Consider the following 230686-nt stretch of genomic DNA (forward strand, 5'->3'; position numbering starts at 1 on the left):
GCTCGACGACAGCCTTGTCCTGCAGCACCAGAACGACGGCTCGATTCAACGACACCGTCGACAGCGGCTCGAAGCTCGCGTTCAGCACCAGCGTGTCCCGCATCCAGCCCACCTCCCATGTGCAACCGGCCCACCGCACGGCGGGCTTGGATCAACTCTGGCCGGGCACGCCGAGATGGACAACGCAATAAAAAATGCCCGCCCCTGATCAATTCCATGACCAGAGGCGGGCAAACGTTCCATGAACGTCAGTCTTCGGCGGGAACCTCGTACTCACCGATCAACTGGGCACGCGCCAGCGTGTGGAACCGCAGGTTGAAACCGACGACCGCGGGAGAGACGTCCGAGTCCGGACCGAGCTTCTCCGCGTCCACGGCATACACCGTGAACACATAACGGTGCGACCCGTCCCCGGGCGGCGGCGCGGCCCCGCCGAAGTCCTTCGACCCGTAGTCGTTCCGTACCTGCACGGCGCCCTCGGGCAGCCCCTCGAACTTGCCGCTGCCCGCACCCTCCGGCAGCTCGGTCACCGAGGCCGGGATGTCGAACACCGTCCAGTGCCAGAACCCGCTCCCCGTAGGGGCGTCCGGGTCGTAGCAGGTCACGGCGAAACTCTTGGTCTCGGGCGGGAAGCCCTCCCACCGCAACTGCGGCGAGGTGTTGCCGGCCGCGTAGACCTGAGCGTCCTTGAGCGTGGCCCCCGGCTCGACGTCCTCGCTCGTCACCGTGAACGACGGCACGGGCGGATGGAAGTCATGGGGGAGCGGCCGCCGCTTGAGCTCGGTCACCTCGGTACCTCCTGATCGGTTTCTTCAGTGGATACCGAGCCTAGAACCAGTTGCGCTTGCTGCCGACCTCGGACAGCCACTGGTTGAGGTACGCGGCCCAGTCCGTCCCGTGGAAGTCGTGCAGACCCACCTGGAAGGACCGGAAGGTGTCACTGCCCTCACTGAACAGGCCCGGCTTCTTGTCCATCTCCAGGATGACGTCCATCGCGCTCTCGTCGGCCACGAAGCTCAACTCGACCTGGTTCAGCCCGCGGTACTGCGACGGCGGGTGGAACTCGATCTCCTGGTAGAACGGCAGCTTCTGCCGCGTCCCCCGGATGTGACCGCGCTCCATGTCCGCGTTCTTGAAGCGGAAGCCCAGCCGGATGAAGGCGTCCAGGATCGCCTTCTGCGCCGGCAGCGGGTGCACGCTGACCGCGTCGAGGTCACTGGAGTCCACGGCCCGCGCGATCGCCAGCTCGGTGCTCACCCCGATGTGCATCCCGCGCAGCGCCTGGCCGTCGATCATCGTGACCGGCGTCTCCCAGGGGATCTCCAGCCCGAACGGCACGTTGTGAGCGGCCCCCGCCTGCAACTCAAAGGCACCACCCAGCCGCACCTTCGTGAACTCGATGTCCTGCTTGTACTCCTGGTCGCCGCTCTCGATCTCGACCTTGGCCTGCAGTCCGACCGAGAGCCCCTGGATCTCCTGGGCGACGGACCCGCCCTGGATCCGCACCTCGCCCTGGACTACCCCGCCCGGAACGACGTTGACCTCGGTCAGCACCGTCTCCACCGAAGCCCCGCCGGCCCCCAGGCTCGCGAGCAGCTTCTTGAACGCCATGACTCTCCCTTTACGTATGGACCCTTGATCCCTACAAACGCGAACCGACCGCGCCCGGTTCCGCGCCACACCCTGGCAAGCGGACGGAACCTTGACCACCCCTTGGCACAAGCGCGCCTGGACTAGGCTCGGACGCCATGATCGCGCCCCCGGACCGTAAGCCACTCCGCAGAGAGTTCTTCGACCGCCCTGTACTGGAGGTCGCCCCCGACCTCCTGGGCCGCCTCGTCGTCCGTACGACACCCGACGGCCCGATCGTCCTGCGCATCACAGAGGTCGAGGCCTACGACGGCGGCAACGACCCCGCGTCACACGCATATAGAGGTCCGACGGCCCGCAACGGCGTGATGTTCGGTCCGCCCGGGTACGTGTACGTCTACTTCACCTACGGCATGTGGCACTGCATGAACCTGGTGTGCGGTCCGGAGGGCACGGCGAGGGGGGTCCTGCTCCGCGCCGGCGAGATCGTCGAGGGCGCCGAGCTGGCTCGCAAACGTCGACTCTCGGCCCGAAATGACAAAGAACTGGCCAAAGGCCCCGCCCGCCTGGCCACCGCCCTGGACGTCGACCGCTCCCTGGACGGCACGGACGCGTGCACCACGGGCGAGACACCCTTGCGGATGCTGGCCGGTACACCCGTCCCCTCCCATCAGGTAAGCAACGGTCCCCGCACCGGAGTGTCCGGCGAGGGCGCGGTCCACCCATGGCGGTTCTGGATCACCAACGACCCCACGGTTAGCCCGTATCGGGCTCATACGCCGCGACGTCGGCCAAGTTGACGCGTCTTGGCGGGGTGCGTAATGTAGCCCGAGCCGCTTGACCCGGGTACGGCAATCGCCTGCAGCCGGAAGCGGCCAACCCACTACTTACGACTCTCCCTCGCTGAGGGCGCATTCGGCGTGCCTGCATGCCTGAATTCGAACTCGCGGAACTCGATTATGAGTTGCTGAGGGGATCGGCTAACGTAGTGAATGTCGAAAGGCCGACAGGCGAAAGCCCAAAGCTCTTGACAATCCCCGCCGACAGGGAATCGGGACCGGAAACGGTCTGATAGAGTCGGAAACGCAAGACCGAAGGGAAAAGCCCGGAGGAAAGCCCGAGAGGGTGAGTACAAAGGAAGCGTCCGTTCCTTGAGAACTCAACAGCGTGCCAAAAATCAACGCCAGATATGTTGATACCCCGTCTCCAAGCATCTTCACGATGTCTGGGGCGAGGTTCCTTTGAAGAAAACATACAGCGAGGACGCTGTGAACGGTCGGGCTTATTCCGCCTGACTGTTCCGCTCTCGTGTATGCGATCCCGATTACGGGAAAACATTCACGGAGAGTTTGATCCTGGCTCAGGACGAACGCTGGCGGCGTGCTTAACACATGCAAGTCGAACGATGAACCACTTCGGTGGGGATTAGTGGCGAACGGGTGAGTAACACGTGGGCAATCTGCCCTGCACTCTGGGACAAGCCCTGGAAACGGGGTCTAATACCGGATAATACTCCTGCACTCATGTGTGGGGGTTAAAAGCTCCGGCGGTGCAGGATGAGCCCGCGGCCTATCAGCTTGTTGGTGAGGTAATGGCTCACCAAGGCGACGACGGGTAGCCGGCCTGAGAGGGCGACCGGCCACACTGGGACTGAGACACGGCCCAGACTCCTACGGGAGGCAGCAGTGGGGAATATTGCACAATGGGCGAAAGCCTGATGCAGCGACGCCGCGTGAGGGATGACGGCCTTCGGGTTGTAAACCTCTTTCAGCAGGGAAGAAGCGAAAGTGACGGTACCTGCAGAAGAAGCGCCGGCTAACTACGTGCCAGCAGCCGCGGTAATACGTAGGGCGCAAGCGTTGTCCGGAATTATTGGGCGTAAAGAGCTCGTAGGCGGCTTGTCACGTCGGGTGTGAAAGCCCGGGGCTTAACCCCGGGTCTGCATTCGATACGGGCTAGCTAGAGTGTGGTAGGGGAGATCGGAATTCCTGGTGTAGCGGTGAAATGCGCAGATATCAGGAGGAACACCGGTGGCGAAGGCGGATCTCTGGGCCATTACTGACGCTGAGGAGCGAAAGCGTGGGGAGCGAACAGGATTAGATACCCTGGTAGTCCACGCCGTAAACGGTGGGAACTAGGTGTTGGCGACATTCCACGTCGTCGGTGCCGCAGCTAACGCATTAAGTTCCCCGCCTGGGGAGTACGGCCGCAAGGCTAAAACTCAAAGGAATTGACGGGGGCCCGCACAAGCAGCGGAGCATGTGGCTTAATTCGACGCAACGCGAAGAACCTTACCAAGGCTTGACATACACCGGAAAGCATTAGAGATAGTGCCCCCCTTGTGGTCGGTGTACAGGTGGTGCATGGCTGTCGTCAGCTCGTGTCGTGAGATGTTGGGTTAAGTCCCGCAACGAGCGCAACCCTTGTCCTGTGTTGCCAGCGTGCCCTTCGGGGTGACGGGGACTCACAGGAGACCGCCGGGGTCAACTCGGAGGAAGGTGGGGACGACGTCAAGTCATCATGCCCCTTATGTCTTGGGCTGCACACGTGCTACAATGGCCGGTACAATGAGCTGCGATACCGTGAGGTGGAGCGAATCTCAAAAAGCCGGTCTCAGTTCGGATTGGGGTCTGCAACTCGACCCCATGAAGTCGGAGTTGCTAGTAATCGCAGATCAGCATTGCTGCGGTGAATACGTTCCCGGGCCTTGTACACACCGCCCGTCACGTCACGAAAGTCGGTAACACCCGAAGCCGGTGGCCCAACCCCCTTGTGGGGAGGGAGCTGTCGAAGGTGGGACTGGCGATTGGGACGAAGTCGTAACAAGGTAGCCGTACCGGAAGGTGCGGCTGGATCACCTCCTTTCTAAGGAGCACTTCTCACCGATCCCTCCGGGGTGAGGTCAGAGGCCAGTTCATCGGCGAACGTCCGGTGCTGGTTGCTCAAGGGTGGAACGTTGATTATTCGGTGTCGCCGCTCATCTCGGGCTGCAAGTACTGCTCTTCGGGGCGTGGAAAGCTGACCACGAGTGACGGGGATATTGGGCACGCTGTTGGGTGTCTGAGGGCACGGCCGTGAGGCTGCCTTCAGTGCCGGCCCCAGTGAACTTGCCGTAAGAGGCAGGGTGATGGGTGGTTGGTCGTTGTTTGAGAACTGCACAGTGGACGCGAGCATCTGTGGCCAAGTTTTTAAGGGCGCACGGTGGATGCCTTGGCACCAGGAACCGATGAAGGACGTGGGAGGCCACGATAGTCCCCGGGGAGTCGTCAACCAGGCTTTGATCCGGGGGTTTCCGAATGGGGAAACCCGGCAGTCGTCATGGGCTGTCACCCTTGCCTGAACACATAGGGCAAGTGGAGGGAACGCGGGGAAGTGAAACATCTCAGTACCCGCAGGAAGAGAAAACAACCGTGATTCCGGGAGTAGTGGCGAGCGAAACCGGATGAGGCCAAACCGTATACGTGTGAGACCCGGCAGGGGTTGCGTATGCGGGGTTGTGGGATCTCTCTTTCACAGTCTGCCGGCTGTGAGGCGAGTCAGAAACCGTTGATGTAGGCGAAGGATATGCGAAAGGTCCGGCGTAGAGGGTAAGACCCCCGTAGTCGAAACATCAACGGCTCGTTTGAGAGACACCCAAGTAGCACGGGGCCCGAGAAATCCCGTGTGAATCTGGCGGGACCACCCGCTAAGCCTAAATATTCCCTGGTGACCGATAGCGGATAGTACCGTGAGGGAATGGTGAAAAGTACCGCGGGAGCGGAGTGAAATAGTACCTGAAACCGTGTGCCTACAAGCCGTGGGAGCGTCGCTGTATGTGCTTGCACATGCAGTCGTGACTGCGTGCCTTTTGAAGAATGAGCCTGCGAGTTTGCGGTGTGTTGCGAGGTTAACCCGTGTGGGGAAGCCGTAGCGAAAGCGAGTCCGAATAGGGCGATTTAGTAGCGCGCTCAAGACCCGAAGCGGAGTGATCTAGCCATGGGCAGGTTGAAGCGGAGGTAAGACTTCGTGGAGGACCGAACCCACCAGGGTTGAAAACCTGGGGGATGACCTGTGGTTAGGGGTGAAAGGCCAATCAAACTCCGTGATAGCTGGTTCTCCCCGAAATGCATTTAGGTGCAGCGTCGTGTGTTTCTTGCCGGAGGTAGAGCACTGGATAGGCGATGGGCCCTACCGGGTTACTGACCTTAGCCAAACTCCGAATGCCGGTAAGTGAGAGCACGGCAGTGAGACTGTGGGGGATAAGCTCCATGGTCGAGAGGGAAACAGCCCAGAGCATCGACTAAGGCCCCTAAGCGTACGCTAAGTGGGAAAGGATGTGGAGTCGCACAGACAACCAGGAGGTTGGCTTAGAAGCAGCCACCCTTGAAAGAGTGCGTAATAGCTCACTGGTCTAGTGATTCCGCGCCGACAATGTAGCGGGGCTCAAGCGTACCGCCGAAGTCGTGTCATTCATACAATAGGGCCAACGCCTGTATGGATGGGTAGGGGAGCGTCGTGTGCCGGGTGAAGCCGCAGCGGAAGCTAGTGGTGGACGGTTCACGAGTGAGAATGCAGGCATGAGTAGCGATACACACGTGAGAAACGTGTGCGCCGATTGACTAAGGGTTCCTGGGTCAAGCTGATCTGCCCAGGGTAAGTCGGGACCTAAGGCGAGGCCGACAGGCGTAGTCGATGGATAACCGGTTGATATTCCGGTACCCGCTGTGAAGCGTCAAACATCGAGCCCATTAATGCTAAGGCCGTGAAGCCGTTCCGGACCCTTCGGGGAATGGAAAGTGGTGGAGCCGCCGGCCCAAGATGGTAGTAGGTGAGTGATGGGGTGACGCAGGAAGGTAGTCCATCCCGGGCGGTGGTTGTCCCGGGGTAAGGGTGTAGGACGAGTGGTAGGCAAATCCGCCGCTCATTAAGTCTGAGACCTGATGCCGAGCCGATTGTGGTGAAGTGGATGATCCTATGCTGTCGAGAAAAGCCTCTAGCGAGTTTCATGGCGGCCCGTACCCTAAACCGACTCAGGTGGTCAGGTAGAGAATACCGAGGCGTTCGGGTGAACTATGGTTAAGGAACTCGGCAAAATGCCCCCGTAACTTCGGGAGAAGGGGGGCCATCACCGGTGAGAGGATTTACTCCTTGAGCTGGGGGTGGCCGCAGAGACCAGCGAGAAGCGACTGTTTACTAAAAACACAGGTCCGTGCGAAGCCGTAAGGCGATGTATACGGACTGACGCCTGCCCGGTGCTGGAACGTTAAGGGGACCGGTTAGTCACTCTTCGGGGTGGCGAAGCTGAGAACTTAAGCGCCAGTAAACGGCGGTGGTAACTATAACCATCCTAAGGTAGCGAAATTCCTTGTCGGGTAAGTTCCGACCTGCACGAATGGCGTAACGACTTCTCGACTGTCTCAACCATAGGCCCGGTGAAATTGCACTACGAGTAAAGATGCTCGTTTCGCGCAGCAGGACGGAAAGACCCCGGGACCTTTACTACAGTTTGATATTGGTGTTCGGTTCGGCTTGTGTAGGATAGCTGGGAGACTGTGAACTCTGGACGCCAGTTCAGGGGAGTCGTCGTTGAAATACCAGTCTGGTCGTGCTGGATGTCTAACCTGGGTCCGTGATCCGGATCAGGGACAGTGTCTGATGGGTAGTTTAACTGGGGCGGTTGCCTCCTAAAGAGTAACGGAGGCGCCCAAAGGTTCCCTCAGCCTGGTTGGCAATCAGGTGTTGAGTGTAAGTGCACAAGGGAGCTTGACTGTGAGACCGACGGGTCGAGCAGGGACGAAAGTCGGGACTAGTGATCCGGCGGTGGCTTGTGGAAGCGCCGTCGCTCAACGGATAAAAGGTACCCCGGGGATAACAGGCTGATCTTCCCCAAGAGTCCATATCGACGGGATGGTTTGGCACCTCGATGTCGGCTCGTCGCATCCTGGGGCTGGAGTCGGTCCCAAGGGTTGGGCTGTTCGCCCATTAAAGCGGTACGCGAGCTGGGTTTAGAACGTCGTGAGACAGTTCGGTCCCTATCCGCTGCGCGCGCAGGAACATTGAGAAGGGCTGTCCCTAGTACGAGAGGACCGGGACGGACGAACCTCTGGTGTGCCAGTTGTTCTGCCAAGGGCATGGCTGGTTGGCTACGTTCGGGAGGGATAACCGCTGAAAGCATCTAAGCGGGAAGCCTGCTTCGAGATGAGTGTTCCCACCCCCTTGAGGGGTTAAGGCTCCCAGTAGACGACTGGGTTGATAGGCCGGATCTGGAAGCCCAGTAATGGGTGGAGGTGACCGGTACTAATAGGCCGAGGGCTTGTCCTCAGTTGCTCGCGTCCACTGTGTTAGTTCTGAGACAACGAACAGTTGTCGGCTAGAGCTTGAACCACACAACAGAAAAGTGTGCTTGTTCGCTCGAAACCATTAGGGTTTCGGTGGTCATAGCGTGAGGGAAACGCCCGGTTACATTTCGAACCCGGAAGCTAAGCCTCACAGCGCCGATGGTACTGCAGGGGGGACCCTGTGGGAGAGTAGGACGCCGCCGAACAATATTTGGAGGACCCCTGGTCCCAGCGTTCACGCTGGGACCAGGGGTCCTTTTGTTTTTCCAGAAACTCTCAGAAATACAGTCCGGAGCGCGCCGAGTAGCTGGCTGCGCGAGAATGACTTGCGGTACCGAAGACAGGAGTCACCGATGTCCACCAACTCTCCCGAGGACCGGCCCGAGCGCGAGGAGCGGCGACGGGACAGTGGTGGCCGCGGCGATCGCGGCGGCAGCAACGATCGCGGTGGCTACGGCCGTCGCGACGACAACCGCGGTGGCGCCCCTCGCCGCGACGACCGTGGCAGTGGCGGTCCCAGTAGTGGTGGCGGTGGCGATCGCGGTGGTTTCCGTGGCCGTGACGACCGTTCCGCCGGCCCGCGTCGCGATGACCGTCCTGCGGGTCCGCGTCGTGACGACCGTCCGTCCGGTCCCCGTCGCGATGACCGCGGTGGCGAGCGCGGAGGGCGTCCCGGTGGTTTCCGTCGGGACGACAACCGTGGCGAGCGGCCCGCGTTCCGCCGTGACGACCGTAGTGACAACCGTGGTGGCGAGCGTCGCGACGACAACCGCGGTGGCGGTGATCGCGGTGGTTTCCGTCGCGATGACAGCCGTGGTGAGCGTCCGCCGTTCCGGCGTGACGACAACCGCGGTGGCGGTGGTGGTTTCCGGCGTGACGACAGTCGGGGCGAGCGGCCCCCGTTCCGTCGCGACGACCGCAGTGACAACCGAGGCGAGCGTCCCGCTTTCCGGCGCGACGACGACCGCGGTGACCGTGGCAGCTACCCCCGTCGTGACGACCGGCGCGATGACCGCCGTAGCGACAGCCGTGGCAGTGACGATCGTGGTGGCTACCGTGGCCGTGACGACCGTTCCGCGGCTCCGCGTCGTGACGACCGGCCCGCCGGCCCCCGTCGTGATGACCGCGGCGGCGATCGTCCGGCCTTCCGGCGTGATGACAGCCGTGGTGAGCGTCCGCCGTTCCGGCGTGATGACCGCAGCGACAACCGGGGTGGCGAGCGTCCGCCCTTCCGTCGTGATGACCGTAGGGACGACCGCCGTGACGGTGACCGTCCCGCTTTCCGGCGTGACGACAACCGCGGCGACCGTGGCAGCTACCCCCGCCGGGACGACCGTCCGGCCGGTCCCCGTCGTGATGACCGCGGCGGCGATCGTCCGGCCTTCCGGCGTGATGACAGCCGTGGTGAGCGTCCGCCGTTCCGGCGTGACGACCGCAGCGACAACCGGGGTGGCGAGCGTCCGCCCTTCCGTCGTGATGACCGCAGCGACAACCGGGGCGAGCGTCCTGCCTTCCGGCGGGACGACGACCGTGGTGACCGTGGCGGTTTCCGTGGGCGTGACGACCGTTCCGCGGCGCCTCGTCGCGATGACCGGCCCTCCGGTCCCCGTCGGGATGACCGTCCCGCCGGCCCGCGCCGTGATGACCGTCCGTCCGGTCCCCGTCGCGATGACCGCGGTGGCGAGCGCGGAGGGTTCCGTCGGGATGACAGCCGCGGTGAGCGGCCGGCGTTCCGGCGTGACGACCGGCGTGACGACCGCCGGGGCGATGACCGCAGCGGTGGCGGCAGCCGGTTCCGGGACGAGCGGGAGCGTGACCGTGAGCCGATCAAGCGGCTGCCGATCCCCGAGGACGTCACGGGCGAGGAGATCGACAAGGACGTACGGCAGGAGCTGATGAGTCTGCCGAAGGGGCTCGCGGAGGACGTCTCCAAGAACCTGGTGATGGTCGCCAGGCTCATCGACGAGGACCCCGAGGCCGCCTACGCCTACTCGAAGATCGCCCTGCGTCTGGCGTCGCGTGTCGCCGCCGTGCGTGAGGCGGCCGGGTTCGCCGCGTACGCGAACCAGAAGTACAGCGAGGCGTTGGCCGAGTTCCGGGCCGCGCGGCGGATGACCGGCAGCGTGGACCTGTGGCCCGTGATGGCCGACTGTGAGCGTGGGCTCGGGCGGCCCGAGAAGGCGCTGGAGATGGCCGGCGCCGCCGAGGTGCACAAGCTCGACAAGGCCGGGCAGGTCGAGATGCGGCTCGTCGCGGCCGGCGCCCGGCGTGACATGGACCAGCTCGACGCGGCCATCGTCACGTTGCAGAGCCCGGAGCTGGCCTCGAACGCCGTGCAGCCGTGGACCGCGAGACTGCGGTACGCCTACGCCGACGCCTTGCTCGCCGCCGGGCGTGAGGGCGAGGCGCGGGAGTGGTTCGCCAAGGCCGTGGAGTCCGACAAGGACGGCAGCACGGACGCGTCGGACCGGCTCGCCGAGATGGACGGTGTCGAGTTCGTCGACGCGTTCGTCGAGGATGAGGACGAGGACGACAGTGACACCGGGATCGACGCTGAGACCGAGGTCGACGACGAGGTCGAGCCCCAGGACGACGTCTCCGTAGTCGACGAGTTGGACGACGAGGACGAGGACGACGACATCGAGGACGACGACGAGGTCGAGGTTGAGGTCGAAGCCGCGGCTGAGACCGAGACCGAGGAAGACGTCGTCAAGGAAGATGTCCTTCTTAAAGAAGAGAACGACGACAAGAACTGACCTACGTCAGTGAAGTGACAGAAGTGACAAGGGCGGGACCCCGGCACCTGGGGTCCCGCCCTTTCGCGTTTCCGGTGTTGGATGGCCGCGGCTCAGACGTCCAGCGCGCGCAGCACCAGCCCGGACGCCGGTTTCGGGCCGAAGGACGTCGACTTGCGAGGCATCGTGACGCCCTGGCGGGCCAGGTCGCGTACGACCTCCTCGCGGACGGGGTGCATCAACACGGCTGTACCGCCGTCGCGTTCGGCCTTGCGGACCGTGGCGGCGGTGTCGTGGATGTAGGCGATGTGCGCCGGGTCGTCCTCAGGGATGTGCCAGACGTGGTCCAGGAGGGTGGCGTGCAGGACTGTGGCGTCCAGGGTGCGCCAGGCGGCGGGGCGGTCGGCCGGGATTGTACGGGCCAGGAGGTCCGGGTCCGGGTGGTCGACCAGGTGGAAGGAGCCGTCGCCGGCCAGGAGGAAGGCGTTGCCCTCGCAGGCCGCGTCGGCGAGGGCCTCCAGGGCCTCCGGAAGGGGCACGTCCAGGTGCCGTACGCGGAAGAGGCCGTCCAGGGCCGCCAGCGCGTCGGACACCGGGACGCCGTGCAGGAGGCGGTGGATCGCGCGGACGCGGAGCGGGTAGCGGGCCGTGTCGACGAGGAGGACCAGGCCGTAGTCCCAGGGGCTGGGGGAGGGATGCTCCGCGCGTAGACGTCGGTAGGTCGCCCAGCGGTGGTGGCCGTCGGCGATCAGGGCCTGGTGGTGGGCCAGGTCCTGCTGGATGCGGGCCAGGTCGGTTGGGTCGGTGACGGACCAGAGGCGGTGGCTGTAGCCGTCCTCCGTAGTCGTCGACAGGAGCGCGGGGTCCTCGGCGATGCGCTCGACCACCGTCGTCGTATCGGCCGGTGAGCCGTTGCCCCGGTAGGTCAGCAGCAGGGGTTCGAGGTTCGCGGAGGTGGCGCGCATGAGGGCCGCGCGGTCGGCGACCACATGCGGCATGACGTCCTCGTGGGGCAGGACCACACCCTCCGACGGGTCCGACAGACGCAGGGCGCCGATGACGCCGCGCTGCAACAGGCCGTTGCCGTCGCGCTGTTCGTAGACGTACAGGCCGGGCTCGGGGTCGGTGGTGAGGACTCCCTCGGAGAGCCAGCGGTGCAGGGTGTCGGCGGCTTGTTCGTTGCGGGCGCTCGGGGTGACGGCCTGCGGGAGGATCAGCCGGACGATGTTGTGCGGGTCGGCGTCCTGGAGGTGGTGCAGGCCGTCGGGGCGTACGACCACGTCGTACGGTGGGGACGTCACGGCGGCCAGGCTGCCGACCAGGTCGGGATCGTAGCGAAGGCCTCGGAACGGGGTGAGTTCCAGGCCTCGGCGCTCCGTTGCTTCCGAGTGACCTGCGGTGTTCATCCCGGCATCGTACGTGTGTCAGTGGCATGCGGGATGATCGGGTGAAAGCGATCGAACGAGGAGCGATGTGGAATGAGCCAGAGCGTCAGGACGAGCCCCGAGGGCAGTGCCCGGGCCCTGAGCGAGGCGTACGACACGGCGCTGCTCGACCTCGACGGGGTGGTGTACGCGGGGGGCAACGCGATCGCCCACGCGGTCGACTCGCTGGCCACCGCCCACACGGGCGGCATGCGGCTCGCCTATGTCACCAACAACGCGCTGCGGACGCCGGATGCGGTGGCCGAGCATCTCACCGAGCTGGGGATACCGACCGGGGCCGACGACGTCATCACCTCCGCGCAGGCCGTCGCCCGGCTGATCAGCGAGCAGGTGCCGGCGGGTTCGCGTGTGCTGGTGATCGGCGGGGAGGGGCTGCGGGTCGCGTTGCGCGAGCGCGGACTTGAGCCCGTCGACTCGGCGGACGACGAGCCGGTCGCGGTCGTACAGGGCTACGGCGGCCCCGACCTGGCCTGGGGTCGGTTCGCGGAGGCCTGTTACGCCATCGCGCGCGGGGTGCCGTGGTTCGCGTCCAACACCGACCTGACGATCCCGAGCGCGCGCGGTATCGCGCCGGGCAACGGCGCGGCGGTGGAGGTCGTACGGATAGCGACCGGGGCCGAGCCGCAGGTGGCGGGGAAGCCGTTGCCGCCGATGCACAAGGAGACGATCCTGCGGACGGGCGCCGAGCGGCCGTTGGTCGTGGGGGACCGGCTGGACACGGACATCGAGGGGGCGTTCAACGGGGAGGTCGATTCGCTGCTCGTCCTGACCGGCGTGACCGACGGCGCGCAGCTCCTCGCCGCGCCGCCGCAGCACCGGCCCACATACGTCGACGCCGATCTGCGGGGCATGCTCACCGGGCAGTCCGAGGTCACCGGGGCGGGAGACGGCTTCCGGTGCGGTGGCTGGACGGCGACGGCGGGCCGCGACCGACTGGAACTCGACGGTGAGGGTGAGCCCTTGGACGGGCTCCGGGCGCTCTGCGCGGCGGCCTGGACGGCGGCGGGGGACGGCTCCTGCGCGCTGGACGCGGAGAAGGCGCTGGTGCGACTGGGGTTGTGACACGGGGGGAGTCGGCAGCCAGGGCTCCGAGCGGCGGTCGAGCGGGACTCGCCTTTCGGCTCGAATGCGAGGGTAGGCTAACCTAACCTCGTGTTGGTCGACAGTCCCCCAGAACAGCGCGCGGAGACCGCCCCCGCGCCCCCAACCCGCCGGGCGATACGTGTCCTTGGGCTCTTCGCCTCCGTGGCGCTCCTGGTCGTCGTGGCCCTGGCGAGCATCGCGATCGGCGCGAAATCGCTGCCGTTGGGGGATGTGTGGCACGGCCTGTTCCATGACTCGGGGACGTACGCGGACGTCGTGGTCGGCGACCGGATCTCCCGTACGGTCCTCGGGCTGCTCGCCGGTGCCGCGCTCGGCCTCTCCGGCGCCGTCCTCCAGGCGCTCACCCGCAACCCCCTCGCGGACCCCGGCCTGCTCGGCATCAACGCCGGCGCCTCGGCCGCGGTCGTCACCGCGATCACCTACTTCGGTGTCACCTCGCTGAGCGGCTACGTCTGGTTCGCCTTCGCGGGCGCGGCCGTGGTCGGCGCGCTGGTCTGGTTCCTGGGCGGCAGCCGGGGCGCAACTCCCGTGCGACTCGCGCTCGCCGGTACCGCGATCAGCGCCGCGCTCTACGGCTATCTCCAGGCCGTCATGATCATGGACGACGCGGCGCTCTCCAAGATGCGCTTCTGGACGGTCGGTTCACTGGCCTCGGCCAGCGGCTCGACGATCACGCAGGTCGCCCCGTTCTTCGTGGTCGGCACGGTGACCTCCCTGCTGCTCGCCCGGCCGCTGAACGCGGTCGCGATGGGCGACGACACCGCCCGCGCCCTCGGCGCCAACCTCAACCGCACCCGGGCGCTCGCCATGCTCTCCGCGACCGTGCTGTGCGGCGCGGCGACCGCGGCCTGCGGCCCGATCGTGTTCGTCGGCCTGATGGTGCCGCACGTGGTGCGCTCCTTCACCGGCCCCGACCTGCGCTGGATCCTGCCGTACGCCACGATCCTGTCGCCCGTGCTGCTGCTCGGGGCCGATGTCCTGGGCCGGTTGATCGCGCGGCCCGCGGAGCTCCAGGTCGGCATCGTCACCGCGGTCATCGGCGGTCCGGTCTTCATCTATCTCGTGCGGCGCCGAAGGACGACTCAGCTGTGAATCCCTCTTCTACGACGGCGCAGGACGCCCCGGTTGCGGAGGCCGCCCCGACTCGGGCGCTCCGTACGCGGGCTGTCCGGACCGGTGGCCTCTCCGTCCGCCTCGACCCCCGCGCCTTCACGGTCGTCGTCCTTCTGCTGGTCTGCGCGCTCGCCGCGAGTGTGGTGCTGATCGGTACCGGGGACTTCCCGATCTCCGCCGGGGACGTGCTCAAGACGCTGTTCGGGGGCGGTGACGCGGGTCAGGAGTTCATCGTCAACGAGCTGCGGCTGCCGCGCGTCCTCGTCGGCCTCCTCGTCGGTGCCTCGCTCGGGCTCGGCGGTGCGCTGTTCCAGTCCATCTCCCGTAATCCGCTGGGCAGTCCGGATGTGCTCGGCCTCTCACAGGGGTCGACGGCCGGGGCACTCGTCGTCATCGTGCTGTTCTCCGGCAGCGCGACCGCCGTCACCCTCGGGGCCCTTGTCGGCGGCCTGGTCACCGGGGTCGCGATCTATCTGCTCGCCTGGAAGCAGGGGGTGCACGGGTACCGGCTCGTCCTGGTCGGCATCGGCGTCTCCGCCGTCGTCACCGCGGTCAACGGCTATCTGCTCACCAAGGCCGACCTCGTCGACGCGGCCCGCGCGGTCGTCTGGATGACCGGTTCCCTCAACGGCCGTGACTGGACCCAGGTCTGGCCGCTCCTCGCGCTGTGCGCCGTACTCCTGCCGCTCGTCCTCGCCAACGCGCGCGGGCTGCGGATGATGGAGATGGGCGACGACGTGTCGTACGCCCTCGGGGTGCGCGTCGAGCGCGTACGGCTGCTGCTGATGGTGGCCGCCGTGCTGCTCACCTCGGCCGCGACCGCCGCCGCCGGACCCGTCGGCTTCGTGGCCCTTACGGCACCGCAGCTCGCCCGGCGCCTGACCCGCTCGCCGGGGCCGAACCTGGTGCCCTCGCTGTGCATGGGCGCCACCCTCCTGGTCACCGCCGACTGGGCGTCCCAACGAGCGTTCGGCGCCGACCAGTTGCCCGTGGGCGTGGTCACCGGAGTCCTCGGCGGGGTCTACCTGCTGTGGCTCCTGGTCACCGAGCGCAAGGCGGGCCGGATATGAGCAACCGGAGCGACCGGACCAACAAGCGCGGCCTCAGCAGCGGGCTGAACAATCGAAGGAGCACCGTGAACCGCCTGTCCGCCGAGAACGTCACCCTCGCCTACGACCAGCGCGTCATCGCACGCGAGTTGTCGGTGGAGATACCCGACAACTCCTTCACGGTGATCGTCGGCCCGAACGCGTGCGGCAAGTCCACGCTGCTGCGGGCCCTGTCGCGGATGCTGAAGCCGAACGAGGGCCGGGTGCTGCTCGACGGGCAGGTCATCCAGTCGATGCCGGCGAAGAAGGTCGCGCGCACTCTGGGCCTGCTCCCGCAGTCGTCCATCGCGCCCGACGGGATCACCGTCGGCGACCTCGTGGGCCGCGGCCGGTACCCGCACCAGGGCATCCTGCGCCAGTGGTCCACCGAGGACGAGCGGGTCGTGCAGGAGTCGATGGCGCAGACCGGTGTCGCCGAGCTGGCCGATCGCTATGTCGACGAACTCTCCGGCGGGCAGCGGCAGCGCGTGTGGATCGCGATGGCCCTCGCCCAGCAGACGCCCCTGCTGCTGCTCGACGAGCCGACCACCTACCTGGACATCCAGCACCAGATCGACGTCCTCGACCTCTGCGCCGAACTGCACGAGGAGCAGGGCCGCACGCTGGTCGCGGTGCTGCACGACCTCAACCACGCGGCCCGGTACGCCACCCACCTCATCGCGCTGCGGGAGGGCGCGGTCATCGCGGCGGGCGCCCCGGGCGACATCGTGACGGCCGAGCTGGTCGAGAAGGTCTTCGGGCTGCGCTGCCAGGTCATCGACGACCCGGAGACGGGAACGCCACTGGTGGTGCCGGCCGCGCGCAAGGCACGCGCGCGTGCGGAAGCCACGGCGGGGGCAGGGGCCGCGGCGGTGGCTACAGAAGTTTCCTGAGGCGGAACAGGTCGAACACGTTGGCGTCCAGCTTCACCCGGCCCGAGCCCCAGGCCTTCGCGAAGTTCAGGCCGCCGTCGACCATGGCGACCAGGTCGTCGCCGGCCATGGTCAGCCTGATCTGGGCCTTCTCCGCCGGAAGGCCCTGCACGGTCTCGTCCACCACGATGCGGCCGCCGGTGAGCCGGCCGACGAACGTGACGTCGAGGTCGGTGATCCGGCAGCTGACCGAACGGTCCATGGCCGCGGCGGCGCGGACATTCCCATCGGCCTTCTGCATGTTGTCCGAGAGCTTTTCGAGTGCGACGCGGCACTCTTCGATCGTTGCCATCGTGATCGACGGTACCCCAGCCCTTCGCGGTAGCGTCTGGGCATGAGCGACTCATTGCCCGAGGCCGAGGCCGGGGCTGTAGAGGAGGGCCTTCCGGAGGTCGTTCCGGAGGCGGAGCCCACGTACGACCCCGCCGCCCCCGCGCCCCTGAACGTGGACCGTACGCCGAGCGGCAACGCCGACGTCGACGCCCGGCTCGGGCGGCTGGCCGACACCGACCACCTCGCCACGGACGGGCATGTCGAGGTGTACGAGGATGTACACCGGGGGCTGCGCGACGCGCTCACCGCGCTCGACGCCCGCCCGGGACCTCCGGCGCCCCCATCGACGTACGACCGCAGGAGCTGAACCGAACGTGGCAGGAGTGGCACGCCGACGTCTCGACGCCGAGCTGGTCCGACGGAAGCTCGCGCGGTCGCGGGAGCACGCGAGCCAGTTGATCGCGGCCGGCCGGGTCACCGTCGGCAAGACCGTCGCGACCAAGCCCGCCACCCAGGTGGAGACCGCGGCCGCCATCGTGGTCGTCCAGGACGACGGCGACCCCGACTACGTCTCGCGGGGCGGCCACAAGCTCGCGGGCGCGCTGGAGGTCTTCGTGCCGCGGGGGCTCGTGGTCGAGGGACGGCGGGCGCTGGACGCCGGCGCGTCCACCGGAGGCTTCACCGATGTGCTGCTGCGCGCGGGTGCCACGCAGGTCGTGGCGGTCGACGTCGGGTACGGACAGCTCGCGTGGTCTCTCCAGAGCGATGAACGCGTCACCGTCAAGGACCGTACGAACGTACGCGAGTTGACGCTTGAAGCGATTGATGGGGAGCCTGTGGATCTAGTCGTGGGGGATCTGTCCTTCATCCCGCTCGGGCTGGTGCTGCCCGCCCTGGCGCGGTGCACGAAGCCGGACGCGGACCTGGTGATGATGGTCAAGCCGCAGTTCGAGGTGGGGAAGGAACGGCTGGGGAGCGGTGGTGTCGTACGCAGCCCCGAACTCCGGGCCGAAGCCGTGCGCGGTGTCGCCCGGCGGGCCGCGGAACTGGGGCTCGGGGTGGAGGGCGTGACCGCCAGCCCGCTGCCCGGGCCCTCCGGGAATGTCGAGTACTTTCTGTGGCTGCGGGCCGGCGCACCCGAACTGGACCCGGCCGATGTTGACCGTGCAGTGGCGGAGGGGCCGCGTTGACTCAGAACCGAGCTCGTACTGTTTTCCTGCTCGCGCACACGGGTCGGCCTGCGGCCATCCGGAGCGCGGAGCTGGTCGTCAAGGGGCTGCTCCAGTCCGGTATCGGAGTGCGCGTCCTGGAGTACGAGGCACGCGACCTGCCGCTGCCCGACGAGGTGGAGACGGTCACCGAGGCCACCCCGCAGTGCCTTGAGGGCTGCGAGCTGCTCATCGTCCTCGGCGGCGACGGCACGCTGCTGCGCGGCGCGGAGTTCGCGCGGGCGTCCGGGGTGCCGATGCTCGGCGTCAACCTCGGCAGCGTGGGATTCCTCGCGGAGGCGGAGCGGGACGATCTCGACAAGGTCGTGGACCGGGTGGTCACCCGGGCGTACGAGGTCGAGGAGCGGATGACCGTCGATGTCGTCGTGCACAAGAACGGCAACATCGTGCACACGGACTGGGCGCTGAACGAGGCGGCGGTGCAGAAGGCCGGCGCCGAGAAGCTGCTTGAGGTCGTGCTGGAGATCGATGGGCGCCCGGTGACGGGGTTCGGGTGCGATGGGATTGTTTGTGCGACGCCCACCGGGTCTACCGCGTACGCCTTCTCCGCCGGTGGGCCTGTGGTGTGGCCTGAGGTCGAGGCGTTGCTGATGGTGCCGATCAGCGCGCACGCGTTGTTCGCCAAGCCCTTGGTCACCTCGCCGGATTCTGTGCTGGCGGTGGAGGTGTTGCCGCACATCCCCCCGGGGGTCCTGTGGTGTGACGGGCGGCGGACCGTTGAACTGCCTGCCGGGGCACGGGTCGAGGTGCGACGGGGGGCTGTGCCTGTGCGGCTGGCTCGGCTGCACCATGCGTCGTTCACGGATCGGCTTGTCGCGAAGTTCGCTCTGCCTGTTTCGGGGTGGCGGGGGGCTCCTCATTAGCTGCGGCTGAGTAGGGGTTGAGCGCGCAGTTCCCCGCGCCTCTTCGGGGCGCTTCCCTCGCGTGGGTGACAGGGTGCCTCGCGCTTCTCCCGCCCTACCTCGTAAGGTCTTCACCGTGCTGGAAGAGATGCGGATACGGTCGCTCGGAGTCATCGACGACGCTGTTGTCGAGTTGTCGCCGGGGTTCACCGCTGTCACGGGTGAGACCGGTGCGGGCAAGACCATGGTCGTCACCAGCCTCGGGCTGTTGCTCGGGGGGCGGGCGGACCCGGCGCTGGTGCGGATCGGGGCGAAGAACGCGGTCGTGGAGGGGCGGATCTCCGTTCCTCCCGGCGGCTCCGCCGTGCTCCGCGCCGAGGAGGCCGGTGCCGAGCTGGAGGACGGGACGCTGCTCATCAGCCGTACCGTTTCCGCCGAAGGGCGCTCCCGGGCGCACCTGGGCGGGCGGTCCGTGCCGGTGGGGGTGCTCGCGGAACTGGCCGACGAGCTGGTCGCCGTGCACGGGCAGACCGACCAGCAGGGGCTGCTGAAGCAGTCCCGGCAGCGGCAGGCGCTCGACCGGTACGCCGGGGACGCCGTCACCGGGCCGCTCACGAAGTACGCGGAGGCGTATCGGCGGCTGCGCGCGGTCGCCGTCGAGCTGGACGAGATCACCACGCGTGCGCGTGAACGGGCTCAGGAAGCCGACATGCTGCGCTACGGCCTCGACGAGATCGCGGGCGTCGAGCCGCGCCCTGGTGAGGACGTCGAACTCGCCGCCGAGGCCGAACGGCTCGGCCACGCCGAGGCGTTGGCGTCCGCCGCCACGGCCGCTCACGCCGCGCTCGCCGGTAATCCAGAGGACCCCGAGGGCATCGACGCGGCGACCCTCGTCGCGGGTGCGCAGCGGGCCCTGGAGACCGTACGGTCGCACGACTCCGAACTGGCCTCGCTCACCGACCGGATCGGTGAGATCGGCATCCTTCTGGGCGATGTGGCGGGGGAGTTGGCGGGTTACGCCGACGACCTGGACGCCGACCCGCTGCGGCTGGCCGCCGTCGAGGAACGCCGGGCCGCCCTCAACGCACTCACCCGGAAGTACGGCGAGAACATCACCGCGGTGCTCGCGTACGCAGAGCAGGGTGCCTCCCGGCTCACCGAACTCGACGGCGACGACGAGCGCATCGACGAACTGACCGTCGAGCGGGACGCCCTGCGGGGTGAACTGGGCGGCCTCGCCCAGGCGTTGACCGACGCGCGTACGGAGGCCGCCGAGCGGTTCGCCGCGGCGGTGACCGCGGAGTTGGCTTCCCTGGCGATGCCGCACGCGCGTGTGTCGTTCGAGATCCGCCAGACCGAGGATCCGGAGGGCGTCGAGGTCGGCGGTCGTACGGTCGCCTACGGCCCCTCGGGCGTCGACGAGGTCGAACTGCTCCTCGCCCCGCACCCGGGGGCTCCGCCGCGGCCCATCGCCAAGGGCGCGTCCGGCGGTGAACTGTCGCGCGTGATGCTCGCCGTGGAGGTCGTGTTCGCCGGGACCGACCCCGTCCCGACCTACCTCTTCGACGAGGTCGACGCGGGCGTCGGCGGCAAGGCGGCGGTCGAGATCGGGCGCCGCCTCGCGAAGCTCGCAAAGACCGCACAGGTCGTCGTCGTGACGCACCTGCCTCAGGTGGCGGCCTTCGCCGACCGGCAGTTGCTGGTGGAGAAGACCAACGACGGCTCCGTCACCCGCTCCGGCGTGAAGGTCCTCGAAGGCGAGGACCGTGTCCGGGAGTTGTCCCGGATGCTGGCCGGCCAGGAGGACTCGGAGACGGCGCGGGCACATGCGGAGGAGTTGCTGGCGACGGCTCGGGCGGACGGCTGACGGGACGTTCTGTCGGGGTGGTGGCCGTCTCGCGCTCCGCTGTGAAGGTCCTCGAAGGCGAGGACCGTGTCCGGGAGTTGGACCGGCCGGGAAGGCTCGGGCTGACGGGCTGCTCTGCAGGGGGTGCCTAGTGCTGGGTTCGCGGTGCTTGCGGCGGGCGCGTGCGGTGTTGCCGGACGATGCTCGGCGCGGCCGTCGTCGCCAGGAACGGGCGGACGGGGCTGGTGGCGCATGCCGCTGCGGTGGTGGCCGCGGCGGTCTACGGAGACCGGGTGAGTGCGCGGGCGCTGTGAGTGGGGGGGAGTTGAGCTGGGGGCGGGCTTGCGCGGTTTGTGAGGGCACCCTTTCGGGCGTGGCCGCTTCGCCTCCAGCGCGGCCGAGCGGACGCGCCCCTGCCGACCTGAGTGAGACACCCCACCCCGACGTGAGCCCCCAGCCCACCCAACCCCCGACCTCACCAACCCCGCCCCGCCTCACCCACCACAGAACCCCCCGCCCCCTCACTCGTACGGGTGAACCCCGCGCCCCTGTTGCCCTTCCGCACAGCCTCCACACCTTCCGGCGTTGCCGGAACACCCGTACGTGCTGGCATCCTTGAGATGGAACGCGTAGGAAGCGTGCGGTACACCCCCTCCGCCCGATCCTTCTGTACTTTCTTCGTGACCGCCCGTCGCCGAACCAGGAGCCCCGGCCACGTGACCCCCGTGAGCAGCCACTCACCGCACGGCCAGTCGCCGCTGCGCACCGTGCAGGTGCTCGGCGGAGGCAATGCCGCCAGTAGCGCGCATGTGCGCTCCCTGGCCTCCGGGCTCGTCGCGCGGGGCGTGCGGGTCACGGTGTGCGCCCCCGTCGAGTCCGATCACACCTACGACTTCACGGGCGCCGGTGCCGAACACGTGCACGTGCCCCGCAGCAGCGACCCGGCATCCGTCGCCGTGCTGCGAGCGGCCTGCGCGGACGCCGACCTGGTCCACGCGCACGGCCTGCACGCCTCCTTCCGCGCCGTCCTCGCCCTCAGTGGCCGCCGCACCCCGCTCGTCGTCACGTGGCACAACCGGGCCCACGCCGAAGGCGCGCGGGCGCACCTGCTGCGGCTGCTGGAGCGGCGGGTCGTGAAGGCCGCCGTGGTCGTCCTCGGCACCACGTCCGATCTGGTCGACCGGGCCCGACGGAGCGGTGCCCGGGACGCCCGCCTCGCCGCCGTCGCGCTGCCGGGGCCGCGCCGGGCCGCCGTGGACCACGAAGACCCCGATCGGCTGAGCCCCAAGCTCCGGGCCGAACTCGGCGCCACCGCCCGCCCGTTGCTCGTCGCCGTCGGCTCCCTCGACCGGCAGCGGGGCTACGACACACTCCTGGACGCCTCGCGCGGCTGGTGCCGCCTCGATCCGACACCGTTGCTCGTGATCGCGGGGGAGGGGCCGCTGCGGGGCGAGTTGCAGCGCCGGATCGAGGACGAGGAGCTGCCGGTCCGGCTCATCGGGCGGCGCGACGACGTGAGCGAACTCCTCGCCGCCGCCGATGTCGCCCTCCTGCCCAGCAGTTGGGAGTCCCGCTCGGTGATCGCCCAGGAGGCCCTGCACGCCGGCGTGCCGCTCGTCGCGACCGCCGTCGGCGGCATCCCCGAACTCGTCGGCGACGCCGCCGAACTCGTGCCGTACGGCGACGCGAAGTCCCTCGCCGACGCGGTCACCGGCCTGCTGCGCGACCCCGAACGCCGGGAACTGCTCCGGGAGAAGGGCACCCGGCAGGCGGCCACTTGGCCGACCGAGGACGAGACTGTCGCCCAAGTGCTGAGTGTCTACGACGAGTTGACCCAGCCGCTGCCGTTGACCTGAGTGCGGACCCTTATGGGGCGAGCCTGCGGGCCCGCAGCGCCAGGCTCAACGCCAGTACCGTCTGCGGGTCTTCGAGGTCCGTGCCGAGCAACTCCCCGATGCGGGCAAGCCTGTTGTAGAGGGTCTGCCGGTTGAGGTGGAGCTCGCGGGCCGTCTCCGCCTTGCGGCCCGCGTGGGCCAAGTACGTTTCCAGGGTGGGCAGTAGCGGGGGCTTGGAACGGTTGTCGTGGTCGCGGAGCGGGCCGATCGCGCGGTCCACGAAGGCCGCGAGGTCCGGGTGGTCGCGGAGGCGCCACAGCAGCAGCTCGATGTCCAGGCGCCGGGCGTCGTACCAGGGTTGGTCGGTCAGGCCCTGTGCCGCGGTCGCCGTCTCGGCCGCGTGCCGTAGACCCGCCGATGCCGCCGCCCAGCCGCCGGCCACGCCGACGACCACGATCGGGGGCTGTGCGCCCGGGCGTTGCATCCCGGCCCGTTCAACTCCCGCGCGCAGCGCCGCCGCTACCCGGTCCGCGACCGCCGACCGTTCCGACTCCGAGCGCAGGCCGAGCAGGAGCGGGACGCGGCCCTCGACCGGTCGTACGCCCAGCAGGACCGGGACGCCCACCGAGGCCAGTTCCTCGGCGACCGCGCGGGCCAGGACCGCCCAGCCGCCGCCGGGGGCGGCCAGGGCGTCGCCCAGCCGCATGACCACGGGCAGCAGCGGGCTGGTGCCGGGCTTGAAGCCCAGTACGCGGGCCTGTGCCGGGGCGTCCTCGGCAGCGATGCGGCCCTCGGCGAGGTCGGTGAGGAAGTCGCCGCGTCCGCGTGCCGCCAGCTCCTCCTCCTGGCGGGCCTGCATCAGGACCACGGCGAGGATGTCGGCGGCCCGTTCGGCGGCGATGCGGTGCACGGGGGCCAGGGGAGCGCGGACCGGGAGGAGGACGATCCGCGCCCGCACCGAACCCGTACCGGGACCACCGCCCGGCACGTCCACCACCACCGAACCGGCGGGCGGCGACGCGTCCTTGTGCTGGCCGCGCAGCCCCTCCCAGACCTGGAGCGGGTCGGCGCCCTCGGGGCCCGACCCCGCCGCGTAGAGGAGTTGGCCGTCCGGGGTCTCCAGGAAGACCGGGTTGCCGCTGAAGTCGGCCAGGATGCCGAGGACTTGGGGGATTCCGCCGCCGCCGAGCAGGGCCTCGGTGCAGCGGCGATGGACCTCCTCGGCCTGCTGGAGCAGCGCGTAGTGGCCGTTGACGATCTCGGTGTGGATCTCCTCGGTGACCGCGACGAACGGCACCTCGCGGTGCAGCTGGACGAGGGGGAGTCCGGTCGCGCGGGCCGTCTCGACCAGGGTGGCGGGGAGACGGTCGAAGCGCGGGCCGAGTTCGACGACCAGAGCCGCGATGCCGCGCTCGGCGAGGGTGCGGACGAAAGCGCGTTGTTCCGCCGGGCGCGTGCCGAGGCCGTAGCCCGTGGTCAGGAGGAGTTCGCCGCCCTTGAGGAGGGAGGCGATGTTCGGGACCTCGCCCGCGTGCACCCACCGGACGGTCCGCTGCAGCCGGTCGGCGCCCGCCAGGATCTCCGGCAGCCCGCTGCGCAGTCCGGGCAGCTCCAGCGCCCGCTGAACGGTGATGCCGGCGCCCTGGCTGTCGAATGTGCTGTCCGTACGGCTGTCCATGCAGCGGACGGTACCTGCGGAAACGCCCCGGGCACATCTCGGGCCCGGGGCGTGCGCTCGGCGGCGGTGTCCAGTTCCTCCGCCGCGGCGGTGTGTCAGCTCTGGGCGGTGTCGTCGCCCGCCTGCTCGGCGCCCTCGGCCGCGCGGGCCTTCTCGCGCATCTTGCGTACCAGCTCCGCCTTCTGGTCGGCCGCGCTCTGGCGGTCGAGGTTGCGGTGCGGACCGTGGTTCTGCCGTTCGGCGCGGGACTGCTTCTTGCGCTGGCCGCCGCCCATGCCCACGGGGTTGTTGATGTTCTTGCTCACGGTCACGGGTTCTCCCGGTGGTGATGTGAAGTGATCTACGGATTCATCGCAAGAACACGACAAGGACGTTACCCGGTTCCGTCGGCTCCGTGGACCAATCTGTTCGCCGCCGCGGGCGTCGTGTCCGGCCAGGTGCCCCGCTCCGACAGGTGGAGAACGAGGGCGGCGATGTTCCAGGCATCGTCCTCGCCGCGATGGTGCCGGCCTTCGAGCCGCAGCCCGGCGATCTCCAGTGCCTGCGCCATGCCGGGGCGTTTGCGCAGGCCGTATGCCTCGGTGAAGGCCGCTTTGGCGTTGGTGTGGTGCCTGCCGAACGGGTAGGGCGTGCGGGTGTGCCGGCACTGCAGGGTGAACTGATTGCGGTCGTAGTCGCCCCAACTGGCCCACGGGCGGGACCCGGTGTGGTGGTCGGCCGCCAGCAGCCGGCACGCCTCGGCGAAGCCGACCCCTCCGTCCACCTCGTGCTGGGTGAGGCCGGTCAGCTCCGTGCAGAACTCGCTGACCGTGGACCGGACAGGCCGCACCAGGATCCGATGCCGGGCGCGGCGCTCCGCGGTGGCCAGGTCGACGACGGTCAGCCCGATCTCGATGATCTCGCTGGCCGCGTTCGGCGGTCGGCCGCGGTCCCAGCAGGTGGCCTCGACGTCCACGACGTTCAGGAGCCGCCCGGCCCCGGTGCTGTCCATGCTGTCCATGGCGGGAAGGGTAGGGACGAGCGGCGGCCGGGGCACCTGGATTTTCCCGTTGCGGTACGGATGCGGTGGTGCCGCCCTCCCCGGGCACGACTCGGGCCCGGGGAGCGGGGAGGGCTCGGCGGGTGTCAGCCGCCGTAGGCCCCCGAAGCCGTCAGGCGCAGGGCCGTGTCGATCAGGGGGACGTGGCTGAAGGCCTGCGGGAAGTTGCCGACCTGGCGTTGCAGGCGCGGGTCCCACTCCTCGGCGAGGAGGCCCAGGTCGTTGCGGAGCGACAGGAGCTTCTCGAAGAGCTTGCGGGCCTCGTCCACGCGGCCGATCATCGCGAGGTCGTCCGCCATCCAGAACGAGCACGCGAGGAACGCGCCCTCGTCGCCGGGGAGGCCGTCCACGCCCTCGTCGGTGCCCGAGGTCGGGTAGCGCAGGATGAAGCCGTCCGGGGTGGACAGCTCGCGCTGGATCGCCTCGATGGTGCCGATCACGCGCTTGTCGTCCGGGGGCAGGAAGCCCATCTGCGGGATGAGGAGCAGCGAGGCGTCCAGTTCCTTCGATCCGTACGACTGCGTGAAGGTGTTGCGCTCCTTGTCGTAGCCGCGCTCGCACACGTCCCGGTGGATGTCGTCGCGCAGCTCGCGCCACTTCTCCAGCGGGCCGTCCGCGTCGCCCGACTCGATCAGCTTGATCGTGCGGTCGACCGCGACCCAGGCCATCACCTTCGAGTGCACGAAGTGGCGGCGCGGGCCGCGCACCTCCCAGATGCCCTCGTCGGGCTCGTCCCAGTGCTTCTCCAGGTAGCGGATCAGCTTGAGTTGGAGGAGGGAGGCGTAGTCGTTGCGGGCCAGGCCCGTCATGTGGGCCAGGTGCAGGGCCTCGGTGACCTCGCCGTAGACGTCCAGCTGGAGCTGGTGCGCCGCGCCGTTGCCCACCCGGACCGGGCCCGAGTTCTCGTAGCCCGGCAGCCAGTCCAGCTCCGCCTCGCCGAGCTCGCGCTCGCCGGCGATGCCGTACATGATCTGCAGGTTCTCCGGGTCGCCTGCGACGGCCCGCAGGAGCCACTCGCGCCAGGCGCGGGCCTCCTCGCGGTAGCCGGTGCGCAGGAGCGAGGAGAGGGTGATGGCCGCGTCGCGGAGCCAGGTGTAGCGGTAGTCCCAGTTGCGGACGCCGCCGATCTCCTCCGGGAGGGAGGTGGTGGGCGCGGCGACGATGCCGCCGGTCGGGGCGTACGTGAGGGCCTTGAGCGTGATCAGGGAGCGGACGACGGCCTCGCGGTACGGGCCGTGGTACGTGCACTGGTCGACCCAGTCGCGCCAGAACTCCTCAGTCGCCACCAGCGACTGCTCCGGCTCGGGGAGCGCCGGCGGCTGCTTGTGCGAGGGCTCCCACGAGATGGTGAACGCGATGCGGTCACCCGGCGCGACGGTGAAGTCGGCGTATGTCGTGAGCCGCTTGCCGTAGGTCTCGGCCGATGTGTCGAACCACACGGAGTCGGGGCCCGCGACGGCGACCGTGCGGCCCTCGTGCTTGTGCACCCAGGGGACGACCCGGCCGTAGGAGAAACGCATCCGGAGGGCCGAGCGCATCGGGACGCGGCCGGAGATGCCCTCCACGATGCGGATCAGCTGGGGGGCGCCGTCGCGAGGGGGCATGAAATCGGTCACGCGGACCGTGCCTCGCGGGGTGTCCCACTCGGATTCCAGGATGAGCGAGTCGCCGCGGTAGCCGCGCCGGGCCGCCATGGGCGGCGGCGTGTCGGAGGCGTGGGCCGGGCCCAGCCGCCAGAAGCCGTGTTCCTCGGTTCCCAGTAGACCGGCGAAGATGGCATGGGAGTCGAATCGGGGCAGGCAGAGCCAGTCCACCGTGCCGTCCCGGCAGACCAGGGCAGCGGTCTGCATGTCTCCGATGAGTGCGTAATCTTCGATGCGCCCGGCCACGTGCAACTCCAGTCGAACGGCCACGTCGCCCCATGGAAAAGGGGCGGTCGCTGTGTGCGGTCAAGGGATCGTTTGTAGTGCGTCGTTGAGCCATGAAGCAAATGGGGGTCGTTGCCCAACGGACTGACGAGCTCTCGTTGTTCCGGGAGATACGGGCGGGGGTGGTGCCGTGTTCCGGACCGGCTCGGCAGCGAGTGTCCGAGCAGGATACGACGCACGTAGATGATCTGTGTGCCGCTCTCGCCAACGGACCTGGGCCGAACGGGTGAGCACCTGGTGAGAAGCAGGTAACCGGGGCGCGTCTGTGTCGACGGGAGGCGTGTTCATGCCGATGCGGGTCGCATCCGTGTCGAGGCGGGCGCGGAGCGTGGCCGGAAGCCATCCCCTCCGGGCGCTGATACCCTGGTAGCCCGTGGACCGGTGGGCAAGAAACCCCCGAACCGCAGCGACGGCGCCTCCAGAAAAACCCGGGTTCTCCGGGCGGGCAGCCGCACCGCACCCCAGACCGCGACCACGGGAGCCCCCTCTTGGCCATGCCGCCCGCTGCTTTCCGAAACAGCAACACCACGACGACCAAGCACATCTTCGTCACCGGGGGTGTCGCCTCCTCACTCGGCAAGGGCCTCACCGCCTCCAGCCTCGGCATGCTCCTCAAGGCGCGGGGCCTGCGCGTCGTGATGCAGAAGCTCGACCCGTACCTGAACGTCGACCCCGGCACGATGAACCCCTTCCAGCACGGTGAGGTGTTCGTCACCAACGACGGTGCCGAGACCGACCTCGACATCGGCCACTACGAGCGCTTCCTCGACCGCGACCTGGACGGCAGCGCCAACGTCACCACCGGCCAGGTCTACTCGACGGTGATCGCCAAGGAGCGGCGCGGCGAGTACCTGGGCGACACCGTGCAGGTCATCCCGCACATCACCAACGAGATCAAGCACCGCATCCGGCGCATGGCGACCGACGAGGTCGACGTCGTCATCACCGAGGTCGGCGGCACGGTCGGCGACATCGAGTCGCTGCCCTTCCTGGAGACGGTCCGCCAGGTCCGCCACGAGGTCGGCCGCGACAACGTGTTCGTCGTCCACATCTCGCTCCTGCCCTACATCGGCCCCTCGGGCGAGCTGAAGACCAAGCCGACCCAGCACTCGGTCGCGGCCCTGCGCAACATCGGCATCCAGCCCGACGCCATCGTGCTGCGCTCCGACCGCGAGGTGCCGACCGCGATCAAGCGCAAGATCTCGCTGATGTGCGACGTCGACGAGGCCGCCGTGGTGGCCTGCCCCGACGCCCGCTCGATCTACGACATCCCGAAGACCGTGCACACCGAGGGCCTGGACGCCTATGTCGTCCGCAAGCTGGACCTCCCGTTCCGCGATGTGGACTGGACGACCTGGGACGACCTGCTCGACCGGGTCCACAACCCGCTGCACGAGATCAACCTCGCGCTGGTCGGCAAGTACATCGACCTGCCCGACGCCTACCTCTCGGTCACCGAGGCACTGCGCGCCGGCGGGTTCGCCAACAAGGCCCGCGTGAAGATCAAGTGGGTCACCTCGGACGACTGCAGGACCCCGGCGGGCGCCGCCAAGCAGCTCGGTGACGTGGACGCGATCTGCATCCCCGGCGGCTTCGGCGACCGCGGTGTCTCCGGCAAGGTCGGCGCCATCCAGTACGCCCGCGAGCACAAGATCCCGCTGCTCGGCCTCTGCCTGGGCCTTCAGTGCATCGTGATCGAGGCCGCGCGCAACCTGGCCGGCATCGCGGACGCCAACTCCACCGAGTTCGACCCGGCCACCGGCCACCCGGTCATCTCCACCATGGCCGAGCAGCTCGACATCGTCGCCGGCGAGGGCGACATGGGCGGCACCATGCGCCTGGGCATGTACCCGGCCAAGCTCGCCGAGGGCTCCATCGTGCGCGAGGTCTACGACGACAAGGAGTACGTCGAGGAGCGCCACCGTCACCGCTACGAGGTGAACAACGCCTACCGCGCCGAGCTGGAGAAGAAGGCCGGTCTGCAGTTCTCCGGCACGTCCCCGGACGGCAAGCTCGTGGAGTACGTGGAGTACCCGCGCGAGGTCCACCCCTACCTCGTCGCGACCCAGGCCCACCCCGAGCTGCGCTCCCGTCCGACCCGGCCGCACCCGCTCTTCGCGGGCCTGGTCAAGGCGGCTGTGGAACGCAAGACGGGCAAGTAGTACGAAGGTTGTACGGTGACCGGGGTGCGCGCCTTCAAAAGGTGTGCACCCCGGCCGTTTTTACGTGACGTCCGTGAACGTGTGGTTCGGGTACGTGTTCCGTGTACGTGTGGAGGGACAGCGCATGACGATCAAGGACACCCCGGAGGAGTGGGAGATCCGGGCGACCGTGACCCCCTTCGTCGGCAACAAGACCTCCGTGCGCACCGACGACGTGGTCATGCCCGGCGGCGCGGTCGTGCACCGCGACTACCAGGTCCACCCCGGCTCCGTGGCCGTCCTCGCCCTCGACGAGGCGGACCGGGTCCTGGTCATCAAGCAGTACCGCCACCCCGTACGGCAGAAGCTGTGGGAGATCCCGGCCGGACTGCTCGACATCCCGGGCGAGAACCCGCTGCACGCCGCCCAGCGCGAGCTGTACGAGGAGGCGCACGTCAAGGCCGAGGACTGGCGGGTGCTGACCGACGTCTACACCACGCCCGGCGGCTGCGACGAGGCCATCCGCATCTTCCTGGCCCGCGATCTGTCCGAGGCCGACGGGCAGCGCTTCGAGGTCGAGGACGAGGAGGCCGACATGGAGCACGCGCGTGTGCCCCTCGACGACCTGGTCCGCGGGGTCCTCGCCGGCGAGCTGCACAACAACTGCCTCGCCGTCGGCGTCCTCTCCCTGGTCGCCGCCCGGCACGGCGACGGCGTCGACGCGCTGCGCCCCGCCGAGGCGCCGTGGCCCGCGCGTCCCTTCGAGTCCTGAACCCGGCCTCGCCCACGCATCAAGCACGCCTCGCCCCCGCGTCATCCTTTCCGCCTCTTTCGGCGTCTTCCGGTGTGACGATCGGCTGATCCGATCGGGGGACGTGCCCGCCGCGCTCCGCACGGTTCGTCGCAGAGCGTGAACTAGGCTCTGGAATCACCCGATCCGGAGTCCCGGCGGGCTATGCGCGTGCAGTGGGACGGGAGTGTGGCCCGTGACGGATCAGGCGGTGGACACCGGCGGCGTGAGGCTGTCCGAGGACACTACTCCCGAGGGCCAATTCCTGGGCCGCGCAAGAGAGTTGAAGGAGCTGCGCGCCGACATCGAGCGCGCGGGCCTGGACACCATCGCCGGCCGCAAGGCCCCCCGCGCGCGGGTCCTCCTCATCGCGGGCAAGCCCGGCTCCGGCCGCAGCGCGCTGGCCGAGGAACTCGTCCGACAGGTCGCTGACCGTTACGACGCCGGTGTGTTCCGCGCGCGGCTCAGCGAGCCCGACGGCACCCCCGTCCCCACCGAGCGCACCGCCCGCGAACTCCTCACCGCCCTGGAGCTGCCGACCCCGGCCGGCGCCTCCGAGGACGACCTCTCGGACATCCTGCGCGCGGCCCTCACCGGCCGCCGGGCGCTGCTCCTGCTGGACGACGCGGCCGACGCCGAGCAGGTCGACGCGCTGCTGCCGGACTCCCCGGACTGCCTGGTCGTCGCCGTCTCCGGCGGCCCGCTCACCGGCATCGCCGACGTCCGCCCGTGCACCCTGGGCGGCCTCGACACCAAGTCCGCACTGGAACTCCTCACCCGCTACACCGGCGCGGTCCGCATCACCGTCGACCCGGTCGCCGCCGAGGGCCTCGTCGAGGTGTGCCGGTACCAGCCCGCCGCGCTGACCCTGGCCGGCGGCTGGCTCGCCGCCCGTCCGCAGGCGGCCGTGGCCGACCTCGCCAAGCACCTGCACGCCGAGAGCGACGAGGGCGCGCCCCTGAACCGCGTCTTCCGGCTCGTCTACGGCTCGCTGCCCAGCCCCGCCGCCCGGATACTGCGACTGCTCTCCCTCGCCCCGGCCGGCCTGGTCGACCCGCAGACCGCGTCCGCGCTCGCCGGCTGCTCCGTCGGCGGCGCCCGCACCACCCTGGACGACTTCGTCGCGGCCGGCCTGCTGCGGGCCCTGGACTCCCCGCTGCCGCAGTACGAGGTTCCCGGCTGCCTCCAGCCCCTCCTGCACGCCCTCGCCGAGGCCCAGGACCGCCCGGCCGAACTCCAGCTGGCCCGCGCCCGCATGTTGGAGCGGACCGTACGGCTGCTCCAGTCCTGCCGTGCCATCACCGAGACGGACAGCCCCCAGGCCCGCGAGAAACTCCTCGGCACGCCCAGCGCGCTGCGCTTCCCGACCCCCCGGGCCGCCGCCGACTGGCTCCGCGTCCGCCGGCCCGCCCTGCTCGCCTCCGCCCGCCTCGCGGTCGCCGACGGCGAACTCGACACGCTGGCCCGCCGGTTGATGTCCCAGCTGGTGCGCGCGATGGTCGCCCACGTCGGCACCCAGGCCGCCGCCCCCGAGCTCTACGGCATCCACCGCCTCGTCCTCGACGTGGCCGAGCGGCGCAACCTGCCCCGCGAGCAGGCCGCCGCGCTGCTGAACCTCGCCGATCTGGACGCGCAGACCGGCCGGACGACCGAGGCACTGGCCCGCTACCGGGCCGCGCTGGACGCCGGACGCGAGGCGAACGACCCGTATGCGACCGGCCGCGCGATGGAATCCGTAGGCGGCGCGCACCAGGAGCTGGGGGACCACGACCGGGCCGCCGACTGGTTCGGCCGCGCGCTCGCCCAGCGGCAGGCCCGGGACGAGCGCGTGGACGCCGCCCGGCTCTACGGTCGGATCGGCGCCGCGCACACGTACGCGGGCCGCTACGGCGAGGCGCTCAGGAACTGGCGGGCCGCCGTCGCCGGGCACCGCAAGAACGGTGATGTGGCCGCCCAAGCACGGGCGTTGAGCGAGTTGGCCCGGGTCCAGGAGTACGCGGGCCGCCCCGAGGAATCGCTCGCCACCTGCCACGAGGCCGTCGAGTGGGCGCGCCGCGCCGAGGACGTACGGCTGCAGGCGGCACTGCAGCTGCGGCTGGCCGACACCCTCGAAAGGCTCGGCGACCCGGCGTCCGCCGCGCTGCACCGCGGGACGGCCGAGCGGATGCTGGGCGAGGAGCTTCTGGAGGGCGATTCCGCCCCCGAATCCCTGGAATCAGCCTCCGAACCGCTGGAACAAGACGCTAACGCCTGCGAAATCCGTAGTGCATCCGCAGAAGATTGATGCATTGAAAGGCTAGACACCGAGAACGCCTTCATTAGACTGGCTCTGCCGCACCTTCTCCTGCGGTCTCCTGGTGTGCTGTGTCATGCCCAGGTATGAGATGTATTGCCCCACACCCTCTGAGCCAAGGACCGTGATCGACGTGAAGGTCGGCATCCCCCGCGAGGTCAAGAACAACGAGTTCCGGGTGGCCATCACCCCCGCCGGCGTGCACGAGCTGGTGCGCCACGGCCACCAGGTCTTCATCGAGCAGAACGCCGGCGCCGGCTCCTCGATCACGGACGACGAGTACGTCTCGGCCGGTGCCCGGATCCTGGCCACCGCCGACGAGGTGTGGGCCACCACCGACCTGCTGCTCAAGGTCAAGGAGCCCATCGCCGAGGAGTACCACCGCCTCCGCAAGGACCAGACGCTCTTCACGTACCTGCACCTCGCCGCCTCGAAGGAGTGCACCGACGCGCTCGTCGAGTCCGGCACCACGGCCATCGCCTACGAGACCGTCGAACTGCCCGGCCGCGCCCTGCCGTTGCTCGCCCCGATGTCCGAGGTCGCGGGCCGGCTGGCCCCGCAGGTCGGCGCCTACCACCTCATGCGCTCGGTCGGCGGTCGCGGTGTCCTCCCCGGCGGTGTCCCCGGCACCCAGCCCGCGCGCGCCGTCGTCATCGGCGGCGGTGTCTCCGGCTGGAACGCCACGCAGATCGCCGTCGGCATGGGCTTCCACGTCACGCTGCTCGACCGCGACATCAACAAGCTCCGCGAGGCCGACAAGGTCTTCGGCACCAAGGTCCGGGCGATCATGTCCAACGCCTTCGAGCTGGAGAAGGCCGTCCTGGACGCCGACCTCGTCATCGGCGCGGTGCTCATCCCGGGTGCCAAGGCCCCGAAGCTCGTCACCAACGAACTCGTGTCGCGCATGAAGCCCGGAAGTGTTCTTGTCGACATCGCGATCGACCAGGGCGGCTGCTTCGAGGACTCGCGCCCGACGACCCACGCCGAGCCGACCTTCCCGGTCCACAACTCGGTCTTCTACTGCGTCGCCAACATGCCCGGCGCGGTGCCCAACACGTCGACCTACGCGCTCACCAACGCCACGCTTCCGTACATCGTGGAACTCGCGAACCGCGGCTGGGCCGACGCGCTGCGACGTGATCCTGCTCTCGCCAGGGGTCTCAACACCCATGACGGCAAGGTGATTTACCGCGAGGTCGCCGAGGCGCACGGACTGGAGCACGTCGAGCTGGAATCGCTGCTCGGCTGACTCTGTCGACTAAGTCACCGTTCAGTAAAAGGCGATACGTCAACACAGGTCGTCAACACCGCACGCCCGGCCGGACCTTGCCCGACAAGGTCCGGCCGGGTGTGTGTATGGTCACTTTGCGGCACTCGGCCAACTCGCCCCGAACGTAACCCTTGAGCCGATTCGTGCACCGGTGAAACCTGCCGTGCGACTGCCGTACGCCCTTGACAGAGGGATGTTTCATTGCCGACACATCGGGCCGGGTAAGGCGGATTGTGTTGCTGCGAACACCCGACACGCCATAGAGTCGCCAACCGTCGGCATGGTGCCACGCTGACCTATCGAGAAATTCCCTGGTCACCAAGGAGGTAAGACGACTTGTGAATGAGTCGACATTTTCTCCCGGGGGTGGTCAACCAGGAACGGCTGCAAGGGGCCAGGAGCCCGCGGGGTTCGAGGCTGTCGGCTCCGTCGCGGTGCGAACCTTCGCAGCCCACCAGGGTCACCAGCAGCCAGGGGTGACCCAGCCAGCACACCAGAGCATGGATGGCCATCACGTGAACGCCATGGCCGGCGATGGAAGGGGCACGCCCCGCAACCAGTTCGCCGACTACGACGAACTGCCCGACGGGCACTTCTACGACCCCGACGCCGAGTACGAGCCCGATCCCGAGTACGCGGCCACGCTCGCGCCCGACGCGGCCCGCCAGCGCCGTGAGCGCGTGGGCCCGACCGGACGCCCGCTGCCCTACTTCCCGATCCCGGGTCCGCTGACCAGCCACGGCCCCGCGACGATCGTCGCGATGTGCAACCAGAAGGGCGGCGTCGGCAAGACCACGTCGACCATCAACCTGGGTGCCGCGCTCGCGGAGTACGGCCGGCGTGTACTGCTCGTCGACTTCGACCCGCAGGGCGCGCTGTCGGTCGGACTGGGCGTCAATCCCATGGAGTTGGACCTCACCGTCTACAACCTGCTCATGGAGCGGGGCATGTCGGCCGACGAGGTGCTTCTCAAGACAGCTGTCCCGAACATGGACTTGCTGCCCAGCAACATCGACTTGTCGGCCGCCGAAGTGCAGTTGGTGAGCGAGGTCGCGCGCGAGTCCACCCTGCAGCGGGCGTTGAAGCCGCTGATGGCCGACTACGACTACATCGTGATCGACTGTCAGCCCTCCCTCGGCCTGCTCACCGTGAACGCCCTGACGGCCGCTCACAAGGTGATCGTGCCGCTGGAGTGCGAGTTCTTCGCGCTGCGCGGAGTCGCGCTGCTGACGGAGACCATCGAGAAGGTCCAGGAGCGCCTCAACCCCGAGTTGGAGCTCGACGGGATCCTCGCCACGATGTACGACTCCCGCACCGTGCACAGCCGTGAGGTCCTCGCCCGCGTGGTCGAGGCGTTCGACGAACACGTCTACCACACGGTCATCGGGCGCACGGTGCGCTTCCCGGAGACCACGGTCGCCGGTGAGCCGATCACCACGTACGCCTCCAACTCCGTCGGTGCCGCCGCCTATCGCCAGCTCGCCAGGGAGGTGCTCGCCCGGTGTCACGCCGAGTGAGTCTGCCGGGGGCCGACGAACTGTTCCGTACGACGGGGGGGATGGCGCTTCAGTCGTCCACCCCCAGGAGCCGGGCCAACGGCGAGGCCCGGGTACCGGCTCCGGCGGGGGAGAGCGACGGTGCCGCCGCCGGGGAGGACGCCCCGCAGTCCGTACCCGCCCAGGGCGGTGACGGAGAGGGCGCCGAGCACGTGGCGGCGGACTCGGACGGCGGTGAGTCCCGCAGCCGCTCCGCGGACGGCTCAGGACGGCGTCAGGAGGTGCAGGAAGGTTCTGCCCAGCCTCGGAAGCAGCGTCAGCGGGCGCAGGCCCAGCGTCGGCCCAGCGGGCGCGAGCGGCACGACGAGAAGATCACCGTGTACGTCTCCGCAGAGGAACTCATCGACCTGGAGCACGCGCGCCTGATGCTCCGGGGCGAGCACGGCCTCGCTGTCGACCGCGGCCGGATCGTCCGCGAGGCGGTCGCCGTCGTCCTGGCCGATCTGGAGTCCCGCGGAGACGCGAGCATTCTCGTACGTCGGCTTCGCGGGCGGTAGCGGTAGCCTGCGGGGGCCATGACCTCGAACGACGCTCCCGCATCCGGCGCCCCCGCCGGCCGTCGGCGTGCGCTGGGCAGAGGGCCACTGGCTCCGCCGGTTGAGCCGGATCCGCCTATGCTGGTCGGCGAGTTGTCAGCCGACGACGATGATTCCTCGGTTCCTGACGATGGTGTTTTCAAGGTTCGGCTCGCCAACTTCGAAGGGCCCTTCGACCTCCTCCTCCAGCTGATCTCGAAGCACAAGCTCGATGTGACCGAGGTGGCGCTGTCCAAGGTCACCGATGAGTTCATGTCGCACATCAGGGCGATGGGGCCCGACTGGGACCTGGACCAGACGACCGAGTTCCTCGTCGTCGCGGCGACCCTGCTGGACCTGAAGGCGGCGCGGCTGCTGCCCTCCGCCGAGGTCGAGGACGAGGCCGATCTCGCGTTGCTGGAGGCGCGGGACCTGTTGTTCGCGCGGTTGTTGCAGTACCGGGCGTACAAGCAGATCGCCGACATCTTCAACCGGCGCCTCGACGAAGAAGCCCGGCGCTATCCCCGTACCGTCGGGCTCGAACCGCACCACGCCGAGCTGCTGCCCGAGGTCGTCATCCGGATCGGGCCCGAGGGCTTCGCCAAGCTCGCCGTGAAGGCGATGCAGCCCAGGCCCAGGCCGCAGGTGTACGTCGATCACATCCACGCGCCGCTCGTCAGCGTGCAGGAGCAGGCCGGGATCATGGTCGCGCGGCTCCGGGAGCTCGGCGAGGCCAGCTTCAGCGTGCTCGTGGACGACACCCACGACACCCTGACCGTCGTAGCGAGGTTCCTGGCCCTTCTGGAGCTGTACCGGGAGAAGGCCGTCGCGCTGGACCAGGAGACCGCGCTCGGGGATCTCATCGTGCGCTGGACCGGTGGGGAGGGGGAGGGCGAGCCGGTGGTGACGGACGAGTTCGACCGGCCGCCCGAGCCGCCCAAGGAGATCAAGGAGGAGTCGGCGTGAGCGAGGAGAGCACAGGCGTACCGGCGAGCCCGTCCGCCGTCGCGGATCTCGCCATCAAGCCCGCTCTGGAGGCCGTCCTGATGGTCGTGGACGAGCCCGCGACCGAGGAACACCTCGCGAAAATACTCCAGCGGCCCAAACGGCGGATCGCGGACGCGTTGCGCGAGCTGGCCGACGAGTACACCGTCCAGGGGCGCGGTTTCGAGCTGCGGCTGATCGCCGGGGGGTGGCGGTTCTACTCGCGGCCGGAGTACGCGCCGGCCGTCGAGGGCTTCGTCCTGGACGGGCAGCAGGCCCGGCTCACGCAGGCGGCGCTGGAGACCCTGGCGGTCGTCGCGTACCGCCAGCCGGTCAGCCGCAGCAGGGTCTCGATGGTCCGCGGAGTCAACTGCGACGGTGTGATGCGCACCCTCTTGCAGCGGGGTCTGGTCGAGGAGGCGGGCACGGAACCCGAAACAGGTGCGATCCTGTACGTGACGACGAACTACTTTCTGGAGCGGATGGGCCTGCGCGGCCTGGACGAGCTCCCGGAGCTCGCGCCCTTCCTCCCTGAGGCTGAGGCGATCGAGGCGGAGACGCTGGAAGGGGTCCCGTCGTTCGATCCGGATGCACCGGATGCAGATGCAGACGAAACGACGACGACGGAACTTTGATGCGAAGCAGTGGCAGTGGCAGCAGTGGTGGCGGCGGTAGGAGCGGTGGGCGCGGCAACCCCCGCGGGACCGGCGGGAGCAGCAGTTCCCGGGGTTCCGGTGGGGGCGGCGGCGGCCGCGGTTCCGGCGCGGGCAACTCCCGGGGTGCGAGCGGGGGCGGCTCCCAGCCGAGGGGCGCGAGCGGCGCGGGAGGGCGCGACGACAAGCCGAAGCGCGCCGGCAAGCCGCGTCCCGAGGAGCGGCGCTACGACGTAGGCCCCACGGGATCCCACGAAGGTCCCAAGTCAGGGCGGGGTGCCGCCGCGCGCGGCGGTGCCAAGGGCGGCCCCAAGCAGGGCCAGGGCACCGGACGCGGGCGCTGGGCGCCGGCGACCTCGCGTGAGTACGACGCGCGGGCCGAGGAGCGCAACCGGGAGCGGTACGCCGGCAAGAAGGACATCAAGCCGCCCAAGACCTTCCCGGGCGCCGAGCAGGAGGGCGAGCGGCTGCAGAAGGTCCTCGCGCGCGCGGGCTACGGCTCCCGGCGCTCCTGCGAGGAGCTGATCGAGCAGTCCCGGGTCGAGGTCAACGGCGAGATCGTCGTCGAGCAGGGGCTGCGGGTCGACCCCGAGCACGACGAGATCAAGGTCGACGGGCTGACGGTGGCGACGCAGTCGTACCAGTTCTTCTCGCTGAACAAGCCCGCCGGTGTCGTCGCGACGATGGAGGACCCCGAGGGCCGGCAGTGCCTCGGCGACTACGTCACCAACCGCGAGACGCGTCTTTTCCACGTCGGGCGGCTCGACACCGAGACCGAGGGTGTGATCCTGCTCACCAATCACGGCGAGCTGGCGCACCGGCTGACCCACCCCAAGTACGGCGTGAAGAAGACCTACCTCGCGCACATCGTGGGCCCGATCCCGCGTGATCTGGGCAAGCAGCTCAAGGACGGCATCCAGCTGGAGGACGGGTACGCGCGTGCGGACCACTTCCGTGTCGTCGAGCAGACCGGCAAGAACTACCTGGTCGAGGTGACCCTCCACGAGGGCCGCAAGCACATCGTGCGGCGCATGCTCGCGGAGGCCGGCTTCCCGGTCGACAAGCTGGTGCGTGTCTCCTTCGGCCCGATCACCCTGGGCGACCAGAAGTCGGGCTGGCTGCGGCGGCTGTCGAACACCGAGGTCGGCATGCTGATGCAGGAAGTCGATCTCTAGGTCGTTTGATTGGTTGTACGCGTGCGTGGCCGGTTCCGGAGTCTCCGGGGCCGGCCGCTTCGTTTTCGTCGTTTCGCCTTCATCGGGCCGTTTTCGTCGGGTGCGGGGGTTGTGCGGGAGTGCGATCAGTCTTTATGGTCTAACTGACCATTAAGGGAGTGGGTGCACGTGACCACATCACCGGGCTACGACAAGTACGCCTTCGAACCTTTCGCCGTCACCGCCGACCTCGCCGTCCTCACGATCCGCGCGGGCGCCCTGCAGGTGCTGCTCGTCGAGCGCGGGCAGGAGCCGTATGCCGGGCACTGGGCGCTGCCCGGCGGCTTCGTGGCGCCCGACGAGTCCGCGGAGACCGCCGCCCGGCGTGAACTTGCCGAGGAGACCGGCCTGTCGGACGTCTCCGGGCTGCACCTGGAGCAACTGCGGACCTACAGCGAGCCCGACCGCGACCCCCGGATGCGGGTCGTCACCGTCGCCTTCGCCGCACTGCTGCCCGACCCGCCCGAGCCGCGTGCGGGCAGCGACGCGGCGCAGGCCCGCTGGCTGCCGTACGACTCGCTAGGGCCGCTCGCCTTCGACCACGACCGGATCCTGGCCGACGCGCACGAACGGGTGGGCGCCAAGCTGGAGTACAGCTCCCTCGCCACCGCGTTCTGCTCGCCCGAGTTCACGCTCGGGGAGCTGCAACAGGTCTACGAGACCGTGTGGGGCGCGGAGTTGGACCGCCCGAACTTCCGCCGCAAGGTGCTCGCCACGCCGGGTTTCGTCGAACCGGTGCCGGGCGGGGCCAAGTTGACCGGCGGTCGCGGCAAGCCGGCCGCGCTGTACCGCGCCGGAACCGCGACCGCCCTGTACCCGCCGCTGCTTCGGCCTACCCGGGAAGGACGTTCCGCATGACTGTGTCGACGGTCCGCAAGCGTGCCGCCACGGGGGCCCTGATGGGGCTCGCCCTTGGGGACGCGCTCGGTTTCCCGACCGAGTTCAACGACGTGCCCTCCATCCTCGCCAAGTGCGGTCCCTGGCGGGAGATGGAGCTGCCGAGGCCCGCGATCGTCACCGATGACACGCAGATGACGCTGGCGTTGGGGAGGGGGTTGCGAACTGCCATGGAGCGGGGGCTGCTTGGGCCCAAGCGGATGGAACGGCCGGTGCGTGAGGAGTTCGTGGACTGGTACCAGTCGCCGGACAACAACCGTGCCCCCGGCCGGACTTGCCTCGTTGCCTGCAACCTGCTGAAGAGTGAGGGGCGGGTGTGGCAGGACGCCAGTCAGATCGGTTCGAAGGGCTGCGGGGCCAACATGCGGGTCGCGCCGATCGGGCTCGTCCCCGGCCTCGACGATGAACAGCGTTCCGGTGCCGCCCAGTTGCAGTCCGCGCTGACCCACGGCCACCCGACGGCCCTCGCCGCGTCCGACCTCACCGCGCACGCCGTACGGCTGCTCGCGCAGGGTGCCGAGCCGACCGGGCTGGTCGGGCTGTTGCGGTCGTACGCCGTCGAGAACCGGACCCGCTATCGCCACCGCTGGCTCGGTGACCTGTGGACGCGAAGCCAGGACCCTTCGCCGGAGCACTTCATCGCGCGGGGCTGGGACGAGTGCCTGGAGGTGCTCGGCCGGCTTGAGGAAGCAGTGCGGACCGTGTCCCCGGAGACCGACCCGTGTCTGGCCACCGGTGCGGGCTGGATCGCCGAAGAGGCTCTGGCTACTGGGTTGTTGTGCTTCCTGCTGTTCCCTGGGGAGCCTGTGACCGCGTTGCGCCGTGCCGCCTGCACGTACGGCGACTCGGACTCGATCGCTTGTCTCGCGGGGGCGTTCGCGGGGGCGCACCTCGGCGCGGACGCCTGGCCCGAGGAGTGGGCGGGGCGGATCGAGTACCGGGGGGAGCTGTCGGGGCTGGGGGCGCTTTGGGATGCCTGACGTTTCGTGACCGTGTCTGACATCGATGGGCAGTGTCATGCGGTGGGCGTATCGTGGCAGGCGTGGGTAAGACGAAGCGCAGGCGCGTGCCGGTCCGGGAGCTGTCCCGGCACACCGCGGCTCTGTTGGACGCCGTGGCGGCGGGGGAGTCGATCGAGGTCACTCGGGACGGGGTGCCGGTCGCCATACTGTCTCCGCTGGAGCCTGCCGAACGGGACATCCGTGCCGCGATCGCCGTCGGCCTGCTCGACGCCTCGGTCATGGACGAGGAGCGCGGCGGCGAGGCCGTGGACGCGCTGGAGCGGCTGCGTGCGGTCAGGCGGGACGCGGAGGGGCACGGCCCCACCGCCGAACTGCTCGCTCAGCGCGAGGAGGAGACGCGGTGACGCTGCTCTACCTCGACGCGTCGGCCATCGCCAAACTGTTGCGGGTAGAAGCGGAGACGGCCGCGCTGGAGCAGTGGATCGGGCAGCACGGCGGAATGCGTCGTGTCGTCACCTGCGACCTGGCGCAGACCGAGGTACGGCTGCTGCTGCACCGCCTCGGCGCGGACGAGGTCGAGCGGGCCGCCGCCGACGCGCTGCTGAACGCCATCGCGCGGATTCGCCTCACGCCCGAACTGATGCGGGAGGCAGGGGAGTTGGCGCCGAACACCTCGCTGCGCAGCCTCGACGCGATCCACACCGTGGCGGCGCGGAAGCTCGGTCACGGGGTCAGCTGGTTCGTGACGTACGACAAGCGCCAGGGCGAGGCCGCCACCGACGCGGGGCTTGCCGTGGCGTCACCCCGCTAGGACGTCGATGGACGCGCGGCGGACCCCGATCAGGAAGTCCTCCACGCGTCGGCGGTCCGGTTCCGGCGGGAGCGGGGTGCGGGTGGCTGCCTCGGCCGTCTCCGTTGCGAGGCGGGTCATCCAGGACTCGACCTCCGGCCAGGGGACTTCGCCGCGTTTCACCGCGAGGAGCGGGGCGCGTTGGTCGCCGACGTCGATCCTCAGGGTGCCCGTGCGGAGCAGGTCGCGGGCGCTGGTGAGGAGGCGGAGGAGGTGCATCGCGTGTTTCCAGCGCGGGGCGCCGTGCGTGCGGATGTCGGCCTCCAGCTTCTTGCGCTGGCCCAACGCGTAGCGCGTGAACGTCTCGTGGACCTGGCGGGAGAGGAACGCGTCGCGCAGGGCGAGGAGTTCACGGCCGGTGGCGTCGACGTGCTCGACGAGGGGGGAGTGGAGGCACTCCAGGATGTTCGGGTTGGCGCGCAGGGCCAGTTCGCAGAAGCGCTCCAGCTCCCAGCTGAACTGCTCCTCCGCCGGGCCCTCGATGTGCGTCGGCGGCTTATCGAAGCGCCAGAAGAGGGGAGTGGGGGCCACGAACACGCCCCGGCGATCCGTGTCGCTGCCGTCCGTCGCCAGGCCGAAGGCGCGCGAACCCATCACACAGGCGTAGATCGTGTGGTCGCGGACCAGGTTCTCGAACGGCATTCCCGGAGCGTACGTGGCATCTCACGCCAGGCGGATCGAATTTCCCTCCACCTTGATCTGCTCGGCGGGCAGCGGCTTCGGTGCCGGTCCCGCCTCCACGGAACCGTCCGCGATGCGGTACTTGCTGCCGTGGCACGGGCAGTCGATGGTGCCGTTCGCGACGGTGCCGACCGTGCAGCCCTGGTGGGTGCAGATCGCGGAGAAGGCCTTGAACTCGTCCTTCTTCGGCTGGGTCACCACGATCTTCTGGTCCTTGAAGATCTTGCCGCCGCCGACGGGGATGTCGGAGGTCTTCGCCAACTCCTGGCCGCCGGTGGCCTTCACGGACGACGAGCCCGAGGAGTCGTTGCTGTCGCCGTACTTGCTGCAGCCGGCGGTGAGCGCGGCGGCCGCACCCGTCGCGAGGACCGTGCGGCGCGTAGAGCTGTCGGTCATGTAGTCACTCCGAAGGGGGCGTCGTGTCGTGGCCACGACGATGGCTGGTCATGTCGTCACTCCGACGGTGCGGAAGAACCAGAGGGCGGATGTCAGCCAGAGCAGCGTGAGGGCGGTGAAGACCAAGCCGCCGATGACCGGGAGCAGCCAGCCGGGCAGGCGTTCCGAGCGGAGCAGCAGCATCTTGGCACTGAAGGCACCGAAGAACGCGCACCCCAGGAGGGAATGCCACATCACGCGTGTCGAGTACGTCTGGTAGCCGAACGCGTAGAGGCAGTGCACCGCGACCGGCACCGCCACCAGGAACGCGATCCGCCCCGACCAGCGGTGCAGCGTCGCCGACCAACTCGGGCCCGGCAGCCTGCCGTAGACCATGAAGGCCGAGGCGACCTGGACGAGGGCGAAGAAGAACGCGGTCGTCGCGAGCCAGGACTTCACCGCGCCCGTGCTGCTGAAGCCGGCGAGGTTGAAGGCGGTGCCCGCCGGGTCGTGGACCTTGCCGTAGACGCCGAGGCCGACCGCTACGGCCGCGGCCACGAGGGCCGGGACCAGGTAGCGGGCGGGGCTGTCGTGGGGGCGTGCGGGCGGGCGCGGCGGGTAGGCCTGGGTGGCGGCGTTCGGGTCGGCGGTCATGATCGGCTCCCTGAGGCGGATGGTGGGTCAGGGGGTGACGGGCTGTGCCGTGAGCTGCTGGCCGTCGACCGTGACCGTGCCGGTCTCCGGGTCGATGCGGGGTGCGGAGGCGGTCTTGCCGTCGCGGGTGACGATGCCGGTCTGGCGGCCGTTCGGCAGCACGATCCAGCCGCCGTCGATCTTGGCGCCGCGCACCTTGGCGGTCGCGCGCCACAGCCCGGACGGCTTGACCGCCTTGTCCGCGGTGAACGTGTACGGCCGGCCCTCGTCCTTGACCGTGCCGCGGATCTTCCTGCCCTGCTCGATCCTGCCGTCGAGTACGGCGCCGTTCGGGGCGGTGAGTTTCATGCTGCCGTCGTTGTCGACGCGGCCCCTGAGCCAGGCCTCCTTGTAGCGGCCGTCGCAGAAGTAGGCGACGGCCTTGCCGTCACGGACGGAGACCGCGACCGAGGCGGCGTCGTCGTCGGTGCGGCCGGCGTAGTTGGCGTTCGCGACGGACGGCTTCGACGGCGATGGCGTTGGGCTGGGCGTGGCGGACGGTGTAGGTGACGTCTTCGGCGGCGTCTTCTGGGACGCGGACGGCGATTCCTCGCGGTACGAGGACGACGCGGTCCTCGTCCCCGATGTCGCGTTGAGCGTCAGCATGAACAGGCCCAGTACCAGGCCCGCCAGAAGAGTGAGCAGTGGTCCAGGACGCTTCAATGTGGGCCTCCCCCGAGGCGGGCTACCCGCCCATGAGAGCGGACTCGGGGCCGTGGGTAAAGAGGCATACCGGGATGATCTCACCCCAAGTAGCGGGACGGGGTGGTTCGGGTGACATTGGCAGGGTTCGAGGCCGAGCCCCGACCGGTGGCCGGCCGCTCTCGAAAGGTGCGAGCCATGGCGGGCAACGATCTCGGCAGCCTTCTCGGTGGTCTTCTGGGGGAACGGGCGGAGGGGGCCGGAGTGGTTCCGGTAGCGGCGATATTCTGGGCGCGCTGCTCTCGGCCCTCGGCGGGAGTCAGGGCGGGGGCGGTACCGGAGGCAATCCGTTGGGCGCGCTTCTGGAGATGCTCACCAAGTCCGGGCTCGTGGATCAGAAGGACTCCTGGGTCGGTACCGGGCAGAACCAGTCCGTCACCGGTGAGCAGATCCAGCGGGCGTTGCCCGACGAGACCCTGCGGAAGGTCGCCGAGCAGGCCGGTGTGACCCCGGAGCAGGCCGCGAGCGACCTCGCGCGGACGTTGCCCCAGGCCGTCGGCAAGCTCACCCCGGAGGGGCAGGTGCCGCAGGCCGCCTCGCTGGAGGAACTGGTCCGGCGACAGTCCCTGTGACCGTCTCGGTGGGCGGGCGCCACGCACCCGTGCCGGACGGGCTGACTAGGCTGGATGTACCAAGAGCCGTACATCAGCGAGGAGCTAAGCCGTGGCGGTACGAGCGGTTCGGGGCGCCGTCCAACTGGACAGGGACGAGGCCGGGCACATGGACGAGCAGGTCGGAGCGCTGCTCACCGCCGTCCTGGAGCGGAACGGCCTCACCGCCGAGGATCTGATCAGCGTCTGGTTCACGGCGACGCCCGATCTGCACAGCGACTTCCCGGCCGCCGCCGCCCGCAAGCTCGGCAGCGGGTTCGCCGACGTGCCGCTGATCTGCGCGCAGGAACTCGACATCGAGGGCGCGATGCCCCGCGTGGTCCGTGTCCTCGCGCACATCGAGTCCGACCGGCCCCGTGCCGACATCGCGCACGTGTACCTCGGTGCGGCGGCGGCCCTGCGCAAGGACATCGCCCAGTGAGGACCGCGCTCGTCATCGGCACCGGGCTCATCGGTACGTCCGCCGCGCTCGCCCTCGCCTCCCGGGGCGTCGTCGTCCACCTGACCGACCACGACCCCGAGCAGGCCCGTACGGCGGCCGCGCTCGGCGCCGGTACCGACGAGGCGCCGGACGGGCCCGTCGACCTCGCGATCGTCGCCGCGCCGCCCGCGCTGGTGGCCGGGGTGCTGGCCGACGCGATGCGGCGGGGTGTGGCCCGGGGTTACCTCGACGTGGCCAGTGTCAAGGGTGGTCCGCGGCGGGAGTTGGAGTCGCTGGGACTCGACCCGTCGGTGATGTCCCGGTACATCGGCTCGCATCCCATGTCCGGGCGCGAGAAGTCGGGTCCGCTCGCGGCGACGGGTGACCTCTTCGAGGGGCGCCCGTGGGTGTTGACGCCCACCCGTGACACCGACACCGAGGTGTTGAACCTCGCCCTGGAGCTGGTCTCGCACTGCCGTGCCGTGCCGGTCGTGATGGACGCCGATGCCCATGACCGGGCCGTCGCGCTGGTCTCCCACATGCCTCATCTGGTGTCCAGCATGGTCGCCGCGCGGTTGGAGAACGCGGAGGAGGCCGCCGTACGGCTGTGTGGGCAGGGGATTCGGGATGTGACCCGGATCGCCGCGTCCGATCCCCGGATGTGGATCGACATCCTCTCCGCGAACCCGGGCCCCGTCGCCGATCTGCTCACCGATGTCGCCGGGGACCTGGAGGAGACGGTTCGGGCCTTGCGCTCGCTGCAGTCCGCCGACGACGGCAAGCGGCGGGAGGGCGCGGGCGGGATCGAGGACGTCCTGCGGAGGGGGAACGCGGGGCAGGTCCGCGTCCCCGGCAAGCACGGCTCCGCTCCGCGGGTGTACGAGGTCGTGGCTGTACTCATCGACGACCAGCCGGGGCAGTTGGCCCGGATCTTCGCGGATGCGGGGATGGCCGGGGTCAACATCGAGGACGTACGGATCGAGCACGCGACCGGGCAGCAGGCGGGACTTGTACAGCTGTGGGTCGAGCCGAAGGCTGCGCCGGTGTTGACCGCGGCGCTGCGGGAACGGGGCTGGGCGATCCGGCAGTAGTGCGCGGCGCCGGGGCGGGCGACCGGGGCGAGCGTCCCTGGGGGCTGCGCCCCCAGACCCCGCATCGGCCCTGAAGGGCCTCGTCCTCAAACGCCGGACGGGCTGGATTTGCCGGCCCGCGTCGGTAAGGCGGTCGGCGGGCTGGATATGGCCGACCCGCGTCAGCAAGCGCCACCCAGGCCGGGAGCGTCGGCCCGTATCCAGCAGTGACCGTCCGACCAGACGGCCCGAAGAGCGCCCGCCCGCGTCAATCGGCGACCGTCCGGTCCGGCGGGGCCGATCTCGTCGGACCGGTGTCGACAAGGGGCGGCCGGACGAGTGACGCGCACCCAGTAACCTTGTCCGGGGCGCACTCGCATCCCCATCCCGCTCACCACCCCGCACCAGGAAGGTGTCCTCCCGTGGAAAACGGCGCCGCCCGGACCGCCCCGGCAGTGATTGTCGCTATCGACGGCCCCTCCGGCACGGGCAAGTCGAGCACGTCGAAGGCCGTGGCCGCGCAGCTCGGACTGAGCTATCTGGACACCGGGGCCCAGTACCGGGCGATCACCTGGTGGATGGTGAACAACGGGATCGATCTCACCGACCCCATCGCCGTCGCGGACTCGGCGGGCAAGGCGGAGATCGTCTCGGGTACCGACCCGGCGAACCCGACGATCAGTGTCGACGGCGTGGACGTGGCCGGCCCGATCCGTACGCAGGAGGTCACCTCCAAGGTCAGCGCGGTCAGTGCGGTGCCCGAGGTGCGGGCCCGGATCACCGAGCTGCAGCGGTCGCTGGCCGCCGAGGCCGAGCGGGGCATCGTGGTGGAAGGGCGTGACATCGGTACGACCGTGCTGCCCGACGCCGATCTGAAGATCTTCCTCACCGCGTCCCCCGAGGCGCGTGCCGCCCGGCGGAGCGGTGAGCTGAAGGGCGCCGACGTGCAGGCCACGCGCGAGGCGCTGCTGAAGCGGGACGCGGCCGACTCCTCGCGCAAGACCTCGCCGCTGGCGAAGGCGGACGACGCGGTCGAGGTGGACACCTCCGACCTCACGCTCCAGCAGGTCATCGAGTGCGTCGTCACCCTCGTCGGGGAGAAGCGGGCCGCGAAGTGACTGCACCTACGGAGCGCGGGGCCGAGATCGGGCGGCGCATCGGCGTCGGCCTGATGTACGGGCTGTGGAAGCCGCGGGTGCTGGGTTCCTGGAAGGTTCCCGCCACCGGCCCGGTGATCCTCGCCGTGAACCACTCGCACAACATCGACGGCCCGATGGTCATCGGTGTGGCGCCTCGCGCTTCCCACTTCCTGGTGAAGAAGGAAGCGTTCGTGGGCCCTCTCGGGCCCTTCATGCGAGCCGTCGGGCAGGTGGAGGTCGACCGTTCGACCGCCGACCGTACGGCCGTCACCCGCGCGCTCGACATCCTGAAGGGCGGCGGAGTCCTCGGGATCTTCCCCGAGGGCAGCCGCGGCGAGGGCGACTTCGCCGCGCTGCGCGCCGGGCTCGCGTACTTCGCCGTACGCGCCGGCGCCCCGATCGTGCCGGTGGCCGTGCTGGGCAGCTCGGAGAAGAGCGGACGGCTGATAAAGGCACTGCCCCCGCTGCGCTCCCGCGTCGACGTCGTCTTCGGCGACCCGTTCGACGCGGGCGACGGCTCGGGCCGCCGTACGCGCAAAGCACTGGACGAGGCCACCGAGCGCATCCAGAAGCAGCTGGCCGCCCACCTGGACGACGCCAGGCGCCTCACCGGGCGCTAAGAGACACTTGAGTAGTGGATCACCCGAAATCCGGGGGTTCCACCGATCACCACGATGAACGAGGTACCGATCTTCATGAACGACCAGATCCAGCCCGACGGCTCCGGCGAGGAGCACGAGCACGGGGCGCTCGGCGACGCCGAGTACGCGGAGTTCATGGAGCTCGCCGCCGTAGAGGGCTTCGACATCGAGGACGTCGAGGGCGCCATCGGCGAGGCGGGACACGGGCCGCTGCCCGTCCTCGCCGTCGTCGGCCGGCCGAACGTCGGCAAGTCGACTCTCGTCAACCGCATCATCGGGCGGCGCGAAGCCGTCGTGGAGGACAAGCCCGGTGTCACGCGTGACCGTGTGACGTACGAGGCCGAATGGGCGGGCCGTCGCTTCAAGGTCGTCGACACCGGCGGCTGGGAGCAGGACGTCCTCGGCATCGACGCCTCCGTGGCCGCCCAGGCCGAGTACGCGATCGAGGCCGCCGACGCGGTCGTCTTCGTCGTCGACGCCAAGGTCGGCGCCACCGACACCGACGAGGCGGTCGTACGACTGCTGCGCAAGGCCGGCAAGCCCGTCGTGCTGGCCGCCAACAAGGTCGACGGCCTGAGCGGCGAGTCCGACGCCTCCTCCCTGTGGTCCCTGGGGCTCGGCGAGCCGCACCCCGTCTCCGCGCTGCACGGCCGCGGCACCGGCGACATGCTGGACGCCGTCCTGGAGGCCCTCCCGGAGGCGCCCGAGCAGACCTTCGGCATCGCCGTGGGCGGGCCCCGCCGGATCGCGCTGATCGGCCGCCCGAACGTCGGCAAGTCCTCGCTGCTGAACCGGGTGGCCGGCGAGGAGCGCGTCGTCGTCAACGAGGTCGCGGGCACCACCCGCGACCCGGTCGACGAACTGATCGAACTCGGCGGCATCACCTGGAAGTTCGTCGACACGGCGGGCATCCGCAAGCGCGTCCACCTCCAGCAGGGCGCCGACTACTACGCCTCGCTGCGCACCGCCGCCGCCGTCGAGAAGGCGGAGGTCGCGGTCATCCTGATCGACGCCTCCGAGTCCATCTCGGTGCAGGACCAGCGGATCGTCACCATGGCCGTCGAGGCGGGCCGCGCGATCGTCCTCGCCTTCAACAAGTGGGACACCCTCGACGAGGAGCGCCGCTACTACCTGGAGCGCGAGATCGAGACCGAGCTCGCCCAGGTCGCGTGGGCGCCCCGGGTGAACGTCTCGGCGCGCACCGGCCGCCACATGGAGAAGCTGGTCCCGGGCATCGAGACCGCCCTGGCCGGCTGGGAGACCCGCGTCCCGACGGGCCGACTGAACGCGTTCCTCGGCGAGCTGGTCGCCGCCCACCCGCACCCGGTCCGCGGCGGCAAGCAGCCCCGCATCCTCTTCGGCACCCAGGCCGGCACCAAGCCCCCGCGCTTCGTCCTCTTCGCCTCCGGCTTCATCGAGGCGGGCTACCGCCGCTTCATCGAACGCCGCCTGCGCGAGGAGTTCGCCTTCGAGGGCACCCCGATCCACATCTCGGTCCGGGTCCGCGAGAAGCGCGGCAAGAAGAAGTAGCCCCAGCCGTACGGCTGTTCTCACGGCCGGCTGTTCTACGACGAAGAGGGCGGCCCCTGTCGATACAGGGGCCGCCCTCTTCGTGCGCGTGCTGTGCCGCTCAGATGCCTCGGCGCGGGCCGGGCGGCAGGGCCGCCGGGATGTGGTGCATCCCGGTGTGGCCGTGCTGTTGCTGCTGCCCGGCGTGACCGAGCTGCCCGACGCGCTGCCACTGCGACTGCTGCCGGGCGCTGTAGGCCCCCGCGCTGTACGCGCTGTACGAACCCCCGCCGATCGAGCCTCCGTTGAACGAGCCGCCGCTGAACGAGCCCGTGCCGTGCGGGCTGTGCCCGAAGGCGGTGAAGCCCAGCTCCTCCTCGCCGCTGCGGTCACCCGGCAGCGAGCGGAAGGTCTTGACCCACTCCGAGTAGAGCCGGTCGTAGATCGGCGTGGCCGAGGGACCGCCGGGGCTGTCCCGGTCCGACCGCGAGGACGGGATCGACTGGTAGGGCCGGCTGCGGGGAACGTCGTATGCGTGCACGTATGTCCAAACGACGCGTGACCTGAAGAGATGCGGCTCAGGTGCCCGCGAGCGGCAGTGCGGAGCCGACCAACTGGCCGTTCGCCGCGGCCTTGTCGAGCGCGCTGCGCAGCAGGTCCTCGCGGGGCTGGCGGCCGATCGAGCCGACCGGTGCCGCGAACATCAGCACCTGCTGGTGCTTGTTGGCGGCGGCCCGCCAGCTGTCGGTGACCTGGAGCGCCTGGTGCGCCTGCCACCAGGCCACCGGGGAACCGCCGTTGCTGCTCGGCTGGAGCACCGCGTGCAGCTGGCCCGCGGCGAGCAGCACCGACCAGCCGTGCAGCACGGGCGGCACGGTGGTGATCTCGCTGAGCGGCATGAAGCCCTGCTCGATCAGCAGCGGCAGGAAGTCGTCCCCGACGTCGGTCGAGCCGGGCCGCACGATGGGCGCGGTCGGCTCGACGACCAGGGCGGGGTGCAACTCCCCCGAGATCAGGACGAGTCCGCTGGTCACCCCGAGCACGGCCTGTTCGGGTACGGCCTTCTCCGGTGCGCCGGCCGGGGCGTGCGTGTTGCCGCTGATGGAGCGGACGGCGCCCTGCAGCTGCTCCTCGGTGACCTGGACGATCTGGGAGGGCAGGCAGGTGGCGTGGGCGAAGGCGAGGACGGCGGTCTCGTCGCCGATGAACAGGACGGTGCTGGTGCGCTCCTGATCGGAGTCGCCCTGGGTGCGGCACGACGTGCAGTCGTAACTGCCCGGGGCGTTGTCTCCGGCGAGCAGCCGGTCGGCTTCTTCGTCGCCGATCTCGGCGCGTACGTCGTCGCTGACGTCGAGCATGCGCGGCACGGGTGGCTCCCTCGGAATGCGGTGCCCGGTGGGTCCCGGGCTCATGAAGAAGACAACGGAGGATCTGTGGCGGGAGTCACGCCCCGGAGCGAACCGAATCGAACCAACCGAAGCAGACGGTCACGTTCGGTACGGAATTGGACACTCCACGTCAACTCTGCGAAAGGTCAAGGGAGTTGGTTGCGTGAACCGCATCACAGCGCTTGTCGGCAACTGGTCGAGAAATCATGAAATAGATGAATTTAACGAGTGGCCGAAAAATGCCGATACCCTCGGTAACAGTGAACTGGCCTGCGGGTACGGGCAGTTGGTCGACACGGGCTCGCCCGCCTCCGTACATTCCTCGGCTGTGTGCAACGAGCACCGCTCGGGTACGTCCGCCGGCCGAACAAGCAGGCAAGCAGCACCACTTCCGGCGGACGGGGAGGAGCGCGAGGACCACGTCGATGCGTGGAAGCCGCGAACCGCCTTGGGGGAACCGGGTTGCTGGAGAGGGAACTACATGTCCGAATGTGCCGATACCACTCGCGAGAACGCTCCTAAGACCCAGCACAAGGGTCAAGCGCGTACGACGGCGGTCCTCGCCGGGGCGGCTCTGCTCGCGCCCCTCGGACTGCTGGCCGCAAGCGGCAACGCCGCGGCGGCCGACAGCGGAGTGTGGGACCGCATCGCCCAGTGCGAGAGCGGCGGCAACTGGCACATCAACACCGGCAACAGCTACTACGGAGGACTTCAGTTCTCCGCCGGAACCTGGCGCGCATACGGCGGTTCGGCCTACGCGGCCACCGCGGACCAGGCCTCCAGGTCCGCGCAGATCGCCGTGGCCACCAAGGTCCAGCACGCCCAGGGCTGGGGCGCCTGGCCGGTCTGCTCGGTACGGGCCGGAGCGAGCGGCAGCGCACCCGCGGCCTCCTCCGGCACGGTGAGCGAGAAGTCGACGACGAAGACGCGGAAGTCGACGGAGAAGGCGACCCCGTCGAAGCCCGCGAAGACGCCGGCCCGCGGGACGAACAACGCCTCGCGCGGCACCTCCCGCGGCGACTACACCGTCCGCGAGGGCGACACGCTGAGCGCCATCGCCGCCCAGCACGGGACCACTTGGCGGAAGGTCTACGCCGCCAACAAGTCCGTCATCGGCGCCGACCCCGATCTGATCGTCCCCGGCCAGCAGCTCGACCTCTGAGCCGAGCCGCTCCCGAGCCGCCCCCGTCAGGTCCTCCGACCGGGCGGGGGCGCGCCCGTCACTCCAGTTCGGCCGCCTCACCACTGAACACGACCGTCCCGCGCCGCAGTTCGTACACGATCGACGCCCGGCCGCGCAGCACCGGCGGCAACCGCTGTTCGGCCACGACCACGCACGCGTCCAACCCGCCCAGCAGTTCGTACGTGTGCGCCGCCACCGCGGGCGACATGCCCTGCGCCGGTTCGTCCACGAGCACCACACGCGCGCGTGCCAACAGGGCCCGGGAGAGCGCCAGCATCCGCTGCTCGCCCCCGGAGAGGGTGCCGGCCCGGCGGGGGAGGAGCGGTCCCAGCTGGGGGTAGGCGTCCAGGGCGAAGTCATGGTCCCGCGCGGCGAGTTCGAGGTTCTCGTGGACAGTGAGTGACCCGAACACGGCCTGCCGTTCCGGTACGAGACACAGCCCCCGGCGCGCTCGTTCGTACGCGGGCATACGGGTCACATCGGTGCCGTCCCACACCACCGCACCGCCCGAGAGCGCGACCGTACCGGCGAGGGCGCGCAGGGCAGTTGTACGGCCCGAGCCGTTGCGGCCCAGCAGGACGGTGAGTCCGTGAGCGGGAGCGGCGAGGGTGACGCCGTGCAGGGCTTCGAGGGGGCCGTAGCGCACGCGCGCGTGGCGTAGGGCGATGGTCATACGGGGCTCTCCCGGGCATCCGGCGTATCGAGGACGTGACGGGGCGGGCCGGAGGAGACGATGCGTCCCGCGGCCATCACATGGACCACGTCGGCGAGGTCGGCGACCAGATCGAGGTCGTGCTCCACGACGAGCAGCGCGGTGCCCTCGGCGGCGAGCGCCCGCAACACCAGGGTCAGCGCGGCCACTTCGGCGGTGTCGAGCCCGGCGGCGGGCTCGTCGAGCAGCAGCACGCGGGGGCCGCCGGCGAACGCGCGAGCCAACTCGACCCGGCGCAGGATCCCGGTAGGCAGGTCGGCGGCGGGCAGCGACCGTACGTCCCCGTCGAGCCCGAACAGCCGCAACGCCCGCTCCGCGGCACCCGGTTCGGCGACCCGGCCCTGCTCGGCACCCACGCGCACGTTCTCGGCGACGGTCAACGAGGGGAACACGGCGAGCTGTTGAAAGGTCCGGGCGACCCCGAGCCGGGTGCGTGCATGCGCGGCCAGCCTGGTGATGTCCCGTCCCCCGAGTCGAACGTGCCCCCGCGCGGGCCGCAGGGTCCCGGCCAGACAGTGGAACAGGGTGCTCTTTCCAGCCCCGTTGGGCCCGACGACAGCGGTGATCTGCCCGGCCCGCACGACGAGATCGACCCCGTCGAGCGCGGTGAAACCGCCGTAGCGGGCGTGGAGGGTGTGGGCGGTGAGGAGGGGTGGGGTGGGGAGTGTCCGTGTCGGGGCGAGGCGGGGCCGGGAGCGGAGTGAGGTTGATTCCGGAGCGGGGCTGGGAGCCCGCACATCTTCGGGTGGGTGCACGTTTGTGGTGGGCGGGGTGGGTGCCGCGTCCCGGTGCGACAGTTCCGCCGCCTCGTGCTGTCGTCCGGGGTCGGCGGCGCGTGGCTTCCCAGGGGCGGATTCGGCTGGGTGTGCAACACCCTTGTGGGCGGCGGCCGTTGCGTCCGCGCCGCCCTGTTGCCGGGGTCCGGTGTCCTGATCCCACCCGGCTTCGGGCCGCGCTGGGGGCGCAACGCCTTTGCGGGGCAACGCCGTTGTGCTCGGCTCGCCCAGCTGTCCTGTCCCGGGGGTGCGCCCTCGCGGGTCCCGCGCCCCGGACGCTCGCCTGGCGTCGCGCTCTGCTCGGCGCGCAACACCCTTATGTGCGGCTGCCGTTGAGCCCGCCAGCATCGGCGCACCCGCCACCCGCAACCTCCTCCGCACCCCCACCCCCAACGCCGTGAGCCGCACCCTCCGTCGAGCCCGCAGCCGCCCCGCCGCCACCCGCAACGCCTCGTACGGCCCTCCGGGAAACCGCCCCACGCACACCGCCAACACCCCGATCAGCGCCGCCGCCACCCCGCCGCGCGCACCCGCGTCCAGTCCGACCAGCAGGGCCGCGGCAGCGAGCGCGCCCAGGGTGCTGTCGGCGCCCAGGACGATCACCGCGGCGAACCAGAGCAGGCTGCGGACGGGGTCGTAGGCCGAGGGGTCGAAGGCGCGTACGCCCATCGCGAGCATGCCGCCGCCCAGGGCGGCCAGAGCGGCGCCCGCGACGAAGGCCAGGAGTTTCAGGGACGGGACCTGGACGCCCGCCGCGGACGCGCCCTGTTCGTGGTCGCGCAGGGCGGCGAGGGCACGGCCCGTGCGCCCCCGGCGCAGGGCGTGGGTGGCCAGCAACGCGGTTGCCAGGAGAGTGAGTTCGAGGGCGTAGTAGGTGCGGTCGTCCTCGAAGCCGGACGGGCGGGCCAGCGACAGGCCCGACGTGGCGTACGGCTGGGCGAAGACGAAGCGGCTCACCCCGACGCCGACCGCGAAGGTCGCGAGGGCGAGGGACAGGCCGTGGCGGCCGATCGCGGGCCAGCCGGTCAACAGGCCCAGGGGAGCCACCAGGAGCACCGCCACCGCCAGCGCGGCCAGTTCGGGCAGGCGGGGGAGGAGCGGGAAGCGGCCCGCCGCCAGCAGTGCCGTGAACAGGGCGCCCAGGCCCGCGTACGCCGCCTGCCCCAGCGAGAGCTGACCGCCGCGTCCGGTGACCACCACCAGGGACAGCAACACCACGCCCAGCGCCGGGACTTGGACTGACGTGTGCAGGTCCGAGCCCGTGAGACCCAAGGGGAGGAGAAACAGCACCCCGGCCACGAGCCAGGCACCCGGAGGCGTCGCGATACGGGCTGTCGCCGTATGAGGGAGGGCGTCCCGAGAGCCGAGACCCGGCAGTATCAGCGCCGCCACCAACAGGGCTACCACGAACAGGTTCGCGCCCGCCGCCTGCACCAAATCACCGCCCCGGCCCGGCAGATGAAACCTCGTCAACTGGCTCTGCCCGACCCCGATCCCCAGCGCCACCACCACCGCGACCGGCAGGCTCCGCATCCGCGCCGCCACCGCGACCGCCATCACCTCCATGACGAGCAGCGGCAGGCCGTACGGGTCCAGGCGCACGTACGGGGCGAGGAGCACGCCCGTCAGGCCCGCCGTGAAGGAACCGAACGCCCAGCCCGCCGCGGCCACCCGGTCCGCGTCCACGCCACCCAGGACCGCGAGTCGGCGGTCGTCCACGACGGCCCGCAGCTCCCGCCCGAACCGCGTCCAGCGGATCACCGCCCCCACTCCGGCGGCCAGCACGAGCACCACCGCCAACTGCCCCCAGGGATCGGCCGACACCAGCTCCGGCGCGTCGTCCCGCGCCCCCTGCCCCCACACCAGCGCGGCCCCGCCGACCAGCAGCACGAACACCCCGATGGACGCGACCAGTGTCCGCGCCGGATCGCCGCCCAGGACCGACAGCGGTCGGAAGACGAACCGTTCCGACAGCACCCCGATACCCGGCGCGAGGAACAGCAGCGTCACCACCGCGCCCAGCCACGACGGCCAGCCCCATCCGACCACGCACTGCCGCAGCACGTACGCGCAGACCATCGCGATCGCGCCGTGCGCGAAGTTGAGGACGCCGGTCGCCCGGTACGTCACGATCAGGCCGATCCCGGTGAGCGCGGCGGCGCTGCCGACGGAGAGGCCGGCGAGGGTGAGGTCGTAGGTGAAGGAGGACATGGGGACTTCAGTCGTCGGCTTCGGCGGGTTCGCAGATCGGGCAGGGGCTCAACTCGCCGTTCGCCACCAGCTTCGCGTCCACCGGCACCGCCTCCGGCTTCCCGGCGACCAACGGACAGTCCGCGCGGTGCCACAAGGTGCCGCCGGGCACCATCAGCAGGTCCCCGCTGATTGCCACGGGCGCCGCGGCGGCCTGTGCGGACTCCTCGACGTCGCTCGCTTCGGCGGCCACGAGAAGGCCGTACAGCTCCTCCACGCGCGCGGCGGCGAGGGCGCCGCGGCCGTGGGTGAGCAGGACCGCGGCGGCGACGATCAGCGCGGCGCCGGGGATCGTGCAGGAGGCCAGGTAGGGGAGTTGGCGTTCCGCGTAGCGCTCGCCGGAGACGCCGTACCAGCCGAGCACGCACAGGACCGCGCCCGCGGCGAGCGCGGCCCAGCCGGCCCAGCGGGCGGGGTGCACGGTCCGCAGTCGGGCTGTCCGCATTTACGGCCCCCACACGTCGGGTGTCTGTCCATGCCGGCCAATGGCTTGCACTATGCCTTCTGACACCTGACCTGAAAACACCGGGCGAGCACGGCCCGGAACGACACCCGGCGGTGAGCCAGATGGTTCTCGGGAGCGACCTCAGGCGAAGGAACACAAGGCCCGTGCGGGGCACGGTGGTTGCGGCCACCCTGGTCCTCGTGCTCGGCCCGGCCCTGGCGGCCTGCGGTGACGACAGCGGGGGAGGCGACAGCGCGCCGCCGCCCACTCCTCCCGTCGAGCGGACGACGAGCGCACCGGCGACCGCGCCCGCTGACCCCGCCGCCGCGACGACCCGGATCAGGGCCAACTGGAAGAAGTTCTTCGACCCGGCCGCCTCCACCCAGGACAAACAGGCCGTCCTGGAGAACGGCGACAAGATGGGCACGGTCCTGAAGGCATTCAGCGGCGACAAGCGCGGCGGGCAGGTCCAAGCGGTCGTCCAGAAGGTCGCGTTCACGTCGGCGACCCGGGCGACCGTGACCTACAGCCTCACCCTGAACGGCGCCACCGCCCTGCCGAACGCCTCCGGGACGGCCGTCGAGCAGGACGGCACCTGGAAGGTGTCCGTCAACACCCTGTGCGCGCTGGTGGCGTTGAGCGGCGATGCCTCGCAGTCGCCCGGGGCGGGCTGCTGAGGCCGCTGTCGCGGTGCTGTTGCTCCTGGGGAGCGCGGCCTGCGGCAGCCGCCTCCCGGAGAGCGACTTCGAGCACGGCAACTCCCGTACGCCCGCACCCAGTAGCGACACGCCGATCCGGGTCGGCATCATCACCAGCGCGACCAGCCCGGTCGGCGGCGACACGTTCACCGGTCCCCGCGACGGCGCCAAGGCCTACTTCGACCGCCTCGACGCGCGCGGGGGCATCGACGGGCACCCGGTCGAGGTGCGCCTGTGCGACGACGGCGGCAGCGGTGTCGGCAACAACGCGTGCGTGCACCAGCTGATCGACGGGGCCGATGGGGATGCCGTCGTCGCCCTGGTCGCCACCAGCGCCCTCGACTACGCGGGCGCCTCCCGCGTCTCCCACGCGCGCGTGCCCGACATCGGCGGCCAGCCCATCGGGGCCGCCTACGACACCTGGCCGCACCTGTACGGCATCTACGGCAGCCTCGCGCCCCGGGCCGGGACACCCGGCTGGGGCGGGCGGCTGTACGGCGGCACGGAGGTCTACCGGTACTTCAAGCGCGAGCGGGGCGCCCGTACCGCCGCCGTCGTGTCGTACAACCAGGCCGCGTCCGCCGCCTACGCTCGCCTCGTCGAGCAGGGTCTGAAGGCCGAGGGGTACAAGGTCGTCACCGAGCAGGTCGACTTCGCGCTGCCCAACTTCCGTGCCGTGGCGGCCGACTTGAAGGAGCAGGGCGCCGACCTGGTCTTCGACGCCATCGACACCCACGGGAACGCCCAGCTGTGCGAGGCGATGGACGAGGTCGGCGCGAAGGTCGTCGCCAAGGTGACGAACGTACAGAACTGGACATCCACCGTCCCGGAGGACTACAAAAACGCCCCGCGCTGCCGCAACGCCCTGTGGGCGACCGGGTCCAGCCGGGACTTCGACGACACCTCCCAGGCGGCCGTACGGGAGTTCCGGGACGCGACCGAGGGGCTGAAGACGCATTCCCAGTGGCAGTTGGAAGGGTGGGCGGCGGCGATGTGGTTCACGGACGCGGCCAAGGAGTGCGCGAAGTCGAAAACGGGCGTCACGCGCGCGTGCGTCGACGGGTTCATGAACCGGAGCGAGGGCTACACCGCCGACGGGCTGTTGGTTCCGGTCTCTTTCGAGCGGCTAGCCGAACCGCCGAGGACACGCAGGACCTGCCTGTCCGTGGCCCGCTGGCAGGACGGCAGGGGGTGGGTCCCGCAAGGGGACATGAACAACACCTGTTTCGACGTGCCACAACTGCCGTACCGCCCTTGATGGAGACTTCGACCATGTTGGAGACCTCGGCACGACTCCTGCGCCTGCTCTCGCTGCTCCAGGCCCACCGCGAGTGGTCCGGCGCCGACCTGGCCGACCGGCTCGGGGTCACCCCGCGGACCGTGCGCCGGGACGTGGACCGGCTGCGGGAGCTGGGGTATCCCGTCAACGCCAGTCCCGGCACGGGGGGCGGCTACCAGCTGGGCGCGGGCGCCGAGTTGCCGCCGCTGCTGCTGGACGACGACGAGGCGGTCGCCGTGGCGGTCGGGCTGCGCACCGCCGCCGGGCAGGGCATCGAGGGCATCGGGGAGACCTCCGTACGCGCCCTCACCAAGCTCGAACAGGTGCTGCCGAGCCGGTTGCGCCGCCGGGTGGGCGCCCTCAACGCGTTCACCGTGCCGATGCTGCACAACACGCTGCCGTCCGCCGTCGACCCGGCCGTGCTGACCGAGCTGGCCGCGCTGTGCCGGGACGCCGAGCGGCTGCGCTTCGACTACGAGAGCCACGACGGCACGCCCACCCGCCGCAGCGTCGAACCGCACCGCCTGGTGTGCACCGAGCGGCGCTGGTACCTGGTCGCCTGGGACCTGGACCGCGAGGACTGGCGCACCTTCCGCGTCGACCGCGTCACGCCCCGGCCGCCGCACGGGCCGCGCTTCACCCCGCGCGAGCCACCGGCCGAGGACCTCGCCGCGCACGTCTCGAAAGGGATCTCCACGCGCGCGTACGCCTCGCACGCCGTCGTCCGGCTGCTCGTGCCCCTCCAGGAGGCGGCCGAGCGGATCTCACCGTCCGGCGGGACGCTGGAGGCCGACGGACCGGACGCCTGTCTGCTGCGGACCGGGGCCCCGAACCTCGACCTGATGGTGGTCCACGTGATGATGATGGGCTTCGACTTCGAGGTCCTGGAGCCCGTCGAGCTGGCCGAGAGGATCAGGACGGCCCGGGACCTGCTGACCCGCGCGCTGGACCGGCACGACCCGGGTGCCCACGGCGATTCTGCGCCGGAACGGTGAAACTCTTATGCGGCGTCAGCTCCCGCCGTACCGCGCGGAATCGGAATGGAAAGGGGCGTCCGGCCGGTTCTGGCGGCACTTTCCGCGGGGCTATTCGGGGAGCCGGACCGACATGCGGGAATTACGTTCGAATGCCTGCGGAAGGCGTACGGAACCGCTCATACGTGTGAGGGATGCAGAACAAAACACACGTCCTGATCCTGTGACAGAAGTGTGACCGGAGGGGGACGGAGTGAGCGCAAGAGGGGCTAGCGTGGCGGGCATGGCATCCATTCCGACTCCACCGGCAGAGCCCCAGGACAGTCCGAACAGCTATGTGGGTCTCGACGCGACAGAGGCTGAGCGGCTCGCGCGGGAGCGTGGCTGGCCGACCGTGCGGTCGCTGCCGCCGGGGGCGATCATCACCATGGAGTTCCGCGTGGGACGGCTCAACTTCGAGGTCAAGGACGGCACGGTGGCGCGCGCCTGGAAGGGCTGAGCGCGGATGTGACGAAGGCCCCTGTTCCGCGGGCGGAACGGGGGCCTTCTTGATGCGCGGGGATGGTTGTGCGTACCGGCCCCGCGGTCTGGGGGTGGGGGTCAGCCGCCCGTCGCCGGACGGGCGGTGGCCGTGGCCGGGCTGGTGCCGCGCGCCACGCGGTCCGGGTGCGGCGGGCGGCGGCTGCCGATCGGGGTGACCGGGGTGCGCTCCGAGCGGGTCGTGTGCGGGCCCGGGGCGAGATGGGCGGGTGGTCGGGCCGAACGGCTCGCGGTGACCGTCTCACGGGCCGCCGGGACCTCGTCGCCCGAGGCGGAGGTGCGCGGCTTGAGCAGTACCGGCGCGGTGACCGGGGAGGCGGGCACCGGTGCGGGCGCCGTGCCGCCGCGACGGGCGCGCCAGCGGTCGCGCAGGTCGAAGATCCGGGTCTCGGCCAGGGCGATCAGCGGCTCGCACCACGGGAGGGCGAGCAGGACCAGCAGACCGGCGGCCCAGCCGAGCAGCACGTCGCTCAGCCAGTGCGTGCCGAGGTAGACCGTGGCGAGACCGACGCCGAGCGAGGTCACCGCGGACGCGGCGGACAGCCAGCGGCGGGCGGCCGGCGTGGAGGCCAGATACGCCAGGATTCCCCAGGTCACGACCGCGTTGGCGGTGTGGCCGCTGGGAAATATATCGCCGCCGAGACCCATCTCGTTCGAGCCGATGACGGTGGCGTAGTGCGGGCCGAGACGGCCCATGCCGAGCTTGGCCGCGCCGACCGTGATGTTCAGCAGCAGCAGCAGGGTGCCCAGGGTCAGCAGCGGGCGCAGCGTGTGCTGCCGCCAGGAGCGCCAGCCCAGCCAGGCCGCGACCATCACCGCGGTCGGGCCGCGCTGGCCCAGGACCACGTAGTAGTCGACGAACCAGTGGATGCCGGCCCACTGCTGGTACGGCCGGAAGAACATGACCTGCCAGTCGAACCGGACCAGCCAGGACGTGGTCACGACGAGCCACACGATCGCCAGGTAGAAGGCCAGGGTCGCCACGAAGAGCACGACCCTGTGCCGGCTCATCTTCGGCACATCGATGTTGGCCGGCCGTTCGGGTTCACGGTCCAGCCTCGCGAACACCCGGTCCAGACGGGTGAGGTTTCGTTCGGTACGCACTCAATCGACGTTACAGCGAGTGAGTGTGGATCCCCGTCGAATCAGCGGCTTTGTGATGACGATGTGATGTGGGAAAGCTCTCAGACGCAGGTTTATTTCCAAGGATTCCGCAATCCAGGACGGCTCCGTCCTGCAATTCCTTTGATCATGCCGGGGCCGAGTTTTAAGGCCCTTATGAATTAGTTCACCAAATGCTGGGGTGAAATTGGCCGGGCGCTCATGGAGCGTGACGAGTGGATCATGGGGCGTGACGGGTGGATCATGGTGGACCGGAACCGTTCAGCCAGAACGCCCCGTACACGGCCGACGCCACCGCGACACCGGCCACCACCCACGCTGACCTGGACGTACGCAGCCGGGCCAGCGCGAGCGCGAGGGGGAGCAGCAGGGGGAAGGCGGGCATCAGCAGGCGCGGTTTCGAGCCGAAGTAGCTCGACGCGCACAGCGCGAGCGCGGTGACGACGCCGGTGTACACCAGAAGCGGCAGCGGCTGGCCCTGCCGGACGCCCACGACGTACAGCCAGAGCACCAGCCCGACCCCGACGATCAGCCCCACCCCGGCCAGCGCCGAGGGGAACGACGTGAACTTCTCGCCGACGAAACGGGCGAAGGCGGCACCCCCGTCGAAACCGTTGCGCCAGCCCGCCTGCACGTCGAGATAGCCCAGCGGACCCTTGCCGGTGCGGTGGCCGACCCACAGGACGTACCCGGCGGCGCCCAGGGGCGCGATCACCATCCCGAGGGCGCGCGACCAGACCCGCACGCCGGGCGCGGGCGCCGTGCTGCGGTCCCGCACGAACGAGGCCTCCGTGCGCGGGGCGAATCCGGTGAACCGCGAGGCGAGCCCGGTGAACGAGGTGATGCCCGCGACCCACACCGCCGCGACCACCGCGAGCCCCACGGGCCGCGTCAGCCCGGCCAGCAGGGCGAGCGCGCCCGCCGTCACCCAGCGGCCGGTCAGCACGGCGTACAGCGACCAGGCGGCGAGCGCCGTGAAGAGCGACTCGCTGTACGCCATCGACTGCACGATCCCCACCGGCAGTACGGCCCACAGCAGCACGGCACACACGCCCACCCGTCTCCCACCACCACCCTTCCGAGGCCGCGCTTCGCGCCCTTCTTGATTCCGACGGCCGTAGACATGCTCCACGACCGCGAAGATCCCCCAGGCCGCCGCGAGCGAGGCGAGCAGGCTCACCACGAGACCGCCGTCGGCGTACGACAGCGGGGACACCGCGTGCATGAACCTTTCCAGCCAGGGCAACAGCGGGAAGAAGGCGAGGTTCGAGTGGACGTCGCCGTTCGGGAGGCGGACCTCGTAGCCGTAACCGAGGTCGGCGACCCGCGTGTACCAGAGGGCGTCCCACCGGGCGGTCAGCAAGGTGTGGGCGCTCTTGCCGCGCGCCGCGCTCCACACCGCGAGCACCACCAGGCCCAGGGTGCGGACGGCGGCGTACCCGAGAAGGGCCGGGGCCGCCCGGCGCAGAGGTGCAGCGAGATCGGTCACGGACCCGATTATCGAGGGCACGCCGAACCGGCAGGTCCGGCGGGGGCGTGGTCCACAGAAGGGTGAGTGGTGTACGCCACACGTGTTCTCCGGGGAGTGTGAGAGGTCCACCACGTGGCATTGGCGTGAACTCGCGTACGCTGACGGCTCACTCGCCTTCGTTGCGCGGGTCGGAGACACCGCTCCTCTCCGGCCGCAGTCACGGGGAGTCCCCACCCCGTGAGCCCCGCCGAACGCGAGGGAACATCTGGGAGGTAGTACATGTCCGGGACGACCACGGCCGCCGCAGCGCTGCGCCGTCGGGCGGCCGGGGCCGGTGCCAACCGCTGGGTCGTCCTCGTCGTCCTCTGCGTCAGCCTGCTGCTCGTCGCGCTCGACGCCACCGTGCTCCATGTCGCGGTGCCCGCCGTCACCGAGGACCTCAAACCCGGCGCGATAGAGCTGCTCTGGATCGTCGACGTCTATCCACTGGTCTGCGCCTCGCTCCTCATCCTCTTCGGCACCCTCGGCGACAGAGTGGGCCGCAGACGGATCCTCCTTCTCGGCTACGGCCTCTTCGGCGTCGCCTCCGGCCTCGCGGCCCTCGCCCATGACGCCCAGGTCCTGATCCTCGCGCGGGCGCTGCTCGGCGTCGGCGGCGCGATGATCATGCCCGCCACGCTCTCGATCCTCCGCCAGGTCTTCCCCGATCGGCGTGAGCGGGCGGTGGCGATCGGCGTGTGGAGCGCGGTGGCGGCGGTCGGCGCGGCGGTGGGTCCGCTGCTCGGCGGGTTCCTGCTGGAGCACTTCTGGTGGGGCTCGGTCTTCCTCGTCAACATCCCCCTGATGCTGATCAGCCTCCCGATCGGCAGGCTCCTCCTCCCCGAGTCCCGCGGTGATCGCAACGGCCCGTGGGACGTCGTCGGCGCGCTCATGGCCGCGGGCGGTCTCTTCGGCGCCGTCTTCGGCGTGAAGCGGCTCGGTGGCGGGGAGCCGGTGGAGAGCGGGTGGACCGTGGCCCCGCTGCTCGTGGGCGCGGTGCTGCTGGTTCTCTTCGTACGACGGCAACGGCGCCATACGCATCCGCTGGTGGACCTCAAGATGTTCCGCAAGCCCGCGTTCAGCACGTCCGTCGGCTGCATCGTGCTGGCGATGCTGGCGCTGGTGGGCCTGGAGCTGATCGCGGCACAGTACCTGCAACTGGTCCTCGGCCTGTCGCCCTTCCAGACGGGTCTACGGCTGCTGCCGCTGACGTTCGCGGCGATGGCGGCGGGGTTGTTCGGGGCGCGGATGCTCCGGCGGTTCGGGCCGCGCCGGATGGTGTGCTTCGGCTTCTGCCTGACCGCTTTCTCGGTGCTGACGCTGACCGCGATGGGCGAGCGGGACAACGCGGGGCTGCTGCTCTTCGGGTTTCTGCTGCTCGGGTTCGGGCTGGAGATGACGCTCTTCGGGGCGTACGAGTCGATGCTGAGCGAGGCGCCGCCGGCCCAGGCGGGGGGCGCGGCGGCGATGGGCGAGACCTCCTACCAACTCGGCGCGGGTATCGGCATCGCGCTCCTCGGCAGCGTCATGAACGCGGCGTACGCGCCCGGGTTGTCGTCCGTTCCCGGTGTACCGGCGTCCGCGTCGGCCTCGGCGGGGCATTCGCTGGGCGAGGCGTACGACGTCGCCGGGCGGCTCGGCGGGGTGCGGGGTGCCGCGCTGCGTGACGCGGCCCGGCACGCTTTCGTCCACGGCCTGCACGTCACGTTGCTCGTCAGCGCGGGGTTGCTGCTGCTGGGTGCGGTGATGGCGCTGCGGTTGCCCCGGATCATGCACTGCGAGGCGACTCTGGCCGCGGTCCCCGCCCCCAGGGAAGTAGCAGAGTCCCGCATCTCAGCCTGATCAAAGGCGTTCTCCCACCCACGCACCACCCGTCCACGGGCGATGGAAGAGTGACCGTGTCGTGGGGCCCACTCACCGGCTGCGGCCTGCGGGCCTGAGCTTTGAGGTTGGGGCGGACCCCGGCGCGGTCGCCCGCGGGGGCGGTGCGCTGGACTCGTGGCACCGGGGGTCGTAACGTCGGGGCCGTTGTCGTAACTAGCGGTGATAGTTTTTAGCGCCGGAGGCTCTGTCATGACTGTGTCCTCGAAGTTGCCCCCCTTTGATCCCGCCGACCCCCTCGGCATCGATGACCTGCTGGACCCCGAGGACCTCGCGATCCGGGACACCGTCCGGGCGTGGGCCGCGGACCGGGTGCTGCCGTACGTCGCGGAGTGGTACGAGAAGGGGGAGTTGCCCGGGATCCGGGACCTCGCTCGCGAACTCGGTGGCATCGGGGCGCTCGGGATGTCGCTCGACGGGTACGGGTGCGCCGGGGCTTCCGCCGTCCAATACGGGCTCGCCTGCCTGGAGTTGGAGGCCGCCGACTCCGGAATCAGATCGCTCGTGTCGGTGCAGGGTTCCCTCGCGATGTACGCCATCCACCGCTTCGGGAGCGAGGAGCAGAAGCAGGCCTGGCTGCCGAGCATGGCCTCCGGTGACGTCATCGGCTGCTTCGGGCTCACCGAACCCGACCACGGTTCCGACCCCGGCGCCATGCGCACCTACGCCAAGCGCGACGGTGGCGACTGGGTCCTCAACGGCCGCAAGATGTGGATCACCAACGGGTCCGTGGCCGGCGTCGCCGTCGTATGGGCGCAGACCGACGACGGCATCCGCGGCTTCGTCGTACCCACCGACAGCGGTGGCTTCTCCGCGCCGGAGATCAAGCACAAGTGGTCACTCCGCGCATCCGTCACCAGCGAACTCGTCCTCGACGACGTCCGGTTGCCCACCGACGCCGTGCTGCCGGAGGTCGTAGGACTGAAGGGGCCGCTCGGCTGTTTGTCGCACGCCCGTTACGGAATCGTGTGGGGTGCGATGGGCGCGGCGCGCGCTTCCTTCGAGTCCGCGGTCGCGTACGCGAAGACGCGGGAGCAGTTCGGGCGGCCCATCGGCGGCTTCCAGCTCACCCAGGCCAAGCTCGCCGACATGGCGGTCGAACTGCACAAGGGGATTCTGCTCGCCCATCACCTGGGGCGGCGCATGGACGCCGGGCGCCTGCGTCCCGAGCAGGTCAGCTTCGGCAAGCTGAACAACGTACGAGAGGCCATCGAGATCTGTCGTACGGCACGGACGATCCTCGGTGCCAACGGGATCTCGCTGGAGTACCCGGTGATGCGGCACGCGACGAACCTGGAGTCGGTGCTCACGTACGAGGGCACCGTCGAGATGCACCAGCTCGTGCTGGGCAAGGCGCTCACCGGACTCGACGCCTTCCGCTAGGAAGACCCGAAGTCCTGTTCAACCCTGCGGGAGGCAGGGCCGGTAAGCGGCCCTGCCTCAGCTCTGGTTGAAGAACCCGTCCTCACGGCGCACGGCGGGGTCGCCGCTGACGATCTCCGTGTTGGCGGGGGTCAGCAGGAAGACACGGTTCGCGACCCGCTCGATGGTGCCGCGCAGGCCGAAGGTGAGGCCGGCCGCGAAGTCGACCACGCGCTTGGCGTCGGTCGCCTCCATCGCCGTGAGGTTCACGATCACCGGGACCCCTTCCCGGAACAGCTCGCCGATCGCGCGGGCGTCACGGAAGCTGTCCGGGGTGACCGTGCCGATCCGCCGGCCCTTCACCTCGGCGACGTCCTCCGCCACCTTCACCCGCGGATCCGTGACCCAGGCATCCCCGGGCTGCTCGGTCCCTTCGGAGTAGTCGTCGTCGTAGTAGCGCTCGTCGTCGTTGTCGTCAACGAGTCCAAGCCAAGCACTCGCCTTGCGTACCGATCCCATGGACGCCTCCTCTCACAGCGGTCTTACTTGCTTTCCGCATCCCTATGGTCATCCATGATGCGGATCGCGCGCCAAGTGGATAGACGCCGCGCGGGGGGTTTGTGACGCTACTGGTGCACAGCCAATACGTCGAGGGCCCCCGTGTATCAAGGGTGTTGCTGGACACGGCTGCTGACTGAGAGTGAAATATGATTCTTCCCGGCGTCCGGGTGACGGTTGGTGCGTACGGGTGAACGAGGTGGTCGATACGAAGCGGCTGCTCAACGCCCGGTCAGTTGCCATATCGATCTCCGGATGCCCAGTCAGATGTCGTTCACGCCACGGGGGGTTGTCGTGTTCGGAATGGTCAGGCCTTGCAGTCACCGGCTCGGTGAAAGCCTCAAGGCCCAGTGGATGGCGCATTTGTGCGGGCTGTGTCTCGCGCTGCGCGGTGATCACGGGCAGTTCGCGAGGATTGTCACGAACTACGACGGTCTGCTCCTCTCGGTCCTGACGGAGGCTCAGGCCGATCGCGCGGGCGGCGGATGGCGTCGTACGGCCGGGCCCTGCCCGTTGCGCGGGATGCGGACCGCGTCCGTCGCGCAGGGCGAGGGGGCGCGGCTCGCGGCGGCCGTCTCACTGGTGCTGGCCTCCGCCAAGGTGCGTGACCACGTCGCCGACGGGGACGGGTTGCTGGCCCGCGGGCCGGTGGCGCTGGCCGCGCGGCGGGTCGCGGGGAGCTGGGGGCGGGCCGGGGCGCGGACGGGGTCCGCGGTCGGATTCGACGCCGCCGTGCTCGTCGACGCCGTGGAGAGGCAGTTCGGCATCGAGTCCCTGGCCGGTCCCGGGACGCCGATCCTGACCGTCACCGAACCGACCGAGACCGCCACCGCGGCCGCCTTCGCGCACACCGCGATCCTGGCCGGACGGCCCGGCAACGCCGCACCGCTCGCCGAGGCCGGACGCCTCTTCGGCCGGCTCGCACATCTCCTGGACGCCGTGGAGGACAAGGAGACCGACGCCGCGTCGGGCGCCTGGAACCCCCTCACGGCGACCGGCACCCCGCTCACCGAGGCCCGCCGGCTCGCCGACGACGCGCTGCACGGGATACGGCTCGCGCTGCGGGAGACGGTCTGGGGGTCTGGGGTCTCCCCAGAAAGGCACAGCACCGACGGCAAGCTGGCGCATCTGCTGCTCGCGCACGAACTGGGGCGCTCGGTGGACCGGGCCTTCGGCACCCAGTCGTGCGGGCACGGGGCCGGGTACGGGCACGTGGCGGAGCCGCAGGGTGCCTTCGGGCCGCCGCGGACTCCGTACCTGCCGGGCGATCCGCGGCACGACGGCAATCCCTACGGCGGTGAGCCGCCGCGGCCCGACAGGCGCGGGTTCTGGGCCGGGTGCGCCGTGGCCATCGGGCTGTGCTGCACCTGCAAGGTGTGCTGCGCGGACGAGTTCGAGGGGCCGTGGTCCGGGCGGCGGCGCGAGGGATGCCGCTCCAGCTGTGATTGCTCGTGCTGCGACGCGTGCGAATGCTGCGAATGTTGTGAATGTCTGTCGTGCTGCGACTGCTGAATATGCCAGGTGTCGCGATCTGTTGACCGTGACGGGTCGTCACCGCCGTTGTATACGCGGCACTTGGCGATCATGACCGACCTGCGAGGTCGGACCGTCCCTGTTTCGGCGCGGTAAAACAAAAACATGATCCGGTGACCGGCGTGCCGTGTGTGTCGTTGGGCGGGAGCAGAACCATTTCTGCCCCAGGTTCGATCCCCGATCGAGCCTGATCGAACCCGATCAACTCGCCACCCACTTAAGGCACTTCAGTGGACGTCACAACAAAAGCGACCACCAGCATCCGCGCCAGGCTGCTGAGGATTCTGATCCTCGCCCTCGCGGTCCTGCTCGCCCTGCTCGGTATCGCGGCCGCCGACCAGATCTCCGCCTATCGCAACGCCTCCGCGACCGCCGACAACGCCCGCCTGGAAATCACCCTCCAAGGACTCGTCCACGAACTGCAGAAGGAGCGCGGACTCACCACCGGATACGTCGGCGGCGTCCGGCAGTTCAGCGCCAAGCTGCCCGCGCAGCGCAAGGCGACCGACGCCGCGCGCGAGCGGTTGGGCGTGGCCCTGAAGGGGCGTGAGGACTCCGCCGCGGGTTCCGTGCGCGAGTCCCTCGGCCGGCTCGACGGCCTCACCGGCATCCGCAAGGACGCCGACGACGGCACCGGCGTGGTGAAGGCGACCTTCGACTACTTCACCACCACGATCACCGTCCTCGACCGGCTCGACCTCGGTCTCGAAGACGTCCACGACGGCAACCTTCGCGACGCCTACCAGGCGCTCCAAGTCCTCGGCAACGCAAAGGAGTTCACCGGTGAGGAGCGCGCCATCGTGCTCGGCTCGGTACGCGCCGGGAAATTCCGCGGCGACGACTACAGCCGGTTCATGGAGATCCGCGCCGGACGCCTCGCCGCCCTCGACGCCTTCCCCCGGTCGGCCACCGCCGTGCAGGAACGGCGCCTGAACACCGCCCTGACCACGCCCGACGCCGAGCGCACGCTGGCGTACGAGAGCAAGGCGGTGCACGGCACGGGGAAGCTGAAGGCGAGCGCGATCCCGCCCATGGCCTGGTGGGACTCGATGACCTCCACCATCAACGGGATGCGGAACGTCCAGATCGCCCTCGGCACCGATGTCGAGAACCGCGCCGCCCAGTTGGAGAGTTCGGCCCAGCGTGACCTGCTGCTGTTCCTGTTGCTCGCCCTCGCCACGGTCGTCGCGCTCGGCGCGCTGGCCCTCGACTGCGTGCGGTCCGTCTCCACGCCGCTCGTCGAACTCGCCCGGCAGGCACGGGAGGTGGCCGGCAGCCGGCTGCCGCAGGCCGTGGCCGCCGTGCAGGACGGGTCGTCCGGGGCGGCGCCGAAGCCGCCGGCTCCGCTGGCCGTCGCCGACAAGGCGGGGGCCGAAGTGCGGGAGGTGGCCGACGCGTTCGACCGGGTGCAGCGGTCCGCCTTCGAACTCGCCACCGAGCAGGCCGTGTTGCGGCGCAACGCCACCGACTCGCTGGTGAGCCTGGGGCGTCGCAACCAGAACCTGGTGCGCCGTCAGATCAGCTTCATCAACAAGCTGGAGCACGAGGACGCAGACCCCGCGACCCTCTCCAACCTCTTCGAACTCGACCACCTGGCCACCCGTATGCGCCGCAACGCCGAAAGCCTCCTGGTGCTCGCCGGAGAGTCCAGCCCCCGCCCCTGGTCCACGCCGCTGGCCGTCAACGACGTGCTGCGCGCCGCGCTGTCCGAGGTCGAGGAGTACCGCCGGGTCACCCTGCGCCGGATCGAGCCCGCGTTCGTCACCGGCTCCGTCGTGGTCGAAATCGCCCACCTGCTCGCCGAGTTGGTGGAGAACGCGCTGAGCTTCTCGCCGCCGGACTCCGATGTGGAGATCGAGGGGCGGCGCACCAGCGCCGGCTATCTGGTCGCGATCGTCGACCACGGCTTCGGCATGGACAACCAGGCCCTCGCCGAGGCCAACGTACGACTGTCCGGCACCGCCAGCTTCATGGCCGAACCCACCCGGTTCCTGGGCCACTTCGTGGTCGGCGCCCTCGCCCGCAAGTGCGGCATCGAGGTACGGCTCGGCGAGGCACCGGCGGCCGGTGTGGTCGCCCGGGTGCTGATCCCCGCGGGGCTGTTGACGGAGAAGGGGGTCGAGGAGGGGCCGGCGGTGCCCGCCCCGAGGAAGGCGGAGGCGGAGAAGATGGAGAGCCCGGAGCCCGAAGCGGTGGTCGCCCCGGTTGCCGCCAAGGGCGGTTCGTCCGCCGCGCGCACCCGGAACGGCCTGGTCAAGCGGCCGCAGCGCAGCGGTATCGCGGCGGCGGTGAGCGAGACCGACCGGACCGGCAGGCCCGCACCCACCACACCGCCCAACCCGGAACGGACCCCCGAGCAGGTCTCCGGGATGCTCTCCACCCTGCGCAGCGCCCACATGCGGGGCGGCATCAGCGTCGAGAAGGAGAAGCAGCGGAACAGCGTGGAGAAGACCGCCGGGAAGAACGCCGAGACGAACGAGGGTGCCGCCAAGTGACCACCGTCGACACCCCGCACGACTCGCGGACCTTCAACTGGCTGCTCGCCAACTTCGTCAAGAGCACCGACGGCGTACGCGACGCGGTCGCCGTCTCCTCCGACGGGCTGCTGATCGCCGTGTCGGACGGGCTCGGCCGCACCGAGGCCGACCATCTCGCCGCGATCGTCTCGGGGTTGAGCAGCCTGGCGCGCAGCGCGTCCAAGCGGTACAGCTTCGACGGGGTCAAGCTCATCATGATCGAGATGGGCCGGGGCTTCCTGCTCGTCTCGGCGATCCAGGACGGCAGCTGTCTCGGTGTCCTCGCCGACAGCAGCGGTGAACTGGGCCTCGTCGGCTACGAGATGGCGGTGCTCGCGGAACGGGCGGGTGATCTGCTCACCCCGACGCTCATCGCCGATCTGCGGCAGGCGTTGCCGCGGTGAACGGTGAACACTCCAGGGACGTAGAACCTGACGAGGACGCGACGTTCGTCCGGCCGTTCATCATCACCGGCGGCCGGTCCGAGCCTCTCCAGGCCGGTCTGCGGCTGGAGACGCTGGTCGTCGCCGTCGGCGTGCCGGATCCGTCGCTCGCCTTCGAGCGGCGCCACATCGTCGCGGTGTGCGAACAGCCGACGACCGTCGCCGAGGTGGCGCACCGGGTCGGCGTACCCCTCGGAGTGGCCAAGGTGCTCATCTCCGACCTCGTCGTCGCCGGGCAACTCGCCTGCCGGCAACCCGCGGAGCTGCCGCTCCCGATGCTCGAAAGGATCAGGGACCATGTCCGGGCGCTCTGACAAGATCGTGCCGCTGGCCGTGAAGATCGTGGTCAGCGGCGGCCTCGGGGTCGGCAAGACCACGTTCATCGGGGCCATTTCGGAGATCGAACCCCTCGACACGGAGGCGGCGATCACCGAAGTCTCCGTAGGCGTCGACTCGTTGGTGGGCGTCGAGGCGAAGACCACCACCACCGTCGCCCTCGACTTCGGGCGGATCACGCTCGACCCGACGATCGCGCTGTATCTGTTCGGGACGCCCGGGCAGGACCGGTTCTCCTTCCTCTGGGACGACCTGGTGGAGGGCGCGCTCGGCACGGTGGTCCTCGTGGACACCCGGCGGATCGAGGAGTGCTTCCCGGCCGTCGACTACTTCGAGTCGCAGGGCGCGCCGTTCGTCCTCGCGGTGAACCGGTTCGACGGGGCGGATCGGTTCGACGTGGACGAGGTGCGGGAGGCGCTCGGGCTGAGCGCGGAGGTGCCGGTGCTGGAGTGCGACGCGCGGGACCGCGATTCCGTACGGGACGTGCTGGGGGCGCTGATGGACCGGGTGATCGGGGTCCGGGCGGCACCACGACGACGTACGGCGGCGGCGCTGACGCGGTAGAGGAGAAAGACAGGAAGAGAACCACGAGGGGAGGGGTACGCGTGTGAAGGCGGGGCGGGAGCAGCGGGGGAGAGTGTGAGAAGCGCCCGATCAGGCGGAGAATCCGGGGATCAGGGCGTGCAGTGGGTCAGCTCAACAGGAAGAGGACCACACGCGACCGAAGTCGATGTGGGAGCGCCTGACCAGCCACTGCTGTGGATGCATGGGGTAAGTGGAACAGGCATCCGGTTGGGCGTCAACCGACTTGAGACGTAGCGCCCACAGTATGGACAACCTTGACAGCAGGGGGAAACGGCGCCGTACCCTCGGTGGACGGCCCTGCTGAGGGGCTCGGCCGTATCGCGCCGCGAGGCGCCCGTGTGAAGGCACCACCCGCGTTCGACCTACGCGTCACGGAGTCCTCGCATGCCTTCCGCCACCCTCGCCAGAATCCCCGCCGCACCGGACCGGCCGGAGCGCACCCGATGAAGCCCACCCTTGTGATCGTCGGGGCCGGGCCGCGGGGGACCGGCCTCATCGAGCGCATCGCCGCCAACGCGTCCGAGCTGTACGCCAGTTCGGGCGCCGAGGGTGCCGAAGGCCTCGACATCCACCTCGTCGACCCCCATCCGCCGGGCGCCGGACGCATCTGGCGCGCGGCCCAGTCGCCGCTGCTGTGGATGAACTCGCACGCCGAGGACGTCACCATGTTCACCGACGAGACGGTGGTCATGGACGGTCCGGTACGCCCCGGCCCCACGCTGCATGAATGGGCCGCCATCGAGGGCAGCACCTTCGCCGACCGGCAGCTCCAGGGCTCCTACCTGCGCTGGGTGCACGAGCAGTCCGTGGCCGCGCTGCCGCCGGGCAGCACCGTCCACCACCATCCGCGACGGGCCCTCAGGATCAGCGGCCCGCGCGACGGACGCCAGCAGGTCTGGCTGGAGGGCAGCCCGGACCCGCTCGTCGCCGACCTCGTCGTCCTCGCCCTCGGCCACCTGGACGCCGAACTCGACCAGGACCAGCGGGAGTTGGCGGCGTACGCCCGCGCCCACGACCTCATCCACCTGCCGCCGGACTTCACCGCAGACAGCGACCTGTCCGCCCTCGCCCCCGGCGAACCCGTCCTCGTCCGCGGCTTCGGCCTCGCCTTCGTCGACCTGATGGTGCTGCTCACGGAGGGGAGGGGCGGACGCTACGACGGCGACACCTACGTCCCCTCGGGGCAGGAGCCGGTGCTGTACGTCGGGTCGCGGCGCGGAGTGCCGTACCACTCGAAGATCGGTTACGAGTGGAGCGGTGAACGGCCGCCGCTGCCACGGTTCTTCGGGCCCGCCGAGGTCGACGCGATACTCGCGCTGCCGGGGGGCTTCGACTTCCGGCGGGACGTATGGCCGCTGATCGAGAAGGAGTTGGGGTTCGCGCACTACCACCGGCTGTTCGGTGTGTACCCCGAGCGGACGAGCATCGCCTGGACCGACTTCGAGGAGAAGTACGCGGCCGGGGAGGCGGCGGACCGCGAGGCCCTCGTCGCGTCCGCGGTGCCCGACCCCGCCGACCGGCTCGACCTCGCGGCACTCGACCATCCGCTGGACGGGGTGCGGTACGCGTCGCACGAGGAGTTCCAGGAGGGGCTACGGGCCTACGTGGACGGTGATCTGACCCGCCGTCACGATCCGTCCAACAGTCCCGACTTGGCGGTCTTCCTCGGACTGCTCTCCGTCTACGGGCAGTTGATCCGGCTCGGGGACGTCGGGCCCTGGTGGCACGGCTTCTTCAGCTATCTCGCCTCCGGGCCGCCCGGACCCCGGCTGCGCCAACTCCTCGCGCTGTCCCGGGCCGGCGTCGTGCGGTTCGTCGGCGCGGACATGGCCGTGGCCGCCCAGGGCGGGGTGTTCCGGGCGTCCAGCGCGACCGTGCCGGGGGTGACGATCGAGGCGCGGGCACTGGTGGAGGCGCGGTTGCCGGAGCCCACGGTCGGGCGGTCCGTCGATCCGCTGCTGCGTGAACTGCACGCCGACGGGGCCGTGGTGGAGAGTCCCGAAGGGCTGCTGCGGGTGGACCGCACCGACGGGCGGATCCTCGGCCGGGACGGGCAGCCGCATCCCCGGCGGTTCGCGCTCGGGCCCTACACCGACGTACGGACCCCCGGCGCCTTCACCCGGCCGCGCACCGGCGGCCCCGCCTTCCGGCAGAACGACGCCACCGCGCGGACCATGCTCGCGTTCCTGCGGGACCTCGCGTGTCGGGCCTCCGTACCGCCCCGCGCTTGTCGGTGAAGTCCCGGGCTCCACCGAGGACTTGGCCCTCTCCGAGGCGCTCCCGAACGACAGGAAGGCTTCCCTCCCATGACCTCCTCGCACGGCCGGGGCCTGCATCTGGCCGCCGCCGTCGACCAGCGGTCGGCCTACGACGCCGACTCCTACGTCGAGTTGGCGCGGCTCGCCGAGAGCGGCGGCCTCGACTTCGTGACGCTCGACGACACCTTCGCGCGGCCCGGACCCGACGCCCTCGCCGTCCTGTCCCGCGTCGCCCCGGCGACCAACCGGATCGGCCTGGTGCCGACCGTGACCGTCACGCACACCGAGCCCTTCCACGTGCAGGCCGCGGTCGCGACCCTCGACTGGGTCAGCCGTGGCCGGGCCGGCTGGCGGCTCGACGTGTCGACCACCGAGGGCGAGGCCCGCCTCTTCGGCCGCCGGCACGCCGCGCCCGCCGACGCGTTGTGGGCGGAGGCCGGTGAAGTCGCCGAGGTGGCCGCCCGGTTGTGGGACAGCTGGGAGGACGACGCCGAGATACGGGACACGGCCACCGGCCGTTTCGTCGACCGCGACAGGCTGCATCACGTCGACTTCGAGGGCTCGGAGTTCTCGGTCAAGGGCCCCTCGATCGTGCCCAGACCGCCGCAGGGCCACCCGGTCCGTGTGGTCGACGCCACCGAGGGCCAGGCCCGGCGGACGGCCGCCCGGTACGCCGATGTGGCGCTCGTCCGCGCGGCGAGTTCCGCGCAGGCCGGGTCCGTACGGGCCGAACTGCGGGACTCCGCCGAGAAGTTCGGCCGCGATCCCGACACCCTGCGGGTCCTGGCGAGCCTCGTCGTGGATCTCGGCGACGGCGAGCACGCGGCCGAACCGGGCCACGGCGGGGGCGGCCCCCGGCAGACCGCGCACGGCCCGCTGTACCGGGGCGGCCCGGTCGACCTCGCGGAGCTGATCGCCGGCTGGCACGGCGACCGTACCGTCGACGGCTTCCACCTCACCCCCGTCGAACCCCGCCGTGACCTGGAGCGGCTGGTCAACGGCACGGTCGCGCTGCTCCAACACCGGGGCCTGTTCCGCACGTTCTACCCGGGCAGCACGCTCAGGGAGCACCTGGGTCTGGCCCGGCCCGCCAACCGGTACGCGGTGACCGGGGGAGCGTCATGACCGTACGGGCGCGCAAGAAGATCCATCTGGCCGCGCACTTCCCGGGCGTCAACAGCACCACCGTGTGGGCCGACCCGCGGTCGAAGTCCCAGATCGGGTTCTCCTCGTTCGAGCAGCTCGCCCGCACCGCCGAGCGTGGCCTCTTCGACTTCTTCTTCCTCGCCGAGGGGCTGCGACTGCGCGAACACAAGGGCCTTATCCACGACTTGGACGTCGTCGGACGTCCGGAGTCCCTCACGGTCCTCAACGCGCTCGCCGCCGTCACCTCACGCATCGGGCTGGCCGCCACGGTCAACGCGACCTTCAACGAACCGTACGAACTCGCCCGCAGACTCGCCACGTTGGACCACCTCAGCGCGGGCCGGGCCGCCTGGAACGTGGTGACCTCCTCCGACGCCTTCACCGGCGAGAACTTCCGGCGCGGGGGATACCTCGACCGCGCGGACCGCTACACCCGGGCGGCCGAATTCGTCGCCGTGACAAGGGAGTTGTGGGACTCCTGGACCGCCGACGGACTCTCCCGCCCCTTCGCCCACCGGGGCCGACACTTCGACATCGCGGGCGAGTTCACCGTTCCGCGCTCACCCCAGGGGCACCCGGTCGTCATCCAGGCCGGGGACTCGGGGGAGGGCCGGGAGTTCGCGGCGCGGACCGCCGACGTCGTCTTCACCCGGCACGGCACGCTGGAGGACGGCCGCGCCTTCTACGCCGACGTGAAGGGGCGCCTCGCCAAGTACGGCCGTGGCGCGGACGATCTCAAGATCATGCCCGGTGTCTCCGTCGTCCTCGGCGACACGGCGGCCGAGGCACAGGAGCGGGCCGCCGAGATCCGGCGGCAGCAGGTCTCCCCGCAGAACGCGCTCCTCGCCCTGGAACAGATCTGGGGCACGGACCTCTCCGCCTACGACCCCGACGGCCCGTTCCCCGACACCGACCCGGTGCCGGAATCGTCGATCACCCAGGGGCGGACCCGGCGCGGCGACACCGTCGCGATGGCCGAGAAGTGGCGGGCGCTGTCCCGCGAGAAGGGGCTGTCCATCCGGCAGACCGTGATCGAGGCGAGCGGCCGGCAGTCCTTCATCGGCACCCCGGAGGCGGTCGCCGCCGAGCTGGAGACCTTCGTACGACAGGACGCGGCCGACGGCTTCATCCTCGTCCCGCATCTCACCCCCGGCGGCCTCGACGAGTTCGTGGACCGGGTGGTGCCGCTGCTCCAGGAACGTGGCGTGTTCCGTACGGAATACCGGGGCACGACCCTGCGCTCACATCTCGGGCTCCCCGACCCGGCCGGGGAGGGGTGACACGAGCGGCGGATGGGGACCGTGTCTGCTCCCTACGGCCCCCTTGCCCTCACCGGCACGCACTGGCCGGAGGACTAACCGGACGGTCACCTTCCGGATATCCCCGGCGTATGGGTCCTCGACGGTGACGCGGTCACTCTCACCGTGCCGGCGGACGAACGGACGGGACCGACCCTCGACGGGGAACCCTTCACCGGCTCGGTCCGCCTCGGCGCGGACACCGGCCCGGTGAGCGCGGCCCGCGTCGGTCTCGGCGAGCGCAGCCTGGTCGTCCTGGTCCGCGAGGGCGGCTGGGGCGTGCGCGACTACGACCCCGACTCGGCCGCGCGGCGCGCGTTCCGGGGCGTCGAGGTCACGCCGTACCGGCCGCGCTGGTCGGTGCCGGGACGCTTCACGCCGTACGACGAGCGGCGCACCGTGCGCGTCGACACGGCGGACGGTGTCGAACGCGGGCTCGGGCTCGCGGGTGAACTCGCCTTCCGGCTCGACGGGTTGGACATGACCTTGCGGGTGGCGGTGCAGGCCGACGGGACGTCGTGGGCGGTGTTCGCCGACTCCACGAGCGGGGAGGGCAGTTACCGGTTCCGGTTCCTGTACCCGGCGGCGCCCGACGCGAAGGGGCGCACGACGGTCGACCTCAACCGGGCCGTGCTCCCGCCGTGCGCGTTCGCCGAACATTTCATCTGCCCTTTCCCGCCGCCCGGGAATACGCTGGGCCTCGCGATCGAGGCGGGGGAGCGCACCCTTCGGCAGCCGGTGCGTTGACCTGCGGTGGGCCGGGTTTCGGCCCACCGCGTCAGGGTGATCAACTCGCGTAGATCGTGGGCCAGTTGAAGGTCGTACGGCCGAAAGGCGCCCTTGCGCCCATCGGTCGGGCGGCCGAATACTCCCCCACAGCGCTTGTCAGGGGCACGGCGTGTTCGGAAACCGGACGCCCGACCCTGACTGCGCCTCACGGGCCCCGACCCCACGCGGGCCCCCGAATTCCCCTAGGAGGGAACGAAACGTGAGGATCAAGCGCACCACCCCGCGCAGCGGAATCGCGAGACGGACCAGGCTGATCGCCGTGGCCACCGGATTCGCCGCCGCCGCCGCGTTCGCCGTCCCCACCGCGAGCGCCAGTGAAGCCCGGACGTTCAGCGCGACCCAGCTCTCCACGGCCAACTCGTCCGTGCTCAAGGCCGATGTCCCGGGCACCGCCTGGTCGGTCGACAGCAAGACGAACCGTGTCGTCGTCACCGTCGACAGCACGGTGTCCCAGGCCGAGATCGCGAAGATCAAGGCGCAGGCGGGCAGCACCGCCGACGCGATCACCATCAAGCACACGGCGGGTCAGTTCAAGAGGCTGATCACCGGCGGCGACGCCATCTACGGCGGTGGCTACCGCTGCTCGCTCGGCTTCAACGTGCACAGCGGGAGCACGTACTACTTCCTGACCGCCGGCCACTGCGGTGAGGTCGCCTCCACCTGGTACTCCAACTCCGGTCAGAGCACGGTGCTGGGCACCAACGTCAGCTACAGCTTCCCGACCAACGACTTCGCGCTGGTGCGCTACACCGGCTCGGCCGCGCACCCCAGCGCGGTCGGCAGCCAGACCATCAGCAGCGCGGCCACGCCGAGCGTGGGCACGACCGTCTACCGGCGTGGCTCCACCACCGGTACGCACAGCGGCCGGGTCACGGCACTGAACGCCACCGTCAACTACGGCAGCGGCGACGTGGTGTACCAGATGATCCAGACCACCGTCTGCGCCGAGGGCGGCGACAGTGGCGGTCCCCTGTACTCCGGCACTGTGGCCTACGGTCTGACCTCGGGCGGCAGCGGCAACTGCACCTCCGGTGGTACGACCTTCTTCCAGCCGGTCACCGAGGCGCTGAGCTACTACGGCGTGAGCGTCGGCTGACGCCCGCCTGAACGTCTTCCGCTCCGGACTGCAGCCGGTGGCGAAGCGAGTCCCCGTACGCAACTGGCGTGCGGGGGCTCGCTCTTGTGTGGCACACGGAGTTACCGTCGTGTGTATCGGAGAAGGCACCTGGTGCGCCACGTCGGACCCTGGGGGGCCGTGATGGTCGAGGAGCTGGTGACGGCGGGAGTGACACTCGCGTCCGTCGGAGTGGTGTACGCGATGGCGGCCGCGCGGGTCGTCAAACAGTACGAGCGGGGCGTGGTGTTCCGGCTCGGCAGGCTGCGGCCCGAGGTGCGCGGGGCGGGCTTCACGATGGTCGTCCCGTTCGTGGACAAGCTCCGCAAGGTCAACATGCAGATCGTGACGATGCCCGTGCCCGCGCAGGAGGGCATCACCCGCGACAACGTGACGGTCCGGGTGGACGCGGTCGTCTATTTCAAGGTCATCGACGCGGCGGACGCGTTGGTGCAGGTCGAGGACTACCGCTTCGCCGTCTCGCAGATGGCACAGACCTCGCTGCGGTCGATCATCGGCAAGAGCGACCTCGACGATCTGCTCTCCAACCGCGAAAAGCTCAACCAGGGCCTGGAGTTGATGATCGACAGCCCGTCCATCGGCTGGGGTGTGCAGATCGACCGCGTCGAGATCAAGGACGTGTCGCTGCCCGAGACGATGAAGCGCTCGATGGCCCGGCAGGCCGAGGCCGACCGTGAGCGGCGGGCCCGGATCATCAACGCGGACGCCGAGTTGCAGGCCTCGAAGAAGCTGGCGGAGGCCGCCGGGGTGATGTCCGAACAGCCCGCCGCACTCCAACTCCGGCTGCTGCAAACAGTGGTGGCGGTCGCTGCCGAGAAGAACTCGACCCTGGTGCTGCCGTTCCCGGTCGAGCTGCTGCGGTTCCTGGAGCGAGCGGCACCGGCTCCGAGCGCACCTGCCGCGCCCGCGGCGCCCGTGGCACCTGCGGCGCCGGTTGCCGCCGTGGCGTCGCAACCGGTGCAGGAGCAACTTCCGCCCGCCGAGCCCCAGTCGGATCCGGACTCGGACGGGTCGATTTCAAGACAGGACTAGACCTCACCGACTGATGAGCGATGCTCGCGCCCAGTGTTTGCAGTGCGAACGGCCTGGGATGGCCGTGAACATTCAAAGCGAGGGGGCGTGCGACCGCGTTCCGCGCACGACCTGAAGTCGACCTTGTGCGCTCCCTGTGCGATTCGGAAGAGTAGGCGCTCGTCAACCTACCTTTCGGCCGGTCGGGTCCCCACAACCTGGCGGGCCGACCCCCCACAGGAGGACACGAGTTGAAGCACCGACGCATACCCGGGCGACGGGTGGCCGTGGCAGGCGCGGGCATAGCCGCACTGGTCGTCGCGGGAGTCGCCTTGCAGAGTGCGAACGCCAGCGAGACCACACGGGCGGCCGCACCCCACACCCTCTCGGCCCTCGCGGCCGGAAAGCTCGCCTCGACGCTCGGCGAGAACCTCGGCACCGACGCGGCCGGCACGTTCTACGACGCGAAGACCAAGAGCCTCGTGGTCAACGTGCTCGACCGGGCCGCCGCCGACACCGTCGAGGCGGCCGGCGCCAAGGCGAGAATCGTCGAGAACTCCCTCGCCGAACTGACCGACGCCCGTACGACCCTCAAGCAGGACGCGACGATCCCCGGCACCTCGTGGGCGACCGACCCCACCACCAACAAGGTCGTCGTCACCGCGGACCGCACGGTCTCCGACGCCGAGTGGACCAAGCTCACCAAGGTCGTCGACGGGCTCGGCGGCAAGGCCGAACTCCAGCGCACCAAGGGGGAGTTCAAGCCCTTCATCGCAGGTGGCGACGCCATCTCCGGCTCGGGCGGGCGCTGTTCGCTCGGCTTCAACGTGGTCAAGGGCGGCGCGCCGTACTTCATCACCGCCGGGCACTGCACCGAGGCCATCTCCACCTGGTCCGACTCCAACGGCAACCAGATCGGCACGAACGAGCAGTCCAGCTTCCCGGACAACGACTTCGGGCTGGTCAAGTACACCTCGGACGTCGCCCACCCGAGCGCGGTCGACCTCTACAACGGCTCCTCGCAGGCCATCACCCACGTCGCCGACGCCACCGTCGGCGAGAAGGTGACCCGCAGCGGCTCCACGACCCAGGTCCACACCGGCACGGTCACCGGCCTGGACGCCACCGTGAACTACGGCAACGGCGACATCGTCAACGGCCTGATCCGGACCGACGTCTGCGCCGAGCCCGGTGACAGCGGCGGCTCGCTGTTCGACGGCGACGCGGCGATCGGCCTCACCTCCGGGGGCAGCGGCGACTGCGCCTCGGGCGGCGAGACCTTCTTCCAGCCGGTCACCGAGGCGCTGTCGACGTTCGGGGCGCAGATCGGCTGACCTGCCCACAGGGTGGTGCGAAGTCCCGCTCCCGCGCGCGAGGGAGCGGGACTTCCGTGTCCCTGCAGCCGGCTCAGCGCGTGGGCCAGTACCACAGCGGTTCGTCGAGCGGGCCCTCGCGCCCCGCCACCGTCGTCTGCCCGAACTCCTTCACCAGTTCTATGGAGTTGACGTCGAGACGGTGCCGTATCGCGCCCTTCTGGAGGGCGTCCGCGAGCGGTCGGGCGTGGGTGACCACGACGATCTGGGTGTCCTTGGTGGCGGTGAGGATCAGGTCGGCGAGCGGCGGGATCAGGTCCGGGTGGAGGCTCGTCTCCGGCTCGTTCAGCACGAGCAGCGACGGGGGCCGGGGTGTCAACAGGGCCGCCGCCCACAGGAGATAGCGCAGGGTGCCGTCCGACAGCTCGGCGGCGGTGAGCGCGCGCAGCAGCCCGTGCTGGCGCAGGGCGAGCTGGAAACGGCCGCCGAGGTCGGCGATGTGGACCTGACTGCCGGGGAAGGCCGCGTCCACGGCCGCGTCCAGCGCCTCGGCGTCACCGACCTCGCGGATCGTCTGCAGGGCGGCGGCCAGATCGGAGCCGTCACCGCTGAGCACGGGTGTGCGCGTGCCGATCTGGGCGGCGCGGGCCGGCGCGTCCGCGTCGGTGCGGACATGGTCGTAGAACCGCCAGGACCTGATGAACTCCCGTACCGCCAGGACGTCGGGGGCGTGCTGGGGGTCGGCCAGTTCGCCGAGCATGCTGTCGTACGGGCGCAGGGTGCCGTGGGCGCGGGACCAGCCGCCGCCCGCGCCGCGGAGTCTGACGGCGGCTCCCGCGCGGTCGGAGAGCACCGAGGCCGGGCGCAGGACGGGGCCGCTCCAGATGGACTCGCGTTTGATCTCCGGGTCGAGGTTGAACATGGACGCCACGCGGTCCGTCCCCGGGGACGGGCTGGGGTGCCCGAAGTCGATCGCGTACCCGAACTCGTCGCCCGCGAAGCCCAGTTGCAGACTGACCGGGCCCGAGCGGACCGTGCCCTGCACGGGATGTCTGCCCTCGCGCACCGCGCGGCCGATCTTCTCCGGGCCCGCCCACAGGACCGACGGCAGCCCGCCCTCCTGCGCGAGCGCGGCGACGGCACCGCCGCGCGCGGACGCGGCGAGCAGGCGCAGCGAGCGGTAGAGGCTCGACTTGCCCGTGCCGTTCGCCCCCGTGATCACGTTCAGTCGCGTCAGCGGGACGATCAGGCGGCGCAGGGAACGGTAGTTCTCGACGGCGAGGGTGCTGATCATGCGTCCAGGGTTGCAGACGGGTCTGACAGTCCCGGTCGGTCCAGCAGGTCCTCGTGCTTCCGGCGCAGCGTCGCCGCCAGCAGGGTGACCACGATCCCGGCGAGCGCCCAGGCCGACAGGACCAGCAGCGGGCCGGTGATGGCGTTGCCCTTGAAGTAGGCGATCGAGCGCGCCACCCAGGTGCCGGCGCCCGGTGGCAGCGCGGGTCCGATCGCGTTCCAGAACGGCGGCAGCAGCGGCAGCGGGAAGGCGCCGCCCGCGCTCGGGTTGCCCGCGATCACCACCAGCAGGATCGCCAGACCGATGCCCACGACCCCGAAGACCCCCTGCAACCCCAGGGTCGCCGCTCCCACGGCGAACGTGATCAGCGCGCCGAGCCCCCAGAACGCCATCACACTGCCCGGCAGCGCCCCCAGGATCGGCCCGACGATCACCGCGCCGCCGAGGCCGCCGACGATCGCGACCAGCGCCATGGTGATCAGCCGGATCATCGCGCGGCGCGGGTTGGCGGGCCGGGCGCCGGTGCTGATCGCCAGGATCGAGGCGCACAGATAGCCGCCGACGCACCAGCCGACGACCAGGTAGAACGACGACAGCCCGTCGAAGTCCTGGGACGAGGCCGGCGCCACGTCCACCGTCCGGACCGTGCGCTGCTCGGTCCTCTCCAGGGTGGCGGTGATGGTCTCCAGGGTGGTCGCGAGGACGGTGCCGCCGCCGGTGGCGACCAGGAGCGTGTCCTTGGTGCCGCGCGGGTCGATGACGAGGGCGCCGTCGATGTCCCGGTTCAGGATCTGCCTCCGCGCGGTCGCCGCGTCGGACACCGCGCGCGGGTCGAGCGGTGAGCCGGGCAGTTGCTTCAGCCGGGCCACCGTCTGCTCGGCCGTGACCTGAGGGGCGACGACTCCGAAAGACACATCCCTGGGCTTCGGGTTGTGCAGCGCGCCTACGTAGGAGGCGATGAAGAGCAGCTGAAGAGCGACCACACCGACGACGAGCAGGCCGGCCCGCAGGGTGACCGCGTCCTTCACCTCACCGAAGAAGGACGTACGGGACGTACCGGCACCCGGGGTCTCTGTCATGTGCCCACGGTCTCGGTGGCCGGGTCTTCACGCAGGCGGGAAGGGGCCGAACGGATGTCGTACGTGTGTTCGGAAAACTTTTCTCCCCAACTGCCCGGCCCGGACGGGGAGCTGACGGAGCGGCGTCTGTTTCGGCCACCGTGCACCTCCCCAAGGAATAGCTGATGTGTTCGAATGTGGGTCGCTGACCGGGGCTGATGGGGCTAGAGTAATCGAACGAGCGTGCGATGAACATATCGGGCGGATGGCTGAAAAGGGGTGGAGTGATGGAGGTGCGGCATGGCGGGCTTCGCCCATCTGCACGTCGCGTCCGGTTACTCCGCCCGCTACGGCGCCTCCCATCCCGAACAGCTCGTGCGGCGGGCGGTCGGGCAGGGCATGACGGCGCTCGCGCTCACCGACCGGGACACGGTCACCGGCGCCGTCCGCTTCGCGCGGGCGTGCGTCAAGGACGGCGTCCGGCCGATCCTCGGCATCGACCTGGCGGTGGAGGCCCTCGCACCCCCGCCGCCCGCACAGCGCCCGCGCACCCCCGCACGCGGTGGCGCGCACGTGGTCGAGCCGCCCCTGCGGTTCGTGCTGCTGGCCCAGGACCGGGCGGGCTGGGCGCGGCTGTGCCGCATCACGTCGGCGGCGCACGAGGGTGCCCTGTCCGGTACGGCGCCGGTGGTGCCGTGGGAGGCGCTGCGCGAGTACGGCGGCCCCGGGCTGACCGTGCTGCTCGGCCCGCTCTCGGAGCCGGTGCGGGCGCTGTCGGTGGGCCGGGAGGACGTAGCGATGAAGCTGCTGGCTCCCTGGCGGGAGATCTTCGGGAGGGGGGTCCGCTTGGAGGCCGTAGCGCAGAATCGTTTCGGCACTGCTCCTGGCTCCCTGCGGCTGGCCGCCCGCACCCTCGCCCTGGCCGACCGCACCCGCACCACCGCCGTACTCTCCAACGCCGTCCGCTACGCCGACCCCGCCCAGCACCGCCTCGCCGACGTCCTGGACGCGGCACGGCTGCTGCGCCCCATCGACCGGCGCCGGCTGGACAGCGGGCAGCGCTGGCTCAAGGACGAGAGGGAGATGACGGTCGTGGCCAGGATGATCGCCGAGTGCGCCGGAGCGGACGTCCGCCGGGCCCGCCGGCTGATGGCGGACACCGCGGACACCGCGGCCGGGTGCGCCGTCGACCCGGCCGCCGACCTCGGTCTCGGCACCCCGCACTTCCCGGAACCGTCGCTCTTCGGCGCGGGACCGGAGACGGGCGGCGCGGCCGGGCTGCTGCGCCTGCGGTCCGAGGAGGGCCTGGTCCGACGCGGCCTCGACCGTGACCGGGCGGCACGCGACCGGCTGGAGGAGGAACTCGCCGTCATCTCCCACTGGAACTACGACGCGTACTTCCTCGCCGTCGGCCAGGTCGTCGCCGACATCCGGGCCAAGGGCATCCGGGTCGCCGCCCGCGGCTCCGGCGCCGGCTCGCTGGTCTGCCACGCGCTGGACATCGCCACCGCCAACCCGCTCGACCACAGCCTGCTGTTCGAGCGCTTCCTGAGCACCCGCCGCGAATCGCTGCCCGACATCGACATCGACGTGGAGTCCGCCCGCCGCCTGGAGTGCTACGACGCGATCTTCGAACGGTTCGGGAAGGAGCGGGTGGCGGTCACCGCGATGCCCGAGACCTACCGGGCGCGCAGGGCGCTGCGCGACACCGGCCTGGCGCTGGGCATCGCCCCGGCCGACGTCGACCGGATCGCCAAGAGTTTTCCGCACCTGCGCGCCTCCGGCATCACGAGCGCGCTCGCCGAACTGCCCGAACTGCGCCAACTGGCAAGGGAGATGGGCCGCTACGGGCCGTTGTGGGAACTCGCCGAAGGCCTCGACTCCCTGATCCACGGCATGGCCATGCACCCCTGTGGCGTGGTCATCAGCGACGCCACTCTCCTGGACCGGTTGCCGGTGCAGCCCACCCCGCAGGGCGACTACCCGATGGCGATGGCCGCGAAGGAGGAGATCGAGGCGCTGGGCAACATCAAACTCGACGTCCTGGGCGTCCGTATGCAGTCCGCGATGGCCCACGCCGTCACCGAGATCGAACGCGCCACCGGCAACCGCATCGACCTCGACGACCCCCAACAGGTCCCGCTCGACGACGTGTTCGCGTTCAAGCTCATCCAGGAGAGCCAGACGCTGGGGCTGTTTCAATTGGAGTCGCCCGGTCAACAAGACCTTTTGTCGAGACTCCAACCACGCGACGTGCAGGACGTCATCGCCGACATCAGCCTCTTCCGCCCCGGCCCGGTCGCCGGCGGCATGCCCGAGCGGTACATCGCCGCGCGTCATGGCGGTACGCCGGTGTATGCGCACCGGGACCTCGAACCCGTGCTCGCCGACACCTACGGCGTGACCATCTGGCACGAGCAGATCATCGACACGCTGCATGTGCTGACCGGCTGCGAGCGGGCCTTCGCGGAGATCACCCGGCGGGCGCTGGGCGACAAGGACCAACTGCCCCGGATCAAGGACTGGTTCCACGAGAAGGCACGCGCGCGTGGCTACAGCCCGGCGGTCCGGGACGAGGTCTGGAAGACCGTCGAGGCCTTCGGGGCGTACGGCTTCTGCCGCGCCCACGCGGTCGCCTTCGCCGTACCGGCGCTGCAGAGCGCCTGGTTGAAGGCACATCATCCGGCGTTCCTGCTGGCCGGGTTGCTCGAACACGACCCCGGGATGTGGCCCAAGCGGGTGCTGGTCTCCGACGCCCGCCGGCGCGGTGTGCCGATCCTGTCCGTCGACATCAACCGCTCCAGGGTGAAGCACACCGTGGAGATGACCGAGAAGGAGGAGTGGGGCGTGCGACTCGCGCTGTCCGGGGTGCGCGGCATCAGCGAGGAGGAGTGCGCGCGGATCGAGGAGGGGCAGCCGTACGGATCGCTGTCCGACTTCTGGCAGCGGGGTCGTCCCAGCAGACCGGTCGCCGAACGCCTCGCGGAGATCGGCGCGTTGACCTGTCTGCACGACGGTCGCCTCACCCGGCGTGATCTGCTGCTCCAGATCGCCGAGTTGCACCGGCAGTCCCGCAACCGGACCGCGGGGGCCGGTCAACTGCCCATGGATACGGGTGCTGTTGGGGGAGTCGAGCCGAGCGGGTTGCCGGAGATGACCGGACGCGAGGCACTGAGCGCCGAGTTGGGCACCCTTGGCATCGATGTCTCCCGGCATCTGATGGAGCATCACCACCGGCTGCTGCGCGAGATCGGCGCGACGGACGCGGCGCACCTGGCCGAACTGCGCGCGGGGCAGCAGGTGTTGGTCGCCGGGGTGCGGGCTTCCACCCAGACCCCGCCGATCGCGAGCGGCAAGCGGATCATCTTCGTCACCCTGGAGGACGGCTCGGGCCTGGTCGACCTCGCCTTCTTCGAGGACTCCCACCCGGCCTGCGCGTACACCGTCTTCCACAGCGGGCTGCTGCTGGTGCGCGGCACGGTCCAGGTGCGCGGCACCCGTCGTACCGTCGTCGGTTCCATGGCCTGGGACCTGGACGAGATCGCGGGCGCCCGCCGGGACGACGGCCCGGAGGCGGCGCTCGCCCTCCTGGGTGCCGACCGCCCGCATCCGACGCCCGCCCAGCCGCAACGCACCCTCGCCAACGGCACCACAGGCGCCCGCCTCCACCCCTACGCCGACCTCCAGCCCGCGGGCACCCGCTCGGCCGACCTGAAGAAGTTCGGCCACCGCAGCCCGGGGAGTGCGGGATGACCACGCGTCGGCGGCACATCGCCCACTTTCATCTGCATGCCGCGCTGAGCGAGGTTCGGTACGACGACATAATCGAACTGGTGTCCGGTATCACGCCCCACGTCCAGGCCATCCCGTCCAACGCCCTTCAGGTGGACCTGACTTCGGCGCTCCGATACTTCGACATGTCCGCCTACGACGCGGTCCAGACGGTGAAGATGAGACTGAAGGCCCTCTACGACATCGACAGCAGTGCCGGCCTCGCGGGCAACCGCATGGTGGCGGCGATGGCGGCCGACGCGTCCGCCCCGGGGGACACCACCTGGGTGCCCACCGGGGAAGCGGCCGACTGGTTGTACCCCCGGCCGGTCACCGCGCTGCCCGGGATCGGCCGCGCCACGGCGGACACACTGCACCGATACGGCCTGCACACCATCGGCCAGCTCACCGACCTGCCTCCGGCGACCCTGCAACGGCTCCTCGGCGCGGGCCAGGCACGGCTGTTGGCCGAGCGCGCCCGCGGCCACGACCCCCGCCCGGTCGTCCCCGCGGAACCGGCGGCGCATCTCGCCGCCGACCTGGTCCTGAGCCGGGACTGCCTGGACCCGGCCCAACACCATCGCGCCGTCCTGGGACTTGCCGACCGGATCGGCCAACGCCTGCGCGGAGAAAGGAAGTTCGCGAGCCGACTCACCCTCGCGGTGAGATACGCCGACCGCAGCTCAACCACGCGTACGCGTGCGCTGCCGGAGCCCACCGACCACTCACCCGCCGTCGCCGCCACCGCCCTGGGCCTGTTGACCTCCCTCGGACTGCAACGCGCCCGCGTGCGTGCCTTCGTGCTCCGCGCCGACGACCTACGCCCGGCGAGCTGTGCCTACCGTCAGCTCTCCATGGATCCCGGGGACGCCCGCGCCCGCGCGGTCGAAGCCGCCGCGGACCGTGCCCGTCGACGCTTCGGGCAGGAGGCGGTACGCCCGGCGGCGCTGGCGGACTGAGATCCGTGTCGCCGAGAATCGTGGAACTGCCCCTACGTTCAAGGGCGTTGCTGGAGATCGCGGTTGCGCACCTGCCAGGCCCGCACCAGCAGGAAGAGCCCGACCAGCGCGACCACCACGCCCAGCACCGCGTACTGACCGTGGCCGGACATGGCCGAGCCGTTCATCGCGCCGACACCCTGCGCGATCCAGACCGCGCCGAGTACGACAAGGATGATCCCGCCGACACCACGGACCACCATGGTCACTCCATTTCCCACACCGATACGTCACGCAGGCGGCACCCGCCCGCGTTCACCGCTCAGCTTCGTCCCGTTCGACGCGCTGGGGACGGTCGAAAACCTTACGGAACGAGAACGTCGTACGGGCTGGGGTGTTGGCGGCAGGGGCGCAGTGCGCGACCAGGATCGGGAAGCGGCGTCCCGCGTCAGTTGGCCCACGGCGCGACGATCCGCGTACCGTCCGCCAATTCCGCCTCCAGGCCGATGGTCGTGGTGACCCAGGTGATCACGGTCCGGTCGGTGGGGTTCTCGACGCCGAAGGTCGCCCCCGGGTTGATGATCAACGTGTCACCCGCACCGACCCGTTCGCTACGACCGTCGAGCGTGATCACCAGCTCGCCTTCGAGGATGTGCAGGATCTCCTCGTGGTTGACGGTGTGCAGCGGTGCTTTGGTGCCGGCGGGGATCTCGCCCCGCCAGGCGCACAGCTCCTCGCTGCCGGTGCGGGGGTGGGCGTACGAGACGAAGCGGGCGCCGTGGATCTCGTGGACGACGGCGTCGGACGGGTGGACGACGGGCACGGGTGCCTCCATGAACAGATGGTCAAGCTGCTTGACCATATCCCCAACATGGTCAAGCAGCTTGACCGGTTCGTCAAGGGTGTTTCAATGCCGTCGTGGAGAACTCCGAGGCCATCGCCCTGACCGCCGCCCTGCTCGCCGCCGCGGGCGACCTGACGAAGCGCATCAACGACGGGGTCGTCGCCCGCGGCTTCGAGGTGCGCCCGGCGCACGGCTTCGCCTTCGCGCGGCTCGCGCCGGACGGGGCGACGGCAACCGATCTCGCCGCACACCTCGGAGTCACCAAGCAGGCCGCGAGTCAGCTCGTCGACGAAATCGTGCGCAAGGGGTACGCCGAACGGCGCCCGCACCCTGGTGACGCGCGCGCCCGACTGGTCGTGCTCACGGAGTTGGGCTGGGCCTGCACGCGAGCCGCGGAGGAGGCGGCGCTGGAGGCCGTGCGGCCCTGGGTCGAACTGCTGGGGGAGGGTGAAGTGCGCGTGTTGTGTGACCGTTTGCGGCGTATTGCGCCCTACGGTCCCCTCAGGCCGACCTGGTGACTGGTTATCACTGGAAGTTTTTACTGACGCGTAACTTCACACTTCACCTACTCACTCGTAACTTGACGGGTGAACAGCATTCTTGTGATCCGGATCACAGGGCGTAAGGCCGTCGCAACTCCCTTGAGCCGCAAGGAGATCACACGATGCTGCCCTGGAAACGACTGCTCAGACCCCTGACCGCGCTGCTTCTGACCGCCGCGGTCGCCGCCGTTCCCGCCACCGCCGCGCACGCGGCGAGCGCCCCCAGCACTGGTTGGAACGACTACGGTTGCCGGCCCTCCACCGCCCACCCCGACCCCGTCGTCCTCGTGCACGGCACCTTCGCCAACGCCACCGACAACTGGCTGACCCTTGCGCCGTACCTGGAAGTCCGCGGCTACTGCGTCTTCTCCCTCGACTACGGCCAGCTCCCCGGCGTCCCCCTCGTATACGGCCTCGGCCCCATCGACCAGTCGGCGGCCCAACTCCAGGTCTACGTCGACAAGGTGCTCGCCGCGACCGGCGCCGCCAAGGTCGACCTCGTCGGGCACTCGCAGGGCGGCATGATGCCCCGCTACTACCTGAAGTTCCTCGGCGGCGGCGCCAAGGTGAACACCTTCGTCGGCATCGCGCCCGACAACCACGGCACCACCCTGGACGGCCTCACCAAGCTCCTGCCGTACTTCCCGGGCGCCGAGGACGTGATCGCCTCGGCCGCCCCCGGTCTCGCCGACCAGGTCGCCGGCTCGGCCTTCCTCGCCAAGCTGAACGCGGGCGGCGACACCGTCCCCGGCGTCCACTACACGGTCATCGCCACCAGGTACGACGAGGTCGTCACGCCCTACACGAGTCAGTTCCTGAGCGGATCCGACGTGCACAACGTGCTGATCCAGAACCTGTGTTCACTCGATCTGTCGGAGCACGCCCTGCTCGGGCTCACCGACCGGATCGCCTTCCACGAGGTCGCCAACGCCCTCGACCCGGCCCACGCCACCACCACCAACTGCCTGTCGGCGCTCAGTTGACCGTACGCACACCGCGGGGTCTGTCCGACCTGAGCCGCCGGACAGACCCCGCCCCCTGCACGGGCCGTGCTCAACGGCCGTGCCGTCCACCGCCGTTGGTCGCGCGGCGGCGGACCGAGGCGAACAGGGCCGCGGCGCCGAGTGCCAGGGAGGCCGCGCCGCCCACGATGAGATACGGCGAGCTGTTGTTGGCGCCGGTCTCGGCGAGGTTCTTCGAACTCCCCGCCGCCTGCGGCTCGTTGGCCTCGGAGGCCGCCTGGTTCGTCGCGGCGGCCGGCTCCGCCGACGTGCTCGCGTCCGTGTCCCCGTGGCCGTTGTGCTCGACGGTCGACTTGTCGGCACCGGCTGCGATCTGCTGGTTGGAGGGGGCGGAGGCGGTGGGTGCCGGAGTGGTGGGAGCGGCGGGTGTCGGTGTCGAACTGCCCGCCGTACCACCGCCGTTGGCGCTCGCGCCACTGCCACTGCCCTTGCCGCCTCCGCTCCCGCCGAAGCTGACGTCCGAGCAGGAGTAGAACGCCTCCGGGCTGTCCGAGCGCTGCCAGATCGCGTACAGGAGCTGCTTGCCGGAGCGTTGCGGGAGGGTGCCGGAGAATGTGTAGAAGCCGCCCGTCGCGACCGGGTCGGTGGACGTCGCGACCGGGTGCTCCAGGTCCAGGTCCGCCCAGGCGAGCGGCTGCGCGGGGTCGTAGCCGGACTTGGTGACATAGACCTTGAAGGTGCCCTTGTGCGGGGCGGTCACCCGGTACTTGAAGGTGTACGAGCCGCTGCTCACGCTCGTCGCCGGCCAGTCGGCGCGGGCCAGGTCGAGGCCCTTGAACTCCTCGTTGTTCGCGCTGCACAGCTTCCCGTCCGGGATCAGCGTCTGGTGCTGCCCGTTCGCGTCACCGATCCGGATGCCGTTCCAGTCGTAGAGCGCCTGCGTCCCACCGGCCGCGACCGCCGCCTTGCACGCGTCCGACTTCGGGCTCTCCGGCCCCTCCGCGTAGCACTGCGCGACCCGGCTGACCGGGTCGCCCATCGAACCGTGCGCCGCCGCGGGCGCCGCGGTGAGCGCGGTCAGGGCGAGCGGGGTCATCCCGAGGACGGCGACAGCGGCGACCTTGCGGCGTGCGGGCATGGTGGAACTCCAACTCCTCGGACGGTGCTCGGCGCGGGGGACGGATTCCGTGGGGGTGATCAGAAGCTAGCCCCTGGAAACCGCGGAATCGCCTGCTGGAGACGGGAGAGGGAGATCCTTATGGTCGTGTTAAGGCAGGGCTAACCGAGGGCTCAGAGACGGACGGTTCCGTGAGCGCACGGAGGGATGTGTTGCGGATGAGCGGAGCGGACGGGGTTCGTGTCGCCGTCGTCGCCGATGTGCCCGTGGTGAAGGCCGTGACCGATATGGCGTACGGCCACTACATTCCGCGCATCGGTGTGGTGCCGCAGCCCATGGAGGCGGACCACATGGCGAACGTGGTCGCCGGGCGGGTGTTCGTCACGGGGGACCCCGTGATCGGGCTCGTGGTGACCGAGCAACATGACGATCACCTGTTCCTCGACAGCATCGCCGTCCACCCCGAGGCACACGGCAGGGGCGTAGGACGGCTGCTCCTGGAATTCGTGGACGCACGCGCGCGTGCGCTCGGGCTGGCCGAGGTCAGGCTCTACACCAACGCGCTGATGTGGGAGAACCAGGAGATCTACCCGAGGTTCGGGTACGAGGTCGTGGAGCGACGCGCGGACGGGCCGTACGACCGCGTCCACTACCGGAAGCGGGTGGGCTGACCGGGGGCGAACCAGGGGCAGGCCGGGGTCAGCCGTCCGGCCACCACGTGCGGGCGATGTCCTTGCGGACCTCGGGGCGCTCGACAGGGCGCTCGTCGGCCTTGTCCCGTACCCGACGGGTGTCCGACTTCTTCAGGGGCTTCTGCACGGTCACGCGGCGCATGGCTGCCTCCTTGTGTCCACCCGGGTCGTGTTCTCACGGGGTAGACCGTTCCGGGGAGAGTGACTCATCGGCGCGGGTCTGTCTGTGGCGGCTGTCACGCTGGGACTGTCAGTGGCGGGTGTCACGCTGGGCGTATGAGTGAACCTGTAGCGAACGTCGACTGGGACGCGGAGGCCGCGACCTTCGACGAAGAGCCCGATCACGGGCTGCGCGACCCGGAGATCCGCCGGGCCTGGGCCGACCGGCTGCACGGCTGGCTGCCCGACCGCGCCGCCGACGTCCTCGACCTCGGCTGCGGCACCGGCAGCCTGTCGCTCCTCGCGGCCGAGCAGGGGCACCACGTCACCGGCGTCGACCTCTCCCCGGCGATGGTGGACCTCGCCCGCGCCAAGCTGGCCGGCCGTGACGCGGCGTTCCTGGTCGGTGACGCGGCGGCACCTCCGGTGGGCGAGCAGCGCTTCGACGTCGTCCTCGTACGGCATGTGCTGTGGACGCTGCCCGACCCCGCCCGGGTCCTGCGGCACTGGCGCGGGCTGCTGCGCCCCGGCGGTCGGCTCGTGCTGATCGAGGGCCGCTGGGGGACGGTCAGCCCGGTCGGCATACCGGCCGACCGCCTCACCGACCTCCTGACACCCCTCGCCGGGTACGTGCACGTGGAGCGGCTGTCGGACGACCTGCAGCTGTGGGGGAAGGGCGTGGACGACGAGCGGTACGCGGTGGTGGCCATCCCCGCCATCCCCTGAGCGAGCCCGCCCGACGTCACGCCACCAGCGCGTCGAACCCGCCCTCACGGGCCAGCCTCTCCAACTCGTCGAGCGCGGCCACGGCCGCCGCCGCGGCCGCGGGGTCCGACCCGGCCAGCCCGCTCTCCTCGAACTCGTCCTCGTCCAGCCGTCGTACGTCCGTCCCGTCGGCGGAGATCCACAGGTCCAGATCGAGGTCCTCCACGACGAGTTCGGTGCCGGAGAGCGTGGCGGGGCGGGTGATGTCGCAGTACCAGCCCTTCAACTCCCCGGTGTGGTGCCGGACTTCCTTCAGGGAGTACCAGCGGTCCCGCCAGTAGTACTCGGTGAAGATGTCGCCGTGCTCGAAGCGGACGAAGCCGAAGTCGCGGACGCCGTCACCGGCCCACGGGGCGCGGACGGCGAGGCGGGTGCCGTCGTCGAAGAGCAGGTCGGCGGTGTAACGGATCTTCGTGCGGCCCGCCTTGACGATGATGACGTCCAACTGGCCCATGGGTTCAGGTGAGTTCGCGGACATAGCGCACCTCCGTGGCGCAGGTCTCGTAGCCGAACCAGGTGTTGATCGCGAGCATCGGCCCGTTGCCGGTGTCGTTGCCCGTGAACGCCTCCGTGTAACCGGCGGCGCGGGCGCGGTGCAGGGAGTCGTTCTTGGCGAGCTTGGCGAGGCCTCGGCCGCGGTGGGCGCGGGCGGTGCCGGTCATCACCGTGCCGTAGCGGGTGCCGTCGTCCGTGCGGGCGGCGCTGAAGGCCGCCGGGCGTCCGTCGATGAGGGCCACGGACGTCAACTCCTGGCTGAACAAAGGGTGTTGCCAGGTCCCGTCCAGCCAGGCCTGGTAGTCCGTGAACTCGGTGCCGATGTCGCTGGGTTCGTCGGCCATCGCCTCCGCGTCCAGCTCGAACAGGGGGCGCGGGTCGTCGGAGAAGTCGGAGCCCGGGCGGATCTCGACATCCGGCGGCGGGTCCTGGAGCGGGGGGAGTGCGCCGTGCGCCAGGTCCAGGCGGAGGAAGTACGCGGAGCGGCTCGCCGTATAGCCGAAGCGTTCGGCGAAGCCGTGGTTGGCCGGCTCGTCCAGGACCCAGGTGTAGAGCCGGGTCGCGCCCACGGCGGCCAGATGCTCCTCGGCGGCGCGGGCCAGGAGCGAGCCCGCGCCCCGGCGCGTCCGCTCCGGGTGCACGTACACGTTGACGAAGCCGCGGTCGGGTTCCGGGCTGTCGTAGGCGATGCCCACCTGGGCCGTGCCGATGATCTCGCCGTCCTCCTCCGCGACCAGCCTGCGCAGCGCGGCCTCCGGCTGGGCGTGGGCGATGTCGTGGGCGACGGACTCCGGGGTGAACAGCATGTAGGGGAGCGCGAGTCGGCGGACCTCGACGAAACCGTCCAGGTCCGCCCGGACATCGGGGCGCAGGTCGCGTGCGATCACGGTCATGGGGTCGCACGCTACGGCGGAGCCGCGCGGGAGTGCCTCTTATTTTCCGGAGGGTGCCTTCGCCGGATTCCCTGAGGGTGCGTTCCGTGGTGGGTGCGGGACAATCGGGCGTGACCTTGAAGATCCACATCGATGACAGTGCCGCGCCCTACGAGCAGATCCGCGCCCGGATCTCGGAGCAGGCCCGGTCGGGAGCACTGCCGGTCGGCTACAAGCTGCCCACGGTACGAGGACTGGCCGAGTCGCTCGGCCTCGCCGCCAACACCGTCGCCAAGGCGTACCGGGCGCTGGAGACGGACGGGGTGATCGAGACGCGCGGGCGCAACGGGACGTTTGTCGCGGCTGCGGGCTCGGCGGCGGAGCGTGAGGCTTCGTCGGCCGCGCAGGTCTATGCGGAGAGGGTTCGGCGGCTGGGGCTTGCGGAGGGGGATGCGGTGGCGGCTGTGCGGGATGCCCTGCGGGCGGCTTACGGGGAAGGGCGAGGGTAGTTCGGCGCCGCCGTGATTCACCGTTGCGGCGGAGCGCCGTTGCGGCGGAGACGGATGCCGGCCGGATGGAGACATGGCGCAGCCGGTGTTGTCGGAAGAGCGGCGCGGTCGGCGTGGCTACCGGAGTGGCGGAGCCGGTGTCGCTACAAGTACAACCCCGCGTCCGCGCCCTCCCGTTGGTCCGGTACCGATGTCGGTTGGGTGCCGCGGCGCAGGGCGTACAGCTCTGCCAGGGTCGCGCCCTCGCGGCCCACGCCCTCCTCCGTGCCGAGCCAGTTCACCGACTCCTTGCGGGTGAGGGGGCCGACCTCGATGCGGGCGAGGCAGCGGCCGGGGCGGACGACGGCGGGGTGGAGCCGCTCCAGGTCCTCGTTGGTGGTGACACCGACCAGGACGTTGCGGCCCTGGCCGAGGAGACCGTCCGTGAGGTTGAGGAGCCGGGACAGTGCCTGGCCCGCCGTGTGCTTCGCCTCGCCGCGGATCAACTCGTCGCAGTCCTCCAGCAGGAGGAGCCGCCAACGGCCCTTGCCCGTCGTGTCGTCCTCGCCGATCGCGATGTCCATCAGATAGCCGACGTCGCTGAACAGCCGCTCCGGGTCCAGCACGCAGTCCACCTGGCACCAGTCCCGCCAGGAACGGGCCAGCGTGCGCAGCGCCGAGGTCTTGCCGGTGCCGGGCGGGCCGTGCAGCAACAGCAGCCGGCCCGCGATGTCCTCCGGGGTCGTCTTCATCAGGGTGTCCATCGCATCGGCCACCGGACGCGTGTAGTTGGCGCGCACCTCGTCCCACGTGCCCGCCGAGATCTGCCGGGTCGTACGGTGCGGGCCGCGCCTGGGGGAGACGTACCAGAACCCCATCGTCACGTTCTCCGGCTGCGGTTCGGGTTCGTCCGCCGCGCCGTCGGTCGCCTGGTCGAGGACCTTCTCGGCGAGCTCCTCGCTGGTCGCCGTGACCGTGACGTCGGCGCCGCGGTTCCAGCGGGAGATCAGCAGGGTCCAGCCGTCGCCCTCGGCGAGGGTCGCGCTGCGGTCGTCGTCGCGGGCGGCGCGCAGCACGCGGGCACCTGGCGGGAGCAGGGTCGCCCCGGTCCGGACACGGTCGATGTTCGCCGCGTGCGAGTACGGCTGCTCGCCCGTCGCGAAGCGGCCGAGGAACAGCGCGTCGACGACGTCGGACGGGGAGTCGGAGTCGTCGACGTTGAGCCGAATCGGCAGAGCGTCGTGTGGGTTAGCGGACATGCGGCCATGATCCGGCACACGGACGCCGTGTGCACCCGCTTTCCGCAGTGCGCCGGGGCACGGTCGAACCGCGGACTTCCGGACCTGCTCGCGCCGTTACGCCCCCGCCCTGTTACAAGCCTGTGCGCGTACGGATCTGCCCGACCTGTTCCCTGCACCGTACTGTTGCCCTTGATGGGACGTCATGGGTGGAATTCGGGGGCACTGCGGTGGCGGCTCACCGCGCTGCTCGGCGTCGGTGTGGCCGCACTGGCGCTGATCGTGACCCTGATCAACACGCTGCCCGGCGGCGGCAGCACCGCCGGCACCTCGCGCGACGGCGACAAGGTGCACGGCACCCCGGCGACCCCGCCCGACGAGGACCGGCCCGAGGTCGGCTGGGGCTTCACCCACACCCAGTACAGCGCCGACGAGGGCAGCGACACCGCGACCGAGCGCGTCGAGGAGCTGCTGGCCAAGTCCCAACTCCCGCAGGACCAGGCCATCATGGGCTGGGGTGCCGACAACCCCGAGCCGGTGAAGGGGCGTTACGACTTCGGCGCCCTGGACCGCCGGGTCGACTTCATGCGCAAGTCGGGCGGCACCCCGGTCATCACGCTGTGCTGCTCGCCGGACTGGATGAAGGGCGGCAAGTCCGGTGCCGACAAGACCAATTGGAGCCAGGCCTCGCTGGAGACGGCGCCGAAGCCCGACCACTACGCGGACTACGCCGCGCTCGCCGCGACGGTCGCCAAGCGGTACCCGGACGTCACCCACTTCATCGTGTGGAACGAGTTCAAGGGCTTCTGGAACGACGCCAAACAACGCTGGGACTACGAGGGTTACACCCGGCTCTACAACCTGGTCTACAAGGCGCTGAAGAAGGTCAACCCGAAGATCATGGTCGGCGGCCCCTATCTGGTGATGGACAGCGTGGACCCGCGCGACGCGAACGCCTCCAGTACTTTCAAGGGCAGTTGGGGCGCGATGGACCAGCGGATCGTCGACGCCTTCGACTACTGGAACAAGAACAAGGTCGGCGCGGACTTCGTGGTCGTCGACGGCTCCAGCTACACCAACGACGACGACCTGCTGCCGAACGAGTTCGGGGCCACCGACAAATTCACCGCCGTCAGCAAGTGGGTCCGTGAGCAGACGCACGACCTGCCGCTGTGGTGGGCCGAGTACTACGTCGAGCCCGCCGACGGCAACGACGACCGCAAGGGCTGGTCCGAGACCCACCGCGTCGCCGTCCAGGCCACCGGCATGATCGCCCTGGCCAGGGGCGGCGCCACCTCCGGCTTCTACTGGAACCCGGAGGAGGAGAAGGGCACGGACTGCGCGGGCTGCCTGTGGACGCCGACCGACAGCTCCGACGGCGGGCGGCAACTCCCCATGTACGACCTGGTGTCCCGCTTCGACGCGGCCTTCGGGCCCGGCACGAAGTACGAGACCGTGTCGGTCGCCGCCGACGACGTGCCCAACGTACGGGTGCTGGCCACCGACAAGACCATCCTGGTCGTGAACACCCTGGACCGGCAGATCAGCGCGAAGGTCGACGGCAGGCAGTTCGACATGACGGCCTACGGGGTCAAGTGGCTCACGCGATGAGCCACTTGACCCCATGAACCCCGGAACGCCGCCGCCCCACTGTCACTTCACGGTCACTTCATGGTCAGGAACCGCTGCACCAGCGAGGCCAGCACCACTGCCAGCAGAGGCAGCGAGAACCAGAAACTGCTCTGCAGCCACCGCAGTTGACGCACACTCGGCCGGACCGCGACCCGGACGACCTCGCGGGCCGTCAGCATCAGGATCAGGGCGAGGGCGGCGAGCGCGCCGACCACCGACCACGGTGTCCAGGTGATCTGCGGTCCGATCGGCCCGGGATCGGGCTTCGGGACCGCACCCGCCGGTTGGTCGCGCAGGGAGTACATGGTCACGTCGGCGTTGACGAGGACCTTCTTCAACTCCTGCCGGTTGTCCAGGTTCTGGATGAGCCGGGACTCCCAGGTCGCCGAGTAGCCCGCGTCCAACTGGAGCGAGACGACCTGGCTCTTGTTCAGCATCAGGTACGAGTTCGGGCCCGCGTCCTTGAGTGCCTTGACCAGACCGGACACCAGCACCGGGTCCGAAGGGGCCGGCGTCGGGACGTAGTTGACCCGTTCCATGTCCTTCGCGCCCCACGGCATCGCCGGCGTCACGTCGTTGACCGTGTCGTCGGTCAGCCACAGCAGCCGTACCGTCGGCGTGTCGTGGGCGTACACGTAGTTCATGGCCGCGACCTCGCCGGGCCGCACCCGCTCGAAGCCCTCGTTGCCCCAACGGGCCACCAGGAAGCCGCCCATGAGCAGCAGACCGGCGAGCAGCGCGGCCGGCGGGGCGAGCCTCGACCGGTCCTTCTCGCGCTCCTTGGCGGTGGCGCCGGTGCGCGGGAAGAGGGCGAGACCCGCGAGCAGGGCCGCGCCGGGCACCGCGAACATGAAGACGCGCAGCGCCATCTCGCCGCCGTAGGACTGCATGCCGAAGCCCAGGAACGGGACGAAGGTGAGGACGAGCAGGGAGCGTTCGCGGTATTGGTGGTGGCGGCGCCACCACCAGCCCCAGCAGGCGAAGGCCATGACGCCGCCGGCCAGCAGGACGCGGGTGTAGAGGACCAGCTTGTGGGTCGAACTGCCGCCCTGGATACGGCCGGAGACGGACGTCGAGACGTTGCTGCCGACGCCGCCGACCCCGCCGAAGAGGTCGTTGAAGTGTCCGGACCAGTACGGCTCGGCCATGAAGCCGAGCCAGACCGCGACCAGCACCCCGAACAGGATGGGCAGGCCGCGGAGTTCGGAGCGGCCGAGCAGGACGAGGACCGTGAGCACGCCCAGCATCACGAACGGCGTGAGTTGGTGGGCCGGGACGCTCGCCGCGAACAGACCGATCAACACCAGGAGCAGGACGGCCTGTTGGCGCCGGTCGGTGGGTTCGACCTCCGCCTCGCCCGGCCGCGTCCTCGTCCACAGGACGTGCGGTGCCCGGAACCAGACCAGGAGGATCGCGACGAAGGCCAGGTAGAGCAGGAAGGTGAAGCCCTGCGGGGAGAAGTAGTCCTGGCCGACCCAGCCGCTGAGCACGAAGATCCAGATGCCGGTCCACTTCGCCCGCCAGCTCGCCCGCAACGAGCGCACCAGCAGGAACATCGGTGCCAGATAGGCGAGTTGGATGGCCGTGGGCCACCAGCGGATGACCTCGGTCCAGTCGGTGAACCCGCATGCCTTGCCGATGAACGCGGCCACCGCGAAGAAGCCCGGCCAGCTCCAGCGGGCGTCCAGGTCGGGTACGGCCGACCCGGTGCGGTCGATGTAGTCGATGAACCCGAGGTGCTGCCAGGCCGTCGGGAAACGTGGCTCGGTCTCGATCACCGCGGGCAGCGCGTGCAGGGAGATGACGGTCGCGAGCAGGGTGACCAGCAGCAGTGCCTTGTGTTCGCGGCCCAGCCACAGCAGCGCGGCGAACACCACGACCAGCAGCGCGGCGCCGGCCAGCGTGGGCAGCGGCAGCACCGAGATCAGGCCGAGCCCGCCCATGCGGTCCAGGTCGGACTCGCCGAGCCGCGCCGCGGGCACCCAGTACAGGAGCAGCGCGGCGACCAGCAGACAGCCGAGCACGACGCCGGGGCGCGTGGGCACCAGGCGCTCACGCAGGGACAACGGCCGTGCGGGCGGCGGCACTTCGGACTCCCGCGCCTCCCGCTCCCGCTCGGCCGCGTCCTCCCGGGCCTGTTCCCGTACGAGCGAGGCCTCCGGTACGACCACCCGGTCGGAGCCGTTGGCGGGCTCGAACGGCGCGTCCGCCTCCGGCTCGGCGGACGGGCTCAGTGATGACTCCGAGCCGGGTTCACGTTCCTCGACGGGCAGCCCGACGACCTCGGACCGCTTGATGCCGAGCGCCCAGGTCGGACGCTGCTCGCCGGACACGATGGGTGTGCCGGTGGGCGGGGTGCCGGGGCCCGGGCGTACGTCCGGCCGGCGTTCCAGGTGGTCGAAGTCGACGTGTATGCCGAGCGCGAGGGTGTCGGAGTCGAGCGCCCAGGCCGGACCGCGACGGCGCGGTGCGGCGACCGGGACCTCGCGCGCGCCCAGGTCGGCGAGGTCGCCGTCCGGTGCCGCGTCCTCGGGCGACTCAGCGGCCGGTGCGGCCCGTAGCGTCTTGAACAGCTTGGGCGCGGCGATCGCCACGATCACCGCGAGGCTGGAGATCTCGGCGACGCCCGCGCCGGTCAGGCCCATGCGGGGGAGCAGCAGCAGCGTCAGGCTGAGCACCAGGACGCACAACAGGCCCTGCAGCCAGGCGAGTCCACCGGTGCGGCTCTGCGCGCGCAGCACCGCGAAGTACGTCTCCATGAGGACCCGCAGCAGCGCGCCCACCGCGAACCAGCGCAGCAGCGGGGTCGCCGCGTCCGCGTAGCCCGCGCCGAACACGCCCAGGATGTACGGGGCGCCGACGAACAGCAGCCCGCAGATCGGCAGCATGATCCGGGCCATGCGCTTGAGCGCGGCCCGGGTGTTGGCGGCGATGCGTGCCGGGTCGTGGGAGCCCTCGACGGTCAGCGAGGCGCCCATGTTGATGGCGAGCAGGTTGACCGTGCCGCCTATCGTCGTGGTGATGTAGAAGTACGCGTTGTCCTCGGAGCTGACCTGCGAGGCGATGATCACCGGGACCAGGTAGACCACGGCGAGCGAGAACAGCGAGCCGGTGTAGTCCCCGGCGAGGAACCTGCCGATCTCCCGCAGGGTCGGCGGCCTCGCGTGCTCCTCGGTCGCCTTGATGTGCCGGGGCACCAGCCGTCGGAACACCAGCCAGCCGAGCGGCACCACGGAGAAGGCGATCGCGGCGACCCAGGACACGAAGACACCGCTCGCGGCGAACACCGACGCGAGCCCGACGAGCAGCGCCAACTTCACCGCCGAGAACACCGTGTTGCCCACCGGCACCCAGGGCGCGCTGCGCAGCCCGGTCAGCACCCCGTCCTGCAGCGTCAGCAGGTTCCAGGCCACGACCGCGACGACGAAACCGAGCGCGGGGATCGGCCCGTGCAGGAAGCGGTACGAGGGTCCCCAGTCGTTCAGCGTCAGCAGGAAGATCCCGGCCCCGAACGCGACGACGACCGAACTGCCCGCGTACGTACGGAAGATGAGGCGCCCGGTGGCACGTCCGGCGACCGGGATGAAGCGGGCCAGGGCGCCGGTCAGGGTGACCGCCGTGAGCCCGGCGAGGAGCTTCATCGCGGCGATGGCCGCCGAGCCCTGGCCGACCGCGGACGGGGAGTAGTAGTGGGCGGCGATCAGCCAGTAGCCGAGGCCGAGCACCGCGGAGATCCCGGTGTTGAGCATCAGGGCGTAGGCGTTGCGGAACAGCGGGCTGCCGCCGGGGGGCTTGCTCCGTCCCGGCAGGCGCAGTCGGCGCCCCGTCTGCTGGGGCGCCTCGGTCTCGGGCGCCGCGTCCTGGGTGGTGGTCGTCGTGTCAGACACGGGAACGGCTGGCCTTCCGGCGGACCTGTCGAGCTCTGCGGACCATGGCGTAACCCTGGGTGAGGGCACGGTCCCTGGCGAAGTTGCGGGTGATCGCACGGCCCTCGACGAGCCGCTCGAACTCCTCGACACCCGTACTGCGGCGCACGGTTACCCGGCGCAAGGCGTACGGTCCCTGGCGGCGCCGGGCGAGGTCGTTGCCGACGGCGAGCGCCTGCGCGAACCCGGTCTCCCGCACCGCCCGACGCACCCGGCGGCTGGAGTAGCCGTACGGATACGCGAACGAGACGGGTACGGACCCGAGTTCGTCGGCGACGATCTCCCGGCAGCGGACCAGCTCCGTGCGCAGGGTGTCGTCGTCGAGCTGGTCGAGCTGCGGGTGGGTGTGGCTGTGGCCGCCGATCTCGACGTCCGCGCCCGCGAGTTCGCGCACCTGGTCCCAGTCGAGCATGGTGTCCAGGCCGCCGCCGGTGTCGTGGGCGCCCCGGATCCAGCCGGTGGAGACGAACAGGGTGGACGCGAAGCCGTGTTGGGCCAGCGCGGGCAGCGCGTGCCGGTGCACGCCCTCGTAGCCGTCGTCGAAGGTGATCAGGACCGGGCGCTCGGGCAGTGGTTTGCCGGAACGCCAACTCGCGGCCAGATCAGCCGTGTTGACAGGCGTGAAGCGCAGGTCGCCGAGGAGCGCCAACTGTTCGGCGAACGCCTCCGGCGCGACGGACAGGGCCCGGGTGGCGTCGTTCGGGGCGGCGGCGACCGAGTGGTACATCAGGATCGGCACCGGTACGTCACTCATGGCTGACCCCCGCGCTCGTTGCCGCCACCGGGCCCGGATGCGTCGGCGCGTTCGAGCGCGTTCCCATGCCCGGGTGAGTCTCCGCGTCCGGGTGCCTCCCCACGCGCGTGTCCGCTCCCGCGTTCGGGTGCGCGTCCATGCCCGGGTGCGCCTCCACGCCCGCGTTCGGGTGCGCGTCCATGCCCAGGTGCGCCTCCACGCCCGCGTGCCTCCCTGCGTCCATGTGCGTCTCCGGGCCCGTGTCCGCTCCCGTGTTCGGGTGCGCCCCCATGCTTAGGTGCCTCTCCGCGTTCGGTTGTCTCCCTGCGTCTGTGTGCGTCCCCGGGCCGAGGTGCGTTGGCGCGTTCGGGTGCGTCTCCATGCCCGGGTGTCTCGCCGCGTCGCGGTGTCTCTCCGCCTCCGGGTGCCTCGCTGCGTCCGCGTGCGTCCCCGGGCCCGTGTCCTCTCCCGCGTTCGGGTGCGTCCCCACGCCGGGCTGGCTCCCCGCGTCCGGGTGCCTCCCCGCACCCCTGTCCGCTCCCGTGTTCGGGCGCGTCCCCATGCCCACGTGTCGCCCCGCGCCCGTGTGTCGCCCCGCGTCCGCGTGCCTCCCCACGCTCATGTCCGACCCCCGCGCTCATTGCCGCCTCCACGTCCGCGCCCGCCCTCGCGCTCGTCCGTGTCCCCCTCGATCTCCACCACCGAGAAGGTGACCCCGCCGCGTCGGGCCCGGACGGTTCCGACGACGTACCCGCCTGCTGCCGTGAACACCCCGGCGATGATTGCGCCCGCTCGGCCCGCGCCGCCCGGTCGGGCGAGGGCGGCGTCGCGCAGGCCGCGTGCGACCCCGGCCGGCAGGACTCGGGTGGTGTATCGGCGCTCCGACTCAAGTCCCTTGTCGGCGCCGACACTTCGGGCCACCAGGGCCTTGGAGAGACCCTCGGCGTACGTGCGCGTGCGGAAGTACCCGAAGTGCTCGCGCACCGTGGGCACCCGGTGGTGGATCACCGCCCGGTCGTCGATCAGCAGCACCGCGTCCGGCCTGGCCCGGGTGAGCCGGATGCAGAGTTCCGTCTCCTCGCCGCCCAGCGGACGCTTGTCGCCGTCGCGCCCGATGCCGGTCGCGAAGCCCCCGGCCGCGTCGAACGCCGTACGCCGGAACGAGGCGTTGCCGCCGAGGACGTTGCGGACTCGGACCCGGCCCGGCGGCAGGCCCTTGTACGTGCAGCCCACCACCCAGTCGAACTCCTCGGGGAACCAGGCCGGTCGGCGCCCCGACGCCCAGATCGGCATCGTCCGGCCGCCGACGGCCATCACCTTCGGATCGGTGTACGCCTCGGCGAAGTACCGCAGCCACTCCCGCTCGGCCACGGCGTCGTCGTCGAGGAAGGCGATGACCTCGCCGCGCGAGGCGGCGATGCCGGTGTTGCGGCCCGCGGACAGACCGCGCGGGCCCGCGTTCGCCAGCACGCGGACCTCACCGGTCTCCTCGACGTCCTTGTACTCCCTGGTGAGCCGGTCCAGGAGAGCGGGGTTGTGGTCGACGACCAGCAACGTCTCCAGCGCGGGCCGTGACTGCGCCCGCACCGAGGAGACCGCCGCGAGGATGTCCTCCCAGCGGTCCTCGGTGTAGACGCAGATCACGACGGAGATGTCGTGACTGCTCAAGACACCTCTCCCCGAACCGAGTTGAGCTGCGGGTCGAGCTGAGGATCGCGTTGCGGGTCGAGCGTGTCGATCATCGTGGAGTGCGAACGGCGGCGCAGCGCACGCCGGTTGGAGCGCTCCTTGAGGATCACCTTGAGCACCCGGATCCCGTCCCGCACGGCACGCAGATTGCTCGTGCCGTGGATACGGAGGTACTCGTGACTGGGGATCTCCTGCACCTTGAGACCGGCCTTGACCACCCGGATGTTGATCAGTGTCTCGATCTCGAAGCCGGTGCAGTCGAGGTCGATCTTGTCGAGGCAGTGCCGCCAGAACGCGTTGTATCCGTAACAGAGATCGGTGTAGCGGGCGCCGAACTTGCGGTTGACGATCGTGCACAGCGCCCAGTTGCCGAGCTTGCGGATGAACGTCATGTCGTCCGTGCCGCCGCCGTTGGCGAAGCGTGAGCCCTTGGCGAAGTCCGCGCCCGAGACGAGGGCGGAGACATAGCTGACGATCTCGTGCCCGTCGGCCGAGCCGTCCGCGTCGACCATCACGATGATGTCGCCGCTGCAGGCCTCGAACCCGGTGATCAGGGCATCCCCCTTGCCCTTGCCCTGCTGTTCGACGACCTTGACCCCGGGCCACAGCTCGCGGGCCACCTCGACGGTGTTGTCGGTGGAATTGCCGTCCACAAGAACCACTTCGTGTATCCACGCGGGAAGTGTCTTGAAGACGTAGGGAAGATTCTCCGCCTCATTCATGGCGGGAATCACCACACTCACCGGCGGTGTGATCGCCAGGTGAGAGGAGATCGGCCGGTATTTGGCCGACATTAACGGATCTTGGCCCGATGCTGCTGGGCGCAGAACGGAACTCACGAGTCTGGTCCCTCTCGTCCGGCGGACCGCCCGCCCCTGGGCGGCCCGGCTTTGTGCTCCGGTTCGAAAGGGGGGTTCTCACGGGCGCCACGGAGAATATCGATCTCCGTGCGCGCATGGTGAGCTGGCAAAACTGGTCGACCCCCGGAAAACATGAAAGCCGGCCGCGCGGACGACTCGGTCACAAATGCGGTCACCGAGCACGGCACCCCCCTACCGCGCCCCGCCCCGGATCCATCGCGGTCCTTGAGCCCTCCCCTAGAGCCGCTCAATGATGAACCAGTGCGGGTGAGATGTACGACGGTATTGATGATTGAACCTGTATGGCAAGACCTGGAATGAGGTCTCACGTTTTTGTTGGTTTGACCGTTACACAACTTTGTCAGCCGTTGTACGGCCCGGCATATGCCGTATGAATACCGATAGCGATATCAGGCCACTGATCACCGCCACCGTGATGATTCCACCGTCGACCGACCACCGGTGCACGGCCAGCATTCCCTGGGCCACCAGCATGTCGACGACCACCGCGCCCGCCACCGAGGTGAGAACACGGCCGAAGGGATCAAGTCCGCGCAATACCGCGGCAATTGCCGAGGCAGGCGCCGCGAACAGGAAGAACAGCGCGAACGGACCGCGCAACGGTGATCCCGAGTCGACGAGCGCGAGCAGCGCCCCGACCCCTCCCACGGCGACTGCCGCGCCCGCGAGCAGTGGCGCCAGGTCCCTCCCCGGTCCTGGCCGTGCCCGCTCGGTGTCGGTGATAGATGGCCTCTTGATGCGGAAGGTCTGCATTGGCGACTTTGCCCCCCAGCGCGCCGGATGCCGGGCTTCAATGTCGCGCAGCCCGACGGGGCACGTCAAGGTGGGGAAGCCGCTTGTACCGGTTCTTGCGCACCCCCGAACGGATGTTCCCCGGAGGCGTGTGCTGCCTCCGGGGAACCGTTGTTCGGGTGGAGCGGCAGGGTGTTACGGGACGAGCTTCAGCGGCTTGTTCGGTGAGCCCGTGCCCGGGCCGGTCACCACACCCGAAGTGGCCCCGTTCACCAGGGTCGTGGCTACCTGCGCGGGAGTGGACGAGGAGGCGTTGGCACCGCTGTTGCCCGCCACGATGTTCGCCTTATCGGCGACGCCGTACGTCGCGCCCGCGATCGTCGTGGCCACGTGCGTGCCGTGGCCGTTGCCGTCAAAGATGCGGCCGTTGATCCGGGTGTGGGTGATCCGGACGCCGGTGTCGATGACGTACACGGTCACACCACTGCCCGCGCTGTCCGGGTACGTGTACGTCTCCGACAGGGACTGGATGGTGTCGGTCAGGTGGACGCGCACGAGTGAGCGTTGCGTTCCGCGCCAAGGCTGAGCGAAGCGCGGGTCATGAATCGGTCTGGTTCAAGGGAGTTGGCGGCCTGTCGCGGAGCTGCCACGGGCGCGTGGTCATGCGCTCAGTCAGCCCCTCTGGGGGGCGCGCTATTGGCATGCACACTTCCCGTCAACGCGTGTCACTGCTACGACGGTTGTGGCAGAGATCCTGCTAAGGGAGGTTCCATGAGACGTTCCCGATTTACGGCATACGTGACCTCGCTCCTCCTCGCCGCCGCACTCGCCCTCACCGGGGCGATGACGGCGCAGGCGTCCCAAGTCGCCGCCACCGGCGGCTATGTGGCCCTCGGCGACTCCTACTCCTCCGGGGTCGGCGCGGGCAGCACGATCAGTTCCAGCGGGTCCTGCGACCGCAGCACCAAGGCCTATCCCTACCTCTGGGCGGCCGCGCATTCACCCTCGACGTTCGACTTCAAGGCCTGCTCGGGCGCTCGTACGGGTGATGTTCTCGCCAACCAGCTCGGCACCCTCAGCACCTCGACCGGCCTCGTCTCGATCAGCGTCGGCGGCAACGACGCCGGCTTCAGCGACGTCATGACGACCTGCGTCCTGCAGTCCGACAGCTCCTGCCTCTCCCGGATCGCCACCGCGAAGGCGTACGTCGACTCGACGCTCCCCGGCCTCCTCGACAAGGTCTACTCGACGATCAGCGCCAAAGCCCCCTCCGCGCACGTGGTCGTGTTCGGCTACCCGCGCTTCTACAAACTCGGCACCACCTGCCTCGGCCTCTCCGCGACCAAGCGCTCCGCCATCAACGGCGCGGCCGACTACCTCGACGCCGCCCTCGCCAAGCGCGCCGCCGACCACGGCTTCACCTTCGGCGACGTACGCACCACGTTCACCGGCCACGAGATCTGCTCCGGCAGCTCCTGGCTGCACAGTCTCAACCTGCTGAGCATCACCGAGTCGTACCACCCGACCGCGGCCGGCCAGTCCGGCGGCTATCTGCCGGTACTGACCAGCGCGGTCTGACCCCTCACTCCGAGGGCGTCGCCGAGTTCGACGCGGAGGCCCCGTCCGACGGGGTCTCCGCCACGCACGTCACCGAGAACGGCACGGAGTTGGACTCCCCGTCGACCGGGCTGCGGATCTCGACGCTGATCTCGTTCTTGAACGTCCCGCTGTTCGAGTACGTCGTGAGGAACACCCGGTCCTGCTTGGTCTTCCCGCCGCCCGACGGGAACGACAGCGTCTTCCAGCCCGGGTTGGAGACCGAGCCGGTCTTCGTCACCCACCGGTAGGACACCTCCGCGGGCAGCTTCCCCACCGTGATGCTGGCCGTGAAGGTCGGCGCCTTCGCGTTCGGCGGCGGACAGCTGCCGGAGTACTCGGTGTTGGCACCCTCCACCGTCGCCTTCACCGACTGCGGCGCCGACGAGGACTTGCTGCCGCTCGGGCTCGGAGTGTCGCTCGGAGCCGTGCTCTTGCTGCTCGTACTCGGCGAAGTCCGGTCCGAGGGCTGGCTCTTGGGAGTGCTCGTGTCGTCGCCCGCGTTCGTGTTCCCGTCGTCGTTCCGGTTGATCAGCGTGTACGTCAGTCCGCCGATCGCCAGGGCCAGCGCGATCAGCCCCGCGACCAGCACGACGGCCGCCCGCCGGTTGCGGTGCGGTTCGTCCGCGGCCGTCGGCGTCGAGTAGGAGTCGGGCGGCGGCCCGAAGCCCTGCACCGGCTGCGGCGGCGTCCGAGAGTCCTGCCGGGAGTACCCGTCCTGCGGATACCCCGCCATCATCGGCGAGTACGGCGTCGTCGGCGCCGTGGACGCGCGCGGCGTACCGCCCGCCGCGACCAGCCGCAGATCCTGCTCCGCCTGCTCCGCGGACATCCGCTCGGCCGGGTCCTTGCGCAGCAGTCCCTCGATGACCGGGGCGAGCGGCCCCGCCAGCAGCGGGGTCGGCAACTCCTCGTCGACGATGGCCCGCAGGGTGCTCAGCGGGGTGTTCTGGCGGAACGGCGAGTGCCCCTCGACCGCCGCGTACAGCAGCACGCCGAGCGCCCACAGATCGGACTCGGGTCCCGGCGTACGGGCCAACGCCCGCTCCGGAGCGAGGAATTCGGGCGAACCGATGACCTCGCCGGTCATGGTGAGCGCCGAACTGCCCTCGACCATCGCGATACCGAAGTCGGTCAGCACGACCCGACCGTCGTTCGACATCAGCACGTTGGCCGGCTTCACGTCCCGGTGCAGCACCCCGGCGTCGTGCGCGGCCCGCAGCGCGGCCAGCACCTCGGCACCGATGTGCGCGGTCCGCTGCGGCGTCAACGGCCCCTCGGCGTCCAGGAGATCGGCCAGGGACATGCCCCGCACCAGCTCCATGACGATCCACGGGCGGCCGTCCTCCGTCGCCACGTCGTACACCGTCACCACGTTGCGGTTGGCGACCCGCGCCGCCGCCCACGCCTCGCGCTCCAGCCGGGCGTACATCCGCTCCACGTCGTCGGATGCCAGTCCGCCCGGCGCGCGCACCTCCTTGACGGCGACCTCGCGTTGCAGCACCTCGTCGCGGGCCCGCCACACCGTGCCCATCCCGCCCTCACCGAGGGGGGACAGGAGCCGGTAGCGGCCCGCGATCACACGTTCAGTGCCCGGATCTTCGGACATGGGCTCCCCCCATTCGCAGCCGGGCGAATTCTCGCCAAACGTAACTCAGCCGAGCGCTGATGCCGCCCCCTTGACCACCAGTCCGACCCCGAGGGCCACGACGACGAACGCCGATCCCAGCGGCAGGGTCCGGCGGACCAGGACCGCCATGGGGCTGGTGGTCCAGCGGGGGCGCCGGTCCATCACTCGGTTCATCCCTGTACCCAGCTTGACGACGGCGAATCCGGCGGCGGTGAGGGTGAGGGCGAGACCGATGCCGTACGCGACGACGAGCAGCAGCCCGAACCACGCCTGACCGAGCGCCGCGGCCCCCACGAGGACGACCACGGCGGACGGACTCGGCACGAGCCCACCGGCGAAGCCGAGCAGGATCGTGCCGCGCACGGTGGGGGCGGTCTCGTGGGTGTGGGTGAAGCCGCCGTGCGTGTGTTCTACGGCGTGGTCGTGGTCGTGCGTGTGGCCATGGTCGTGGGGACGGGGGTGGTCATGGCCGTGGTCGTGGTCGTGAGTTTCGCCGTGCTCGTGATCGTGACTGTGGGCGTGGTCGTCGTCGTGGCTGTGCGGGTGGGCCTCGGTGCGGGCGGACCCGGCCTCGGCGTGCGCGGAGACCAGGACCAGGGAGCGCTCGGGGGCCTTGGCGGTCCCGTGCCGGTGATCGTGGGGGTGGGGATGCGGGTGGGGGTGTGAAGTGGCCTGCGGGCGTGGGCGGTTGCGCCAGGCGCGGCGTACGAGGTTGGCGCCGGCGAAGAGGACCAGGACGCCGCTCGCGATGCCGAGCCAGGCGATCACCGAGGGCGTCGCGGCGGAGCCGGCCGTGACCAGGAGGCCCAGGGCGACCACGCCGAGGGTGTGGGTGACGGTGACCGACGCGGCCAGCGGGAGGACGTCCTTGAGGCGGGCGCGACCGCCCCGCGCCGCCGCGGTGGCCGCCATCAGGGTCTTGCCGTGACCGGGCGCGAGCGCGTGCATCGCGCCCAGGGCGATCGCGATGAGCAGGGCGAGGGCGGCGAAACCGACCGTGAGGTGGTGGCGGGCCACCAGGTTGTTCAGGGCCTCCGTCCAGCGGTCGGCGCCGCGCGGCAGCACGGAGGCGGCGGGCGGTTCCGACGTCGACCGGTCGGCGTCGGTGAGTGCCGGGCCGCCGGGGCGCGCGTGCAGGGACGCGGTCGTGGTGTCGTCGGGGGAGGAGAGCAAGTCCTTGGGATAGCTGGTGAGTTCGTGCGAGTTCGACTTCGCCGCCACGTCCGACTTGGTGAGCGTCATCCGGTCGGCGCGCGCGGTGATCTCCCGCCAGCCCGGGCCGGTGGTCAGCCCCGCGCTGTGGAAGCCGAGGGTGACCGTGCTCCCCTTGGGCAGCGCGGCGGTCGAACCGCACTCCACCCGCAGGGTGTTGAGCCCGGCCTGCCCCGGCCGCAGCCGCGCGGTACCGGCACCGGGTGTGAGAGCTACCGTACGGCCGTCGACGGTGACCTTGCTGCCCTCGGCGGCCTTGTCACAGCGCTGCCGGGCCCACTCGGTCATCCCCAACCGCTTGATCTCCGGCTTGACCTGGGTCGCCGGGATCTCGGCGAGGTCCTCGATGTGCGTGACGCGCAGCTGGCCGGGGGCGACGACGAGGCCGTCGTAGCGGTTGACGGTGAAGTTGCCGAGGGGGTGCGCGCTCGCGGTGGCCGTGGGGACCAGCAGGAGCGCGCCGGCGGCGGTGAGGACGGCCGCGGCGGAGGCGAACAGGCGGCGGACCGGCGTCACTTGGTTGCCTCCAACGCCTTACGGGCCTTGCTCGCGCCGAGCGGTGAGAAGCCCGGGTTCAGCTTCAGGGCCTTGGTCAGGTGGGCGCGGCCGTCCGCCTTGTGGCCGGTGGCGAGTTCGATGATGCCGAGGTGGTAGATGAACGAGGCGTTGTGGTAGCCGGTGGCCGTGGCCCGGCGGGCGTAGGGGAGGGCCTCCTTGTCGAGGCCGTTGACGTGCAGGGCCCAGGCGAGGGCGTCCGCGGTGTGCACGGTGTGGCGGCGGGCCCATTCGGCGCGGGCGGCCTTCAGGGCGGACTTGATGTTGCCGTGGTCGGCGGCGGCGAGCGCGGTGTCCAGGTCGGCGTTGACGCCGTTGGCGCGGGCCAGCGCGATCCAGGCGTCGACAAGGGCGTACTGGTCGCCGGCCTTGGCCTTGTCGCCCGCGGCGCCCCGGCTCTCGTACAACTCGCCCAGTTCGACGAGGGGTTGGGGCAGCGGGTAGCGGGAGACGACCAGTTCCATGCCCTTGATGGCCTCGGCGCGGTCGCCCAGGGCGGCCTGGGAACGGGCGCGGCCCTCCAGGGCGGGGAGGTAGTTCTCGTCGGCGGCGAGGGCGCGGCCGTAGTCGTTCAGCGCGGTCTTGTAGTCGCCCTGGTTCCAGGCGAGTTGGCCGAGCGTGCCGGCCACGTACGAGATGTCGCCGGGGGAGGTGGCGGCGGCGAGGGCCTGTTCCAGGACCTTGCGGGCCGTGGTGACGTCACCGCGCAGTTCGTGCACGTACGCGTACCGGGTGAAGACCGGGACGCCGGGCTTGCGGGCGTCGGCGAGGTCGGCGGCCTTCGACGCGTCGGCGTAGCGGCCGAGTTCGACGAGCGCGTCGATCCGCGAGCACAGGGCGCGCTCGCTGTACGGGTTCTCCTTCAGCACCTGGTCCGCGTAGGTCAGCGCCTCCGCGAACTCGTGCCGGGCGGCGGCGAGCGCGGCGCGGCCCTCCAGGGCGTTCTCGTTGCCGGGCGAGATCTTCAACGACCGCTGCAACGCGGCCTGCGCCTGCGGATACCGGGACGGGTCCCCCTTCGTCCGCGCCTGCTCCACATACGCGAGCCCGAGCGTCGCCCACCCGTCGAAGTCCTTGGGTTGCGTCCGCAGATGAGCCTGCAGCGAGGCGATACTCGCGTCGAGACTCCCACTGGCGAGCAACTCCGGCGACACGGCACTGGACGCGGCGACCCCGGTGGCACCGCTGTCCTTCGCCGCGCCGATGGCGATGGCCCCGGCGGTCATGGTCACGGCCAACAGGGCCGCGCATCCGGCGAGTTGGACGGTACGCCAGCGGCGGCTCGCGGCGGCCACCCGGCGGACGGCGGCGATGCGGTCGGAGTCAGCGGGGTGGGGGTGGGGGTGAGTGTGGGCTTCGTCGGGGGCCGCGTGGCTGTGGGGGGCGGTTGAACCGTCGTGGGTGTGGGTGGCGCCCGGCCCGTCAGTGTGGTCGTGGGTGTGGGTGGTGCCCGGCCCGTCGGCGTTGCCGTGGGTGTGGGAGGGGGCCGGTTCATCGCCCTTGTCCTGCACGGGAGTTGGGGCCGTCTCGGCGTGGGTGTCGAGTTCATTCTCGGAGGCCTCGGAGGCCTCGGAGGCCTCGGAGGCCTCGGAGGCCTCGGAGGCATCCGCGCCCGGGGCCTGCGGCTCCTCGTCGTGAACCGAGTTGTCGGCCGGCGCTGATTCCACTACGGCCGGCGCGGCGCCGGAATCCGTGTCCCGTTCGCTGCCCGGCCCAGCGTCCGCCTCCGTGCCACGCCCGCTCTCCGACCCGGCGCTCACCTCTTTGCCGCCCTGCCCCCCGCCCTCGTCCCCCTGCTCCCACAGCCGTTCCCACTCCCGCTGGGTTGCCGTCGGCTGGTTGTCCTCCGGCGGCTTGTTGTTGGTTTCGCGCGGGGTCATGCCGTTCCTCCATCGCCTGGGGTGGTTCAAGTGCTGTGGTGCCGGGGGGTGTTGGTGCGTGGGGGTGGCGCGGCCCGCACCGTGGGGGAAGGTGAAGTGCGGGCCGCGCCAGTCGGGGGGTTTAGTACGGGCGGTGGGTCGGGCGACGGCGCCACCATGCGACGGCCGCGCCGATCAGGAGGACACCGGCGACACCCGAGGCCGCCGACGCGACCATCAGCATCATGTTGTTGCTGTCGGAGGACGAACCCGCCGGCTGCAACGCGTCGCCCAGCTGGTTCTTGACGTCGCTGCCGCTGGTCGTGCCCTTGGCGAGCGGGCCGCGCGAACCCGAGGTCGGCTCGGCGACGTACGGGAAGTACTTCTCGAAACCCTTGTCGTTCTTGTCGACCGCGTCGCCCAAGTCGTTCTTGGAACCGACCAGTTCACCCTCCATGACCTGGAGCGCGGAGTCGATCACGTCGTCGGTGAGCCGACGCCCGTTCGGGAAGCCCGCGTTGTCGCCGTCCAGGACACCGAGGCGCTTGGGGTGCGCGGCCGGCGGGATCGAGGTGTTCAGGCGCAGCATCTCCGACGGCTTCGCGTACGGCTGCTCGGTGTTGAGGCCCTTGACGCCCGTGAGGAACACGCTGACGAGGTCGTTGCGGGGCTCGCTCGGCGCCTTGATCTTGTAGATCGACTCGATGAGCTTCGGGATCTCGGGCTCGGTCACGTTCTTCAGGAACTGCGCGTCGTCCTTGGGCTCGGACGCGTTGAACTTGTCCTTGTCCTTCTGCGGGTTGACGACCTCGTTGACCAACGGGTTGCCCAGCCGCGAGACCTGCGTGTAGTAGCCCTTGGCGTTCTTGCGCTGGGTTGTGGAGTAAATACCCACGGTCGGGCGGGACTTGGACTGCCGGATCAGGTCGTTCGGCACCTGGAGGGCGATCGTGTTGACGTTGTAGCCCTTGAGGGTGTCGTTGCCGACCTCGCTCAGGTTGCCGCCGTAGAGCAGGTCGAAGACGCGCAGGTCCGCGAAGAACGGGTCGTCGGCCTGGCCCGCGAAGGTCGCGCCGCCGTTCGTCGTCTTGTAGATCGCCTGCGAACGCAGCTTGGCGTAGTCCGGCATCGACGCGTCGCCGACGTCCGAGGGCGCCGCCGGGATGTCGTCGGCGATCTTCGTCTTGTAGACCGCCTTGCCCTTCTTGAGCTTGATCAGCTCGACGTCGTACGACTGCGTGATGTTGAGGTCGGGGTCGGTGAGGCTGGTGACCGGACCCGTGTTGTAGAGGAACGTCTTCTTGTTCTTGATCTGCGTGCTGAAGGTGTAGCGGAAGATGAAGTCGTCCAGCGCGTCACCGTTGTTGTCGATGTGCACGTCGTACTGGGCGTCGTCCGCGAACTGGTAGAAGTTCGGGCCGCCGGCGGGCTCCTCGAACGGTATCCAGTTCGCCACGATCGTCGTCGTGTCCGGCTTGTCCGGACTGACGAACGCGTACAGGTCCGTGTTGTCGTACTGCGGGGTCCCCGAGATGAGGGGAGCCTCCCGGTGGGAGGAGGCCGCGGCCACTCCCGGTTCCAGCGCGGCCGTACCGGCGGCTGCGAGCCCCCCGGCGGCCAGCGCGCCACATACGAGGGCCGCGAGCTTCCTGCGTCCCGCACCGCTCCTGGAGATAGGTGTCATGCCGTCCGTCCTCAGTGCCAACTTGCCTGACGCACGGAGATTCGGAGCAGGTGCCGGGGCGGATTGGTCAAACCTGAAAAGTTTTTTTGGCGCCTTCCAATCCGTCCCTTGACCCGCGTTTTGGGCGCGCGGATCCGTAACCCATCCGTAGAGGTGTTCGCTACGAACGCCTCGTGTGACGGGATGTGATGAGGGGATGGGCCGCGTGCGGTCGAAGAGTGGGGGACGGGTGGAGGCCGACGAGCTCCTGGTGCAGGTGGCGGCAGGTGATCAACGGGCCTTCGAGGAGCTGTACGGACTGGTGTCCGGGCCGGTGTTCGGACTGGTGCGCCGCGTGGTGCGCGACCCGGCGCAGTCCGAGGAGGTGTCCCAGGAGGTGCTGTTGGAGATGTGGCGGTCCGCCGCCCGCTTCGACCCCGGCCGGGGCAGCGCCCTGTCCTGGGTCCTCACCCTCGCCCACCGCCGGGCCGTCGACCGGGTGCGCAGCGCCCGCGCGGCCGGCGAACGCGAGCAGCGCGAGGCCCGCCGCTCCCACCACCCCGCCTTCGACCAGGTGACCGAGGAGGTCGAGGCGGGCCTGGAACGGCAGTTGGTGCGCCGCTGCCTGGACCGCCTCACGGCGCTGCAACGGCAGTCCGTCACCCTCGCCTATTACGACGGCTATACGTACCGTGAAGTGGCCGAGCGGCTCTCGCTGCCGCTGGGCACGGTCAAGACCCGTATGCGTGACGGACTCACCCGGCTGCGCGACTGCCTGGGAGGTGTCGCATGAGCGTTCTCGCCCGACTGTTCGGCCGGGGGGATCTCCACTCGCTCGCGGCCCCCTACGCCCTGGACGCCCTCGAACCCGCCGAGCGCCGCCAGTTCGAGAAACACCTCAGGGGCTGCGACCGCTGCGCCGAGGAGGTCCGCGCGCTGACCGAGGACGCGGTCCGGCTGGCCTGGTCCACGGCCGCCCAGCCGCCGCTCGCCATGCGCGACCGCGTGCTGGCCGCCGTACGGCAGACCCCGCAGGAACCCGGACCGCTGCGGGAACATGTGCGTGAACCACAGGCGCGGGAGTACACGCCCCGGCTGCCGGCACATGTGTGGGGCACAGAGCCGCAGGCCTCGCGCGCCCGCGTGCCCCAACGGCGCCCGTTCTTCGTGCCGTTCGCCACCGCGACGGCCACTGCCGCCCTCGTCGTGGCCTCGCTGTTCGCCGTGCAGGCGAACAAGACACAGGACAAGCTGGACGCCGCGCAGTCGCAGTCACGTGACATCGCCCACGTTCTCGCAGCTCCGGATGCCCGTGCGACCACCGGCGCGGACACCGCCGGCCGGAGCATCGGCGTGATCGCCTCCGCCTCGGAGGGGCGCGCGGTCGTCACCCTGAGCGGGTACGGCGCGCTGCCGAGCGGGCGCGTGCATCAACTGTGGCTGATGCGCCCCGATGTGCAACCGCGCTCCCTCGGGCTCTTCAAGGACGACACGCCCTTGGTCGCCACCGGACTCGACAAAACTGCAACATCACTCGCAGTGACCGTCGAGCCCGACGGAGGCTCAGCACAGCCCACGACGCAGCCAGTTGTCCAACTCGCCCTGAAATCGGTTGGATTCGGAGAGTAATCAAGGAGGGGTCGTCAACACCCTTACGGGGAAGGTGAATCCTGAGACCTCGATACACGAGTGCTCGGTTGGGGCGATAGGGTTACCCTGCCCGGGCCGGGTGGACTCGTACGGGTGGGGAGTGACATGGAACAGATAGTGCGCAGCAGGGCAAGGGTCCCTGCGATCACGTGCGGGAGCAGCGCGACGAGTTCGCGCCTCGACCGCCATCTCTCGGTGCTGGGCGGCCCTGTCGTCCCGCAGCGCGAGACGGCAGAGGCGACCTCGCTGATGCGTGAGCTGACCTCGCGTGACACCACGCAGGAACGCAGCGCCACAGGTACCCGAGTGAGCCGCGTCAAGCTGTTCGCGCCACTGCGCAGGCTGCGCCGTTCGCTGTTCGGCGGGCGCTGAGCAAGTCCTCGGCGTCCCCGGGGAGTTCCCGGGGGCCCGCGCTCAGGCGACCACACCGTCCCGGCGCAGTGCTGCGATCTCTACGTCCGCCATCCCCACGGCACGCAGCAGCGCCAGGGTGTGCTCCCCGAGCGCGGGCACGTCGCCCATCCGCGCCTCGCCTCCGCCCGGCAAGGTGATGGGCGGCAGCAGCGCCCGCAGCGGCCCGACCGGCGAACCCACCTCCCGCCACCGCCCCCGGGCCGCCAACTGCGGATGCTCCGCCAGCTGTTGCACGTCCCTGAGTCGCGCGCAGGCCACACCGGCGCGCTCCAGCAGCCCCACGGCCTCGTCGGCGCCGAACCCACCCAGCGCCGCACCGACGAGGGCGTCGGTGCGCTCCCGGTTCACGACCCGCGCGGCATTGGTGGCGAAGTCGGGATCACTCCCCAACTCCGGCCTCTTGATGACCTGTTCGGCCAGTCGCCGCCACTCCCGGTCGTTCTGCACCGACAACAGCACCTGTCCGCCGTCCGCCGTGGGATAGGCGTCGTACGGCGCGATGACGGCGTGCGCAAGTCCCGTGCGCGCCGGGGGAGTTCCACCGTGCATCGCGTGATGCAACGGATGCCCCATCCACTCCGCGAGCGCGTCCAGCATCGACACCTCCACCGGCCCGCCACGCCCGCTCACACCCCGGCGCACGAGCGCCGCGAGCACACCGGAGAAGGCGTACATGGCCGCCGCGATGTCGGCGGCCGGAATCCCCGCCTTCACGGGCTGCTCCGGCGTCCCGGTCACCGACACCAGCCCCGCCTCGCACTGCACGAGCATGTCGTAGGCCCGCTTGTCGGCGTACGGCCCCGACGCCCCGTACCCGGAGATGTCCACGGCGACCAGCCGGGGATGCGCCGCGCACAGCGTCGCCGCGTCCAGCCCCAGCCGTGCCGCTGCTCCGTGCGCGAGGTTCTGTACGAACACGTCCGCACCGGCGACGAGTTGACGTACGACGTCCAGCCCGCGCGGATCCTTCAGATCCAGTGCGATGGACTCCTTGCCCCGGTTGCACCACACGAAATGCGAGGCCAGACCGCCGGCCGCCGTGTCGTAACCGCGCGCGAAGTCACCCCCGTCGATCCGCTCGACCTTGATCACCCGGGCGCCGAGATCGGCGAGTTGGCGGGTGGCGAAGGGGGCGGCGACGGCCTGCTCGACGGCGACGACGGTGATGCCCTCCAGGGGGAGGGGCTGGGGCGGGGGCACGGGCAAGGGCTCCATGCCGGGGATCATGTCCCGCGCCTGACACCTTTGTCATGGGGGGAGCATGATGCGTATGGCTGATGCACCGATCCTCGCCGCTCCCGGAGGCGCACGTGTGTGACCCTCACGACCAGCACGAACACGAGACGACGACCGCGACCGACCCGGTGATGGCGGCCTCCGCCCACGTGACCGCGCCCACCTACGTCCCGCCCGCGGGCCTGGCCCGGGAGAGCCCCGCCAAGACGGCCGCGCTGGACTGGATCGCGGAGCACACGGACCGGATCACCGGCCTCAACTCCGAGATCTGGGAGCACGCCGAACTCAGCCTGCGCGAGTGGAAGTCGTCGCTCGCCGAGGCAGCCTTCCTCGAACAGGCCGGATTCCAGGTCGAGTTCGGCACGGCCGGCTTCCCCACGGCTTTCACCGCGACCTTCTCCCACGGCACCGGCGGCCCCGTCCTCGGCTTCAGCGGCGAGTACGACGCGCTGCCCGGCCTCTCCCAGCACAGCGGCGTCGGTCACCACGACCCGCGCGAGTACGTCCACGACCCCTTCGCGCCCGGCTACGGCCCCGGCCACGGCTGCGGCCACTGCGCCCTCGGTACGGCGGCGGCAGCTGCCGCCGCGGCCGTGGCACAGGCGGCGCAACGCCACCAACTCCCCGTCACCGTCAGGTTCTTCGGCTCAACCGCCGAGGAGAACCTGATCGGCAAGACCTACGCGGTCAGCCAGGGCGCCTACGACGGCCTCGACGCCTTCCTCGACTGGCACCCCTCGACCTCCAACGCCACCGGCTGGGGCACCAGCACCGCGATGACGGCGGTGACCTTCACCTTCCTGGGCGTGGCCGGGCACGGCGGCCACGCGCTCGGCAACAAGAGCGCGTTGGACGCGGCCGTGATGATGGCGACCCTCTCGGAGTTCCTCCGCGAGGAGAACCTGGCGCCGAGCGGACGTCTCCACTGGGTGATCAACAACGGCGGTGACATCCCGAACGTGACCCCCGAGATCGCGGAGATCAGTTACTACGTCCGCGAGGGCAGCCCCGCCCGCGTCCAGGTCCTCCTCGACAAGGTGATCGCCGTCTCCGAGGCGGCGGCGAAGGCCTCGCAGACGTCGGTACGGCACCGGATCACCGCCGCCTGCTGGAACCAACTCCCTTCCCGGGCCTTCGCGGAGCTGATGTACGACAACATGCGTCAGCTCGGGCCGCCCGAATTCACCGAGGAGGCGCAGCAGTTGGCGCGGGACCTCCAGGAGTCGCTCGGGCTGCCGCAGCGGGGCCTGCACACCGAGATCGCCGAACTCACCCCGCCCAACCCGGTGTTCCTCGGCGGCGGCTCGACGGACGTCGCCGACATCAGCTGGAACGTCCCGACCGTCTCCATGGGCGCCGCCCTCGCCCCCATCGGCAGCAAGCTGCACACCTGGGCCCTCACCTCCTGCGCGGCGTCGGCACCCTGCCGGGCGACCGTCGTCGCCGCCGCCCGCTACCTCACGGCGACGGCGATCGACCTCCTCACCCAGCCGGAACAACTCAAGGCGATCAAGGACGAGTTCAAGCGGCGCACGGAGGGCGTCACATGGCGGACGGCCCTGCCCGACGGCTACGAACCGCCCATGTACGAACCCCCTGCGTGGTTCCTGGAGCGGACCGGCCAGACCTGGCCACCGGACAACATCACCTGGCCGCCCCAACAGGTGGTGTCCCAGGAGAGGTTCTCGTCGCTGGGTCCCGAACTGCCGCCTCAGTGGTAGCGGTCAGATCAAGGCGAACTGGCCTTCCGGGCCCTCTTCGTGGTGGTCAAGGACTGATGCGGGGTGGCGGGTCCACTCCGGTGGCGGGAGGACGCCCGCCTTGCGCAGTTCCGCCGCTGTGATCGGGTCCGTCACCTCCAACTCCTCCTGCTGTGGTCGCAGTTCCGCCAGCAGTGCCAGGACGGTGATCAGCTCCAACAGCTCCGACGTCCACGTCTGCTGCCAGGTCCCCGGACGGATCGCCGCCAGGGTGCCCGGATCGGCTTCCGCCGTGCGGGAGTTGAACCACTGCTCCAGTACCCGCACTCCGCTCACCTCGAAGTCCCAGGACTCGGGGGGTACCGGGGAGATGCGGCCCTCGTCGAGGTGGAGGGTCTCCTCGTCGCGGTCGTAGTGGAGGGTGAGGGGAAGGGGTGGGAGCGGGGCGCGGACGTAGGGGCGGCGGCCGCCGGGGAGTTTGGGGCGGTCGCCGTTGCGGCGCATCAGCCAGAGGAGGCGGTGGCCCAACTCGACGCCGTGTGCCCAGATTTCGGGGTTCCGGGTCAGGGGTACCGCCGGGCCGGGGCGGGCCGTCGTCACCGTCCAGGCGAGGACGTCCGCCGGGGTGGGGGAGTGGCCGAGGTGGGTGGCGAGGTGGGCCAACAGGCCCGGGGCCAGGTTCGGTTCCTCGGCCGCGGGGCGGCGGTAGAGGGGGCGGACCCGGCCGGGGCGGAGCAGGGGGAGGACCGAGGACGCGAGCAGGAACGGGCCGGAGGTGCCGGGGACGACCGGGGTCTCCACCACGAAGATCTGGCGTTCGTCCGCCACCCGCCACACCTCCGGGCGGGCCGCGTCGATCAGGCGGTGGTCGGGGATCAGCCACTGCTCGTCGAAGGGGGCGTGCAGGACGCGGACCGGTTCCGGGCAGGGGCCCGTGGCGCGGATCAGTTTCTCCGTGCCGCTGGGCTGGCCGGGGAGCTGGGACACCGCCGAGTGCAGCGTGCGTGAGCGGGTCGGCTCGAACAGGGTTTCCCGGTCCGGGACTTCGACCTTCACCAGGGCGTCCCAGCGCGCTTTCAGGGTTGCCGCGTCGGGTGCCGTCGGCCACCCCCGGCCGAGCCGGATCGGTGCGACGGACCACGGCATGAGGTCCGCGAGCAGCGGAGCGTCGTCGTGCGTCACGCTGGGCATCGTACGACGACGTCAGTTCGCGGCGTCGAGGGTGACCGAGAAGGAGAACCGGTCGCCTCGGTAATGGATGACTGCCACGTCCAGGACCCTGCCCTGTGTGTCGTAGGTGATGCCCGTGTAGTGCAGGATCGGGCTGAGGAGCGGGACCTGGAGGAGGCGGGCGGTCTCCGGGTCGGCGAGGCGGGCCTCGACCGTGTCCGTGATGCGGCTGATGTCCGCGCCCACGACGTCCCGCAGGACCTTGGTCATCGGCCAGCGGATGAGGTCGTCCAGGTCGAGGCGGTCGGCCAGTTCGGGGCGGATGTGGTTGCGGGCATGGTTCGTCGGTTCGCCGGTCCTCTCGTCGCTGCGGAGGCGGTGGTACGTCGCCACCTCGGTCAAGTCCGCGAACTGGTCGGTGAGTTCGGGTGGCACCGGCGCCTTGCCGTGGTCCAGGAGTTCCGTCGTCATGCCGGACTGCTGGGCGACGATCGCGTCCACCGAGCCCAACAGTCGTACCGGGGTGGCCCGCTGGACGTCCGGCTCGATGAACGTGCCCCGGCGGCGGTGCCGGGTGATCAGGCCCTCGGCCTCCAACTCCTTCAGCGCCTGCCGCATGGTGAGCACGCTGACGCCGTAGTGCCCCGCGAGTCGCTCCTCCGTGGGCAGCCGCAGCGGGTCCCGGGGCGAGCGGCCGAGTATCGAGGCGCGCAGGGACTGCGACACCTGGTACCAGAGCGGCAGCTTGCGGTTCAGGACGATCGAGTCCGGGGCGAAGGAGGTCACGGGGCCATCCGTACCGGTAGGGAGGCATCGGTGCAAGGGACGTGAACCGGTGGGGAGTTGTCGGTGTGCGGGGTGCCGGTCGGCGGCGAGGGTCATTGCGAGGGGCGGAAGTGGCGTTGCAGGCCCTGCCACACCTCGTCGTAACCCCGCTGGAGGTGATCGGCGTGCGCCGCCTGGGCCGTCGCCGTCACCGGCCACCGGGTCTCGAACATGAACGCCAGGCCGTCGTCGATCTTCTGCGGGCGCAGTTCGGCGGCGCTCGCGCGGTCGAAGGTCTCCCGGTCCGGGCCGTGCGCCGACATCATGTTGTGCAGCGAGCCGCCGCCCGGCACGAAGCCCTCGGCCTTCGCGTCGTAGGCGCCCTCGACGAGCCCCATGTACTCGCTCATCACGTTCCGGTGGAAGTACGGCGGCCGGAACGTGTCCTCGCCCACCAGCCAGCGCGGCGCGAACACCACGAAGTCCACGCCGGCCAGGCCCGGGGTGTCCGACGGGGACGTCAGGACGGTGAAGATCGACGGGTCGGGGTGGTCGTACGAGATGGAGCCGAGCACATTGAACCGGCGCAGGTCATAGGCGTACGGCACATGGTTGCCGTGCCAGGCGACGACATCGAGGGGCGAGTGGTCGTAGGTCGCCGTCCAGAGGTTGCCGCAGAACTTGTTCACCACCTCGACCGGGCCCTCGACGTCCTCGTACGCGGCCACCGGTGCCCGGAAGTCCCGGGCGTTGGCGAGGCCGTTGGCGCCGATCGGGCCGAGGTCGGGGAGGTGGAAGGGTGCCCCATAGTTCTCGCACACATATCCGCGGGCTGAATCATCCAGCAGCTCCACACGGAAGCGCACCCCACGAGGGATCAACGCCACATGTCCCGGCTCCACATGGAGGAGCCCGAACTCCGTGCGCAGCAGCAGCCCGCCGCGCTCCGGGACGATCAGCAGCTCGCCGTCCGCGTCGCTGAAGACACGGTCCATCGAGGCGTCGGCGTGGTAGAGGTGCACGGCCATGCCGGTGCGCTGGGTCGCGTCGCCGTTGCCGCCCAGGGTCCACAGGCCGGCCAGGAAGTCGGTGCCGGGCGCGGGGTCGGGCAGCGGGTTCCAGCGCAGGCGGTTCGGATCGGGCGCCGTCTCCGTGAAGGGCGCCGTACGGATGGAGCCGTTGTCGGCGCGGGTGAACGCGGGGTGCGCGGCCGAGGGGCGGACGCGGTACAGCCACGAGCGCCGGTTGTGCGCCCTCGGCTCGGTGAACGCCGTACCGCTGAGCTGCTCGGCGTAGAGGCCCAGCGGTGCGCGCTGCGGGGCGTTGCGGCCCTCGGGCAGGGCGCCCGGCACCGCCTCCGAGCTGTGTTCGTTGCCGAAACCGGTGAGGTAGGTCAGTCCCTCGGCGGCCTTGCGTGCGTCCCCGCTCATGCCTGCTCCCTGCCGTCTGATTCCTATGTAACACCGTAGGATTGCGGTTTCGTGGGCGCAAGAGGGCGGGGAGGGGTCGGCCGGAAAGAGGAGGGCGCGGCCGGAAAATCCGACTCGCGGAGACCAAGAACCAGCCTCCAGGGGGATCCGGCTGTCGGACCGGTGTTCTACTCTCCCCCGCATGTCGTGGTCGCGCGCTGTTCTCACCGCGCTCGCGGTCTGTGCCCTGCTGCTGGCCGGATCGGCGGGCTGCGGCTCCCGTGATGCCCATGCGGGGAAGGGTGACCGGGTGTCGCCGTCGCCGGTGGGCAAGGTGCTCGACGAGACGGACGGGCAGGGCCGGCACTACCGCGAAGTGGACAAGAAGGGCGCGCCGGAGGTCGGCATCGAGGTGGAGCCCGACGCCGCGGACGACAGCTGGGACGTCACGCTGACGTTCCACGACTTCCGCTTCTCGCCCGCCGGCGTGAGGCCGGTCGCGGTCGCGGGCCGGGGAACCGTCCGGCTCCTCGTCGACGGCCGCACCGTCGCGCGGCTCCGCGTCCCCGAGTACCACCTCGCGGCCGACCTCGTCCCGCACGGCACCCACCACGTCACCGCGCGCCTCTACGCCGACGACGGCACGGTGTGGGCCGTGCACGGCAAACCGGTGCAGAGCACGGCGGACATCACGGAGTCGGCGCCCCAGGCCACGCCCGACGGCAGCAAGGTCGCCGGCTCCACGCCGGCGCGGGGGGCGATATGAGTGCTGTGGACACCCAATTCCGTACTCAGGTGCGAGCTTCACCTGACCGCGGCGGAAAGGCATCATGAGGCCCGTGCCCCACACGACATCGCTCCGGCGTGCGCCCGTGCAGCGGCGGAGCGCCGAACGGCTGACCAGGATTCTCGACGCCTGCGCCGACCTGCTCGACGAGGTCGGCTACGACGTGTTGAGCACCCGGGCGGTGGCTCTGCGCGCCGGCGTGCCCATCGGTTCGGTCTACCGCTTCTTCGGGAACAAGCGTGCGATGGCCGACGCGCTGGCCCAGCGGAATCTGGAGCGGTACACGGAGCGGGTCACCGAGCGCCTCAAGGAGTCGGGCGCCGAGGGCTGGCGGACGGCGGTGGACGCCGTCCTGGACGAGTACCTCGCGATGAAGCGCACCGCGCCCGGCTTCTCCCTCGTCGACTTCGGCAACCAGATCCCCATCGGCTCGGGTCACGCGGAACCCAACATCCGCGTCGCCGACCGCCTCACCGATCTCCTCTCCGGCTACCTCGCCCGCGAGCCCGACGAGGATCTCCGCCGCACCTTCCTCATCGCCGTGGAAACCGCCGACGCCCTCGTCCACCTGGCGTTCCGGGTCGCCCCCGAGGGCGACGAGAAGGTCATCGGGGAGACGCGGGAGTTGCTGCGGGCGTATCTGGCACGGGTGTTGGACTGACCTGCGGCCGGGCGGCTCGCCCCCGCCCGGGTCCTGGACCGGCCGGCGGTCCGCCGTCCACGTGCGGTGGGTTTCCGACCTCACCCCCAGTTCCCCCTCGCCACCCCCCATACCGCTCGGTATGCTCGCCGCCAAGAGGCAACGACGCCCCCTGGAGGCCCCGTGTCCCGCACCGCCCTGCGTATCTGCCCCCTGTGCGAAGCCACCTGTGGGCTGACGCTGACCATCGAGGGCACCCGGGTGACCGGTGCCCGAGGGGATCGCGACGACGTGTTCAGCCGGGGGTTCATCTGCCCCAAGGGCGCCTCCTTCGGAGCCGTCGACAGTGACCCGGACCGGCTGCGCGGCCCCCTCGTCCGTCGGGACGGCGAGCTGCGCGAGGCCACCTGGGAGGAGGCGTTCGACGCGGTCGCCGCGGGCCTGCGCCCGGTCGTCGAGCGGTACGGGCCGAACTCCGTCGGTGTCGTCCTCGGCAACCCCAACGTGCACACGATGGCCGGTGCCCTCTACCCGACCGTCCTGCTCGGCGCCCTCGGCACCCGCAGCGTCTTCACCGCGTCCACGGTCGACCAGATGCCCAAACACGTCTCCTGCGGTCTGCTCTACGGCGACGCCAACGCGATCCCGGTACCGGACCTCGACCACACCGACCATCTGCTCCTCATCGGCGCCAACCCCCTTGAGTCCAACGGGAGTCTGTGCACCGCCCCCGACTTCCCCGGCAAGCTCAAAGCCCTCAAGGCCCGCGGCGGCACTCTCACCGTCATCGACCCGCGCCGCACCCGCACCGCCAAGCTCGCCGACCGTCACATCGCGGTCCGCCCCGGCACCGACGCCCTGCTGCTCGCGGCGATGACCCACGTCCTCTTCGACGAACACCTCGTGGAACTGGGGGAGTCGGCCCCGCATGTGGAGGGTGTCGAGGAACTTCGCTCCGCCGTACGGGACTTCACCCCCGAGGCCGTGGCCGGTGCCTGTGACGTGGACGCCGACGAGATCCGCGCCCTCGCCCGCGAACTCGCCGCCGCCCCAACTGCCGCCGTCTACGGCCGTATCGGCAGCTGCACCGTCCCGCACGGCACCCTCGCCAGCTGGCTCGTCGACGTCCTCAACATCCTCACCGGCAACCTCGACCGGCCCGGCGGTGCCCTCTTCCCGCAGGCCGCCACCGACCGGACACCCCGGCCCGCCGGACCAGGCCGCGGCTTCGCGCTCGGGCGCTGGCGCTCGCGGGTGAGTCAATACCCGGAGGCGAAGGGGGAGTTGCCGCTCTCCGCGCTCGCCGAGGAGATCGACACCGCGACCGCCGAGGGCGAACCGATCCGCGCGCTCATCGCCGTCGCCGCCAACCCCGTGCTCTCCGCACCGGACGGCACCCGCCTCGACAAGGCCCTCGACTCACTGGACTTCATGGTGAGCGTCGACCCGTACCTCAACGAGACCGCGCGCCACGCCGACGTGGTGCTGCCGCCGCCCCCGCCCTCCCAAAGCCCGCACCACGACTTCGCGTTCAACACCCTCGCCGTCCGCAACCAGGTCCGCTACACCCGCCCCGCGATCCCGCTGGAGCCCGGCCGGATGGCCGAGACCGAGATCCTGTCCCGGCTGATCCTCGCCGCGAGCGGCATGCACGGCACCGACCCCGCCGCCGTGGACACGATGGTCATCGACCAGACCCTCGGCAAGGCCGTCACGGACCCCAACTCGCCCGTCCACGGCCGGGATTCGAGTGAGGTGGCCGCCCAACTCACGGGCGACACCGGCCCCGAGCGACGGCTGGACATGATGCTGCGCCTGGGTCCCTACGGCGACGGTTTCGGCGTACGACGCGACGGGCTGACCCTTCAGCGACTCCTCGCGCACCCGCACGGCATCGACCTGGGCCCGCTCGCCTCCCGTCTGCCGCAGCCGCTCAAGACCCGCAGCGGCAAGGTCGAACTGCTGCCGCAGCCGATCGTCGACGACCTGCCCCGGCTCCGCCAGGCGATGAGCGACCGTGCCGACGGGCTCGTCCTCGTCGGCCGCCGGCATCTGCGCTCCAACAACAGCTGGATGCACAACGTGCCCGCCCTCACCGGCGGCACCAACCGCTGCACCCTGCAGATCCACCCCGACGACGCGGAGCGCCTCGGCGTGGTCGACGGAGCGCCGGTCCGGGTGAAGGGCGCCGGGGGAGAGGTGACCGCCCCCGCCGAGATCACGGACGGACTGCGCCGGGGTGTGGTGAGCCTTCCGCACGGCTGGGGCCACGACCGTCCCGGCACCCGGCTCAGCCACGCGGCCACCGATCCGGGCGTCAACGTGAACCAGCTGCTCGACGGCAGTCAGCTCGACCCGCTGTCGGGCAACGCGGTGCTCAACGGAGTGCCCGTGGAAGTCGCCGCGCTCACCGCACCGCTGTGACCTGGAGTTCTGCGCTTATTGCTCGCGCGTCAACATCTTGTTAACGCGGCTTTGCGCGACCTAACGTCGTCGGACCGCCGTCCCTGGTGGGAGTTCAAAGGCGAACGTTAGGTGTTCCACTCATGCTGACCATCCTCGGGTTCACCATGATCGCGACCTTCCTGGTCCTGATCATGCTGAAGAAGATGTCGCCGATCGCGGCGCTCGTGCTGATACCGGCGCTGTTCTGCGTCTTCGTCGGAAAGGGTGGCAAGCTCGGCGACTACGTCATCGACGGCGTCACCAGCCTCGCGCCCACCGCGGCGATGCTCATGTTCGCGATCGTCTACTTCGGCGTGATGATCGACGTGGGTCTCTTCGACCCGATCGTGCGAGGGATCCTCAAGTTCTGCAGGGCGGATCCGCTGCGCATCGTCGTCGGTACGGCGGTCCTCGCCGCGATCGTCTCCCTGGACGGCGACGGCTCGACCACCTTCATGATCACGGTCTCGGCGATGTACCCCTTGTACAAACGCCTGAAGATGAGCCTCGTCGTGATGACCGGTGTCGCCGCGATGGCCAACGGCGTGATGAACACGCTCCCTTGGGGCGGCCCCACCGCCCGCGCCGCGACCGCCCTCAAGGTCAGCGCCAGTGACATCTTCGTCCCGATGATCCCGGCGCTCGCCGTGGGCATGCTGGCGGTCCTCGTCCTCTCCTACGTCCTCGGCCGCCGCGAGCGCAAGCGGCTCGGCGTGCTGACACTGGACGAGGTGCTCGTGGACGAGCCGGAGACCGAGACGGTGCTCGTGGGGGCGGGCGGCGACGGCATCAAGCGTGCTCCCACCGGCAGTTCGGGCGCCGGCACCGACGCGGACGCCGAACTCCCCGACGAGGACGAGGGATTCCAGGGCCTCGACCCCGACAGGGCGACCCTGCGCCCCAAGCTCTACTGGTTCAACGCGCTGCTCACGGTCACCCTGCTCACCGCCATGATCATGGAGTGGCTGCCGATCCCGGTCCTCTTCCTGCTCGGCGCCGCCCTCGCCCTGACCGTCAACTTCCCCCACATGCCCGACCAGAAGGCCCGCCTCGGCGCCCACGCCGAGAATGTCCTCAACGTCTCCGGCATGGTCTTCGCCGCGGCCGTCTTCACCGGCGTCCTCCAGGGCACCGGCATGGTCGACCACATGGCGACCTGGCTGGTCGGCAACATCCCCGACGGCATGGGCCCGCACATGGCCTTCGTCACCGGAGTGCTCAGCATCCCGCTCACGTACTTCATGTCGAACGACGGCTTCTACTTCGGCATCGTCCCGGTGCTCGCCGAGGCCGGCAACGCCCACGGCGTCTCGACCCTGGAGATCGCCCGCGCCTCGCTCGTCGGCCAACCGCTGCACATGTCCAGCCCGTTGGTGCCCGCCGTGTACGTCCTGGTCGGCATGGCCAAGGTCGAGTTCGGCGACCACACCAGGTTCGTCGTCAAGTGGGCGGCCCTGACATCGCTCGTCGTCCTCGGGGCAGGAATCCTCTTCGGAATCATCTGACCCACATCATCCGACCCGGCATCATCCGCTCCACGGGACAAGGGACTTCGGCATGGCGCCCGGCAGGAACCGCGGCTGGCTGCTCCGCCTCGTCATCGCCTTCAGCTTCACGCAGGGGGCGGTGTCGATGGCCCGCCCCGCCGTCTCCTACCGGGCCCTCGCGCTCGGCGCCGACGAGCGGGCGATCGGCGTCATCGCGGGCGTGTACGCGCTGCTCCCGCTGTTCGCCGCCGTACCGCTCGGCCGCCGCACCGACCACGGCCGCTGCGCACCCCTGCTGCCCGCCGGCGTGGTCCTGATCTCCGGCGGCTGCGCACTGAGCGGACTCGCCGACTCCCTCTGGGCGATGGCGATGTGGAGCGGCGTGATGGGCCTGGGCCATCTCTGCTTCGTGATCGGCGCCCAGTCGCTCGTCGCCCGCCAGTCCGCCCCGCACGAACAGGACCGCAACTTCGGCCACTTCACCATCGGCGCCTCCCTCGGCCAGCTCATCGGCCCCATCACCGCGGGCGCCCTGATCGGCGGCTCCGACATGGCCGGCACCAGCGCGCTCGCCCTACTCGTCGCGGGCGCGGGCGCGGCCGTGTCGTTCACGTCCCTGTGGCGCATCGAGGACCGCGGGACCGCCAAGTCCCGTACGGAGCAGGGCGACCGCGTGCCCATGCGCAGCATCCTGGGCGCCCGGGGCGTACCCGCGGGCATCTTCATCAGCCTCTCCGTGCTCTCCGCCACCGACATCCTCACCGCCTACCTCCCGGTGGTCGGCGAGCACCGGGGCATCGCGCCCTCCGTGATCGGCGTCCTGCTCAGCATCCGCGCCGCGGCCTCCATCGCGTGCCGACTGGTCCTGACCCCGCTGCTCCAACTGCTGGGCCGGGCAGCCCTCTTGACCGCGACCTGCCTCCTGGCAGGCGTCCTGTGCGCGGGCATCGCCCTGCCGGTCCCCGTCTGGGCCGTCGGCCTGATGCTCGCGATCCTGGGCTTCTGCCTCGGAGTCGGCCAGCCCCTCTCCATGACGACGGTCGTCCAGGCCGCCCCCGACGACGCCCGCTCCACCGCCCTCGCCCTACGACTGACCGGAAACCGCCTCGGCCAGGTCGCCGCGCCCGCCGGTGCGGGACTCGTCGCCGGAGTCGCGGGCGTGGCCGCGCCGTTCGTGATGCTCGGTGCGCTGCTGGTGCTGTCCGCGGGCGTCGCGCTGCGCTCACCGGCACGAACGCCCCGCGAAGGGGTCGCAGTCGGCGAAACCTCGAAGGCGCGCAACCGGGTGCGGTGAAGCGGTACTTGGCCTGAATGCGATCGTCCGTTTTCTCACCACCCGGACCGACACGCCCGATCCCGTCCGGTCTCTTCCCCCCGGTGCGCACATTCCGTTAGCTTCCGTGACTCACAAGCCTCGTACGGCCCGTACGAGGTGACCGGACCGCGGAGCACCGTCGCCCAAGTGAGCCCCCGGGGGCACTCGTCATGACACGCGCCATCTCCCTGCACGACGTGAGCAAGGCCTACGCGCGAGGCCCCCGCGTGGTGGACCGGCTGTCGCTGGACATCGCGCCGGGGGAGTTCCTCGTCCTGCTCGGGCCGTCCGGGTGCGGCAAGTCGACCGTGCTGAGGATGATCGCCGGCCTGGAGCAGATCACCGAGGGCGAGTTGAGACTCGACGGCGAGTACTCCAACGAACTCGCCCCGTCCGAACGGGACATGGCGATGGTGTTCCAGAACTTCGCCCTCTACCCGAGCATGACCAGCCGCGACAACATCGGCTTCCCGCTGCGCATCGAGACCCCCGGCGAGGACCCGCGCGCCCGCGTCGACGCCACCGCCCGCATGCTGGGCATCGAGGACCTCCTGGAACGCTTCCCCGGCCAGCTCTCCGGCGGCGAACGTCAGCGCGTCGCCATGGGCCGGGCCATCGCCCGCCACCCCTCCGCGTTCCTCATGGACGAGCCCCTCTCCAACCTCGACGCCAAACTCCGCAACCACCTCCGCGCCGAAATCTCCTCCCTCACCCGCAAGTTGGGCGTCACCACGGTCTACGTCACGCACGACCAGGCCGAGGCCATGTCGCTCGGCGACCGGGTCGCGGTACTGCGCGGCGGAGTGCTCCAGCAGGTCGGCACCCCGCGCTCGGTGTACGCCCTGCCCCGCAACGTCTTCGTCGCCGCGTTCATCGGCACCCCGCGCATCAACCTCCTGCGCGGCCTGGTCCGGGCCCCGTTGGACGGTGCGATGACCATCAGCCTCGGCAAGCAGTACCTCCGGCTGCCCGAACCCCTGTGCCTGGACCACCAGTTGCTCCGTGTCCAGCAGGGCCGCGAGGTGATCGTCGGTCTGCGCTCCGAGGCCATCCGCATCGCCAAGCCCGCCGCCGCCCGCCCCGGCGAGGTGGTGATCAGCGGCCTGGTCGAGCACGTGGAGTTCCAGGGCCACGAGGTCCTCGTCCACTTCAACACCGGCTCCCGGCCCGCCGTCGTACCGGAGTTGGAGGCCCCGCGCCCCGCCCGCCCGGTCCGCCGCCGCAGACGCGAGGGCGGTGTCCTGGACCGGCTGCGGGGACGCGCGGGCGCGCTGCGCGCCGGACGGGTGGGGGTCCTGGACCCCTCGGCGGCCCCGGAATCCGACCCCGTACCGCCCGAGGGCCGCCTCCCCGGCGACCTCGTCGTGCGCACCACCCCCGACATCGAACTCCGCTACGGCATGCAGGTCCCGCTCCTCGTCGACATCGCCCACCTGTTCGTCTTCGACCAGCACGGCGAACGGATCTCCCCGGCCCCGGCGCGGCTGCCCGACCTGGAGGAGTGACGCCCGGTACGGATAGGTGCATGACCCTGCACTTCACCCGAAACCGGGCAGCCCTCGCGACCGTCGGCCTCCTCCTGGCGGCCGCGACCCCCACCGCCTACGCGAGCCTCGACGCGGAAACCGCTCCCGTGCCGACGCGCGGAACGCCGTACGTCGAGACACAGCTCTTCTTCGGTACCGAGCGGCCGGACGGCGGACCGGCCGTCACCGACCGGCAGTTCATGGCCTTCGTCGACAAGGAGGTCACGCCGGACTTCCCGAACGGGCTCACCGTGCAGAACGGGCGCGGGCAGTGGCGGGACGCCAACGGGACGATCGAGAAGGAGCGGTCGTACGAGCTGATCCTGCTGTATCCGGTGACAGCGGCGGGCGCGAACGACCGGAAGATCGAGGAGGTCCGGCGGGCGTACGAGAAGGCCTTCGGGCAGGAGGCGGTGGCTCGGGTGGACGACCGGACCCGGGCCGATTTCTGAGGTGCCCGCTCCCCGGCTGCCGCGGTCTCCGCGCGTCTGTGACCCGGGTCTCTGGCGCCGGAAAACTAACATCGCTAGTTTGTGAGGCGGACGACGACGTCACGCCCGGGAGGCAGCACGATGAAGGCACACGACGGCATGTACATCGACGGCGCCTGGCGCCCCGCCGCGAGCGGGGAGACCATCGACGTGGTGAACCCGGTCGACGAGCAGGTGATCGACAGGGTCCCGGCCGGCACCGCCGCCGACGTCGACGCCGCCGTACGCGCCGCCCGTGCCGCCCTCCCGGGCTGGGCCGCGACCCCACCCGCCGAACGCGCCGCCCAACTCGCGTCACTGCGGGACGTGTTGGTGACGCGCAAGGACGAGATCGCCGAGACGGTCACCGCCGAACTGGGCTCACCGCTCGCCTTCTCGCAGGTCGTCCACGCGGGCGTGCCGATCGCGGTGGCGGGTTCGTACGCCGAACTCGCCGCGACCCACGCCTTCGAGGAGAAGGTCGGCAACTCGACGGTCTACCAGGAGCCCATCGGCGTGGTCGGTGCGATCACCCCCTGGAACTACCCCCTGCACCAGATCGTCGCCAAGGTCGCCCCCGCCCTCGCGGCGGGCTGCACGGTGGTGCTCAAGCCCGCCGAAGACACCCCGCTCACCGCCCAGTTGTTCGCCGAGGCGGTCGACGAGGCGGGCATCCCGGCCGGTGTCTTCAACCTCGTCACCGGCCTCGGCCCGATCGCCGGCCAGGCCCTCGCCGAACACCCCGGCGTCGACCTGGTCTCCTTCACCGGCTCCACGGCGGTGGGCCGCCGGATCGGCGCGACGGCGGGTGCCGCGGTGAAGAAGGTCGCCCTCGAACTGGGCGGCAAGTCCGCCAACGTCATCCTCCCGAGCGCCGACCTCGCCAAGGCCGTCAACGTCGGCGTCGCCAACGTGATGTCCAACTCCGGCCAGACATGCAGCGCTTGGACCCGCATGCTCGTCCACCGCGACCAGTACGACGAGGCGGTGGAACTGGCGGCGACGGCCGCCGCCAAGTACGGCGCCCGCATCGGCCCGGTCGTGAACGCCAAACAGCAGGCCAGGGTGCGGAGTTACATCGAGAAGGGGGTCGCGGAGGGCGCACGGCTGGTGGCCGGCGGCCCCGAATCCCCGTCCCGGCAGGGCTACTTCATCAGCCCGACCGTCTTCGCCGACGTCACCCCCGACATGACGATCGCCCAGGAGGAGATCTTCGGCCCGGTCCTCTCGATCCTCCGCTACGACGACGAGGACGACGCCGTACGCATCGCCAACGGCACGGTCTACGGCCTCGCGGGCGCGGTGTGGGCCGGCGAGGAGGCCGAAGCGGTGGCGTTCGCACGGCGGTTGGAGACCGGGCAGGTGGACATCAACGGCGGGCGCTTCAACCCCCGTGCGCCGTTCGGGGGTTACAAGCAGTCGGGCGTGGGCCGGGAACTGGGCGCGCACGGTCTGTCCGAGTACCTGCAGACCAAGTCCCTTCAGTTCTAGCCCTGCCAGGAGGCCTCGCATGGTTCGCGCCGCCGTACTGCCCGCCGTGGGCGCCCCGTTGGAGATCGCCGAGATCGACCTCCCGGACCCCGGCCCCGGGCAGGTCCGTATCCGCCTCGCCGCCGCCGGGGTCTGCCATTCCGACCTGTCCCTCTCCAACGGCACGATGCGCGTGCCGGTCCCGGCGGTCCTGGGCCACGAGGGCGCGGGCACGGTCGTAGCCGTGGGAGAGGGCGTCACCCACGTCTCACCCGGCGCCTTTGTCATCCTCAACTGGGCCCCGTCCTGCGGCACTTGCCACGCCTGCACCCTCGGCGAGGTCTGGCTCTGCGTCAACGCGCTCAACGGCGCCGCCGACGTCTACGCCCACCGCGCCTCCGACGGCAGCGACCTCCACCCCGGTCTGAACGTGGCCGCGTTCGCCGAGGAGACGGTCGTATCGGCGTCCTGCGTCCTGCCCCTCCCGGAGGGCGTTCCCCTCACCGACGCGGCCCTCCTCGGCTGCGCGGTCCTCACCGGCTACGGCGCGATCCACCACTCGGCGCGGGTCCGGGAGGGCGAGACGGTAGCGGTCTTCGGCGTCGGCGGAGTGGGACTGTCGGCCCTCCAGTCGGCCCGGATCGCGGGTGCCACGACGATCGTCGCCGTCGATGTCTTCCCGGAGAAGGAGGAGTTGGCGCGCGCGGCCGGGGCGACGGACTACGTGGTCGCCTCCGAGAACACGGCCCGGGAGATCCGCGCCCGCACCGGAAGACAGGGCGTGGACGTCGCCGTCGAATGCGTGGGCCGCGCGGTCACCATCCGCACCGCCTGGGAGTCCACCCGCCGCGGCGGCCGCACCACGGTCGTCGGCATCGGCGGCAAGGACCAGCGGGTCACCTTCAACGCCCTCGAACTCTTCCACTGGGGACGGACGTTGAGCGGCTGCGTCTACGGCAACTCCGACCCGGCGAAGGACGTTCCGGTACTCGCCGAGCATGTCCGCGCCGGACGCCTGGACCTGGGAGCGCTGGTGACGGAACGGATCGCGCTGGAGGGGATCCCGGCGGCGTTCGAGAACATGGTGGCGGGGAAGGGCGGACGGGCACTGGTGGTGTTCTGAACCGCCTTGTCGCCGGCACCGGCGGTTCAGGCTGAACTCCCTTGCCTACGGCACCTGTTCGGGCTGCGGCTCCGCCGCCTGCTTCGCCCTCGCCCTCGCGCCCGGCCGGGACCGCGACACCGCCACGCCCGCCAGACACAGCACGCCACCCGCCAGCGTGAGCAGCCCCGGCACCTCGCCGAGCGCCAGCCACGACATCAGGACGACCAGGGCGGGCACCGCGTACGTGGTCGCGCCCATCTTGCTGGCGGTCGTCCGGGCGAGGGCGTACGCCCAGGTGGTGAAGGCGAGGGCGGTCGGGAAGACGCCCAGGTAGACCATGTTGAGGGTGGCGGAGACGGGCGCGTCGCCGGCCTGCCCGACAAGCTGCCCGGCGAACGGCAGGCACATCACCGCCCCGACGAGACACCCGAACGTCGTCACCTGGAGCGCGCTCGCCCGGGCCAGGGCCGGCTTCTGGGCGACGACCCCACCGGCGTACGCGACCGCCGCGAGCAGACACAGCACCACACCGAGCACGGACGACCCGCCGTCCCCGGACATGGACAGCCCCACGGTCACCGCACCGGCGAACGACACCGCCATCCCCGCCAGCAGTCGCGGCGGCATCGCGTCACCGAGCAGCCGCGAGCCGAGCAGGGCGATGAGGATCGGCCCGATGTTCACGACGAGCGCGGCGGTACCGGCGTCGACCTGCTGCTCGCCCCAGTTCAGGACGACCATGTAGAACCCGAACCACAGCACGCCCGAGATCCCGATCCCCCGCCACGCGGACCGCGGCGGCACCCCTTCCCGCCGTACGAGAGAGATCACCCCCAGCGCCAGCGCCCCGCTCGCCAGCCGCCCCAGCGCCAGCGCGCCCGGCGAGTAGGCGGACCCCGCGCTCCGGATGGACACGAACGCGGAGGCCCACAGCACGACAGTGACGACAGCGGCCGCGGCGGCTGCCCGTTCGGGGCGGCGCTGGGATGGGGTCATGCGTCCGAGGCTAGACGTCGACGGCGCCGCACCGCTGGCGGAAATCGGACGGGATCGTCGGGGGTGGGGGATCCGTGATGTGCCGAGTGTCGGCCCGCCGTGGCTCGTCGCGCAGTTCCCCGCGCCCCTAAAAGAAGCTGCGCCTCCCCTGTTTCCAGCGAAGTGGCCCTGCGGCAGGCTTTGCGGCATGGGACGCGCTCCGAAGGGGCGCGGGGAACTGCGCGACCAGCCCCAACGCACGCACACCCGGCACACCACACAAGCCACCCACCCCCTTAGCCCCCGCTCACCCCCGGGAACTGCCCAGCCAGTCCATCCAGCAACGCCGCAAGCCCCACGTCAAAAGCCCGCTCGTCCACCTTCTCCTGCTGCTCCGCGAGAAGATGAGCCTGACCGAGATGCGGATAGTCGGCGGGGTCGTACGCACTCTCGTCGTCCACGAACCCCCCGGCGAACGACCCCAACGCGGACCCCATGATGAAGTACCGCATCAACGCCCCGATGGACGTGGCCTGCGCCGCAGGCCACCCCGCGTCGACCATGGCGCCATAGACCGCGTCCGCAAGCCGCAACCCCGCCGGCCGCCGCCCCGGCCCCGTCGCGAGCACGGGCACGATGTTCGGATGGTCACGCAGCGCGGACCGATACGACACGGCCCAGTCGTGCAGCGCGGTACGCCAGTCCCGCCCGTCCTCGAACATCGACAGATCGACCTGCGCACTCACCGAGTCGGCGACCGCCTCCAGGATCTGGTCCTTCGTGCGGAAGTGGTTGTAGAGCGAGGGCCCGCTCACCCCCAACTCCGCGGCGAGCCGACGCGTGGAGACCGCCGCCAACCCCTCCGCGTCCACCAGCACGCGCGCCGTCTCGACGATCCGGTCGGTGCTGAGGAGGGGCTTGCGCGGTCGGGCCATGGCGCACATAGTAGGGCTGCGAGAGTCAAACTAGCAGTGCTAATTTAAATGTGCAGCAGTCGGTGTACGGCCTTCCACTTGGGGTGACGCGCAATGAACCTGGAGCTCAGCGAGGAGCAGGAGGCCGTACGGCGGCTCGCCAAGGACTTCGTGGACCGCGAGATCGCCCCGCACGTGATCGCCTGGGACCGCGCGGAGGAGGTCGACCGCTCGATCGTCAAGAAGCTCGGCGGCGTCGGCTTCCTGGGACTGACGATCGACGAGGAGTACGGCGGCTCGGGCGGCGACCATCTCGCGTACTGCCTGGTCACCGAGGAACTCGGCCGCGGGGACTCCTCCGTGCGCGGGATCGTCTCCGTGTCGCTGGGACTGGTCGCGAAGTCGATCGCGGCCTGGGGCGACGAGGAGCAGAAGCGCCGCTGGCTGCCCGGGCTCACCTCCGGCGAGTGCGTCGGCTGCTTCGGCCTCACCGAACCCGGCACCGGTTCCGACGCCGGCAACCTCATCACCCGAGCGGTCCGCGACGGCGACGACTACGTCATCAACGGCACCAAGATGTTCATCACGAACGGCAGTTGGGCCGACGTGGTACTCCTCTTCGCGCGCTCGACCGACGCCCCGGGACACAAGGGCGTCTCCGCCTTCCTCGTGCCGACCGACACCCCCGGCCTGACCCGCCGCACGATCCACGGCAAGCTCGGCCTGCGCGGTCAGGCCACCGCCGAACTCGTCCTCGAAGACGTCCGCGTCCCCGCCTCCACGATGATCGCCCCCGAGGGCAAGGGCTTCTCGGTCGCCATGTCGGCGCTGGCCAAGGGGCGGATGTCGGTGGCGGCGGGCTGCGTCGGCATCGCCCAGGCCGCGCTCGACGTGGCGGTCCGCTACGCCGGTGAGCGCGAGCAGTTCGGCAAGTCCATCGCGCGGCACCAGCTCGTCCAGGAACTGATCAGCGACATCGCCGTCGACGTGGACGCGGCCCGCCTGCTGACCTGGCGGGTCGCCGACCTGATCGACCGGGGCCTGCCCTTCGCCACCGAGTCCTCCAAGGCCAAGCTCTTCGCCTCTGAGGCGGCCGTCCGCGCCGCGAACAACGCGCTCCAGGTCTTCGGCGGCTACGGCTACATCGACGAGTACCCGGCGGGCAAGCTGCTGCGCGACGCCCGCGTGATGACCCTCTACGAGGGCACCAGCCAGATCCAGAAACTGCTCATCGGGCGCGCGCTGACGGGCGTTTCGGCTTTCTGAGTACGTGAGTTGAGTATCTGCGCGGATGTCCTACGGGTCGTAGTCACCGACGCTCGACCCATGAGCGAAGCATCGGGCAAACCACAGAACACGGCCGCCTTCTACGGCCAGGCGGTCGCCTCCTTCTCCGTCGCCATCGCGGCGACCGCCATCGGCATCTTCAAGCTGCACGCCGACGCCTGGGTACGGGCCTTCCTCGCGATCGCCGTCCTGTACCTGGTCACCTCCTCCTTCACCCTCGCCAAGGTGATCCGGGACCGGCAGGACGCGGCGCGCACCACCTACAACCCGTTCGAAAAGCTCTGAGCGGGCAGACTAAGCGCTCGCTCAGGTTCGGCGGTATGGTGGAGCCCTTGTCACCGAGAGGGGTTCACGAGCGATGAGTACGGCGGAGGAGACCGGCGCGGGCGACCCGCAGGCCTGGGCAGAGGTCACGCCCGACGCGGCCCGGCGACTGCTGATCGCCGCCGTGGAGGCCTTCGCCGAGCGCGGCTACCACGCGACGACCACCCGGGACATCGCGGGCCGCGCCGGGATGAGCCCGGCCGCGCTCTACATCCACTACAAGACCAAGGAAGAACTGCTCCACCGCATCAGCAGGATCGGCCACGAGAAGGCCCTCGACATCCTGCGTACGGCGGCGGGGCGCGAGGGCGGCGCCGCCGAGCGGCTCGCCGACGCGGTGAGCTCCTTCGTGCGCTGGCACGCGGGCGGGCGCACCACCGCGCGGGTCGTGCAGTACGAACTCGACTCGCTCGGCCCGGACGCCCGCGCCGAGATCCTCGCGCTGCGCCGACAGGTCGACGCCGAGGTGCGCGGGATCGTCGAGGACGGGGTGGCGGACGGCTCCTTCGACGTGCCGGACGTGAAGGGCACGACCCTCGCGATCCTGTCGCTGTGCATCGACGTGGCCCGCTGGTTCAGCCTCGACGGCCCCCGGACGCCCGACGAGGTCGGCGCGCTCTACGCCGACCTCGTGCTGCGGATGGTGGGGTCCAAGTAGCCGCCCTGCCAAGGGTGTTGGTCAGAGGTAGTAGCGGGACACCGACTCGGCCACACACACCGGCTTGTCGCCGCCCTCGCGCTCCACGGTGAACGCGACGGTCACCTGGACGCCGCCCGGTACGTCGTCGACGCCGGTGATCCTCGCGGTGGCGCGCAGCCGGGAGTCGACCGGGACCGGGGCGGGGAAACGGACCTTGTTCGTCCCGTAGTTGACGCCCATCTTCACACCCTCGACCTTGATCAGCTGCGGTCCGAAGAGCGGGAGCAGCGACAGGGTGAGGTAGCCGTGCGCGATGGTCGTCCTGAACGGTCCGGCCGCCGCCTTCTCCGGGTCGATGTGGATCCACTGGTGGTCGCCCGTCGCGTCCGCGAACAGATCGATCCGCTTCTGGTCGATCTCCAGCCAGTCGGTGTACCCCAACTGCTCACCGACCGCCGCCCGCAGGTCGTCGACGGAGGTGAAGATCCTCGGCTCTGCCATGTCCTGTCCCGGCCTCTCACGTCATCCAGCATCGTCGTCACATGCCTAAGCAACTGCTTAGCATGGTCGGATGCGGGGCCGCTGTCAACGGACCGCGGGTGTGACGCGATGGGTAGGCTCTGGCAGGTGCCTCAGATCCCCGAGAAGATCCACGAGCTGACCGTCGGCCAACTCTCCGCACGCAGCGGAGCGGCCGTCTCCGCCCTGCACTTCTACGAGGCCAAGGGCCTGATCAACAGCAGCCGCACCACGGGCAACCAGCGCCGGTACACCCGTGACACCCTGCGCCGGGTCGCCTTCGTGCGGGCCGCCCAGCGTGTCGGCATCCCGCTGGCCACCGTCCGTGCGGCGCTCGCCGAACTCCCCGAGGAGCGCACCCCGACCCGCGAGGACTGGGCCCGCCTCTCCGAGGCCTGGCGCTCCGAACTCGACGAGCGCATCAAGCAGCTCAACCGCCTCCGCGACCACCTCACCGACTGCATCGGCTGCGGCTGCCTGTCCCTGTCTGCCTGCGTCCTGTCCAACCCGGACGACGTGGTCGGCGAACGCGGCGCGGGCTCACGCCTGATGACGGAACCGGGGCAACGCGCGCCCCGGGGCAGGCGGACGGACACCGGCCCCGAGGCGCGCGACTGAGAGCGACGCGATGGGGCGTCACTCGTACTCGGTGCCGCCCTTCCGCGTCAGATACGCCGGGCTGACGGCTTTCGCGATCGCCCGTCCACCGGTCACCGCGCTGTACCGCTCCACCGCCGGACGGATCACGACCCCCTCGCGCAGGTGCAGCCCGCGCCCGGACACGGTCTCCCGCCCGCTCGCGACCTCCAGCACCCGCTCGATGTCGTACGGCCCCTCGTAGAGCCGGGGCACCAACGGCAGCTCGCCGCCCAGCAGTTCGGCCGCGTCCAGCCAGCGCACCGCCCCGTCGATCTCGGCGGACACGTCGAACACGGCGTACCCGAGCGTCTCGCGCCGCCCGTCGGCGCCGTACGTCAGGTCCTGCACGCCCGCGCCGTACACCTCGCCGAAGATCCCGACCCGGCGCGCGCCGAGCCGTTCGGCGAGTCGGGCGGCGGCCTCGGGGACGCCGTGGCCGCGGACGGCTCGCCAGTACAGATTGCGCGGATCCTCCTTCAGGGCAAGGGACTTGGCGCCGAAGCCCTTGGAGGAGACCTGTACGCGACCGTCCTCCTCCTGCGTGAAGTAGGTCAACAGACAGGCGGAGCCGTGCAGTTTCTCGGTCAGGACCACAGCCTCGCCCGGTTCGAATATCCCGGGAAACCGCTGGATGTTCTCGATGTCGACCCAGGGCAGCAGATCCGGCGCGTGCTCGACGTCGCCGTCCATCGTGGGCGGGATCGGCGGCACCCACTTGACGATGCCGAGCCGCTCCGCGAAGTCGGTACCGTCCAGGGCGGCCTGAGCCAGATCGACGTCGGCGAGGGCCTTCGGCCGGCACACGATGCCCTGCGACAGCTCACCGCGCAGCCGCACCGCCCTGACCCGGTCCGCGTTGCTCCCCGCGAGGCGCCCGGTCAGCCCCAACTCCTCGATCAGGCCCGCCGGAAGCACGGACTGCTCGGGGATGTAGACGGCGGTCTCACCGGTGCGGTACGCGCCCTTGGCGACAACGGCTCGGTACAGGCCGACCTGGGCCAGTTCGAGGGCGTCGGCGTTCGGGTGTTCATGGACGGTCAGCACTTCGGCGGTGACGCGCAGCGTCGACATCGGGACTCCTCGGGTTCCTCAGCTGGGTTTCATCGCCCCCAACTGTCCTGATCGGAAAGGGGTGGAGCGACCGGTTTCGTGGCTGCTAACGTCGGTCCCTTCGGCCGGCGGCGACGCCGTGCACGGAGTACCGACGGGATCAACTCCCATGACCTCACCCGCACTTGACGCCGTACTCGCGGACATCGACACGGTCTTCAACGGATTCGCCAGCCCGCACGAGACCGGCTGCGGATACTGCCACGCGCCGGAGGAGACCGCGTTTCTGCGCACGCCGTACACGCGCGTGCCCCTGGATGTGGTGCGGTACTACCTCTTCGAGGTGCCCGACCACTTCGACGACCACCCAGCCGTGATGCGACGCCTGCTGCCGCAGGCCGCACGGGCGATGGCCGAGGGCACCCTGAGCACGATCGGCTACGGCGCGCATGGCCTGAGCCGGGTGGACTGGCGTTCCTGGCCGGCCGAGCAGTCCGCCGCCATCAAGGCCTTCCTGCACGCCTGGTGGCAGGACACCCTCACCCTGCCCGAGCCGCCGTACGGCATCGGCGACACCTTCGAGACCTGCGCCACGATCGCCGGGACCGCGATGCCGTTCCTGGACGGGTGGATATCGGGCCCGGTCGCGGAGGCGCACCTCGCGCACTGCGCCGACACCTGGCTCTACGACCTGTTGTCCGATTCCTCCCCGTTCTGCTGGTGGTACGACTCCGGCGTGGCGGAACTGCGCACCTGGTTGGCCGGCCCCGGTGCCGCCCGTCTCCGCGCTCAGGGCGAGTCCGACCTCGCCGTACAGGCCGAACTCCTCGCCCTGCCCTACGACGAGCGCTGGGCCCACCCGTACTGGACCAGCCCCTCGGCCACCAACTGAGCGTTGGTCAAGGCCCGTTCACCGTCCGGCAGGAGCAACGTGTCCTCCAGGCCGATGCGCGTGGCGAGCCCCAGCCGCCCCGCGAGCCGGAGCACCGGCCAGGCGCCGCCGTCCTCGCCGTGGAGCAGTACCGGGCGCCCTTGGGCGTGGCCGAGATCGGAGAGCAGCGCCCGCGCGGTCGCCTCCGCCGTGTCCGCATCCGGGTCGGTCACCTCCGCGAGTACCCGCAGCACCTTCGAGCGGAGCGGTGACACGGCGAACCGGGCGGCGCCCTCCGTGCCCGACCAGATGCCTGCCTCCACCCCGACGCCCCGGTCCAGCAACGCCGCCGCGACCTCCTCGGCACCCGGCTCGTGCCAGTTGACCGAGGCGTGGTCGGGCAGGATCGTCCAGCCGCGCACCCGCTCCAGCCGTGCCGCCGGGTCCGGTTCCGCCCAGGCGCCCGTGGTCACGCCGACCGGCACGGGCACCCGCGCCCGTATCGCGTCCAGCGTCACCGCGAGGACGCGCGGTGACAACGTGTCCTGTCCGCAAGGGGACTTGGGATGAAGGTGGACGTCGGTGGCCCCCGCCGCGACCGCCTCCACCGCGGCGTCGGCCAACGCCCCGGGCGAGACCGGCACCATCCAGCCGTCGGCGGCCCCACGGGCCCCGTTGAGACAGACCTGCACCATGCCTCGATGGTGTCACCCGCCACTGACAACCGCCCCCGATCCCCGCCTCCTCACCCCCACACCCACCGGATCCCGACCCGGCAGGGCCCCGCCCCCAACGCCACCGCGTGCACCGACCCCGACGCGTCCACCCGGAGCCGTTGTTCTCGGGGGCGTCCGGCGCGGGGACGGGGACCGAGGCCGTTCGTGCGGAAGGAGTAACACGTGCGCGGCAGGCACTCCTTCGCGAAGCGGACCTCCAGGAGGTGTTCGCGCATCGGGACGTGGATCGTGGTCTCGGCGCGCTGGGAGTAGGGGCGGGGGTCCCGGTGCTCGACCGTGTAGTCGACGATCACGGTCTCGCCGCGCGCCAGGCGCCTGTCGAAGAGCAACTCCGCCGCCACCAGGCCCTCTTCGGGGAGTTCGAGAACCGTGCCGAGCCGCGCCGGTACCGCCACGCGGAAGTACGGCAACGGGCCGGGCGTGTCCAGGCGGTACAGGGCGATCCAGCGGTCCGCGCCGTCCGCCTCGGCGCGCAGCAGGCGCCGACTGGTCATGGACCGGACGCGGCGGTCGGCGTCCACGTCCACCCGGTTGTGGCAGCTGAGCCGGGTCAGGCTGTCGTCCCAGCGGGTGTCCAGCGCGGCGAGGGCCGCGGTGAGGTCGTGGTGGTCCGACCAGGCCCGGGCGAGATCGGGATGATCGCCGTCCGGCGGCAGCCAGCGGCCGCGAGGCCGGGGCGGGCCCAGCAGACCGGTGAGGGCTCCGGGCGGCAGCCGTAGGACGTCTTCCAGTACGGCGAGTGCGGCCAACGACCGTTGCCGTTCGGGCTGGTAGCGGCCGGACTGCCAGGAGCTGAGCGTCGCCGACGCCACCGGGGTGCCGCGGCGCAGCAGCCGGTCCTGGAGACGGTCCAGGCTGAGACCGCTGGCCGCGATGGCCGCGCGCAACGCCTCGTGGAACGGCATCGCCCCGGTGCCGGACGTCGCGTTCTCCGGGCTGGAAGGCGGCCCGTACTCCGGTCCGAGCGGCGGCACGTACCCCGGTCTGGAAGTCACGTACTCCAGCTCAAGTCAGGGGTGTCGCGGGGCGGAAGGGCGTTGGCCTGAAGTTTGGTCAGTCTTGTCCGGCGATGAATCAATTTTGAACGAACCTGTCAGATTTCCCGGGTGTTGCGCCGCCAATTCCCGCAAGACTGAAGGAACTTGTCAGTCTTGCCATGCCCATGAAGCCTCGCGGAAGCTGCTGTGCACTGCCGTCACGGCAGCCCCCCCACCCCTCGAATGACGGAGAGTCATGTCCGCGAGATCTTCCGCCGGGTTCGTTCTCGTCACCGCCGCCGCCCTGACCGCCGCCCTCGCGACGCCCGCGCTCGCGGCCGCCCCGGGCGCCGCCGCGCACACCCCGGCCCAGCTCACCCAGGCCATAGCGAGCCAAGAGAGTCACACGCTGCACGGGCTCGCGAAGCCTGGCAAGGTCAACGCCACCGTCTCGTCCACCAACTGGTCCGGTTACGCCGCCACGGGTTCGACCGGCGCGTACACCTCGGTCACCTCGTCCTGGACCCAGCCGAGCGTCAGCTGCTCCTCGGCCACCACGTACTCCTCCTTCTGGGTCGGCCTCGACGGGTACAGCAACTCCGCACTGGAGCAGACCGGTACGGAAGCCGACTGCATCGGCGGCAAGGCGACCTACGGCGCCTGGTGGGAGGTGCTGCCCGCCTCCGAGAGCGCGTACTCCGGCGTCACCGTGAAGGGCGGCGACAAGTTCACCGCGACCGTGACCTACACCGGCTCCACCTTCACGATGACTCTCGCCGACTCCACCGAGGGCTGGACGAAGACCACCACGCACGCCGGCTCGTCCGGCTTCAAGAACGCCTCCGCCGAGGTCATCGCCGAGGCACCCGAGGTCGGCGGCTCGGTCGCGAGCCTCGCCAACTTCGGCACCGTGAACTTCACCGGCGCCAAGGCCGACGGCAGCAACCTCGACACCTACTCGCCGAACGAGATCGTCATGACGAAGAGCAGCAGCTCGGCCGTACGGGCCCAGCCGGGCTCCATCTCCGGCGGCAGCTTCTCCGACGTCTGGAAGGCCAGCTGAGGCCTGCCACGCACCAGTTCGGGGCTGTCGACGGAATGCCGTCGGCAGCCTTGGCCGTTGCACCGGCAAGCGCAAACCGGCTGGGTCGAAAGGGGGTGCGGCATCCCCGGCGCACCCCTGGCGCCCTTCTTCGGTCCGCCCGGTTCAGGCCGACATGAGCAGCCGTCCCCGCCTGGCGTAGGCCAGGGCCTCGGGCGTGAGCACCGGACGCGGTACGACGATGCCGCAGTCCGTGCAGACCGGGCCCGAGGAGGGTTCGTGGGCCAGGTCGTACTTCCACAGGAGGCGCTCCCCGGCGCACACCGGGCACACGGAACCCGGTTCGCGCTCCAGGGCGGCGATCAGCCGTCGCAGCACCTCGGCCAGTGGTTCATGGGGATGGAGTCGTGGGTCGTCGCACCAGGCGACGCCGAAGCCGCCCCAGGTCAGCCGGTGCCAGTCGTCCACGGTGCCCGGGCGGCGGAGCCCGTCGTACTTCTCCTTCTTGCGGCGTTCGGCGAACCCGACCTCGTAGGCGAGCCAGACCTTGCGCGCTTCCTCCAGCTCGTCCAGTGCGGCCACGAGCCGCGCCGGGTCGGGGGAGCGGTCCTCGGGTCCGAACCCGGCCCGGGAGCACAAGTGGTCCCAGGTCGCCCTGTGCCCATAAGGGGCGAACCGCTCAAGGCACTTGCGCAGCGAGTAGCGCCGCAGCGCCAGATCGCACCGAGGGTCTCGCACCTGTCTCGCCAGACTCCGGAAACCGGCCATCGCCCTGCACCTCCGTCACACCTGCACCTGTACTTCGGTCACCTCGGCGTCGTCGAACGGACGTCGCCGAATAGACGTATCGACAAGCGATTTGGCTCCATCCGATTTCCGATGGCCTCCATAAGCCACTTGCCCGGATCCAAAACTTGACGCATGTTCATCTTCAATCTCGGGGATACCGGCGGTAACGTCCCGCACCACCCCCGTCGGTAGGAGCTGCGATGCCACGGCGCACCCCGCGTAACTTGCTCGACAGACTGAGAACTCCCGGGAGATTCCCCGGGTTCCTGAAGGCCGCATCCGTATGCGCCCTCATTGCCGCTCTTTTGTCTCCCCTCGCCCAGGGGACGGCCGCGGCGGCGACCGCCTCGAACGACTACTGCGGCGGCCAGTGCTCGGACATCCTCCCGGCCGGCGAGAACGGCAACGCCACCCTCGCCCAGATCCTTCTCAACCAGGTCTTCGGCAGCCAGCCCAGCCATGCCGAAGACCAGCTCGGGCCCTATGCCAACCTGGCCACGGGCGCCTCCACGCTGACCGACGCGAAGATCAACACCTTCTTCAACGACGCGTCGTTCGGGGTCCCCGCCGCCAACGTCGCCTCGACCGAGAACCCCAGCGGCCGTACCGACGTGACGATCGTCCGTGACAAGGCGACCGGTGTGCCGCACATCACAGGTACCACGCGCTACGGCACCGAGTACGGCGCCGGCTACGCGGCGGCCGAGGACCGGCTGTGGCTGATGGACGTCTTCCGGCACGTCGGACGCGGCCAGCTGACCACCTTCGCCGGCGGCGCGGCCTCCAACCAGGGACTTGAGCAGGAGTTCTACCGCAACGCCCCGTACACCGAGGCCGAGTTGCAGGCCCAGATCGACAACGCCGTCAACAACAACGGCACCCGCGGCCAGCAGGCACTCACCGACGCCAACGCCTATCTGGCCGGCATCAACGCCTACATCGACGCCTCGGACAGCGGCCGTTACTTCCCCGGCGAGTACGTCCTCACCGGCCACAAGGACTCGATCACCAACGCCGGCACGATCGACCACTTCAAGATCACCGACCTGGTCGCGCTGGCCTCCGTCATCGGCACGCTCTTCGGCTCCGGCGGCGGCGGCGAGGTCAACAACGCCCTCTCCCTGCTGGCCGCCCAGGAGAAGTACGGCGTGGAACAGGGCACCAAGGTCTGGGAGTCCTTCCGCGAACGCAACGACCCCGAGGCCGTGCTCACCGTCCACAACGGCGAGAGCTTCCCGTACGGCACCAAGCCCACCACCGCCCAGGGCGAGGCACTCCCGGACGCCGGATCGGTCTCGACCGAGCCACTCGTCTACGACGCCACGGGCACCGGCGCCAACCAGAGCGCCTCCGCCGCCTCCGCCGCGGCGACCGCCACCGCCCTCAGCTCCGCCAAGCGCGGGATGTCCAACGCCCTTGTGGTGAGCGGCAAATACACCGCGAGCGGGCACCCGATCGCCGTCTTCGGACCCCAAACGGGCTATTTCGCACCGCAGTTGCTCATGCTCCAGGAGATCCAGGGACCGGGCATCAGCGCCCGCGGCGCCTCCTTCGCGGGACTGAGCATGTACGTCGAACTCGGCCGCGGCCAGGACTACTCGTGGTCCGCCACGACCTCCGGCCAGGACATCATCGACACCTACGCCGTCGAACTCTGCCAGGACGACTACCACTACCTCTTCCACGGCACCTGCACGCCGATGGAGGAGATCGAGCAGAAGAACTCCTGGGCACCCACCACGGCCGACTCCACCGCCGCCGGGTCGTACACCATGAGGGTCTGGAAGACCGAGTACGGACCCGTCGAGTACCGGGCGACCGTCGGCGGGAAGAAGGTCGCCTACACCACCCTGCGCTCCTCCTACATGCATGAGGCCGACTCGATCATCGGCTTCCAGATGCTCAACGACCCGGACTACGTGAAGAGTCCGCAGACCTTCCAGAGCGCCGCGCAGCACATCAACTTCACGTTCAACTGGTTCTACGCCGACTCCTCGCACACCGCGTACTACAACAGCGGCAACAACCCGGTGCGGGCCAGCGGTGTCGACCCCGAGTTCCCGGTCTGGGGCCAGGCCGCCTACGAGTGGCAGAACTGGGACCCCACCACCAACACCTCCGACTACACCCCGGCCTCCGCGCACCCCAACTCCATCGACCAGGACTACTACATCTCCTGGAACAACAAACAGGCGCTCAACTACACGACGGCCAGTTGGGGTGACGGGTCCGTCCATCGCGGCAACCTCCTCGACGACCGGGTGAAGAAACTCGTCGCGGCCGGCGGGATCACCAGATCCTCGCTGGTGAAGGCGATGTCCGACGCCTCGCTCACCGACCTGCGCGCCGAGGACGTCCTGCCCGACATGCTGAAGGTGATCAACAGCAGTACGGTCACCGACACCACCGCCGCCGCGGCCGTCGCCAAGCTGCAGACCTGGCTCACCGCCGGCGGCAAACGCACCGAGACCTCGGCGGGCTCCAAGACCTACGCCAACGCCGACGCCATCCGGATCCTGGACGGCTGGTGGCCCGCACTGGTGAAGGCCGAGTTCCAGCCCGGCCTCGGTGACACCCTGTACACCGCGCTCACCAACAACCTGTACATCGACGAGACCCCGTCTGCCGCGCACGGCCCGACCGGGTCGCATGCCGGAAGCTCCTTCCAGTACGGCTGGTGGAGCTACGTGGACAAGGACCTCCGGTCGGTGCTCGGGCAGACCGTGTCCGGTCCGCTGGCCCAGCAGTACTGCGGAGGCGGCAGCCTCAGCGCCTGCCGGGACATCCTGATCAGCACGCTGAAGACGGCGGCCGGCACCAGCGCGTCCACGGTCTACCCCGGGGACTCCCTGTGCTCGGCGGGCGACCAGTGGTGTGCCGACTCGATCGTCCAGCGGACGCTCGGCGGCATCAAGCACTACAACATCAGTTGGCAGAACCGGCCCACCTTCCAGCAAGTGGTGGAGTACACGTCACACCGGTGACGCCTGAGCGGCGGCGGGCCGGTCGATCCGGCCCGCCGCCAGCACCACCCGGGCGAGTTCCGGGTGCACGATGTCGCTGTGCGCCCCGGTCGGCGGCTCGCCGTGACACACCACCGCGCAGGTGTCGACGTTCACACAACCCGACGCCGGCAGCGGGGAGTCGAGGGCTTCGGCCAGACTCAGCGAACGGGTGCCCGGCACCGCCCGTACCCCGTCGTGGCCCATCGCGCCCCACCTGTCGCCCAGCACCCGGACGATGTCGACGGCGGCGAACGAGCAGTCGTCGTCAGCCATCCGCGAGGCCAGTGGGTAGATCGTGCCGAGCGCCGAGTCGCAGTGCGAGTAGCAGCACACCAGCGGGCCGTCGACGCGGTTCTGCTGGCCCTGCAGCACACCTCCGGTACGTGGGTCGTCCGGCAGCCGGGCCGCGAACGCGTAGTGGGAGAAGGCCCCTTGGAGCAACGTCACCGACTTGACCGAGCGCACTCCCTCGGGCAGACCCCGTAGCGCGAACGACACCAGGCGCCCGCCGAAGCTGTGCCCGACGAGATGCACCCGCACCTCCGGCGCCACCGTCGCGAGCCGCCCGATCGCCGGGCCGAGCCCGCGCTCACCGACCGTGCCAGCGCGTCTCTTCATCGCGTAGTACGCCGCCTGCCGCAGCAGCTCCCGTGCCCCCTTCCACGGGTTCGGCAGCGCGAACTCCGTTACCGGACGCGGGGATTGGGGTGCCGCGAGGTGGGCCAGCGCCTGCCCGAACTGCTCGCACGCCTCGGCCGTGCACCCGACGGCGAGCATCCGCGGCTCGCACTGCGGCACCCCCTCCGCCAGCGTGTCCGCGCCGAACAACGCCTGCGGCCCCGGCGGCACCATCTCCACCAGCGTCCGCACCAGCCGCCCGAACTCCTCCAACTCGGCCTCCCGCGGCGGCTGCTGGTCCAGCATCCGGGCGATCTGGTCGATCACCGGCGCCTTGCCCGGGAAGGCGTCGAGGAGCGCGTGCCGGGTGTCGGCGTCGAGGGTGGGCCGCGTCAACTCGGCCACGGCTGACGGTGATTGCGGGAAATCCGGAATCGGCTGGTCCGGGAACTCCATGGATGGCCAGATCACGCCCACGTACCCGATCGCGGCCTTCGGCGCGAGGCGCGGAATCGGGGCGAAGAAGCGGCTGTAGAGCCGGGTCGCGCCGGCGCGTTGGTTGTTCCACCCGTGCGAGAAGACGATCAGGTCGCCGACCCCGCGCTGCCGCACCTCGCTCAGCAGCCGGTCGCGTTCTCCCTGGTCGACGTCCCCGTCGGCGTCGAAGGTCAACTCCCAGTAGGGGCTCACACTCATCGCCGGATCCGCCATGACCGGCCTCCTCGTTCCCCGAAGTGGTGCGATGTGGGCGCATCGTCCCGCTACCGGTGAAGATTGGCCATACGTCGCGACTCACTTGTAGAGGAGGTATTCAGTTCGAACCCGTCGGAAGGCCCTCAACTCCTCCTGCCAGCCCGCCACCACCTCGTCGGTGCTCGCGCCCGCGTCGATCGCCGTTCGTACCCGTGCGGACCCGGTGAGCTTGTCGATCCAGTTGTCCGAGCGCCAACCGAAGCCGCTCCAGACCTTCTTGGCGGTCACCAGCAGCGCGATGCCGGTGCGCACGGGGTCGTACGCGGCCCGGTCGTGGAGGTGGATCTGGACCCCGCCGACGGTCTTGCCCTCGAACTTGGAGAACGTCGGCGCGAAGTATGCCTCCCTGAAGTGCGCGCCGGGCAGCCCGAGTTGATTCACCGTGGCGGCCCAGCGTCCGTCGATGCCCTCCGCGCCGAGCAGTTCGAAGGGGCGGGTGGTGCCACGGCCCTCGGACAGGTTCGTGCCCTCGAAGAGGCATGTCCCCGAGTACACGAGGGCGGTGTCCGGCGTCGGCATGTTGGGGCTGGGCGGCACCCACGGAAGCGACCAGGCGTCGTAGAACTCCGAACGCTTCCAGCCCGTCATCAGTACGGTCTCCAGGGGGACGGGCGTCTTCAGGAACTCCCCGTTGAACAGCCGCGCCAGTTCGGCGACCGTCATGCCGTGTGCCTGTGCGATCGGCTGTCGGCCTACGAAGGTCGCGAACTCCCTGTGCAGGACCGGGCCTTGGGCGCTGCGGGCGGTCACCGGGTTGGGGCGGTCGAGGACGACGAAGCGTTTGCTGGCGAGCTGGGCCGCCTCCATGCAGTCGTAGAGGGTCCAGATGTAGGTGTAGAAGCGGGCGCCCACGTCCTGGATGTCGAAGACGACGGTGTCCACGGTGGAGGTCTTGAAGATGTCGGCGAGGGGTTGGCCGCCCTTCAAGTACGTGTCGTAGACGGGGAGTTTGGTGGCCGGGTCGGTGTGGTGGCCCTCGGAGCCGCCGGCTTGGGCGGTGCCTCGGAAGCCGTGTTCGGGGCCGAAGACCCCCACCAGGTTCACATGGGGGCTGGCGTGCATGACGTCGACGATGTGGTGGGCGTCCCTGGTGATGCCGGTGGGGTTGGTGACGATTCCGATGCGTTGGCCGTTGAGCTGGGTGTAGTCGTTCGCGGTTAGTTGTTCGAAGCCGGTGCGTAGGTTCTGGGGCTTGGTGGGTGGTGGGGTGAGGGTTGCCGCCGGGGTTGCTGCCAGGAGGGTTCTTCTGGTGAGGGGCATGTGGGCAAAGTAGGGGCTTCCGCGGGTTGTGGGCGGGATGCGGGTCCGCTGCGGCTGGTCGCGCAGTTCCTCGCGCCCCTGGGGAGTCGGCCCTTCCGGTGTTACATACCGACCGGTTAGTCTGGCTGGGCAGTGGAGCCGCAGTCGAAGGAGACCGATGGTGGAAGCCGTTCAGGGTGCCGGGGTAGTTGTCACGGGGGCTGGGGGTGGCATCGGGGCTGCGCTTGCGCGGCGGTTCGCTGCCGAAGGGGCCCGGGTCGTGGTGAACGACCTGGACGCCGACCGTGTGCAAGCCGTCGCCGACGAGATCGGGGCCATCGCTGTACCCGGGGATGCGTCTGCCGTCGTCGGTGATGCCCGGGACGCCCTCGGTGGGACCGTCGACATCTACTGCGCCAACGCCGGGGTCGGCTCCGGTGGGTCGGAAGCGGCCGGGGAGGACGTCTGGGCGCTGGCCTGGGACGTGAACGTCATGGCTCATGTGCGGGCAGCCGAGGCGTTGATCCCGGGGTGGCTGGAGCGGGGCGGCGGGCGGTTCGTGTCCACCGTGTCGGCGGCCGGGCTGCTCACCATGATCGGGGCCGCGCCCTACAGCGTCACCAAGCACGGTGCGTACGCCTTCGCCGAGTGGCTGTCGTTGACGTACCGGCACCGGGGGATCAAGGTCCACGCGATCTGTCCGCAGGGTGTGCGTACGGACATGCTGGCCGCCACCGGAAGCGCGGGTGACCTGGTGCTTCAGCCGACCGCGATTGAGCCCGATGCCGTCGCCGACGCCCTGATGAAGGGGATCGAGGAGGAGCGGTTCCTGATCCTGCCGCATCCTGAGGTCGCCGGGTACTACCAGGCCAGGGCCGCCGAACCGGATCGCTGGCTGACCACCATGAACCACATCCAGCAGAAGTGGGAGGCCGGAGAGTGACCGACTCCCTGTATGCCGCCAAGCCGTGGGTGGCGCTGCTCAACGAGGCCCAGCGTGGGCCGATCAGTCCGGACGACTCCCTGGTGCACGCCCTGCGCCGGGTGGTCGGTGCGACGCCTGACCGGACCTTCCTCACCTATTTCGACGGGCGGCTCAGCTATCGCGAGGTCGACGAGCTGAGTGACTCCGTCGCCGGGTATCTGGCCGCGCGGGGGCTGGAGCAGGGCGACCGGGTCGCCGTGCTGCTGCAGAACTCGCCGCACTTCGTGATCGCGCTGCTCGGTGCCTGGAAGGCGGGCGCGATCGTCGTGCCGGTCAACCCGATGTACAAGTCGGGGGAGGTCACCCATGTCCTGCGGGACGGCGAGGTGGCCGCGCTGATCTGTACCGACCGGGCCTGGGAGTCGTATCTGCGCGAGACGGTCACGGCGGTCGAGGAGAGCGGGTCTCCCGTGCGGATCGTGCTCACCGCATGCGAGTTGGATTTCCAAACTCGCAACGACGCGCGCGTGCTCACCTTCGAGCGGCTTCCGCAGGCCGCCGACGTCGAGGACCTGGTGGCCGTGGCGAAGGCGGGACACAAGGCGCCCGGCGGGCGTGAACCGGCGCCCGCGGACATCGCGTTGATCAGTTACACGTCGGGCACGAGCGGTGCCCCGAAGGGTGCCACCAACACCCACGCCAACATCCTGTACAACGCCGAACGGCAGCGCACCGGGCTCGGACTGCCGGACGCGCCGGTGTACTTCGCGATGGCGCCGCTGTTCCACATCACCGGGATGGTGTGCCAGCTGGGCGCCTCGCTCGTCAGCGGGGGCTCGCTGGTGCTGGTGTACCGGTTCGAGGGCGGGGTCGTGCTCGACGCGTTCGCCGAGCACGAGCCGCACTACACGGTCGGCCCGTCCACCGCCTTCATGGCGCTCGCCGCGCACCCGGCCGTCACCCCGGACCACTTCGCGTCCTTCCGGAACATCTCCTCCGGCGGCGCCCCGGTGCCGCCCGCCCTGGTGGAGAAGTTCCGGGCCGGCTTCGGGCCGTACATCCGCAACGGCTACGGCCTCACCGAGTGCACCGCGCCCTGCGCCTCCGTACCGCCCGACCTGGAGGCGCCCGTCGACCCGGCGTCCGGGACGCTGGCCGTGGGCGTGCCGGGGCCCGACACCGTCGTACGGATCGTCGACGACCTGGGTGCCGAGGTGCCCTTCGGTGAGCAGGGCGAGATCGTCGTGCGCGGGCCGCAGGTCGTGCCCGGGTACTGGCGGCGACCCGAGGCCACCGCCGAGACCTTCCCGGACGGCGAACTGCGCACCGGCGACATCGGGTTCATGGACCCGCAGGGCTGGCTGTACGTCGTCGACCGCAAGAAGGACATGATCAACGCCTCCGGGTTCAAGGTCTGGCCGCGCGAGGTCGAGGACGTGCTCTACACCCATCCGGCGGTGCGCGAGGCGGCCGTCGTCGGCGTCCCTGACGGATACCGGGGCGAGACCGTGAAGGCGTACATCAGTCTCCGTCCGGGCGCCGAAACCGACCCCGATGAATTCGCCGTGTACTGCAAGGAGAGACTGGCCGCCTACAAGTACCCCCGCCAGGTGGAGATCCTGCCCGAGCTGCCGAAGACGGCAAGTGGGAAGATCCTCCGGCGGGAACTGCGTTCCCGGTCGCACGACAGCGAGTGAACAGCCAGAAAAGGCAGGTGGCGGCAGTGCCCAGGACGACCGACGGAGACGGGGCCCCCGTCCCGCAGCGGCTCCTCGCCGCCGCCACCAGACTGTTCGCCGAGCAGGGCTACGACCGCACCTCGGTGCAGGAGATCGTCGAGGCCGCGGGCGTCACCAAGGGGGCGCTGTACCACTACTTCGGCTCCAAGGACGACCTCCTGCACGAGGTGTACGCGCGCGTGCTGCGCGTCCAGCAGGAGCGCCTTGAGGTGTTCGCGACCGCCGACGAGCCGATCGAGAAACGGCTGCGCGCCGCCGCCGCGGACGTCGTCGTGACGACGATCGACAACCTCGACGACGCGTCGATCTTCTTCCGGTCCATGCACCACCTCAGCCCGGAGAAGAACAAGCAGGTGCGTGCCGAGCGCCGGCGCTACCACGAGCGCTTCCGCGGGCTCGTCGAGGAGGGCCAGCGCGCGGGCGTCTTCTCCACGGCGACCCCGGCGGACCTCGTCGTCGACTACCACTTCGGCTCGGTCCACCACCTGTCGACCTGGTACCGCCCCGGCGGCCCGCTGACGCCCCAGGAGGTCGCCGACCACCTGGCGGACCTGCTGATGCGGGCGCTCCGCCCCTGATACGTCCTCACGTGTCCGGTGGGTGGGTGAGCCCCGCCTCCCGGGCCCAGGCCGCCGCCTGCGCGCGGTCGGTGACTCCCAGCTTGGCCAGGACCGCCGACATGTGGTTGCTGACCGTCTTCGGGGACAGGCCCAGGCGGGTGGCCACCGCCGAGTTCGGCCGGCCGTCGGCGATCAGGGCGAGGACGTCCCGTTCGCGCGGCGTGAGCGTCGGGCACGGGTCGGGGCGGTCCGGAGGTCTGCTGAGCTGGCCCAGCACGCGCCTCGCCACACCGGGACCGAAGATGGCCTCACCGGCGGCAACCGCCCGGATCGCCCGGACGATCTCGTCCTGGCCCGCGCCCTTGAGGACATAGCCCAGGGCGCCCGCCCGCATCGCGGCGAACACCGAGTCGTCCTCCTCGACCATGGTGAGCATCAGCACGGCCACCCGGGGCGCCACCCGGCCGATCTCCCGGGTCGCCTCGATGCCGTTGAGATCGGGCATCCGGATGTCCATCACCACCACGTGCGGGCGCAGGGTCACCGCCGCCCGTACCGCCTCCCGCCCGCTCGCGGCGACCCCGACGACCCGCACGCGCGGGGTGCCGTCCCGCACGGACTCCAGAAGCGCGGCCAGCCCGGTACGGACCACGGGATGGTCGTCGGCGAGGACGACCCGCAGCGCGTCCGCGTCGTCCTCACTGCCAGGTTCTCCTGCCATCACATCGCCTCTCCCAACGGCAGCGTCGCCACCACCCGCCCCTGCCCCGCCACGCACCGGCCGCCCAGCTCCGCGGCGCGCTCCTGCATCGACGTGATGCCCACGCCCGGCGTCCACGCGGTCTCCTCGTCCACCGGCGCACCGTCGTCACTCACCTCCAGGCGCAGCCCCTCGCCGATCTCGATGCGCAGGTCCACATGGGAGGCCCGGGCGTGCCGGGCCGCGTTGGTCAGCGCCTCGATCGCGATGCGGTACGCGGCCACCTCGACGGCGGCGGGCAGCGCGGGCAGCCGCTCCGGCGCCCGGACCCGCACCTCGATCGGGGTGCCGTCCGCCCGCCAGGACAGCCGTACCGCACGCTCCCGCAACGCGCCCAGCAGCCCCAACTGGTCCAGATCCGGCGGCCGTAGACCATCCACCAGCCGTCGCACCTCCGCGACCGCGCCCCCGACCTCGGACCGCAACTCGGTGAGCAGCGCCGCCGCCCGGTCCGGATCGAAGGTCAGCAGATTGCGTACGGCGTCCGCCTGGAAGGCGGCTCCGGCGAGGGTGGGGCCGAGCCCGTCGTGCAGGTCGCGGCGGATCCGGCGGCGTTCCTCCTCGCGGGCGGCGACGATCCGTTCGCGGGAGAGCTGGAGTTGGCGGGTGAGGTCGGTGGCGTGCAGGGCGGCGGCCAGGGGGACTGCGAGCAGTTCCAGGACTGCCAAGTCCGGTGTGGCGGGCTGCTGTTCGCCGGGGCGCAGGCCGATCACCAGCGCGCCGACCGTGCGGCCGTCGTAGTCGAGCGGTATGGCGTGGATGCGTTCTCCCGGTTCGCCCCAACTCCCGTCCGTCACACCGGACTTCGACTCCACGCACACGTACGGCAGCCGCAGCGCCTCGCCGACCGCCTCCGGGACCGCGCCGACGCCGGTGCCGGCCAGCCGTTCGCCGATGCGGGAGACCGCGCGCACCGGGTCGTGCCGGTCGCCGTACAGGGCGCGGTCGACCGTGCGCTGGAGGAGACGGCGGGCGGGTTCGAAGGCGGCGGCGAGGGTGACCGCGATCAGCGCCGGTCCGAGCAGCGCGGGGTCGGGGTTGAGGAGCGCCTGGACCGAGGTGACGAGGCCGACGTAGGCGACGGCCACGCCGACCGTGAGCGCGCCGTAGAGCAGGCTGCGGGAGACGACGAGGCGGATGTCGAGCAACTCCTCGCGGACCACGGCGATCACGATGGCGGTCGGCAGGAACAGGGTGCAGCACGAGGTGTAGACCGCCGGGAAGCCCATGATCTGCAAGGCCACGCTCAGCGCCAGCGGCAGCATTCCCGCGATCAGCCACAGGAGTCGGCGGCGGTCCTGTTCCCCGCCGCGCCGATAGCGGACGACCATGGCCGCGAACACCGCGGCCAGCACCAGGCAGGCCTTGGCGGTCTCGATGTCGCGCAGGGCGGGCATCCAGCCGGCCGGCACCGGGAGATACGACGGCTGGGCGGGTGTGCCGCTGAACAGCCCCCAGTCGTCGCGTGCCCAGATCGCGAAGTCGAGTGGGGAGGAAAGGAGTTGGGCGACCAGGGCCCAGCGCCAGCGGCGGTCGGGGAGCCGGCCGTCGGGGAACAGGAAGAACACGAGCACGAACGCCGTGGAGCTGCCGAGGATCCAGGTGTGGCGGCCGACGGTGGTGAGCGCGTGCAGCAACTCGGGAGACCAGCCCAGCCGCAGCCCCTCGACGGCCACCCCGATCGACATCCCCGTGAACGCGTGACCCAGCCCGTAGACGATCAGCAGCCAGCCGATGGGATTGCGCGGCCGGTGCAGCGCGATCACCGTGCCGCACACCGGGTAGGCGAGACCGACCGCCAGGTCGACGACCATGTCATAGCGGATCACGTCCGCGGCGGACACCCCGGCCGCCGCCAACGCGACCGCCCCGGCGGCCACTTGGAGTGCCGCCAGCCCCAGCAGCGCGTACGCCGTCGCCGTGCGTAGCGGTGTGCGCCCGTCGCGGTCGTCCATGCGTCCCATCGTGGGGGCGCGGCGCCCGGGTGTCCCGGGAACGCTTCCCGGTCCACCCGGGAGAAGTCCCCGGCGCCGCCCGAGGGCTTCCCCTCAACTCCCGGCACCCGTCGACGTGATGCTCGTAGCAGCGGAACGGCGGGACCGTCGCCGGACCGATCGACAGGAACCAACGCAGGAACCAACGGGGGAAACACCATGCTGTCAACGAAGCGGCGCCTGACCGGCGTTGTCCTGGGCACCCTGCTCGCCCTCGGCGGGACGGCGGCGATTCCGGCCGCCGCGCACGCCGTGCCCGAGTCGCCCGCGCGGGCCGCGTGCCGGCCCAACTACCCGATCCCCAACCAGTTCATCTACCAGCGGTGGAACCAACTGGGCGGACAGAACGGCATGCTGGGCTGCCCGATCGGCACGAACAAGCGCCTCGCGAACGGTGCCGAGCGGCAGCGCTTCGAGAACGGCGAGATCGCCTGGTCACCCGACCAGGGGCACCGGATGGTGGTCGCGGCCTGGGAGCGCAACGGCTACGCGTACTTCACCTGGGGCCCCACGGACCCCTACAGCTACGACGTCTTCCTGGTCCGCTACACCAGCGCGGCGGACGCCGGTGGCACCCAGCGCGAACTCGGCCGGGGGAACGCGGGCGGGCTGTGGGTGCAGAAGCGCACCAGCGGCGACTACTCGTTCATCGTCGAGGGCTGCGACCTCAGGGGCGGCGGCCACCGGTGCCTTCAGCACTGGACGGTGCCGGTGAGCACCCGCAACTGAGGTCCGGGGCGGGGGAGTTACGGGGCCGGCACGGGCGTGGAGGACGCCCGCACCGGCCCCGTACTCGTTTTGTCCCTACAGGTACTTCTTCAACTCCCGGCGTGCCAGCGACCGTTGGTGCACCTCGTCCGGGCCGTCGGCCAGCATCAGGGTGCGGGCGCTCGCGTACAGCTCGGCCAGCGGGAAGTCCTGGCTCACACCGCCCGCGCCGTGCAGCTGGATCGCCTTGTCGAGGATGCCGACGACCGTACGCGGGGTGGCGATCTTGATGGCCTGGATCTCCGCGTGGGCACCCCTGTTGCCGACCGTGTCCATCATCCAGGCCGTCTTCAGGACCAGCAGCCGCAGTTGCTCGACGGCGACCCGCGCGTCCGCGATCCAGTTGTGGACGACGCCCTGTTGGGCCAGCGCCTTGCCGAACGCGACGCGGGAGACGGCGCGTTGGCACATCAGCTCGATCGCCCGCTCGGCCATGCCGATCAGCCGCATGCAGTGGTGGATACGGCCCGGACCGAGCCGCGCCTGGGCGATGGCGAAGCCGCCGCCCTCCTCGCCGATCAGGTTCGTCGCCGGCACGCGCGCGTGGTCGAAGACGACCTCCGCGTGGCCGCCGTGGGAGTGGTCCTCGTAGCCGAAGACCTGCATCGCGCGCTTGACCGTGACGCCCGGGGTGTCGCGCGGGACGAGGATCATGGACTGCTGACGGCGGATGTCCGCGCCGTCCGGGTCCGTCTTGCCCATCACGATGAAGATCTTGCAGTCCGGGTTCATCGCCCCGGAGATGTACCACTTGCGGCCCGTGATGACGTAGTCGTCGCCGTCCCGCTCGATCAGCGTGGTGATGTTCGTGGCGTCCGAGGAGGCCACCTCCGGCTCCGTCATCGCGAACGCCGAGCGGATCTCACCGGCCAGCAGTGGCTCCAGCCACTGCTTCTTCTGCTGCTCGTCTCCGAACTGGTACAGCACCTCCATGTTGCCGGTGTCCGGCGCCGCGCAGTTCAGCGCGGTGGGCGCCAAGTGCGGGGAGCGGCCGGTGATTTCGGCGAGGGGCGCGTACTGGAGGTTGGTGAGACCGGCGCCGTACTCGGAGTCGGGGAGGAAGAGGTTCCACAGGCCCTGCCTGCGGGCCTCGGCCTTCAACTCCCCTACGACGGCAGGGGTGTCCCAGGGCGAGGCGAGCTGGGCGCGCTGCTCCTCGGCGACGGGCTCGGCCGGGTAGACGTACTCGTCCATGAAGGCCAGGAGCTTGGCGCGCAGTTCCTCGGTGTGTGCGTCGAACGCGAAGTCCATGGTGGATCAGCCCTCCTGAAGGGTGGTCAGGCCGTGCTCGATGAAGACGGGAACCAGCTCGCCGATGCGGTCGAAGCCGCCGCCGACCGTCTGGCCCAGGGTGTAGCGGTAGTGGATGCCCTCCAGGATCACGGCGAGCTTGAACCACGCGAACGCCGTGTACCAGGCGACTGACGACACATCGCGCCCCGAGCGCGCCGCGTACCGCTCGATCAGCTCGGCCGGTGTGGGGTGGCCGGGGGCCGAAGCGGTCGTGGAAATGGGGGAGTTGGGGAGGTCCAGCGGCATGCTGTACATGACGAGGAGGCCCAGGTCGGTGAGCGGGTCGCCGAGGGTGGACATCTCCCAGTCGAGGATCGCCTTGATCCTGTCGTCCTCGCCGATCAGGACGTTGTCGAGGCGGTAGTCGCCGTGTACGACCGCCGGTGCGGGGGAGTCGGGGAGGCGGTGGCCGAGGGCCGCGTGCAACTCCTCGACGCCGGCCAGGTCGCGGTTGCGGGAGGCGTCCAACTGCTTGCCCCAGCGGCGCAGTTGGCGGTCCAGGAAGCCCTCGGGGCGGCCGAAGTCCGCGAGGCCCACTTCCGCGGGGTCCACCGCGTGCAACTCGACCAGGGTGTCGACCAGTTCGAGCACCGCGCCTCTTGTGCGCTCGGGGCCGAGCGGGGCGAGGTCGTCCGCCGTGCGGTACGGGGTGCCCTCCACGAACTCCATGACGTAGAACGGCGCCCCGAGCACCTCGTCGTCCTCGCACAGGAGGATGGGTCTCGGTACCGGCACGTCCGTCGGGTGCAGGGCGCTGATGACCCGGTGCTCGCGCTTCATGTCGTGCGCGGTGGCGAGCACATGGCCGAGCGGGGGGCGCCGTACGACCCACTTCGCTGTGCCGTCGGTGACCGCGTAGGTGAGGTTCGACCGTCCGCCCTCGATCAGCCGGCCGGACAGGGCGCCGGTCACCAGACCGGGCCGCTCGCGGTCGAGCAGACCGCGCAACCGGTCGAGATCGAGTCCGGGCGGATGGTCGGGGCTCATACATCACTCCTACGAACGGAGGAACAGGTCTTCACCCATCATGCCGACCGGTCGGTATGTCGTCCAGTGGGCGAGTGAAACGTGACCGGGGCCACGATATGCCGACAGCTCCCCGCGCCGGGCGACGGGGAGCTGTGTGTGTCGGGGGTTCCGGGCCGACGTGGGCCGCGGTCGTCGGGTCAGTGGTCGTCCCAGTGGCCCTCGTGCAGGGCGTGCCGGTGGCCGTCGTGCACGTAGTCGACGTGGTCGCCGTGCAGCACGCTCTCGTGGCCGCAGTCCTGGCCGTGCTGGTGCGCGTGCTCCTGGTGGGCGATGTGGCCGCCCGGCTCGCACTCGTCCCAGTGGCCACCGTGCTCGCGGTGCAGGTGGCCGTCGTGCGCGTAGTCGACGTGGTCGCCGTGCGGCACCGGGGCGTGGCCGCAGTCCGGGCCGTGCGTGTGGGTGTGGGAGGAGTGCTCCAGGTGAAGGGTGGTCATGGTGCTCACCTTCGGAAGTGCGGGCTGTGACGTCGGACAGGGTGCCACGGGTGCCGCCCATATCGGGTGATCTCGGGCGTGTGGCGCCGGGGGTGGTTTGGGGTTGGGATGGGGTCGCCCGCGGGTGTGCGGGTGGGGTCGGGGTCGTGGCGGTACGGCGAGCCCGCCGCTTGGGGCCCCTCTGGTGTTGTCGGAGTCGGGCGGGTTGGTGCCGGGTACGCGGCGGGCTGCGCCGTACCGCCACGACCCGCTCCCGGTTCGTCGGCGGGTGCGGGCCGCATGGCGCTTCACACCCGAGTGCCGCCCGCACGGTGCCCGTCCTCACCCCCGCGCCTCAATACACAAGCACCGCCGCACACACCGCCAGCGCCACCGTGCACAGCACCGCCGCGCTGGCGTGGCGTGGGGCCAGGGGCGGGGGAGTGCCGGCTGCCGCGAGGGTGCGGATGCGGTGGTGGGCCACGGTCAGGAAGCTGAGCCACAGGGCGCAGCACAGGGCGCAGACGATGACGCCCTCGACGTGTACGCCGCCGCGCAGCGAGGCTTTCGCGGCGAGTACGGCGGCTACCGTGCTGGACAGGGTCGTGCGGCGCCAGGCCAGGCGGGTGCGTTCGGGCTGGAGGCCCGGGTCGCGGTCCGGGGTCGGGAGGCGGGTCATCCGGCCCAGCCCGCTAGGACCACGACGACCATCGCCAGGGCCACGATCGCCACGGCGATGCTCAGGAGTGCCGGGAAACGGGACACCGGGAGATCCTCGCCGCGACGCATCGCCCGTTCGCAGCGCACCCAGTGGTTGACCGCGCGCAGGGAGCACAGGACACCCGCCGCGAGCAGGGCGAGGGCGAGACCGGCTCGCCAGGCCCAGCGCAGGTGTGGCAGGAACTGGTCCACCGCGAAGCCTCCGCCGATCAGCGCGAGCGCGGTGCGCAGCCAGGCCAGGAAGGTGCGTTCGTTGGCCAGCGAGAAACGGTAGTCGGGTGTCGCGCCCTCCTCGCTGATCTGCTGGGGCTCGAACCACAGCCGGACGTTCCGTGCAAAATCGATCACGGGCAGGACCCTATCCGGCTGTTTCTGTCTGGTCTTTCCGGTGTGCCTTGAGGCGGGTGTAGGCCGCCACCCCGTCCGGCACCCACTGCCAGTCCTCCAGCCGCCGCTCGATCTCCCCCTCCTCCAGGAAGTCGTGCCAGGCGACCTCCTCGACCTGCGGGCTGACCGGGAGTTCGCAGCGCACCTCGTACACCGCCGACCACCAGGTCTGCCCGGCGCCGTCGTCGTACAGGAACTTGAAGAGGAAGGTGGGGCGGGGCAGGCCGGAGACTCCGAGTTCCTCCTCGGCCTCGCGGAGTGCCGCGTCGTCGTAGGACTCGCCGGCGCCCACCACTCCGCCGACGAACATGTCGTAGAGGGAGGGGAAGACGAGTTTGGTGGGGGTGCGGCGGTGGACGAAGACGCGGCCAGCCGCGTCGCGGGTCCGGATGAAGACCGCGCGGTGGCGCAGGCCCTGTGCGTAGGCCTCGCCGCGGGGGGACTGGCCGGTGACCCGGTCGTTCTCGTCGACGATGTCGAGGATCTCGTCAGCTGGGTTCATGCCCCCATCAAACAGGGGTCGGCGATCGGTGCGGCCGACGGCCTCAGTGCGGCTGGAGGGCCGGTGCCGGCTTCGGCCTCGTCGTGCCGCGTGGCATGGCCGGGTGCATGCCGAGGAGCAGGATGCCCACGACGATCCCGGCGAGGCCCGCCGCCTCCCAGGCCAGTGCGCCCGTGTCGGCGCGCAGTCGGTCGCCCAGGAAGCCCACCCCGCAGATGATTCCGGCGAGGGGCTGGGCCGCGGTGAGGGCGGGCAGGGACATGCGCAGGGGGGCCGTCTCGAAGGCGCTCTGTACGAGGACCAGGCCGGTCACGCCGAGTGCGAGCACGCCGTACGGCTGCCAGCCGGTGAGGAGTTCGGTGAGGCCGCCCTCGGTGAAGCGCTGGCCGCTGACCCGGGTGAGCGCGTCCTGGACGCCGTAGAGGAGGCCGGCGGCCAGGGCCAGGAGGACCGGACCCGAGCTGAGGCGGGAGCGTTTGGCGTACGTCGTGAGGAGGAGGGCGAGGCCCACCATGACGCCGATGATCAGCCAGTGGCGGAACGGGTCGGTGACGGCTGTGCCGCCGCGTGGTTCGCCCGCGACGATGAAGGTCGTGACGCCGCCCGCGAGGAGTGCGAGGCCCGTCCAGCCCTGGCGGCCCAGGGGCTGTCGGGTCTGCTTGCGGGAGAGGGCGAGCGCGAAGAGGAGGTTCGTCGCGAGGAGGGGCTCCACGAGGGAGACCTCGCCCTTGCTGAGCGCTATCGCGCCGAGCACCATGCCCGCGATCATCAGGCCGATGCCGCCGAGCCAGCGCGGGACCCGCATCAGGTCGAGGAGCAGTCTCGGGGAGAGGAAGTCGCTCAGGGGTGCCTGCTGGGCCACGTTCTGCTGGAGCACGAACCCGAAGCCGAGGCAACAGGCCGCACTCACGGCGAGCATCAGAACCAGAAGGGACACGCTGCGTACCTCGATCGTCAGGCCGGGCTACGGGATGCGTTTGGGCGACTCTAGCGCCCCAGGGCCCGGCTTGCCCCTGGGAGTACCCGGAAGCGGGCGGTTGCTCCGGTCACGATGCTCTGACGACCGTGGGCACGATCGGAGGCTGCGGCGGGACCGTGCTGCCATCGTCCGCCGCCGCGCTCCCGAGCGCCATGGCCTACGCCACACCGGTGACCCGCGAACGATTGGCAGCGTAGCGTCCCGGGTAGGGGACAGCGCCACAAGTGCCGCATCCGCGACGGAAGTTGACAGGTGTAACAAGGGTCAGGCACTTGACGTGAAGTATTGGTGGAGGGTTTGCTGTGCGTGATCGGACGATGGCACGCCGATGTCCCGCAGCGTCGCGTGAAGAACGTGAGGAATACCCGGGTGTCCCCACCCCCGCCACCCCTCGGACGCCGCCACAAGCGCGCTTCCCAGGCCTTCGACGCCGCGCTCGACGACGCTGAACTCGTCGCCGCGCGCGCCGCGTTGGCCCAGGGGCGCTGGCAGGCGGCGCGCGGCCTGCTCGCCCAGACGGGCGACGACTGGGACGCCCGCGCCCACCGCGTCACCGTTCTCGCCAAGGAGTCCTACACCACCGCCTGGGCCCGCGACTGGCTGCTCGCCGAACCCGAGTCCGGCGACGCCTCCGTGCTGCTCGCCCTGGCCATGGTGCAGCGCACGCTGGCTGGCAAGGAGAAGCCGGTCCGCGCCCGCGATGCCTGCCGTACGGCGTCGGCCCGGCTGCCCGCCGATCCGACACCGTGGCTCGGACTGCTCCTCCTGGAGCACACGCTGGGCACCGACGAGGGCGTGGTCCAGCTCTTCGACGAGGTCCGCCACCGGTACCCCGACCACCACCACGCCCACCATCTGATGGTGGCCCGGCTCGCGGAACGCCGCGCCGACGCGGGCGTCGACCCGCTGCACGAGGTCTACGACTTCGCCTACTGGGCCGCCGAACAGGCCCCGGCCGACTCCCCGCTCGCGATCCTGCCGGTCATCGCGCACGCCGAGCGCTACCGCGTGCTGGCCGCCGCCGGCCTGGAACCCGCCGACCCGGCCGCCTCCGGGCACTGGACGGGGCGCCGGGCCCGGCAGGTGATGAAGGCCGCCTTCGACTGGTGGCTGGAGTGGGAGCACGAAGGCCACCCGCGCCGCCTGGTCGACCTCAACTTCCTCGCCCACGCCAAGTCCTGCGAGGGGCGCGGCGCCGAGGCCGCCGCGCTGTTCCACCGCATCGGGGAACACCCGACCCCGGCCCCGTGGTCCTACCCGGACCGCGACCCGCTCACCGCCTTCCGTGCCGCACGCGACTGCGCGCTCGGGACGTCGTAACGCCCCCGTACCAACGATTCGGCAGCGATGAGACGCACCCGTAGCAACGCTGCCGTAGCGAAGTAACGCGACCGTAGCAACGCCCCCGTAGCGACCCCGAAAGGACGTTCCCGCCATGACGACGGGCAGTTCCAGTACGAGCAGCGCCACCGCTGACGGCGCAGACAGCGGCATCAGCACGTTCAGGGGGCAGGAGCGCGCCCTGCGCGCCGACCGTCTCGGCACCGGGGGGTTGCTGCTCTCCGTGCTCGCCGCGACCGCGCCCCTCATGGTGGTCGCGGGTGTCATGCCCACCACATTCGCGGTGATGGGGATCGAGGGGCAGCCGCTGCTCTTCGTCCTCCTCGGTGTCGTCCTCGTCCTCTTCAGCGTCGGCTACGCCGAGATGAGCCGGCACGTCCACAACGCGGGCGCCTTCTACGCCTACATCTCCCGCGGCCTCGGCGGCACCGCCGGCGCGAGCGCGGCCCTGGTGGCGCTCGTCGCGTACAACGCCCTCCAGGTCGGCATCTACGGCATCTTCGGCTTCGAGGTCTCCAACCTGTTCTCCACCTACGCCGACCTCCAAGTCGCCTGGTGGATACCGGCGTTGGTGGCCGTGCTCGCCGTCGGCGCGCTCGGCTGGCTGAAGATCGACGTCAACGCGCGCGTGCTCGGTGTCCTGCTGATCATCGAGGTCGCGCTCGTCGTCATCTTCGACATCGCGGCCGTCACCGACCCGGCCAAGGAGGGCCTGTCCCTGCACGCCTTCAACCCGGACACCCTCAGCGGCGCCGGCGTCGGCACCGCCCTGTGCTTCTGCATCGCCGCGTTCCTCGGCTTCGAACAGGCCCCGGTGTACGCCGAGGAGACCAGCCGCCCGCACATCCTGGTGCCGCGCGTGATGTTCCTCGCCGTCGGCGGCGTCGCCGTGTTCTTCGCGCTCAGCTGCTGGGCGATCACCGTCGCGACCGGGCCCTCCCAGGTCGTCGGCGTCTCCCAGAAGCAGAGCGCCGGACTGCTCTTCTACCTCACCGAATCCCGGCTCGGCGGCACCTTCACCGACGTGCTCCACGTCCTGTTCGTCACCGGCATGTTCGCGGCCATGCTCAGCTTCCACAACGTCGTCGCCCGCTACGCCTTCGCCATGGGACGCGAGGGCCTGCTGCCGTCCGCGTTCGGCCGTACGACGGGCTCCAGCGGCGCTCCCGGCACCGGCTCGCTGCTCCAGACCGCCGTGTCCGCCGTGATCGTGATCGCCTTCGCGATCGCCGACGACAAGCCCACCGGCGACCCCACCGCACCGGTCCTGCACCTGTTCACCTGGTTCGGCAACATCGGCGCCCTCGGCGTGATCCTGCTGATGGCCGCCGCCTCCCTCTCGGTGATCGTCTTCTTCGCCCGCCGCGGTTCCGCCGGCGCCCAGGCCTGGCGCCTGGTCACCTCCGCGCTCTCCGGCATCGCGCTCGTCGTCATCGCCGTCTACACGGTCAAGGACTTCGACGTCCTGGTCGGCGCGGGCCCCGGCTCGTCCCTGAGCTGGCTGCTGCCCGGCATCATCGGCCTGGCCCTGCTCGTCGGCCTGGCCCAGGGCCTGTTCCTGCGCTCCCGCAACCCGGAGGCGCACGCCCGCATCGGGCTCGGCAACGAGGCGTTCCAGCTGGAGAAGGCGGCGGGGGAGGCGTCGTAGCGCGTCCACGTTCTTCGAGGGGCTCTCTGAGAAGCACGTAAGAAGTGGTTACGGAAGTCTGACGGGCACCCGCTATCCCTGGCCGCGCCGGGGTCGCGGGTGTTCGAATGACTGCGTGAAACCTGAACAACCCGAGTCCGAGGGTGCGGAGAAGGCGGAGGGCCGGCCGCTCGGCCGCCGGGTCCTCCTGGGCACCCTCGGCCTGGGCGCCCTCGGCGTGGTCACCGCGCCCGCCCTCCAGAACGCCATGGAGGGCTTCCTCGGCGCCGTCTCCGGCAAGGACCCCACCGGGCTGACCGGACTGCTCCCGAACGGCGGCGGCTTCCGCTACTACTCGGTCACCGCGTCCGTGCCGAACAAGAACGCCCAGGACTACCGGCTGACCGTCGACGGCCTGGTCGACAAACCGACGTCCTACACCCTGGCCGACCTGCGCGCGCTGCCGCAGACCCGGCTGGTCAAGGACGTCCAGTGCGTCACCGGCTGGCGGGTCCCCGGAACCCCCTTCGAGGGGGTGCGCCTGTCCCGGCTCCTGGACGCGGCGGGAGTGCGTGCAACGGCCGGGGCGGTGCGCTTCACCTGCTTCGACGGCGCCTACACCGAGAGCCTCACCCTCGATCAGGCCCGGCGCTCGGACATCCTGGTCGCGCTGCGCATGCAGGACAAGCCCCTGGGTCACGACCACGGCGGCCCGGTCCGCCTCTACGTGGCCCCCATGTACTTCTACAAGTCCGCCAAGTGGCTCTCCGGCATCACGGTCACCGAGCATGTGAAGCCCGGCTACTGGGAGGATCGGGGCTACGACGTCGACGCCTGGGTCGGCAAGTCGAACGGACGCGACGATGCCCCTACGAACTGAAGCCCAGCCGCCGCAGACGCAACCCTCGGCCCGCGTCCGCCGCTTCGGCCGCACCGAACGCTGGGTGCACCGGACCACGGCCGCGCTGATGGGCGTCTGCGTGGCCACGGCGGCCTGTCTGTACATCCCGGAGTTCGCCGAACTCGTCGGGCGCCGTGAACTGGTCGTCCGCATCCACGAGTTGGCGGGGGTCGCGCTGCCCGTGCCCGTTCTCTTCGGCCTGTTCTCCCGCGGCTTCCGCGTCAACCTCGGTTTCCTCAACCGCTTCGGCCCGCACGACCGGGTCTGGCTGCGCGGCGCCCTGATGCGTGACAAACGCCGGTCGGCGCGCCCCGCGGGCAAGTTCAACGCGGGCCAGAAGGTCTACGCGAACTGGATCGCCGGCGCGACCCTGGTGATGCTCGGTACGGGTCTGATGATGTGGTTCACCCACCTCACCCCGATCATGTGGCGCAGCAGCGCGACCTTCGTCCACGACTGGCTCGCCCTGACGATCGGCATCGTCCTCGGCGGCCACATCGGCATGGCCCTCGGCGACCCGGAGGCCAGAGCGGGCTTGCGCACGGGCTCGGTGAGCAGGGAGTGGGCGAAGCGGGAACACCCGCTCTGGAAGCCGTAGTCGAAGGGCCGGCCGACGTACGGGTCGCGCCGCTCAGCCCCCGAAGTCCAGCAGCACCTTGCACGACCGGCTCCTGTCGGCCGCCAGCGCGAACGCCGACTCCGCCTCCCGCACCGGGACCACCGCGCTGACCAGAGCGTCGAACGCGGGCTCCACGGCGAGGAGTTGGAGCGCGTCGTTGAACTCCTCGTCGAAACGGAACGCGCCCCGCAGTTCGATCTCCCGGCTGACGACCAGGTTCCCCGCGAAGGGACTCTGCCCCGGCGGCAGCATTCCGAGCTGGACGACGACCCCGCCCCGCCGCACGAGCCGCAGACAGGTGTCGAGCCCGGCCGCCACCCCGGACGCCTCGATGGCGACCTCCACCTCGGACGGCCACCCGGAGTCGTCCGGGTCGTCGGCCCGTACGACGGTGTCGGCGCCGGCCGCGGTGGCGTACCGAAGTGCCGCCGGAAGCAGGTCCGTTACCGTCACATGGGCCGCGCCGGCCGCCTTCGCCGCCGCGACGACCAGACAGCCGATCGGGCCCGCGCCGGTGACCAGCACCTGGCGTCCCCGCACGTCCCCGGCGCGTCGTACGGCGTGCAGGGCGACGGAGAGCGGTTCGGCGAGGGCGGCCCGGCGCAGCTCAAGGCCCGCCGGGATCGCCCTCAACTGGTCAGCGGGGACCGTGACTTGGGCCGCGAAGCCGCCCTGTACGTGCGGGAAGCGGGCCGCGCTGCCCAGGTACGCGGTGTCCCGGCACACGTTGCGCCGCCCGTCCACGCACTCGGGGCACACCCCGCACGGAGTCGCCGGGTGCACGGCAACTGCCGTACCGGGAACGGGACCTGTGGCCCCGGGGCCGTAGGACACGACCGTGCCGACGACCTCGTGGCCGAGCAGCATCGGTTCCTTGAGGCGGAAGTCGCCGACGCCGCCGTGGCGCCAGTAGTGGAGGTCGGAGCCGCAGACGCCGCCGTAGCGGACGGCGACCAGGGCCTGGCCGGGGCCGGGCTCCGGGACCGTCAACTCCTCGACGCGCAGGTCGTCCTGACCGTGGATCACACAGCCCAGCATGTCCGGCACGATGATGTCCCCTTTCACAGCACGCTCGTCATGCCGCCGTCGACGTACAGGATCTGTCCGCTCACGAAGTCCGCGGCGGGCGACGCCAGGAACAGCACCCCGCCCACCAGGTCCTCCGTACGGCCCCAGCGGCCGGCCGGGGTCCGCTTGCGCACCCAGGCGCTGAACTCCTCGTCCTGGACGAGGGGTTGGGTGAGTTCCGTCTCGATGTAGCCGGGGCCCAGGCCGTTGACCTGGACACCGCTCGGGCCCCAGTCCGCGCACATGCCCTTGGTGAGCATCTTCAGGGCGCCCTTGGTGGCCGCGTAGGGCGCGATGCCGGGGCGGACCACCTCGCTCTGCAGCGAGCAGATGTTGATGATCTTCCCGTGGCCGCGTTCCGTCATCCGGCGGGCCGCCTCACGGCCGACCAGGAACGCGCTGGTGAGGTTGGTGTCGATGATCCGGTGCCAGTCGGAGTCGGTGAACTCCAGGAGCGGGGCGCGCAGTTGCATGCCCGCGTTGTTGACGAGGATGTCCAGTGGGCCGACGCGTTCCTCGACGTCCGCTATCCCCGCGGCCACTGACGGGCCGTCGGTCACGTCGAAGGCGGCCGTGTGGACGTCGCCGGACAGTTCCGCGGCGGCCTTGGTGAGGCGTTCGCCGTCCCGGCCGTTCAGGACGACCGTGCAGCCGGCCTCCGACAGGCCCTGGGCGAGGGCGAGTCCGATGCCCCGGCTGGAACCGGTGACCAGGGCGGTACGGCCACTGATGTCGAAAAGAGGATGACTCATTCCCGTACCCCTAGATGATCAGCGAGAGGAGGAGGACCAGTCCGCCGGCGACGACCGAGATGATCGTCTCCATGACGGACCAGGTCTTGAAGGTCTGGCCGACACTCAGGCCGAAGTACTCCTTCACCAGCCAGAAACCGGCGTCGTTGACATGGCTGAAGAAGACCGAGCCCGCGCCGATCGCCAGCACGAGCAGGGCGGTGTGGGTGCTCGACATGTCGGCGGCCAGCGGGGCGACCAGACCGGCCGCCGAGATCGTGGCCACCGTCGCCGAACCGGTCGCGAGCCGGATCGCCACCGCGATCAGCCAGGCCAGCAGCAGCGCCGGGATCGACCAGTCCTTGGAGATGTCCAGGATCATCTGGCCGACACCGGAGTCGATCAGCGTCTGCTTGAAACCGCCGCCCGCGCCGACGATGAGCAGGATGCCCGCGATCGGCATCAGGCCCTTCTCGACGGTCGTGGACAGCCGCTCCTTGGTGAAGCCCGCCGGCCGGCCCAGCGTGAACATGCCGACGATGACGGCCGCGAGCAGCGCGATCAGCGGGGAGCCGATGACGTCGAAGACGCGCTGCACGGTGTGCGCGGGGTCGTCGACGATGATGTCGACCAGCGCCTTGGAGAGCATCAGGACGACCGGCAGCAGGATCGTGGCGAGGGTCGCGCCGAAGCCGGGGCGGTTCTTCAGGTCCTCGGACGGGCGGGCCGGGAGCATCCGCTCGGGGGCCTGGACGTCCACCCAGCGGGCGGCGACCTTCGAGAACAGCGGGCCCGCGATGATGACAGTCGGGATGGCGACCAGGACGCCGAGCGTGAGGGTCAGACCGAGGTTGGCCTTGACCGCGTCCACGGCGACCAGCGGGCCGGGGTGCGGCGGGATCAGCGCGTGCATGACCGACAGGCCGGCGAGGGCCGGGACGCCGATCCGCATGAGCGAGTAGTTGCCGCGCTTGGCGACCATCAGCACGACCGGGATCAGCAGCACGATGCCGACCTCGAAGAACAGCGGCAGCCCGATCACCGAGGCGATCAGGACCATCGCCCACGGCATCGACCGGGGGCTCGCCTTCGCGAGGATCGTGTCGACGATCTGGTCCGCGCCGCCCGAGTCGGCGAGCAGCTTGCCGAGGATCGCGCCCAGCGCGATCAGCACGCCCACACCGGCGACGGTGGAGCCGAGCCCGGTACTGAAGCTGGTGATGGCCTTGTCCAGTGGCGCGCCGGCGAACGCGCCGAGCGCGAGCGAGCCGATGGTCAGCGCCAGGAAGGCGTGCATCTTGAACCGGGTGATGAGCAGGACGATGACGGCGATGCCCGCCAGTACGGCGATGCCCAGCTGAGCGTGGCCGGCCGAGGTGATGGGCTCGACGGGGTCCGCTGCCAGCATCTCGACGCTGAGTCTGGTCACGGTGGATTCCTTGCGGATACGGGGAGTTGGGGGGACAGGCGGTACCAGGAGGGACTAGGAGGTCGGCTCGGGAACCTGGGCGAGCGCGGTCGTGGCCCGCTCGGTGATCTGCTCGGGGCTGCCGGTGACGTCCACGGCGACGCCCGCCTCGTCCGCCTCCAGCGGCTGGAGCGTGGCGAACTGCGAGTCGAGCAGCGCGGTCGGCATGAAGTGCCCGTGCCGGTGCGCCATCCGGTCCTCGATGAGCGCGCGGTCACCGGTGAGGTGCACGAAGACGACCCCGGGAGCCGCGGCCCGCAGCCGGTCGCGGTACGACCGCTTCAGCGCCGAGCTGCTGACGACCCCGCCGAGCCCCGCGCGCCCATGGGCCCAGTCGCCGATGGCGTCCAGCCAGGGCCACCGGTCCTCGTCGGTCAACGGGACACCGGCCGACATCTTGGCGATGTTGGCCTGCGGGTGGAAGTCGTCGCCCTCGGCGTACGGAACGCCGAGCCGGGCCGCGAGCAGGGGACCGATGGTGGTCTTCCCGGTGCCCGCTACGCCCATCACCACGACGACATGGGGGGTACGCATCGCTGCCTCACTGTCTCCGTCGACACCTGATGTCGATCCCACTGAAACCGATTAGGTACGACTAATTCAAGAGTCTGTGACATATAAGTCTGACTTTTTGGTTCCGTGATGCGCCCCGTACGCTGAGTGCATGACCACTCCGGGCCGCGGCTTGCACGGCCGCGTACTCGACTCCCTCGGCCCCGCCATCACCGCGGGCGAGTACCCGCCGGGCAGTGTCCTGCGCACGGACGAGCTCGCCAAGGACTTCGAGGTCTCCCGCTCCGTGATGCGCGAGGCGGTCCGTGTCCTCGAATCCATGCACCTGGTCGAGTCCCGCCGCCGGGTCGGCGTCACGGTCCGGCCCAAGGCGGAGTGGAACGTCTACGACCCGCAGGTCATCCGCTGGCGCCTGGCCGGCGCCGACCGCCCGCAGCAACTGCGCTCACTCACGGTGCTGCGCTCGGCGGTGGAGCCGATCGCGGCCGGCCTGGCCGCCAAGTTCGCCACGGCGGAGCAGTGCGCGGAGCTCACCGAGTGCGCGATCGGCATGGTCGCCAACTCCCGCGGCCACAAACTGGAGGCCTACCTCGTCCACGACGTGGCCTTCCACCGCGTGATCCTCACCGCCTCGGGCAACGAGATGTTCGCCCGCCTCGGCGACGTCGTCACCGAGGTCCTCGCCGGCCGCACCCACCACGAGGTCATGTTCGAGGACCCCGACCCGGCGGCCGTCACCCTGCACGTCCAGGTCGCGGAGGCGGTCCGCGAGGGCGACGCGCTCCGCGCGGAGACGCTGACCCGCGAGATCACGGTGGGCGCGCTTCAGGAACTGGACATCCTGGCGCCGTAGTTGCCCTCGTCGCCCTGGTCCAGGAACTCCCCGTCGAGGTACACCCAGGCTCCGTCTACCCGCTCGAACCGGCTCCGCTCATGGATCGCGCCGCCGTTGTACGACGCCCGGAACGTCACGGTCCCCGCGGAATGGAACGCCGTCCCGCCTCCCGTCTCCAGGATCTCCAGTCCGGTCCACCGCATCCCCGGGTCGAGATCGAGGGGTTCGGCGGGGCGCGTCCGGGGGTGCCAGGTGCGCAGCAGGTAGGGCGCGTCCAGCCGCACGAAGGCGGTGTAGCGGGAGCGCATCAGGGCCTCGGCGGTGGGGGCGGGGGTGGGGCCCGAGTGGTAGCGGCCGCAGCAGTCGTCGTAGGGCTGGGGGAGGCCGCAGGGGCAGGTGGGGCGTGGGGTCATGGGCATATTGTGCCGGGGCTACGTTCGAGGGCGTTCGGGGGTGACGCGGAGTGGCAGCCGGACGTAGGCGTCCTCGGGCAGCCTCACCTCCTTCTCGCGGGTGAGGGTCGCGCAGGCCAGGAGCGGCAGCGGCTCGTTGCCAGGAGGGTCGGTGTCCTCGTACGCGGGTGCCGCGCCGATGAACTCCACGAGGAGGGCGCCGGTGACCCGGGTCCCGATCTGCCGCACGAAGTTCGCCGGGAGCGTCCACTCGACTCCCTGGTGCAGGATCCCGCCGGGGCTGCGGTGTACTCGCTTGACGAACCACTCCTCGTCCCGCATCTGCGGTGCGCTGCGCGCCCTCAGATGGGCCGCGGCGGACATCATCGCGTTGATCTCGGGAAAGCCGACCAGGTCCGCTGTGAGCTTGCCGGCGGCCTCCAGGGCGGGCCCGGCCGCCCGCAGGTCCCTGGCCAGGGTGTTCCGCCACGCCCGCTCGTCCGCCACCGGCGGCAGGTGGTACACGATGGCCTGGACGTCCTTCACCCGCCAACTACCCATCGCCGGGAAGAGCAGCGTGACCTTCACGGACGGCGCCTCGTCCGCCGTGTACCCGAGCGACCAGACGTAGAGATACCCGGTGAAAGGGCGTCCGGTGTCCGATCCCGTGGCGAACATCTGCTCCAGCGGGACGGATTGCGGCTCGGTCTCCCCGTAGACCTCCAGCCACTCACCCGTCTCCGCGGCCCCCCGGTTCCATGCAGACGCCATGACCTCACCCCCGTGAAGTCACTTGATACTCCGTCAGTTCCCTGCCCGCAACAGGCCCGACGACTCAGACCGCGATCCCCGTCTCCGCCGAAGGCATCGGCGGCAACGCCCCCCGATACACCCACGCGTCGAAGAGCTGGTCCAACGGCTCGGACGTGAACCGGGACGCGTGCGACGTGAACGTCGTGGTGGTCACCGTCCCGTTCCGGTGCTGGTTCGCCCAGCCCCGCAGCATCCGGAAGAACGCGATGTCGCCCAGCGCGCAGCGCACCGCGTGGACGGTGACGCCGCCGCGTTCGTAGAGGCGGTCGTCGAACATGGACTTGCGGCCGGGGTCGGCGAGCCGTAGGTCCTGGGGGAGCGTGGAGAGCAACCGGTGTGCGGCGGCGGCGTGTTGATGTGCCGTACGGCCGCCCGAGCGCTCGGACCACAGCCACTCGGCGTACTTGGCGAAGCCCTCGTTCAGCCAGATGTGGCGCCAGTCGGCGATGGAGACACTGTTGCCGAACCACTGGTGGGCCAGCTCGTGGGCGACGAGCCGTTCCGAACCCCGGGCCCCGTCAACGTGGTTGGCGCCGAACAGCGACAACCCCTGTGCCTCGACGGGGACATCGAGTTCCTCCTCCGTCACCACGACCGCGTACTCGTCGAAGGGGTACGGCCCGAACAGGTCCTGGAACAGCTCCATCATCGCGGGTTGCCGCGCGAAGTCCCTTGAGAACTCGGGGAGTAGATCCGACGGGATGTGCCCGTGCTGCGGGACACCGCCCAGCCCCGGGTCGCCCAGCAGCACCGTCTGGTACTTGCCGATCGACAGCCCGACCAGGTAACTCGACGTCGGCGCCGACTGCTCGTACACCCAAGTGGTCGTAGAAGCCTTGGTGGTTCGGGTCAGCAGCCGCCCGCCCGCCACCACCGCGTACGCCGACGGCGTCGTGATCGAGATCTGGTACGACGCCTTGTCGGCGGGGCGGTCGTTGCACGGGTACCAGGACGGCGCCCCGATCGGCTGGCTCGCCACCAGCGCGCCGTCGGTCAGCTCCTCCCAGCCGAGGCCGCCCCAGGGGCTGGCGACCGGCTTGGGGTTGCCCGACCAGTGGATCTCCACGGTGAACGCGGCACCGGCGCGCAGCGGCTTCGCGGGTCGGACGCGGAGTCGGCCGCCGCGGTGCGTGTAGTGCGGCTGGCGGCCGTCCACCCGGATCCGGCCGATCTTGAAGTCGCCCAGGTTCAGCTGGAATTCGGGCAGCGGCGCACGGCCCGCTATGGCGTTGATGCGCGCCGTGCCGGAGAGACGGTTGGGGCCGGGACGGTAGTCCAGCGCGAGCTCATAGCGGTGCACCCGGTAGCGGGCATCGCCGTTTGCCGGGAAATACGGGTCCGGACCCGCCGCCTGCTGAACGGTCACTGCTGCGTCTGCTCCCTGCGCTGTGCTCGTATCCCGTACCCGTGCACCGCCCTCCGAAGCCGACGCCGCGTGACCTGTGTTCAGGGGCGCCATGACTCGATCGGATTGCCCAGCCAGCGGGTGTCGTCCGGGACGGACTCCGCCGCCATCACGAGCGACGCGGGACCCAGAGTGGTACGGGCCCCGACCACGCTGCCGGGCAGGACGATTCCGCCAGGACCCAGCGTCGCGCCCTCACGGAGGACCACAGTATCCGTCCGCAAGATCCGGTCGTGGAAGAGGTGGGTCTGGAGCACACAACCACGGTTCACTGTGGACGCGTCCTCCAGGGTCACCAGATCGGTCTCCGGCAGCCAGTAGCTCTCCACCCAGACACCCTTGCCGATGTGCGCGCCGAGCCCGCGCAGCAAGGCCGTCAGCACCGGAGTGCCCGGCACCGAACCGGCCAGCCACGGCACCGCCACGACCTCGACGAAGGTGTCCGCCAGCTCGTTGCGCCACACGTAACCGCTCCACAGCGGGTGCTCGGCACCGCGGTGCCGCCCCACGAGGGTCCACTTGGCCACGATCGAGATCAGCCCGGCCAGCGCACCCACGGCCAGCAGCACGAGCCCCGACAGCAGCGGCGCCCACACCCCCAGCGCGCACAGCGCGGCCACCGTCAGCACGGCGAGACCGGCCGAGCAGAACACCGGCACGATCCGGCACAGCTCCACCAGACCGCGCGCCCACAGCAGCTTGGCCGGCGGGTCGTACGTCCGGCTCTGGTCGCCGCCGCTCGTGCTGCGCGGCAGCTTCACCGGCGGCAGCCCCAGGTACGACGTGCCCTTCTTCGCCTTCTTCGGCGTCGCCGACAGCACCCCGACGAGCCCGCCGTCCGGCACGCTCCGCCCCGGCGCGGTCATCCCGGAGTTGCCGAGGAACGCCCGCCGCCCGATCTCGGCCCGCCCGATGTGTATCCAGCCGCCACCGAGTTCGTACGGCGCGGTCAACGTGTCGTCGGCCAGGAACGCACCCTCGCCGACGGTCGTCAGGCTCGGCAGCGCGAGCACGGTCGACACCTCGGCACCGCGCCCGATCCGCATCCCGAGCAGCCGCAGCCACACCGGCGTGACGAGCCCGGCGTACAGCGGGAACAGGGTCTCGCGGGAGAGGTCCATCAGCTGCGTCACGGTCCACGCCTGCCAGCCGATCCGGCTGTGCGTCGGGTGCGTACCCTCACGCAGCCGCACGCTGAGCAGTCGTACACCGATCAGGATCAGCAGCGCGTACGTCAGCCCGAAGGCGAGCGTCGCCGGGACCAGCGCGATCCCCGCGCCGCGCAGGGCCTCGCCGAGACCGTCACCGGGCGCCATGAACGCGCTCGCCACCAGCAGCGCGACCACCCCGGAGACCACCGGCAGCATGGTGAGCGCGAAGCCCGTCACGCCGTACATCACCCGCCAGTACGTGCCCCGCTGCGGGCGCTCCTTGGGCCAGTTGCGCTTGGCCTTGCCGAGCTTGACCGCGGGCGCGCCCGCCCAGCGCTGGCCGGTCGGGACGGTGCCGGTGACGGCCGAACCCGGCGCCACCTCGGCCCGCTTGCCCACCCGGGCGCCGGGGAACAGCATGCTGCGCGTGCCGACGACGGCGTGCGCGCCGACCTTGACCGGGCCGATCTCCAGCCGGTCGCCGTCCAGCCAGTAGCCGGACAGGTCCACCTCGGACTCGACCGCGGCACCGCGGCCCAGCTTGAGCATGCCGGTGACCGGCGGGAGCGAGTGCAGATCGACGTCCGGGCCGATCTTGGCGCCGAGGGCACGCGCGTACCGCTCCAGCCAGGACCCCGTCAGCGAGGTCGCCCCGCTGAACTCGGCCAGCCGTTCGGCCGCCCAGAGCCGCAGGTGGACGCTGCCACCACGGTCGTAGCGACCCGGCTTCACGCCGCGCAGCAGCAGGCGCGCACCGCCCGCGGCGATCGCGAGCCGGCCGGGCGGGCTGAAGAGGAGCAGCGCACCGGCGCCGACCAGCCACCAGGACGCGGTCGGCAGCCACGCGTAGCCGCTGAGTACGTTGCCGAGCGCGGCCAGCGCCACCGTCCAGCGCAGGCCGACGAGCGTGAACAGGGGGACCAGCGCGAGGAGTTGGATCACCTTGGCGCGGGTCGGCACCGGGGCGATCACCCGCGCGGTGCCGTCGCCCTGCGCCGAGTCCTCCAGGTGCCGGGCCAACTTCCGCAGGGTCGGCTGCTGGTAGATGTCGAGGACGGCCGCGCTCGGGTAACGGGAGCGCAGCCGCGTCGTCAACTGCGCGGCGGCCAGGCTGCTTCCGCCGATCGCGAAGAAGTCGTCGGCCGCGCTGCTCACGGGGATGCCGAGCACCTCGGCCCACTGCTCGGCGAGCCAGGCCTCCGTGCCGTAGAGCTGCTCCTTGGCGCCGGCGGTCTCCAGACCTTCGAGCGGCCAGGGCAGCGCGTTGCGGTCGACCTTGCCGGAGGTGCGGGTCGGGAGATCCTCGACCGGCGCGATCAACGGCACGAGGGCGGCGGGCAGTTCGGCCCGCAGCTTGTCGACGGCGGCGGCCTGGTCCCAGCCCTCCTGGGTGACGACATAGCCGACGAGGAGCTGGTTGCCGCTGCGCGCGGTCCGTACGGCGGCGGCTGCTCCGGCCACTCCGGGGAGTGCCTGGAGCGCCGCGTCGACCTCGCCGAGTTCGATCCGGCGTCCGCCGAGCTTGATCTGCTCGTCGGCCCGCCCGAGGAAGATCAGCCCCTCGGGCTCGGCCTTGACCAAGTCACCGCTGCGGTACGCCCGTTCCCAGCCGAGCGATTCGAGGGGCGCGTACTTCTCCGCGTCCTTCTCGGGGTCGAGGTAGCGGGCGAGACCGACCCCGCCGATCACCAACTGCCCACTGCCGCCCATGGGTACGGGCACCCCGGCCTCGTCGACGACGGCCAACTCCCAGCCGTTCAGCGGGAGTCCGATACGGATGGGCTCGTCACCGGTCATCAGCGAGGCGCAGGCGACGACGGTCGCCTCGGTCGGCCCGTACGTGTTCCAGACCTCGCGGCCCTCGGTGACCAGCCGCTGCACCAGCTCGGGCGGGCAGGCCTCACCGCCGAAGATCAGCAGGCGTACGTCGTTCAGCGCCTCCGGCTCCCAGAGGGAGGCCAGCGTGGGCACGGTCGAGACGACGCTGATGTCCTGCTCGACCAGCCAGGGCCCGAGGTCGGCGCCGCTGCGCACCTGGGAGCGCGGCACCGGCACCAGACAGGCGCCGTAGCGCCAGGCCAGCCACATCTCCTCGCAGGACGCGTCGAACGCGACGGACAGCCCCGCCATGACCCTGTCACCCGGACCGATGGGGTCGTCGGTGAGGAACAGCGCCGCCTCGGCGTCCACGAAGGCCGCCGCGCTGCGGTGCGTGACGGCGACGCCCTTGGGCTTGCCGGTGGAGCCGGAGGTGAAGATGATCCACGCGTCCTGCTCGACACCGGGCCGCGCGGCCGGAGCGTCACTGTGCCCGAGCACGGTCAGCGCGTGCTCGGCACCGATCACGGCCCGCACGTCCGCCTCGCCGAACACCAGCTCGGCCCGCTCGTCCGGGTCCTCGGCGTCCACGGGGACGTAGGCGGCACCGGCGGCGAGTACGGCGAGGATCGCGATGTAGAGGTCGTTCGTCCCGGACGGAACGCGCACGCCGACGCGGTCACCGAGGCCGACACCGGCCGCGGCCAGGGTGCGGCGCAGGGTCTCCACCTCGACGGCCAGCGCACGATAGGTGAGGCGGACGGTGCCGTCGTCCAGGGCGAGTTCGTCGGGATACGACCGCACCGACGCGTCGAGGATGTCGACAAGGGTGCGGGCCGAGGCGGCGGGCGCCGCGGAGAAACGTGCCGTATCGCCGAACTGGGTGCGGATCTCATCGTCAAGCCCGAGAGCACTGCTCTCGTGTATGGCTGCCATCGGTCCTCGCGTCTCGAACCCGGTAACTTCCGGGGTGCTGGCGGGCCCGCAGGTATGCCTGGGGTTGTCCGGCTCCAGCTCCGTTCCGTAACAAGCCGGAAATTTTAGTACGACGCTAAGCTCCCGGCCTGCCGACGGCCACTCGGGGGAGCCGAACGGGGGCGCTCCGTGAGCGTCCGGCAACGCTCTGACCTGGCGATCTTCGAAGCGAAGGAGACATCCCTCACAAATGCGACGAGGACCGCGACCTTGGTGGTCGCGGCCCTCGCCTGCGATGTGTCCGAGGGGGGACTTGAACCCCCACGCCCGATAAAGGGCACTAGCACCTCAAGCTAGCGCGTCTGCCATTCCGCCACCCGGACAAGGTGTTTGTCGCGCGTGGTTTCCCCGCGGCGACGAAGGAAACATTACCAGGCTTCCAGGGGTGGCCGATCACCCCCTGTTCCCGCCCACGTCCCGCGTGAACGGCGTGTGACGGGCCGGGACCGCCCTTGGGGTGCGGCGCGACGGGGAGAGAGGATGGGGGAGGACCACCAGCAGTGACAGTGGGAGGAAGCAGCGTGAGCGACACGGACACGGCCAAGGGCGTCACCGGCGAGGACGAGGTCGTGGACCTCTGCCGCGAGCTGATCCGGATCGACACCAGCAACTACGGCGACCACTCGGGCCCGGGTGAGCGCAAGGCGGCCGAGTACGTCGCCGAGCAGCTCGCCGAGGTGGGCCTCGAACCCAGGATCTTCGAGTCGCACCCGGGACGCGCGTCCACGGTGGCCCGGATCGAGGGCACGGACCCGTCCCGGCCCGCGCTCCTCATCCACGGCCACCTGGACGTCGTACCGGCGAACGCGGCGGACTGGACCCACCACCCCTTCTCCGGCGAGGTCGCGGACGGGTGCGTGTGGGGGCGCGGCGCGGTCGACATGAAGGACATGGACGCGATGACCCTGGCGGTCGTCCGCGACCGGCTGCGCAGCGGGCGACGGCCTCCGCGCGACATCGTGGTCGCCTTCCTCGCGGACGAGGAGGCGGGCGGTACGTACGGTGCGCGGCACCTCGTCGACAACCACCGCGAGCTGTTCGACGGCGTCACCGAGGGCATCAGCGAGGTCGGCGGGTTCTCGTTCACGGTGAGCGAGGAGCGGCGGCTCTATCTGATCCAGACGGCCGAGAAGGGCATGCACTGGATGAAGCTGACCGTGGCCGGCACCGCCGGGCACGGGTCGATGATCCACCGGGACAACGCGATCACCGAGCTGTCGGAGGCAGTCGCGCGTATCGGCCGGCACAAGTTCCCGGTACGGGTCACGAAGACGACGCGCGCCTTCCTCGACGAACTGGGCGACGCGCTCGGCACGCAGCTCGACCCCGAGGACATGGAGGCGACCCTCAAGCGGCTCGGCGGCATCGCCAAGCTCATCGGCGCGACGCTGAGCAACACTGCCAACCCGACGCAGCTGAACGCCGGTTACAAGGTCAACGTCATCCCCGGCGAGGCCACCGCGAACGTCGACGGGCGGTTCCTGCCCGGGTACAAGGAGGAGTTCTTCGCCGACCTCGACCGGATTCTCGGGCCGAACGTGAAGCGTGAGGGCGTCCACTCCGACAAGGCCCTGGAGACCACCTTCGACGGGCCACTGGTCGAGGCCATGCAGTCCTCGCTGCTCGCCGAGGACCCGACCGCCAAGGCGATCCCGTACATGCTCTCCGGTGGCACGGACGCCAAGTCCTTCGACGACCTGGGCATCCGGGGCTTCGGCTTCGCCCCGCTCAAGCTGCCGCCGGAGCTGGACTTCGCGGGCATGTTCCACGGCGTCGACGAGCGGGTGCCGGTGGACGGGCTGAAGTTCGGGGTGCGGGTGCTGGACCGGTTCATCGACGCGTCCTGAAGCCGCGTCCTGCAGTCGTACGGCGTGTGTTGACGCCGGAATTCGACCGCGCGTACGGAATCCACTGGGACGGGTGAATGTGCTCATAAGCTCGTAGCTCCATTACTCCCTCCTCGTTACAGGTGATGCGATCGGCAACACGAGATCGCTTTTGCCAACAAGGAGGAATAATGATCAAGAAGGTCGTCGCCGCTGCGGCTGCCACCGGTGGCCTGGTTCTCGCGGGTGCGGGTCTGGCCGTCGCCGACTCGGGCGCTCAGGGTGCCGCTGTGCACTCTCCGGGTGTCGTTTCCGGCAACGTCATCCAGGTTCCCGTGCACGTCCCGGTGAACGTGTGCGGCAACACGATCTCGGTGATCGGTCTGCTGAACCCCGCCTTCGGCAACACCTGCGTCAACAAGTGACGTCGTCCCTCTGAGGGGTGACCACATCCTCGGCCCCGGAGCGCGCGCCATGCGCTCCGGGGCCGACGGTCTTCGTGCGAGAAATCGCGCGACGAATTCAGTCAGGATTGAAGGCAGGGGGGAATTCAGAAATGCGACAGGTTACCCGCAAGAGCTTGATGACCGTGGCGGCAGCGACCGGGGTGATCGCCGCCGCGGGCGGTGTCGCCCACGCCGACTCGGGCGCGAGCGGCTCCAGTTCGGACTCGGCAGGCGTACTGTCCGGCAACACCGTGCAGGCACCGGTGCATGTGCCGGTCAACGTCTGCGGCAACACCGTGAACGTGGTGGGGATCCTCAACCCGGCGGTCGGCAACAAGTGCGTCAACCCGGGTGGGGGCGGCGGAAGCGGTCACGGGAGCGGCGGCCACGGCTCGTCGGGCGGCTACGGGGACTCCGGTGGGTACGGCGACTCCGGGGGCTACGGCTCGTCGGGCGGCCACACCGGCTCCGGCGGACACGGCGCGCACGGCGGCTCAGGGGGCTCGCACGCCGGCGGACACGCCTCGAACTCACCCGGCGTCGGCTCCGGCAACCACGTCCAGGTACCCGTCGACGTACCGGTGAACGTCTGCGGCAACAGCATCGACGTCATCGGCATCGGCAACGCCGTCACCGGCAACGACTGCGCCAACGGCGGGAGCTGGAACGGCGGCGGCCATGACCACGGGACGCCTCCGGGGGGCGGCGGTCACCACGGAGGCGGTCATCACGGGACGCCTCCGGGAGGGGGCGGACATCACGGCGGTGGCCATGACCACGGGACCCCGCCCGGCGGCGGCGGTCACCACGGCGGCGGCCACCACGGGACCCCTCCGGGCGAGGGCCATCACCCCGGGGGCGGTCACCACCCGGGCGGCGGTCATCACCACGGCACACCTCCCGGTCACGGCGGCCACCACGGCACGCCGCCGGGCGGCGGTCACGGGACCACCCCGCCGGGAACGCCGGGTCACCCGAGCCAGCCGGGTACGCCCAGCCACCCGGGAACTCCGGGCACGCCCACCCACCCCACCTCGCCGGGCACCTCGCCGGTCAAGGGCGTTCACGCGCCGACCGGTTCCGCGCACGTGACCCGGCCCGGCGCGCAGTCCGCCGTCCAGACCCCGGGCGGCGCCCAGCTCGCGCACACCGGCAGCGAACTGCCGCTCGGCCTCGCTCTGCCGGTCGGCGCGGGCGCGCTGCTCGCGGGCGCGGTGCTGTACCGCAAGGCGCGCGCCTCGGCGTGACGCCCGGGCACGTGTGACCCGGGGCAGGTGAACCGGGACATCTGAACCGGAACACCTGAATCGGGACATGTGATCTGCGCGACGGAGGGGCCCCGCACCGCCGGGGGGCCCGCTCCGTCGCGTCCGGCTCAGCTCACCACGTGGCGCGCACCTGGCGGATGATCCGCCGGCGCAGCCGCACCCTGCGACTGCCGTCGCGCAGCAGGCTCAGTCGGTCCAATTCCCAGTGTCCGTACTCGGCATGGTCCGTCAGGAGACGTGTGGCGTCCTTGCGGGAGACCCCGCGCGGCACGTACACGTCGACAAATTCGTATTCCGGCATCGCATCTATTGTGCGGGCAGAGCCCCGGTACGGATAGCGTCTGCACTATGTCTGATGCTGCGCAGCCCACCGCTGCCGAGGTACGCGCCGCCGCCGAGGCGGTCAAGACCGCGCTCGACCGCCACCTGGCCGCGGTCGAAGGCCGGTCGGGGGAGGACGACCCGGCCGTCTACGAGGCGTTCAACCAGCTCGCCGCGGCCGCCGAGGTCTACGACGAGCTGCTCTACGACCGTTATGACGAGGTCACGCCTTTCGAGATCCCCGGTACGGACGACTCCCTGCCGCCGTACACCGGCCCGGAGGAGCCGAACGCGGTGAGCGTGCTGATCCGCCGTGACTACGCCGTGGCGGAGCCGCAGCGGCTGCTGGCCCAGGCGCAGCGGGTCGAGGCGGCGGTCGGCGACGGCACGGGCACGGAGGCCTCGGGCACGATCCACGGTGCGCTCGGCATCCTCTTCGACGAGTTCGAGGCGGACGAGATCGCCTCCCGGCCCAAGGAGTTCGGGCTGGAGGAGGGCGACTCCACGCTGTGGGTGACCGCGGCCGACGAGACGGCCGAACCCGGCGCCTGGCTGGAGGCCCCCTTCGAGGGCGTCGATCCGCAGCGGGTGGTGTGCCGCTTCGACGTCAGCGCGGTGTTCGACGACGAGATCAACGACGAGATCGACGACATCGACGAGGTGGACGAGGCCGAGGACGAACTCGATCCCGACCTGGACGCCGATCTCGACGAGGACGAGGACCTGGAGGCGCTGGAAGCGGACCGCTGATCCGCACCGCGCCCAGCTGTTGGGACCACGACGGCGGCGGTCACCGAGGGACTCCCTCGGTGACCGCCGCCGTCTGTCGTCCGTGTCGTCCGGGCTCAGACCCCCGCCGGGACCTGCGGTCGCAGCAGCACCGGCAACCGGGTCGTACGCGGCTTCGCCGGGACCTCGGCGACGGCCCGGGGCAGTGCCTGGTCCACGCCGTGCACCACGGACAGATGCCGGTCCGCCCGGCTGAACGCCGTGTACACCCACGGCCGGCTGAGCGCCTGCGCCGCGTCCCCGGGCAGCACCACGACCACCGCGGGCCACCGCACCCCCACGGCCTGGTGCGCGGTCAGCGCCCACCCGTGCCGCACGGACTGCTCGACCCGCTCCTTCGGTACGACGACGGGGCCGCCGGCGCAGGCCAGGTGCAGCCCCTCGGCGTCGGCGTTCACCACCCGGCCGGGAACCGTACGGCCCGGGGCGGGGGAGTACGCGATCCGGTCGCCGGGGTCGAAGCCGCCGAAACGGCCGGGGCCGGGGTTGAGCCGCTCCTTCAGCGCCACGTTCAGGGCACGGGTGCCGGCCGCGCCGCCGTGGCCCGGCGTGATCACCACCGTCTGCTCGGCCGGGACGCCGATCACCCGCGGCACCGAGTCGGCGACGAGCTGCACGGTCCGGTGCACGGCCTCACCGGCGTCCCGCACCGGCACGATCACGACTTCCTTGCCGGGAGCCTCCACCTGGTTCAGCTCACCGATACCGATGCCCGAGACCAGCTCGCCCACGGGACCGAGATCAGGCCGCCGCGACACGACCTGGGGGCAGGCCTTCGACGCGAGCAGATCGGCGAACACCCGCCCGGGCCCGGCCGACCACAACACCCCGGGATCCCCGGCCAGCACCAACCGGGCCCCGTCCGGCAACGACTCACTGACCAACGCCGCCGTCTCGACGTCCAGTTGAGGCGCGTCCAGCACGACGAGCAGATCCAGGGCGAGGGCGCCGTCCGTGTCCCGCCCGGGCCCTTCGGCACCGGACAGGAGCCCGGCGACGGTGGCGGCGCGGGGGCCGTCGGCCGGCACGGCATCGTCCGGCTCCGCGGACGCGGGACCCTCCGACTCCGTGGACCGCGTCAGCAACGCGGCGAACCGGTCCCGCCCCACCGGACTGTGGGCGGCGGCCCAGACACGCAGCCCGAAACCCGCCGCCGCGCGGAGCAGTGCCGCCGGTTCCTCCAGGGACGCCTCCCCGCCGGTGTGGAGGACCAGGCCGTGGCCCGCTACCGCGCGGATCAGCTCGCCGGTGGAGCCCTTGGCCGCACCCGCCTGCTCCCAGTCCGCCGCCGAACCGTCCTCCTTCGGCACCGAGTTGATCAGCTTGGCGAGTCCGTCGGCGAGGCTCTCCTCGGCGAGCGCGTACCGCTCCAGGCCGATCAGCACGCGGACCGGACGTTCCTCGGCCTCCTCAGCGTCCTCGTCGGACTTGCCGGACGCGTCGTCCGAGCGCTGCACCGGGACCGCGGGCTCGTCCAACGCGTCCTGGAAGAGCAGCACTTCGCCCTCCGCGATGGCGCTCTGCGTCGCCGCGTCCGGGTCGGGCACCCCTTGCTTGGCCAGCGCGGCCGTCAACGCCGGCGCCTCCAGGGCCGTATGACCGGCCAGGGCCGCCTGCTCCAGCAGCCAGCCGATGACCGCCCGGCCCCGCCGCTCGTCCTCCGGCGCGCACTCGGCGCCGAGCAGTGCCCGTGCGAACCCGTCGGCCTGCTCGGGCCGTACCCCCGGGACGCGCAGCAACTGCCAGGGATCCTCGCGGAGCTGGTCGTCCCCGCCCTCGCCGAGCGCCGCCGCGACCTGCGCCGCGAGCGTCTCGGGCGCGCCGCCCTCGGCCAGCACACGTCGTACGGACTCGACGGTCTCGGTCGCGGGGGCGCCGGGCTCGGTCGGGACGGGCTGTGGCTGTCGCACCGCTTCGGGGGCGGCCGATCGGCGCGGGGCGGCGGGTTCCGGCTTGGCGAAGGGGGTGGTCACGGGCTTCTCGCCGCTCTCTACGGCCCGTACCGCCGCGAGCAGATCGGCGGCCGTGCCGGTGAGCTTGGCCCCGGCCGTGATGGGCCCGGCCTTCTCCGACTTCCGCCGCTCGATGCGCTCCCGCTCCACCTGCTGCGCCAGCAACTCGGCGGCGGCCTCGGACAGTTCGGGTGCGGCGGCCTCGGCCTTGACCTCACCGGTGCCGTCGGTGCCTTCCGCGGCCGGGTCCTCCCCGGTGCTCTCAGGAGCCGTGCCTTCGGTGCCCGAGGCTACGTCCGCCCCCGCGTCCTCGGCGCCCTCCACGGCGTCCGTGCCCGTGTCCTCGGACGGCGAGGTCTCCGTGGTCTCCGGGTCCGTGCTCACAGCGTGCTCCAGTCGTGATCGGGATAGCGGTGCAGAGGCGCCGACACATCGTCGAGCGCTCGGCAGATCTCGTCAGGAAGACTAAGGGCCTCCACTGACAATGCGGCCGTGAGCTGGTGCGCGTTGCGCGCGCCGACGATCGGGGCGGCCACCCCGGGCCGGTCGCGGACCCAGGCGAGGGCGACCTGGAGGGGCGTCACGGCGAGCCCGTCCGCGGCGATGGTCACCGCGTCCACGATGCGGGCCGCCGTGTCGTCGAGGTACGGCGCGACGAAGGGCGCCATGTGCTCCGAGGCGCCGCGCGAGTCGGCCGGGGTCGCGTGCCGGTACTTGCCGGTGAGGACCCCACGCCCGAGCGGCGAGGAGGGCAGCAGCCCGATGCCCAGGTCGAGCGCGGCCGGCAGCACCTCGCGCTCCACGCCCCGCTGGAGCAGCGAGTACTCCAACTGCGTGCTGGCCAGCCGCGTCCGCGTGCCCGGCGCCGCCAGCTGCCAGGTCGCCGCCTTGGCCAGCTGCCAGCCGCAGTAGTTCGAGACGCCCGCATAGCGCGCCCGCCCACTACTGACCGCCAGGTCGAGGGCCTGGAGGGTCTCCTCCAGCGGCGTGAACGGGTCGAAGCCGTGGATGTGCCACACGTCGACGTAGTCCGTGCCGAGACGGGCCAGCGAGGCGTCCAGCGCGGCGAGCAGATGACCGCGCGAGCCGTCGAAGCGGCGGTCGGGGTCGGGTACGCTCCCCGCCTTCGTCGAGATGACCAGGTCCCGGCGCGGCACGAGCCCTTCTATGAGCTGTCCGAGCAGATACTCGGCCTCCCCGTCGCCGTACACGTCCGCCGTGTCGACGAGGGTGCCGCCGGCCTCCCAGAACGCCTTCAAGAGGTCCGCGGCGTCATGCTCGTCGGTGTCGCGCCCCCACGTGAGGGTGCCGAGTCCGATCCGGGACACACGAAGGCCGGTACGGCCGAGATGCCTCTGCTCCATGAACGCCGAGATTACTGGCCTGAACCTGCGGTGTGGTGGCCTGTGGATAACCGATTTCCACGATGATCCACAGTCGGTCGCACGGCACGCTCCGTGACCACTCACCGGCACCCGTCCTGTCCGCCCGGACCACCGCGCGCTAGGGTCGGCACAACAGCGACGTTACTGATGGGTAAGGGGTCTGCCATGCAGCTCGGGATCAACCTCGGCTACTGGGGTGCCGGAATGGACGGCGACAACCTCGCCGTGGCGCAGGAGGCCGACCGCCTCGGCTACGCGGTGTGCTGGGCCGCCGAGGCCTACGGCTCCGACGCGGCCACGGTGCTCACCTGGGTCGCCGCGCAGACCGAGCGCATCGACGTCGGCTCGGCCATCTTCCAGATCCCGGCCCGCCAGCCCGCGATGACCGCGATGACCGCCGCGACCCTCGACTCCCTCTCCGGCGGCCGCTTCCGCCTCGGCATCGGCGTCTCGGGCCCGCAGGTCTCCGAGGGCTGGTACGGCGTCAAGTTCGACAAGCCGCTGGCACGCACGCGTGAGTACGTCGAGATCGTCCGCAAGGCGATGACCCGCGAGCGCCTGTCCTACGACGGCGAGCACTGGACGCTGCCGCTGCCCGGCGGCCCGGGCAAGCCCCTCAAGCTGACCGTGCACCCGGAGCGCGAGCACATCCCGCTCTACATCGCGGCGATCGGCCCGAAGAACCTGGAGCAGACCGGCGAGATCGCCGACGGCGCGCTGCTGATCTTCCCCTCGGCCGAGCACCTTGAGGACACCGCCATCAGGCACCTGCGGGCCGGGCGCGAGAAGGCCGGCAAGACCCTGGAGGGTTTCGACATCGTCCCGACGGTCCCGCTCGCCTTCGGCGAGGACAAGGACGTGGCGACGCTCGCCGACACCTTCCGCCCGTACACCGCGCTGTACGTCGGCGGCATGGGCAGCCGGCAGCAGAACTTCTACAACAAGCTGGCCCAGCGCATGGGCTTCGAGGCGGCCGCCGCCGAGATCCAGGACAAGTACCTGGCCGGCGACAAGGAAGGCGCAGCGGCCGCCATCCCGCACGACCTGATCGACAAGACGAGCCTGCTGGGCTCCGTGGACCGCATCGCGGACCGGATGAAGGAGTACGCGGCGGCCGGCGTCACCACCCTGACGCTCTCCCCGGCGGGCTGGACCCTGGAGGAGCGGATCGCCGCGCTCCGCGCCGGAACCGAGGCACTGGAGCGCGCGGGTCTCGCGTGACGCGACTCTGCCGTACGGAAGTTTTCTACGGCCGTGGTGGGGGCTCGGGGGGTCTTCCCCGCCACGGCCGTCACGGGGAACAACGCGCGGCGGCCCGTGCGGTTACGCCCCCGGCGGGACATCCGTAGTCCTCCTTTTGGCGGAGTTGTCCGACAGTGCTGTTGCGGCACCTCTGACCTCGCATTTGACTCGTTCTTTGCGGAATGCGGCGGAATCCTGCATGGAGGTGCGTCCAGATGCTGTCGGCCAAGAGCCTGTTCCAGGAGATCCTCGACAACGACGAGTCGTTCCGGCTGTTCTGCTCCATCGCGGCCAGTGGCGAGTCCCAGGGCGGCTGGGAGAACGGACGCATCGCCGTGCTCGTCCCGGCGACCGAACGCGACCTCGCCCCCAAGATCAGCCGGCACGGCGCCGACGAGGACAAGCACGGGCGCATTTTCAACGCCCTTCTCAAGAAGCGTGGCCTCGAACCCGTCCGGGTGCCCGCCGACACCGACTACACGATGCTCCTGGAGCGGCACGGCATCGGTCTCGCGCACGAGAAGCTCAAGGGCGAGTCGGCGCTGACCGTCCAGGACGTCGTCACCTACCTCGCGCACAGCCGGGTCACCGAACAGCGCGCCTCCGAGCAGATGGACCTGCTGCGCGGGCACTTCGCCGACCACCCCGACCTCGGCCGCGCGGTACGGATGATCTCGAACGACGAGGACAACCATCTCGCCTACTGCCACGAGGAGTTGCTGCGCCTCGCCGCCGCCGGACACGGCCGCGCCATCCAACGGACGCTCCGCGCTTGCGCGTTGGCGGAGATCCGGATCTACCGGGACGTCAGCCTCGCCGTGATGGCCCACATGGGACGCGTCCTCGACTGGCCGCGCGCCAAGTCGGCCGCGCTCGCCGCCGGCATCCACGCCGTGTACGCGTACGAACGGCTCGGCGGCTGGCGGCGGATGGTGTCCCTGAGGATGCCGGAACGACGCGACGCCCTCGGCGGACCGGCCACCGCGGCCCCCGAGTTCGCCTGAGGGTCACAGCCAGCCGCGCCGCTTGAACGTCCGGTACAGCAGCACCTCCAGGGCGGCCATCAGCAGGATCACCGCCGGATACCCCCACAGCCAGTGCAGCTCCGGCATGTGGTCGAAGTTCATGCCGTAGATCCCCGCGATCATCGTCGGGACGGCGGCCATGGCGGCCCAGCCGGAGATCTTCCGCATGTCGTCGTTCTGCCGCACGCTGGTCTGCGCGAGGTGCGCCGACAGGACGTCCGAGACCAGCCGGTCCAGGCCCTCCACGGACTCGTTGACCTTCATCAGGTGGTCGTTCACGTCACGGAAGAACGGCCGCGACCTGTCGTTCACGAACGGCACCCGGTCCCCGGCGAGACCCAGGCCCGCGAGCCGGGCCAGCGGCTGTGCGAGCGGTCCGGTCGCGCGGCGGAACTCCAGGATCTGCCGCTTGAAGGTGTAGATCCGCGACGCCGTGGTCCGCGAGCCGCCGCCGGTCGGCGAGAACACCGCCGCCTCCAACTCCTCCAGGTCGGTCTGCAACTCGCCCGCCACGTCCACGTAGTGGTCGACCACCGCGTCCGCGATCGAGTACAGCACCGCAGTCGGTCCGTGCCGCAGCATCTCCGGCTCCTCCTCAAGGCGGTGCCGTACGGCCGCCAGTGGGGCCTCCATGCCGTGCCGGACGGTCACTACGAAGGAGTCGCCCACGAAGACCATGACCTCGCCGGAGGTGACCACGTCGCTGTCCGCCTCGTAACCCACCGGCTTGAGGACCACGAACAGCGAGTCGTCGTAGACCTCCAGCTTGGGCCGCTGATGCGCGGTCAGGGCGTCCTCGACGGCCAGCGGGTGCAGGGCGAACTCCTGGGTGACGCGTTCGAACTCCTTCTCCGTGGGCTCGTAGAGGCCGATCCAGACGAAGGCGTCGCCCACGCGCCGGCAGTGGTCCAGGCCGTCGGAGAAGTCGCCGGGCCCCTCCGTCCGGCGTCCGTCACGGTAGATGGCGTAGTCGACGATCACGGTGCGTATTCTCCCGCCGTCCGCCCGAAGCCGCACCCGCGCGTAGGCCTACCCTTTACGGCATGCCCACGTTGATCCTTGTCCGGCACGGACGTTCGACCGCCAACACCGGGGGAGTGCTCGCCGGCTGGACGCCCGGTGTCGCCCTCGACGAGCGCGGCAACGCCCAGGCCGCCGCGCTCCCCGGACGGCTCGCCGCGCTCCCGATCGCCGAGGTCGTCGCCAGCCCGCTGCAGCGCTGCCAGGAGACCCTCCAGCCCCTCCTCGACGCCCGCCCCGACCTGCGGCCGCACACCGAGGAGCGGATCGGGGAGTGCCACTACGGCGACTGGTCCGGCCGCAAGCTCGCCGAGCTGACGGACGAACCCCTGATGGAGGTCGTCCAGTCGCACCCCTCGGCCGCCGCGTTCCCCGGCGGCGAGTCGATGCGCGCGATGCAGACCCGCGCGGCCGAGGCCGTACGCGAGTGGAACGCGCGCGTGGAGCGCGATCACGGCGCGGACGCCGTCTACCTCATGTGTTCGCACGGCGACATCATCAAGTCCCTTGTCGCGGACGCACTCGGACTTCATCTGGACCTCTTTCAGCGGATCTCTGTAGAACCGTGTTCCATCACAGCGATCCGTTACACCCGTCTCAGGCCCTATCTCGTACGGCTCGGGGACACCGGTGATCTCGCCTCCCTGGCGCCGCGCGAGGAGCCCCCGGGCGACGAGGCCACGGTCGGGGGCGGCGCGGGCGCACCGTGATCGTCGGCCGCAGTAGGGTGAAGCGGTCGCAGTAGCGCCGCACTTGTCAGCAGTCGATTCCAATGGAGACAGGACGTGTCCCGTCAGGTGTTCCTCTACGACCCGCCGGACCGCTTCGTAGCCGGCACGGTCGGACTCCCCGGGCGCCGTACGTTCTTCCTCCAGGCCGCCACCGGTCCTCGGGTGACCAGCGTGGCCCTGGAGAAGACGCAGGTCGCCGCGCTCGCCGAGCGCATGGACGAGCTTCTGGACGAGGTCGTACGGCGCAGTGGCGGCAGCGCGGCCGTCCCCGCCGTCACCCCCACCGAGATCTCCGACACCCGCCCCCTGGAGACGCCGGTCGAGGAGGAGTTCCGCGTCGGCACCATGGCGCTCGCCTGGGACGGCGAGGAGCAGCGCATGATCGTCGAGGCGCAGGCCCTCGTCGAGCTCGACGCCGACACCGACGAGGACCTGGCCGAGGCCGAGGAGCGCCTCCTCCAGGACGAGGAGAACGGACCCCCGATGCTGCGGGTCCGCCTCACCGGAGCCCAGGCCCGCGCCTTCGCCAAGCGGGCCCTGGACGTCGTCAACGCCGGCCGTCCGCCCTGCCCGCTGTGCAGCCTCCCGCTCGACCCGGAAGGACACGTATGTCCGCGCCAGAACGGATACCGCCGCGGAGCGTGACCACGGCCGACCTGCTCGCCAAGGGTGAGCTGACAGTACGCGGACGCATCCGCGAGGCCTCGAACGCGGTGCTGTTCTGCTCCGTGACCCACGAGGGCCGCGAGGCGTCCTGTGTCTACAAACCCGTCGCCGGGGAGCGCCCCCTGTGGGACTTCCCCGACGGCAACCTCGCCCGGCGCGAGGTCGCCGCCTACGAGGTCTCCGAGGCGACCGGCTGGGGCCTCGTGCCGACCACCGTGCTGCGTGACGGGCCGCACGGCGAGGGCATGTGCCAGCTGTGGATCGAGACCGCGGCCGAGTCCGAACTGCTCGCCCTGGTCGACGCCGAGGAGCCCGAGCCGGGCTGGAAGGCCATCGGCTTCGCCGAGGTCGGCGAGGGCAGGACGGCCCTCCTGGTGCACGCCGACGACGAGCGACTGCGGCGCCTCGCCGTCCTGGACGCCGTCATCAACAACGCCGACCGCAAGGGCGGCCACCTGCTGCCCGCCGACGAGGGGCGCCTCTACGGCATCGACCACGGCGTCACCTTCAACGCCGAGAACAAGCTGCGCACCCTCCTGTGGGGCTGGGCGGGCGAGCCGCTCACTCCGGAGGCGGTCGACGTCCTCCAGGCGCTCAGGGAGGCGCTGAGGGGCGGCGGCGGGCTCGCCGCGAGGCTCGCCGAGCTGATCACCGCCGTAGAACTCGATGCCACGCGCGCGCGGGTCGACGCGTTGCTCGCGGGCGGGAAGCATCCCGAGCCGAGTGGGGAGTGGCCGGCGATTCCGTGGCCGCCGGTGTGACTGCATACGAACGGTGAGCGCGCAAGAGCGCCCGACCGGTCGTCCGGCCTGGTCCGGTTCGTAAACGGATCATCCGTCCGGTTACGCTCATGACATGTATGCCTGGCCCGCTTCTGAGGTCCCCGCCCTTCCCGGCAAGGGCCGCGACCTCCGGATCCACGACACCGCGACCGGCGGTCTGGTAACCCCTGACACCGGTCCCGTCGCCCGTATCTACGTCTGCGGCATCACGCCGTACGACGCCACCCACATGGGGCACGCGGCGACCTACAACGCGTTCGACCTCGTGCAGCGCGTGTGGCTCGACACCAAGCGGCAGGTCCACTACGTCCAGAACGTGACCGACGTCGACGACCCGCTCCTGGAGCGCGCCGAGCGCGACGGCGTCGACTGGGTCGCCCTCGCCGAGAAGGAGACCGCGCTCTTCCGCGAGGACATGACCGCCCTGCGCATGCTGCCCCCGAAGCAGTACATCGGCGCGGTCGAGGCGATACCCGGCATCGTGCCGCTCGTCGAGCGCCTCAGGGACGCCGGTGCCGCCTACGAACTCGACGGCGACATCTACTTCTCCGTCGGGTCCGACCCCCACTTCGGCAAGGTCTCGAACCTCGACGCCGCCGCGATGCGGCTCCTGTCCGCCGAGCGCGGTGGTGACCCGGACCGCCCGGGCAAGAAGAACCCGCTCGACCCGATGCTCTGGATGGCCGCCCGCGAGGGCGAACCGAGCTGGGACGGCGGCTCGTTGGGCCAGGGACGCCCCGGCTGGCACATCGAGTGCGTGGCCATCGCCCTGGACCACCTCGGTATGGGCTTCGACGTGCAGGGCGGCGGCTCCGACCTCGCCTTCCCGCACCACGAGATGGGCGCCTCGCACGCCCAGGTGCTGACCGGCGAGTTCCCCATGGCCAAGGCGTACGTCCACGCCGGCATGGTCGGCCTCGACGGCGAGAAGATGTCGAAGTCCCGGGGCAACCTCGTCTTCGTCTCCGCGCTGCGCCGCGAGGGCGTCGACCCGGCCGCCATCCGACTCGCCCTGCTCGCCCACCACTACCGCTCCGACTGGGAGTGGACCGACCAGGTGCTCGCGGACGCGGTCGCCCGGCTGGGCCGCTGGCGTGCCGCCGTCTCCCGGCCCGACGGCCCCTCCGCCGTGACGCTCGTCGAGGAGATGCGCGAAGCCCTCGCGAACGACCTGGACGCCCCGGCCGCGCTCGCCGCCGTCGACCGCTGGGCGGCGCTCCAGCGGGACCGGGGCGGCAGCGACGAGGGCGCCCCCGGCGTCGTCTCCCGCGCGGTGGACGCCCTGTTGGGCGTGGCCCTCTAGCAACAGCACGCAACAGCAACAGCGCACAGAACAGGGGCGGTTCCTCCCACCCGGGAGGAACCGCCCCTGTCTCACACCCTGTCGACCTGCGGACTCACTCCTCGGAGGAGCCCTCGTCGTCCGCGTCGGCCTCCGGCTCCGTGTCCGGCTTCGCCGGTCGCTGCGGCTTCGTACGGCCGCCGCCCGGGTTGTCCCGGAGATACGACGCGCTGTCGCTGCCGTCCGCCGTGGCATGCCCGCCGGGCTGCGGGCCGCCACCGTCCCGTCTGCGCAGATAGCGTTCGAACTCACGCGCGATCGCCTCGCCCGACGCCTCCGGCAGCTCCGCGGTGTCGCGGGCCTCCTCCAGCGTCTGCACGTACTCGGCGACCTCGCTGTCCTCGGCGGCCAGCTGGTCCACGCCGACCTGCCAGGCGCGCGCGTCCTCGGGCAGCTCGCCCAGCGGGATGCGGACGTCGATCAGGTCCTCCAGGCGGTTGAGCAGCGCCAGGGTGGCCTTCGGATTGGGCGGCTGCGACACGTAGTGCGGCACCGCGGCCCACAGCGACACGGCCGGTACGCCCGCGTGCGTGCACGCCTCCTGGAGGATGCCGACGATCCCGGTGGGACCCTCGTACTTGGTCTCCTCCAGGTCCATCCGCTGCGCCAGGTCCGAGTCCGACGTGGTGCCGCTGATCGGCACCGGACGCGTGTGCGGGGTGTCACCGAGCAGCGCGCCCAGGATCACCACCAGCTCCACGCCCAACTCGTGCGCGAAGCCCAGCAGTTCGTTGCAGAACGAGCGCCAGCGCATCGACGGTTCGATGCCTCGGACGAGGACGAGATCGCGCGGCTTCTCGCCGCCGATCCGGACCACCGACAGACGGGTCGTGGGCCATGTGATCTTTCGCACCCCGGCGTCCATCCACACCGTGGGCCGGTTGACCTGGAAGTCGTAGTAGTCCTCGGCGTCCAGCGCCGCGAACACCTCGCCCTTCCACTCCCTGTCCAAGTGCGCGACCGCGGTGGAAGCGGCGTCGCCGGCGTCGTTCCAGCCCTCGAACGCGGCCACCATCACTGGGTCGATCAGCTCGGGAACCCCCTCCAGCTCGATCACCCAGCGCCTCCTTCCGATCTGCCCTCGCGTACGCCCCAACCTTACGGCGTCCGACGGGGGCGCCCGCAGCCCCCTTGCACGGGGGAGTGAACCCATGCCTGCCCCGTCCGGGACGGTCGGACACACAAGATCGCCATCCTGTGCGGACCCGTCCCGGCCGGTCACTCCTCCGATGGATCATCGGGGAGCGTCACTCGATCACAGGGTCGAACGCAGCCACTGCTCCACGCTCGCGATGTGCACCGTCGCCCACGACCGCGCCGCCTCCGCGTCCCGGTCCCGCAGCGCGCCCAGGATCGCCCGGTGCTCGTGCAGCGTCCGGCTGACCGCGTCCTCCTGCGTCAGGCCGCGCCAGATCCGGGCCCGCGTGGTCGGCCCGGACAGACCGTCGAGGAGCGAGCAGAGCACCGAGTTGCCGGAGCTCTGCACGATGCCCCGGTGGAACTCCAGGTCGCACGCGACCAGCTCCTCCACCGAGGGAGCACCGCCCAGCGCGTCCAACTGCGCGGAGAGCGCGTCCAGTTGCTGCTCGCTGATCCGCAGCGCCGCCATCCCCGTGGCCGCCGGCTCCAGAATCCGCCGTACGGCCAGGAATTCGAGGACCGTGTCGTCGCGGTGGAAGTCGACGACGAAACTCAGCGCCTCCAGCAGGAGTTGGGGATCGAGACTCGTGACGTACGTGCCGTCGCCCTGCCGCACGTCCAGGATGCGGATCAGTGACAGGGCGCGCACGGCCTCCCGCAGGGAGTTGCGGGACAGGCCCAGTTCGGCGGCGAGTTCGCTCTCCTTGGGCAGCCGGTCCCCGGGACGCAGCGCGCCGGAGACGATCATTCCCTTGATTTTCTCGATCGCCTCATCGGTGACTGCCATGGCCGGCCTTTCTGCTTGCTCAGACGTCCGATGTATCAGGTGCATTATGCGGGTTCAGCAGGCTGAACGGGAGGGGAATCCACAGCTCAGGCAAGTGCTTCGAGCTCCGCGAGCACGGCTTCCTCGTCCAGCGTGCCCAGTGTCCGGTTCCGCATCAGCACCCGGCCGTCCACGACCGTGTCCCGTACGTCCGCCGAGTGCGCGGCGTACGCCAGGGTCGACCACGGGTCGTGCAGCGGTCGCAGATGCGGCGCTCTCAGGTCGAGCACGACGAGATCGGCCCGCTTCCCGGCCTCCAGCGACCCCAGGTGATCACCCAGGCCCAGCGCCCGCGCGCCCTCGATCGTCGCCATCCGTACGGCCTGTTCGGCGCCGACCGCCGTCGGGTCGCCGCCCGCCTTGTGGACGAGGGCCGCCTGCCGTACGGCGCCCAGCACGTCCAGCGTGTTGGAGCTGACGGCACCGTCCGTGCCCAGGCCGACGGTGACGCCCGCGCTCAACAGCCGTGGCACCGGCGCGATACCGCAGCCCAACTTCAGGTTCGACACCGGACAGTGGGCGACGGACGTGCCCGTGCGGGCCAGCGCCGCGATCTCCGGGCCGGTCAGGTCCACGGCGTGCGCGAGCAGCAGATCGGGACCGAGCAGCCCGAGCGAGTCGAGCAACTCCACAGGCCGCTTGCCGTACTTGACCTCGACGGTGGCGACCTCGGTCGGGTTCTCCGCGGCGTGGATGTGCAGCAGCGCCCCGAACTCCCGTGCCAGGTCGGCGATTTCGACGAGTTGGTCGGGGGCGAGGGTGTAGGTCGAGTGCGCGAACAGCATCGGCCGCAGGCCGGGGCGTGCTGGGCCCCGGGCCGCCAAGTCCCTTCGCGCCCAGTCCAGTCGGTCCTCGTAGGCGATACCGTCCGGCGGCTCCGGTACGTCCATGAAGGTGGGCCCGGTGTGCAGCCGCCAGCCCGTCTCGCGGGCCGCCTGCTCGGCCGCCTCGTGGAACCAGTACATGTCGAGCGCCGAGGTCACCCCGGCCCGCACGCTCTCGGCCACCGCGAGCCGCACCGCAGCCGCCACGTTCTTCGGCGTCAGCAGCTCGGCCTCCCACGTCAACACCCGCTCCAGGAAGCCCTGGAGAGTCACGTCGTCGGCGCGACCGCGCAGCAGCGTCATCGCGAGATGCGTGTGCGTGTTGATCAGCCCGGGCAGGACGAGACAGCCCGACGCGTCAATGGATTCCGTCGCTGTGAACCGAGTTGTCAGCTCCTCAGCCGGTCCTACGGCGAGGATCTCGCCCTCGTGGACGGCAACTGCCCCGTCCCGTACGACAGTTCCGGACTCGTCGACGGTGAGTACGTCGCCGCCGTGCACCAACAGGTCGATGTTCAAGGTGCTCATACCGTGAACTCCGCGGCCTCCGCGAGCAGTCGGAGTGCCTCCAGCGAGACGATCGCGCCGCGCTCGACCCCGGCCGCGACGACCTCCCGGTGCGGGTCGTATCCGCCGGTGGCGTCCTCGTCGACGAGTTCATCGGCGTTGGCGCCGTCGATGACCAGCACCCCGCCCGCGACAAGTCCCCGGAGCGAGGCCGTCACCAGCAGGGCCGACAGCTCCATCTCGATCGCCGCGAGTCCGGCGCCGTCGTAGGAGAAGATGGGGAGGAGGCCGGGTTGGAAGGCCGCGCGGGTCCAGACGATGCCGCGGTGGTGCGGGGCGTCGGCCTCGCGGGCCGCGCGCTGGAGGGCGAGGACGGCCTCGGGGGAGGAGACCGCCGGGTACTCCGGGGGCAGCAACTGCTGGGTGACGCCGTCGTCCCGTACGGCCGCCTCCGCGATGACGAGGTCGCCGTCGCCGATGCCGGGCTTCATCGCGCCCGCCGTGCCGAAGCGCAGGAAGGTGCGGACCCCCGCGTCCGCCAGTTCCTGGAACAGCAGGATCGCGCCCGGTCCACCCACTCCGTGCGAGGCGACGGTGACCGGCAGGCCCTTCCAACTCCCGCTGAACACACGGTATTCGCGGTGGTACGACACCTCCTCGGCACCGTCGAGCAGGGCGGCCACGGCGGCGGCGCGCGCCGGGTCGCCGACGACGACCGCGTGCGCCGGAAGTCCGGTGCGCGGTATGCGGGTGATGGGCAGCAGGTCCTGCGTCATGTGGTGGCTCCGGAAGGGGAGTTGGCGGTACGGCGACGGCGGCGGGCCGTCGAGAGGAAGAGAGCGACGAGTGTCACGACGTAGGGCGCGGCGTCGGTGGCCTGTTGGGGCAGGCCGACGCCCTGGAGACGGAAGCCGGCGGCCTCGGCGAGACCGAAGAGCAGCGCGGCGAGCAGCACACCGACGGGTGCCGCGCGGCCGAGCATGACCGCTACTACGGCGATCCAGCCCCGGCCCGCCGTCATGTTCTCGGAGAACAACGTGACGTTGCCGAGCGCGAGTTGGGCCCCCGCGAGCCCGCACAGGACGCCCGAGACCAGCACCGCCGCGTACTTGTACTTCGCCGGGCTCACCCCGAGCGTGGCCGCCGCGTCCGGTGCCTCACCGACCCCGCGCAGCCGCAGCCCCCACACATGCCGGGACAGCAGCACCGCGGTCACCGCGACCGCGACGAACGCCAGATACGCGAGCGGGGTGAAGCCACCGACCAACGGCAGCCCGGCGAGTGACGGATCGTCGAAAGTGCCCTGCACACCGAAGACCGTACGCAGCAGAAAGCTGGTCAGGCCAACTGCCAGGAGATTCATGGCGATTCCGAGAACCACCGCGTCCCCGCGCAGCGTTACCGCACCCACGGCCAGGATCAACGAATACGCGGCTGCCGCGAGCGCCGCCGCGAGGACGCCGAGCCAGGCGCTGCCCGTGAACCAACTCGTGGCCACCGACGTGAAGCAGCCCATCAACATCATGCCTTCGAGGCCGATGTTGAAGACGCCCGCACGCTCGCACAGGGCACCGCCGAGCGCGGCCAACAGGATCGGGGTCAGCGCGCGCAGCGCCGACATCAGCAGATCGGAGTCGAAGAACATCACGCGGCCCCGATTTTCTGAGAGGTTTCCGGAGAGGCTTCCTGAGCACGTCTCCTGAACCACCCGCTGGGGAAGCGCAGTCGGGCCGCCAGGAACACGATCACGATGGCCTGGAGCACCTGGGTCAGCTCGCGCGGCACCTCGGTCGTCCGCTCCATCGCCAGCCCTCCGACCGCGAGGACGGCGAAGAAGAAGGAGGCGACGACCGTGCCGAGCGGGGCCGCCGCGGCGAGCAGGGCGGCCGTAAGTCCCGTCCAGGTGTAGCCGGGTGCGGTGAGCGAGCCGTCGACGAAGCGGTACGGGAAGCTCAACACCCCTATGGCGCCCACGAGTCCGGCCAGCGCGCCCGAGACGGACATCAACTTGAGGGTCAGGCCCCGGCGTTCGACACCGGCGTAGGCGGCGAAGCGGGAGTTGAGGCCGGTCATGCGGATCTCGTAGCCGAAAGCCGTGCGCTGGTCGGTGAACCAGTACGCGGCTGCCGCGAGGACCACCAGGACGAGCCCGACGGTGACCGTCGAGTCGCCGAACGCGGGCAGTGCCACGCCGTCCGGCATCGCGCGGGTCTGGGGGAGGCTGGAGCCGGGTTCCTTGAGCGGGTAGCGCGCGAGGTAGGAGGCGAGGGAGACCGCCGGGTAGCTCAGCAGGAGGCTGCTGACCAGGAGCGGAACGCCGAGGCTGTTCTCGCACAGGGCGGCCAGGGCGGCGTAGGCGGCGCCTGCGGCCATGCCCGCGAGCAGCGCCAGGGCGACGGTGAGCGGCGCGGGCAGCGGCGAGTACAGGCCGGTCACGGCCGCCGTGATGCCGCCGAGGACCATCTGTCCGTCGCCGCCGAGGTTGATCAGCCCGGCGCGCAGTGGGATCGCCAGCGCGAGCGCCATGCCGAGCACACTGGTGCCGGTGCTCAGCGTGGAACCGATGCCGTCCGCGCCGAGCGAGCCGGTGAGGACGGCGCCGTACGCCGTGAACGGGTCCGCGCCGGTGCCGACGAGGAACAGCGCGCCGATGACCAGGCCCGCGAGCACGGAGAAGGTGATGGGGGAGCGCAACACCCCTGAAATGCGCGGTGTCCGAGTGTGCGTCATGTCAGTCGACGGCCTCCGTCGGCGCTACGGCCCCGCCCGCCATGGCGAGTCCCAGTGCCCGTTCGTCCGCCTCGTCCTTCGTATACGTCGCCGTGACCCGGCCCTCGTACATGACCAGGACCCGGTCCGCGAGGCCCCGGATCTCGCTCAGTTCGGCGGAGACGAGGAGGACGGCGTGACCGGCGTCGCGGTAGGCGACGATCTGGTCGTGGATGTTCTGGATGGCGCCGATGTCGACCCCTCGCGTGGGCTGTTCGACGAGCAGCAGCGGTGCCTCGTGGGCGAGTTCGCGGCCGATCAGCAGTTTCTGCAGATTGCCGCCGGACAGCGCGGACGCGGGCACCTCGGGGGTGGCCGCCTTGACGCCGAAGCGCTCGATCAGCCGTCCGGCGTGGGCGCGCACGGCCGCGGGCGGCAGAAGTCCCTTGGTGGACAGGGACGTTCGGTGGTGGCCCATCGCGAGGTTGTCCGCGACGGACGCCGCCGGTGCCGTACCGACCGCGTGCCGGTCCTCGGGGACGTAGGCGAGGCCTCGCGCACGGCGCTCGGTGGCGGAGACGTGGGTGATGTTCCGGCCCTTGAGCGTGACCCGGCCGGAGGCGACCGGCCGTAGCCCGGCCAGGGCCTCGATCAGCTCGCTCTGGCCGTTGCCGGCGACGCCCGCGATGCCGACGATCTCCCCGGCGTGGACGGTGAGTCCCACATCGTGGACGGCGTCCGTGGTGAGGTCTCTCACGTCCAGGACCACGTCACCGGGTGTCCCGGGCGCGTGCACGCGGTCCAGCTCGACCGCGCGGCCGGTCATCGCGGCGGCGATCTCGTCGGCGGAGGTGTCCGCGGTGACCAGGCGGGCGACCACCCGGCCGTCCCGCAGCACGGTCACGTTGTCGCTGCCTTCGAGGACCTCGCGCAGCTTGTGGGTGACAAGGATCACCGTACGACCCTGCGCGGCCAGCGACTTGAGGACCGCGAACAGGGCGTCCGCCTCGGCCGGCGTGAGCACGGCGGTCGGCTCGTCCAGGATCAGCGTGCGGGCGCCGCGATGCAGCAACTTCAGGATCTCCACGCGCTGCCGCAGTCCGACCGGCAGGTCGCCGACCCGGGCGTCCGGATCGACCGCGAGCCCGTGCTCCTCGGCCAGCTCCCGCACCCGGCGGCGGGCCGCGGCCCGGTCCACCAGGCCGAAACGGCGCGGCTCGGCGGCGTAGACGACGTTCTCGGCGACCGTCAGCGAGTCGAACAGCTTGAAGCTCTGGTGGACCATGCCGAGGCCGGCGGCCATCGCCGCGCTCGGGTCGCCGAACGTGACCTCGCGCCCGTCGATCCGGATGGACCCGGCGTCGGCGCGCTCCATGCCGTAGAGGATCGACATGAGGGTGGACTTGCCGGCGCCGTTCTCGCCCATGAGGGCGTGGATCTCGCCACGGTGGACGGTCAGGTCGACGGAGTCGTTGGCGAGCGTGCCGGGGAACCGCTTGGTGATTCCCCGGAGCTCGACCGCCGGGTCAACTGGCGGCCGGGTCATCGACCTTGAGCTTTCCGGAGACGATCTGGTCGCGCAGCGCCTTCACCTTCGTGAGGACGTCCTTGTGCTGGGCGATCACGCACTTCGACGAGTCGACGCCCGCCTCAAGACCGGTGAGGCTGATGCCGCCCTCCTTCAGGCCGTACGACACCGAGGTGCCCGTCCGGCCCGCGAGGACCTGCTCGACCCCCTTCTCCACGGCGACGTCCGTCTTCTTGATGACGTTGTCGACGACCGTGCCGGGGGAGGAGACGCACTGGTTGACGTCGACGCCGTACGCGAACGCGCCCTTCGCCTTCGCGGCCTCGAAGACGCCGTAGTTGCCGGCCGCGGCGGCGGCCATGATCTGGTCGGTGCCCTTGGAGAGAAGGGAGTTGGCCTGCTCCTTGGCGCGTGCCGAGTCGTCGAACGGGGACTGGCCGCCGACGAAGCGCGTCGACGCGGACGTCTTGGCGGCGACCTTCTTGGCACCGGCCGCGAACGGGTCGCTGTAGCGCCGGAATTGGGGCGTGTCGAGCACGTCCACCGCGCCGACCCTGCCGCTCTTGCTGAGCAACCCGGCCTCGGCGCCCGCGAGATAGACACCCTCGTGCTCACGGAACACCGCGCACGTGACGTTCTGATACGTCTTCGTCGTGCACGCGTCGATCATCAGGAACTGCTGCTTCGGGTGCGCCTTCGCCTGCTGCGCCACGAGGTCCGCGAACTCGAAGCCGACCAGCACGATCACGCTCGGGTTCGCGTCCACGGCGGCCTGCACGTTCTGCTGCTGGGACGCGGTGTCCGTCGACTCGTAGACCTTCTCCGTGCCGTCGTGCGTCTTCGCCGCGGCCTTCACACCGGTGACGGCGAGCTTCAGGAACTCGTTCTGCCCGACCGCGTCCGGCGTGACCAGCGTGAACGACTTGCCACTGCCCCCGCTCGCGCTGTCCGAGGCGTCGGTCTTCGCGGCGGCGTTGCAGGCGGTGGCTGCGGTGACCATGAGCGTGGTGGCGGCGACGAGCTGCAGGGTGCGACGTGATCTGCGGAGCATGGGGACCTTCCGGGGGTACGGCAAGGCGCGCTCCGGCGGGAGCGCGTGCGACCAGATGGTGAGACGGGAGGAGACGAGGGGTGGACGCGAGAGGGACAGGTCAGCGTCGACAGCAGTCGCTCGCGCAGCGGCCGTGATCGAGGAAACGGCGCATGGTCAGCAGCACACGTCCTCCTTCGGCTCGGCATTCGGGCTGCGGGTGCTGGACTTTAACATTCGTTTTGAGACACCCGCTCGACTGTCTCGAACTGTGGTTCTTCCAGGTCATGTACGGTGTCCGACACCATCGGAACGGCAGGAGTGTCCCGTTATGCCCCAGGAACTGCGCGCGGTCGACTGGACCGGAACCGGTCTCGCGCTCATCGACCAGACCCTCCTTCCGCACCGCAACGAGACGATGACTGTCCACGATGTGGACACGTTGGTCGACGCGATCCAGCGCCTCGTGGTGCGCGGCGCACCCGCGATCGGAGCGGCCGGCGCGTACGGCGTCGCGATCGCGCTCATCGAGGGCGAGCGCAAGGGCTGGACCGAGGCCGAGACGCGCGAGGCCGTCGCCCGCGTCCGCGAGGCCCGCCCGACCGCGGTCAACCTCATGGTGTGCGTGGACCGGGTCATGACCCGCTTCGACGAGGGCCTCGACGCGGTGCTGGAAGAGGCCGCCGCCGTCCAGCGCGAGGACGTCGCCGCCAACCGCGCGATGGGCGCCTTCGGCGCGGACTGGCTGCTCGAAAGGCTCCAACAGGCAGGCGTGGAAAGGCCGTTGCGCATCCTCACGCACTGCAACACCGGCGCGCTGGCCACGGCCGGCTGGGGCACCGCGCTCGGCGTCATCCGCGAACTCCACGCGCGGGGACGGCTGGAGGTCGTCTACGCCGACGAGACGCGCCCCCTGCTCCAGGGATCACGCCTGACCGCCTGGGAGTTGGTCCAGGAGGGCATCCCGCACTACGTCCAGGCCGACGGCGCCGCAGCCGGCACGATCCTGCGCGGCGAGGTGGACGCGGCCATCGTCGGCGCCGACCGCATCGCGGCCAACGGCGACACCGCGAACAAGGTAGGCACGGTCGGCGTCGCCCTGGCCTGCGCCGACGCCGGCATCCCGTTCCTGATAGCGGCCCCGACGACCACGGTCGACCTCTCCACCAAGACAGGCAACGAGATCCACATCGAACTCCGCGGCGAGGCCGAGGTGTTGGAGTGGTCGGGAGTGCGGACGGCTCCGGCCGAGTCGCGGGGCCACAATCCCGCCTTCGACGTGACACCGGGCCGCCTGGTGACCGGACTGGTCACGGAGCGGGGCGTGTTGGAAGTGTCGGCGGGCGAACTCCCGGTCGACCACTTGAAGTAGGCAAGCGCCCGCGCCTCTGTCTTTGAGGGGCGCGGGGCTGTGTCGATTTGCGGCTCCGCCGCGGGGCGCGACCAGCCCCCACCGGCCCGCACTGTGACTACAACGCTCAACCCTGCGTCAGTTCCAACTCCAGCAACCACTCCACCACTTCGGTGTGATGCCGGGCCTGACGCGGATCCGCCCCCCACACATACAACCCATGCCCGGCGACAACAACGGCCGGCATCCGAGGATCCCGAGCCGCCTCCAGCCGATCCCCAAGCACCTTCATGTCCTGGCTGTTGACGATGACAGGCAAGGTCACCTCGACATCATGCGCAGGCTGCCCAACACCCTTGAGCATCTCGACATCCTTGAACACGATCCCGCCCGGTTCACGCCGCCCCATGGCAACGGACGCAACGGTGTGCACATGGACGACCGCACCCGCACCGGTCAACGCGGCGACACGGGCGTGGAGTTCGGCCTCGGCAGACGGCTTGCCACCCCGGACGGCCGCACCATCGGCGTCCACCAGCACCACATCGTCCGCCGTCAGTTCACCCTTGTCGTGCCCGCTAGCCGTCACCGCCAGCCGCAGCGGATCCCGGCCCACCACCACGGACAAATTGCCGGAGGTCCCCCGCATCCAGCCGAACGAGGCGAACCGGGCGGATTCGGTGGCGAGTTGAGCCCCCGCCTCCTTCAGGTCGAGGTCACTGATGTCGCTGGTCACGTGGTGCTCCTTGAACTGGTGATGCCGATCTCGTCGAACGCCCCCGCCTGCGCGTGGTCGCCGACTCCTTGCTCGAAATACGGTTCCCCGGGCCGCCGTACACCGACCGCGTGCCAGCCCGCGGTCACGGCCGCGTCCAGCTCGCCCGGCCGGTCGGAGAGGAAGAGCAGCCGGGACGGCTCGACGCCGGTCGCCTCGGCGATACGGCGGTACGACTCCGGCTCCTGCTTGGGGCCGGCGTTCTCCGTGTCGTAGAGACCGGAGACCAGCGGCAGGAGGTCGCCCTCCGGGCTCGACGTGAACCACGCGCGCTGCGCGGCCACCGAGCCGGACGAGTAGACGTACAGCCGCAGACCCGCCGAGTGCCAGGCGCGCAGGGCCGGTACGACGTCGTCGTAGAAGTGCGAGACGAGGTCGCCGCGGGCGAAGCCCTCGGACCAGATGATGCCCTGGAGGGTCTTCAGGGGTGTGACCTTGCGGTCCTCGTCGAGCCAGGTGTTGAGGGTCTTCTCGATCTGTACGGCGTCGGCGTGCGGGTCGCCCGTCAGCTCGCGGACCTGGGCGATCGCCCGGGCCACCGCCGGATCGTCGCTCCGCTCGGCGAGCAGCGCGGCGAAGCGTGAGCGGGAGTACGGGTAGAGCACGTCGACGACGAAACCCGTGGCGCTCGTGGTGCCCTCGATGTCGAGCACCACGGCGTCCACGGCGAACCGCAAGGTCACGCGGCGGCCTTGTCCTGCTGGAAGCCCGCGTGGATCGTGTCGTAGTCGGGGAAGCGCGAGGCGATGGTCGAGCCGGTGAAGTTGCCGACCCAGCCGTCCTCCTCGTGGAAGAAGCGGATCGCGGTGAAGGCGGGCTCGGTGCCCATGTCGAACCAGTGGGTGGTGCCGCGCGGGACGCCGATCAGGTCGCCCTTCTCGCAGTAGACGGCGTTCACTTCGCCGTTGACGTGCAGGTAGAAGATGCCCGAGCCGGAGACGAAGAAGCGGACCTCGTCATCGTCGTCGTGCGTGTGCTCCTGGAGGAACTTCGCGCGGGCGCCCGCCGCCTTCGCCGGGTACTCCGGGTCGTCGCTGGGGTGCAGGCCCAGGACGTCGACGGTGGTGAAGCCCTCTTCGGCGTTGAGTTTGTCGATCTCCGGGCCGTAGGCGGCGAAGACGGTGTCGCTGTCGGCGTCGGCCGGGACGTCCTCGCGGATCGGCCACTGCTCGAAACGCACGCCGATCGGGGCGAGCGCGGCGGCGATCTCGACGGGGTCGGCGGTACGGCGCACGAGGGTCTCGGGGCCGGACTCGGCCCAGGTGGTGAGCAGCGTCATGGGAACAACTCCGAAAGGTGGGAGGGATGTCCGGATGCTGGGACGAGCGCCGGACGGGTGGGGGAGGCGAAGAAGGGGCGGCGGAGCGACGGCGGCGGACAGTCGGTCAGCCCGGACACCGTGCGCCGGGACAGCACCACGTGCAGCTCATGGGGTGCGTCGTCGCGCGGAGTGTCTTCATCGGGGCCTCACTGTGCCGGGTCGGGAGCCGGTTCCGTGATGGTAACCGGCGTCGGTGAACGGACCCGGTGTGACGTAGTCGTTGTCTCACTCTTTGAGAAACCGCTTCCACACCTTTGACCAATGGCCGAAAACATTCTCATGATCTCCTTATGAAGACGCTGCTGCTCGTGCGGCGGCTGTACGTGGACTTGCTCCGGTCGACCACAGCCCGCTGTCGCTGACCACATCCGGAGCCACCGGCGTGCCCCGCATCGCGGGCCGTCCGCCGCCTGTCCCACCGCTCGTGCGGTGGCGCACCCCTTGGTGCGATGGCGCGTTTTCGCCCCTGCTCCGGGTGAGCACTCCGTTCTTCTCTCATCTCGGCAGCACCCCGCACCAGGAGCCCCTCATGTCCCGTACCCGCGTCCCTCTCGCCGCGCTCTCGCTGGCCTCCGTCTCCGCCCTTCTGCTGGCGGGCTGCTCGCAGTCCACGGACGCCTCGAAGAGCAGTGACGACACCGCGGCCTCGGCCTCGGCCGCCACGGGCAAGAAGCCGGCCCCCTTCAGCAAGGGCACGGTCAAGGTGGCGCTGGTGCGGCAGAGCGGTGCCGGCGACTACTTCGAGCAGTGGGGCAACGGCGCGAAGGCGCAGGCCAAGGCCCTCGGCATCGACCTGACGGTGTACGACGCCCAGGCCGACAACGCCAAGCAGGCCACCGACCTGTCCTCGGCGATCAACTCCGGCGCGCAGGCGATCATCGTCGACCACGGCTTCCCCTCGACGATCCAGCCCGAGATCGACCAGGCCGTGAAGAAGGGCATCAAGGTCGTCGTCTACGACGTCGACCAGACCAACAAGTCCGTGATCAGCACCGAGCAGGACGACGCCAGCATGGCGAAGGCCGTCCTCGACGTGATGGCCGAGACGGTCGGCAAGAACGCCAAGGTCGGCTACGTCAACGTGGCCGGCTACGCGGCCCTCGACAAGCGCAACTCCGTCTGGAAGACCGCGGTCGACGCCAACGGCTGGAAGCAGCAGTTCAAGGTCGGCAAGGTCACCGACTCCACGGCCACGGACAATGTTCCGCTGGTCTCCGCCGCGCTGACCCAACACTCCGACGTGGCGGGCGTGTTCGCCCCCTACGACGAGCTGGCCAAGGGCACCGTCCTCGCCGTGCAGAACAAGAAGCTGCAGAGCAAGGTGAAGGTCTTCGGCGCGGACGTCTCCAACGCCGACATCCAGAACATGACCGCCGCGGGCAGCCCGTGGGTCGCCACGGCAGGCACCGACCCGTCGGCGGTCGGCGCGGCCGTCGTCCGTACGGCGGCCCTGGAGCTGGCGGGCCAGTTGAACAAGACCTCCGTCGACTTCCCGGCCGTCGCCATCACCCAGGACTTCCTGCGCAAGAACAAGATCGCGAACATGGACCAGCTGCGCGCGGCCCTGCCCGCCCTGAACCTCTCCAAGGTGAGCACGGCGGACTGGATCCCCAATGTCGCCCACTGACAAGGCGGTTGAGGAGAGGGCCGGCGACGCCGCGGTCAGCCTGCGCGACGTCAGCATGGCCTTCGGCGGAAAGACGGTGCTGGAGTCCGTCTCGCTCGACATCGCACCGGGCAGCGTGGTCGCGCTGCTCGGCGCGAACGGCGCGGGCAAGTCCACGCTGATCAAGATCCTGTCGGGCGTGCACACGGACCACGGCGGGGAGGTACGGGTCGCAGGGGAGCCCGCAGCTCTCCAATCGCCGCTTGCCGCCCGACAGTTGGGCATCCAGACGGTCCACCAGCGGATCGGCGAGGGCATCGTGCCCGGCCTCACGGTCGCCGAGAACCTGGTCTTCGAGGAGCTGGCGCAGAAGCGCGGCAACCCGTTCCTGAACGGCCGCCGCGTGCTGGCCCGGGCCCGCGAGATCCAGGCCGGTCTCGAACTGGACTGGAGCGACGCCCTGTTGCGCCGGGACGTCACTGAACTGGGCATCTCCGACCGCCAGTTGCTCATCCTGGCTCGCGCCCTTGCCACTCGCCCCCGGCTGCTCATCCTCGACGAGCCGACCTCCGCGCTCTCCGCCGCCGAGGCGGAGCGGCTCTTCGCCCTAGTCGAGAAGATGCGCGACGACGGCATCGCGGTCCTCTACGTCTCCCACCGCCTCGGCGAGATCGACGCGCTCGCCGACCGTCTGGTCGTCCTACGGGACGGCGGTCTCACCGACGACCAGGTCAAGCCCTTCGACTGGGACAGCGCGCTGCGCGCGATGCTGGCCCAGGCCCACGAGGCGACGAGCGCCCGCCCGCAGCGCGGTGGCGAGCACGGCGACGTCGTCCTCGCCCTGCACGGCGTCCACCTCTTCGAGGGGCGCGCCCCCCTGGACCTGGACCTGCGTGCCGGTGAAGTCACCGGTGTCGTAGGCCTGTTGGGCGCGGGCAAGACGGAACTGGCCCGGGGCCTGTTCGGCGCCGAGCCCTTCCCCACCGGCAAGGTCGAACTCGACGGCAAGCCCTATGCGCCCCGCCGCCCGTCCGACGCCATCCGCGCCGGCGTCCACCTCGTCCCCGAGGACCGGCACGCCGACGCGCTGGTCCCCGGCTGGTCGGTGGCCCAGAACATCTCGCTGCCGTTCCTCAAGTCCCTGTCCCGGGCGGGGTTGGTGAACACGGCGAGGGAGGACGCCCTGGGCCGCGCGACCATCGACGCCCTCGGTGTCGTCGCCCGAGACGAACACAGCACGGTGGAGGAACTCTCCGGCGGCAACCAGCAGAAGGTCGTCGTCGGCCGCTGGCTCGCCGAGACCCCCCGCGTCCTCATCCTGGACGAACCGTTCCGAGGTGTGGACATCGGCGCCCGGCGCGACATCGGTCGCAGGGCGCGTGCGCTGGCCGCCGAGGGCGCGGCTGTGCTGGTCCTCTCCGCGGATGTGGACGAGGTGCTGGAGATCGCCGACCGGGTCGTCGTGCTGGCGGCCGGCGAGATCCACCTCGACGCGTACGGCGAAGACGCGGAACGCGACCGCGTGATCCAGACCATCTCGGCGTCCGTGTGATGCCGGCCCCTTCAGGAAGCACCCGATGACCACCACCCAGAGCTCCGAAGCCGCGCCGAAGGCACTGGCCCCGCCCGCCGTCCCCACCGCCGTGCTCGTCCAGAACGCCGTCATCAAGTACGGGTTCATCTTCGTGACGGTCGCGCTCTTCCTGTACTTCGCGCTCAGCGAGGGCTCCTTCCGCGAGTCGGCGACCATGCTCGACACCCTCCGGTACGTCTCCGTAGCCGCGATCCTCGGCCTCGGCGTCACCGTCACCATGGCCGTCGGCGGAATGGACATGTCCGTCGGCGCGGTCGCCGGGCTCGGGGTCACCGTCGCCGCGAAGACGATGGTGACGTACAACCAGGTCGGCACGGTCGCGATCCTCGCCGTGATCGCGGCGGGCGCGCTCGCCGGACTCCTCAACGCCCTGCTGATCGTCGTCATGAAGATCCCCGACATGCTGGCCACCCTCGGCACCATGTTCGTCATCCAGGGCACCAAACTCATCCTGGTCGACGGCCAGTCCATCTCCGCCGGCATGACCCAGTCCGACGGCAGCACCGCGCCCGGCAGGTTCACCGACGGCTTCCTGCGCATCGACCGCGGCACGATGCTCGGCATCCCCATCTCCGTGCTGATCTTCGGCGCGCTGACGGTCATCGCCTGGGTCTTCCTGGCCCGCACCCGCTGGGGCCGCGTCCTGTACGCCATCGGCGCCAACCCCGAGGCCTCCCGCCTCGCGGGCATCCGCGTCGGCGCGTACCGGGCCCTCGCCTACGTCCTCTCCGGCGTCCTCGCCTCCATCGGCGGCCTGATCCTGGCGTCCCGGATCGGCCAGGGCGACGTGTCCGCCGGTACGTCGCAGCTGCTGGAGGCGGTGGCGGTAGCCCTCGTCGGCACCTCGGTCCTCGGCCGGGGCCGCCCGAACGTCTGGGGCACGGCCCTCGGCGCGGTGCTGATCGGCATCATCACCACCGGCCTGACCATCAAGGGCCTGCCGTACTACACCCAGGACGTCGTCGAGGGCGCGGTCCTCATCCTCGCCCTGGTCTTCAGCTTCACCCTGTCCAAGCGCCGCACCGCATAAGGAAGTTCGAGGAGTTCGTACGATGGGCTACCGCATCCTGGAGACCGACGACATCCCCGGCTACCTGCACGAGCGCGGCCACTGGGACGACGTGACCGACATCCACGTCCGCGAGGTCTCCGACGGCAACATGAACCGGGTGTTCCTCGCCTCCAGCGCCGACGGCACCCGCAGCCTCGCCGTCAAGCAGGCGCTGCCCTGGGTGCGGGTCGCCGGACCCTCCTGGCCGATGAGCCCCGAGCGCGCCGACGCGGAGGCCCGGGCCTACGAGCAGGTCGCGCGGGTCGCCCCCGACAAGATCCCGGCGATCCTCGGCTACGACGCCGACAACTACGCCCTCGTCATGGAGGACATGTCCGACCTGGAGGTCCTGCGCACGGTCCTCAACGAGGGCGCGCCCTACGGCCCGGACACCTCGGCGCGGATCGGCGAGTTCGTCGCCCAACTCGCCTTCGCCACCAGCGACTTCGGTATGCCGTCGGCCGAGCGCAAGGCGTTGATCGCGACCTCGGTGAGTCCGGAGCTGTGCAAGATCACCGAGGACGTGGTGTTGTCCGAGCCGTACATCGAGCACGAACACAACCACTGGCTCCCGGAGTTGACGGACCTGGCCGCCGCCTTCCGCACCGACGCCCGCCTGCGCACGGAGGTCGCCGACCTCCGCTACACCTTCATGACCAGCGCGCAGGCCCTCCTCCACGGAGACCTGCACACCGGCAGCGTCATGGTCGGCGAACGCGAAGGCGCCCCGGTGGTGCGGGTCTTCGACCCCGAGTTCTCCTTCGTCGGCCCGATCGGCTACGACCTCGGCCTGTACTGGGCCAATGTCCTGGTGTCGGAGCAACGCGCCCGCGAACTGGGCACGTCGACCGACCACGCCGACCAACTCGCCCTCTCCTGGCAGGCGTTCGAGACCGAGTTCCGCCGCCTCTGGCCGACCCGCGTCGACACCTTCTTCGACGACGCCTACCTCGACCGCTTCCTCTCCCGCGTCTGGACCGACTCGGTCGGCTACGCCGGCACGGAGATCGTCCGCCGGATCATCGGCTTCGCCCACCTGACCGACCTGACGACGCTGCCGGATCCGGTGCCCGCGTCCCGGCGGGCGCTGCTGCTGGGGCGTGAACTGATCGTGCGGCGCGAGGAGTTGGCGTCATCGGAGCACATCAGGGCGCTCGTCTGAGGGGCGTCACTCCGCGTCGAACCACTCCTTGCCGGCCGCCCAGTGCGCCACCCAGCCGGCGAACCCCGGCGCGGAGGTCGTGAACCCGAACTCCGCGCCGAACGGCATGGCGCCCACATCGGTGATGTGCCAGACGTGCCCCCGCTGGGGGCCGGTGACGACCAGGTGCCAGTTCATCGCGCAGCCGTCGGTCCCGAGCACGATCGAGCCGTGGTTGAGGACCTGCTCGACGACCGCGTCGGGGTCCTCGTAGGGCCCGTCGTCCTCCTCCCACAACCACCCCGCGGCGAGCGGGAACGGCTTGCCCGGGTCCCGGTCCTCCTTGCCGTCGCCCCAGTCGTCCGGCAACTCGGCCAGCCCCACCAGCCCGTACTCCGGCGGCCCTTGGAAGGACCCGTCCGACATCTCCGCCACGAACGTCCGGTACGGCTCCGGCAGCACCACCCCGTGCTCCGCCTCGAACGCGCGCACCGCGTCCCAGCCGAGCGCCGACTCCCCGCCGTCGTCCACACCGAACGCCGCCCGCAGCGCGGCGAGTTCATCGGCGGAGGCCTGATCGTTGTTCATACGCTCATGAAAACACCCGGCACCGACAACCGGGCACGCCAAAGGGGCGGCTCCCGCCCGGGAACCGCCCCTGTCACGCCGTAGCGCCTACTTCTTGTCGAGCAGGTCCTGGACCTTGCTCCGTACCTCGTCCGTGGCCAGGCCGCGGATCGTCAGGGTCGTGCGGCGGCGGAGGACGTCGTCCTGGGTCTCGGCCCATTCGTGGTCGCGGGCGTAGACGACCTGGGCCCAGATCTCGGGGGCGTCGGGGTGGACGCGCCGGCCCAACTCGGGGTTCTCGTTGGCGAGTCGGGCGATGTCGAAGGCCAGGGAGCCGTAGTGCGTGGCCAGGTGCTTCGCCGTGTCGGCCGCCATGCGCGGGCCCGGCGCCGGGTTGTCGACCAGGAGGCGGTGGGCGACCGCGCGCGGGTTGGCGACGCCCGGCAGCGGGAGCTTCTTCGGGAGCGAGGAGATCGGCTCGAAGTCCTCGCCCAGCGGGTGGCCGGGGAGGGCCTCCAGCTTCTGCATGACCGTGCGGCCGATGTGCCGGAACGTCGTCCACTTGCCGCCCGCGACGGACAGCATGCCGCCCCTGCCCTCGGTCACCACCGTCTCGCGCTTGGCCTTCGCGGTGCTGCCGGGGCCGCCGGGCAGGACGCGGAGACCGGCGAAGGAGTACGTGATCAGGTCACGGGAGAGCTGCTGGTCGCGGACCGAGAACGCGGCCTCGTCCAGGATCTGGGATATGTCCTTCTCGGTGACCGAGACGTCCGCGGGGTCGCCCTCGAACTCCTCGTCGGTCGTGCCGAGCAGCAGCATGTCCTCCCAGGGGAGGGCGAAGGTGATGCGGTACTTGTCGATGGGGGTGGCGAGTGCGGCCTTCCAGGGGGAGGTGCGCTTCAGGACCAGGTGCGCGCCCTTGGAGAGGCGGATGGACGGCGCCGCGTTCGGGTCCTCCATCTTGCGCAGGTGGTCGACCCACGGGCCGGTCGCGTTGAGCACCAGCCGGGCGCTCACCCCGAACTCGTCGCCGGAGGTGGTGTCGCGCAGCTCTGCCCCGGTCACCCGGCCCTGGGTGAAGCGCAGGCCGGTGACCTCGGCGTGGTTGAGGACGACCGCGCCCGCCTCGACGGCCGCGCGGACCGTCATCAGGGCCATACGGGCGTCGTTCATCTGGTCGTCGCCGTACACGGCCACGGCCTTGAGGTTCTCGGTGCGCAGCTCCGGCACGTCCTGCGCCGCCTTGGCGGGGGACAGGAGGTGGCCGACGCCGTCGCCGAACGCGGAGAGCGCGGAGTAGGCGAAGACGCCCGCCCCGAGCTTCGCCGCACCGTGCGGACCGCCCTTGTACACGGGGAGGTAGAACGTGAGCGGGTTCGCCAGGTGGGGAGCCACCTGGCGGGACACCGCACGGCGTTCGAAGTGGTTCTCCGCCACCAGCTTCACCGCGCCGGTCTGCAGATAGCGCAGACCGCCGTGGAGGAGCTTGGAGGAGGCGGAGGAGGTGGCACCGGCGAAGTCGCCGGCGTCGACCAGGGCCACCCGCAGCCCGGACTGCGCGGCGTGCCAGGCGGTGGAGATGCCCAGGATGCCGCCGCCGATGACGAGGAGGTCGTACGTCGCCTTGGAGAGCTGCTCCCGGGTCTCGGCCCGGCTCGGGTTCGAGCCGGAGGCCGGGTGCGTACCGAGGGCAGGCACGGACTGCAGGGTGGACTGACTGGTCATGTGGGGTTCTTACTCCTCGTCGTCGAGCCAGCCCATGGTCCGCTCCACGGCCTTGAGCCAGCTCTTGTACTCACGGTCGCGCTTCTCCGCGGCCATGTTGGGGGTCCACTCGGCGGCCCGGCGCCAGTTGGCACGCAGGTCGTCGGTGCTGTTCCAGAAGCCGACGGCGAGACCGGCGGCGTAGGCGGCGCCGAGGCAGGTGGTCTCGGCGACCATCGGGCGCACCACGGGGGCGTCGACGAAGTCCGAGAGCGTCTGCATCAGCAGGTTGTTGGAGGTCATGCCGCCGTCGACCTTGAGCGCGGTCAGCTCGACACCGGAGTCCTTCGTCATGGCGTCCGTGATCTCACGGGTCTGCCAGGCGGTGGCCTCCAGGACGGCACGCGCGAGGTGCGCCTTGGTGACGTACCGGGTGAGACCGGCGATCACACCGCGGGCGTCGGAGCGCCAGTACGGGGCGAACAGACCGGAGAACGCCGGCACGAAGTAGGCGCCGCCGTTGTCCTCGACCGAGAGCGCGAGCGTCTCGATCTCGGCGGCGGTGGAGATGAGGCCCATCTGGTCGCGCATCCACTGCACCAGCGAACCGGTGACGGCGATCGAACCCTCCAGGGCGTAGACCGGCGCGTCGTTGCCGATCCGGTAGCCGACCGTGGTCAGCAGGCCCGAGTAGGAGTTGATGATCTTCTCGCCGGTGTTCATCAGCATGAAGGTGCCGGTGCCGTACGTGGACTTGGCCTCGCCCTCGGCGAAACAGGTCTGGCCGAACAGGGCCGCCTGCTGGTCGCCGAGCGCGGAGGCGACCGGGATGCCGCCGAGCAGCTCGCCGAGACGGCCGCCGGTGACCTCGCCGTAGACCTCGGCGGAGGAGCGGATCTCCGGGAGCATGTTCATCGGGACGCCGATGGACTCGGCGATCTTCTCGTCCCACTCCAGGGAGTGCAGGTTCATCAGCATGGTGCGGGAGGCGTTGGTGACGTCGGTGTAGTGCTTGCCGCCGTTCACACCGCCCGTCAGGTTCCAGATGACCCAGCTGTCCATGGTGCCGAAGAGGATGTCGCCCGCCTCGGCGCGCTCCCGCAGGCCCTCGACGTTGTCGAGCAGCCAGCGGGCCTTGGGTCCCGCGAAGTACGACGCGAGGGGGAGACCCGTCTCGCGGCGGAAGCGGTCCTGGCCGACGTTGCGCCCCAGCTCCTTGCAGAGCGCGTCGGTGCGGGTGTCCTGCCAGACGATGGCGTTGTGGACGGGCTCACCGGTGTTCTTGTCCCAGAGGAGAGTCGTCTCGCGCTGGTTGGTGATGCCGATGGCCTTGATGTCGTCGCGGGTGATCCCGGCCTTCTCGATGGCGGAGGCGACGACCTCCTCGACGTTGGTCCAGATCTCGGTGGCGTTGTGCTCGACCCAGCCCGGCTTCGGGAAGATCTGCTCGTGCTCCTTCTGGTCGACGGAGACGATACGGCCGTCCCGGTCGAAGACGATGCAACGGCTGGAGGTCGTGCCCTGGTCGATGGCCGCGATGAACGGTCCGGCGGTGTGCGCGTCGGTCACTGTGTGCTCCTGAGGGGTTCCGTGGTCGTGAGGACTGGTTCTACTGCTGCTTCAGTGCTCGGAGTTCCGGTTCTCATCCGGTTCTAAGCAAAAGCGACGTGGTAGAGGCCTGCGGCGATCGCGCCGCCGATCAGCGGACCGACCACCGGGATCCAGGCGTAGCTCCAGTCGGAGCCGCCCTTGTTGGGCAGGGGGAGCAGAGCGTGCACGATGCGCGGACCGAGGTCACGGGCCGGGTTGATCGCGTAACCGGTCGGGCCACCCAGTGACAGACCGATCGCGACCACGACGAACGCGGTGATCAGACCGCCGAGGACGCCCAGGCCGTTGCCCTTGTCGTTGAGGCCCTCGGTGAGGACGGCGAGGAGCAGCACGACGGTGCCGATGATCTCCGTGGCGAGGTTCTGCCAGACGTTCCGGATCTCCGGACCCGTGGAGAAGATGCCCAGGACCGGGCCCGCGCCCTTCTCCTCGGCCTCGACGGCCTTGGCCACCGGCTCGCCGACGATCTCCTTGTCGGTGAGGTGGGCCTGGAACTGGCCGTAGTAGGCGACCCAGACGAGCGTCGCGCCGATCATGGCGCCGAGCAGCTGCCCGGCCCAGTAGATCGGGACGTTCTTCCATCCGCCGTTCTCGATCGCCAGGGCGAGGGTCACGGCCGGGTTGAGGTGGGCCCCGGAGAGCGGGCCCGAGATGTAGACGGCCGTCATGACGGCGAAACCCCACCCGAAGGCGATGGCGAGCCAGCCGGCGGCACGGGCCTTGGAGGCCTTCAGCGTGACGGCGGCGCAGACGCCACCGCCCAGCAGGATGAGTACGGCGGTACCTATGGTCTCGCCGATGAAGATGTCGGAGCTGGACACCCGCGACTCCTTTGTCCTTCGTCCAGGGAAGCCGAACCCCGGGTCCCGCCGGGGGTTCGTGCGCCCTCGGGGGTGAGAGCGATGCCGGCCGTTGGCGTTGCCACACTCTAACGCTTATTGCCGATAAGTGTTCGGCAATGCCGACCGATGGACGGGAGTCTTGCTCCGGTGTTACAGCCGCGTCAAGAGTGCTGTTATCGAAAACGCGATCGTTATTGATTGCCGTGGGCTATCGATCTCGCGGCCGAAGCGGACGGCAGTCAGGCGGACACGGTGTGTGCTGATTTGGCGTTTTGGCCGACTTTGTCTTCAGAGTACGACTGATACCGGAACGTCCGCATGGCGTCCCGGTGAGATCCCGCTGTGAATCCGTTGAGCTCAGAACCGCCCGGCGCCGAGATCCCGGGACACCGCGCGGGCGCAGTCCCGTACCGCGGCGATCAGCTCGGGGCGCAGCGCGCCGTCCTCGTCGGGCCGGCACAGCCGCTCCACGGCGCCCGTGATGCCGACCGCGCCGACCGGCATGCGCCGCCGGTCGTGGATGGGGGCGGCGATGGACGCGACGCCCTCCCAGGTCTCCTCGACGTCGGCCGCGTACCCACGCGCGCGCGTGACGTCCAGGACGTGCTCGAAGTCGGCCAGCTCGGACACCGTGCGCTCGGTGAAGGGCTTGCGGTCGGCCTCCAGGACCTCGCTGTGCGCGACCGGGTCGTAGGCCGACAGGACCTTGCCCAGGGCCGTGGAGTGCAGCGGCTGCATGGCCCCGATCTCCAGGACCTGACGGCTGTCGTCGGGGCGGAAGACGTGGTGCACGATCAGGACGCCGTGCTGATGCAGCACCCCCAGGTGCACGCTCTCGCCGCTGGAGCGGGCCAGGTCGTCCGTCCACACCAGGGCGCGGGCCCGTAGTTCGTGGACGTCGAGGTAGGTGGTGCCCAGGCGCAGCAGTTCGGCGCCGAGCTGATAGCGCCCGGAGGCGTCGTCCTGCTCGACGAAGCCCTCCTGCTGGAGGGTGCGCAGGATGCCGTGGGCCGTGCCCTTGGCGAGACCGAGCGACGAGGCGATGTCCGAGAGGCCGAGCCGTCGCTCGCCGCCCGCGAGCAGGCGCAGCATCGCGGCCGCCCGTTCGAGCGACTGGATGTTCCGTGCCATCGCCGTACTGCCTCCGTCCCGTTCGACCGTCAACGCGCGACGTCGCTGCCGCCGTTCGGCAATGTCGAACACTACCGGTCCATGCCGACCTCTCGCTAATGGTCGGCCGATTCCGGTCACGTCTCCTGCTTGCGTCACTTGTCGCGAGAACCTAGACGGCGTTGACCCGCCCGTCACCTCGATCGCCCACCCCGGTCACCCCCGTCGGCCTTCTGTCGCCCCGGTCCCCCTTCCCGTCGCTCCGGTCCGCCCCATGGACGCTTCGAGCATCCCTCGGCCCGACCCCGTTACCCTGGCGACGTGCACGCTCCCCGGGGAGTTCCGTGAGAGGTTCCCAGGGAAGCCGCAAAGCCGACAGCCGTCGCACTCCAGGGAGCCCCTTCATGGCCTCGTCGCCACTGACCCCTTCTGCCGACAGCCGGACCCGTGTGTCCGCGCTCCGAGAGGCACTCGCCACCCGCGTGGTGGTCGCCGACGGAGCCATGGGCACCATGCTCCAGGCGCAGGACCCCACCCTTGAGGACTTCGAGGACCTTGAGGGCTGCAACGAGATTCTGAACGTCACCCGCCCGGACATCGTCCGCTCGGTCCACGAGGAGTACTTCGGCGTCGGCGTGGACTGCGTCGAGACGAACACCTTCGGCGCGAACCACTCCGCGATGGCCGAGTACGACATCCCCGAGCGCGTCCACGAACTCTCCGAGGCCGGCGCCCGCATCGCCCGCGAGACCGCCGACGACTTCACCGCCCGCGACGGCCGCCAGCGCTGGGTCCTCGGCTCCATCGGCCCCGGCACCAAGCTGCCCACCCTCGGCCACATCGCCTACGGCACCCTCCGCGACGGCTTCCAGGCCAACGCCGAGGGCCTGCTCGCCGGCGGCGCAGACGCCCTGATCGTGGAGACCACCCAGGACCTCCTCCAGACCAAGTCGTCGATCCTGGGCGCCAAGCGCGCGATGGAGGCGACCGGCGTCGACGTACCCCTCCTGGTCTCGATGGCCTTCGAGACCACCGGCACCATGCTCCTGGGCTCCGAGATCGGCGCCGCCCTCACCGCCCTTGAGCCTCTCGGCATCGATATGATCGGCCTGAACTGCTCGACGGGCCCGGCCGAGATGAGCGAGCACCTGCGCTACCTCGCCCGCCACTCGCGCACCCCGCTGCTCTGCATGCCGAACGCGGGCCTGCCCATCCTCACCAAGGACGGCGCCCACTTCCCGCTCGACCCCGACGGCCTGGCCGAGGCGCAGGAGCACTTCGTCCGCGACTACGGCCTGAACCTGGTCGGCGGCTGCTGCGGTACGACCCCCGAGCACCTGCGCCGGCTCGTCGAGCGGGTCCGTGAGGCCTCGCCGACCGAGCGCCACCCCCAGCCCGAGCCCGGCGCCGCCTCCCTCTACCAGACGGTCCCGTTCCGCCAGGACACCGCCTACATGGCGATCGGCGAGCGCACCAACGCCAACGGCTCGAAGAAGTTCCGCGATGCCATGCTGGACGGCCGCTGGGACGACTGCGTGGAGATGGCCCGCGACCAGATCCGCGAGGGCGCCCACATGCTGGACCTCTGCGTGGACTACGTAGGCCGCGACGGCGTCGCCGACATGGAGGAACTGGCCGGCCGCTTCGCCACCGCCTCCACGCTCCCGATCGTCCTGGACTCCACCGAAGTCCCGGTCATCCGGGCCGGGTTGGAGAAGATCGGTGGCCGCGCGGTCATCAACTCCGTCAACTACGAGGACGGCGACGGCCCCGAGTCCCGCTTCGCGAAGGTCACCGGGCTGGCGCAGGAACACGGCGCCGCCCTCATCGCCCTGACCATCGACGAGGAGGGCCAGGCCCGCACCCCGGAGCACAAGGTCGCCATCGCCGAGCGGCTGATCGACGACCTGACCGGCAACTGGGGCATCCACGAGTCGGACATCCTCATCGACACCCTGACCTTCACCATCTGCACCGGCCAGGAGGAGTCCCGCGGCGACGGCATCGCCACCATCGAGGCGATCCGCCGCCTCAAGAGCCGCCACCCCGACGTCCAGACCACGCTGGGCCTCTCCAACATCTCCTTCGGCCTCAACCCGGCCGCCCGCGTCCTGCTCAACTCCGTCTTCCTCGACGAATGCGTCAAGGCGGGCCTCGACTCGGCGATCGTGCACGCCTCGAAGATCCTCCCGATCGCCCGGTTCACCGAGGAGGAGGTGCAGACGGCCCTCGACCTGGTCTACGACCGCCGCCGCGAGGGCTACGACCCGCTCCAGAAGCTGATGGCCCTGTTCGAGGGCGCCACCACGAAGTCCCGGACGGCGGGCCGTGCCGAGGAGTTGGCCGCCCTCCCGCTGGACGAGCGCCTCAAGCGGCGGATCATCGACGGCGAGAAGAACGGCCTGGAGGCCGACCTCGCCGAGGCGTTGCAGACCCGCCCCGCCCTGGACATCGTCAACGCGACGCTCCTGGACGGCATGAAGGTCGTCGGCGAGCTGTTCGGCTCCGGCCAGATGCAGCTGCCGTTCGTGCTCCAGTCCGCCGAGGTCATGAAGACCGCGGTCGCCTATCTCGAACCGCACATGGAGAAGTCGGACGCCGAGGGCAAGGGCACCATCGTGCTCGCCACCGTGCGCGGCGACGTCCACGACATCGGCAAGAACCTCGTCGACATCATCCTGTCCAACAACGGCTACAACGTCGTCAACCTCGGCATCAAGCAGCCGGTCTCCGCGATCCTGGAAGCCGCCGAGGAGCACCGCGCCGACGTCATCGGCATGTCGGGCCTCCTGGTCAAGTCCACGGTGATCATGAAGGAGAACCTCCAGGAGCTCAACCAGCGCAAGATGGCCGCCGACTACCCGGTCATCCTGGGCGGCGCCGCGCTGACCCGGGCGTACGTCGAGCAGGACCTGCACGAGATCTACGAGGGCGAGGTCCGGTACGCCCGCGACGCGTTCGAGGGTCTGCGCCTGATGGACGCCCTGATCGGCGTCAAGCGGGGCGTGCCCGGCGCGAAGCTGCCCGAGCTGAAGCAGCGCCGGGTCAGGGCGAGCGCGGCCGTGGAGGTCGAGGAGCGCCCCGAGGAGGGCCACGTCCGCTCCGACGTCGCCGTCGACAACCCGATCCCCGAGACGCCGTTCCGCGGCACCCGGGTCATCAAGGGCATCCAGCTCAAGGAGTACGCGTCCTGGCTCGACGAGGGCGCCCTCTTCAAGGGCCAGTGGGGCCTCAAGCAGGCCCGCGCCGGCGACGGACCCACGTACGAGGAACTCGTCGAGACCGAGGGCCGCCCCCGCCTGCGCGGCCTCCTGGACAAGCTCCAGACCGACAACCTCCTCGAAGCGGCCGTCGTCTACGGCTACTTCCCCTGCGTGTCCAAGGACGACGACCTGATCGTCCTGGACGACCAGGGCAACGAGCGCACCCGCTTCACCTTCCCGCGCCAGCGCCGTGGCCGCCGTCTCTGCCTGGCCGACTTCTTCCGCCCGGAGGAGTCCGGCGAGACCGACGTCGTCGGCTTCCAGATCGTCACCATGGGCAACCGCATCGGCGAGGAGAGCGCGAAGCTCTTCGAGGCGAACGCCTACCGCGACTACCTCGAACTGCACGGCCTGTCCGTCCAGTTGGCCGAGGCACTCGCCGAGTACTGGCACGCGCGCGTGCGCTCCGAACTCGGCTTCGCCGGCGAGGACCCCGCCGACGTCGAGGACATGTTCGCCCTCAAGTACCGCGGCGCCCGCTTCTCCCTCGGCTACGGCGCCTGCCCCGACCTGGAGGACCGCGCGAAGATCGCCGCCCTGCTGGAGCCGGAGCGCATCGGCGTCCACCTCTCGGAGGAGTTCCAGCTGCACCCGGAGCAGTCCACGGACGCGATCGTCATCCACCACCCGGAGGCGAAGTACTTCAACGCGCGCTGAGCGGACGAGTGCGCCGATCGGGTGTGCGCACGGAACGGATGAGCACACTGATCGGATAAGTCGTACACTGGTCGGTCCACCGCAGGCCGGTCGCCCTTGTTGGTATCAGGGGCGGCCGGCCTGATCGTCCCTCAAGGAGGTGCGCCAGGATGACCAGCACGGTCCCCGCGCTCGGAACCCGTACGGCCGAAGGCTCAGCCCTGCAGGCCGTACTCCTCGACATGGACGGCACCCTGGTGGACACCGAGGGCTTCTGGTGGGAGGTCGAGGTCGAGGTCTTCGCCGCCCTCGGACACACCCTCGACGACTCCTGGCGGCATGTCGTGGTCGGCGGCCCCATGACCCGCAGCGCCGGCTTCCTGATCGAGGCCACCGGCGCCGACATCACCCTCGCCGAGCTGTCCGTCCTGCTCAACGCGGGCTTCGAGGACCGCATCGGGCGGAGCCTGCCGCTGATGCCGGGCGCCGCCAGACTCCTGGCCGAGCTGGCGGAGTACGAGATCCCGACGGCCCTGGTCTCCGCCTCGCACCGGCGCATCATCGACCGGGTCCTGACCGCGCTCGGCCCCCAGCACTTCGCACTGACGGTCGCGGGCGACGAGGTCGCGCGCACCAAGCCGTACCCCGACCCGTATCTGCTCGCCGCCGCCGGACTCGGCGTCGACCCGGCCCGCTGTGCCGTCGTGGAGGACACCGCGACCGGTGTCGCGGCGGCGGAGGCGGCGGGCTGCCTGGTGGTGGCCGTGCCGTCCGTGGCACCCATCGCCCCGGCCGACCGGCGCACCGTCGTGACCTCCCTGGAAGTCGTCGACCTGGCATTTCTTCGCGGGCTGATGGCCGCCTGATGACGGAAATGCGACAGCCGTTCACCGAGCGTGCAAAGTCCAATGGGATCAATGGGAAAAGAATTCGGACGCGGTCGACCGGCCGAATTCCGGTGCTCTCCAACTGAGTTGAAGCATGTGAGGTTCCCCACGTGCAGGGGGGTCGACATCGTCGTCGCCCTGTGCTGTTCACCCCATTTCTGAGGCCGATCACGCACCCTTGTGTCCCGATTGGTGAAAGCCTGCACTAATCCTTCCCTCGGCGGGTTTTCGGTCTGTCCACAGCCGGTTCCGCAGCGTGATGGGAACTCAACTACGGTGACCGTGAACCCCCGTGCGGGTCCGGACTAACCTCAACGCGAGAACATCGCCCTTATCCCCGTGATCGGCATCACCACCCCATGCATGCCGGGTACACGGACTCGAACAGCTCTGGAGAAACTCCCGCATGAACCGCAAGACTTTGGTGCTGCCGGCCGTCGTCGGCCTGCTCGCGCCGGTGCTCGCCGCGTGTGGCGGCTCCGGCAGCGGGAGTTCCAGCGACGATGCGATCATCGTCGGCACCACGGACCGGTTCGAGGCGACGAAGGACGCTCCGGCGCCGCTCGACCCCGCCTACGCCTACGACGTCGGCACCTGGAACATCCTGCGCCAGACCGTGCAGACCCTGATGATCCAGCCGAAGGGCGAGGGCGACCCGGTCCCCGAGGCCGCCGAGAAGTGCGGCTTCACCGACACCGGCAACGAGCGCTACGCCTGCACCCTGCGCGAGGGCCTGAAGTTCGCCAACGGCGACAAGATCACCGCGGAAGATGTGAAGTACTCCATCGACCGCGCGATGCGCATCAAGGCCGACAGCGGTGTGTTCGCCCTGCTGTCGACCGTCGATACCGTCGAGACCCAGGGCGACCGCGAGGTCATCTTCCACCTGAAGACGGCCGACGCCACGTTCCCGTACAAGCTGTCCACTCCCGTCGCCGGCATCGTGAATCCGGACGACTACCAGAAGGACAAGCTGCGCGACGGCTTCGACATCGACGGCTCCGGCCCGTACACCCTCTCGGTGTCCAAGAAGGACGACGCGATCACGACGGCCACCTTCACCAAGAACCCCAATTACAAGGGTGCCTTGAAGGTGAACAACAACAAGGTCGAGATGCGTTCCTTCGCCGACGCCGACGCCATGGGCAGCGCCATCAGCAAGGGCGACATCGACGTCATGACGCGCACGATGTCGCCGGAGCAGATCCAGAAGCTCAGCGACGACACGGACGGCGACGTCGACCTCGTCGAGATGCCCGGCCTCGAAATCCGCTACCTGGGCTTCAACACCAACGCCCCGAGCGTGAAGACGAAGGCCGTACGCGAGGCGATGGCCCAGATCATCGACCGCGGCGAACTCGTCTCCAAGGTCTACGGCACCGAGGCCGAGCCGCTCTACTCCATGGTCCCGGCGACCATCACGGGCCACTCGAACTCGTTCTTCAACAAGTACGGCGACCCGAGCGTCGCCAAGGCCAAGCTGACGATGGAGGGGGCCAACATCACCACTCCGGTGAAGCTGACCCTGAACTACACGACCGACCACTACGGTTCGGCCACCAAGGAAGAGTTCGAGCAGCTCCAGAAGCAGCTCAACGACAGCGGCCTGTTCGACGTCAGCATCAAGGGCACTCCCTGGGCGACGTTCCGCCCGGCCGAGCAGAAGGGCAAGTACGACGTCTACGGGATGGGCTGGTTCCCGGACTTCCCCGACGCCGACAACTACCTCGCGCCCTTCCTCGACAAGGACAACACCCTCGGCTCGCCGTACGACAACACCAAGATCAGGAGCACGCTGATCCCGGAGTCCCGTCGTGAGGCCGACCGCCTCGCCGCGTCCAAGAGCCTCACGGCCATCCAGGACATCGTCGCCACCGACGTCCCGCTGATCCCGCTGTGGCAGGGCAAGCAGTACGTCGCCGCCCGCGACGACGTCACGGGCACCGCGTACGTGCTCAACTCCTCCTCGACCCTCCAGCTCTGGGAGCTGGGCCGAGGCGTGGGCAACTGACAGCGCGGTCACGCGCTGAACAAGCTCAACCAGTGGCCGGTCCCGCCGAATCCGGCGGGACCGGCCACTGGCCTGTCGGCCCGGGCCCGCAGACACGAAAGAGGGCGCCCCTGTCAGGAAGGGGCGCCCTCTTTCGTATGTGACCGGTGTCTACTGCGCGCCGGGTCGCACCAGCCCGCTCTCGTACGCGTACACCGCGGCCTGGACCCGGTCGCGCAGGCCCAACTTGGTGAGGACGTGCCCCACATGCGTCTTGACGGTGGTCTCGCTGACGAACAGGTCGGCGGCGATCTCCGCGTTCGACAGCCCGCGCGCCACCAGCTTCAGCACCTCGACCTCACGCTCGGTCAACGTGTGCAGGGCGTCCGGGACGGGCTCGTCACCGGACGGCAGATGTCCGGCGTACTTGTCGAGCAGCCGCCGCGTGATGCTCGGCGCGAGCATGGCCTCGCCGGCGGCCACCACCCGGATCGCCTGCACGAGTTCGTTCGCCGGCGCGTCCTTGAGCAGGAAGCCACTGGCTCCGGCCCGCAACGCCTCCACGACGTACTCGTCGAGATCGAAGGTGGTCAGCACCAGCACCTTGGCCGGACCGTCCCGACCGGGACCGGTGATCTGCCGGGTCGCCTCCACCCCGTCCATCCGCGGCATACGGATGTCCATCAGCACCACATCGGGCTGCAGAGCACGCACCTGGTCGAGCGCCTGCAGACCGTCACCGGCCTCACCGACGACCGCGAGATCCTGCTCCGCCTCCAGAATCATCCGGAACCCGGTTCGCAGCAGCGGCTGGTCATCAACCAGTAGGACGCGGATGGCCACGTGAATCTCCTTCGCTAGCCCGGGCCCATTCTGCCCTGCGCACCGCCGGACGACTCGACCGGCCTTGGGGCCCGCTGTCGGGTCTTGGTGGGAGGGGGTGTTGGGACGCGGTTCGCTGTGTCCGGACTTGTGGCGGGGGCGCCGTACGGACGGACCCTTGGGGGAGCGACTGTCCGTCGCCTACGACCCCTTGGCGGAGAGATCGTCCGCAGTCTCCGGACCCGAGGTGCCTTCAGCGGACACACCGCCCACGGCCTCAACACCCTCAGCGGAAGCTCCACCCGCCGCCTCAGCAACCCCGTCAGAACCGCCGTCGGCCCTCCGGACCGGCAACGGATACGGCGGGGGAGTGCCGCCGAACTCCGGGCACACCTCCTGGTGGTCGCACCAGCCGCACAGCTTGGTCGGGCGCGGGCGCCAGTCGCCCGTCTCCGTGGCCAGCCGGATCGCCTCCCACAGGGCCAGCAGCTTGCGCTCCACCCGCTCCAGGTCGGCGATGACGGGGTCGTACGTCACCACGTCCCCGCTGCCCAGATACACCAGCTGGAGCCGCCGCGGGACGACCTGCTTCAGCCGCCAGACCACCAGGGCGTAGAACTTCATCTGGAACAGCGCGCCCTCGGCGTACTCGGGCCGCGGCGCCTTGCCCGTCTTGTAGTCGACGATCCGCACATCGCCCGTGGGCGCCACGTCGACCCGGTCGATGATCCCGCGCAGCTTCAGCCCCGAATCCAGCTCGGCCTCGACGAACATCTCCCGCTCGGCGGGCTCCAGCCGTGTCGGATCCTCCAGGGAGAACCAGCGCTCGACCAGCCGCTCCGCCTCCCCGAGCCAGCGCGCCAGCCGCTCGCCCTCGGGATCATCGGCGAACAGCTCCAGGACCTCCGGCCGGGACTCCCGCAGCCGGTCCCACTGCCCGGGGATCAGCGACTTGGCCCGCGGCGCCGTACGCTCGGCCGCCGGCGCGTCGAAGAGCCGCTCCAGCACCGAGTGCACCAGGGTCCCCCTGGTCGCCGCCTCGCTGGGCTTCTGCGGGAGCCGGTCGATCACCCGGAACCGGTACAGCAACGGGCACTGCATGAAGTCACTGGCACGCGAGGGCGACAACGAGGCAGGACCCATGGCGACGCGCTCGACCACGTCCACCGTCCCCGTCCCCGCCGTCACCGCCGCGGTCGGCCCCGCCGCCACGCCCTCGTCGTCGACTGTCCCCGCGACGCCCTCCGCACTGGTCTCCATGCCCACAGACCTTACGGCCCGCCACTGACAGTGACCCGATCCCGGCCGACGAGCCCGCGACGGCCGGGGAAACGCGGGGGGTGCCGGGGCGGAACGCGTCGCGACCGCCGCATACCATCGACCCGAGACCCCTCCGCCCGGTTGGTGCGGAGGATGCTTCGAACGAGGGGACACCGTGGACGAGAGCGGCGGGAGCGGGCAGCCGCGGTCCGGCACCAACGAGCCGACCGAACACGCCCTGGGTGCCACGACCCCGACCACCGACCCCGGCACTCCCGAACCGAAACCGGACGACTTCGCCCACCAGAAGCCCGAGACGCCCTCGCAGAAGCGAGGGGACGCGGACACGTCGTCGTCCGCGGAGCACGGGAGCGCGACCGAGTCACCCGAGCACGGCACGGACGGAGAGGGCAGGGGCACGGAGACGGCGTCCGAGGACCGCAGGGACGGGAGCCTGTCGTCCGGAGGGCACGGGGACACCGGTACGTCGCCCGGAGACGGCAAGGGCGCGAGTACGCCATCCAAGGTCCACGGCGACGGGAGCACCTCGTCCGGGGAGCGCGGGACCACGGACGCGTCGGCACAGGACCGTGGGGACGCGAGCCCGCCGTCCGGGGAAGGTGCAGCCGCAGCCGCGTCGTCTCTGGACCGCGAGCACGGGCGCTCTTCGTCCGAGGCCCGCGATGGCGCCGGCGCGCCGTCCGAGACCCGAGGGGACGTGAACACGTCGCCCGAGAACCGCGAGGAGGCGACCACGCCGCTCGAACACAACACACCCGACGGCGACTTGGAGCCGGGGACGTCGTCCGGGCCTGTCGCAGGGGGTCGTACGGAGCCGGGATCACCGTCGGAGTCCGCCGACGCCGAGAGCGGCGCCGAGGAGACGGAGACGTCCTCGGGGTCCTCCGCACCCACCACGCACCACCGCACGGCGCCCGAGGCACAGGACCACAGCGAGCCCGGCAGCACGTCGTCCGCCCACCTGAACGGTGAGCCGACACGTGACGGCGCGCCCACGGCCGACGATCACGGCGCCGAGCACACCCCCAGCCACCCGAACCTCCCCTACGCCCACACCGACCCCGACGCCCAACCCCACACAGACCCCCGCATCGCCAAGGGCCGCCCCCCACAGCGGCCCAAGGAGCCCGGCGGCGGCCTGCTCATGGGGCGGCCCTTCGGTGTGCCCGTCTACGTGGCGCCCAGCTGGTTCCTCGTCGCCGCGCTCATCACCTGGGTGTTCGGCGGTCAGCTGGACCGGGTGCTGCCCGAGCTCGGCGCCGCCCGCTACCTCGTGGCCCTCTTCTTCGCGGTCGCCTTCTACGGCTCGGTCCTGGTGCACGAACTCGCCCACACCGTCGCCGCGCTCCGCTTCAAACTCCCGGTCCGCCGCATCCAGCTGCAGTTCTTCGGGGGAGTCTCCGAGATCGAGAAGGAGGCCGAGACCCCCGGCAGGGAGTTCGTGCTGGCCTTCGTCGGCCCGCTGCTCTCGCTGATCCTCTCGGGCATCTTCTACCTGGCCATGCTGCCCGTCGAACCCGGCACCGTCCCGGGCGTCCTGCTGGCCGGCCTGATGGTCTCCAACCTCATTGTGGCCGCCTTCAACCTCCTGCCCGGCCTGCCCCTCGACGGCGGACGCATGCTCCGCGCCGTCGTCTGGAAGATCACCGGCAGGCCCATGAGCGGCACCATCGCCGCCGCCTGGGTCGGCCGCGCCCTCGCCGTCTCCGTCCTGATCGGCCTCCCGCTGCTCACCCAGACCGGCGCCCTCGGTACCAACACCGAGGACATCAGCGGCATGGACACCGTCACGGACGCCCTGCTCGCCGCGATCCTCGCCGCGATCATCTGGACCGGCGCCGGCAACAGCCTCCGTATGGCCCGACTGCGCGAACACCTCCCGGAACTCCGCGCCCGCAACCTCACCCGCCGCGCGGTCCCCGTCGAGACCAACACCCCGCTCTCCGAGGCCCTGCGCCGCGCCAACGCCGCCGGCGCCCGCGCCCTGGTCGTCGTCGACGCCGACGGCCAGCCCCTCTCCCTCGTCCGCGAGGCCGCCATCGTCGGCGTCCCCGAACACCGTCGCCCCTGGGTCGTCGTCAGCGGCCTCGCCCAGGACCTCACGGACGGCATGCGCGTCTCCGCGGAACTCGCCGGAGAGGACCTCCTCGACGCCCTGCGCGCCACCCCCGCCACCGAGTACCTCGTGGTCGAGGAGACCGGCGAGATCTACGGCGTCCTGTCCGCCGCCGACGTCGAGCGCGCCTTCGTGAAGGCCATGGCCCGCCCGAACTGACGCACGCGCGCGTGGTCGGCGGCCCCCACAAACGCCGGTAGGCTGGTCACATGTCCGAACCGACCGGTGCCGCCCGCAGGCGCGGGCCCTTCAAGGTCGGGGACCAGGTTCAGCTGACCGACCCCAAGGGCCGCCACTACACGTTCACGCTCGAAGCCGGGAAGAATTTCCACACCCACAAGGGTTCCTTCCCGCACGACGAACTGATCGGTGCTCCCGAGGGCAGCGTTGTCCGCACCACCGGAAACGTCGCCTACCTCGCGCTGCGCCCCCTGCTCCCCGACTACGTCCTGTCCATGCCCCGCGGCGCCGCCGTGGTCTACCCCAAGGACGCGGGGCAGATCCTGGCCTTCGCCGACATCTTCCCCGGCGCACGCGTCGTGGAAGCGGGCGTCGGCTCCGGCTCGCTCAGCAGCTTCCTGCTGCGCGCCATCGGCGACCAGGGCATGCTGCACTCCTACGAGCGCCGCGAGGACTTCGCCGAGATCGCCCAGCAGAACGTGGAGCGCTACTTCGGCGGCCCGCACCCCGCCTGGCAGCTCACCGTCGGCGACCTCCAGGACAACCTCTCCGACCTGGACGTCGACCGCGTCATCCTCGACATGCTGGCCCCCTGGGAGTGCCTGGAAGCCGTCTCCAAGGCGCTCGTGCCCGGCGGCATCCTGTGCTGCTACGTCGCGACCACCACCCAGCTCGCGCGGACCGTCGAGTCCATCCGCGAGATCGGCTCCTTCAACGAGCCGACCGCCTGGGAGACGATGCTCCGCAACTGGCACGTCGAGGGCCTGGCCGTCCGTCCCGACCACCGGATGATCGGCCACACCGGCTTCCTCCTCACCGCCCGCCGCCTCGCGGACGGCGTCGAGCCGCCGATGCGCCGACGCCGCCCTTCCAAGGGTGCCTACGGCGACGACTACACCGGCCCGAACGCCGATGGTGGCGGCGCCGCCGGCCGCTGAGCCGCACCCAAGGGCGGCCCTGTGCCGCACTCAACGTACGAACGCCGTGGCCGAGTTCCCGTAAATCCTCCGGAACTCGGCCACGGCGTCGTTCTTCTGACGTACCGATTCCTGAAGAACCGATACCGCCGGACACTCCCGTGCGACCGGGCGAACGAACTGTCGACCCCGCCGTTCCCCCGCACCGTGCCGTGTGGCAACATGCAGGCCACCCCCACCGGCACAGCCCTCACGGGAGACACTCCTAGTGCAGCACTCCGCCGTCCCGGAACTGGAACTGGCACACACGAACACCCGACCCATCCACTGGGTCGCCACCGCCACGGCTCTCGCCGGCGTCGTGGCACTCTCCTCGGGCCTCCAGCCCGACTCCGCGCACGCCGCCCAGGCCGCCGGCCCGCAGACCAAGTCCGCGCCCGCCGCCTCGGCCCCCGCGACCACAGGAGTCGCCTTCCCTCTCGACTGCGGCCCCGTGAAGGCCGTCGTACAGAAGAAGGCGTCCGGAGACCTCGACGGCGACGGACGGCCGGAGACCGTGGCGGTGGTGCACTGCGACGCGGGCATGGGTACCCCGCCCGACGGCGTCTACGTCCTCACCCAGGGAGCGGGCGCAGCCAAGCCGCGCGTCGTCGCCACCCTGGTCGCTCCGAAGGCCCGCGAGACCGTCACCGACTTCGCGGTACGAGACGGCGCGGTGCTCGCCACACTGCTCGGCTACTCGACGGCGGACGTGCCCAGTTGCTGCCCCGACGTGAAAGAGACCGCCAAGTGGCAGTGGCAGGACGGCGCGTTCGTCCGCTCCACCCCCGGCAACGCCCAGAACGTCTGACGACGACCCGCCGAGACTCAGGCCGCGTCGGGCCCGTACACCTCGACCCGGTCCGCGACCCGGCGCACGTGAATGCAGTCGCCGGGGCACTCCTTGGCGGAGTCCACGACGTCGACCAACAGCGGCAGCGGCACGAGCGTGGTGGCGCCCTTGTCCTGCAACAGCTCGTCGTCCGGGCTCTTCACATAGGCCAGACCGTCGATGTCCAGCTCGAAGACCTCGGGGGCGTACTGGGCGCAGATGCCGTCGCCGGTACAGAGGTCCTGGTCGATCCAGACCTCCAGCGCCTCGCCGTCGGCCGCGGCCTCGTCCTGCACGGTGATGTCTCCTGTTTCCGCCGGGTGTTGAACATCGTCGACCCTACCTCCGCCCGCCCGAACGGCCTTTCTCCGCGATCTCAGGTTTCATGCCGCCGCATGACGGACACTGTCCGCATGGACACTCTCAGTCAGGGGCGCCTTGGCCGGATTCCGTCGGGCGTCGAACGCGCTCGTACGGCAACTCACGTCCGTCGTGAAGGGTTTTGACCAACCCGGCCTTGGAACAGTCCGCTTCTGAATCACGTTGAGTGGGTATCCACTCGGCGTGAGGGAGCGCGCAGGGTGACCGACGACACACCTTGACAGTCTTTGTGATCTAGGGGTTTCAATCGACACCCACCCAGGTAGGGTCTGGAAGCGTCCAGCTCCCCTTGGAGGAGGTGAGGACCGTGGCAGCCCACGACGACGACATGAACCGCGGCATCCGCCCGGGACGAGGGTCCGACGACCCGTCCGGGCAGATTGCCTACCTTGAGCAGGAGATCGCCGTCCTGCGACGTAAGCTCGCCGACTCTCCGCGACACACGAGGATTCTCGAAGAGCGGATCGTCGAGCTGCAGACCAATCTGGCCGGGGTGTCCGCCCAGAACGAGCGACTCGCCAACACGCTCCGTGAGGCCCGCGACCAGATCGTGGCCCTCAAGGAAGAAGTCGACCGGCTCGCACAGCCGCCGGCCGGCTTCGGTGTCTTCCTCGTGGCCAACGAGGACGGCACAGCGGACATCTTCACCGGCGGTCGCAAACTGCGGGTGAACGTCAGCCCGAGCGTGGAACTCGAAGAGCTCCGCCGCGGCCAGGAAGTAATGCTCAACGAAGCGCTCAACGTGGTCGAGGCCATGGAGTACGAGCGCGTCGGCGACATCGTCACCCTCAAGGAGATCCTGGAGGACGGCGAACGCGCCCTCGTGGTGGGGCACACCGACGAGGAGCGGGTGGTGCGGCTCGCCGAGCCGCTGCTGGACATCACCATCCGCCCCGGCGACGCCCTGCTGCTCGAACCCCGTTCCGGCTACGTCTACGAGATCGTCCCGAAGAGCGAGGTCGAGGAACTCGTCCTCGAAGAGGTCCCCGACATCGGCTACGAGCAGATCGGCGGTCTGGGCGGCCAGATCGAGATGATCCGCGACGCGGTCGAACTGCCGTACCTCTACCCCGAGCTCTTCAAGGAGCACGAACTGCGGCCGCCCAAGGGCGTCCTGCTGTACGGGCCCCCCGGATGCGGCAAGACGCTCATCGCCAAGGCCGTCGCCAACTCGCTGGCCAAAAAGGTCGCCGAGGTCACCGGCCAGGCCACCGGCAAGAGCTTCTTCCTCAACATCAAGGGCCCCGAGCTCCTCAACAAGTACGTCGGTGAGACCGAGCGGCAGATCCGCCTGGTCTTCCAGCGCGCTCGGGAAAAGGCCAGCGAGGGCACCCCCGTCATCGTCTTCTTCGACGAGATGGAATCCCTCTTCCGCACCCGTGGTTCCGGTGTCAGCTCGGACGTGGAGAACACCATCGTCCCCCAGCTGCTCGCCGAGATCGACGGCGTGGAAGGCCTGCAGAACGTGGTCGTCATCGGCGCCTCGAACCGCGAGGACATGATCGACCCCGCCATCCTGCGCCCCGGCCGCCTGGACGTGAAGATCAAGATCGAGCGTCCCGGCGCCGAGGCCGCCAAGGACATCTTCGGCAAGTACCTCACCGAGCGCCTTCCGCTCCACCCGGACGACGTGGGCGAGCACGGCGGCGACAAGACCACCACCGTCCAGAGCATGATCCAGACGGCCGTGGAGCACATGTACACGGAATCCGAGGAGAACCGCTTCCTGGAGGTCACCTACGCCAACGGTGACAAGGAAGTCCTCTACTTCAAGGACTTCAACTCCGGCGCCATGATCGAGAACATCGTGGGCCGGGCCAAGAAGATGGCCATCAAGGACTTCCTCGACCACAAGCAGAAGGGCATCCGCGTCTCGCACCTCCTCCAGGCGTGCGTGGACGAGTTCAAGGAGAACGAGGACCTGCCCAACACCACCAACCCGGACGACTGGGCCCGGATCTCCGGAAAGAAGGGCGAACGGATCGTCTACATCCGTACGCTCATCACCGGCAAGCAGGGCGCCGACACCGGACGCTCCATCGACACGGTGGCGAACACCGGTCAGTACCTGTAAAAAGCAGGGTGGCTGCGGGTGCCCTCGGCGGGTACCCGCAGCTGACTGTTTTTCAGGCCATGGCCGCAACAAGGGGCGCGTGAGGCAATGACGCAAATGATCTCCCCACCAGCGCAAAGCCGTTCTAGGCTCTTCGGTACCGCCGAGTCGCGCAGTGCGGGGACGGGCACCGCACACGCACCGGAGCGCCAGCGGTA

Annotated in this window: 200 protein-coding genes, 1 tRNA gene, 3 rRNA genes and 4 pseudogenes (1 of these 208 running past the window's edge); 113 read left to right on the forward strand and 95 right to left on the reverse strand. The window is 70.3% G+C overall.

Annotation, left to right across the window (positions count from 1 at the left end; genetic code table 11):
* From OG226_RS37400 to OG226_RS37410, 3 genes are all read right to left on the reverse strand, one after another.
* Nucleotides 1-103: the 5' portion of an HNH endonuclease gene (locus OG226_RS37400; RefSeq protein ID WP_328684202.1), read on the reverse strand. 404 nt of this gene lie to the left of the window's left edge; the window shows 103 of its 507 coding nt (coding positions 1-103); it begins with the start codon at nt 101-103; its stop codon lies beyond the left edge, outside the window.
* A gap of 145 nt (nt 104-248) precedes the next feature.
* The gene (locus tag OG226_RS37405; protein WP_033286431.1) at nt 249-788 is read right to left on the reverse strand and encodes a YbhB/YbcL family Raf kinase inhibitor-like protein; all 540 of its coding nucleotides are present in this window, start codon (nt 786-788) and stop codon (nt 249-251) included.
* Between the two features lie 40 nt (nt 789-828).
* Nucleotides 829-1611: a sporulation protein gene (locus OG226_RS37410; RefSeq protein ID WP_329351320.1), complete on the reverse strand. Its 783-nt coding sequence runs from the start codon at nt 1609-1611 to the stop codon at nt 829-831.
* Between the two features lie 137 nt (nt 1612-1748).
* On the opposite strand from OG226_RS37410, the gene OG226_RS37415 reads away from it, so the two are divergent.
* The 6 genes and pseudogenes from OG226_RS37415 (at nt 1749) to OG226_RS37440 (ending at nt 10663) form a co-directional block, all read left to right on the forward strand.
* The gene (locus tag OG226_RS37415; protein WP_329351321.1) at nt 1749-2390 is read left to right on the forward strand and encodes a DNA-3-methyladenine glycosylase; all 642 of its coding nucleotides are present in this window, start codon (nt 1749-1751) and stop codon (nt 2388-2390) included.
* 537 nt (nt 2391-2927) lie between these two features.
* Nucleotides 2928-4455: ribosomal RNA gene (locus tag OG226_RS37420) — 16S ribosomal RNA — on the forward strand.
* Between the two features lie 313 nt (nt 4456-4768).
* Nucleotides 4769-7890 (forward strand): 23S ribosomal RNA (locus OG226_RS37425).
* A gap of 106 nt (nt 7891-7996) precedes the next feature.
* Nucleotides 7997-8113, forward strand: a 5S ribosomal RNA gene (gene rrf / locus OG226_RS37430).
* The 16S, 23S and 5S rRNA genes sit together here, the layout of an rRNA operon.
* Before the next feature lie 147 nt (nt 8114-8260).
* Nucleotides 8261-9247: pseudogene (locus OG226_RS51695) on the forward strand (hypothetical protein); the annotation flags it as partial.
* Nucleotides 9248-9742: 495 nt separating this feature from the next.
* On the forward strand, nt 9743-10663 hold the full coding sequence (locus OG226_RS37440) for a hypothetical protein (RefSeq protein WP_328686549.1): 921 nt from the start codon (nt 9743-9745) through the stop codon (nt 10661-10663).
* A gap of 92 nt (nt 10664-10755) precedes the next feature.
* Here the strand turns inward: OG226_RS37440 and OG226_RS37445 are convergent, their stop codons facing one another.
* Nucleotides 10756-12048, reverse strand: a complete 1293-nt coding sequence (locus OG226_RS37445) for a DUF1015 domain-containing protein (RefSeq protein WP_329351323.1) — start codon at nt 12046-12048, stop codon at nt 10756-10758.
* Between the two features lie 72 nt (nt 12049-12120).
* Between OG226_RS37445 and OG226_RS37450 the strand changes: the two genes are divergently transcribed.
* From OG226_RS37450 to OG226_RS37465, 4 genes are all read left to right on the forward strand, one after another.
* A complete protein-coding gene (locus OG226_RS37450) occupies nt 12121-13149 on the forward strand; it encodes an HAD hydrolase-like protein (protein WP_329351325.1) in 1029 nt (342 codons plus the stop codon).
* Between the two features lie 90 nt (nt 13150-13239).
* A complete protein-coding gene (locus OG226_RS37455) occupies nt 13240-14283 on the forward strand; it encodes a FecCD family ABC transporter permease (RefSeq protein WP_329351327.1) in 1044 nt (347 codons plus the stop codon).
* A complete protein-coding gene (locus OG226_RS37460) occupies nt 14280-15374 on the forward strand; it encodes a FecCD family ABC transporter permease (RefSeq protein ID WP_329351329.1) in 1095 nt (364 codons plus the stop codon). Before OG226_RS37455 ends, OG226_RS37460 begins: the two co-directional genes overlap by 4 nt.
* Nucleotides 15371-16285, forward strand: a complete 915-nt coding sequence (locus OG226_RS37465; protein ID WP_329351331.1) for an ABC transporter ATP-binding protein — start codon at nt 15371-15373, stop codon at nt 16283-16285. Before OG226_RS37460 ends, OG226_RS37465 begins: the two co-directional genes overlap by 4 nt.
* Here the strand turns inward: OG226_RS37465 and OG226_RS37470 are convergent.
* Nucleotides 16269-16616, reverse strand: a complete 348-nt coding sequence (locus OG226_RS37470; protein ID WP_328684210.1) for an SCP2 sterol-binding domain-containing protein — start codon at nt 16614-16616, stop codon at nt 16269-16271. The genes OG226_RS37465 and OG226_RS37470 overlap by 17 nt on opposite strands.
* A 42-nt stretch (nt 16617-16658) precedes the next feature.
* Here OG226_RS37470 and OG226_RS37475 point away from each other — a divergent pair, with 42 nt between their 5' ends.
* From OG226_RS37475 to OG226_RS37495, 5 genes are all read left to right on the forward strand, one after another.
* Nucleotides 16659-16964, forward strand: a complete 306-nt coding sequence (locus tag OG226_RS37475; RefSeq protein WP_328684211.1) for a hypothetical protein — start codon at nt 16659-16661, stop codon at nt 16962-16964.
* Between the two features lie 7 nt (nt 16965-16971).
* Nucleotides 16972-17787 carry a TlyA family RNA methyltransferase gene (locus OG226_RS37480; protein WP_328684212.1) on the forward strand — a complete coding sequence of 272 codons (816 nt, stop codon included), beginning with the start codon at nt 16972-16974 and terminating at the stop codon, nt 17785-17787.
* Nucleotides 17784-18689: an NAD kinase gene (locus OG226_RS37485; protein WP_026179466.1), complete on the forward strand. Its 906-nt coding sequence runs from the start codon at nt 17784-17786 to the stop codon at nt 18687-18689. Before OG226_RS37480 ends, OG226_RS37485 begins: the two co-directional genes overlap by 4 nt.
* Nucleotides 18690-18816: 127 nt before the next feature.
* On the forward strand, nt 18817-20535 hold the full coding sequence (gene recN, locus OG226_RS37490; protein ID WP_329353631.1) for a DNA repair protein RecN: 1719 nt from the start codon (nt 18817-18819) through the stop codon (nt 20533-20535).
* Nucleotides 20536-21230: 695 nt separating this feature from the next.
* Nucleotides 21231-22370, forward strand: a complete 1140-nt coding sequence (locus OG226_RS37495; RefSeq protein ID WP_329351334.1) for a glycosyltransferase family 4 protein — start codon at nt 21231-21233, stop codon at nt 22368-22370.
* Nucleotides 22371-22380: 10 nt separating this feature from the next.
* On the opposite strand, the gene OG226_RS37500 is transcribed toward OG226_RS37495, so the two are convergent.
* From OG226_RS37500 to OG226_RS37515, 4 genes are all read right to left on the reverse strand, one after another.
* Entirely contained in the window at nt 22381-24027 is a 1647-nt protein-coding gene (locus OG226_RS37500; protein ID WP_328684214.1) for a PucR family transcriptional regulator, read from the reverse strand.
* A gap of 95 nt (nt 24028-24122) precedes the next feature.
* Nucleotides 24123-24338, reverse strand: coding sequence for a DUF6243 family protein (locus OG226_RS37505; protein WP_328684215.1), 216 nt, complete (start codon nt 24336-24338; stop codon nt 24123-24125).
* A gap of 62 nt (nt 24339-24400) precedes the next feature.
* The gene (locus OG226_RS37510; RefSeq protein WP_329353633.1) at nt 24401-25018 is read right to left on the reverse strand and encodes a 3'-5' exonuclease; all 618 of its coding nucleotides are present in this window, start codon (nt 25016-25018) and stop codon (nt 24401-24403) included.
* A 134-nt stretch (nt 25019-25152) separates the two neighbouring features.
* Nucleotides 25153-26955, reverse strand: coding sequence for a glycoside hydrolase family 15 protein (locus tag OG226_RS37515; protein ID WP_328684216.1), 1803 nt, complete (start codon nt 26953-26955; stop codon nt 25153-25155).
* Nucleotides 26956-27488: 533 nt separating this feature from the next.
* Here OG226_RS37515 and OG226_RS37520 point away from each other — a divergent pair.
* The 13 genes from OG226_RS37520 (at nt 27489) to OG226_RS37580 (ending at nt 41080) form a co-directional block, all read left to right on the forward strand.
* Nucleotides 27489-29156 carry a CTP synthase gene (locus OG226_RS37520; protein WP_328684217.1) on the forward strand — a complete coding sequence of 556 codons (1668 nt, stop codon included), beginning with the start codon at nt 27489-27491 and terminating at the stop codon, nt 29154-29156.
* Between the two features lie 124 nt (nt 29157-29280).
* Nucleotides 29281-29907 carry an NUDIX hydrolase gene (locus OG226_RS37525; RefSeq protein ID WP_328684218.1) on the forward strand — a complete coding sequence of 209 codons (627 nt, stop codon included), beginning with the start codon at nt 29281-29283 and terminating at the stop codon, nt 29905-29907.
* A 214-nt stretch (nt 29908-30121) separates the two neighbouring features.
* Nucleotides 30122-32209: a tetratricopeptide repeat protein gene (locus OG226_RS37530; RefSeq protein WP_329351337.1), complete on the forward strand. Its 2088-nt coding sequence runs from the start codon at nt 30122-30124 to the stop codon at nt 32207-32209.
* Between the two features lie 142 nt (nt 32210-32351).
* Entirely contained in the window at nt 32352-33467 is a 1116-nt protein-coding gene (gene ald / locus OG226_RS37535) for an alanine dehydrogenase (protein WP_329353635.1), read from the forward strand.
* A gap of 359 nt (nt 33468-33826) precedes the next feature.
* Nucleotides 33827-35005, forward strand: coding sequence for a ParA family protein (locus OG226_RS37540; RefSeq protein ID WP_328684220.1), 1179 nt, complete (start codon nt 33827-33829; stop codon nt 35003-35005).
* Nucleotides 34990-35541, forward strand: coding sequence for a hypothetical protein (locus OG226_RS37545; RefSeq protein ID WP_328684221.1), 552 nt, complete (start codon nt 34990-34992; stop codon nt 35539-35541). Before OG226_RS37540 ends, OG226_RS37545 begins: the two co-directional genes overlap by 16 nt.
* 18 nt (nt 35542-35559) lie before the next feature.
* Nucleotides 35560-36525, forward strand: coding sequence for a segregation and condensation protein A (locus OG226_RS37550; RefSeq protein ID WP_329351338.1), 966 nt, complete (start codon nt 35560-35562; stop codon nt 36523-36525).
* Complete coding sequence (gene scpB, locus OG226_RS37555) at nt 36522-37178, forward strand: SMC-Scp complex subunit ScpB (RefSeq protein ID WP_329351339.1); 657 nt, start codon at nt 36522-36524, stop codon at nt 37176-37178. Before OG226_RS37550 ends, scpB begins: the two co-directional genes overlap by 4 nt.
* Nucleotides 37178-38371, forward strand: a complete 1194-nt coding sequence (locus OG226_RS37560) for a pseudouridine synthase (RefSeq protein ID WP_328684224.1) — start codon at nt 37178-37180, stop codon at nt 38369-38371. The genes scpB and OG226_RS37560 overlap by 1 nt, the downstream gene beginning before the upstream one ends.
* A 168-nt stretch (nt 38372-38539) precedes the next feature.
* Nucleotides 38540-39268, forward strand: coding sequence for an NUDIX hydrolase (locus OG226_RS37565; protein ID WP_329351340.1), 729 nt, complete (start codon nt 38540-38542; stop codon nt 39266-39268).
* Nucleotides 39265-40287 carry an ADP-ribosylglycohydrolase family protein gene (locus tag OG226_RS37570; protein ID WP_329351341.1) on the forward strand — a complete coding sequence of 341 codons (1023 nt, stop codon included), beginning with the start codon at nt 39265-39267 and terminating at the stop codon, nt 40285-40287. The genes OG226_RS37565 and OG226_RS37570 overlap by 4 nt, the downstream gene beginning before the upstream one ends.
* Nucleotides 40288-40349: 62 nt before the next feature.
* The gene (locus OG226_RS37575) at nt 40350-40673 is read left to right on the forward strand and encodes a type II toxin-antitoxin system Phd/YefM family antitoxin (protein ID WP_328684227.1); all 324 of its coding nucleotides are present in this window, start codon (nt 40350-40352) and stop codon (nt 40671-40673) included.
* Nucleotides 40670-41080 (forward strand): type II toxin-antitoxin system VapC family toxin, encoded by a 411-nt coding sequence (locus tag OG226_RS37580; protein ID WP_329351343.1) that lies wholly within the window; start codon nt 40670-40672, stop codon nt 41078-41080. Before OG226_RS37575 ends, OG226_RS37580 begins: the two co-directional genes overlap by 4 nt.
* On the opposite strand, the gene OG226_RS37585 is transcribed toward OG226_RS37580, so the two are convergent.
* From OG226_RS37585 to OG226_RS37600, 4 genes are read right to left on the reverse strand one after another with little or no spacing between them, the layout of a single operon-like run.
* Nucleotides 41069-41761 carry a nucleotidyltransferase domain-containing protein gene (locus tag OG226_RS37585; protein WP_329351344.1) on the reverse strand — a complete coding sequence of 231 codons (693 nt, stop codon included), beginning with the start codon at nt 41759-41761 and terminating at the stop codon, nt 41069-41071. The genes OG226_RS37580 and OG226_RS37585 overlap by 12 nt on opposite strands.
* Before the next feature lie 21 nt (nt 41762-41782).
* The gene (locus tag OG226_RS37590) at nt 41783-42196 is read right to left on the reverse strand and encodes a Rieske (2Fe-2S) protein (RefSeq protein ID WP_327405121.1); all 414 of its coding nucleotides are present in this window, start codon (nt 42194-42196) and stop codon (nt 41783-41785) included.
* A 48-nt stretch (nt 42197-42244) separates the two neighbouring features.
* On the reverse strand, nt 42245-42829 hold the full coding sequence (locus tag OG226_RS37595) for a DUF6529 family protein (protein WP_328684230.1): 585 nt from the start codon (nt 42827-42829) through the stop codon (nt 42245-42247).
* 27 nt (nt 42830-42856) lie between these two features.
* Nucleotides 42857-43531, reverse strand: a complete 675-nt coding sequence (locus OG226_RS37600; protein WP_328684231.1) for a hypothetical protein — start codon at nt 43529-43531, stop codon at nt 42857-42859.
* Nucleotides 43532-43605: 74 nt separating this feature from the next.
* Here OG226_RS37600 and OG226_RS37605 point away from each other — a divergent pair, with 74 nt between their 5' ends.
* The 6 genes from OG226_RS37605 to der all read left to right on the forward strand — a co-directional run bounded on the left by OG226_RS37605 (nt 43606) and on the right by der (nt 48982).
* Nucleotides 43606-44142 (forward strand): YidB family protein, encoded by a 537-nt coding sequence (locus tag OG226_RS37605; RefSeq protein ID WP_329351345.1) that lies wholly within the window; start codon nt 43606-43608, stop codon nt 44140-44142.
* Nucleotides 44143-44233: 91 nt separating this feature from the next.
* Nucleotides 44234-44602 carry a chorismate mutase gene (aroH, locus tag OG226_RS37610; protein WP_328684233.1) on the forward strand — a complete coding sequence of 123 codons (369 nt, stop codon included), beginning with the start codon at nt 44234-44236 and terminating at the stop codon, nt 44600-44602.
* Complete coding sequence (locus tag OG226_RS37615; RefSeq protein ID WP_328684234.1) at nt 44599-45693, forward strand: prephenate dehydrogenase; 1095 nt, start codon at nt 44599-44601, stop codon at nt 45691-45693. Before aroH ends, OG226_RS37615 begins: the two co-directional genes overlap by 4 nt.
* 401 nt (nt 45694-46094) lie before the next feature.
* Nucleotides 46095-46790, forward strand: coding sequence for a (d)CMP kinase (gene cmk / locus OG226_RS37620; protein WP_329351347.1), 696 nt, complete (start codon nt 46095-46097; stop codon nt 46788-46790).
* A 53-nt stretch (nt 46791-46843) separates the two neighbouring features.
* A complete protein-coding gene (locus tag OG226_RS37625; protein ID WP_328686553.1) occupies nt 46844-47431 on the forward strand; it encodes a lysophospholipid acyltransferase family protein in 588 nt (195 codons plus the stop codon).
* A 75-nt stretch (nt 47432-47506) separates the two neighbouring features.
* On the forward strand, nt 47507-48982 hold the full coding sequence (gene der, locus OG226_RS37630) for a ribosome biogenesis GTPase Der (protein ID WP_328686554.1): 1476 nt from the start codon (nt 47507-47509) through the stop codon (nt 48980-48982).
* Between the two features lie 100 nt (nt 48983-49082).
* On the opposite strand, the gene OG226_RS37635 is transcribed toward der, so the two are convergent.
* Both OG226_RS37635 and OG226_RS37640 read right to left on the reverse strand, forming a co-directional pair.
* Complete coding sequence (locus OG226_RS37635; RefSeq protein WP_328684236.1) at nt 49083-49502, reverse strand: hypothetical protein; 420 nt, start codon at nt 49500-49502, stop codon at nt 49083-49085.
* A 37-nt stretch (nt 49503-49539) separates the two neighbouring features.
* On the reverse strand, nt 49540-50328 hold the full coding sequence (locus OG226_RS37640) for a hypothetical protein (protein ID WP_328684237.1): 789 nt from the start codon (nt 50326-50328) through the stop codon (nt 49540-49542).
* Between the two features lie 502 nt (nt 50329-50830).
* Between OG226_RS37640 and OG226_RS37645 the strand changes: the two genes are divergently transcribed.
* On the forward strand, nt 50831-51511 hold the full coding sequence (locus OG226_RS37645) for a transglycosylase family protein (RefSeq protein WP_328684238.1): 681 nt from the start codon (nt 50831-50833) through the stop codon (nt 51509-51511).
* Between the two features lie 58 nt (nt 51512-51569).
* Here the strand turns inward: OG226_RS37645 and OG226_RS37650 are convergent, their stop codons facing one another.
* Genes OG226_RS37650 through OG226_RS37660 form a run of 3 tightly spaced genes read right to left on the reverse strand, consistent with a single transcriptional unit; the run spans nt 51570 to nt 55715 of the window.
* A complete protein-coding gene (locus tag OG226_RS37650) occupies nt 51570-52205 on the reverse strand; it encodes an ATP-binding cassette domain-containing protein (protein WP_329351349.1) in 636 nt (211 codons plus the stop codon).
* Nucleotides 52202-55231, reverse strand: coding sequence for an ABC transporter permease subunit (locus OG226_RS37655; protein ID WP_329351351.1), 3030 nt, complete (start codon nt 55229-55231; stop codon nt 52202-52204). Before OG226_RS37655 ends, OG226_RS37650 begins: the two co-directional genes overlap by 4 nt.
* Before the next feature lie 7 nt (nt 55232-55238).
* Nucleotides 55239-55715 carry a hypothetical protein gene (locus OG226_RS37660; RefSeq protein ID WP_329351353.1) on the reverse strand — a complete coding sequence of 159 codons (477 nt, stop codon included), beginning with the start codon at nt 55713-55715 and terminating at the stop codon, nt 55239-55241.
* A 122-nt stretch (nt 55716-55837) separates the two neighbouring features.
* Between OG226_RS37660 and OG226_RS37665 the strand changes: the two genes are divergently transcribed.
* From OG226_RS37665 to OG226_RS37680, 4 genes and pseudogenes are all read left to right on the forward strand, one after another.
* Nucleotides 55838-56392, forward strand: coding sequence for a hypothetical protein (locus OG226_RS37665; protein ID WP_329351354.1), 555 nt, complete (start codon nt 55838-55840; stop codon nt 56390-56392).
* Nucleotides 56361-57671: an ABC transporter substrate-binding protein gene (locus OG226_RS37670; protein ID WP_329351356.1), complete on the forward strand. Its 1311-nt coding sequence runs from the start codon at nt 56361-56363 to the stop codon at nt 57669-57671. The genes OG226_RS37665 and OG226_RS37670 overlap by 32 nt, the downstream gene beginning before the upstream one ends.
* Before the next feature lie 14 nt (nt 57672-57685).
* Nucleotides 57686-58645 (forward strand): annotated as a pseudogene (locus OG226_RS37675) (helix-turn-helix transcriptional regulator); the annotation flags it as partial.
* Between the two features lie 304 nt (nt 58646-58949).
* Nucleotides 58950-59165, forward strand: a complete 216-nt coding sequence (locus OG226_RS37680) for an I78 family peptidase inhibitor (RefSeq protein ID WP_266767229.1) — start codon at nt 58950-58952, stop codon at nt 59163-59165.
* A gap of 101 nt (nt 59166-59266) precedes the next feature.
* On the opposite strand, the gene OG226_RS37685 is transcribed toward OG226_RS37680, so the two are convergent.
* Entirely contained in the window at nt 59267-60310 is a 1044-nt protein-coding gene (locus OG226_RS37685; protein WP_328684244.1) for a phosphatase PAP2 family protein, read from the reverse strand.
* 259 nt (nt 60311-60569) lie between these two features.
* Entirely contained in the window at nt 60570-61817 is a 1248-nt protein-coding gene (locus OG226_RS37690; protein ID WP_329351358.1) for a hypothetical protein, read from the reverse strand.
* Between the two features lie 261 nt (nt 61818-62078).
* Between OG226_RS37690 and OG226_RS37695 the strand changes: the two genes are divergently transcribed.
* Together OG226_RS37695 and OG226_RS37700 are read left to right on the forward strand one after the other, a co-directional pair.
* Nucleotides 62079-63680: an MFS transporter gene (locus tag OG226_RS37695; protein ID WP_329351360.1), complete on the forward strand. Its 1602-nt coding sequence runs from the start codon at nt 62079-62081 to the stop codon at nt 63678-63680.
* A 231-nt stretch (nt 63681-63911) separates the two neighbouring features.
* Nucleotides 63912-65102 carry an acyl-CoA dehydrogenase family protein gene (locus OG226_RS37700; RefSeq protein WP_329351362.1) on the forward strand — a complete coding sequence of 397 codons (1191 nt, stop codon included), beginning with the start codon at nt 63912-63914 and terminating at the stop codon, nt 65100-65102.
* Between the two features lie 57 nt (nt 65103-65159).
* On the opposite strand, the gene OG226_RS37705 is transcribed toward OG226_RS37700, so the two are convergent.
* Nucleotides 65160-65600 carry a cell division protein SepF gene (locus OG226_RS37705; protein ID WP_019059292.1) on the reverse strand — a complete coding sequence of 147 codons (441 nt, stop codon included), beginning with the start codon at nt 65598-65600 and terminating at the stop codon, nt 65160-65162.
* Between the two features lie 333 nt (nt 65601-65933).
* Here OG226_RS37705 and OG226_RS37710 point away from each other — a divergent pair, with 333 nt between their 5' ends.
* The 12 genes and pseudogenes from OG226_RS37710 to OG226_RS37765 all read left to right on the forward strand — a co-directional run bounded on the left by OG226_RS37710 (nt 65934) and on the right by OG226_RS37765 (nt 80023).
* Nucleotides 65934-67151 carry a DUF5685 family protein gene (locus tag OG226_RS37710; protein WP_329353636.1) on the forward strand — a complete coding sequence of 406 codons (1218 nt, stop codon included), beginning with the start codon at nt 65934-65936 and terminating at the stop codon, nt 67149-67151.
* 251 nt (nt 67152-67402) lie between these two features.
* A complete protein-coding gene (locus OG226_RS37715) occupies nt 67403-69667 on the forward strand; it encodes a sensor histidine kinase (RefSeq protein WP_329351363.1) in 2265 nt (754 codons plus the stop codon).
* Nucleotides 69664-70092, forward strand: coding sequence for a roadblock/LC7 domain-containing protein (locus OG226_RS37720; RefSeq protein WP_328684249.1), 429 nt, complete (start codon nt 69664-69666; stop codon nt 70090-70092). The genes OG226_RS37715 and OG226_RS37720 overlap by 4 nt, the downstream gene beginning before the upstream one ends.
* Nucleotides 70089-70445: a DUF742 domain-containing protein gene (locus tag OG226_RS37725; RefSeq protein ID WP_328684250.1), complete on the forward strand. Its 357-nt coding sequence runs from the start codon at nt 70089-70091 to the stop codon at nt 70443-70445. Before OG226_RS37720 ends, OG226_RS37725 begins: the two co-directional genes overlap by 4 nt.
* Nucleotides 70429-71031, forward strand: a complete 603-nt coding sequence (locus OG226_RS37730; protein WP_328684251.1) for a GTP-binding protein — start codon at nt 70429-70431, stop codon at nt 71029-71031. Before OG226_RS37725 ends, OG226_RS37730 begins: the two co-directional genes overlap by 17 nt.
* 464 nt (nt 71032-71495) lie before the next feature.
* On the forward strand, nt 71496-73289 hold the full coding sequence (locus tag OG226_RS37735) for an FAD/NAD(P)-binding protein (RefSeq protein WP_329351365.1): 1794 nt from the start codon (nt 71496-71498) through the stop codon (nt 73287-73289).
* Between the two features lie 69 nt (nt 73290-73358).
* Complete coding sequence (locus tag OG226_RS37740) at nt 73359-74435, forward strand: LLM class flavin-dependent oxidoreductase (protein WP_329351367.1); 1077 nt, start codon at nt 73359-73361, stop codon at nt 74433-74435.
* Nucleotides 74432-75736, forward strand: a complete 1305-nt coding sequence (locus OG226_RS37745; protein ID WP_329351368.1) for an NtaA/DmoA family FMN-dependent monooxygenase — start codon at nt 74432-74434, stop codon at nt 75734-75736. The genes OG226_RS37740 and OG226_RS37745 overlap by 4 nt, the downstream gene beginning before the upstream one ends.
* Before the next feature lie 12 nt (nt 75737-75748).
* Nucleotides 75749-76501: pseudogene (locus OG226_RS37750) on the forward strand (DUF1684 domain-containing protein).
* A gap of 241 nt (nt 76502-76742) precedes the next feature.
* Nucleotides 76743-77639 carry a S1 family peptidase gene (locus OG226_RS37755; RefSeq protein ID WP_329351370.1) on the forward strand — a complete coding sequence of 299 codons (897 nt, stop codon included), beginning with the start codon at nt 76743-76745 and terminating at the stop codon, nt 77637-77639.
* Nucleotides 77640-77801: 162 nt separating this feature from the next.
* A complete protein-coding gene (locus OG226_RS37760) occupies nt 77802-78710 on the forward strand; it encodes a slipin family protein (RefSeq protein ID WP_329353638.1) in 909 nt (302 codons plus the stop codon).
* A 230-nt stretch (nt 78711-78940) separates the two neighbouring features.
* Nucleotides 78941-80023: a S1 family peptidase gene (locus tag OG226_RS37765; protein ID WP_329351372.1), complete on the forward strand. Its 1083-nt coding sequence runs from the start codon at nt 78941-78943 to the stop codon at nt 80021-80023.
* Between the two features lie 73 nt (nt 80024-80096).
* On the opposite strand, the gene OG226_RS37770 is transcribed toward OG226_RS37765, so the two are convergent.
* Both OG226_RS37770 and OG226_RS37775 read right to left on the reverse strand, forming a co-directional pair.
* Nucleotides 80097-81296: an AAA family ATPase gene (locus OG226_RS37770; RefSeq protein ID WP_329351373.1), complete on the reverse strand. Its 1200-nt coding sequence runs from the start codon at nt 81294-81296 to the stop codon at nt 80097-80099.
* Entirely contained in the window at nt 81293-82375 is a 1083-nt protein-coding gene (locus OG226_RS37775) for a DUF3533 domain-containing protein (RefSeq protein WP_328684258.1), read from the reverse strand. Before OG226_RS37775 ends, OG226_RS37770 begins: the two co-directional genes overlap by 4 nt.
* A gap of 279 nt (nt 82376-82654) precedes the next feature.
* Here OG226_RS37775 and OG226_RS37780 point away from each other — a divergent pair, with 279 nt between their 5' ends.
* On the forward strand, nt 82655-86107 hold the full coding sequence (locus OG226_RS37780; protein WP_329351374.1) for a DNA polymerase III subunit alpha: 3453 nt from the start codon (nt 82655-82657) through the stop codon (nt 86105-86107).
* A complete protein-coding gene (locus OG226_RS37785) occupies nt 86104-87084 on the forward strand; it encodes a DNA polymerase Y family protein (protein WP_328684260.1) in 981 nt (326 codons plus the stop codon). The genes OG226_RS37780 and OG226_RS37785 overlap by 4 nt, the downstream gene beginning before the upstream one ends.
* A gap of 38 nt (nt 87085-87122) precedes the next feature.
* On the opposite strand, the gene OG226_RS37790 is transcribed toward OG226_RS37785, so the two are convergent.
* Together OG226_RS37790 and OG226_RS37795 are read right to left on the reverse strand one after the other, a co-directional pair.
* A complete protein-coding gene (locus tag OG226_RS37790) occupies nt 87123-87326 on the reverse strand; it encodes a hypothetical protein (protein WP_328684261.1) in 204 nt (67 codons plus the stop codon).
* A gap of 185 nt (nt 87327-87511) precedes the next feature.
* Nucleotides 87512-87898, reverse strand: a complete 387-nt coding sequence (locus OG226_RS37795) for a cupin domain-containing protein (protein ID WP_443044961.1) — start codon at nt 87896-87898, stop codon at nt 87512-87514.
* 83 nt (nt 87899-87981) lie between these two features.
* Between OG226_RS37795 and OG226_RS37800 the strand changes: the two genes are divergently transcribed.
* Both OG226_RS37800 and OG226_RS37805 read left to right on the forward strand, forming a co-directional pair.
* Nucleotides 87982-88425 carry a MarR family winged helix-turn-helix transcriptional regulator gene (locus OG226_RS37800; RefSeq protein WP_328684262.1) on the forward strand — a complete coding sequence of 148 codons (444 nt, stop codon included), beginning with the start codon at nt 87982-87984 and terminating at the stop codon, nt 88423-88425.
* A gap of 146 nt (nt 88426-88571) precedes the next feature.
* Nucleotides 88572-89432, forward strand: a complete 861-nt coding sequence (locus OG226_RS37805) for an esterase/lipase family protein (protein WP_328684263.1) — start codon at nt 88572-88574, stop codon at nt 89430-89432.
* Between the two features lie 70 nt (nt 89433-89502).
* Here OG226_RS37805 and OG226_RS37810 read toward each other — a convergent pair whose 3' ends face one another.
* Complete coding sequence (locus OG226_RS37810) at nt 89503-90549, reverse strand: lytic polysaccharide monooxygenase auxiliary activity family 9 protein (protein ID WP_328684264.1); 1047 nt, start codon at nt 90547-90549, stop codon at nt 89503-89505.
* Between the two features lie 197 nt (nt 90550-90746).
* Between OG226_RS37810 and OG226_RS37815 the strand changes: the two genes are divergently transcribed.
* Entirely contained in the window at nt 90747-91199 is a 453-nt protein-coding gene (locus OG226_RS37815; protein ID WP_328684265.1) for a GNAT family N-acetyltransferase, read from the forward strand.
* 28 nt (nt 91200-91227) lie between these two features.
* Here OG226_RS37815 and OG226_RS37820 read toward each other — a convergent pair whose 3' ends face one another.
* Complete coding sequence (locus tag OG226_RS37820) at nt 91228-91362, reverse strand: hypothetical protein (protein ID WP_328684266.1); 135 nt, start codon at nt 91360-91362, stop codon at nt 91228-91230.
* A gap of 134 nt (nt 91363-91496) precedes the next feature.
* Between OG226_RS37820 and OG226_RS37825 the strand changes: the two genes are divergently transcribed.
* Nucleotides 91497-92105 (forward strand): class I SAM-dependent methyltransferase, encoded by a 609-nt coding sequence (locus tag OG226_RS37825; RefSeq protein WP_328684267.1) that lies wholly within the window; start codon nt 91497-91499, stop codon nt 92103-92105.
* 16 nt (nt 92106-92121) lie between these two features.
* On the opposite strand, the gene OG226_RS37830 is transcribed toward OG226_RS37825, so the two are convergent.
* Nucleotides 92122-92622, reverse strand: a complete 501-nt coding sequence (locus OG226_RS37830) for a DUF402 domain-containing protein (RefSeq protein WP_328684268.1) — start codon at nt 92620-92622, stop codon at nt 92122-92124.
* Nucleotides 92603-93532 carry a GNAT family N-acetyltransferase gene (locus tag OG226_RS37835; RefSeq protein WP_328684269.1) on the reverse strand — a complete coding sequence of 310 codons (930 nt, stop codon included), beginning with the start codon at nt 93530-93532 and terminating at the stop codon, nt 92603-92605. The genes OG226_RS37830 and OG226_RS37835 overlap by 20 nt, the downstream gene beginning before the upstream one ends.
* Nucleotides 93533-93642: 110 nt before the next feature.
* Here OG226_RS37835 and OG226_RS37840 point away from each other — a divergent pair, with 110 nt between their 5' ends.
* On the forward strand, nt 93643-94020 hold the full coding sequence (locus OG226_RS37840) for a GntR family transcriptional regulator (protein ID WP_328684270.1): 378 nt from the start codon (nt 93643-93645) through the stop codon (nt 94018-94020).
* A 143-nt stretch (nt 94021-94163) separates the two neighbouring features.
* Here OG226_RS37840 and OG226_RS37845 read toward each other — a convergent pair whose 3' ends face one another.
* Nucleotides 94164-95258: a DUF5925 domain-containing protein gene (locus tag OG226_RS37845; protein ID WP_328684271.1), complete on the reverse strand. Its 1095-nt coding sequence runs from the start codon at nt 95256-95258 to the stop codon at nt 94164-94166.
* Between the two features lie 174 nt (nt 95259-95432).
* Here OG226_RS37845 and OG226_RS37850 point away from each other — a divergent pair, with 174 nt between their 5' ends.
* Nucleotides 95433-96848 carry a GH39 family glycosyl hydrolase gene (locus OG226_RS37850; RefSeq protein WP_328684272.1) on the forward strand — a complete coding sequence of 472 codons (1416 nt, stop codon included), beginning with the start codon at nt 95433-95435 and terminating at the stop codon, nt 96846-96848.
* Nucleotides 96849-96901: 53 nt separating this feature from the next.
* Here the strand turns inward: OG226_RS37850 and OG226_RS37855 are convergent, their stop codons facing one another.
* The 7 genes and pseudogenes from OG226_RS37855 to OG226_RS37885 all read right to left on the reverse strand — a co-directional run.
* Nucleotides 96902-100756, reverse strand: coding sequence for a lipopolysaccharide biosynthesis protein (locus tag OG226_RS37855; RefSeq protein ID WP_329351377.1), 3855 nt, complete (start codon nt 100754-100756; stop codon nt 96902-96904).
* Complete coding sequence (locus tag OG226_RS37860) at nt 100749-101549, reverse strand: polysaccharide deacetylase family protein (protein WP_329351379.1); 801 nt, start codon at nt 101547-101549, stop codon at nt 100749-100751. Before OG226_RS37860 ends, OG226_RS37855 begins: the two co-directional genes overlap by 8 nt.
* Entirely contained in the window at nt 101542-101772 is a 231-nt protein-coding gene (locus tag OG226_RS37865; RefSeq protein WP_329351381.1) for a hypothetical protein, read from the reverse strand. Before OG226_RS37865 ends, OG226_RS37860 begins: the two co-directional genes overlap by 8 nt.
* A 374-nt stretch (nt 101773-102146) precedes the next feature.
* The gene (locus OG226_RS37870) at nt 102147-103196 is read right to left on the reverse strand and encodes a glycosyltransferase family 2 protein (RefSeq protein WP_329351382.1); all 1050 of its coding nucleotides are present in this window, start codon (nt 103194-103196) and stop codon (nt 102147-102149) included.
* Nucleotides 103193-104056, reverse strand: a complete 864-nt coding sequence (locus OG226_RS37875; RefSeq protein WP_329351383.1) for a glycosyltransferase family 2 protein — start codon at nt 104054-104056, stop codon at nt 103193-103195. Before OG226_RS37875 ends, OG226_RS37870 begins: the two co-directional genes overlap by 4 nt.
* Nucleotides 104057-104425: 369 nt before the next feature.
* Nucleotides 104426-104851, reverse strand: a complete 426-nt coding sequence (locus OG226_RS37880; protein ID WP_329351384.1) for a hypothetical protein — start codon at nt 104849-104851, stop codon at nt 104426-104428.
* Between the two features lie 264 nt (nt 104852-105115).
* Nucleotides 105116-105352 (reverse strand): annotated as a pseudogene (locus OG226_RS37885) (S8 family serine peptidase); the annotation flags it as partial.
* A gap of 249 nt (nt 105353-105601) precedes the next feature.
* Here OG226_RS37885 and OG226_RS37890 point away from each other — a divergent pair.
* Complete coding sequence (locus OG226_RS37890; protein WP_328684278.1) at nt 105602-106408, forward strand: SGNH/GDSL hydrolase family protein; 807 nt, start codon at nt 105602-105604, stop codon at nt 106406-106408.
* A gap of 4 nt (nt 106409-106412) precedes the next feature.
* Here OG226_RS37890 and OG226_RS37895 read toward each other — a convergent pair whose 3' ends face one another.
* From OG226_RS37895 to OG226_RS37910, 4 genes are all read right to left on the reverse strand, one after another.
* Nucleotides 106413-108035: a serine/threonine-protein kinase gene (locus OG226_RS37895; protein WP_329351385.1), complete on the reverse strand. Its 1623-nt coding sequence runs from the start codon at nt 108033-108035 to the stop codon at nt 106413-106415.
* Between the two features lie 45 nt (nt 108036-108080).
* On the reverse strand, nt 108081-109784 hold the full coding sequence (locus OG226_RS37900) for an urease accessory protein UreH domain-containing protein (protein ID WP_329351386.1): 1704 nt from the start codon (nt 109782-109784) through the stop codon (nt 108081-108083).
* Complete coding sequence (locus OG226_RS37905) at nt 109781-111703, reverse strand: tetratricopeptide repeat protein (RefSeq protein WP_329351388.1); 1923 nt, start codon at nt 111701-111703, stop codon at nt 109781-109783. The genes OG226_RS37900 and OG226_RS37905 overlap by 4 nt, the downstream gene beginning before the upstream one ends.
* Nucleotides 111704-111824: 121 nt before the next feature.
* Nucleotides 111825-113366 (reverse strand): DUF4331 domain-containing protein, encoded by a 1542-nt coding sequence (locus tag OG226_RS37910; protein ID WP_328684282.1) that lies wholly within the window; start codon nt 113364-113366, stop codon nt 111825-111827.
* Nucleotides 113367-113595: 229 nt separating this feature from the next.
* On the opposite strand from OG226_RS37910, the gene OG226_RS37915 reads away from it, so the two are divergent.
* From OG226_RS37915 to OG226_RS37925, 3 genes are all read left to right on the forward strand, one after another.
* Nucleotides 113596-114138 (forward strand): sigma-70 family RNA polymerase sigma factor, encoded by a 543-nt coding sequence (locus OG226_RS37915; RefSeq protein WP_019059221.1) that lies wholly within the window; start codon nt 113596-113598, stop codon nt 114136-114138.
* Nucleotides 114135-114974, forward strand: a complete 840-nt coding sequence (locus tag OG226_RS37920; RefSeq protein ID WP_328684283.1) for an anti-sigma factor — start codon at nt 114135-114137, stop codon at nt 114972-114974. Before OG226_RS37915 ends, OG226_RS37920 begins: the two co-directional genes overlap by 4 nt.
* Before the next feature lie 126 nt (nt 114975-115100).
* Nucleotides 115101-115367: a hypothetical protein gene (locus tag OG226_RS37925; protein ID WP_033286328.1), complete on the forward strand. Its 267-nt coding sequence runs from the start codon at nt 115101-115103 to the stop codon at nt 115365-115367.
* A 42-nt stretch (nt 115368-115409) separates the two neighbouring features.
* Here the strand turns inward: OG226_RS37925 and OG226_RS37930 are convergent, their stop codons facing one another.
* The gene (locus OG226_RS37930) at nt 115410-116636 is read right to left on the reverse strand and encodes a CaiB/BaiF CoA transferase family protein (protein WP_329351391.1); all 1227 of its coding nucleotides are present in this window, start codon (nt 116634-116636) and stop codon (nt 115410-115412) included.
* Between the two features lie 83 nt (nt 116637-116719).
* On the opposite strand from OG226_RS37930, the gene OG226_RS37935 reads away from it, so the two are divergent.
* The gene (locus OG226_RS37935; protein ID WP_329351393.1) at nt 116720-118366 is read left to right on the forward strand and encodes an amidohydrolase; all 1647 of its coding nucleotides are present in this window, start codon (nt 116720-116722) and stop codon (nt 118364-118366) included.
* Between the two features lie 3 nt (nt 118367-118369).
* Here the strand turns inward: OG226_RS37935 and OG226_RS37940 are convergent, their stop codons facing one another.
* From OG226_RS37940 to hmgA, 3 genes are all read right to left on the reverse strand, one after another.
* Nucleotides 118370-119536: a type ISP restriction/modification enzyme gene (locus OG226_RS37940; RefSeq protein WP_328684286.1), complete on the reverse strand. Its 1167-nt coding sequence runs from the start codon at nt 119534-119536 to the stop codon at nt 118370-118372.
* A gap of 12 nt (nt 119537-119548) precedes the next feature.
* Entirely contained in the window at nt 119549-120301 is a 753-nt protein-coding gene (locus OG226_RS37945) for a GntR family transcriptional regulator (protein ID WP_328684287.1), read from the reverse strand.
* A gap of 92 nt (nt 120302-120393) precedes the next feature.
* A complete protein-coding gene (gene hmgA / locus OG226_RS37950) occupies nt 120394-121710 on the reverse strand; it encodes a homogentisate 1,2-dioxygenase (RefSeq protein WP_329351395.1) in 1317 nt (438 codons plus the stop codon).
* Nucleotides 121711-121891: 181 nt separating this feature from the next.
* Here hmgA and OG226_RS37955 point away from each other — a divergent pair, with 181 nt between their 5' ends.
* From OG226_RS37955 to OG226_RS37995, 9 genes are all read left to right on the forward strand, one after another.
* Entirely contained in the window at nt 121892-122455 is a 564-nt protein-coding gene (locus OG226_RS37955; protein ID WP_329351397.1) for a hypothetical protein, read from the forward strand.
* A gap of 64 nt (nt 122456-122519) precedes the next feature.
* Nucleotides 122520-123137, forward strand: a complete 618-nt coding sequence (locus OG226_RS37960) for a TetR/AcrR family transcriptional regulator (protein WP_328684290.1) — start codon at nt 122520-122522, stop codon at nt 123135-123137.
* 162 nt (nt 123138-123299) lie between these two features.
* Entirely contained in the window at nt 123300-125540 is a 2241-nt protein-coding gene (locus OG226_RS37965) for a molybdopterin oxidoreductase family protein (RefSeq protein ID WP_329351398.1), read from the forward strand.
* A gap of 122 nt (nt 125541-125662) precedes the next feature.
* Nucleotides 125663-127066 carry a CitMHS family transporter gene (locus tag OG226_RS37970; RefSeq protein WP_329351400.1) on the forward strand — a complete coding sequence of 468 codons (1404 nt, stop codon included), beginning with the start codon at nt 125663-125665 and terminating at the stop codon, nt 127064-127066.
* A gap of 52 nt (nt 127067-127118) precedes the next feature.
* The gene (locus OG226_RS37975) at nt 127119-128342 is read left to right on the forward strand and encodes an MFS transporter (RefSeq protein WP_329351401.1); all 1224 of its coding nucleotides are present in this window, start codon (nt 127119-127121) and stop codon (nt 128340-128342) included.
* A gap of 191 nt (nt 128343-128533) precedes the next feature.
* The gene (locus tag OG226_RS37980) at nt 128534-129868 is read left to right on the forward strand and encodes an ABC transporter ATP-binding protein (RefSeq protein ID WP_329351402.1); all 1335 of its coding nucleotides are present in this window, start codon (nt 128534-128536) and stop codon (nt 129866-129868) included.
* Between the two features lie 20 nt (nt 129869-129888).
* Entirely contained in the window at nt 129889-130341 is a 453-nt protein-coding gene (locus OG226_RS37985) for a DUF3574 domain-containing protein (protein ID WP_329351403.1), read from the forward strand.
* Between the two features lie 120 nt (nt 130342-130461).
* Nucleotides 130462-131850, forward strand: a complete 1389-nt coding sequence (locus OG226_RS37990; protein WP_328684296.1) for an aldehyde dehydrogenase family protein — start codon at nt 130462-130464, stop codon at nt 131848-131850.
* Nucleotides 131851-131869: 19 nt separating this feature from the next.
* Nucleotides 131870-132952 (forward strand): Zn-dependent alcohol dehydrogenase, encoded by a 1083-nt coding sequence (locus tag OG226_RS37995; RefSeq protein ID WP_329351404.1) that lies wholly within the window; start codon nt 131870-131872, stop codon nt 132950-132952.
* 45 nt (nt 132953-132997) lie between these two features.
* Here OG226_RS37995 and OG226_RS38000 read toward each other — a convergent pair whose 3' ends face one another.
* Together OG226_RS38000 and OG226_RS38005 are read right to left on the reverse strand one after the other, a co-directional pair.
* Nucleotides 132998-133930, reverse strand: coding sequence for a DMT family transporter (locus tag OG226_RS38000; RefSeq protein ID WP_329351405.1), 933 nt, complete (start codon nt 133928-133930; stop codon nt 132998-133000).
* A 275-nt stretch (nt 133931-134205) separates the two neighbouring features.
* On the reverse strand, nt 134206-134844 hold the full coding sequence (locus OG226_RS38005; protein WP_328684299.1) for a TetR/AcrR family transcriptional regulator: 639 nt from the start codon (nt 134842-134844) through the stop codon (nt 134206-134208).
* A 93-nt stretch (nt 134845-134937) separates the two neighbouring features.
* Between OG226_RS38005 and OG226_RS38010 the strand changes: the two genes are divergently transcribed.
* The 3 genes from OG226_RS38010 (at nt 134938) to OG226_RS38020 (ending at nt 137092) form a co-directional block, all read left to right on the forward strand.
* Entirely contained in the window at nt 134938-136089 is a 1152-nt protein-coding gene (locus OG226_RS38010) for an acyl-CoA dehydrogenase family protein (protein ID WP_329351406.1), read from the forward strand.
* 60 nt (nt 136090-136149) lie between these two features.
* Entirely contained in the window at nt 136150-136395 is a 246-nt protein-coding gene (locus tag OG226_RS38015) for a YiaA/YiaB family inner membrane protein (protein WP_019059193.1), read from the forward strand.
* Between the two features lie 73 nt (nt 136396-136468).
* The gene (locus tag OG226_RS38020; protein WP_328684301.1) at nt 136469-137092 is read left to right on the forward strand and encodes a TetR/AcrR family transcriptional regulator; all 624 of its coding nucleotides are present in this window, start codon (nt 136469-136471) and stop codon (nt 137090-137092) included.
* Nucleotides 137093-137113: 21 nt separating this feature from the next.
* Here OG226_RS38020 and OG226_RS38025 read toward each other — a convergent pair whose 3' ends face one another.
* Complete coding sequence (locus tag OG226_RS38025) at nt 137114-137575, reverse strand: MaoC family dehydratase (RefSeq protein WP_329351407.1); 462 nt, start codon at nt 137573-137575, stop codon at nt 137114-137116.
* A 126-nt stretch (nt 137576-137701) separates the two neighbouring features.
* Here OG226_RS38025 and soxR point away from each other — a divergent pair, with 126 nt between their 5' ends.
* Nucleotides 137702-138211: a redox-sensitive transcriptional activator SoxR gene (gene soxR / locus OG226_RS38030; protein WP_329351408.1), complete on the forward strand. Its 510-nt coding sequence runs from the start codon at nt 137702-137704 to the stop codon at nt 138209-138211.
* Nucleotides 138212-138229: 18 nt separating this feature from the next.
* On the opposite strand, the gene OG226_RS38035 is transcribed toward soxR, so the two are convergent.
* The gene (locus OG226_RS38035; RefSeq protein ID WP_329351409.1) at nt 138230-139303 is read right to left on the reverse strand and encodes an RNA ligase (ATP); all 1074 of its coding nucleotides are present in this window, start codon (nt 139301-139303) and stop codon (nt 138230-138232) included.
* Nucleotides 139304-139451: 148 nt separating this feature from the next.
* Here OG226_RS38035 and OG226_RS38040 point away from each other — a divergent pair, with 148 nt between their 5' ends.
* Nucleotides 139452-140174 (forward strand): hypothetical protein, encoded by a 723-nt coding sequence (locus OG226_RS38040; protein ID WP_329351410.1) that lies wholly within the window; start codon nt 139452-139454, stop codon nt 140172-140174.
* On the opposite strand, the gene OG226_RS38045 is transcribed toward OG226_RS38040, so the two are convergent.
* Nucleotides 140120-140848, reverse strand: a complete 729-nt coding sequence (locus tag OG226_RS38045; RefSeq protein WP_328684306.1) for a 3-keto-5-aminohexanoate cleavage protein — start codon at nt 140846-140848, stop codon at nt 140120-140122. The two genes, OG226_RS38040 and OG226_RS38045, sit on opposite strands and share 55 nt — an antisense overlap.
* A gap of 50 nt (nt 140849-140898) precedes the next feature.
* A complete protein-coding gene (locus tag OG226_RS38050; RefSeq protein ID WP_329351412.1) occupies nt 140899-141885 on the reverse strand; it encodes a hypothetical protein in 987 nt (328 codons plus the stop codon).
* A 238-nt stretch (nt 141886-142123) separates the two neighbouring features.
* Between OG226_RS38050 and OG226_RS38055 the strand changes: the two genes are divergently transcribed.
* A complete protein-coding gene (locus OG226_RS38055) occupies nt 142124-142930 on the forward strand; it encodes a G1 family glutamic endopeptidase (RefSeq protein ID WP_329351413.1) in 807 nt (268 codons plus the stop codon).
* Between the two features lie 144 nt (nt 142931-143074).
* On the opposite strand, the gene OG226_RS38060 is transcribed toward OG226_RS38055, so the two are convergent.
* Nucleotides 143075-143677, reverse strand: a complete 603-nt coding sequence (locus tag OG226_RS38060) for a hypothetical protein (protein WP_328684309.1) — start codon at nt 143675-143677, stop codon at nt 143075-143077.
* A 221-nt stretch (nt 143678-143898) separates the two neighbouring features.
* On the opposite strand from OG226_RS38060, the gene OG226_RS38065 reads away from it, so the two are divergent.
* Nucleotides 143899-146682: a penicillin acylase family protein gene (locus OG226_RS38065; RefSeq protein ID WP_328684310.1), complete on the forward strand. Its 2784-nt coding sequence runs from the start codon at nt 143899-143901 to the stop codon at nt 146680-146682.
* On the opposite strand, the gene OG226_RS38070 is transcribed toward OG226_RS38065, so the two are convergent.
* Both OG226_RS38070 and OG226_RS38075 read right to left on the reverse strand, forming a co-directional pair.
* The gene (locus OG226_RS38070; protein WP_329351414.1) at nt 146671-148032 is read right to left on the reverse strand and encodes a serine-threonine protein kinase; all 1362 of its coding nucleotides are present in this window, start codon (nt 148030-148032) and stop codon (nt 146671-146673) included. The two genes, OG226_RS38065 and OG226_RS38070, sit on opposite strands and share 12 nt — an antisense overlap.
* A gap of 81 nt (nt 148033-148113) precedes the next feature.
* On the reverse strand, nt 148114-149334 hold the full coding sequence (locus OG226_RS38075) for an exo-beta-N-acetylmuramidase NamZ family protein (protein WP_329351415.1): 1221 nt from the start codon (nt 149332-149334) through the stop codon (nt 148114-148116).
* Between the two features lie 157 nt (nt 149335-149491).
* Here OG226_RS38075 and OG226_RS38080 point away from each other — a divergent pair, with 157 nt between their 5' ends.
* The 3 genes from OG226_RS38080 to OG226_RS38090 are packed head-to-tail and all read left to right on the forward strand — an operon-like array spanning nt 149492 to nt 152555.
* A complete protein-coding gene (locus OG226_RS38080; RefSeq protein ID WP_328684313.1) occupies nt 149492-150256 on the forward strand; it encodes an SDR family oxidoreductase in 765 nt (254 codons plus the stop codon).
* Nucleotides 150253-151935 (forward strand): class I adenylate-forming enzyme family protein, encoded by a 1683-nt coding sequence (locus OG226_RS38085; RefSeq protein ID WP_329351416.1) that lies wholly within the window; start codon nt 150253-150255, stop codon nt 151933-151935. The genes OG226_RS38080 and OG226_RS38085 overlap by 4 nt, the downstream gene beginning before the upstream one ends.
* A gap of 26 nt (nt 151936-151961) precedes the next feature.
* Nucleotides 151962-152555: a TetR/AcrR family transcriptional regulator gene (locus OG226_RS38090; RefSeq protein WP_033283667.1), complete on the forward strand. Its 594-nt coding sequence runs from the start codon at nt 151962-151964 to the stop codon at nt 152553-152555.
* 7 nt (nt 152556-152562) lie between these two features.
* Here OG226_RS38090 and OG226_RS38095 read toward each other — a convergent pair whose 3' ends face one another.
* Together OG226_RS38095 and OG226_RS38100 are read right to left on the reverse strand one after the other, a co-directional pair.
* Complete coding sequence (locus OG226_RS38095; protein WP_329351417.1) at nt 152563-153258, reverse strand: response regulator transcription factor; 696 nt, start codon at nt 153256-153258, stop codon at nt 152563-152565.
* Nucleotides 153258-155252: a sensor histidine kinase gene (locus tag OG226_RS38100; protein ID WP_329351419.1), complete on the reverse strand. Its 1995-nt coding sequence runs from the start codon at nt 155250-155252 to the stop codon at nt 153258-153260. Before OG226_RS38100 ends, OG226_RS38095 begins: the two co-directional genes overlap by 1 nt.
* A gap of 198 nt (nt 155253-155450) precedes the next feature.
* Here OG226_RS38100 and OG226_RS38105 point away from each other — a divergent pair, with 198 nt between their 5' ends.
* Entirely contained in the window at nt 155451-156020 is a 570-nt protein-coding gene (locus OG226_RS38105; RefSeq protein WP_329351421.1) for an LGFP repeat-containing protein, read from the forward strand.
* 75 nt (nt 156021-156095) lie between these two features.
* On the opposite strand, the gene OG226_RS38110 is transcribed toward OG226_RS38105, so the two are convergent.
* The 7 genes from OG226_RS38110 to OG226_RS38140 form a co-directional block, all read right to left on the reverse strand.
* Nucleotides 156096-157310 carry an acyl-CoA dehydrogenase family protein gene (locus OG226_RS38110; RefSeq protein WP_329351422.1) on the reverse strand — a complete coding sequence of 405 codons (1215 nt, stop codon included), beginning with the start codon at nt 157308-157310 and terminating at the stop codon, nt 156096-156098.
* Nucleotides 157311-157316: 6 nt separating this feature from the next.
* Nucleotides 157317-158339 carry a phosphotransferase family protein gene (locus OG226_RS38115; protein WP_328684319.1) on the reverse strand — a complete coding sequence of 341 codons (1023 nt, stop codon included), beginning with the start codon at nt 158337-158339 and terminating at the stop codon, nt 157317-157319.
* 179 nt (nt 158340-158518) lie between these two features.
* Entirely contained in the window at nt 158519-158815 is a 297-nt protein-coding gene (locus OG226_RS38120; protein ID WP_329351423.1) for a hypothetical protein, read from the reverse strand.
* A gap of 334 nt (nt 158816-159149) precedes the next feature.
* A complete protein-coding gene (locus OG226_RS38125; protein WP_328684320.1) occupies nt 159150-159473 on the reverse strand; it encodes a DUF202 domain-containing protein in 324 nt (107 codons plus the stop codon).
* Complete coding sequence (locus OG226_RS38130) at nt 159470-159862, reverse strand: YidH family protein (protein ID WP_328684321.1); 393 nt, start codon at nt 159860-159862, stop codon at nt 159470-159472. The genes OG226_RS38125 and OG226_RS38130 overlap by 4 nt, the downstream gene beginning before the upstream one ends.
* A gap of 10 nt (nt 159863-159872) precedes the next feature.
* A complete protein-coding gene (locus OG226_RS38135) occupies nt 159873-160403 on the reverse strand; it encodes an NUDIX hydrolase (protein WP_329351425.1) in 531 nt (176 codons plus the stop codon).
* Between the two features lie 43 nt (nt 160404-160446).
* Nucleotides 160447-161340, reverse strand: coding sequence for a DMT family transporter (locus OG226_RS38140; protein WP_328684323.1), 894 nt, complete (start codon nt 161338-161340; stop codon nt 160447-160449).
* A gap of 411 nt (nt 161341-161751) precedes the next feature.
* Here OG226_RS38140 and OG226_RS38145 point away from each other — a divergent pair, with 411 nt between their 5' ends.
* From OG226_RS38145 to OG226_RS38160, 4 genes are all read left to right on the forward strand, one after another.
* Nucleotides 161752-162702, forward strand: coding sequence for a hypothetical protein (locus OG226_RS38145; RefSeq protein WP_329351426.1), 951 nt, complete (start codon nt 161752-161754; stop codon nt 162700-162702).
* A 115-nt stretch (nt 162703-162817) separates the two neighbouring features.
* Entirely contained in the window at nt 162818-164371 is a 1554-nt protein-coding gene (locus OG226_RS38150) for an APC family permease (protein ID WP_328684325.1), read from the forward strand.
* A gap of 115 nt (nt 164372-164486) precedes the next feature.
* Nucleotides 164487-165230, forward strand: coding sequence for a molybdopterin-dependent oxidoreductase (locus OG226_RS38155; RefSeq protein ID WP_328684326.1), 744 nt, complete (start codon nt 164487-164489; stop codon nt 165228-165230).
* Complete coding sequence (locus OG226_RS38160; RefSeq protein ID WP_328684327.1) at nt 165214-165849, forward strand: cytochrome b/b6 domain-containing protein; 636 nt, start codon at nt 165214-165216, stop codon at nt 165847-165849. Before OG226_RS38155 ends, OG226_RS38160 begins: the two co-directional genes overlap by 17 nt.
* 33 nt (nt 165850-165882) lie before the next feature.
* Here OG226_RS38160 and OG226_RS38165 read toward each other — a convergent pair whose 3' ends face one another.
* From OG226_RS38165 to OG226_RS38180, 4 genes are read right to left on the reverse strand one after another with little or no spacing between them, the layout of a single operon-like run.
* Nucleotides 165883-166908: an L-idonate 5-dehydrogenase gene (locus OG226_RS38165; protein ID WP_329353640.1), complete on the reverse strand. Its 1026-nt coding sequence runs from the start codon at nt 166906-166908 to the stop codon at nt 165883-165885.
* Between the two features lie 23 nt (nt 166909-166931).
* Complete coding sequence (locus OG226_RS38170; protein WP_329351427.1) at nt 166932-167690, reverse strand: SDR family oxidoreductase; 759 nt, start codon at nt 167688-167690, stop codon at nt 166932-166934.
* Nucleotides 167691-167700: 10 nt separating this feature from the next.
* The gene (locus OG226_RS38175; protein WP_329351429.1) at nt 167701-169098 is read right to left on the reverse strand and encodes a GntT/GntP/DsdX family permease; all 1398 of its coding nucleotides are present in this window, start codon (nt 169096-169098) and stop codon (nt 167701-167703) included.
* Between the two features lie 54 nt (nt 169099-169152).
* Nucleotides 169153-169671, reverse strand: coding sequence for a gluconokinase (locus OG226_RS38180; protein WP_019059160.1), 519 nt, complete (start codon nt 169669-169671; stop codon nt 169153-169155).
* Between the two features lie 130 nt (nt 169672-169801).
* On the opposite strand from OG226_RS38180, the gene OG226_RS38185 reads away from it, so the two are divergent.
* Nucleotides 169802-170503, forward strand: a complete 702-nt coding sequence (locus OG226_RS38185; RefSeq protein WP_328684331.1) for a FadR/GntR family transcriptional regulator — start codon at nt 169802-169804, stop codon at nt 170501-170503.
* Here OG226_RS38185 and OG226_RS38190 read toward each other — a convergent pair.
* The 5 genes from OG226_RS38190 to OG226_RS38210 form a co-directional block, all read right to left on the reverse strand.
* Complete coding sequence (locus OG226_RS38190) at nt 170476-170898, reverse strand: YchJ family protein (protein WP_328684332.1); 423 nt, start codon at nt 170896-170898, stop codon at nt 170476-170478. The genes OG226_RS38185 and OG226_RS38190 overlap by 28 nt on opposite strands.
* 18 nt (nt 170899-170916) lie before the next feature.
* Nucleotides 170917-171648 (reverse strand): hypothetical protein, encoded by a 732-nt coding sequence (locus OG226_RS38195; RefSeq protein ID WP_329351432.1) that lies wholly within the window; start codon nt 171646-171648, stop codon nt 170917-170919.
* Between the two features lie 64 nt (nt 171649-171712).
* A complete protein-coding gene (locus OG226_RS38200; protein WP_328684334.1) occupies nt 171713-173056 on the reverse strand; it encodes a M1 family metallopeptidase in 1344 nt (447 codons plus the stop codon).
* 80 nt (nt 173057-173136) lie between these two features.
* Nucleotides 173137-177000 carry a Pls/PosA family non-ribosomal peptide synthetase gene (locus OG226_RS38205; protein WP_328684335.1) on the reverse strand — a complete coding sequence of 1288 codons (3864 nt, stop codon included), beginning with the start codon at nt 176998-177000 and terminating at the stop codon, nt 173137-173139.
* 277 nt (nt 177001-177277) lie between these two features.
* Nucleotides 177278-177362 (reverse strand) — tRNA-Leu (locus OG226_RS38210).
* A 198-nt stretch (nt 177363-177560) separates the two neighbouring features.
* Here OG226_RS38210 and OG226_RS38215 point away from each other — a divergent pair.
* The 3 genes from OG226_RS38215 (at nt 177561) to OG226_RS38225 (ending at nt 180558) form a co-directional block, all read left to right on the forward strand.
* Nucleotides 177561-178886 (forward strand): M20/M25/M40 family metallo-hydrolase, encoded by a 1326-nt coding sequence (locus OG226_RS38215; protein WP_328684336.1) that lies wholly within the window; start codon nt 177561-177563, stop codon nt 178884-178886.
* Between the two features lie 170 nt (nt 178887-179056).
* Nucleotides 179057-179290, forward strand: a complete 234-nt coding sequence (gene chpH / locus OG226_RS38220) for a chaplin ChpH (RefSeq protein ID WP_019059153.1) — start codon at nt 179057-179059, stop codon at nt 179288-179290.
* A 131-nt stretch (nt 179291-179421) separates the two neighbouring features.
* Complete coding sequence (locus tag OG226_RS38225; RefSeq protein ID WP_329351433.1) at nt 179422-180558, forward strand: chaplin; 1137 nt, start codon at nt 179422-179424, stop codon at nt 180556-180558.
* A 133-nt stretch (nt 180559-180691) separates the two neighbouring features.
* Here OG226_RS38225 and OG226_RS38230 read toward each other — a convergent pair whose 3' ends face one another.
* Nucleotides 180692-180880, reverse strand: coding sequence for a DUF5703 family protein (locus OG226_RS38230; protein ID WP_005485166.1), 189 nt, complete (start codon nt 180878-180880; stop codon nt 180692-180694).
* A 47-nt stretch (nt 180881-180927) separates the two neighbouring features.
* Between OG226_RS38230 and OG226_RS38235 the strand changes: the two genes are divergently transcribed.
* Nucleotides 180928-181650 carry a hypothetical protein gene (locus tag OG226_RS38235; protein ID WP_327405243.1) on the forward strand — a complete coding sequence of 241 codons (723 nt, stop codon included), beginning with the start codon at nt 180928-180930 and terminating at the stop codon, nt 181648-181650.
* 95 nt (nt 181651-181745) lie between these two features.
* Here the strand turns inward: OG226_RS38235 and OG226_RS38240 are convergent, their stop codons facing one another.
* Both OG226_RS38240 and OG226_RS38245 read right to left on the reverse strand, forming a co-directional pair.
* The gene (locus tag OG226_RS38240; protein ID WP_329351434.1) at nt 181746-184025 is read right to left on the reverse strand and encodes a helix-hairpin-helix domain-containing protein; all 2280 of its coding nucleotides are present in this window, start codon (nt 184023-184025) and stop codon (nt 181746-181748) included.
* On the reverse strand, nt 184022-185005 hold the full coding sequence (locus tag OG226_RS38245; RefSeq protein ID WP_329351436.1) for an aldo/keto reductase: 984 nt from the start codon (nt 185003-185005) through the stop codon (nt 184022-184024). The genes OG226_RS38240 and OG226_RS38245 overlap by 4 nt, the downstream gene beginning before the upstream one ends.
* 186 nt (nt 185006-185191) lie before the next feature.
* On the opposite strand from OG226_RS38245, the gene OG226_RS38250 reads away from it, so the two are divergent.
* Both OG226_RS38250 and OG226_RS38255 read left to right on the forward strand, forming a co-directional pair.
* The gene (locus tag OG226_RS38250; RefSeq protein ID WP_329351438.1) at nt 185192-186247 is read left to right on the forward strand and encodes an LLM class F420-dependent oxidoreductase; all 1056 of its coding nucleotides are present in this window, start codon (nt 185192-185194) and stop codon (nt 186245-186247) included.
* A 236-nt stretch (nt 186248-186483) separates the two neighbouring features.
* The gene (locus tag OG226_RS38255; protein ID WP_328684342.1) at nt 186484-187272 is read left to right on the forward strand and encodes a ferritin-like domain-containing protein; all 789 of its coding nucleotides are present in this window, start codon (nt 186484-186486) and stop codon (nt 187270-187272) included.
* 3 nt (nt 187273-187275) lie between these two features.
* Here OG226_RS38255 and corA read toward each other — a convergent pair whose 3' ends face one another.
* Complete coding sequence (gene corA, locus OG226_RS38260) at nt 187276-188274, reverse strand: magnesium/cobalt transporter CorA (protein ID WP_328684343.1); 999 nt, start codon at nt 188272-188274, stop codon at nt 187276-187278.
* A 62-nt stretch (nt 188275-188336) separates the two neighbouring features.
* On the opposite strand from corA, the gene OG226_RS38265 reads away from it, so the two are divergent.
* From OG226_RS38265 to mshC, 4 genes are all read left to right on the forward strand, one after another.
* Complete coding sequence (locus OG226_RS38265) at nt 188337-189023, forward strand: histidine phosphatase family protein (protein WP_328684344.1); 687 nt, start codon at nt 188337-188339, stop codon at nt 189021-189023.
* 75 nt (nt 189024-189098) lie between these two features.
* A complete protein-coding gene (locus OG226_RS38270; RefSeq protein ID WP_327405249.1) occupies nt 189099-189689 on the forward strand; it encodes a DUF3090 domain-containing protein in 591 nt (196 codons plus the stop codon).
* On the forward strand, nt 189653-190471 hold the full coding sequence (locus OG226_RS38275; protein WP_328684345.1) for an SCO1664 family protein: 819 nt from the start codon (nt 189653-189655) through the stop codon (nt 190469-190471). The genes OG226_RS38270 and OG226_RS38275 overlap by 37 nt, the downstream gene beginning before the upstream one ends.
* A gap of 94 nt (nt 190472-190565) precedes the next feature.
* Complete coding sequence (gene mshC / locus OG226_RS38280; protein ID WP_328684346.1) at nt 190566-191795, forward strand: cysteine--1-D-myo-inosityl 2-amino-2-deoxy-alpha-D-glucopyranoside ligase; 1230 nt, start codon at nt 190566-190568, stop codon at nt 191793-191795.
* A gap of 94 nt (nt 191796-191889) precedes the next feature.
* On the opposite strand, the gene OG226_RS38285 is transcribed toward mshC, so the two are convergent.
* The 8 genes from OG226_RS38285 to OG226_RS38320 form a co-directional block, all read right to left on the reverse strand.
* Nucleotides 191890-192891: a PAC2 family protein gene (locus tag OG226_RS38285; RefSeq protein ID WP_328684347.1), complete on the reverse strand. Its 1002-nt coding sequence runs from the start codon at nt 192889-192891 to the stop codon at nt 191890-191892.
* 198 nt (nt 192892-193089) lie between these two features.
* Nucleotides 193090-193761, reverse strand: a complete 672-nt coding sequence (locus tag OG226_RS38290) for a FadR/GntR family transcriptional regulator (RefSeq protein WP_033283704.1) — start codon at nt 193759-193761, stop codon at nt 193090-193092.
* Nucleotides 193762-193847: 86 nt separating this feature from the next.
* Nucleotides 193848-195143 carry an amidohydrolase gene (locus OG226_RS38295; protein ID WP_443067022.1) on the reverse strand — a complete coding sequence of 432 codons (1296 nt, stop codon included), beginning with the start codon at nt 195141-195143 and terminating at the stop codon, nt 193848-193850.
* Between the two features lie 5 nt (nt 195144-195148).
* On the reverse strand, nt 195149-195907 hold the full coding sequence (locus OG226_RS38300) for a nucleoside phosphorylase (protein ID WP_329351445.1): 759 nt from the start codon (nt 195905-195907) through the stop codon (nt 195149-195151).
* A complete protein-coding gene (locus tag OG226_RS38305) occupies nt 195904-196776 on the reverse strand; it encodes an ABC transporter permease (RefSeq protein WP_328684350.1) in 873 nt (290 codons plus the stop codon). Before OG226_RS38305 ends, OG226_RS38300 begins: the two co-directional genes overlap by 4 nt.
* On the reverse strand, nt 196776-197861 hold the full coding sequence (locus tag OG226_RS38310; RefSeq protein ID WP_329351447.1) for an ABC transporter permease: 1086 nt from the start codon (nt 197859-197861) through the stop codon (nt 196776-196778). Before OG226_RS38310 ends, OG226_RS38305 begins: the two co-directional genes overlap by 1 nt.
* 1 nt (nt 197862) lies before the next feature.
* A complete protein-coding gene (locus tag OG226_RS38315) occupies nt 197863-199386 on the reverse strand; it encodes an ABC transporter ATP-binding protein (protein ID WP_329351449.1) in 1524 nt (507 codons plus the stop codon).
* On the reverse strand, nt 199367-200419 hold the full coding sequence (locus OG226_RS38320) for a BMP family ABC transporter substrate-binding protein (protein WP_329351451.1): 1053 nt from the start codon (nt 200417-200419) through the stop codon (nt 199367-199369). Before OG226_RS38320 ends, OG226_RS38315 begins: the two co-directional genes overlap by 20 nt.
* A gap of 310 nt (nt 200420-200729) precedes the next feature.
* Here OG226_RS38320 and mtnA point away from each other — a divergent pair, with 310 nt between their 5' ends.
* Nucleotides 200730-201770, forward strand: coding sequence for an S-methyl-5-thioribose-1-phosphate isomerase (mtnA, locus tag OG226_RS38325; protein WP_329351453.1), 1041 nt, complete (start codon nt 200730-200732; stop codon nt 201768-201770).
* Nucleotides 201771-201876: 106 nt separating this feature from the next.
* On the opposite strand, the gene mtnB is transcribed toward mtnA, so the two are convergent.
* Genes mtnB through OG226_RS38340 form a run of 3 tightly spaced genes read right to left on the reverse strand, consistent with a single transcriptional unit; the run spans nt 201877 to nt 203803 of the window.
* Entirely contained in the window at nt 201877-202485 is a 609-nt protein-coding gene (mtnB, locus tag OG226_RS38330) for a methylthioribulose 1-phosphate dehydratase (protein WP_329351455.1), read from the reverse strand.
* A complete protein-coding gene (gene mtnC / locus OG226_RS38335) occupies nt 202482-203207 on the reverse strand; it encodes an acireductone synthase (protein ID WP_329351457.1) in 726 nt (241 codons plus the stop codon). The genes mtnB and mtnC overlap by 4 nt, the downstream gene beginning before the upstream one ends.
* The gene (locus OG226_RS38340; protein WP_327405262.1) at nt 203204-203803 is read right to left on the reverse strand and encodes a 1,2-dihydroxy-3-keto-5-methylthiopentene dioxygenase; all 600 of its coding nucleotides are present in this window, start codon (nt 203801-203803) and stop codon (nt 203204-203206) included. The genes mtnC and OG226_RS38340 overlap by 4 nt, the downstream gene beginning before the upstream one ends.
* Before the next feature lie 571 nt (nt 203804-204374).
* Between OG226_RS38340 and OG226_RS38345 the strand changes: the two genes are divergently transcribed.
* Genes OG226_RS38345 through mtnK form a run of 4 tightly spaced genes read left to right on the forward strand, consistent with a single transcriptional unit; the run spans nt 204375 to nt 209258 of the window.
* Nucleotides 204375-205472: a substrate-binding domain-containing protein gene (locus tag OG226_RS38345; protein ID WP_329351460.1), complete on the forward strand. Its 1098-nt coding sequence runs from the start codon at nt 204375-204377 to the stop codon at nt 205470-205472.
* Nucleotides 205459-207003, forward strand: a complete 1545-nt coding sequence (locus tag OG226_RS38350) for a sugar ABC transporter ATP-binding protein (RefSeq protein ID WP_329351462.1) — start codon at nt 205459-205461, stop codon at nt 207001-207003. Before OG226_RS38345 ends, OG226_RS38350 begins: the two co-directional genes overlap by 14 nt.
* Nucleotides 207004-207028: 25 nt before the next feature.
* A complete protein-coding gene (locus OG226_RS38355; protein ID WP_328684359.1) occupies nt 207029-208075 on the forward strand; it encodes an ABC transporter permease in 1047 nt (348 codons plus the stop codon).
* A gap of 22 nt (nt 208076-208097) precedes the next feature.
* Nucleotides 208098-209258, forward strand: coding sequence for an S-methyl-5-thioribose kinase (gene mtnK, locus OG226_RS38360; protein ID WP_329351463.1), 1161 nt, complete (start codon nt 208098-208100; stop codon nt 209256-209258).
* 6 nt (nt 209259-209264) lie between these two features.
* Here the strand turns inward: mtnK and OG226_RS38365 are convergent, their stop codons facing one another.
* From OG226_RS38365 to OG226_RS38385, 5 genes are all read right to left on the reverse strand, one after another.
* Entirely contained in the window at nt 209265-209825 is a 561-nt protein-coding gene (locus OG226_RS38365) for an SMI1/KNR4 family protein (protein ID WP_328684361.1), read from the reverse strand.
* Nucleotides 209826-209912: 87 nt separating this feature from the next.
* Nucleotides 209913-211529 carry a glycerol-3-phosphate dehydrogenase/oxidase gene (locus tag OG226_RS38370; RefSeq protein ID WP_328684362.1) on the reverse strand — a complete coding sequence of 539 codons (1617 nt, stop codon included), beginning with the start codon at nt 211527-211529 and terminating at the stop codon, nt 209913-209915.
* Between the two features lie 9 nt (nt 211530-211538).
* Nucleotides 211539-213077 carry a glycerol kinase GlpK gene (gene glpK / locus OG226_RS38375; RefSeq protein WP_328684363.1) on the reverse strand — a complete coding sequence of 513 codons (1539 nt, stop codon included), beginning with the start codon at nt 213075-213077 and terminating at the stop codon, nt 211539-211541.
* Between the two features lie 83 nt (nt 213078-213160).
* Nucleotides 213161-213940: an MIP/aquaporin family protein gene (locus OG226_RS38380; protein ID WP_328684364.1), complete on the reverse strand. Its 780-nt coding sequence runs from the start codon at nt 213938-213940 to the stop codon at nt 213161-213163.
* A gap of 378 nt (nt 213941-214318) precedes the next feature.
* Entirely contained in the window at nt 214319-215092 is a 774-nt protein-coding gene (locus OG226_RS38385; protein ID WP_329351465.1) for an IclR family transcriptional regulator, read from the reverse strand.
* Nucleotides 215093-215475: 383 nt separating this feature from the next.
* On the opposite strand from OG226_RS38385, the gene metH reads away from it, so the two are divergent.
* From metH to OG226_RS38400, 3 genes are all read left to right on the forward strand, one after another.
* Nucleotides 215476-218991, forward strand: a complete 3516-nt coding sequence (gene metH / locus OG226_RS38390) for a methionine synthase (RefSeq protein ID WP_329351467.1) — start codon at nt 215476-215478, stop codon at nt 218989-218991.
* 149 nt (nt 218992-219140) lie between these two features.
* The gene (locus tag OG226_RS38395) at nt 219141-219836 is read left to right on the forward strand and encodes an HAD family hydrolase (protein ID WP_328684367.1); all 696 of its coding nucleotides are present in this window, start codon (nt 219141-219143) and stop codon (nt 219834-219836) included.
* Between the two features lie 427 nt (nt 219837-220263).
* Nucleotides 220264-221868 (forward strand): ABC transporter substrate-binding protein, encoded by a 1605-nt coding sequence (locus OG226_RS38400; RefSeq protein WP_328684368.1) that lies wholly within the window; start codon nt 220264-220266, stop codon nt 221866-221868.
* Nucleotides 221869-222018: 150 nt separating this feature from the next.
* Here the strand turns inward: OG226_RS38400 and OG226_RS38405 are convergent, their stop codons facing one another.
* Both OG226_RS38405 and OG226_RS38410 read right to left on the reverse strand, forming a co-directional pair.
* Complete coding sequence (locus OG226_RS38405; RefSeq protein ID WP_019066105.1) at nt 222019-222690, reverse strand: response regulator; 672 nt, start codon at nt 222688-222690, stop codon at nt 222019-222021.
* A gap of 180 nt (nt 222691-222870) precedes the next feature.
* Nucleotides 222871-223929 carry a RecB family exonuclease gene (locus tag OG226_RS38410; protein WP_329351468.1) on the reverse strand — a complete coding sequence of 353 codons (1059 nt, stop codon included), beginning with the start codon at nt 223927-223929 and terminating at the stop codon, nt 222871-222873.
* A gap of 718 nt (nt 223930-224647) precedes the next feature.
* Here OG226_RS38410 and OG226_RS38415 point away from each other — a divergent pair.
* The 3 genes from OG226_RS38415 to OG226_RS38425 all read left to right on the forward strand — a co-directional run bounded on the left by OG226_RS38415 (nt 224648) and on the right by OG226_RS38425 (nt 228013).
* The gene (locus OG226_RS38415; protein ID WP_443067023.1) at nt 224648-226225 is read left to right on the forward strand and encodes a site-2 protease family protein; all 1578 of its coding nucleotides are present in this window, start codon (nt 224648-224650) and stop codon (nt 226223-226225) included.
* A 50-nt stretch (nt 226226-226275) separates the two neighbouring features.
* Entirely contained in the window at nt 226276-227184 is a 909-nt protein-coding gene (locus OG226_RS38420; protein ID WP_019059114.1) for a tRNA (adenine-N1)-methyltransferase, read from the forward strand.
* A gap of 247 nt (nt 227185-227431) precedes the next feature.
* Complete coding sequence (locus OG226_RS38425; RefSeq protein ID WP_328684371.1) at nt 227432-228013, forward strand: hypothetical protein; 582 nt, start codon at nt 227432-227434, stop codon at nt 228011-228013.
* A gap of 17 nt (nt 228014-228030) precedes the next feature.
* On the opposite strand, the gene OG226_RS38430 is transcribed toward OG226_RS38425, so the two are convergent.
* A complete protein-coding gene (locus OG226_RS38430) occupies nt 228031-228336 on the reverse strand; it encodes a ferredoxin (RefSeq protein ID WP_328686559.1) in 306 nt (101 codons plus the stop codon).
* Between the two features lie 386 nt (nt 228337-228722).
* Between OG226_RS38430 and arc the strand changes: the two genes are divergently transcribed.
* Nucleotides 228723-230489: a proteasome ATPase gene (arc, locus tag OG226_RS38435; protein WP_327405278.1), complete on the forward strand. Its 1767-nt coding sequence runs from the start codon at nt 228723-228725 to the stop codon at nt 230487-230489.
* Nucleotides 230490-230686 lie beyond the last annotated feature (197 nt).

It is taken from the genome of Streptomyces sp. NBC_01261 (assembly GCF_036226385.1).
GTDB lineage: Bacteria > Actinomycetota > Actinomycetes > Streptomycetales > Streptomycetaceae > Streptomyces.

Bases quoted from the DNA above. Each gene is read 5' to 3' on its own strand.
- OG226_RS38365 (WP_328684361.1), bottom strand. From the start codon at position 209,825: ATGAACAACGATCAGGCCTCCGCCGATGAACTCGCCGCGCTGCGGGCG.
- OG226_RS38035 (WP_329351409.1), bottom strand. From the start codon at position 139,303: ATGTCGACGCTGCGCGTCACCGCCGAAGTGCTGACCGTCCATGAACAC.
- OG226_RS37695 (WP_329351360.1), top strand. From the start codon at position 62,079: ATGTCCGGGACGACCACGGCCGCCGCAGCGCTGCGCCGTCGGGCGGCC.
- OG226_RS37910 (WP_328684282.1), bottom strand. From the start codon at position 113,366: ATGACACCTATCTCCAGGAGCGGTGCGGGACGCAGGAAGCTCGCGGCC.
- OG226_RS37450 (WP_329351325.1), top strand. From the start codon at position 12,121: ATGAGCCAGAGCGTCAGGACGAGCCCCGAGGGCAGTGCCCGGGCCCTG.
- OG226_RS37880 (WP_329351384.1), bottom strand. From the start codon at position 104,851: ATGCAGACCTTCCGCATCAAGAGGCCATCTATCACCGACACCGAGCGG.
- chpH (WP_019059153.1), top strand. From the start codon at position 179,057: ATGATCAAGAAGGTCGTCGCCGCTGCGGCTGCCACCGGTGGCCTGGTT.
- OG226_RS37560 (WP_328684224.1), top strand. From the start codon at position 37,178: ATGCGAAGCAGTGGCAGTGGCAGCAGTGGTGGCGGCGGTAGGAGCGGT.
- OG226_RS37465 (WP_329351331.1), top strand. From the start codon at position 15,371: ATGAGCAACCGGAGCGACCGGACCAACAAGCGCGGCCTCAGCAGCGGG.
- OG226_RS37960 (WP_328684290.1), top strand. From the start codon at position 122,520: ATGAGGCCCGTGCCCCACACGACATCGCTCCGGCGTGCGCCCGTGCAG.
- OG226_RS38040 (WP_329351410.1), top strand. From the start codon at position 139,452: ATGACCTCACCCGCACTTGACGCCGTACTCGCGGACATCGACACGGTC.
- OG226_RS38100 (WP_329351419.1), bottom strand. From the start codon at position 155,252: ATGGACGACCGCGACGGGCGCACACCGCTACGCACGGCGACGGCGTAC.
- OG226_RS38010 (WP_329351406.1), top strand. From the start codon at position 134,938: ATGAACCTGGAGCTCAGCGAGGAGCAGGAGGCCGTACGGCGGCTCGCC.
- OG226_RS37550 (WP_329351338.1), top strand. From the start codon at position 35,560: ATGACCTCGAACGACGCTCCCGCATCCGGCGCCCCCGCCGGCCGTCGG.
- OG226_RS38065 (WP_328684310.1), top strand. From the start codon at position 143,899: ATGCCACGGCGCACCCCGCGTAACTTGCTCGACAGACTGAGAACTCCC.
- OG226_RS38300 (WP_329351445.1), bottom strand. From the start codon at position 195,907: ATGACGCAGGACCTGCTGCCCATCACCCGCATACCGCGCACCGGACTT.
- OG226_RS38400 (WP_328684368.1), top strand. From the start codon at position 220,264: ATGAACCGCAAGACTTTGGTGCTGCCGGCCGTCGTCGGCCTGCTCGCG.
- OG226_RS38190 (WP_328684332.1), bottom strand. From the start codon at position 170,898: ATGACCCCACGCCCCACCTGCCCCTGCGGCCTCCCCCAGCCCTACGAC.
- OG226_RS37745 (WP_329351368.1), top strand. From the start codon at position 74,432: ATGACCGTACGGGCGCGCAAGAAGATCCATCTGGCCGCGCACTTCCCG.
- OG226_RS37645 (WP_328684238.1), top strand. From the start codon at position 50,831: ATGTCCGAATGTGCCGATACCACTCGCGAGAACGCTCCTAAGACCCAG.
- OG226_RS37605 (WP_329351345.1), top strand. From the start codon at position 43,606: ATGATCTCACCCCAAGTAGCGGGACGGGGTGGTTCGGGTGACATTGGC.
- mshC (WP_328684346.1), top strand. From the start codon at position 190,566: ATGTATGCCTGGCCCGCTTCTGAGGTCCCCGCCCTTCCCGGCAAGGGC.
- OG226_RS37705 (WP_019059292.1), bottom strand. From the start codon at position 65,600: ATGGGATCGGTACGCAAGGCGAGTGCTTGGCTTGGACTCGTTGACGAC.
- OG226_RS38170 (WP_329351427.1), bottom strand. From the start codon at position 167,690: ATGAGTCATCCTCTTTTCGACATCAGTGGCCGTACCGCCCTGGTCACC.
- OG226_RS38075 (WP_329351415.1), bottom strand. From the start codon at position 149,334: ATGCCCCTCACCAGAAGAACCCTCCTGGCAGCAACCCCGGCGGCAACC.
- OG226_RS37415 (WP_329351321.1), top strand. From the start codon at position 1,749: ATGATCGCGCCCCCGGACCGTAAGCCACTCCGCAGAGAGTTCTTCGAC.
- OG226_RS37655 (WP_329351351.1), bottom strand. From the start codon at position 55,231: ATGTCCTCCTTCACCTACGACCTCACCCTCGCCGGCCTCTCCGTCGGC.
- OG226_RS37670 (WP_329351356.1), top strand. From the start codon at position 56,361: ATGCCTCGCAGTCGCCCGGGGCGGGCTGCTGAGGCCGCTGTCGCGGTG.
- OG226_RS38345 (WP_329351460.1), top strand. From the start codon at position 204,375: ATGTCCCGTACCCGCGTCCCTCTCGCCGCGCTCTCGCTGGCCTCCGTC.
- OG226_RS37805 (WP_328684263.1), top strand. From the start codon at position 88,572: ATGCTGCCCTGGAAACGACTGCTCAGACCCCTGACCGCGCTGCTTCTG.
- OG226_RS37770 (WP_329351373.1), bottom strand. From the start codon at position 81,296: ATGATCAGCACCCTCGCCGTCGAGAACTACCGTTCCCTGCGCCGCCTG.
- OG226_RS37500 (WP_328684214.1), bottom strand. From the start codon at position 24,027: ATGGACAGCCGTACGGACAGCACATTCGACAGCCAGGGCGCCGGCATC.
- OG226_RS38180 (WP_019059160.1), bottom strand. From the start codon at position 169,671: ATGCGTACCCCCCATGTCGTCGTGGTGATGGGCGTAGCGGGCACCGGG.
- OG226_RS37595 (WP_328684230.1), bottom strand. From the start codon at position 42,829: ATGACCGCCGACCCGAACGCCGCCACCCAGGCCTACCCGCCGCGCCCG.
- OG226_RS37905 (WP_329351388.1), bottom strand. From the start codon at position 111,703: ATGACCCCGCGCGAAACCAACAACAAGCCGCCGGAGGACAACCAGCCG.
- OG226_RS38230 (WP_005485166.1), bottom strand. From the start codon at position 180,880: ATGCCGGAATACGAATTTGTCGACGTGTACGTGCCGCGCGGGGTCTCC.
- OG226_RS37955 (WP_329351397.1), top strand. From the start codon at position 121,892: ATGTCGTGGTCGCGCGCTGTTCTCACCGCGCTCGCGGTCTGTGCCCTG.
- OG226_RS38160 (WP_328684327.1), top strand. From the start codon at position 165,214: ATGCCCCTACGAACTGAAGCCCAGCCGCCGCAGACGCAACCCTCGGCC.
- OG226_RS38055 (WP_329351413.1), top strand. From the start codon at position 142,124: ATGTCCGCGAGATCTTCCGCCGGGTTCGTTCTCGTCACCGCCGCCGCC.
- OG226_RS38350 (WP_329351462.1), top strand. From the start codon at position 205,459: ATGTCGCCCACTGACAAGGCGGTTGAGGAGAGGGCCGGCGACGCCGCG.
- OG226_RS37930 (WP_329351391.1), bottom strand. From the start codon at position 116,636: ATGATCCCCGGCATGGAGCCCTTGCCCGTGCCCCCGCCCCAGCCCCTC.
- OG226_RS37815 (WP_328684265.1), top strand. From the start codon at position 90,747: ATGAGCGGAGCGGACGGGGTTCGTGTCGCCGTCGTCGCCGATGTGCCC.
- OG226_RS37970 (WP_329351400.1), top strand. From the start codon at position 125,663: ATGCTGACCATCCTCGGGTTCACCATGATCGCGACCTTCCTGGTCCTG.
- OG226_RS37940 (WP_328684286.1), bottom strand. From the start codon at position 119,536: ATGCCCAGCGTGACGCACGACGACGCTCCGCTGCTCGCGGACCTCATG.
- OG226_RS38410 (WP_329351468.1), bottom strand. From the start codon at position 223,929: ATGGAGACCAGTGCGGAGGGCGTCGCGGGGACAGTCGACGACGAGGGC.
- OG226_RS37510 (WP_329353633.1), bottom strand. From the start codon at position 25,018: ATGGACAGCACCGGGGCCGGGCGGCTCCTGAACGTCGTGGACGTCGAG.
- metH (WP_329351467.1), top strand. From the start codon at position 215,476: ATGGCCTCGTCGCCACTGACCCCTTCTGCCGACAGCCGGACCCGTGTG.
- OG226_RS37795 (WP_443044961.1), bottom strand. From the start codon at position 87,898: ATGGAGGCACCCGTGCCCGTCGTCCACCCGTCCGACGCCGTCGTCCAC.
- OG226_RS37810 (WP_328684264.1), bottom strand. From the start codon at position 90,549: ATGCCCGCACGCCGCAAGGTCGCCGCTGTCGCCGTCCTCGGGATGACC.
- OG226_RS37525 (WP_328684218.1), top strand. From the start codon at position 29,281: ATGACGATCAAGGACACCCCGGAGGAGTGGGAGATCCGGGCGACCGTG.
- OG226_RS37995 (WP_329351404.1), top strand. From the start codon at position 131,870: ATGGTTCGCGCCGCCGTACTGCCCGCCGTGGGCGCCCCGTTGGAGATC.
- OG226_RS37975 (WP_329351401.1), top strand. From the start codon at position 127,119: ATGGCGCCCGGCAGGAACCGCGGCTGGCTGCTCCGCCTCGTCATCGCC.
- OG226_RS38165 (WP_329353640.1), bottom strand. From the start codon at position 166,908: ATGCTGGGCTGTGTGATCCACGGTCAGGACGACCTGCGCGTCGAGGAG.
- OG226_RS37845 (WP_328684271.1), bottom strand. From the start codon at position 95,258: ATGTCCGCTAACCCACACGACGCTCTGCCGATTCGGCTCAACGTCGAC.
- der (WP_328686554.1), top strand. From the start codon at position 47,507: ATGAACGACCAGATCCAGCCCGACGGCTCCGGCGAGGAGCACGAGCAC.
- OG226_RS37665 (WP_329351354.1), top strand. From the start codon at position 55,838: ATGGTTCTCGGGAGCGACCTCAGGCGAAGGAACACAAGGCCCGTGCGG.
- OG226_RS38225 (WP_329351433.1), top strand. From the start codon at position 179,422: ATGCGACAGGTTACCCGCAAGAGCTTGATGACCGTGGCGGCAGCGACC.
- OG226_RS38235 (WP_327405243.1), top strand. From the start codon at position 180,928: ATGTCTGATGCTGCGCAGCCCACCGCTGCCGAGGTACGCGCCGCCGCC.
- OG226_RS37590 (WP_327405121.1), bottom strand. From the start codon at position 42,196: ATGACCGACAGCTCTACGCGCCGCACGGTCCTCGCGACGGGTGCGGCC.
- OG226_RS37680 (WP_266767229.1), top strand. From the start codon at position 58,950: ATGGCATCCATTCCGACTCCACCGGCAGAGCCCCAGGACAGTCCGAAC.
- OG226_RS38015 (WP_019059193.1), top strand. From the start codon at position 136,150: ATGAGCGAAGCATCGGGCAAACCACAGAACACGGCCGCCTTCTACGGC.
- OG226_RS37650 (WP_329351349.1), bottom strand. From the start codon at position 52,205: ATGACCATCGCCCTACGCCACGCGCGCGTGCGCTACGGCCCCCTCGAA.
- OG226_RS38005 (WP_328684299.1), bottom strand. From the start codon at position 134,844: ATGGCCCGACCGCGCAAGCCCCTCCTCAGCACCGACCGGATCGTCGAG.
- OG226_RS38025 (WP_329351407.1), bottom strand. From the start codon at position 137,575: ATGGCAGAGCCGAGGATCTTCACCTCCGTCGACGACCTGCGGGCGGCG.
- OG226_RS38320 (WP_329351451.1), bottom strand. From the start codon at position 200,419: ATGCTCCGCAGATCACGTCGCACCCTGCAGCTCGTCGCCGCCACCACG.
- OG226_RS38000 (WP_329351405.1), bottom strand. From the start codon at position 133,930: ATGACCCCATCCCAGCGCCGCCCCGAACGGGCAGCCGCCGCGGCCGCT.
- OG226_RS38265 (WP_328684344.1), top strand. From the start codon at position 188,337: ATGCCCACGTTGATCCTTGTCCGGCACGGACGTTCGACCGCCAACACC.
- mtnA (WP_329351453.1), top strand. From the start codon at position 200,730: ATGCCCCAGGAACTGCGCGCGGTCGACTGGACCGGAACCGGTCTCGCG.
- OG226_RS37475 (WP_328684211.1), top strand. From the start codon at position 16,659: ATGAGCGACTCATTGCCCGAGGCCGAGGCCGGGGCTGTAGAGGAGGGC.
- OG226_RS37520 (WP_328684217.1), top strand. From the start codon at position 27,489: ATGCCGCCCGCTGCTTTCCGAAACAGCAACACCACGACGACCAAGCAC.
- OG226_RS38310 (WP_329351447.1), bottom strand. From the start codon at position 197,861: ATGACGCACACTCGGACACCGCGCATTTCAGGGGTGTTGCGCTCCCCC.
- OG226_RS38105 (WP_329351421.1), top strand. From the start codon at position 155,451: ATGCTGTCAACGAAGCGGCGCCTGACCGGCGTTGTCCTGGGCACCCTG.
- OG226_RS37735 (WP_329351365.1), top strand. From the start codon at position 71,496: ATGAAGCCCACCCTTGTGATCGTCGGGGCCGGGCCGCGGGGGACCGGC.
- OG226_RS38095 (WP_329351417.1), bottom strand. From the start codon at position 153,258: ATGGCAGGAGAACCTGGCAGTGAGGACGACGCGGACGCGCTGCGGGTC.
- OG226_RS38245 (WP_329351436.1), bottom strand. From the start codon at position 185,005: ATGGAGCAGAGGCATCTCGGCCGTACCGGCCTTCGTGTGTCCCGGATC.
- OG226_RS38020 (WP_328684301.1), top strand. From the start codon at position 136,469: ATGAGTACGGCGGAGGAGACCGGCGCGGGCGACCCGCAGGCCTGGGCA.
- OG226_RS38110 (WP_329351422.1), bottom strand. From the start codon at position 157,310: ATGGACTTCGCGTTCGACGCACACACCGAGGAACTGCGCGCCAAGCTC.
- OG226_RS37990 (WP_328684296.1), top strand. From the start codon at position 130,462: ATGAAGGCACACGACGGCATGTACATCGACGGCGCCTGGCGCCCCGCC.
- OG226_RS37445 (WP_329351323.1), bottom strand. From the start codon at position 12,048: ATGAACACCGCAGGTCACTCGGAAGCAACGGAGCGCCGAGGCCTGGAA.
- OG226_RS38355 (WP_328684359.1), top strand. From the start codon at position 207,029: ATGACCACCACCCAGAGCTCCGAAGCCGCGCCGAAGGCACTGGCCCCG.
- OG226_RS37470 (WP_328684210.1), bottom strand. From the start codon at position 16,616: ATGGCAACGATCGAAGAGTGCCGCGTCGCACTCGAAAAGCTCTCGGAC.
- OG226_RS37570 (WP_329351341.1), top strand. From the start codon at position 39,265: ATGACTGTGTCGACGGTCCGCAAGCGTGCCGCCACGGGGGCCCTGATG.
- OG226_RS38080 (WP_328684313.1), top strand. From the start codon at position 149,492: ATGGTGGAAGCCGTTCAGGGTGCCGGGGTAGTTGTCACGGGGGCTGGG.
- OG226_RS37925 (WP_033286328.1), top strand. From the start codon at position 115,101: ATGGAACAGATAGTGCGCAGCAGGGCAAGGGTCCCTGCGATCACGTGC.
- OG226_RS37730 (WP_328684251.1), top strand. From the start codon at position 70,429: ATGTCCGGGCGCTCTGACAAGATCGTGCCGCTGGCCGTGAAGATCGTG.
- OG226_RS37660 (WP_329351353.1), bottom strand. From the start codon at position 55,715: ATGCGGACAGCCCGACTGCGGACCGTGCACCCCGCCCGCTGGGCCGGC.
- OG226_RS38420 (WP_019059114.1), top strand. From the start codon at position 226,276: ATGTCCGAACCGACCGGTGCCGCCCGCAGGCGCGGGCCCTTCAAGGTC.
- OG226_RS37790 (WP_328684261.1), bottom strand. From the start codon at position 87,326: ATGGTGGTCCGTGGTGTCGGCGGGATCATCCTTGTCGTACTCGGCGCG.
- OG226_RS37830 (WP_328684268.1), bottom strand. From the start codon at position 92,622: ATGTCCGCGAACTCACCTGAACCCATGGGCCAGTTGGACGTCATCATC.
- OG226_RS38370 (WP_328684362.1), bottom strand. From the start codon at position 211,529: ATGACCAGTCAGTCCACCCTGCAGTCCGTGCCTGCCCTCGGTACGCAC.
- OG226_RS37740 (WP_329351367.1), top strand. From the start codon at position 73,359: ATGACCTCCTCGCACGGCCGGGGCCTGCATCTGGCCGCCGCCGTCGAC.
- OG226_RS38120 (WP_329351423.1), bottom strand. From the start codon at position 158,815: ATGACCACCCTTCACCTGGAGCACTCCTCCCACACCCACACGCACGGC.
- OG226_RS38250 (WP_329351438.1), top strand. From the start codon at position 185,192: ATGCAGCTCGGGATCAACCTCGGCTACTGGGGTGCCGGAATGGACGGC.
- OG226_RS37585 (WP_329351344.1), bottom strand. From the start codon at position 41,761: ATGCCGTTCGAGAACCTGGTCCGCGACCACACGATCTACGCCTGTGTG.
- OG226_RS38305 (WP_328684350.1), bottom strand. From the start codon at position 196,776: ATGTTCTTCGACTCCGATCTGCTGATGTCGGCGCTGCGCGCGCTGACC.
- OG226_RS37410 (WP_329351320.1), bottom strand. From the start codon at position 1,611: ATGGCGTTCAAGAAGCTGCTCGCGAGCCTGGGGGCCGGCGGGGCTTCG.
- OG226_RS37760 (WP_329353638.1), top strand. From the start codon at position 77,802: ATGGTCGAGGAGCTGGTGACGGCGGGAGTGACACTCGCGTCCGTCGGA.
- OG226_RS38205 (WP_328684335.1), bottom strand. From the start codon at position 177,000: ATGGCAGCCATACACGAGAGCAGTGCTCTCGGGCTTGACGATGAGATC.
- OG226_RS38340 (WP_327405262.1), bottom strand. From the start codon at position 203,803: ATGACGCTGCTCACCACCTGGGCCGAGTCCGGCCCCGAGACCCTCGTG.
- OG226_RS37860 (WP_329351379.1), bottom strand. From the start codon at position 101,549: ATGAGTGACGTACCGGTGCCGATCCTGATGTACCACTCGGTCGCCGCC.
- OG226_RS37850 (WP_328684272.1), top strand. From the start codon at position 95,433: ATGGGACGTCATGGGTGGAATTCGGGGGCACTGCGGTGGCGGCTCACC.
- OG226_RS37865 (WP_329351381.1), bottom strand. From the start codon at position 101,772: ATGGACGCAGGGAGGCACGCGGGCGTGGAGGCGCACCTGGGCATGGAC.
- OG226_RS37820 (WP_328684266.1), bottom strand. From the start codon at position 91,362: ATGCGCCGCGTGACCGTGCAGAAGCCCCTGAAGAAGTCGGACACCCGT.
- OG226_RS38255 (WP_328684342.1), top strand. From the start codon at position 186,484: ATGCTGTCGGCCAAGAGCCTGTTCCAGGAGATCCTCGACAACGACGAG.
- OG226_RS38070 (WP_329351414.1), bottom strand. From the start codon at position 148,032: ATGGCGGATCCGGCGATGAGTGTGAGCCCCTACTGGGAGTTGACCTTC.
- OG226_RS37920 (WP_328684283.1), top strand. From the start codon at position 114,135: ATGAGCGTTCTCGCCCGACTGTTCGGCCGGGGGGATCTCCACTCGCTC.
- OG226_RS38385 (WP_329351465.1), bottom strand. From the start codon at position 215,092: ATGGCACGGAACATCCAGTCGCTCGAACGGGCGGCCGCGATGCTGCGC.
- OG226_RS38290 (WP_033283704.1), bottom strand. From the start codon at position 193,761: ATGGCAGTCACCGATGAGGCGATCGAGAAAATCAAGGGAATGATCGTC.
- OG226_RS38275 (WP_328684345.1), top strand. From the start codon at position 189,653: ATGTCCGCGCCAGAACGGATACCGCCGCGGAGCGTGACCACGGCCGAC.
- OG226_RS37835 (WP_328684269.1), bottom strand. From the start codon at position 93,532: ATGACCGTGATCGCACGCGACCTGCGCCCCGATGTCCGGGCGGACCTG.
- OG226_RS38395 (WP_328684367.1), top strand. From the start codon at position 219,141: ATGACCAGCACGGTCCCCGCGCTCGGAACCCGTACGGCCGAAGGCTCA.
- OG226_RS37980 (WP_329351402.1), top strand. From the start codon at position 128,534: ATGACACGCGCCATCTCCCTGCACGACGTGAGCAAGGCCTACGCGCGA.
- OG226_RS37985 (WP_329351403.1), top strand. From the start codon at position 129,889: ATGACCCTGCACTTCACCCGAAACCGGGCAGCCCTCGCGACCGTCGGC.
- OG226_RS38060 (WP_328684309.1), bottom strand. From the start codon at position 143,677: ATGGCCGGTTTCCGGAGTCTGGCGAGACAGGTGCGAGACCCTCGGTGC.
- OG226_RS38115 (WP_328684319.1), bottom strand. From the start codon at position 158,339: ATGAGCCCCGACCATCCGCCCGGACTCGATCTCGACCGGTTGCGCGGT.
- OG226_RS37775 (WP_328684258.1), bottom strand. From the start codon at position 82,375: ATGACAGAGACCCCGGGTGCCGGTACGTCCCGTACGTCCTTCTTCGGT.
- OG226_RS37780 (WP_329351374.1), top strand. From the start codon at position 82,655: ATGGCGGGCTTCGCCCATCTGCACGTCGCGTCCGGTTACTCCGCCCGC.
- OG226_RS37825 (WP_328684267.1), top strand. From the start codon at position 91,497: ATGAGTGAACCTGTAGCGAACGTCGACTGGGACGCGGAGGCCGCGACC.
- OG226_RS37625 (WP_328686553.1), top strand. From the start codon at position 46,844: ATGTACGGGCTGTGGAAGCCGCGGGTGCTGGGTTCCTGGAAGGTTCCC.
- recN (WP_329353631.1), top strand. From the start codon at position 18,817: ATGCGGATACGGTCGCTCGGAGTCATCGACGACGCTGTTGTCGAGTTG.
- OG226_RS38135 (WP_329351425.1), bottom strand. From the start codon at position 160,403: ATGAACCCAGCTGACGAGATCCTCGACATCGTCGACGAGAACGACCGG.
- OG226_RS38195 (WP_329351432.1), bottom strand. From the start codon at position 171,648: ATGGCGTCTGCATGGAACCGGGGGGCCGCGGAGACGGGTGAGTGGCTG.
- mtnK (WP_329351463.1), top strand. From the start codon at position 208,098: ATGGGCTACCGCATCCTGGAGACCGACGACATCCCCGGCTACCTGCAC.
- OG226_RS37890 (WP_328684278.1), top strand. From the start codon at position 105,602: ATGAGACGTTCCCGATTTACGGCATACGTGACCTCGCTCCTCCTCGCC.
- OG226_RS38185 (WP_328684331.1), top strand. From the start codon at position 169,802: ATGACCACTCCGGGCCGCGGCTTGCACGGCCGCGTACTCGACTCCCTC.
- OG226_RS38045 (WP_328684306.1), bottom strand. From the start codon at position 140,848: ATGGTGCAGGTCTGTCTCAACGGGGCCCGTGGGGCCGCCGACGGCTGG.
- OG226_RS37785 (WP_328684260.1), top strand. From the start codon at position 86,104: ATGACCACGCGTCGGCGGCACATCGCCCACTTTCATCTGCATGCCGCG.
- OG226_RS38150 (WP_328684325.1), top strand. From the start codon at position 162,818: ATGACGACGGGCAGTTCCAGTACGAGCAGCGCCACCGCTGACGGCGCA.
- OG226_RS37700 (WP_329351362.1), top strand. From the start codon at position 63,912: ATGACTGTGTCCTCGAAGTTGCCCCCCTTTGATCCCGCCGACCCCCTC.
- hmgA (WP_329351395.1), bottom strand. From the start codon at position 121,710: ATGAGCGGGGACGCACGCAAGGCCGCCGAGGGACTGACCTACCTCACC.
- OG226_RS38315 (WP_329351449.1), bottom strand. From the start codon at position 199,386: ATGACCCGGCCGCCAGTTGACCCGGCGGTCGAGCTCCGGGGAATCACC.
- OG226_RS37895 (WP_329351385.1), bottom strand. From the start codon at position 108,035: ATGTCCGAAGATCCGGGCACTGAACGTGTGATCGCGGGCCGCTACCGG.
- OG226_RS38125 (WP_328684320.1), bottom strand. From the start codon at position 159,473: ATGACCCGCCTCCCGACCCCGGACCGCGACCCGGGCCTCCAGCCCGAA.